This window comes from Paracoccus albicereus (genome assembly GCF_024359525.1).
In the GTDB taxonomy this organism is placed as follows: Bacteria; Pseudomonadota; Alphaproteobacteria; order Rhodobacterales; family Rhodobacteraceae; genus Paracoccus; species Paracoccus albicereus.
In genome coordinates this window covers 224,176-438,295 of sequence record NZ_JAKZEU010000003.1, presented here as the reverse complement: position 1 = coordinate 438,295, position 214,120 = coordinate 224,176, and the positions used below count along the sequence as shown (strand labels likewise).

The window sequence follows — 214,120 nt, the reverse complement described above, 5'->3', positions numbered from 1 at the left end:
CATCCGCGAAGGCGGCCGCACCGTGGGTGCCGGTGTGGTCGCGAAGATCCTGAAGTGATCTGACGCACGCGGGAGCGATCCCGCGTCGCCAAAGGCGAAAGGCCCGTCCCGAAGGGGCGGGCCTTGTCGTGTCGCGAGGCAGGCCGGTGATCGCGCGTACAGACGAAGCGAAAACCGGGTCAGTATCGCCGTGCTGCCTACCTCAGAAGCAACCCGACCGGAAGCGAACCAACCGCCGTCTATTTTCCCTTCAACCATGAGCGGATTAACCAACAGCAATTTCTAACTTGCCATTCACGTAAAGTTTGAAGCAAAATCAGTGCCGTGTGTACGTGTAATGAGGGCTTTGTTCATGTTGAGAAAATTATTGGCTGCGCTGACAGTCGCAGCCTCGCTTGTCGCAACGGCGTCAAGTGCCGCGACCTTTCAGTATGATTTCGAGATCGGTCTGGATGCGGGGTCCGCAACCGGCGGCTATTCGAGCCTGCTGGGCAAGTCGACCGTCGTGCGCCTGACGCTCGACAACGGAAACGACACTGCCGCATCGCAATCCTGGTTGATGGATCATGTGCTGTCCGCGCAGTTGCTGAGCGTCGATGGCGTGGCGACCGGTTCTCCGGCGCTGAACCGCATACCCAACACAGATCCGGCGGTGATCGCGTCGGGATTTGGGGTGACCAACCAGCGTTTCATCACCTCGGACGCGAATGGTGTCGCGAAGTTCGATTTCGTGAAAGCAGCGCGGGGCGTTCTCTACTTCGGTCAACTTCCGGGCAACTATATCCTGCTGGGCAATACGGGCCGTGCTGGCGGCCTGTGCGAATACAGCGTGCGGATGACGGGTGTTGGCAACGGCCTCTATTGCGGCGGTTCGATCAATGGGCGCAGTGGAACAGCTGTCGCGGACACCTCGCCCCCGGCGGTACCCTTGCCCGCGTCGTCACTGCTGCTGCTGGCAGGGCTTGGCGCATTCCGCTTGATCCGCCGGAAAGCCGCCTAAGCCAGACACCTCTCGGAAGTGCGGGATCATTGGTCGCGCGATCCGCTGATCGCGCGGCCAGTTGCAATATCCATCCAGACCGGTTCCGAACCGAAAAGGGGGCGTTGTTCCTTGACAGCGCCCTGCGCACTCGCGATAAGCCGCCCATCGCAACCGATCCGCCAAGAATCGCTTGCGCCTGACAGGGCCGCCCGCTATGGGGGCGGCCTTGCAGTTTTTGCGATAAGGGTCCGACGCTGGCTTCGCGTGGTGCGTGGTCAGCCTCTCGACTGAAACCCTCAATGATCGAGGGATGACGAATGCAGAGTCAGAACATCCGGATTCGGCTGAAGGCGTTCGATTACCGCGTGCTGGACGCCAGCACCCAGGAAATCGTCAACACCGCCAAGCGCACCGGCGCACAGGTCCGCGGACCGATCCCGCTGCCGAACAAGATCGAGAAATTCACCGTCCTGCGTGGTCCGCACATCGACAAGAAGTCGCGCGACCAGTGGGAAATCCGCACGCACAAGCGTCTGCTGGACATCGTCGATCCGACCCCGCAGACCGTGGACGCCCTCATGAAGCTCGACCTCGCCGCTGGCGTGGATGTCGAGATCAAGGTCTGAGGGGGCAGCCATGTTGCGTACTGGAGTTATCGCCAAGAAGATCGGCATGACGCGCCTGTTCCTCGAGGACGGTCGTCAGGTTCCGGTTACCGTGCTGCAGCTCGACAACCTTCAGGTCGTCGCGCAGCGCACCACCGAGCGTGACGGCTACGTCGCGCTGCAGTTGGGCGCGGGCGAGGCCAAGGCCAAGCGCGTGTCCGGGCCGATGCGCGGCCACTTCGCCAAGGCCAATGTCGCGCCGAAGCGCAAGATCGCCGAGTTCCGCGTCAGCGAGGACAACATGATCGAGGTGGGCGAGGAGATCATCGCCGACCACTACTTCGCCGGTCAATTCGTGGATATCGCGGGTACCTCGATCGGTAAGGGCTTCGCGGGTGCGATGAAGCGCCACAACTTCGGTGGTCTGCGGGCCAGCCACGGTGTGTCGATCAGCCACCGCTCGCATGGTTCGACCGGTCAGTGTCAGGACCCCGGCAAGGTGTTCAAAGGCAAGAAGATGGCCGGTCACCTGGGTGCCGTGCGCGTCACGACCCAGAACCTGCAGGTCGTCCGCACTGACAGCGACCGTGGCCTGATCATGGTCAAGGGTTCGGTTCCCGGCTCGAAAGGTGGCTGGGTCACGATTAAGGACGCCGTCAAGAAGGCGCTGCCCGAGAACGTGATCACCCCCGCTGCGACCCGCGCCAAGCAGAAGGAGGCGCACCGCGCCGCCGAGGAAGCCGCCGCCGCCGCCGCCGCAGAGGAAGAAGCCGCCCGCGAGGAGGCCGCCCGTCTGGCCGCCGAACAAGAGGCCGCAGCGCTGGCCGAGGCCGAAGCGTCGATCGAGGCTGACAAGGAAGCCGCCGATCCGAACGCCGATGCCGCGCCCGCCGACGATGCGCCCAAGGCCGACGATTCCGCCGAAGGAGAAGAGAAATGAAACTCGATGTGATCAAGCTGGACTCCGGCGATGCCGGGTCGATCGAGCTGGATGACGCGATCTTCGGTCTGGAACCGCGTGCGGACATCCTGCATCGCGTGGTGCGCTGGCAGCGCGCCAAGGCGCAGGCCGGCACCCACTCGACGCTGGGCCGTTCCGACGTCAGCTACTCGACCAAGAAGATCTATCGCCAGAAGGGTACCGGCGGCGCACGCCACGGTTCCCGCAAGGCGCCGATCTTCCGGAAGGGCGGCATCTACAAGGGCCCGGTTTCGCGCAGCCATGCGTTCGACCTGCCCAAGAAGGTTCGCGCCCTGGGTCTGAAGCATGCGTTGTCGGCGAAAGCCAACGCGGGTGAACTGATTGTGGTCGAAAACCTCGCCATCGCCGATGCCAAGACCTCTGCCGTCGCCAAGACGGTCAAGGACAAGGGCTGGAAGCGCGTGCTGGTGATCGACGGTGCCGAGATCGACGAGAACTTCGCCCGTGCCGCCCGCAACCTCGAGGGCGTGGACGTGCTGCCCTCGATGGGCGCGAACGTCTACGACATCCTCAAGCGCGACACGCTGGTGATCACGCGCGCGGGCGTCGAGGCCCTGGAAGCCCGTCTGGGCAAGGGAGAGTGAGATGAGCGCGAAAGCTGAACATTACGACGTGATCGTCAAGCCGATCATCACCGAAAAGGCGACGCTGACCTCGGACAACAACGGGGTCGTGTTCGAGGTGTCGAAAACCGCGAGCAAGCCCGAGATCAAGAGCGCCGTCGAGGCGCTGTTCGGTGTCAAGGTGAAGGCCGTCAACACGACCATCACCAAGGGCAAGACCAAGCGTTTCCGGGGCATCATGGGCCGTCGCAGCGATGTGAAGAAAGCCTATGTCACGCTTGAGGAAGGCAACACGATCGACGTGTCCACCGGACTTTGATCGTCACCGATCGCGGCCTCCGTTTCGCGGGGGCCGCTTGAACTTTGACTGAAACGGACCCCGCGCCTGAAAGGGCAGGGGCCAAAGCAACGGAAGACAGAAAGATGGCATTGAAGTCGTACAAACCGACGACGCCTGGCCAGCGCGGGCTGGTTCTGATCGACCGTTCGGAGCTTTGGAAAGGTCGTCCGGTCAAGTCCCTCACCGAGGGTCTGACCAAAAAGGGCGGACGGAACAACACCGGACGGATCACCATGCGCCGCAAAGGCGGCGGGGCGAAACGCCTGTATCGCATCGTCGATTTCAAGCGCAACAAGTTCGACGTGTCGGGCATCGTGGTCCGGATCGAATACGATCCCAACCGCACCGCCTTCATCGCGCTGATCCAGTACGAAGACGGCGAGCAGGCCTATATCCTGGCGCCGCAGCGTCTGGCCGTGACCGACCGCGTCATCGCGGGCGAGAAGGTCGACGTGAAGCCGGGTAACGCGATGCCGTTTTCGGGCATGCCGATCGGCACGATCGTCCACAACGTCGAACTGAAGCCCGGCAAGGGCGGTCAGATCGCGCGTTCCGCAGGCACTTATGCCCAGTTCGTCGGTCGCGACGGTGGCTATGCGCAGATTCGTCTGTCGTCGGGCGAGCTTCGCATGGTTCGCCAGGAATGCATGGCGACCATCGGTGCGGTATCGAATGCCGACCATTCGAACCAGAACCTCGGCAAAGCCGGCCGGAACCGCCACAAGGGCATCCGTCCGTCGGTTCGCGGTGTCGCGATGAACCCGATCGACCACCCGCATGGTGGTGGTGAGGGCCGCACCTCGGGTGGCCGTACGCCGGTCACGCCCTGGGGTAAGGACACCAAGGGCAAGAAGACGCGGTCCAACAAGTCGACCGACAAGTACATCCTGCGTTCGCGCAGCGCGAAGAAGGGGCGTTAATCCATGGCACGTTCTGTTTGGAAAGGGCCGTTCGTCGACGCCTACGTCCTCAAGAAGGCCGAGAAGGCGCGCGATTCCGGTCGCTCGGACGTCATCAAGATCTGGTCGCGCCGCTCGACCATCCTGCCGCAATTCGTGGGCCTGACCTTCGGCGTCTACAACGGTCAGAAGCACATTCCGGTCAACGTCTCGGAAGAGATGATCGGCCAGAAGTTCGGTGAATACGCGCCCACGCGGACCTATTACGGTCACGCGGCGGACAAGAAAGCGAAAAGGAAGTAATCGTCATGGGTAAGGAAACCAATCCGCGCCGCGTGGCGGAGAACGAGGCGATGGCGAAGACCAAGATGCTTCGCACCTCGCCCCAGAAGCTGAACCTGGTCGCGGCCCTGATCCGCGGCAAGAAGGTCGAAAAGGCGCTGGCCGATCTGACCTTCTCGCACAAGCGCATCGCTGGCGACGTGAAAAAATGCCTTCAGTCGGCCATCGCCAATGCCGAGAACAACCACGGCCTGGACGTCGACAGCCTTGTCGTCGCCGAAGCCTGGGTCGGCAAGAACCTGGTGATGAAGCGCGGCCGTCCGCGGGCGCGTGGCCGTTATGGCAAGATCATGAAGCCGTTTTCGGAAATCACCATCAAGGTGCGTCAAGTTGAGGAGCGTGCGTAATGGGTCAGAAAGTCAACCCGATCGGAATGCGCCTGCAGGTCAACCGCACCTGGGACAGCCGCTGGTATGCCGATGACAAGGAATACGGCAACCTGCTGCTGGAGGATCTGAAGATCCGCGACTTCATCAAGTCGGAAGCAAAACAGGCTGGCATCAGCCGCGTCATCATCGAGCGTCCGCACAAGAAGTGCCGCGTCACGATCCATGCCGCGCGTCCCGGTGTCATCATCGGCAAGAAGGGCGCCGACATCGAAGTGCTGCGCAAGAAGCTGGCGAACTTCACCGACAGCGAGCTGCACCTGAACATCGTCGAGGTTCGCAAGCCCGAACTCGACGCGCAGCTGGTGGCGGAGTCGATCGCCCAGCAGCTTGAGCGTCGCGTCAGCTTCCGCCGCGCGATGAAGCGCTCGGTCCAGAACGCCATGCGCATGGGTGCCTTGGGCATCCGCGTCAACGTTGCCGGCCGTCTCGGTGGCGCCGAGATCGCACGGACCGAATGGTACCGTGAAGGTCGCGTGCCGCTGCACACGCTGCGTGCCGACATCGACTATGCGCTGTCCGAAGCCACGACCCCGTACGGGATCATCGGGGTGAAGGTCTGGATCTTCAAAGGCGAGATCATGGAGCACGACCCCCAGGCTCGCGACCGTAAGGCCGCAGAGGCTCAGGACGGTCCGGCGCCCCGCGGTCCGCGCCGCGACGCCCGGTAAGGAGTAGACACAATGCTGCAACCGAAACGGACGAAGTTCCGCAAACAGCACAAGGGCCGGATCCATGGCGAAGCCAAGGGCGGCTTTGACATCAACTTCGGCTCGTTCGCGCTGAAGGCTACCGAGCCGGAGCGTGTCACCGCGCGCCAGATCGAAGCGGCCCGCCGTGCGATCACCCGTCACATGAAGCGTCAGGGCCGGGTCTGGATCCGGATCTTCCCGGACGTGCCGGTTTCCTCGAAGCCGACGGAAGTTCGGATGGGTAAAGGCAAGGGCTCGGTCGATTTCTGGGCCGCCCGCGTCCATCCCGGCCGGATCATGTTCGAGATCGACGGCGTGAACACCGACATCGCGAAAGAGGCGCTGCGCCTTGGCGCGATGAAGCTGCCGATCAAGACGCGCATCGTCGAGCGCGCCGACTGGTAAGCTTCGGCGCTACCACGCGCCGCTGACACGACAGACCCCGCCGAAGCGTCGGCGGGGTTGCCTTTTTCGCGGCGAATGCCGGCAAAAGGCTTGTCAAGACCGGGGTTGGCCTGTATGGGACGGCCTTCATCACGAAACTCCACCGGAATCAGGGTGGCCCGTTGCAAGCGGGGCTCTCCGGTGATGTTGAAAGGAGCGGGCATGAAAGCCGCTGAACTGAAAGACAAGACGCCCGACCAGCTGAAGGATCAGCTGATCGCGCTGAAGAAGGAAGCGTTCAACCTGCGCTTCCAGCAGGCCACTGGCCAGATCGAATCCTCGGCTCGGATGCGCGCGGTTCGCCGCGACGTCGCGCGCGTGAAGACGATCCTGAACCAGAAAGCGGCCGATGCCGCGGCGTCGAACTGAGAGGACTGATCCATGCCCAAACGCATCCTGCAAGGCACGGTCGTCAGCGACAAGAACGAGCAGACCGTCACGGTTCTGGTCGAGCGCCGCTTCAAGCACCCGCTGCTGCACAAGACCGTCCGTTCGTCCAAGAAATACCGGGCCCACGACGCGGACAACCAATTCAAGGTCGGTGACACCGTTCGCATTACCGAATGCGCCCCGATTTCGAAGACCAAACGCTGGACCGTCCTGACCACGGAAGCTGCCGAAGCGCAGGCCTGAGGACGACCAGTTCCACGAAACCCTGGGGCCGGACGCTAAAGCAAGCCGCGCCGGTCCCCAAAGGTCGGAGAAGAGCACATGATCCAGATGCAGACCAATCTGGATGTCGCTGACAATTCCGGTGCCCGGAAAGTTCAGTGCATCAAGGTCCTGGGTGGTTCGCACCGGCGCTACGCGTCGGTCGGCGACATCATCGTGGTATCCGTCAAGGAAGCCATCCCGCGGGGCCGGGTCAAGAAAGGCGACGTGCGCAAGGCCGTCGTCGTCCGTACCGCCAAGGAAGTCACGCGCGAAGACGGGACCTCGATCCGTTTTGACCGCAACGCTGCCGTCATCCTGAACAACCAGGGCGAGCCGGTCGGCACCCGTATCTTCGGGCCGGTCGTGCGCGAGTTGCGTGCGAAGAACTTCATGAAGATCATCTCGCTCGCCCCGGAGGTGCTGTGATGGCTGCCAAGCTTAAGAAGGGCGACAAGGTCGTCGTGCTGGCCGGCAAGGACAAGGGCAAGGAAGGCGAAATCACCGCTGTCATGCCCAAGGACAACAAGGCCATCGTCGACGGCGTGAACATCGCGATCCGTCACACCCGCCAGAGCCAGGCGTCCCAGGGCGGCCGCATCGCCAAGCCGATGCCGATCGACCTGTCGAACCTCGCGCTGATGGATGCAAACGGCAAGGCAACCCGCGTCGGCTTCCGCACGGAAGACGGCAAGAAGGTGCGTTTCGCCAAGACGACGGGAGACGTGATCTGATGCTGGACCAAGCCAAATACACGCCGCGCCTGAAGTCGCAGTACCGTGACCAGATCAAGGCGGCGCTGAAGGAAGAGTTTTCCTACAGCAACGACATGCAGATCCCCCGTCTGGACAAGATCGTCCTGAACATGGGTATCGGCGAAGCGGTCAAGGACACCAAGAAGGTCAAGCAGGGCGCCGAGGAGCTGTCGCTGATCGCCGGCCAGAAGGCCGTGATCACCAAGGCGAAGAACTCGATCGCGGGCTTCCGCGTCCGCGAGGAAATGCCGCTTGGTGCCAAGGTCACGCTGCGCGGCGACCGGATGTACGAATTCCTCGATCGCCTGATCAACATCGCGCTGCCGCGCGTCCGCGACTTCCGCGGCGTGAAGGGCACGGCGTTCGACGGCCGCGGCAACTATGCCATGGGCCTGAAAGAACACATCGTGTTCCCGGAGATCAACTTCGACAAGGTCGACGAAGTTCTGGGGATGGACATCATCATCTGCACCACCGCGAAGACCGACGCGGAAGCGAAGGCGCTGTTGAAGGCTTTCAACATGCCGTTCACCAGCTGATCGCGGAGGGAACACGATATGGCTAAGAAATCGATGGTCGAGCGCGAGAAGAAGCGCGAGCGCATGGTCAAGCAATACGCCGACAAGCGCGCGGCCCTGAAAGAGGTCATCAACGACCAGTCCAAGCCGATGGAAGAACGGTTCAAGGCAAGCCTCAAGCTGGCCGAGCTGCCGCGCAACTCTTCGGCGACGCGTCTGCACAACCGGTGCCAACTGACCGGCCGTCCGCACGCGTATTACCGCAAACTGAAGCTGTCCCGGATCATGCTGCGCGAGCTTGGCTCGCAGGGCCAGATCCCGGGTCTGGTGAAATCGAGCTGGTAAGGGGGCGACAATGAACATGAACGATCCTCTCGGCGATATGCTGACCCGCATCCGCAATGCACAGATGCGCGGCAAATCGACCGTCCGCACGCCCTCCAGCAAGCTGCGTGGCTGGGTTTTGGATGTCCTTCAGTCCGAAGGCTACATCCGCGGCTACGAGAAAGTGACGACCGAGACCGGCCACGAAGAGCTGGAAATCGGCCTGAAATACTACGAGGGTACCCCGGTCATTCGCGAATTGTCGCGCGTGTCGAAGCCTGGCCGTCGCGTCTATACCGGCGCGAAGGAAATCCCGCAGGTCCGTCAGGGTCTGGGCGTCTCGATCGTGTCCACGCCCAAGGGCGTGATGTCGGATGCAGCGGCTCGCAGCGCCAATGTCGGCGGCGAAGTCCTCTGCACCGTATTCTAAGGAGGGCAGCAGATGTCTCGGATTGGTAAACGGCCGGTCGAACTGCCCAAGGGCGTGACCGCTGAAATCAAGGGCCAGACCATCGAGGTCAAAGGTCCGAAGGGCACCCGCAGCTTCACCGCGACGGACGATATCGATCTGTCGCTGGATGAAGGTTCGGTGTCGGTGAAGCCGCGCGGCCTGTCCAAGCGTGCGCGCCAGCAGTGGGGCATGACCCGCTCGATGGTCGCGAACCTTGCGCAGGGTGTGTCGGAAGGCTTCAAGAAAGAGCTGGAAATCCAGGGCGTGGGTTACCGCGCGCAGATGCAGGGCAAGACTCTGAAGCTGTCCCTGGGCTACAGCCACGACGTCAACTTCGAAGCGCCCGAGGGCGTGACGATCACGGCTCCCAAGCAGACCGAGATCGTCGTCGAAGGTATCGACCAGCAGTTGGTCGGCCAGGTTGCGGCGAACATCCGCGAGTGGCGTGCACCTGAGCCCTACAAGGGCAAAGGTATCCGCTACAAAGGTGAGTATGTCTTCCGCAAGGAAGGCAAGAAGAAGTAAGGGGCGCATGAAATGGCATTGAAAAAACAACAGCTGTTCGCAAAGCGCCGCCTGCGCGTGCGCAACAAGCTGCGGGCTCAGGCCAACGGCCGTCCGCGGCTTTCGGTCCACCGTTCGTCCAAGAACATCTCGGTTCAGGTCATCGACGACCTGAACGGCGTGACCCTGGCTTCGGCCAGCACGCTGGAGAAGGATCTGGGCCTTGTGGGCAAGAACAACGTCGAGGCCGCTGCCAAGATCGGCAGTGCGATCGCCGACCGGGCCAAGAAGGCGGGCGTCGAAGAGGTGACCTTCGATCGCGGCGGCTTCCTGTTCCACGGCAAGGTCAAGGCCCTGGCCGATGCAGCCCGCGAAGGCGGTCTGAAGTTCTGAAGACTTGTGGGCGGCGTGATCGCCGCCCCGATGATCCGGGGGCTGCCGCCTTGCGTGGCGCCCACTTGGATTGACCCAATCGGCGCCGAGGCGCGCCACCGTGAAAGGAATGCCGCATGGCAGAACGTGACAACCGCCGGGGCCGCCGCGACGACCGCGACGAAAACCCGGAATTCCAAGATCGCCTCGTCGCGATCAACCGCGTGTCGAAAACCGTCAAAGGCGGTAAGCGCTTCGGCTTTGCGGCACTCGTCGTAGTGGGCGACCAGCGTGGCCGCGTCGGATTTGGCAAGGGCAAGGCAAAGGAAGTGCCGGAAGCGATCCGCAAGGCGACCGAGCAAGCCAAGCGTGGCATGGTCCGCGTGCCGCTTCGCGACGGCCGCACGCTTCATCACGACATCGAAGGCCGCCACGGTGCGGGTCGCGTGGTGATGCGCACCGCGGTTCCGGGGACCGGGATCATTGCCGGTGGTCCTATGCGCGCCGTGTTCGAGATGCTGGGCGTCCAGGACGTCGTTGCGAAATCGCTGGGCTCGCAGAACCCATACAACATGATCCGTGCCACGCTCGATGGCCTGAAATCCGAAGCCTCGCCCCGTTCGGTGGCGCAGCGCCGCGGCAAGAAGGTCGCCGACATTCTGCCGTCGCAGGAAAAGGCCCCCGAAGCGACTGCCGGAACCGACGCAACCGTCGCCTCGGCTCAAGCGTAAGGAGCGACTGACATGGCAACCATCGTCGTCAAGCAGATCGGCAGCCCGATCCGCCGCCCCGCCATCCAGCGCGAGACGCTGAAGGGCCTGGGCCTGAACAAGATGCACCGCACCCGCGAACTTGAGGACACCCCCTCGATCCGCGGCATGGTCGCGAAGATCCCGCATCTGGTCACGATCATCGAAGAGCGCAGCTAAGCTCGACCTTACATCTCGATACTATAGAAACGCCCCGGCCTCGAAAGAGACCGGGGCGCCTTTTTGCGCGGAACGAGGCACCACGCAGCTTCGGGAACTGACTTGAACGCCACGAGACGCACGATGTCACTCGTCATCGTTCATGGCCGACCATCAAAACCATCACTCACAAACTGCAGGCGAACCGACCGTCCAATTTCATTCCCTTGGCGCCGATGTCTGCGCTGGAACGGGCAAAGCCCGCCGGATCATCCCAAGCCAGCATCTTAGCGGGGAGGCAGCCCGCAATTTCTCAGACAATCAGTGACATAGCAGAAAATTCGATTCGGCTCAACGACCGCAATGGTTGTCGAGACAGCCAAATTCTCCGCCCTTCTGCTGAGTTGATTTAGCGATCGGCGAGCCTAGGCTTGAGGCGTGATGCCACATCACCTGATGTGGCTGACAATCTGGGGAGGATTGAACATGGCCCATTATGAGGGTGGCTGCGAGCACGTCCACGTGACATCGGACGCCGAGCCCATCGACAACCACGAATGCCACTGCAACGTCTGCAAATCGGTCACCGGCCAGCAGCATACGCATGTCGCGTTCTTCAACTACAATGACCTGAGCGTTGATCATCCCGAAAAAATGAACCGCCAGCCATTCAACGCGGAAAACCCGAACGGCCCGCTGGAACTGTGCACCTGTTCGGATTGCGGTGCCGCGCTGATGCTCGATGACAAGCAGAAGCGGATCCGCGTCGCCGTGCCGAACGTCATGGGCTACGACGACGCCAATTTCCCCGATGCGAGCTACCACGCTTTCTGGGATGAATCGAAGGGTTATCCTAAGCCCGATGACGGCCGTCCCGTCTACGAAGGCCTCCGCCCGGACTTCCACTGGCCGGCCAGCGCCGCATGACAGCGACCGCGAGATAAAAAAAGGACGGCGCTGGCACAGCGTCGTCCTTTGTCCTTTTCAGGTCATGTCGACCACGCCCTCGTCTTGGCCGTACAGTTCCGCCTCGTGGGCAGTCACCCTGATCAGGCGCACCCCACCCCGTTCTTCGGGGCCATGGCCGAACCACTTCTCGATGTCCTGTGTCCAGTGCTTCCGCATAAGCTCGGGGTCGTCATGGACGCTGGCCTTGCCGCGGATCGTCAGCCAAACTCCACCACCCTGGAAGTCCAGCGCCACCCTGTCGTCGCGTGCAATGTCGCGCAGTTTTCTGGTGTCGGGGCGGGTGAAGAAATAGCTGTCGCCGTCGTAATCGACCTGCGCGTTGTTGCTCATCGGCCGACTCACCAGCCAGCCATGGGCGCCGTATGTCGTCATCATGCAGAGATCCATCTGCTTCATCGTCTCGGAGATCATCTTCTTCGTCGGCTTGGCCATCGCTCGCTCCTGTTGCCGGACTGATGTCAGCAAACGCACCCCGGAGGCAGACCGGTTCCGCCAACCGCGCTTGACCTTTGGTGGCGGGTTCGTTACGGACCGCCGGTGGCCCAAGGGTCCCCTGTGACAATCATTGAAAGCCGCGTCCGTCCCATCTCGCTTCGGGGACGCGTCCGGCAAGGAGAAGCGACATGAAACTGCATGAACTGCGCGACAACGAAGGCGCGAACCGCAAGAAAAAGCGCGTGGCGCGCGGCCCCGGCTCGGGCAAGGGTAAAACTGCCGGTCGCGGCATCAAGGGCCAGACCTCACGCTCGGGCGTGGCACTGGGCGGCTACGAGGGCGGCCAGATGCCGCTTTACCGTCGTCTGCCGAAGCGCGGCTTCTCCAAGCCGAACCGCAAGAGCTTCGCGGTCATCAACCTGGGTCAGCTGCAATCCTTCGTCGATGCCGGAAAGCTGGATGCGAAAGCCGACGTGACCGAGGATTCGCTGGTCGAAGCGGGTATCGTTCGGCGCAAGCTGGACGGCGTGCGGCTGCTGGCCAAGGGCGAACTGAAGGCCGGCCTGACGCTGACCGTCACCGGCGCGTCAAAGGCTGCGATCGAAGCTGTCGAGAAGGCCGGCGGCAAGGTCACCGTGACCGCGCCCGAACGCGAGACGGCGGCGGCGGAGTAAGCTGTTGAACGGGGTCACGGCACCCCATAGATAGCTTTCGGGATTCCACGGCGCCGCCGACCGGAACACGGTCCGGCGGCGTTGTCACAAGACAGGACTACGGATCATGGCGTCAGCCGCAGAACAGATGGCCGCGAACATGTCGTGGGGCGCGTTGGGCAGGGCCACCGAGCTTCGCCAGCGCATCTGGTTCACCATCGGCCTTCTGATCATCTATCGTCTCGGCACCTATATTCCCGTGCCGGGGATTGATGGCGCGGCGTTGCGCAACTTCATGGAGCAGGCGCAGACCGGTATCGGCGGCATCCTGTCCATGTTTACCGGTGGCGCGCTGAGCCGCATGGGCGTCTTCGCCCTGGGCATCATGCCCTACATTTCCGCCTCGATCATCGTTCAGCTTCTGGCGTCGATGGTCCCTTCGCTGGAACAGTTGAAGAAGGAAGGCGAACAGGGCCGCAAGAAGATCAACCAATATACGCGATACGGCACCGTGGCGCTGGCGCTGTTCCAGGCTTACGGTCTGGCGCGTTCGCTGGAAGCCGGCAATCTCGCGCATGATCCGGGCCTGTTCTTCCAGGCTTCGGTCGTCATCACCCTGGTCGGTGGCACGATGTTCCTGATGTGGCTGGGTGAACAGATCACGGCGCGTGGTATCGGCAATGGTATCTCGCTGATCATCTTCGTTGGCATCATTGCGGAGATTCCGGCGGCGCTGGCCAACTTCTTTGCCCAGGGACGCTCGGGTGCGATCTCGACGCCGGTGATCCTCGGCGTGATCGTGATGGTCGTGGCCGTGATCGGCTTCGTCGTGTTCATGGAGCGCGCACTGCGCAAGATCCACATCCAGTATCCCCGGCGTCAGGTCGGCATGAAGATGTATGACGGCCAGTCGAGCCACCTGCCGATCAAGGTCAACCCGGCGGGCGTGATCCCGGCGATCTTTGCCAGTTCGCTGCTGCTGCTGCCGGTAACGATCTCTACCTTCTCGGGCAACCAGACCGGGCCGATCATGTCGACGATCCTCGCCTATTTCGGGCCGGGTCAGCCGCTCTATCTGCTGTTCTTCGCGGCGATGATCGTGTTCTTCGCCTATTTCTATACGCAGAACGTCAGCTTCAAATCCGACGACGTGGCCGAAAACCTGAAAAACCAGGGCGGCTTCATTCCCGGCATCCGGCCGGGCAAGCGGACCGAAGAGTATCTCGACTACGTGGTGAACCGTATCCTGGTGATCGGTGCGGCCTACCTGACCGCGGTATGTCTCCTGCCGGAAATCCTGCGGAGCCAGTGGTCGGTGCCGTTCTATTTCGGCGGGACATCGGTGCTGATCGTCGTGTCGGTGACCATGGACACGATCAACCAGGTGCAAAGCCACTTGCTGGCCCATCAGTACGAAGGTTTGATTGAAAAGTCGCAGCTTCGCGGTAAACGCGGGGCAGGCGCACGCAAACCGAAACGCGCGCCCTCCCGCCGCTAAGAGCGGGTAGCGGACCATCCGGGGGCCAGAGGGGGACAGGCCATGTCAGTGAACATCATTCTTCTGGGACCACCCGGAGCGGGCAAGGGTACCCAAGCGCGTCGACTGGTCGAAGGGCGCGGCATGGTCCAACTGTCCACCGGTGACATGCTGCGTGAAGCGCGCTCCTCAGGCACCGAGATGGGCAAGCGTGTGGCCGAGGTGATGGACCGCGGCGAACTGGTAACCGATGAGATCGTCATCGGCCTCATTCGCGAGAAACTTGCCGAAAATGGCAACGGGTTCATCTTCGACGGCTTTCCACGGACGCTGGCCCAGGCTGACGCTCTGTCGGCCTTGCTGGACGAGGTGGGGCAAAACCTCGATGCCGTGATCGAGATGCGCGTGGATGATGCCGCGCTGGTGCGTCGCATAACCGGGCGCTTCACCTGCGGAAATTGTGGCGAGGTCTATCACGACGAGACCAAACCGACACAGAAGCCCGGTGTCTGTGATGTGTGCGGCTCGACCGACCTGCGGCGTCGTGCCGACGACAACGAGGAAAGCCTGCGCACGCGGCTTTTGGAATACTACAAGAAGACCTCACCGCTGATCGGCTACTATTATGCCAAGGACAAGCTGTCTCACGTAGACGGGCTTGGCGAGATTGGCGATGTTGCCAAATCGATCGCGGAGATCGTCGATCGCTGAGGCAGGTGGCGGCAATCCGACCGTGCCCTTGACGATTCTCTTGACGGTCTTTAAGTGACGACATCTCGCAAGAGAATCACCCGATAAGCGGGTGGCCCATAGACCGGCCCGGAGGCTTGGCTTTCGGGCCTTCCGTTGTGAAAAAAGGTTCCGGTGTTACGGAACCGCAATCAGGAAGGAACACGCGTGGCTCGTATCGCTGGCGTCAACATTCCGACTGGGAAACGCGTTCCCGTCGCACTGACCTACATTCACGGCATCGGCCCCGCCTATGCCAAACAGATCGTCGAGGCCGTCGGCATCGACCAGACCCGTCGCGTCAACGAACTGTCGGACGCCGAAGTTCTGCAGATCCGCGAATATATCGACGGCAACCTGACCGTCGAGGGCGACCTGCGCCGTGAGACGCAGATGAACATCAAGCGGCTGATGGACCTCGGTTCCTATCGCGGCCTGCGTCACCGTCGCGGCCTGCCGGTTCGCGGCCAGCGTACGCACACCAATGCCCGCACCCGCAAGGGCCCGGCGAAGCCGATCGCCGGCAAGAAGAAGTAAGGGGGAACGGACATGGCTCGCGATACTCGCCGCGTCAAGCGCAAGGTTTCCAAGAACATCGCCACCGGCGTTGCTCATGTGAACTCTTCGTTCAACAACACCAAGGTCCTGATCTCTGACGTTCAGGGCAATGCCATTGCCTGGTCGTCGGCCGGCACGATGGGCTTCAAGGGCAGCCGCAAGTCGACGCCCTACGCCGCCCAGATGGCTGCCGAGGATGCCGGCAAGAAGGCACAGGAACACGGCGTCCGCACGCTGGAAGTCGAAGTTCAGGGTCCCGGTTCGGGCCGTGAATCGGCTCTGCGCGCCCTGGCCGCCGTTGGCTTCAATATCACCGCAATCCGCGACGTCACGCCGATCGCGCATAACGGCTGCCGCCCGCCGAAGCGTCGCCGGGTCTGAAGTCTGACGACATCGATACCGGATCGCGCCGTCATGGGCGCGGTCCGGCTTTCGGCTTTTTACCCTCGGGCGTTTCCGGTCACGGACATGGATCGGAAACTGGAATGGAGGCTAACGCATGATCCACAAGAACTGGGCTGAACTGATCAAGCCGACCCAGCTGGAAATCAAGCCGGGCGCGGACGCCTCGCGCACGGCCACGGTCGTCGCGGAGCCGCTCGAGCGTGGTTTCGGTCTGACGCTGGGCAACTCGCTGCGCCGGGTTCTGATGTCGTCGCTGCAGGGCGCCGCCATCACCAGCGTGCAGATTGACAACGTGCTGCACGAATTCTCTTCGGTTCCGGGCGTCCGTGAAGACGTGACCGACATCGTCCTGAACCTCAAGGGCGTCACCCTGAAAATGGACGTCGACGGCACCAAGCGGCTGTCGCTGACCGCCAAGGGTCCCGGTGAGGTGAAGGCGGGCGACATTTCCGAGACCGCCGGCATCACCGTTCTGAACCGCGATCACGTCATCTGCCATCTGGATGAAGGCGCTGACCTGAACGTCGAACTGACTGTCGCGAACGGCAAGGGCTATGTCGCAGCCGACCGCAACCGCCCCGAAGACGCGCCCATCGGTCTGATTCCGATCGATGCGATCTTCTCGCCGGTCAAGCGCGTCAGCTACGAAGTCACCCCGACCCGCGAAGGTCAGGTGCTGGACTATGACAAGTTGACGATGAAGGTCGAAACCGACGGCTCGTTGTCGCCCGAAGACGCGGTGGCCTACGCTGCCCGCATCATTCAGGACCAGCTTTCGGTCTTCGTGAACTTCGAAGAACCCGAAGCGGCGCGCGCCCAGGACAGCGACGACGGTCTGGAATTCGACCCGCGTCTGCTGAAGAAGGTCGACGAGCTGGAACTGTCGGTCCGTTCGGCTAACTGCCTGAAGAACGACAACATCGTCTATATCGGCGATCTGATTCAGAAGACCGAAGCCGAGATGCTGCGCACCCCGAACTTCGGCCGCAAGTCGCTGAACGAGATCAAGGAAGTGCTGTCGGGCATGGGCCTGCACCTCGGCATGGATGTCGTGGACTGGCCGCCTGAGAACATCGAGGATCTGGCGAAGCGTTTCGACGACCAGTTCTGATCGTTTCGGCGGGGGCTTCGGTCCCCGCCAATCGGGCATCCCGCCCCAAAGAGAGCGGACCGCACGCATGGTTCGCCGGACAAAGCAAAAACGCTGATAGGAGACACCAATGCGTCACGCCCGCGGCTATCGCCGCCTGAACCGCACCCACGAACACCGCAAGGCGCTGTTCGCCAACATGGCCGGCTCGCTGATCGAGCACGAGCAGATCAAGACGACGCTGCCGAAGGCGAAGGAACTTCGCCCTGTGGTTGAAAAACTGATTACGCTCGCCAAGCGCGGCGACCTGCATGCCCGTCGTCTGGCGGCGTCGCAGCTGAAGCAGGACATGCATGTCGCAAAGCTGTTTGACGAGCTAGGCGCACGCTACAAGGACCGTCAGGGCGGCTACGTCCGTGTCCTGAAAGCTGGCTTCCGCTATGGTGATATGGCGCCGATGGCGATCATCGAACTGGTCGATCGCGATCCCGATGCGAAAGGTGCGGCCGACCGCGCCCGCACTGAAGCCGAATCATCCTTCGCTGACGAAGCCTGAACCGCAAGAATCGCGTGTGAACGTCTGACGCCCCGTCGAAATTTTTCGGCGGGGTGTTTTATTTTGGTTGCCTGACCTCAGGCCGAGATGGTCCGTTTTCGTGGGGTTTCCGTCGATTTTCGACGTTTGGAAACCCTAAACCCGCGAAAAACCGCCCGAACTAAAATCTTGGCTTCCAAGTTGAGCATTAGGTGCGGATTAACGTCCGCATGATAGTGGTGCCCATACTAGCCCGATCATATGTTTAGCATTGACCGATCCGGAGACAATTTGTCTAAAAGGCCATGTCTACTCGCGCAGATATCAATGCCAGTCTCCACAAGCTGGGGAAGTTGTCGCCAAAGGGTTACTACCTTGGGTTGCATATCCGGTTTGCCGCGCCCCTGATCCAGCATCAGACCTACGCGCAGGAATGGTCAGACTTCTATTCGGCCAACGGCTATGCCCTGCGCGATCCGACGATTGCATGGGGCTTCTCGACTACCGGTGCGTGCCGTTGGTCCGCCTTGCCGATTCCCGATCCGTTCAACATCTTGCAGGACGCGGCTGACCATGGGCTGACCTATGGTCTCACGGTGTCCAACGGGCCGATCGCGTCACGCACGATCGCAAGCTTTGCGCGTGCAGACCGGGAATTCAAGGATGACGAAATTGCCGACATCACGGCAACGATACGACGGCTCCATGATGTGACAGAGCCGCCGGAGAGCCTGACAAGGGCTCAGAAGGAAGCCCTCAGGTGCATTGCCGAGGGGGATCGCCACGCGGCGGCGGCTGCAAAACTTGGCATCACGGAAAGCGCCTTCAAGGCCAGGCTGATCTCGGTCCGGGAACGTCTGATGGCCAGGACCACGGCTGAGGCGCTGCAGCGAGCCAAGGATTACCGTCTGCTGTAGGTGATCGCCCATAGAGGATCGGCGATGCATCCCGGGGAAAAAAGACCAACCCAGGAGTAAGACACCATGCAGACCACCACGCTTTCATTCTCGAACATCCACAACCACGGCGAACTGTTCGCCAACCTGTTCCGCGCCCGGAAGCAAAGCTTCATCGTGCAGAAGAACTGGGACCTTCCCGAAGCGGAGGGGATGGAGTTCGATCAGTACGATACGCCGCAAAGCCGCTGGATCGCGATCCACGATCTTGGCCAAGTGCTTGCAGGCTTCCGCCTAACGCCGACGACGGCAAGCTGCGGCATCTATTCCTACATGATCCGCGATGCGCAAAAGGGCATCCTTGGCGGGACGATCCCGCAGGACCTGCTTTACGGTGATGCCCCGGTCGACGCGCAGACCTGGGAATGCACGCGTGTCTTCGTGAACCATTCGGTGCCGCAGATGCTTCGCCGCAAGGTCCATTTCAACATGGTCGATGCGATGACCTCGTCGGCACGCGATGTCGGCGCCTCGCGCCTGATCGCATTGACCGCCGGCAACTGGGAGCGTTGGTACGGCCGTTGCGGCCTCGATGCCGAGGCGATCGGTCGCAAGATGTGGATCGATGACGGCCACTTCCAGTGCGTCTCGATCAACCTCGCCGCGAAGATGCATTGATCAACGGCCGGCTTCTGGGGGACTGACATCGTCATGGCGGAGTGCTTATCTGAGCTTCGCCATGGCTGACCTGTTCGACAATCCAGACCCGCCCGACGAGAAGCGATCAGAGGCGCGCCGCGACGCGCCGCGTCCGTTGGCGGACCGGATCAGGCCGAGGGTCTTGTCCGAAGTGGTGGGACAGGACAGGATCCTCGGCCCCGATGGACCTTTGGGTGCGATGCTGGCTGCGGGCAGCCTGTCCTCGATCATCCTCTGGGGACCGCCGGGGGTCGGCAAGACGACCATCGCCCGGTTGCTGGCGGACGAGACCGATCTGCATTTCGTTCAGATCAGCGCGATCTTCACCGGCGTGCCCGATCTGCGTAAAGTGTTCGAAGCCGCGCGTCTGCGCCGCGATCAAGGGCGGGGCACGCTGCTGTTCGTCGACGAGATTCACCGTTTCAACAAGGCACAGCAGGACAGTTTCCTGCCGCACATGGAAGACGGCACGATCCTTCTGGTCGGGGCGACGACCGAGAACCCTTCATTCGAACTGAACGCCGCGCTCATGTCGCGCGCTCAGGTCATCGTTCTGGAACGGCTGTCGCTGGCCGAACTTGAGCGGCTGGCACAACGCGCCGAATCTGAACTCGGCCGCAAGCTACCGCTGACACCCCCCGCTCGTGACGCGTTGCTGACGATGGCGGACGGCGATGGACGTGCGGCACTGAACCTGATCGAGCAGGTGATGGCGTGGAAGATCGACGCCCCGCTGACACCCGAGGCACTGTCACAGCGGCTGATGAAGCGGGCGGCGAAATACGACAAGTCGGGCGATGAGCATTACAATCTGATCTCTGCGTTGCACAAATCGGTGCGCGGCAGCGATCCCGATGCCGCGCTCTACTGGCTTTCCCGGATGCTGGAGGGCGGCGAGGATCCGCGCTATCTCGCCCGCCGCATCACGCGCATGGCGATCGAGGATATCGGGCTGGCGGACCCATCCGCGGCACGTCATTGCCTTGATGCCTGGGCGATCTACGAACGGCTCGGCAGCCCCGAAGGCGAACTCGCCCTGGCGCAGGCGGTCATCTATCTGGCGCTCGCGCCGAAATCGAACGCCGGTTACGCTGCCTACAAGGGCGCACGCGCAGAGGCCAAGCGCACCGGCAGCCTGATGCCGCCCGCGCACATCCTCAACGCGCCGACGCAGATGATGAAGGATCAGGGTTACGGCGCAGGCTACGCCTATGACCACGACGCCGAGGATGCGTTCAGCGGCCAGAACTACTTTCCGGACGAGATGAAGCGGCCGGTCCTCTACCTGCCGGTCGAGCGTGGCTTCGAGCGCGATCTGAAGAAGCGGCTCGACTGGTTCGTCCAGCAGCGGCTGAAGCGCGGCAGTTGACTTCGGCTCCGCAGGCGCACACTTAGCCGCCATGATGAACCCGTTTCTGCAAGTGGCCCTGGGCAGCGCGATCGGTGCGACGGCCCGCTACGGTGTCTATCGAGCGATCGCCTGGCACGGTCCCGGCTTTCCGATTGCGACCGGCGTGGTCAATGTCGTGGGCAGCTTCGTCATGGGTATTCTAGCGGCGCTGATGGCGCATCGCTGGGGCAACGCTTACGCACCGTTGCTGCTGACTGGTGTACTGGGTGGATTCACCACCTTTTCGGCCTTCTCGCTCGACGCGTTGACCCTGTGGGAACGCGGACAGGCCGGCGGCGCTGCGATCTACATCGTGGGCTCGGTCGTGTTGTCGATCATTGCCGTCATCGCGGGGATCACCGTCGGACGGGGGTTGTGGGCATGAGCGGCGTTCAGACCATTCGCGTCGCTGACGGGGAGGGCGATCAGCGGCTGGACCGCTGGCTGAAGAAGAAGTTCCCGCAACTGACCCAAGGCGCCGTCGAGAAGATGTGCCGCAAGGGCGAACTTCGCGTGGATGGCGGCCGCGTGAAGGGCAACACCCGGATCGAGGCGGGGCAGGAAGTGCGCGTGCCGCCGCTGCCCGACGTCGAAGCGCCGGCACCGAAGGCGAAGCCTGCGGTCTCGCAATCGGACGAGGCGATGATCCAGGCGGCCGTCTTGTGGAAGGACCAGCACATCATCGCGCTCAACAAGCCTGCAGGTTTGCCCAGCCAAGGTGGCAGCGGGCAGGGCGACCGGCATGTGGACGGGCTGACCCCGGCGCTGATGTTCGGCTACAAGGAGCGTCCGAAGCTGGTCCACCGGCTGGACAAGGACACGTCGGGGGTCCTGCTGCTAGCCCGGACAGACCGGGTCGCGCGGGGCTTGTCCGAGGCGTTCCGCCATCGCACGACCCGCAAGATCTACTGGGCTGCCGTGGCCGGTGTCCCGCAGCCGCGTATGGGCACGATCCGTTTCGGTTTGGTCAAGGCAGGCGGTCACGGCCGCGGGGGCGAGGGCGAGCGCATGCGTGCGATCCACCCCAAGGATATCGACACGACCGAGGGCGCGAAGCGGGCGACCACCGACTACGCCGTGCTCGACGCGCTGGCGACGCGCGCAAGCTGGTGTGCGCTGGTGCCGATCACCGGCCGCACCCACCAGCTGAGGGCGCACATGGCCGAGATCGGACACCCGATCGTGGGTGACGGCAAGTATGGCGGATCGGGTCAGGAAAACCTGGGCGACGGCTGGGGCGCCCAGCTTGGTGGAGAGATCAGCCGCAAGCTGCACCTTCACGCCCGCAGCCTGTCCTTTGACCACCCGGTCACGGGCGAGCGGATCACCATCACCGCGCCTCTGCCCGAGCACATGGCCCGCAGTTGGAAGATGCTGGGATGGGCCGAGGCCGACGTGCCTGCCGACCCGTTCGAGGATGTCGAATGAAGCTGATCATCTTCGACGTGGATGGAACTTTGGTCGATAGCCAGCATCACATCCACCGGGGCATGGGCCACGCATTCGATCGCGCTGGTCTGCCCGCGCCGGGGTTGGACGCGGTGCTGGAGACCGTCGGCCTGTCGCTTCCCCATGCGATCGCGCGGCTGGCGCCTGACGCGGACGAGGCCATGCACGCCCGTCTGGCAGATGGCTACCGCGCCGCCTTCCACGAACGCCACGTGCCGGAGAATGCGCCGCTTTACCCTGGCGCGCAGGAATGTCTGGATGCGCTTGGTGCGCGTGACGACCTGCTGTTGGCCGTCGCAACGGGCAAGGGACGGCGCGGACTTGATGTGATGCTGCAGCACCACGGGCTGCAGGGACGCTTCGTCAGCCTGCAAACCGCCGATGGCCACCCCTCGAAACCGCATCCCGCGATGTTGCATTCGGCGCTCGCCGAGACCGGGGTCGATGCGGTGGACGCCGTCATGGTCGGCGACACCAGTTTCGACATGGCGATGGCGGTCGCAGCGGGCGTCACCGGGTTTGGCGTGGGCTGGGGATATCATGCCGCCGCTGACTTGAAGGCATCGGGTGCGGTGCTGGTCGCATCGGATTTCAGCGCGCTGACGCGGGCGATCGACCATTGGGTCGCGGAGGGTTCGCGATGAGTGAATGGAAAGCGCGCCGGTTCTGGAAGACGGTCCACGTCAAACCGGTCGAGGGCGGTTCAGAGGTCATGCTCGACGCGCGACCACTGCGGACACCGGGCAAGCTGTCGCTCGTGCTGCCGACGCAGAGACTGGCCGAGGCCGTCGCTGCCGAATGGGATGCCGTCGGAGACGTGATCGTGCCCCAGGACATGCCGCTGACGCGCGCCGCGAACTCTGCAATCGAAAAGGTGAGGCCGCAATTCGACGCGGTCGCGGCTATGCTTGCCGAATATGGTGGCACGGATCTGCTGTCCTATCGGGCAGACGAACCGCAGTCGCTGGTCGATCTTCAGGCACGCGGATGGGATCCGCTGGTCGATTGGGCCGCCCGCGACCTTAACGCGCCGTTGCGGATCACCCATGGCGTCCTGCCGGTCGAACAGGATGGCGCCGCGTTGGAGCGGTTGCTGGCCGCGGTCCGGGGGCATGACGATTTCGGCCTGACGGCGCTGCATGATCTGGTGACGCTGCCCGGATCGCTGGTGCTGGGGCTAGCAGTGACGCGTGGTCGGTTGTCGGCCGACGAAGCGCATGACCTGTCGCGGATTGACGAGAATTTCCAATCCGAACGCTGGGGTCGCGACGACGAAGCAGAAGCGGCGGCCGAGGCTCGGCGCGAGGCTATGCGCGCGGCAGAACGGCTCTGGCAGCTTTCGCGTCCCGATTGAACCCTGTCCCTCTCAGGGGTTCTTTCTTGACGCTGATGCTTGTATCGGCACAATGCCGCCTATTGCGCATCGCCGTTCCGCGCCGGGCGGGGACGCGCTGACAAGCAGGGATCAACCAAGATCCCGCGACAGACCGACCCGATTTCGGGACCCTACAGAGAGGTAGATATGAAAAGAACGGCATTCCTCGGCACGCTGACCGCGGCCACCCTGCTGGGCGGCGGGGCCTTTGCCGCCGAAGGCGACACGCTTGCAGAAGTCAAAGCCCGCGACGAATTGATCTGCGGCGTCAACACCGGGCTTGTCGGCTTTGCCGCACCCGATGCAAACGGCAACTGGGCCGGTTTCGACATCGCTGTGTGCAAGGCCGTCGCCGCCGCCGTGCTGGGCGATCCGTCGAAGGTCAAATACGTGCCCACGACCGGTCAGACGCGCTTCACCGCGTTGTCCTCGGGCGAGGTGGACGTGCTGGCGCGGAACTCGACCTGGACGTACTCGCGCGACACCGACCTCAAGCTCGATTTCGTGGGCGTCAACTACTACGACGGCCAGGGCTTCATGGTGAACAAGGACCTGGGCGTCACCAGCGCCAAGGAGCTTGATGGCGCCACGATCTGCATCCAGACCGGCACCACGACCGAGTTGAACCTGGCCGATTATTTCCGCGCCAACAACATGAGCTACCAGCCTGTCAACATCGACAGCAATGCCGAGGGCGAGCAGCAGTACATGGCCGGGGCCTGTGACGCCTACACGACCGACGCTTCGGGCCTCGCCGCGACCCGTGCGGCCTTCGCGGACCCCGAAAATCACATCATCCTGCCCGAGATCATCTCGAAAGAGCCGCTTGGGCCGGCGGTTCGCCACGGCGACAACAACTGGGGCGACATCGTCCGCTGGACGTTGAACGCGCTGATCGCGGCCGAGGAATACGGCGTGACCTCGACCAATCTCGAAGAGCTGTCGGCGAACTCCGCCAATCCCGAAGTCCAGCGCCTGCTGGGCACTTCGGACGAACTGGGCGCGATGATGGGTCTGGACAACGAGTGGGCCAAGCGTGCCATCGCCGCCAGCGGCAATTATGGCGAGATCTTTGCGGCCACCATCGGCGAGCAGACCCCGATCGGTCTGGCACGCGGTCTGAACGCGCAGTGGACCCAGGGCGGCCTGATGTACGCCCCGCCGTTCCGGTAAGATCTGACGACAAAGACGGACGGGCGGGGATCGAACCCCGCCCGTCCCACAAACGATAATCCGGTCATTTGATACGGCGCAAAGCCGACGATCCGGAACAGGGGAAATCCATGTCAGACATCACGGCACCGGCACAGCCGTCGTTCCGCCCGAGCATGCTGATCTACGACCGGCGCTATCGGTCGCTGACGATCCAGGTCGTCGTCTTCATCCTGGTCATGGCCGCGGCCTGGTGGCTGGTCGGGAACACGATCCAGAACCTGCGGGCGATGGGCAAGGACTTCGATTTCGGCTTTCTGTGGTCGCGAGCGGGCTATGACATCCCGTCACCCCCGATCCCCTACACGTCTAACGATACGCATCTTCGCGCGACCATCGTCGGGCTTCTGAACACCATCATCATCTCTTTCCTGGGATGTATTGCCGCAACAATCCTCGGGGTTGCCGTCGGGGTCGCGCGGTTGTCGAACAACTGGCTTTTTGCCAGACTGATGACGATCTATGTCGAGATGTTCCGCAACATCCCGCTGCTGCTGTGGATCCTGATCATCTACGCGATCTTCACCGAGATCCTGCCTGCGCCCTCGGCCTATCGTGGTGACGACCCGGCCTGGTCGATGATCCTTTTCGACAATGTCGCGCTGACCAATCGCTATACAGCGATCCCGACGCTGGGCCTGACCAACGATCCGGGCGAACTGGACCTGGGTGCGCGAATCCTCATCGATTGGGCGACGATCGCTTTCGCGGTCGTGTTGATCGGCGGCTGGTTCGTGCGTAAGGCGGTGCTGGCCTGGGCGCAGCGGACGCAGGACAGAACGGGCGACCGTCCGACGACGTGGTGGATCAACCTCGCGATCATGGTGGTGCCGTCGTTGCTGCTGATCTGGTATTTCGGCCTGCACCTGATCCCACCGGAGCTGAAGGGCTTCAACTTCGGCGGCGGGCTGAACGTCCAGAACGCCTTCGTCGCGCTATGGCTCGCGCTGACGCTTTATACCGGCGCTTTCATCGCGGAAATCGTGCGTGCCGGTATCCTCGCCGTCAGCCGTGGCCAGACCGAGGCGGCCTATGCGCTTGGGATGCGTTCCAACAAGACGATGAACCTGGTGATCCTGCCGCAAGCGCTGCGGGTGATCATTCCCCCGCTGATCTCGCAATACCTGAACCTGACTAAGAACTCATCGTTGGCGATCGCGGTCGGCTACATGGACCTGCGCGGAACGTTGGGCGGAACCACGCTGAACCAGACGGGACGAGAGCTTGAGGCGATCGTTCTGATGATGCTGATCTATCTTGCGCTCAGCCTGGTCATTTCGGGCGTGATGAACATCCACAACAATCGTGTGAAGCTGAAGGAACGCTGAGATGAGCGAATTGCACGCCCAGACCGTTCCCTTCGTGCGCGACACGATGCTGCCCCAGCAGCCGCCGCCCAACCGCGAAACGGGCGCTTTGCACTGGCTGCGCGCGAACCTGTTCTCCGGCCCGATCAACACGATCCTTACAATCCTGGGGCTGCTGATCATCTGGTTTCTCGTCAGTCATTTCTGGGACTGGTTCGCCCATTCCGTCTGGAACGCCGAAAGCCTGACGCAATGCCGCGAAATCATCGCCGCAACCTGGGGTGAGGATGCGCGCGGGGCCTGCTGGGCCGTCATCCGCGAGCGCTGGCACCAATACATGTTCGGCTTCTACCCGCGCGAACTGTATTTCCGCCCGATCATTGCCTTCGGTTTCCTGTTCGTCGCGCTGGCGCCGGTCCTGTTTTCCGAATCCGTGCGAATCCGACGTATCGTCCTGATCGTCGCCGCCGCTGCGACGTTGATCCTGTCGGTGATGGTCGGCGCGCCGCTGCCATGGCTGGTCTTCGCCGCCATCGTCATGATCGGCGCTGTCGTGGTCGCCGAACGCAACGCACCTTGGCTGCTGATCTTCTCGGCCCTTTATCCGCTGCTGGGCGTGTGGATGCTGTGGGGCGGATCGGCTTGGGGTGAGCTTTCCGTCCTGGCCTCCGTCGCGCTTGGCTGGCTGGCCTGGCGCTTGTCGGTGCGCATTTCACCGCTGATCGCGGTGATTGCGGGCGTGGCGGTGACGCTGGCCCTGCTGCTGTTCGTCGCGGGTGACGCCGCAGAGGATCTGCAATCGCTGATCCCGCTGGATATCACCGCGATCGATTCCGATCAGTTCGGCGGCTTCCTGTTGTCGATCACCATCGGGGTCGCGGGCATCGCACTGTCGCTGCCCTTGGGGATCATCCTCGCACTCGCGCGTCGCTCTGACATGTTCTTGGTCAACAAGCTCGCGGTCGTGTTCATCGAGTTCATCCGCGGCGTGCCGCTGATCACGCTGCTGTTCGTCGCCTCGCTGCTGCTGAACTATTTCCTGCCGCCAGGCACGAATTTCGACATCATCCTGCGTGTCATCATCATGGTGACGATCTTCGCCGCCGCCTACATGGCCGAGGTGATCCGTGGTGGTCTGGCGGCATTGCCCAAGGGGCAATATGAGGCCGCGGACGCGCTTGGCCTTGATTACTGGAAGGCGCAGCGGCTGATCATCCTGCCTCAGGCGCTGAAGATTTCGATTCCGGGCATCGTCTCGACCTTCATCGGCATGTTCAAGGACACGACGCTGGTGGTGTTCGTGGGCCTCTTCGATCCGCTGAAGGGGATTTCGGACTTCGTGCGCGCGAACTTCGCCTGGAAAGGCGTCTACTGGGAGCCGTTCATCTTTACCGGCGCCATTTTCTTCATCATCTGCTTCAGCATGTCGCGTTATTCCATGTATCTGGAACGCCGGCTGCAGCGCGACCACCGATAAGGGCCTGACGCCATGACCGAGACCAGCGAACGCCAGATCGACCGCAGCCAGATGCAGGTCAGCGATGAAGTCGCGATCGAAATTGCGAACATGAACAAGTGGTACGGCACCTTCCACGTGCTGCGCGACATCGATCTGACCGTCCATCGGGGCGAGCGGATCGTGATCGCCGGTCCGTCCGGGTCGGGCAAATCGACGCTGATCCGTTGTATCAACCGGCTTGAGGAGCATCAGTCCGGCCGGATCGTCGTGGACGGGATCGAGCTGACGAGCGACATCAAAAACATCGACAAGGTGCGGTCCGAAGTCGGCATGGTGTTCCAGCACTTCAACCTGTTCCCGCACCTGACGGTGCTGGAAAACTGCACGCTGGCGCCGATCTGGGTGCGCAAGGTCCCGCGCAAGCAGGCCGAGCAGACGGCGATGCGGTTCTTGGAAAAAGTGAAGATCCCCGAGCAGGCGAACAAGTATCCCGGACAATTGTCAGGCGGTCAGCAGCAGCGGGTGGCGATCGCACGCAGCCTGTGCATGCAGCCGCGGATCATGCTGTTCGATGAACCGACCAGCGCGCTCGACCCCGAGATGATCAAGGAAGTTCTCGACACGATGATCGAGCTCGCCGAGGAAGGAATGACCATGATCTGCGTCACCCACGAAATGGGCTTTGCGCAGGCCGTCGCGAACCGGGTCATCTTCATGGATCAGGGTCAGATCGTCGAACAGAACTCACCAAAAGAGTTTTTCAACAACCCCAAGTCCGAGCGGACCAAGCTGTTCCTCAGCCAGATCCTCGGTCACTGAGAGCGCGCGCTATTCGCACTCAGCGCGCGCGATCCAGCCTTTGTCGTCGACGAAGATGCGCAGCCGTCCCGGCTGACGTTCGTCCGGAACCTCGATCCCCGGTGATATGATCAGGTTCGGGACGGATCGCGGAATGTCGAATTGCCCGATATTTCGTCCCACCAGGCCCGCGGGCGAGCCACTTCGGCAGATCGCCGGTGACAGCCGATCAGCCGATGAGGACGTTGGCGCACAGGCTGACATGACTACAGGGGCCAGGATTATCGCGGTAAGGCAGTTCTTCATCCGCGACCTCCCATCATCGTCATCGAACCGAAGCATATGCCGGAAGGTTACGGGCAGGGACGCGTGATTTAAAGGAGAAGACATGCGACATTCCATCACAACCGGGATAGCGGCGGCATTGCTGGCAGGGCTTGCGGTGCCTGCCACCGCCTCGTCGGACGATGCCTGGGAAGAGTTCCGCGCCGAGGTCGAGGGCGCCTGCACCGCACTTGTCGAGGCGCCAGAGGGCGCGACGGTCACGGCGCAGGTGAACCCGTTCGGAACGGAAAGCTACGGCGCGGCGCTGATGACCGTCACAGTGCCCGGCGACGAGGATGGCGATGAACCCGGCTACGAAGAAGTGTCGGTCTGTATCTTCGACAAACAGGATCGCAGCGCCGAACTGACGGGACCGTTCCCGGCGCCGGATGAAGCAGCGGCCGAGAGCCAATAATGAAAGGGCCGGGGATTACCCGGCCCTTGTTTTTCAGCCGCAGCTGACTTTCACCAAGACGCCTTGTCGATCGTATTCGAAGTTGATCCGGTTCTCGTTGAAATCCATCGTGACCGGATCGCCGGTTCGATATGACCGATAGTCAGTCCCGGGCGGCACGGTGATCGCAGGGCTCTGTTGTCCGACGTAGCCTTGATAGGCCGCCGCACCGCAGGTGTCCGGACCAGCCGATGGGTCAGAGCCGCCCGGGCCCGGCACAGGGACCGCGACGACACAGGCTGACAGCACGACGGGTGCTGCCAAAAGGGTCAGGAACGGTTTCATTGAGCCCGCCCTTATTCAGTTGCCGAAACGGTGCCGCAAGCCAGTCGCGGCCCGGCGTTGCCTGATGGCTGCCCGCTGTAATCGTCGGGCTGGGCGTGAAGAATAACGGCCGCGCCGTCGTCGTCCGAAAGCATATCCGCCGTCAGGCCATGGACGAAATACTCGACGGTCAACGCACCATCGGCAGGCACGTGGACATTCGGCATGTCGCCCGGATGTGCGCCGCCTTCGGCCATCACGCCATGCTCATGATCGCCAGCGATATGACCACCGGCCGATTCGAAATCGGGCGTGGTACAGGTGCCGGTTTCATGGAAATGGATGCCGTGGATCCCCTCGGGCACACCCTCCAGCGTGATGGTTGCGAGCATCACACCCGATGGCGTCGGGGCGACGGTCACCGTGCCGAAGCTTTCGCCTTCCGGTCCGGTCAGCTCGGCGATCATCGACGCCATTTCGCCCGGCACTGCATCGGACGGTTGGGCTTCGCCCTCGGGCGCTGCAGCCTCTGCGGCGGGCGCTTCTGTTGTTTCGCTGGCGGGCGCCTCGGCCGGGGTCTCGGTGGTCGCATCCTGCGCCAGCGCGGGCCAGGCACTGATCAAAAGCGCGGCGGTCAGGGCAGTTGTACGGGTCAGCATGGGTTTCCTCCGTGTGATCGGGACAGACTGACGGACCAACGCGACCTTTCGGGCAATGTTCCGGGGCTTGAACCGAGGCCCGTCTTTGGCGATATATCGGCTGTTTCCAGCCGAAGGTGCCCGACCATGCGCGTCCGTATCTATCAACCCTCCCGCAATGCGATGCAGTCGGGGACGCGTGGCACACAGAATTGGGTTCTGGAGTTTCCGCAAGCCGACAAGCGCGAGATCGATCCGCTGATGGGCTGGACCTCGTCCGACGACACCCAGAGCCAGGTTCGCCTGAAATTCGCCAACCGCAAGCAGGCCGAGGATTATGCCCGCAACCACGGGCTGGATTTCGTCGTGCAGGAAAGCCATCGCCGCGCACCGATCGTGCGCCAGCGTGGCTACGGCGAGAATTTCGCCACTGACCGGCGCCTGCCTTGGACTCACTGACGATCAGCGTCGAGAGCCCGCTGGCCGACGATCTGGAACTGCTGTTCCAGCGCCACACGGCAGACATGCACGCCGACACGCCACCGGAATCGATCCACATGCTGCCCCGCACGGCCCTGGTCACGCCCGACATCACCTTTCTTGTCGGTCGCCTGTCTGGCGAACCTGTTGCGATGGGGGCCCTGAAGAGGCTCGCACCGGATCATGGCGAGCTGAAATCGATGCACGTGCTGGCCGAGTGGCGGGGCAGGGGGCTGTCGCGCGTGATGTTGAACAACCTCATGGGGCTCGCCCGGGAACAGGCGATCAGCAAGGTGTCGCTCGAAACAGGGGCGCAGCCGGGATTTGTCGCCGCGCGGGCGCTTTACGCGCGTGCCGGGTTTTCGGAATGTCCTGCCTTCCCGCCATACCGCCCGGACCCGAACAGTGTTTTCATGACGAGGATGCTGTGATGCGGAACGTGGCAATCGGCGCGCTGGCCTCACTGTTTCTGACCGGCACAGCCTTGGCCGAGGATCTTGCCGCGATCGAGGTGAACTATCGCTGTGACGGCGGTGTCGATCTGCCGGTGGTCTTCCTGAACAACCTGTCGCCTGATCAACTGGCCGTCGCCCTGATCGAAGGTCGGCTCGTGACGATGCGTCAGGCGGTCTCGGGGTCCGGGATTCGGTATGTCGCGGTCGGCGACGCCGCGCCATTCGTGTTGCGTGGCAAGGGCGATGACGCGACCCTTTACCGGGGCGAGGATGAAGCAGAAGAAGTCCTGACCGGCTGCAAGGCCAGGGAATGACTTGCACGGGCGCAGCCCATGCCGCAGAAAGCCGCCCAGCCGGTCCCGTAGCTCAACTGGATAGAGCAGCCGACTTCTAATCGGCAGGTTGAGGGTTCGAGCCCTTCCGGGATCGCCACGATCTTTTCGACAGCACCAACGAAAAAGGCCGGGCAAATGCCCGGCCTTCGCGTCGTTTGATCGTGAATTACTCGCGGTTGCCCATGAAGGACAGCAGGAACATGAACATGTTGATGAAGTCCAGATACAGGCTCAGCGCGCCCATGATGGCCGTCTTGCCGAGGAAGTCGGCGTCCGAGTTGCGCATCTGCAGATACATGTTCTTGATCCGCTGCGTGTCATAAGCCGTCAGGCCGGCGAACAGCAGCACGCCGATCACCGAGATCGCGAACTGCATTCCTGACGATTGCAGGAAGATGTTCACGATCGAGGCGACGATCAGACCGATCACGCCCATGACCAGGAAGCTGCCCCAACCCGAAATATCGCGTTTGGTGGTATAACCCCAAAGCGAGAGGCCGGCGAAGGCGATCGCGGTCACAAGGAACGTCTGCACGATCGAGAACGGCGTGTAGACGAGGAAGATCGAGCTGATCGATAGACCCATCAGCGCCGAGAACGCGTAGAACATGAAGGTGGCGCCCTGAACCGAAAGACGGTTCATCGCGGCGCCAAAAGCGAAGACCATGATCAGCGGCGCGAACATGATCAGCCACTTCAGCGGCGAAGCATAGATCGCATAGCCAAGCTGCGTCAGCTGACCCGACCCGTCGACCGCCGCATTGCTGATGCCCCAAGCCGCGCCTGCCGTCACCAGCATGCCCACGGACATCAGCCCGTAAACGCGGTTCATGTAGGCCCGCAATCCCTGATCGACAACCGCACTATCATAGCTGGTCGTCCGGGCGGTACGGACAGTGTTGAAGTCTGCCATCGGTATCTCCCCTAAGTCGGCGCGGACACATCCCACGCCCTCAATTGCGATCAATATTGGCAGAGAAACGCGAATTTTCAATGCCGCAAGGACCGGTTTTGGGCCGTCTTTTACAGGGTTACGATGACTTTTCCGACAGCCCGACGGCTTCGCAGCAAGTCGAAACCTTCGGCCAGTCGATCCAGCGGCAGAACATGACCCAGATGCGGTCGCAGCCTACCCTCTTCGTAGAGCTTGAAGAGATCGCGCAAACTCGCCTGCACCGCCTGCGGATCGCGCTTGCGCAGTCCGCCCCAGTAATAGCCGTGGATCGAGATATTCTTGACCAGCGCGTGATTCAGCGGCAGTCGCGGCGGCTGACCGCCGGCAAAGCCGATGACAAGAAAGCGCCCACACTGCCGCAGCGCGCCGAAGGCGGCGAGACCGGGCGCGTCGCCCACTGGATCATAGACGACGTCGACACCACCGGCGTCGCGCAGGGCGGTCTTCAGATCGCCACACTCGTCGCTGTCTATGACAACATCTGCACCTTCGCTGCGCAGCAGGTCCATCTTGTCGGACCCACGCGCGACCGCGATGACCCGAGCGTCAAGCGCGCGGCCCACCTGCACGGCCGTCAGCCCCACGCCACCGGCAGCGCCAAGAACGGCCAGCGTTTCGCCATCGCGCAATGCGCCGGGCCCTACCAGTGCCAAATGGCTGGTGCCGTATGCGATCTGAAAGCCTGCAGCCTCTTCGAAGCTCATGGCGTCCGGGATCGGAATACATTGCTGCGCTGGTGCCGCAACGACGTCGCAAAGCGTTCCCGGCACGTTGACCGCGACACGCTGGCCGGGCGTCAGCGCGCTATCCACGCTAGCCTCAATGACCTCGCCGGCGCCTTCCAGGCCCGACACGAACGGGAACGGTTCAGCCTCTTGATAGCGGCCTTGCGCCTTCAGCAGATCGGCGAAATTCAGCGCCGCCGCGCGCATCCTGACCAAGACCCGTCCTTCCCCGACATTCTTGGGGACAGGGAGCACTCTGACGACCGGGTCGGTGTTGGGCGCCTCGATCAGCGCGGCCTTCATGTGTTCCTGCGTCGCGGGGGCGGTATTGAAGTCATCGGCCATATTCGCAAAATCCTTCGAGAGATGGCGCAACAGCCGCAATCCGGGACCTGTCTTTTTGGTCAGATTCAAGCCAATTAACCATGTTCTCTCTCGAAAATTGCACGCCTGTGGAGTATTGCCAGTCCAGATTGCAAGGGGTTGAGCGATGAAGCACGGCGTCGATGTACATGTTGGTAAGCGGATCCGGCACCGCCGGTGGATGATCGGTATGACGCAGCAACAGCTGGCTGACAAGGTCGGCATCAAGTTCCAGCAGATCCAGAAATATGAAACCGGAATGAACCGCGTCTCTGCGTCGCGGTTGTGGGATATCGCTCAGGCGGTGGATGTTCCGGTCAGCTTCTTCTTCGAAGGGTTGCACGACGATCAGGGTGCAAAGGCCGTCGAAGACGATTTCCTCGCGGACAAGGAGGCGCTCCAGCTGGTGCGCGCCTATTACGCGATGCCCGCCGTTCAACGGCGTCAGATCTTCGAGCTTGCGCGGGTGCTGTCCGACGCGGCTTGAAGCCACCAGCTGGATATGGGTCGACGAGTCTGGGTGTGTAACGAGTTCGGGTCTGTGTCTGGGGCGAAGGGGCGCGGTTAATCCGCGCCCTTTTGTTTTGTGCGTACATAATGCGACGTCGCGCTACCGCGATCAAGAAAAAATGAAAGGGCGCATTAAATAATGCCCCCTTTGTAGTTCTCAAGCTCGTCGATGCTTGTCTTAAAGCTGGCGCTCGACCTCTTCGCGCTCGAAGATCTCGATCACGTCGCCTTCGCGGATGTCGTCGTAATTCTCGAACGCCATCCCGCATTCCTGGCCGGATTGTACTTCCTTGACCTCGTCCTTGAAGCGCTTGAGCGTCTTCAGCGTGCCTTCGTGGATCACCACGTCGTCGCGCAGCAGACGGACACCGGCAGAGCGGCGGGCAACGCCTTCGGTCACAAGACAGCCTGCAACCTTGCCGACACCCGTGACCTTGAAGACTTCCTTGATCGTCGCGTAGCCGATGAAGGTCTCGCGCACTTCGGCCGACAGCAGGCCGGATGCGGCCGCCTTGATGTCGTCTACCAGGTCATAAATGATCGAGTAATAGCGGACCTCGACCCCCTTCTGGTTCGCCGTGTTCCGCGCCGACGCGTTGGCCCGGACGTTGAACCCGATGACGGATGCACCCGACGCTTCGGCAAGTCCGATATCGCTGTCTGTGATCGCGCCGACGCCGTAATGCAGAACCCGCACGCGGACCTCGTCGTTGCCGACCTTGTCCAGCGCCTGCACGATCGCTTCGGCAGAGCCCTGAACGTCGGCCTTCACCACCACCGGCAGTTCGGCGACGTTCTCGTCGGCCTTGGCCTTCGCCAGCATCTGGTCAAGCGTGACGGCAGCACCGGCTGCGGCGCGCTTGTCCTTGGAATGCTGCTCACGATATTCCGCGATCTCACGGGCCTGCGCTTCGGTCTCGACCACGTTCAACACGTCGCCTGCCTCTGGCGTGCCGTTAAGACCCAGAACCTCGACCGGAACCGACGGGCCGGCTTCGTTGACGCGCTCGCCACGGTCGTTGATCAGCGCACGGACCTTGCCCCACTGCTCGCCCACGACGAAAATGTCGCCACGACGCAGGGTGCCGTTCTGAACCAGAACCGTCGCGACCGGACCGCGGCCGACATCCAGCTGCGCCTCGATCACGGCGCCTTGGGCAGCGCGGGTCGGGTTGGCCTTCAGTTCGAGGATCTCGGACTGCAGCGCAATCGCCTCGAGCAACTGGTCAAGTCCCTGACCGGTCGTGGCCGAGACCTCGACGTCTTGAACCTCACCGGACAGCTGTTCCACGATGACTTCGTGCTGCAGCAGGTCGGTGCGGACTTTCTGTGCGTTGGCCGCAGGCTTGTCGATCTTGTTGATCGCCACGATCATGGGCACCTTGGCGGCCTTGGCGTGATTGATCGCCTCGACCGTCTGCGGCATCACCGCATCGTCGGCGGCGACGACCAGAACCACGATGTCCGTCACTTGCGCACCGCGGGCGCGCATCGAGGTGAAGGCCGCGTGCCCCGGCGTATCGAGGAAGGACAGAACCGCCCCACCCTCGGTCGTCACCTGATAGGCGCCGATATGCTGGGTGATGCCCCCGGCCTCGCCCGAGACGACATTCGTCTTGCGGATCGCGTCCAGAAGGCTGGTCTTGCCGTGGTCGACGTGACCCATGATGGTCACGACCGGCGGACGCGGTTCCAGATCGGTGTCCTTGTCTTCGACCGTGTCGATCACCTGCTCCACGTCGGAATCGCTGACGCGGACGGCACGGTGGCCGAATTCATCGATCACCAGCTCGGCGGTGTCGGCATCGATGGGCTGGTTCATGTTGACCATCATGCCCATCTTCATCAGCGACTTGACCACGTCCGCGGCGCGCTCCGCCATCCGGTTCGCCAATTCCTGAACCACGATCGTTTCGGGCAGTCGAACGTCGCGCACCTGCTTCTCGGCACGGACCGACTGGCCCATCGCCTTCTGCTTGGCACGCTCCTGCTTGCGCTTCATCGCGGCGAGGCTGCGCTGGCGCCCGCCGTCGCCTTGCAGCGCCTGCGTCACCGACAGCTTGCCCGACCGGCGGCCGTCGCGCTCATTGCGATTGCGGCTGTCGCGGTCGTCGGACGGCTGGTTGCGCGCGTCGCGCTCGGGCCGGCTGCGCACACCCTTCGTCTCGGCGCGCGCAGCGGCGGCCTGCGCCGCGGCAGCATCCTGAGGCTCGCCCGCCGACTTCTTGGCCGGTTCGGCCTTGCGCGCCGCGGCGGCGGCCTTTTTGGCTTCCTCGTCCTTGGCTTCGCGTGCGGCCTGTTCTTCACGCTCTTCCTTGATCCGCAGCGCTTCCTCGCGCTCGCGCGCCTCGCGCTCCTTGGCTTCGGCTTCGGCGCGGCGGCGCTCGCGTTCTTCCTCGCGCGCCTTCTCATCCGCAGCGCGGGCGGCGGCTTCTTCTTCCTCGCGCGCCTTCGCCGCGGCTAGGGCCTTCAGCCGGCGCTCCATTTCCGCTTCGGAAATGCCGGCCGGGCGCTTCGAGGGATCCGATGCCGCGCGAGCGACGGCGGGCGACGCCTTTTCGGGAACGTTGCTCCCAGGCTTTGGCATGACCACACGCTTGCGCTTGGTTTCAACGACGACATTCTTCGTCCGGCCGTGGCTGAAGCTTTGCTTCACCTGTCCCGAACGACTCGCGCCGCCACCCAATCCCAATGTCTTCTTGCCGTCGTTATCGCTCATGTCGCGTCTTCATTCCTTCCGGGCGGCAACGCCGCCGTGATGCTCGCTGAGGGCGGTGTCGGAACCGCCGATCCACCGCGCAGGCCCGATAGCCTGCTCGCTTCCTTGATGACCCTGTCCGTCAGTCCGCCCGGCGCAAGCGCGCCGTGTATGACATGGTCACGGCCAAAGGACAAACCCAATTCTGACGCCGTCAGGCACCCGAACCAGCGTCCGCCGGTGGGTGTCCACAGCTTTCCCTTGCCCCGGTCAGAGCCGTCGCTGGCCTGCAACAGCACCTTCGCGCGTCCGTCGGCCAGCCAGCCCTTGACCTTCTCGAAACCGGCGACCGCGTCGCCTGCCTTGCGGGCAAGCGAAACCAGTTCGACCACCCGCTTTGCCAATCCCGACTCGACCAGATCGGCCAGACCGTCGGGCGCCCTGACCTGCGCTTTGGCGCCGCGGGAAAACATTCCCTTGGCAGCGGCCTTGTCGATCGCGGCACGTTGGGCCGCGACCCAGATGCCGCGACCCGGAAGCTTTTCCGCCAGATCCGGCACGACCATCCCGTCAGGGCCCGCGACGAAGCGGACCAAGCCTTCCTTGGGCTGCACATCGCCGGTGACGATGCAGCGCCGTTCGGATGGCGCCTCGCGGTCCTTGGTGCGACCCCCGCGGCTCAAACGGATTCCGGGGCTTACACCCCGGCCTCCTCGGTTTCACCCTCGTCGCCTTCACCTTCACCGTCTGCATCGGCCTCAAGTTCGGTCGGGTCGACCCAGCCCAGCATGACACGCGCGGTCATAACCATGGTCTGCGCGTCTTCGAGGCTGATGTCGAAGGGCTCTAGCAGACCTTCGTCCTTCACGCGCTGACCGTCGACCGTCGTCCAGCCGCCGGCCAGTTCCCAGTCGGCGCAGGTGGCGAAGTCTTCCAGCGTCTTGATGCCGTCTTTCGCCAACGCTTCGATCATCTGGGGTGTCAGGCCCTCGAATTCAACCAGGCTGTCCTCGACACCAAGGGCGCGGGCGTTCTCCAGGGCCGCCTTGTTCGCCGCTTCCAGCACGTCGCGGGCACGGGCCTGCAGTTCCTCGGCCGTCGCCTCGTCGACGCCGTCAATCGACAGAAGCTCGTCCTGATCGACATAGGCCACTTCCTGAAGGTTGGTGAAGCCTTCGGCAACCAGCAGCTGGGCGAAGAATTCGTCCAGATCCAGCTTGTCCATGAACAGCTGGGTGCGCTCGTTGAACTCGGCCTGACGGCGCTTGGATTCCTCTTCCTCGGTCAGGATGTCGATGTCGAGGCCGGTCAGCTGGCTCGCCAGCCGCACGTTCTGGCCGCGACGGCCGATAGCAAGGCTCAGCTGCTCGTCCGGCACCACGACTTCGATTCGCGGCGCGTCCTCGTCGAAGACCACCTTGCTGACCTCGGCCGGCTGCAGGGCGTTCACAAGGAACGTCGCCTGATCTTCCGACCACGGTATGATGTCGATCTTTTCACCCTGCAATTCACCGACGACGGCCTGAACGCGCGAACCGCGCATACCGACGCAGGCACCGACCGGGTCGATCGAGTTGTCATAGCTGATCACGCCGATCTTCGCGCGGCTGCCGGGGTCGCGGGCAACGGCCTTGATCTCGATGATGCCGTCATAGATCTCCGGCACTTCCATCTTGAACAGCTCGGCCATGAACTGCGGATCGGTGCGCGACAGGAAGATCTGCGGGCCGCGGGTCTCACGGCGCACGTCCTTGACGTAGCAGCGGATGCGGTCGCCGGGGCGATAGCTTTCGCGACCGATCTTTTCGTTGCGACGCAGGATCGCCTCGCCACGGCCGATATCGACGATGATGTTGCCGTATTCCTCGCGCTTCACCAGACCGTTGATGATCGTGCCGGCGCGGTCCTTGAATTCTTCGTACTGGCGATCGCGCTCGGCTTCGCGGACGCGCTGCAGGATGACCTGCTTGGCCGATTGCGCCGCGATCCGACCCAGATCGACAGGCGGAACCTGTTCCTCGAAGACGTCGCCCAGTTGCGGCCCGCCGGCGAAGTCGTCCAGCCGCGCGCCGTCGCGGGTCCAATAGGACGACGCGTTCTTCGACAGCTCGAAATAAGGCTTGGCCTGATCGGCGGTGAATTGCGCCTGATAATTTTCAAGCTCTTCCTCGTCCACGACGGTGCGGACGCGGGTGAAGGTGGCATTGCCGGTCTTGCGGTCGATGGCCACGCGGATGTCCATCTCGGCGCCGTAGCGCGACTTCGCGGCCCGGGCGAGACTGTCCTCCATCGCTTCGATGACCAGCTCGGGCTCGATCATCTTCTCGCGCGCCACCGCCTCGGCGGTCTGCAGCAGCTCAAGCTGGTTGGCAGAGGTGATCGCCATCACTTACTCCTTCTCGGCGGGGTCGCCCGCATCGGTTTCGATCTCGTCAAAATGGCCCTCGTCGAGATTCTCGATCTCGACCCCGGCTTCCTTTTTCTGCCGCAGCATCTCGCGGATCAGCTCGTCGGTCAGGACCAGCTTGGCGTCCGACAGCCAGTCGAATTGCAACCCGATGGTCTGGGTCTCGCCGCCGGTCTCGATGTTGATCAGCACTTCGCCATCCTCGACCCCCGCCAGCTCGCCCTTGAAGCGCTTGCGCCCATCGATGGGCTGGTTCGTCTCCAGTCGCGCTTCGTAACCCTCGAAAGTCTCGAAATCCTTCAGCCGGGTCAGCGGACGGTCGATGCCGGGACTGCTGACCTCAAGGTGATAGGGGTCCTCGACCGGATCCTCGACATCCAGAACCGCGCTGATCGCGGTCGAGATGTCGGCGCAATCGTCGACATTGATCCCGCCTTCGGGCCGGTCGGCCATGATCTGCAACGTGGCCGTCTTGCCGCCCTGCATGCGCAGGCGAACCAGCTCGTAGCCCAGATCCTCGATCACCGGAGTGATGATCTCGGCCAGGCGCCGGTCGATGGCAGTCTTGGCGATCAGGTCGTTCGACATGGGTCCCTTCGAAATGAAAAAACGGGCCGTCAGCGGCCCGTGCGACTTTGTCCGGTGGGCAGGGTGTGGACGCCTGCTCCGCTGTTGATCGGCTATATAGAATCGGCTTCCGGCGAATGCAAGCGGTGACTATTGTCGCGCCAGATACGCCAGTTCAACGCTGCCGCCACACAGAGCCAGGCAAGATAGGGAAGCAGCATCAGACCGGCCCAGGCGTCCAGCCGGAAGGCCGCGACGACCAGCGCGGCAACGACCAGCCACAGGGCAGCCATCACCCCCATGCCCAGCCCCATCCGATGTGCGCCGAAAAAGACCGGTGTCCACAAGGTGTTCAACGCGATCTGCGCCGCCCACAGCGCCATCGCCATCGCCGAGCCCGGCAGCACGGCCAGCCGCGCACCTGCGATCGCGATCAGCAGGTAGATCATTGTCCAGGCGACCGGAAAGACCCGTTTCGGCGGCGTGAACGAGGGCTTTTCCAACCCGTCATACCAAGCGCCCGGCTTGAAGATGATCCCGGTGGCAGCGGCAGCACCACAGGCGATGAGGAAGATCATGGAAAGCATCAGCCTATCCCCCGTCGAGCCAACTGATCCATCGTCCGTACCAATTCAGCCGCGATCCGGGGTTCGGAGAGTGCGTGGCCCGACGACGGGACCAGTCGCAATTCGCAGCGGTCCCATCCATCGGCCAGCCTCCAGGCTGTTGCGGGCGGGCAGACCATGTCGTAGCGGCCTTGGACGATCACGCAGGGCAGATGCTCGATCCGGTGGCGGTCTTGTAGAAGCTGGCCTTCTTCCAGAAAGCAGCGGTTGTGGAAATAATGACATTCGAGCCGCGCGAAGGTGCGGGCGTATTCCGGTGGCGCCTGGGTCGCGGGAGAGGCTTCCAGCCCTGCCAGTGCGTTCTCCCACAATAGCCAGGGCAGTGCGAAGCGACGTTGGATGTCGGGATCGTCGGAAAACAGCCGCCGGTGATAGGCCGCGATGAGGTCGTTCCGTTCGGCCTCGGGGACGGGTTTCAGGAAGCGTGCCCAAAGATCGGGGAAGAACCGTGCCGCGCCGCCGCCGTAGAACCAGTCCAGTTCCTCCTGCCGGCCCATGAAGACGCCGCGCAGGACAAGGGCCGTTGTGCCTTCGGGATGGGCCTCGGCATAGGCGAGCGCCAGCGTCGCGCCCCAGCTGCCCCCGAACAGGATCGCCGGGCCAAGTCCCAGCCTTTCGCGGATCGCCTGAATGTCACCGACGAGATCTGCCGTCGTGTTCGCCTCGACCGAGGCCGAGGGGCGCGACCGCCCGCAGCCGCGCTGATCGAACAGCACGATACGGTAGAACCGCGGGTCGAAAAAGCGTCGCATGTAGGGGCTGCAGCCGCCGCCCGGTCCGCCATGCAGGACGATTACCGGCTGCCCATCGGGATTGCCGCATTGTTCCACGTAGATCGAATGGCCGCCGTCGCGGTCGATCATGGCGCGGTCGAACGGCTCGATCGCAGGGTATAGCCGCCCCGTCGGTCCGCCGATTTGTCCTGCCAATCTGTCCATCGACCCAGTATAGATCACCCGCGCCGTCCCCGCCAGAAGGAGAGCACCGCATGCAGAAACCCCAACCGGCTCATACAGGAAGCGTCGACCCGGCCGAAATCGCCAAGTTCGAGGCGATGGCCGCGGAATGGTGGGACCCGAACGGCAAGTTCAAGCCGCTGCACATGCTGAACCCGGTGCGCCTTGACTATATGGTGACGCAGATCGGCACGGAGTTCATGCGCGACCGACGCGAGCGGCAACCGCTGACGGGGCTCAGGCTTCTCGATATCGGCTGCGGCGGCGGGCTGGTGACCGAGCCGATGGCGCGACTGGGTGCCGAGGTGGTGGGTGCCGATGCGGCCGAGGGCAACATTGCGGTGGCCAAGGCCCACGCGACGCAACATGGACTGGACATCGATTACCGATCGGTGGCTGCTGAGACGCTGGCCGAGGCGGGCGAGCGGTTCGACGTCGTTCTGGCGCTCGAGATCGTCGAGCATGTCGCGGACCCGGCTCAGTTCATCGCCACTTGCGCCGAATTGCTGCGGCCCGGCGGGCTGCTGATCGCCTCCACCCTGAACCGGACTCCGAAAAGCTTTGCGGCCGCGATCGTCGGCGCGGAATGGGTGATGCGCTGGCTGCCACGGGGCACACATGAATGGAGCCGGTTCATCACGCCCGAAGAACTGGCCACGATGATGGCCCGCGCAGGTCTGGTCTCGGTCGACCGACGCGGGATGGTGTTCAATCCGCTGGGCTGGACTTGGAGCCTGTCCGATCGCGACCTGTCGGTGAACTACCTGATGGCTGCGCGTCGGGCCGGCTAGCCCTCGCCTCCCAGCCTGCGGCGCAATTCGCGCAGGACGGGCAGGGCGGCGCGGACCCTGTCGGCACCGATGTCGCGAACCACGTCGCCGATCAGCGGCATGAAGGCGGCGATCGCGGCCTCGCGCGCTGCGCGCCCTGACGGACTGATCGAAACGAACTTGCGTCGCGCGTCGTCCCAATCCGGCCGGATGTGGACATGACCCGCCCATTCCAGCCGCGACAGCGTGTTGGTCATCGCACCACGGGTGACATGGAACGCCTCGGCCAGTTGCGCTGGCGTGCGCTCTTCGCCGACATGGGCCAGAAGGTTCAGCACGGAGAAATGCGAGATCTGCATCCCTCGCGGCAAAGCGCGCGAAATCAGGCTGCGCGACAGCTGGTCGGCGATGAAGACTTCGGAAAACAGGCTGGCGGCAAGCCGGTCCGCACCCTGATCACGCTCGCGCGCACCGTCGCGAAGCGCGGTGGCGCCGCGGTCGGACGATCGGTCAGTGGGCATCGGGCGCGGGCATGGCGAAGTCCCGGTCATGATCGATGGAGGGGATACGGGACCGTGCCCTTTCGACCGCGTTCAGGTCAAGCTCGACGATGGTGACTCCCGGCGTCTCTCCCGCGTCGGCCAGCACTTCGCCCCAGGGTGAGACCGCCAGCGAGTGGCCGTAGCTGACACGCGGACGCCTGTCGGGGGTGGCCGGGCAGGGATGCGTGCCGGTCTGCGCAGGCGCGAGAACGAAGCAACCGGTCTCGATCGCGCGGGCGCGAAGCAGGACGTGCCAATGCGCCGCGCCGGATGTCGGGTTGAAGGCCGACGGCACCGTCAGGATGCGCGCACCCGCCTTGGCCAGCGCGCGGTAAAGCGTCGGAAAGCGGACATCGTAGCAGATCGTCATCCCGATCGGCACCGGACCCGGCGCCAGCACTGCATGTGCACCCGGACGGTAGGCGACACTTTCGCGAAAGGTCTCGGTTTCGGAAATCGCGACGTCGAACATGTGGATCTTGTCGTAATGCGCGGCGACGGACCCATCAGGGCGGATCAGGAAGCTGCGATTGACGAAACGGCTGTCATCTGCCGTGTCGCCTTTCAGCGCCAACGATCCGACAAGCAGCCAGACGTCCAGCGCCGCAGCCTCTTTCCTGAGCGCGGCGAGTGTCGGATCATTCGCCTGGTGGTGCAGCATCGCCGCCTGATGTGCCCGGTCGGGTGACAGGATATTCGTCACCTCGGGCGTCAGGATCAGGCTTGCTCCCTGCTCTGCCGCCTCACGGATCAGGCGCGACGTTTCCTGCAGGTTCGCCGCCGGGTCGTCGCCGACATTCAGCTGGATCAACCCGGCGCGCAGCGTGCCGTCGGGTGCCATCCGCCCTCAGCCCGCCGCGCGCAGCATCGGGTCGAGCTTGCCGGCGCGGTCCAACGCCTGCAGGTCGTCGTTGCCGCCGACATGGTGCCCGTCGATGAAGATCTGAGGCACCGTGCGGCGCCCACCTGCGCGCTGCATCATCTCGGCCCGGCGCTCGGGGTCGGCACCGACATCGATGACGGAATAGGATGCGGACTTGCGATCCAGAAGCGCGCGGGCGGCGACGCAGAACGGACAGGTGCGGGTGGCGTAAATCTCGATCTCTGGCATGGTAGGGTCCTGATGGTTCGGGTCCCGACCAATCTAGTGATCCTTGGCCGCCCTTGCCAGCACGCAGACTGAAACCGACGCGGCACCTGCCAGCGCCAGCGCCTCCGCCGAGGCTGCAAGTGTCGCGCCTGACGCCATCACGTCATCGACGAGAAGCACCGACTTGTCTTGCAGTAGGGCGGCGCGCCGCGGGTTTGCAACGATGGTGCCGGCGACGTTCTCGAACCGCTCGGTCAGGTTGCGATGATCTTGGCCGGGCCGACCCGCGATGCGCTTCAGCGCGTCAGGCAGGTGAAGCAGACCGTGGTGAAGCGCCAGGTGCCGCGACAGAAGCTCTGCCTGATTGTAGCGGCGCTTCAGCATCCGTCGCCAATGCACGGGCACAGGCACCACGATCGTCCCCGGCTGCACCAGCGGTGCGGCTGCGCGTGCCAGCCACGCCGCCAGCGGCGGAGCGAGATCAGGGCGGTCCCCGTGCTTCAGTGCCAGCACCAGCCGCCGCGCCGTTCCCGCATAGACCATCGCTGCACGGCCATGCTGCCAGGGCCTCGGGATCAAGATGCAGTCGTCGCACAGATCGCCCTCTGCATGACTTTCAGCCTCATGCAAGCCGTCGCCGGGCAACGGCACACCGCAGCGGGTGCAAGCCGGTCGCGTGACGAATTCCGTTTCGCGCCAGCAATCCGGACATAGCGAACCATCCTCGGCCACGCCGCCGCCGCAGGCCAAGCATTGTGGCGGATACACGATCCGCAAGGCGCCTTTCATCGCGCTTCGAACGATCCTATGGTGCAGCCCCATGCAAAGTCCCTCGCCTGCCTCGCGACCCGCCCTGACCGACCGCACTGCGCTGGCCAGACACCGCATGCGGGCGGTCCGCACGGGGATGGCCGATGTGCTTCATCGAATCGCTGCCGATGAGATCCACGATAGGCTGGCGGAGATTAACAGAACCTTTACCGATATCGCTGTCGTCAGCGGCTTTCCCGATCTCTGGTCCGCACTGCTGCCCGGCGCCCGCAGCATCGCCGATGACGACATACTGGTCCTTGCGCCCGGTTCGCTGGATCTGGTCGTTCACGCGATGGCCCTGCACTGGGCCGATGATCCGGTCGGTCAGATCGTCCAGTGCGCCCGTGCGCTGCGTCCCGACGGTCTGTTTCTCGCCATATTGCCTGCTGGACAGACGCTGCACGAGCTTCGGGCCGTGATGGCGCAGGCGGAAAGCGAGATCACGGGCGGGCTTTCACCGCGGGTCCTGCCCATGGGCGATCTGCGCGATCTTGGCGGGCTTCTAGCGCGAGGGGCCTTGGCGCTGCCAGTCGCCGACATCCTGCCGGTGCCGGCCAGCTACCGCAATCTTATCCACCTTGCGCAGGATCTGCGCGCGATGGGAGAGCAGAACGCGCTTGCCGGACGCCTTCGCCGACCCACCGACCGCGCCGTGTTCGCACGAGCGGCCGGGCTTTATGCCGAACGTTTCCCCGACGCGTCGGAACCCGCGCGCATCCAAGCCAGTTTCGAGCTTGCCTTCCTGACCGGCTGGGCACCTTCGGACAGCCAGCCCAAGCCGTTGCGCCCGGGCTCGGCCAAGATGGCGCTCGCCGATGCGCTGAACCAGATCGGAAAGACGCCATGAAAGACCTGAGACAGGCCGACAATCCTTCGGTTAAGCCCTCCGCCCATCCGACGGTGAAGACCCCGCTGACCGGTATCCTGATCGCCAATCTCGGCACGCCCGAAGGCACGGACTACTGGTCGATGCGGCGCTACCTGAACGAATTCCTGTCCGATCGCCGGGTCATCGACCTGCCGCGCTGGAAATGGCAGCCGATCCTGCAGGGGATCATCCTGACCAAGCGCCCGTTCAGTTCCGGTGCCAACTACAAGACGATCTGGAACGAAGAGAAGGGCGAAAGCCCGCTGATGACGATCACCCGCGACCAGACCGCGGCCCTTCGCGAAAAGGCTCAGGCGGAATGGGGCGACCGGGTGATGGTCGACTTCTGCATGCGCTACGGCAAGCCCTCGACCTCCGAGGTGCTGGACCGGATGGTCAAGGCCGGGTGTCGGCGCATCGTGTTCCTGCCGCTTTATCCGCAATATGCAGGCGCCACCTCTGCCACCGCCAATGACCAGTTGTTCCGGGCCCTGATGGAACAGACGTGGCAGCCCGCCGTCCGCACCGCCGAGCCCTATTTCGACAGGCCCGATTACATCGACGCGCTGGCGGCTTCGGTCGAGCGCAAGCTGGAGGGCAAGGTGCCCGCGAAGCTGGTCGCGAGCTATCACGGCATGCCGCAGCGCTACCTGATGCAGGGCGATCCCTATCATTGCCAGTGTCAGAAGACATCGCGGCTGCTGCGCGAAAGATTGGGCTGGCCCGAGGGCGTGATCGACACGACCTTCCAGTCGGTCTTCGGGCGAGAGGAATGGCTGAAACCCTATACCGTCGACCACGTGGCCGATCTGGCGCGACAGGGACATACCGACATCGCGGTGATCTCGCCCGCCTTTGCCGCCGATTGCATCGAGACGCTGGAAGAGATCAACGGCGAGATCCGCGAAAGCTTCGAACATGCTGGCGGCGAGACCTTCACCTACATCCCGTGCCTGAACGACGACCCGGCCCATATCGACGTGATGATGAATGTGATCCGCGACAATCTTGGGGGTTGGGTCTAGGCTCGGAACGGTGCTTCACGTGTCCGTTTAGCGGCCGGTGTTCGTTCGTCGGAACATCGCTTTGCGCGCTGCGTTTCCTGTGCGTGCAACGCAGGAGATTTCGATGACCAAGCCAGACAGCCCCGCAGGCCCCGAGGAAAAGCGCGCTCTCGATCAGGACGAGCTTCAGATGGCCGATCAGGCCCGGCAGCCTGGTCTGGGAAAGTTGTCGGACCGCGATCTGTCGGATCTGATCTCGCGTTTGCGGTCACGCCGCAACAAGGCGCGTGACCGGGGTGACCGTCAGGCGCGCGAGGCGCGGGGCAAGGCTGCGCCATCAGGTGCCACCGCCGCTTCCGGCAACAGCGGCACGCTGACCAAGCTCGACTACCTCGATCAGGCGCTGACGCGCGCGAGCGAAGAACGCGACCGCCGCGCATCGAGCGACGACGGCACCTCGCAGAAGGATCTCGCCGAAAAGGCGATGGAGCTGAAAGAGAACAGCCATTCTGAATCGTCGATGAAGGAAGATGGCGGCGCGATCCATCCGAACGACCCCGAGGCGGATCAGGGCGGGAAGAACCTGGAAGAGACCGAACGCAACACGGCCCCTTCAGGTGCGTTCGAGGAAGCCGGCGATCTCCCGGCACGCGAGCGTTCTCGCACGCGGTATTGATTACACATCGAGTCGAATGAGAGGCCGCCCCGCAATCGGGGCGGCCTTCGCCGTCCTAAATCAGCAGAACCTGCGTGCCGACATTCGCCAATTGGAACAGCTGCGCGATATGCTCATTGTAGAGCCCGATGCAGCCGTTCGACGATTTGCGGCCAATCTTGCGCGTGTCGTGCGTGCCATGGATCCGGTAGTACTGCCACGACAGATACAGCGCATGCGTGCCAAGCGGATTGTCAGGACCCGGCGGAACGAAGTCCGGCCATTCCGGATTGCGCTGCTTCATTTCGGGCGTGGGCGACCAGCTCGGCCCTTCGACCTTGCGGATCACCTCGGTGCGGCCCCGCTTGGTCAGGTCCTCGCTCACCGGGATCGAACTGGGATAGCGTTTGACCGTCTGTCCGTCCTCGGACCAGTAGGTCACGTAGCGCGAGGTGATGTCGACCAGGATCGCCCCATTGGTCAGATTATCGAAGTAGGGCCGCCAGTCGTGCATGACGAAGGACGACGTGTTCCGGCGGCTGTCCTGCTGCGCGTCGTACTGCACCGCGCCCGCATCTGGCGTGGCACCCGGCACGGCGCCCGGCGCTGCGCCGTAAAGCGGTTGGCCGGTGTAGGGATCGATGGCCTGGCCGAAGGCGGGCAGGGCAAGGCCTGCGGCACCCATCGCGGCGGCAGAGGCAAGAAAGCCCCTGCGATTCAAATTGACTTTGCTCATCTTGCCTGTCCTTGGATCGGATATGCGCGGATCTATGGTCGGGCCGTTCGCCGAGAATCGGGCGTCGGCGCCTTTTTGCTGCCTCACGGGTTGCGATTATGACCGATCCCCGGCGCGATCAAATCAAAAGTCATGTCAATCCGGTCAGGGTGGGTAAATCGGTGTGGCATTCCTGCCGCTTCACGCATTCTTGCGTTTGAAGAGCGATCGGGCGCGCGCTAAATCGCGCGCAAAACCAGAACAAGAATGGGGCAGTCCTTCATGAGCTTCAAAATCACCGCGCTCGCGCTGGTCTCTGCGATGGCGCTTTCGGCCTGCGCGGTGCGCACGGCACCCCCGCCTGTCGCGGCCGACGGTCAGGCGATCCCGGTCGCCTACACGATCGATGCGGCAGAGAGCCAGCAGATCCCCGTGCGCATGCTGGGGCAGATCAACACGCTGCGCGCCAATGTCGGGGCTGCGCCGCTGAACCTCAGCCCGCAGCTTTCGGCCGCGGCGGTCGCGCATTCGCGTGACATGGCCGCGCAGAACCGCGCGTGGCACTGGGGCTCGGACGGCTCGTCACCTGCGGACCGGGCGCAGCGCCAGGGCTATTACGGCGGCGTCCTGGGTGAAAACATCTCGGAAAGTTATGAGAACGACATCCAGACGTTGTCGGCCTGGATGCAGGCTCGCGATACCCGCGACGTGGTGATGGACCCGTCCGCTCGCGATCTGGGGTTTGGCTGGTATCAGGAACCGTCAAAGAAGATCTGGTGGACGCTCGTCACCGGCGGCTGAAACCAAAGGCCCGCACAACTGAAAAGACCCCGGCCTTGCGGTCGGGGTCTTTTCGTTTCCGTCTCCGGCAAATCAGGGATTGATGACGATCGGCACGCCGGTGGTCAGCATCGCGTAGATTTCCTCGATCTCTTCATCCTCGACCGCAATGCAGCCGGCGGTCCAGTCCTTGCGGTTCGCGGCCTTGCCGTAGGGACCCTTGCCGTGAATGAAGATGTCGCCGCCCGGGTCCATCCCAACCAGCTGCGCGCGCAGCTTGTCGTTGACGTCCGGGTAGCTGACGCCCACCGACAGGTGATAGGCGCTGCGCGGGTTGAAGCGGTCGATGAAATAGATCCCTTCGGGCGTGCGTCCGTCGCCCGAATAGCGCTTGGCGCCAACTGGCTCATTGCCAAGATCGATGTCGTAGGATTTCAGCACCGTCGTGCCATGCAGCAGGTGCATGCGCCGCGCGCCCTTGTTGACCACGATCTGGGTCACGGCGGGGCCGCTGTAGCTGACAAACTTGTTCTGTTTCGGCGCAGGGGAACAGGCGACCAGAACGGCCAGCCCCATCAGCGCCACGAATGTGCGGGTTGCTCGGATCATCACTGCCTCAAAGAATCGCGCTGCGAGCGCGTTATCGTTGGGCTGAGAAATACCATAAGGACGCATACCGCGCTAGCGTCGGCGGAATTCTGCCGCGATCTCGACATGGGCTGCCCAGCGGAACTGATCGATCACGAAAAGTCGCGTCAGATCATAGCCATTATCGCACAGAATTCTCGCATCACGTGCAAAACCAACTGGTTCGCAGGCGACGAAGGCCACGACAGGCGCCGCGGAGGCCGCGATCTCGCGCGCCTGCGCCTCCGCCCCGGCGCGGGGCGGGTCGATCACGATTGCGTCAAGGCCCGTGAGTTCGTCGGCAAGCAGTGGTCGGCGCGCCAGATCGCGAATCTCAGTCGTGACCCGCCGAAGACCCGCCGCCCCGCGCCATCCGGCGTCGAGAGCGGCCAGAGGCGCGGACAATCCCTCGACAGCGTGGACCTCTGCCCGGCGCGACAGCGGCAGCGTGAACGTCCCGATCCCGGCATACAGGTCGGCGATCCGCCGGGCGCCTTGTGTGAACTCATCAACGCAGCCCAGAAGTGCCGCCTCGCCCTCGACGGTCGCCTGCAGAAAAGCGCCGGCCGGCGGTATCACTTGCGCGGGGCCTATTGGCAGCGCGGGCGGCCGCCTTGTGATCGCCTCACCGTTCCAGGTCAGCCGCGCCAGGTCACCCTCCGCAGCCAGCGCTGCCAGCGTCGAAAACAGTGCGGGGTCCATCGGCTTGCCGCCGGTCGCGGTCACATCCAGCCCTGCGGGGCCGTGAATCACCGTCAGCGTCACTTCGGCGCTGCGTGATCCACCCTTTGCCACGATGCGGCGCAGCAACGGCAGTGCCGCCTGGATTTCAGGTCGGATGACGTGGCAATCGACGACATCGACGATCACGTCGGAGGCGCGGGCGTGAAAACCCACCAGCGCGCCCTTCTTGGTGCGCCGTCCCGACAGGACCGCGCGTCGCCGCGAGCGCGGCGGTGACGTGTGTATTCCCTCGATCGGGGCCGGAAGTCCTTGAGCCGCAAGCGCACTTTCGAGCAGCCCGCGCTTCCAGGCGGCAACCACCTCGTCGCTGGCATGCATCAGCGCGCACCCGCCGCATTGACGGAAGTGGGGGCAGGGCGGGCGAACCCTGTCGGGCGACGGTTCGAGGACACGGACACCGCTATCGGTGGCCTCGACCAATTCTCCCGGCAGCGTCATCGGCAACCGGACGGTTCTGTCAGACACCCTGGCAACCCCGTTGCCGCGGCGGTCCAGCCGCTCGATCCGCAGCGTCTCGCTCATTCCGCCGCGTTGGACGCCACCCCGGTCGCGTCCTCGTCCTCGTCCAGCCCCAGGAAGCCGCCGGATTGCCGGTTCCAGTAGCGGGCGTAGAGCCCGTCCTGCGCCAATAGCTCTTCATGCGTGCCGGCTTCGGCGATGCGACCCTGCTCCAGCACGATGATCCGGTCCAGTTCGGCGATCGTGGACAGCCGGTGCGCGATCGCCAGCACCGTCTTGCCCTGCATCGCACGGGTCAGGGCCTCCTGCACCTGGGCCTCGACCTCGCTGTCGAGCGCGCTGGTGGCTTCGTCCAGCACAAGGATCGGCGCGTCCTTCAGAAAGGCTCGGGCCAGGGCGATCCGCTGACGCTGTCCACCCGACAGCTTCACGCCGCGTTCGCCCAGATGCGCCTCGTATCCTTCGCGATCGGCGTAGTCCTCAAGCCCCAGGATGAACTCATGCGCTTCCGCCGCACGGGCTGCCGCCTCGATTTCATCCTGCGACGCGTCGGGACGACCATAGAGGATGTTGTCGCGTGCCGAGCGATTGAACATCGCGGTTTCCTGCGTGACCATCGCGATCTGATGGCGCAGGCTTTCCTGCGTCACCTCGCGAATGTCCTGACCGTCGATCCTGATCGCGCCGCGCTCGACATCGTAGAGCCGCAGCAGCAACGCGACCAGTGTCGACTTGCCCGCACCCGAGGCACCGACGATGCCCACCTTCTCGCCCACCGCGATGTGCAGATCCAAATCGCTCAGGCCACCCGAGCGGCGGCCGTAGGCAAAGCTGACGTCATCAAAGTCGATGCGACCGGAAACACGCGTCATCTCGCTGGCATTCGGCGCATCGATCAGCGCGTGCGGGGGCGACAGCGTGTGCATTCCGTCCTCGACCTCACCAACGCTGCCCCACATGCCCATCAGCGCCATGCTGACCCACCCGGTCATCTGCGACAGGCGCATCGAGATGGCGCCGGCGGCAGCGACGTCACCGGGCGTCGCCGCACCCTGGCGCCATAACAGCACGGTCCCGCCGATCAGGATCACCGGCAGAACGCCCGCGACGAACATCAGCGAAAAGCGAAACCAACTGCTGACGACGCCGAAATCCAGCGCGCGTTCGCGAAAGCCCGCCATCGCACCCAAGGCTGCACGATCCTCGTGATCCTGGTGTGCGAACAGCTTGACGGTCTTGATGTTGGTGATCGTGTCGACGACCTGACCCGTGACCATCGCACGGGCCGAAGCGCGAGAGGCCGAGCGTGTGCGGATCCTGGGCAGGAAGAACCGGATCAGCCCGAAATAGGCGGCAAGCCAGACGACCAGCGCAAGCGCACCCCACCCGTCGACTGACAGCAGGAACGCGGCCGACCCGATGATGGAGGCCAATGCGAAGGCGACGACGTTGACCATCTCGGTCGCGACATCGGTGACGGCGCGCGCCGTCTGCATCTGCTTCTGCGCCAGCCGTCCGGCAAAGTCGTTGTCGAAGAAGGTGACCGATTGTCCCATCGTCCAGCGATGCAGCCGCGACAGGACCAGCGGCAGGATGTTCGGCCCGACGATCACGCTCGATGATGCGGTCGAGGCGCCGAAGACCAGCGGCCTCACGATCAGGAAGAAGCCCAGAAATAGCGCGATCAGCCCCGCTTGGGTGCCCCAGCCGTCAGTCGGGCTGCCGCCCGAGACTGCATCGACAACCGCGCCCAGAAGGACCGCTGTCACGACATCACTGACCCCGGCAAGGGCTGACGTGATCCCCGCGACGGACAAGCCACCCCACGCACCTGACAGGCACCAACCGAAAAAAGCCATCAGCGTGCGCGGCGGCGGGCCGTCCGCGGGACGAAAGGCATCGACCATTGCGGCCAGGCGACGGTGCAGGCTCATGGTTGGGCCTTTCCGGCCAGCAAGGCCACATCTATCAGTGCGGGCGCCGGCATGGCGAAGTCGCCCGCGATCCAGGCCGCTTCTGCGGCCCGCAGTCCGCGGCCCAGGGCCGGACCTTGCAGATCAGGTTGCAGATCGGCCGCGGTAATCGGAAGCCGTGCGCTCGCGGCGTGGTCCAGCCGCGCGGTCCAATCGTCCGGCAGATCATACCCATGTGCACGACGGATCAACGCGTAGTCTCGCGCCTGTGCCGCGCTCAGCCGATATCCTGCCTCGCTCAGCGACCAGTCTTCGGAGAGGGCTTCGGTCAGGCGCATCTGATGACGGGCTTCGTCCTTGGACAAGCGCAGAGCCGACGTCGGATCATGGACGCCGAGCGCGGCCAGCCGACGCTGCCACGACGGGGCGTCTTCGAAAGCACTCAGCGCGCGGAGTGGGGCGACATCCGCGCCGGGCAGGACACGCGCCAGAACGCCGGTCTCTTCCATCAAGGATAGCGCCGGACCCGGGTCGGGCGCAGCGAGAAGCTTGCGCATTTCCGCGCCGACCCTCTCGCGCGAGATCTGCTCCAACCCGTCGGCCATCGCCGTGCAGGCCGCAACGGCAACAGGCTCCGCCTCGCGTCCGTACCATGCGAGGAACCGGAAAAAGCGCAGGATGCGAAGGTAATCCTCCTCGATTCGCGCTTCAGGGTCGCCAACGAAGCGCAGTCGGCGCGCGCGCAGGTCATCCAGCCCGCCGACGGGATCGATCACCTCCCCCTCGCGGGTGGCGTAAAGCGCGTTCATGGTGAAGTCGCGGCGCTGCGCGTCTTCCTCGACCGAGGTGCTGAAGGCCACCTTGGCGTGACGGCCATCGGTTTCCACGTCGCGACGGAACGTCGTGACCTCAAAGCCGCGTTTGTCGGACACCAGCGTGACCGTGCCGTGTTCGATGCCGGTCGGGACGGCCTTCAGTCCGGCCTTTTCGGCCAGCGCCACGACCTGTTCGGGAGGCGCATCGGTCGCCAGATCAACGTCCCCCACCGCCTCGCCCAGAAGCGCATTGCGGACCGCACCGCCTACAATCAGCGTCCGCGCGCCGCCGGCCTCCAGCGCGTCGAGCACCGCCGCGAGCGCGGGGTCATGCAGGAAATCCGCGTCGACCCGGGTCATTCGGGGATCCGTGAGGCGAGTTGCAGCAGAATACGCGCCGTCGCCCCCCACAGGTAATAGGGGCCTAGGGGCGCAACATGGTAGCGGCGCGTCACACCGCGCCAGATCCGACCTTCGACCCTGTATTTCGTCGGATCGCAGACATGGTCGTAGGGCAGGGTGAACACTTCCTCGACCTCGCCCGGCTCTGCGACGGGAGTGAATGGACCGCGGATCACCGCAACGACCGGGGTGATCGCAAAGCCGGTGACGGTGCGGTGCGCGGGCATCAGGCCCAGAACCTCGACCTGCGCCGATGGGAGCCCGACCTCTTCATGCGCTTCTCGCAGGGCGGCTGCGGTCTCGTCGGTGTCGATTGGATCGACCTTTCCGCCAGGAAGCGCGATCTGGCCGGGATGGTGACGCAGTCCCGAGGCGCGCTTGGTCAACACCAATCGGCCGTCATCCTCGTGAAACGCGATCAGAACGCCCGCCGGACGCAAGCTTGCGACGGGCGGCGTCTGACCGGGGTTCAGGTCGAAATCGGACGTTGGCTGTGCAGGTTCGGCCAGCGCCTTTACCAGCCGATCGGGCGACCAAGTCAGGGCCGCCCGTCCGCGTTGCGCGTCAAGGCTCACTCTGCCGCCTTGTCGATGGCGTTGCCGTCGGCGTCCACCGTAGCCTCGAAGCCGAGGCTTTTTGGATCGAACTCATAATGCGCGCCGCAGAACTGACAGTCGGCGGTCACGATCCCCTCATCCGTGGTCATATGGCCGATGTCCTTCTGGCTGTAGATCGACAGCGTGTCGCGCACGCGGTCGGACGTGCAGGAACAGCCGAACTCGACCCGCTGCGGATCAAAGACACGCGGCGTCTCCTCGTGAAAGAGACGGATCAGCAGGTCGGTTGGTGCAACCGAGGGGCCGATCAGTTCCATCGTCTCGACCGTGTCAAGCAGGTGGTTGGCGCGGTTCCAGTCCTCGGATTCAGCCCCCTGCAGGATGTCGGCCGCCTCGATCAGCCCGCCCTCACCGCTGCCACCGTCACCCGAGACGGCAGGATCCTTGGGTAGCGTCTGCAGCATCGTGCCGCCGGCGCGCCATTGCTCGGGTTGTCCCGGCACATGCGAGCGGCCATAGGCGAGCGCGAACCGCGTCGGCAACTGCTCGGACTGCGCGAAATAGGTCTGGGCGCAGGCCGACAAAGATCCGCCCGCCAACGGGGTGATGCCCTGATAGGGCGTGGTCCCAGGTCCCTGGTCGATCAGGATGGCGAAGTAGCCCTCGCCGATCTGTTCGAAGGCGGGGCGATCGTCCAGCCGCTCGGCATCGAAGCTGGCCCAGGCCCGGATGCGCGCAGGCTCACCATCACGCGTCGGCGCATAGTAATCGGCCGCGATGGTTCGTACCGCGCCGTTACCGCGCACCTGCAGGCTGAGCTTCCAGCGCAGTTTGATCGTGGGGCCGGTCAACGCGGCCAGCAGCGCGACCTCGGCCACCAGCGCGCTGACGGCGGGCGGGTAATCGTGGCGCGACAGGATATGGTCAAGGACGCCGTCCAGCCGCGCAACCCGGCCCCGAATTGCGGAGCGGTCGAGTTGGAAGGGAAGGACGGTATCGTCCCATGCGATCTGGTTGATCTTGCTCATGTCGGATCCTTGATTTCGATGCGCGCGGGCCAGCCGGAGCCAGCCGTCGCATGGTTGCCCCCAATATAGGCCATCGCACGACGATCCCAAGGGCCGCGTCGGGCAGGCGCTGGCGTGCAAGAAACGACGCCTTTGAAAGATGCACTTGGGCAGGCGATCGTCCGCTTCGGCTGCGAGTAGCGGGATTGCGATGCTGGCGCGTCGAGGACGAATGCGGGGATGCGGCGTTCGGCATCACGGGCTAGAACCGGCAACGCGTTACGGAGGTTTCGAATGATCCCGCGATTCGGCCAGCCACCCGAGCCGGGACGTGCCTATCGCCTGCGGCCGGGCGCCTACGGGCTGCTGATCCGCGAGGGGCGGGCGCTGCTGACCCGGCGCAGTGACGACGACGAATTGCAACTGCCCGGCGGCGGCATCGATCCCGGTGAAAGCCCGCCACGCGCGCTTGCCCGAGAGGTGTTCGAGGAAACGGGATGGAACATTGGCGCGCCGCGCCGCATCGGTGTCTATCGCCGCTTCACCTTCATGCCCGATTACGGGTTCTGGGCCGAGAAGCTGTGCCATGTCTGGATCGCGCGACCTCTGTTCAGGCGCGCCGACCCGATTGAGCCGTTGCACATGCCGGAATGGGTCTTGTTGAAGGATCTGCCTGACGCGGTGGATGAGACCGGCGCCCGGGATTTTCTGCGCCTTCGGCTTCGCCGCCGCTCGCGATTGGCGCAGGAGCGTTGGTGACTTGACCAGCGTCCGTCAGCGATCGCGAGGCGGGTAGGTCAGCACCTTCGGCACCGCGCGCCGCTCGATCAGCACCGCCGAGATATCGTCGCAGCGTTCGCCATGAGCGTATTCCGAAATCGACCAGGACATGGACTCGAGGAAATTGTGTCCTTCCAGCATCTGATTGGTGCGCATGATCGCCTCTAGCCCGTCATCGCCCAGAAGCATGCCGGCGGGGTTGCTCGCCTCGGTCACGCCGTCCGAGGCGATGATCAGCCGGTCGCCTGGTTCCAGCGCCACCGAAATCTCGTCGAATTGTGGTTTCTCGAAGATGCCGACCGGCATCCCGCCCCGACCAAGCCGCTCGATCCGGCCGTCGCTGCGTTGCAACAGTGGATGGGGATGACCGGCCTGGACCAGTCTGACATGGCCCTTGGCATGATCCAGTTCGGCGTAGATCATGGTGAAGTAGGTATCGGTCTGCACCTCTTCCAGCAGCATGTTGTTAAAGAACTTGGCGAGCGCGGCGGGTGATACTGCATCGACGCCGTTCTGAGCAGCGCGCAAAGCTACGTTCTGTTCGGTCGAGCCGGACAGATGCGTGGCCAACTGAGCGGTCAGCAGCGCGGCAGCGACGCCGTGGCCCGAGACATCGATCGCGAAGATGCCGACGCGTTCGTCGTTGATCGGAAAGAACCCGACCAGATCCCCGCCGATATGACCTGCCGGGCGCAGCAGCAGCGACAGGTCGAAATCGGTGAACCTTCCGCTGCGATTGCGGAACAGCCCCTGCTGCAGCTTGCGTGCCTCGGCCAGGTCGCGCTCCATCGCCTCCTGCGCCTCGTTCAGCTTGTTCAGCGTATTGCGCAGATGATCGTTGGCCGCGCGCAATTCTTCTTCGAATTTCAGAATCCGTTCGGCAGCGGAGAGCCGCGCCAGCAACTCGGCGCCCGAGACGGGTTTCGTCAGAAAGTCATCCGCTCCTGCCTCCAGTCCATGGGCGATGTCGCCCTTCTCGGTCTTCGAGGTCAGAAGGATGAAATAACCGTAGCCTTCCCGCGGCATCGCGCGGAAAGCCCGGCAGAACTCTGGCCCCGACATGCCCGGCATGACCCAGTCTGACAGGATCAGATGCGGGTTTTCGGCCATACAAAGATCCAGCGCCTCCTGCCCGGACGAGGCTTCCGAGACCTTGTAACCCGCCCGCTGCAACTGGATCGCCAGCATGCGTCGCTGCGCGCGGCTGTCATCGACCAGCAGCACCCGTCGCCCCAGCCGGGTCTTGGGCTGGGCGGCCACCTTGCCGCTGGCCGGCGTCACGGAGCGATTCGGTTTCTTCATGCGCTCTGCATAACGCGGCCGCCCTTAAGAACCCGTAAAACGGCTCGCGAAGCGCTGCTTAAGCTTTCGGAAAGGGCGCATGTGCTAGGCCGGTTTCATCGGCGATTCGCTGTGAGAGAGGATGGCATGATCGACTGGGACCGGGTGAACGAACTGCGCGACGAGGTGGGTGAGGAGGAATTCGAGCCGGTGCTGGAATTGTTCATCGACGAGGTCGAGCACCTGGTGATGCAGCTTAGCCTGGACGATTCCGCGCAGCTCGAACGCTTCATGCACTTCCTCAAGGGCAGCGCCTGGAATCTCGGCTTTGCCGATTTCGGTGCACGCTGCGGCGAGATCGAGGCGCTGGCGGCTGCCGGCGATCTCGCGGGTGTGTCGCTGGAAGATCTGGTCGCGTGCTATTCATCAAGCAAGCGCATCTTTCATCAGGATCTGTCTCGCCGGACCGGTCATGGCGGTCAGCGTGCCGGGGTCGAGGTGGCGTGACGCGCCAGTCGCTCAGATCAGGAAGTCCGACAGGATCGGGTCGGTCGTGATGTCGCGATACTGGAAGCCGGCGCTGTCGAGGCGTCGCTCCAGATGGACAAGGTTGCCCGGCGTCTCGGTCTCGATCCCGATCAGGATCGTGCCGAAATTGCGGGCGGATTTCTTGAGATATTCGAAACGCGAGATGTCGTCTTCGGGACCGAGGTTCTCCAGAAAATCGCGCAGCGCCCCGGGACGTTGCGGCATCCGCAGGATGTAGTATTTCTTCAGGCCGACAAAGCGCTGTGCGCGTTCCTTGACCTCGGGCAGTCGCTCGAAGTCGAAATTGCCGCCCGAGCAGACGCAGACCACCGTGCGTCCGGCCAACGCATCCCGCGCGGCCAGATCGGCCAGCGCATCCAAAGTCAGCGCGCCTGCAGGTTCAAGAACAACGCCTTCGACGTTCAACATTTCCAGGATGGTGGCGCAGATGCGGTTTTCGGGCGCGAGAAGGACCTGTTCGGGCGCGATGGAGCGTAGCGTCTCGAAGGGCAGGGCGCCGATCCGGGCGACGGCGGCGCCGTCGACGAAACTGTCGACGCGGGGCAGCGTCACCGGCTCTCCGGCCGCCAGCGCCGCGGTCAGGCTCGCACCGCCCACAGGCTCGACCAGCGCAAGATCGGTGTCGGGTGCTGCCTCGGCCAGATAGCGCGCGACGCCGGCCGACAGGCCGCCGCCGCCGACGGGCAGCACGACCAGATCCGGCGCACGCCCAAGCTGGTCCAGCATTTCCAGCGCGACCGTCGCCTGACCCTCGATCACATCGGGCGCGTCGAAGGGCGACAGGAAGGCCGCGCCCTCTCGCACCGAAAATTTCTGGGCAGCGGCGAGCGTCTGGTCGAAATAATCGCCCTGCAGGACGATCTCGACCGCATCGCCGCCGAAGATACGTGTTTTCGCGATCTTCTGCTGCGGCGTCGTTACCGGCATGAAGATCGTGCCGCGCGCGCCGAAATGACGACAGGCAAATGCGACGCCCTGTGCGTGATTGCCTGCGCTGGCGCAGACGAAATGCGCAGGTCCTCCGCCTGACGCCATGGCTTTTCGCATCGCGTTGAAGGCCCCGCGCAGCTTGTAGCTGCGCACTGGCGTCAGATCCTCTCGCTTCAGCCAGATCTCGGCTCCGTACTTGGCCGAAAGGTGGTCGTTGCGTTGCAGCGGTGTCGGCTCGAAGAGGTCACGGATCGCGGCCTCGGCGGCACGAACGGCAGGGGCAAAGGGTTCCATGCGGTGCCCATGGCGCGAATGCAGGGACTTGGCAAGGGCGCGTGCTCAGACCTCTGCCAGTACCGCACGCAGCGATGCCTCGATCTGGCCACCGCAATACGTCTTGCCATAATCCTCTGCGGCCTGGCGCTGTAGCAGCTTCAGCGGTTCGCTTGCCATCAAACGACGACATAGCGCGTGCACCATCGGTGCGTTCTTTTTCAGCACCGGGTCCAGCGCAGGCAGCTTTTCCGTCATCGTGCCCCACAAAATCGCGGTCGTCAGATCGGCGAGTCCCGGGGCCTCACCACCCAGCAGAAAGCCCTCGTCTTGCCCAAGGCCATGCCGCCGCCCGGTTTCTTCCCAGATTGCCATCCAGCGGGCCAGACGCGGGCGGAATGTATTCCACCGATCTGCGGTCCACATTTGCTGGCCGCCGTTCAGCGTGATCTCGTCCAAGACATCATTGGCGTCGTTCACGATCTTGACCGTCAGCGCCGCGCGATCCGCATCATCTGGGATCAGGCTGAAACGATCGCCCAGATGGAACAGGATCGCGGGCAGCTGTGCCAACGCGACCCTTGCCGCATCATCCATCAGCATGGGCGGCGCCATGAACGGAACGGGCTGATCCTTGGGCGCGCGCTGCATCATTGCGGACACGGCATCAGCGTCGGGCAGATCAACCTCGGCACCGACATGGGCGAGCACGGCGCGAACGAAATGTCCGCGGAACGGCAGCGGCCAGTAGTATAGCGTGAAATCTGCCACGGGATCCTCCGGTTGTCGCGTCATCGCGGGATCAACCACCGGCCGCCGCCGATGTTCCGGGCCGCCCGCCCCTTGTGACGATCCGCATTCCGCCCTATCCCTCTGCCGAAATTCGCCAAAGGGTTAACCGCCATGACCGATGCCCCGAAGATTGACGCGCCGAAGAAAGTCGTCCTCGCCTATTCGGGCGGCCTCGACACCTCGATCATCCTGAAATGGCTGCAGACCGAATATGGCTGCGAGGTCGTCACCTTCACCGCCGATCTGGGCCAGGGCGAGGAGCTTGAGCCCGCCCGCAAGAAGGCCGAGATGCTGGGGATCGCGCCCGAAAACATCCATATCGAGGATCTGCGCGAGGAATTCGTCCACGATTTCGTCTTCCCGATGTTCCGCGCCAACGCGCTCTACGAAGGGCTTTATCTGCTTGGCACATCCATCGCGCGGCCGCTGATCTCGAAGCGACTGGTGGAACTGGCGCATCAGCACGGTGCCGACGCAGTGGCCCACGGCGCGACCGGCAAGGGCAACGATCAGGTCCGGTTCGAACTGTCGGCCTATGCGCTCGACCCCGCGATCAAGGTGATCGCACCGTGGCGGCTGTGGGACCTGACCAGCCGCACGAAGCTGATCGAATTCGCCGAACAGAACCAGATTCCGATCGCCAAGGACAAGCGCGGCGAGGCGCCGTTCAGCGTCGACGCGAACCTGCTGCACACCTCGTCCGAAGGCAAGGCGCTGGAGAATCCGGCCGAGGCCGCGCCCGACTATGTCTATCAGCGCACCGTGAACCCCGAAGACGCGCCCGATACGCCCGAATTTATCGAAGTGACCTTCGAGAAGGGCGATGCCACCGCGATCGACGGTCAGGCGATGTCGCCCGCCACGATCCTGACCAAGCTGAACGAGCTGGGCGGCAAGCACGGCATCGGGCGCCTGGACTTCGTGGAAAATCGTTTCGTCGGCATGAAGTCGCGCGGCATCTATGAGACGCCGGGCGGCACGATCCTGCTCGAGGCGCATCGCGGGATCGAACAGATCACGCTCGACAGCGGCGCGGGCCACCTGAAGGACAGCCTGATGCCGCGCTATGCCGAACTGATCTACAACGGCTTCTGGTTCAGCCCCGAACGCGAGATGCTGCAGGCCCTGATCGACAAGAGCCAGGAACATGTGACCGGCACCGTGCGGCTGAAGCTCTACAAGGGCAGTGTCACCTGCGTTGGCCGTTGGTCGGACCACTCGCTCTACAGCGAGGCGCATGTGACCTTCGAGGACGATGCGGGCGCCTACGATCAGAAGGATGCGGCGGGCTTCATCAAGCTGAACGCGCTGCGGCTGAAACTGGTCGCGAACCGCAACGCCCGCACCGGCTGATGCGTATCCCGTCCCGAACCTGTCCGGTTCTATGATTTGTTATGCCGGTGCCTTAAGGTTCGACCAAGGCACACGGCACGAAGACCCGGACAGCGACAAGGGACAGCGACATGACCAACATCGAGGATCCGCTGAACGGTTCGGACGACCCGAGCTTTCAGACCGACCACACGCTGGGTGAGGACAATATCGAGGGGACAATCGGTCCCTTCGGCTTTGACATCCACAACCCGGTCTTTGTCGTCTCGGCCCTGACCTCTCTGGTCTTCATCATTCTGACGCTGACTTTCCCCAACACGGCAAGCAACGTCTTCCAAGCCATCGTCAGCTTCGCCACGCAGAGGCTCGACTGGTACTTCATGATCGTGGTCGATTTCTTCCTGCTGTTCTCGATCGCACTGATCTTCACGCCCTATGGCAAGATCCGGCTTGGCGGGAAGGACGCGGTTCCCGATTACAGCTACCTCTCTTGGTTCTCGATGCTGTTCGCTGCGGGAATCGGGATCGGGCTGCTGTTCTTCGGCGTGCTGGAGCCGGTCTACCATATGAACGTTTCGCTACCCCTCAACACGCCGTCACCCATCGGCGCGGATGGCGAGATCATTACCCAGAACATCGCGGACGCGCGCGCGATGGGCATCGCGGGAACCTATCTGCATTGGGGCCTGCATGGCTGGGGCGTCTATGTCGTCATGGCATTGGCGCTGTCGCTCTTCACCTTCAACAAGGGCTTGCCGTTCTCGATTCGATCGACCTTTTACCCGATCCTGGGGGACAGGGTCTGGGGCTGGCCCGGCCATATCATCGACATCCTTGCCGTGTTCTCGACGCTTTTCGGCCTTGCGACCAGCCTCGGCCTGGGCGCGCAGCAGGCCAATGCCGGCTTCAATTTCGTTTACGGGATTGAGGTCAGTACGTCGACGCAGGTGATCGTCATCGTGCTCGTGACCTGTGCGGCCCTGATCTCGGTCTGGCGCGGACTGGACGGCGGCGTGAAGGTGCTGTCCGAGATCAACATGGGGATGGCGCTGCTGTTCTTCCTGTTCGTCCTGTTCACGGGACCGACGCTCGCGGCGCTGAGCGGGTTCTGGACCGGGCTCGTGACATATGCGGAAAACATCGTACCGCTGTCGGCACCCTTCGGACGCACCGACGACGCCTTCCGGCAGGACTGGTCCGCCTTCTACTGGGCGTGGTGGGTCAGTTGGGCGCCTTTCGTCGGCATGTTCATCGCACGCGTGTCGCGAGGGCGAACCGTGCGCGAATTCGTCATCTGCGTCCTGCTGATCCCAAGCCTGATGATCTTCATCTGGATGGGCGTCTTTGGCGGTATCGCGATCGAGGAACTGTTCGCCGATCCGGCCAACAGCCTCGTCAAGGAATACGTGATCGACAATTACAGCCCTGAACTGTCGCTATTCGGGATGCTGCATGAACTGCCCTTCACCGAAATCACCTCGATGGTCGCGATCGTGCTTGCCCTGATCTTCTTCGTGACATCCTCTGACTCGGGCTCGCTGGTCGTGGACACGATCACGGCGGGCGGCAAGGTCGACGCACCAAAACCGCAGCGCATTTTCTGGGCTTCGATCGAAGGTCTGATCGCCATCGTCCTTCTGATCGGCGGCGGCCTGTCGGCCCTGCAGGCAGGCGTGACCGCGACCGGGATCCCGTTCTCGGTGGTCATGCTCGGGATGTGCTACACGATCTGGAAAGCGTTGCAGACGGAGCCGTGTTGAAACATGGGGCCTGCCGGTCCAGCGGCTGGTCTTTTCTTCGGCCCAGAATCGCGTCACGATCCTGACCATGACGCATCAACGCCAAATCGCCCGCATCGCCATCCTCACCGTCTCGGACCGCGCGGCGTCTGGCGAATATGAGGACAAGGGTGGACCCGGCGCCGAGGCCTGGCTTCGGGACACGATCACCTCACCGATGGAGATCGCGCGCCACATCATCCCCGATGGGCGAGAGATTGTCGCAGCGAAACTGCGCGAACTTGCCGAGAATGGCGCCGATCTGGTCCTCGTCACGGGCGGCACCGGTCCCGCGCCGCGCGACCAGACCCCGGAAGCGGTCTTCGATGTCGCCGAGCGCGAGTATCCGGGTTTCGGCGAGGAGATGCGCCGAGCCTCCCTGCGAGAGGTGCCGACGGCGATCCTGTCGCGCCAGACCGCGGTCAGCCGGGATGCGACGCTGATCATCACCATCCCCGGCAAGCCCTCGGCCATTGCCACATGCCTGAATGCGGTCTTCGCCGCAGTGCCTTATTGCCTCGACCTGCTTGGCGCCGCGCGGATCGAAACCGACCCCGCGCGGATCGAGGCATTCCGCCCGAAAGGGGCGTGACCTTCAACGCCGGCCCGCGCATCTTGTGGATAAGACACCGCTAAGGCCCACATCTTGCGTCCAAGCTTGACTCGGACGGTGTGGCGCACCCAAAATGCCCAAAAAGACGACGATTCCCGACAAGGGGGACAGGGCAGTGCGTTTCGACAAACTCAGGCTCAATGGCTTCAAGAGCTTTGTGGACCCGACCGATCTGGTGATCCGGGACGGGCTGACGGGGGTTGTCGGCCCAAATGGATGCGGAAAATCCAATCTTCTCGAAGCGTTACGCTGGGTCATGGGCGAAAACCGACCGACTGCGATGCGCGGTGAGGGGATGGAGGATGTGATCTTCGCCGGCACCACGCGGCGCGGCGCGCGCGGTCATGCCGAGGTCAGCCTGACCATCGACAACCGCAATCGTCTGGCCCCTGCCGCTTTGAACGACGCGGACCAGATCGAAATCGCCCGTCGCATCACCCGAGACGCGGGTTCGGCCTACAAGATCAATGGGAAAGAGGTTCGCGCGCGCGACGTGCAGATGCTTTTTGCGGATGCGTCGACCGGGGCGCACAGCCCGGCGCTGGTTCGCCAGGGTCAGATCAGCGAACTGATCAACGCCCGTCCCAAGAACCGCCGTCGCATTCTTGAGGAAGCGGCAGGTATCTCGGGGCTCTACCAGCGACGGCATGAGGCCGAGCTGAAGCTGAACGGCGCCGAAACGAACTTGGCCCGGGTCGATGACACGCTGGAGCAGTTGGCGTCGCAGGCCGCGACGCTCGCCCGCCAGGCTCGCGCCGCCGCGCGCTATCGTGAAATCGGCGCCGCGCTGCGCCAGGCCGAAGGCGTGCTTCTATACCGCCGCTGGGCCGAAGCGGATGAGGCCCGGCGCGCCGCCGCGGATGCTTTGGCCGTCGCGGCGAAAGCTGCCGCCGAGGCCGAAACGGGTTCGCGAAAAGCGGTAGCATTGCGAGAGAAGGCAGAGGCCGCGCTGCCGCCGCTTCGCGAGGAGGAGCAGGTCGCCGCGGCGATCCTGTCGCGGATCGTGGTCGAGCGTGAAGCGCTCGACGAGGCCGAGGCGCGGGCCGCTGAAGCGATTGCGCAGCTAGAGGCGCGGATCGCGCAGCTTGATCGCGATATCGAGCGCGAGGCCGCGCTGAACCGCGACGCGGGTGAGGTCATCGGCCGATTGGACTGGGAACAGGCCGAGATCCAGAAAGCGGGCGTCGGTCACGACGATCGGCTCGACCGCGCGGCGTCTCAGGCCGACGAGACCGCCGAGGCGCTTCGTTCTGTCGAGACACGCCTTGCGGAACTGACCGACGAATCCGCGCGTCTCGCCGCACGTCATCAATCGGCCGAGCGCCTTGCTGCGGATCTGCGCGATATGCTGTCCCGCGCCGAACGCGCCGCGGCAGACGCGGATACGACCGCGATGCAGGCCGCTGAGGCCGGCAAAACTGCCGAGGCTGCGCTACGCGAGGCCGAAGCTGCGCAGACGCAGGCCAAGCGAGACTGCGATGCTGCCGAAGCGCGACTTGCCGGTGCCGAACGAGAACGGGCCGAGGCCGAAGCAGCGGAAGCCGCAGCGCGCGCGACCCGTGCCGAGGCGGAGGGCGACCATGGTGCACTGGCCGCCGAGATTGCTGCGCTGGAACGTCTGGTTCAGCGGGGCAGGGGCGACGGCAGCACGCTGCTGGATCAGGTGACGGTCACGCCGGGCTTCGAGGTCGCTTTCGGTGCGGCGCTTGGCGACGACCTGTCCGCGGGACTGGCGCAGGACGGCGCATCCGGCTGGCATGTGCTGCCTGGCTGGGACCGACCACAGGCTTTGCCCGATGGCGCCGCCTCGTTGGCGCAGCATGTGAAAGGCCACGGCGTCCTGGCACGACGTCTGTCGCAGGTGGGGCTGGTCGCCGATCTACAGGTCGCGGTGGGGATGCAGGCCGATCTTGAACCCGGCCAGCGACTTGTGACCAAGGCCGGCGATCTGGTTCGCTGGGACGGAATGCGGGTGATCGCAGGTGAAGCCGCATCCTCGGCTGCCCTGCATTTGCAAAAGGTAAACCGGCTGACCGAACTTGGCGGGCAGGCCGCCGCGGCGCAGGCCAAGGCCCGGACCGCAGCCGAAGCTCACGATGCGGCGAAACAGGCGCTGAGTGCTGCTTCGACAGCGGAGCGCGAGGCGCGCGACGGCAGGCGCGACGCGGAACGGTACCTGTCGGACGCGATCCGTGCTGCAACGCGGGCGGAATCGGATCTGTCGCTGGCGCAAGGACGCGCGGAGGCGGCGCGGGGCGAAGTCGCGCGTCACCGCGCGGACGCGGGCGATGCGCGCAAGCGGCTTGCTGATGCAGAGCGTGCCGTCGCAGACCTGCCCGATCGTGCCGCCGCCGCCGAGGCTGTCGAGAATGCGCGCACAGGTGTCGAAGCGGCGCGGATCGCGACGATGAGCCGGCGTTCGGCACTGGATGAATTGCGGCGCGAAGGGAATGCGCGCGTGAAGCGATCGCAGGAGATCGCGAAGGAAGTGTCCGGCTGGCGCCTGCGTCTCGATCAGGCCGAGACTCGGGCCGCAGAATTGTCGGGGCGCCGTGACAGTGCCGCCGAAGCTCTTGAACAGGCGGCGGCGCAGCCTCGCGTACTCGCCGAACGGCGCAACAGCCTGACGGCCCGCGAAACGGACGCGTCCGATCGATTGGAGCGTGCCCGGCAGGTGCTGGTTGCGGCCGACGATGATCTGCGCACTGCGATGCAGGCCGAACGAGACGCGGAGCGTCAGGCCTCGGAGGCACGGGAACAGCGTGCCTCTCGCGAGGCGCGTGCCGAGGCCGCACGTGACACCGAAACGGCCGCTCGTGCGCGCATTAGTGAGGATACCGGCGGCACACCAGATGCGCTGCTTGTCGAACTTGACGGCGCCCCGACCGAGACACCCGTCGCAACGTTGGAGGATCAAATCGCGCGCTTGCGCAGCCAGAGAGAGGCGCTGGGTGCGGTCAACCTGCGCGCCGATGAGGACAAGCGCGCGCTGGAGGAGGAACGCGAGACCCTTGCCGTCGAAAAGGCCGATCTGGACGAGGCGATCCGCAAGCTGCGCGCCGGGATCGGCAGCCTGAACCGTGAAGGGCGCGAGCGGTTGCTGGGCGCCTTCGACACGGTGAACGCCAATTTCGGCACGCTGTTCACCACGCTCTTCGGCGGTGGCGAGGCGCGGTTGGTTCTGGTCGAATCCGATGATCCGCTGGAGGCCGGGCTGGAAATCATGTGCCAGCCGCCGGGCAAGAAGCTTTCGACCCTGAGCCTGCTCTCGGGCGGCGAGCAGACCCTGACGGCGATGGCACTGATCTTCGCCGTGTTCCTTGCGAACCCCGCGCCGATCTGCGTGCTGGACGAGGTCGATGCACCGCTGGACGACGCAAATGTCAGTCGCTTCTGCGACCTGCTGGACGAGATGACTCGTCGGACCGAGACGCGGTTCCTGATCATCACCCATCACGCCGTCACCATGGGGCGGATGGATCGACTGTTCGGCGTGACCATGGTCGAGCAGGGCGTGAGCCAGCTGGTCAGCGTCGATCTACAGCGTGCGGAGGCTCTGGTCGCCTGACCGACCCCGCGTTAGGTTGCGGCCCAAGCCAGACAACCTAAAACCGAAACGGGGAATCACATGGACATCGAAAGCCGCCTCGCCGAGCTGGGCATCACGCTGCCCGACGCGCCCGCACCCGCCGCGAACTACGTTCCGGCGGTGCAGTCAGGCAACATGCTGTTCGTGTCAGGCCAGATCAGCGCCGACGAAAACGGGTTGATCAAGGGCGTGGTCGGCCGTGACCTGGATGTCGAGAGTGCAGCGGCCGCCGCACGCCGTTGCGGTCTGGCGCTGATTGCGCAGGCGCGCGCCGCGACGGGTTCGCTGGACAAGATCGTCCGCGTCGTGAAGCTGACCGGCTTCGTCAACTCGACGCCCGATTTCACCGACCAACCCGAGGTCATCAACGGCTGCTCGGACCTTATGGTCGAGGTCTTCGGCGATGCCGGCCGCCACGCCCGCGCCGCTGTCAGCGCCGCCGCCTTGCCGCGCGGCGTCGCGGTCGAGGTCGAGGCGATCTTCGAGATCGCATCGTGACCCTGCCGCCCGAGTTTCTGGACCGCCCGATCGCCCATCGCGGTCTGCACGACGCGCAGGTCCCTGAAAACAGCGTTGCGGCGGCCGAGGCGGCCATTGCGGCGGGCTATGGGATCGAGTTGGATATACAGCACACGGCCGACGGCACGCCCGTTGTCTTTCACGATTACGACCTGACGCGTCTGGCCGGGGACGAAGGATTTGTGGCCGACCTGACGACCGAGGAACTCGCCGATTTCAGGCTGGGAAAAAGCGATCAGGCAATTCCGCTATTGTCGAGCTATCTCAAGATCATAGACGGCCGTGCCCCGCTGCTGATCGAGATCAAGGATCAGGATGGACGGCTGGGCGAGCAGATCGGCGATCTGCATCTGCGCGTGGCCGAGGCATTGTCGGGCTACAAGGGTCCCGTCGCGGTAATGTCCTTCAATCCGCATGTGGTCGCGGCATTTCACAAGCAGGCGCCCGACATCGCCTGCGGGATTGTGAGTTGCGATTACAACGAAGATGACTGGCCGATGATCGACGACGCCACGCGCTCGGACCTCGCTTCGCTTTCCATGTTCGACCAGTCCGGCGCGTCTTTCGTCTCGCACGACCACAAGGATCTCGCGAACCCTGCCATCACGGCCTTGCGGGCACGCGGCGTGCCGATCCTGTGCTGGACGATCCGGTCCCCCGAGGCCGAGGCGCAGGCGCGGACCCGCTGCGACAACATCACCTTTGAAGGCTACCCTGCGGCGACGTGAACCTATTCGCGGTGACGAAATATTGCGGGGGCATCCGCCAGGACCTTGGGCTATGCCTGCTGACAAAGCCTGGGCCGATGATTAGGTCCTGCCCATGAGCGCCGAGATCAGCGTCGAGACCCATTCCGCCATCGCAGACATCGCGGCCCGTGACTGGGACCGAATGGCGGGGGACAATCCGTTCACATCGCATCGGTTCCTGCATGCGCTGGAGGCATCCGGGTCGGTCGGGGACAAGACCGGCTGGCAACCTCTGCATCTGACCGCGACACTGGACGGCACGCTGGTCGGTGTCGCGCCGCTTTACGCCAAGACGAACAGCCAGGGCGAATACATCTTCGATCACGGCTGGGCTGAAGCCTACGCTCGCGCGGGTGGACGCTATTACCCCAAGCTGCAATGTGCGGTGCCGTTCACGCCGGCGACGGGTCCGCGGCTGCTGTCGCCCGAAGCCTCGATCCGGGTGGCGCTGCTGCAGGGCATGGCGCAGATCGCCGAGCGGGCGGAACTGTCAGGCGTCCACGTCACCTTCTGCACAGAGGATGAGGCCGATCTGGCGGCCGAGGCGGGCTACCTTCGCCGCACCAGCCAGCAATTTCACTGGCTGAACGACAATTACGGCGATTTCGGTGACTTCCTCGCCGCGCTGTCCAGCCGCAAGCGCAAGGATCTGCGTAAAGAGCGGGAGCGCGCGCAGGGTTTCGGCGGCACCATCCGACAATTGACCGGGGACCAGATAGAGCCGCGTCACTGGGATGCCTTCTGGCGGTTCTACCAGGACACCGGCAGTCGCAAATGGGGCCGCCCCTATCTGACCCGCGCCTTCTTCGACCGGATCCACGACACGATGCGCGACGACATCCTGCTGGTGTTGGCCGAACGCGAGGGCCGTCCGGTCGCCGGCGCGCTGAACTTCATCGGACCGGATGCGCTATACGGTCGCTACTGGGGCTGCACCGAGGATCACCCGTTCCTGCATTTCGAGCTGTGCTATCACCAGGCCATCGACTTCGCGATCTCGCATGGCCTGTCGCGGGTCGAGGCTGGCGCGCAGGGGGAACACAAACTGGCGCGCGGCTACGTCCCGGTCGAAACTCACTCGCTTCACCGGATGAGCGATCCGGCATTTCATCGCGCGGTCGAGGATTATCTGCAGCGCGAGCGCGAGGCGGTGGGCGAGGATATCGAGATCCTGTCGGGCCACACGCCGTTCAGGCGCGGCGACTAACGGATCAAGCGGGGAAGAACTTGTCCGAGGCGGTGAAGATCTCGCAGCCGTCGGCGGTTACGCCCACGGAATGCTCGAACTGCGCCGACAGCGACTTGTCGCGGGTCACGGCTGTCCAGTCATCGGCCAGAATCTTGGTCTCGGGTCGGCCGAGATTGATCATCGGCTCGATGGTGAAGAACATGCCTTCCTCAAGCCGCGGGCCCTTGCCGGGACGGCCGAAATGCAGAACGTTCGGCGGGGCGTGGAACACGCGGCCCAGCCCGTGGCCGCAGAAGTCCCGCACGACAGACATGCGCTGGCCTTCCGCATAGGTCTGGATCGCCGCGCCGATGTCGCCGAACGTCGCGCCGGGGCGGACCGCCTCGATCCCCTTCATCAACGCGTCATGCGTGACGCGGATCAACCGCTGCGACTTGATCGACGGGTTGCCCGCAACGTACATGCGGCTGCTGTCGCCGTACCAGCCGTCCACGATCACCGTCACGTCGATGTTCAGGATGTCGCCGTCCGACAGGACCTTGTCGCCGGGAATTCCGTGGCAGACGACGTGGTTCACGCTGATGCAACTGGCGTGCTGGTAGCCGCGATAGCCGATCGTGGCGCTGGTCGCGCCCTCTTCCTCGACCCGGCGGGTGATGAAATCGTCGAGCGCGCCCGTGGTCACGCCCGGCTCGACCAAGGCGCCGACCTCATCGAGGATGCGGGACGTCAAGGCACCGGCCTTGCGCATCCCCTCGAAATCCTCGGCCGGGTGGATGCGGATACCTTCCTTGGTCAGCTGCGCGTCGTTCATCGGAAAATCCTTTCGCCTGTCCGCCTAGATAGCGATCGGCGGCCTCTTGTTCCAGTCCCGTGCGCAGGCGTATGAGGAAAGCGCCATCACCGAGCCGGGGATTTTCCATGCAATCCGACAATCCGACCGCCGCGATCCTCGTCATCGGGGACGAGATCCTGTCGGGCCGCACGCGAGAGGGCAACGCCCATCATCTGGCCGAGCGCCTGACAGACGCGGGGATCGATTTGCGCGAGGTGCGTATCGTTGCCGACGACCACGATCAGATCGTGGCGGCGATTCGGGCGCTCGACGGCAGCCTTGGCGGGACCTGCGATTACCTGTTCACCTCTGGCGGAATCGGGCCGACGCATGACGACATCACCGCCGACGCGGTGGCGGCGGCGCATGGCGTCGGGATCGAGATCAACGAGGAAGCCAAGGCCCTGATGGTCGAGCGCTGGACCCGGCTTGGGGTCGAGGTCACGGGCAACCGGCTGCGCATGGCGCGCATCCCGCTGGGCGCGAGTCTGATCCTGAACGAGGTCAGCGCCGCGCCGGGGTTTTCGATCGGGCATACGCATGTGATGGCTGGCGTGCCGCAAGTCTTTACGGCCATGGTCGACTGGCTGCTGCCGCGTCTGCCGGCTGGACGCCGTGTCACCAGCGCCTCGGTCGAGGTGCTGCGCCCCGAAAGCGCGGTCGCCGACGATCTGGGCGCGCTGGCTGCCGAATGGCCGGACCTGTCGATGGGCAGTTATCCGTTTCACCGTCCCGAGGGTTTCGGGACCAATCTGGTGATCCGTGGTCTTGATGCCGAGCGTGTCGCCGCCGCGATGGACGCGCTGCGCGAGCGCCTTTCGCTGTGAGCGAGGCCGCGCTCTTCCGGGCTTTCGAGCGGACCTGGCCCGCGGCAGAATACGCCGATGCAGGCGGGTTTTCGGTCGGGCGTGGGCGTGGCGGTGGTGGTCGCGTCAGTTCCGCCCGCAAGGCCGGCAACTGGAGCCCCGACGATATCGAAGCTGCGGCGGACCTTCAGCGAGGATGGGACCAGGAGCCGATGTTCCGGGTGCTGGACAGCGATCACGCGCTGACCGAGGCGCTGGAGGATCGGGGTTACGCCCGTACCAACCCCACCGCGATCATGGCCGTATCGGTCGAGCGGCTGACCGACCGTGACTTGCCGCCGGTCACGGCCTTCACCGTTTGGCCACCGCTCGCGATCCAGCGAGAGATCTGGTCCGCCGGCAATATCGGTCCATCGCGTCAGGCAGTGATGGACCGCGTCACCGGACCGAAAGCCGCACTGCTGGGCCGGATCGAGGATCGCGCGGCCGGTGCGGGTTTCGTTGCAATCGACAGTGGAGTCGCGATGATTCATGCGGTCGAAGTTCTTCTCCCGTGGCGGCGCAAGGGCCTCGCGGCGTGGATGATGCGCGCAGCAGCCTTCTGGGCGCGCGAAAATGGTGCCGAAACCTTGGGTCTGGCAGTCAGCCGACCGAATGTTGGGGCGCTGGCGCTGTATGAACGGCTCGGCTTCGTCGAGAAAGCGGGCTACGCCTATTTCCGCAAGCCCGAACAAGCATGAGCGGACCGACCGACTATTACCTGGGGGTCGACGGCGGCGGCACCGGTTGCCGAGCGCTTTTGTGCGACGCCGCAGGGCGCGAGATCGGCGAGGGAAGGGGCGGGCCGGCCAATGTGAATTCAGACCGCGGCAGCGCGCTGTCGGCGATTCTGGATGCATCCTCGCAAGCGCTTGACGGCATCGCGCCTGAACGGGTCACGGCGGTGCTGGGTCTGGCAGGGGCCGAGGTCTCGTCCGCGCGCGACTGGTTGGTCGCGGAACTGCCCTTCGGGCGTGCGCAGGTTGTCCAAGACGCAGTGATTGCCACGGCCGGCGCCTTGGGTGACCGCGACGGCATCGTGGCGACATTGGGCACCGGATCGGTCTTCTCGCGTCAGCTCGGCGGTGCGTTCCGCCTGATCGGCGGCCGCGGTCCGGTGCTGGGTGACGAGGCTGGCGGTAGCTGGTTGGGGCGACAGCTTCTGTCCCGCGTCCTGCGCGCCGCTGATGGCCACGCGGCGATCACGCCGCTGGCGCAGAGGCTGCTGGATCGGATGGGTGGCGTCCCGGGCATCGTGACGTTCGCCAGCCGTGCGCGTCCGTCGGATTTCGGCGGCCTTGTGGCCGATATCCTTGCCGCGACGGACGATCCGCTGGCCGCCGCGCTGCTGGCAGAAGCGGACACCCACGTCGCGGCGGCGATCGGGCTGCTGCAACAGACCGAAACGCTGCCGGTCGCCTTTGTCGGCGGCCTGGGTCCGATCTATCAGGCACGGCTGGCCGGCCGCTGGCCTATCGTCGCACCGCTGGCATCACCGCTTCACGGTGCTGTCCAGATGGCCCGCGCAATGGTTGCCGCATGATCCTGCGCGGCGCCCGCATCTTCGACGGTGAGCGGTTCCACGACGATGCCGCGCTGCATCTGTCGGGCGATAGGATCGACGCGATCCGCCCCGACGACGGCACCGGCGAGGATCTGGGCGATGGCATCCTTGCGCCAGGCTTCATCGACCTTCAGGTGAACGGCGGTGGCGGCATCATGCTGGACGCCGACACCGGCGTCGAAGGCATCGCCCGCATCTGCACGACCCATGCCAGCCTCGGCGCGACCACGATCATGCCAACCTTGATCACCGATCGTCCCGAGGCGACTGCGGCAGTCATCGCCGCAGGGGTCGAGGCAGCGCGGCAGTCTGTTCCCGGATTTGCGGGCCTGCATCTGGAGGGTCCTCATCTCGACCCGCGACGCACGGGTGCGCACGACCCGGCTTTGATCCGAGCCATGGACGATGCCGACTTGTCGCTGCTTGTCGAGGCCGCGAAGAAACTTCCGGCGCTGATCGTGACGCTGTCGCCGGCTTCCGCCACCGCCGGGCAGATCGCTGCGCTGGTCAAGGCAGGAGCGATCGTCAGCCTCGGCCACGCCGAAGCCACGCACGACGAGGCGCTGGCGGCGCATCTGGCCGGCGCGAGCATGGTGACCCATCTCTTCAACGCGATGAGCCAGCTTGGATCGCGCGAGCCGGGGTTGGTCGGGTCGGCCCTGTCCGAGCCCTTCGACTGCGGCATCATCGCGGATGGACATCACGTCGATCCCGCGACGCTGGCGCTGGCCATGCGGGCAAAGACGACGGGGCGGATGTTCCTCGTCTCGGACGCGATGGCGGTGGCCGGGACGGATGCAGTGGAATTCACGCTGGGCGGACGCCGGATCCTGCGCGGGGACGGGCGGTTGACGCTGACGGACGGCACTCTCGCGGGCGCGGATCTCAGCCTGCCGCAGGCCGTCGGCGTCATGGTGCGGCAGGTCGGGGTTCCGGTCGAGCGTGCGTTGGCGATGGCGAGCAGCGTGCCTGCCGCAATCCTGGGCACGACGGATCGCGGCAGGCTCGACCCCGGCCTTCGCGCCGACCTGGTCCATCTGAAAGATGATTTCGGCCTGCACCGCGCATGGCAGGGCGGTCTTGAGCTTGACGTGGTGACGCCATGATCGACCGGATCGCCGGACTGCCGGTCCTTTTCGTGATGGCGGCCGATGCCGAATACGGCCCGCATCTTCGTCGCCGCATCACGCCATTGATGACGGGCGTCGGCCCTGTCGAGGCGGCGGTGACGCTTAGCACCGCGCTTGCGCAGGCGGCAGAGTTGCCGCGGCTGATCGTCTCGCTCGGCTCTGCCGGTTCGCGACGCTTTCCCCAGGCCGAGGTGGTGCAGGTAAGTGCGGTCGCCTACCGCGACATGGACGCAAGCCCGCTAGGCTTTCCGCGCGGCGAGACGCCATTTCTAGACCTGCCCGCGCGGCTGGACCTGCCCCATCGCATCCCGGGCCTGCCCGAGGCTACACTGTCGACGGGTGCGAACATCGTCTCTGGCGCCGGCTATGACCGGATCGGCGAGGACATCGTCGATATGGAAACATTCGCCCATCTTCGGGCTGCGATGCGGTTTGGCGTTCCGCTGATCGGGTTGCGAGGAATTTCGGACGGGGCAGAGGAGCTGCGCGTCCTTAGCGACTGGACGCAATATCTGCATCTGATCGACGAACGACTGGCTGCGGCGCTCGACCTGCTGCAAAGCGCGATCGGGGACGGACATATCGTGATCTAGCGATGCTTGCCCTTCGAGCCCCCGGCTCGTAGACGGGTTCGACCCGACCGGAGGAGCGGAAGGCAGGCATGGCGCGGCGACCAGAGACGACCCGATCAGGTGCAACAGCAGATGCGACGGATCGTCCCACCAGTCGACGGATCGGCGCGCTGGCAGCTCTTTGGCCCTTCGTCCGACCCTATTGGTCGCAGCTTGTACTGTCGCTTGCAGCGCTAGTGCTGACGGCCGGGATCAGCCTGATTCTGCCGCTGGCCGTCCGGCGCGTCGTCGACGGTTTCGGCGCCGGCAGCGATCTGCTCGACGCCTATTTCGAGGCGGCCTTGGCAATCGTCGTGGCGCTCGCCGTCGGTACCGCGCTGCGTTACTTCCTTGTGACCCGCCTTGGCGAGCGTGTCGTGGCCGATATTCGCAAGGCGGTCTTTTCGCGTGTCATCACGCTGAGTCCGGGGTTCTACGAACGGGTCATGACGGGTGAAATCCTGTCGCGCATCACAACCGACACGACCCTGATCCAGTCGGTGATCGGGTCCTCGGTGTCGATCGCGCTGCGCAACCTGATGATCCTCGTTGGCGGGATGACGATGCTGGCCGTCACCTCACTGAAGCTGATGGGGCTGGTGCTGCTGCTTGTCCCGATCGTGATCGTGCCGATCGTGGTGATGGGACGCCGCCTGCGCATCCTTTCACGGGCGAACCAGGACTGGATCGCGACATCCTCGGGTGCCGCGTCCGAAAGCCTTCTCGCCGCGGCGACCGTGCAGGCTTACACAAGCGAAGGGCGTATCGCGGCGGATTTCGACCGCGTGACCGAACAATCCTATGACACGGCAATGCGTCGCGTGACGACCCGCGCGCTGATGACCGGCATCGTGATCTTCCTGATCTTCGCAGGCGTCATCGGTGTCCTGTGGATCGGCGCGCGCGACGTCCGCACCGGCGCGATGAGCGTGGGTGCGCTGGTTCAATTCGTGATCTATGCAATCATGGTCGCCGGCTCGACCGGCGCGTTGTCGGAAATCTGGGGCGAGCTTCAGCGTGCTGCAGGGGCGACCGAACGGCTGGCGGAGCTTCTGGGCGCGCGCGACCTGCTGCGCGATCCGGCCCATCCGATCCCGTTGTCCCAGCCTGTTCGGGGCGCGATTACCTTCGACGGGGTCAGCTTCCGCTATCCGGCGCGGCCCGATCTGCCGGCACTGGAAGAGATCGACCTTCGTGTCGCGCCGGGCGAGACGGTGGCGCTGGTCGGTCCGTCGGGTGCAGGCAAAAGCACAATCGTGCAGTTGATCGAACGCTTCCGCGATCCCGACGCCGGCAAGGTCATGTTGGACGGGATCGATCTTCGCGACATGGAACGGGCCGATTTCCGTCGCGCCATCGCGCTTGTGCCGCAGGATCCCGTGATCTTCGCCCGTTCGGCACGCGACAACATCGCATTCGGTCGCCCGGATGCAACCGAGGCCGAGATCGAGGCGGCAGCCCGAGCGGCGCATGCGCATGATTTCATCACCGCCCTTCCCGGCGGCTATGCAAGCCTTCTGGGCGAGCGCGGCGTGATGCTGTCGGGCGGACAGCGGCAACGGATCGCGCTGGCCCGCGCGATCCTGCGTGACGCGCCGGTCCTGCTGCTCGACGAGGCGACGTCTGCGCTGGACGCGGAGTCAGAGCGGGCGGTTCAGGCCGCGGTTCAGGAAGTCTCACGCGATCGCACGACGATCATCGTCGCCCACCGGCTTGCGACGGTAAAGCGCGCCGACCGGATCGTCGTTCTGGATCAGGGTCGTATCGTGGCACAAGGGACGCACGAGGCCTTGGTCGCGCAGGGCGGGCTTTACGCGCGCCTGGCGCGGCTGCAGTTCACCGACGGTGCGGATGACGCCGCGACAGATGCAACCGCCGCTCAGCGGGGTGCGGCGTAGACCGCAGCCCAGTACACCGTACGTCCGTCCGCGCCGATCGCGCTGCCGAGTCCGAAATGGCGTGCCTGCCGCATGGTGATGTTCTTGCGATGGCCGCGCGAATTCACCCAAGCCTGCAAGACACCGCTTACGGTGAATGGCCCCGCGGCGATGTTTTCGGCCGTTCGGCTTGGCGCATAGCCGGCTGCCTTGACGCGAGCGGCCGGTCCGTTGGTGCCGCTGCCCCGATGGCTCATCCGTCCGCTTCGCGCCATGTCGCAGGCATGCCGCGCGGCGGCCTGATTCAGCGCCGGATGCGCGGTCAATGCGGGAAGGCCGCTGGCCTTTCGAACGGCATTGGTGGCGATGGTTCCGACCCGCGCGATCGAGCCGCTTGTCGGCTGACAGGTGACACTGGCATGGGCCTGCCCCGCCACCGCTGTCCCGATCAATGTCATCGCAAGAAAAGCCGCTCTCAGCCGCATGTTCGCATCTCCGCCGGTGAACTCGGAATTGAATTTGCACAGCTTGAAAACCTGCTCAACTGATGGTTGCGCGGAAGATCGCCGACCGACAGTGCGACTGGCAAAGCGCCGCCGCTGGCGCGGTCCGCGACGTGACGTTGCGATGTGCGGCAGCTGACGCTCTGACGCAGCGTTGCCGGTTCGATAGGGCGCCTGCGACCCTTGCTTGACCCGCGACTTTCGGACCATGCTGCCTCCCAATCAGCGCCGACAGGGGAGGAGACCGGCAATGGCCAAATTCGCTGGCATGGAGGATCGCAACCGCGTCGAGGCCGAGTGCGCCTATGAGGATCGCGGCCTGCCCGTGACGATCTATCGCTTTCTGGCCCAGACGGCGGAGCGTCACGGTGACCGGCCCGCGATCAGCTTTCAGCTTCAGGCCGGTCCATCCGATCCCGCAGTCACGCTGACCTGGTCCGATCTGTTCGAGCGTGTGACCGAGACCGCCAACCTGTTTCGCAGCCTTGGGGTCGGTCCCGACGATACCGTGGCCTACCTGCTGCCGAACTCGATCGAGACGCCCGCGGTTCTGCTGGGCGGGGCCGTCGCGGGGATCGTGAACCCGATCAATCCGCTTCTGGACGCCGAGCAGATCGCGGGGATCCTGCGCGAGACGAAGGCCAAGGTGCTGGTCACGCTGAAGGCGTTCCCCAAGACCGACGTGGCACAGAAGGCTGCCGCAGCGGTCGCGCAGGCGCCCGATGTGACCCATGTGCTGGAAGTCGACCTGAACCGCTATCTTCGCGGTGTGAAGCGTCTGATCGTTCCGCTGATCCGGCCGCGCGTGAAGTTCGCGCACAAGGCCAAGGTCCTGGATTTTGAGGCCGCAGCCAGCGCGCAGAAGCACAATCGCCTGATGTTCGACGATCCCGAACAGGATCGCGTCGCCGCCTATTTCCACACCGGTGGGACGACCGGAACGCCCAAGGTAGCGCAGCATCGCTATTCGGGGATGATCTATAACGGCTGGCTGGGCGCCACGATCCTTTTCGACGAGAACGATGTGCTGATGTGTCCGCTGCCGTTGTTCCACGTCTTCGCCGCGTATCCGATCCTGATGTCCTGTATCGGTTCGGGCGCGCATATGATCCTGCCGACGCCCGCCGGGTATCGCGGCGAAGGCGTATTCGACAATTTCTGGAAACTGGTCGAGCGCTGGCAGGTCACGTTCCTGATCACCGTGCCGACGGCGATCTCGGCGCTGATGCAGCGCCCCGTCGATGCCGATGTCTCGTCCTTGAGAACCGCGATCTCGGGCTCGGCCGCGATGCCGATCGAGCTGTATAACCGCTTCAAGCAGGCGACCGGCGTCGAGATCGCCGAGGGGTACGGCCTGACCGAGGCGACCTGCCTTGTGTCGTGCAATCCGGTGGACGGGCTGAAGAAGGTCGGATCGGTCGGGGTGCCCTTGCCCTACACGAAGGTTCGCATCCTTGCGCTGGACGCCGAGGGCGCGGGCAAAGACTGCGCCATCGACGAGGTGGGCGAAATCTGCGTCTCGAACCCCGGGGTATGGCCGGGCAGAACCTATACCGAGGATGCGAAGAACCGCGACCTGTTTGCCGACGGTGACTATCTTCGGACCGGCGATCTGGGGCGGATCGACGAAGACGGCTATCTGTGGATCACCGGGCGCGCCAAGGACCTGATCATTCGCGGCGGCCACAACATCGACCCTGCGGTGATCGAGGATGGTCTGTTGTCCCATCCTGCCGTGGCCTTCGTCGGTGCCATCGGCCAGCCCGACGCGTTCGCAGGCGAGTTGCCTTGCGCCTATGTCGAACTGGTGAGCGGTGCCGAGGTCTCGGTCGAGGAGCTTGCGGATCATGCGCGCACGACGATCCACGAGCGCGCGGCGATCCCCAAGCATGTCGAGATCCTGGACGAGCTGCCGAAGACGGCCGTCGGCAAAATCTTCAAGCCCGACCTGCGCAAACGCGCCATCGTCCGTGTGTTCGATGCAGCGCTGGATGGAACCGGCGCCCGCGTGATTGAGGTGGTCGAGGACAAGAAGCGCGGGCTGGTCGCACGGATCGGTAAAGACGACCACACCGACGAGAACGCGGTCCGCGGCAAGCTGGGCGAGTTTGCGTGCGCCTGGGAATGGGCCTGAGGCCTTGGCCTTCGCAGTCACGGCTGACATAAAGGTCATATAGCCTGTCACGGTCGGGAGCCTGCCTTTGGCCACGCTGAACATCGACGACGAAAGCGATGATCTGGTCCTGCTTCAGAACGCGATCGTCGTGCCGCCGGGCCCCAATGGACGCGGCAAGTGGCAACCGTCGGGCGTCCTGACGGCTGACGGCGAGATGGTCGCGAATTCGATCAGTTGGTCCTCGACCACCGAGCCGGTCAACTCACCCCCAAAGATGCCGTCTGAAGACGACATCATCGATCTGCCGGGGACGCATATCTTTGCCGGTATCAGCTATGGTCATTTCGGCCATTTCATCACCGAAAGCATGACGCGCGTGTGGGCGCTGGACGAGCTGCGTGGCAAGGCCGACGGCATGGTCTTCACGCCCAAGATGCAGATGCGCGACAATCAGCGCCCGTTCGAGGTCTATCGCGATCTGGTCGAAGGGATGGGGATCGACCTGCCCATCGTCTCTGCAAAGCAGCCCCTGCGGGTCGAGCGTCTTTACGTTCCGAAGCAGGGTTTTGGACTGGGCGACCTGATGGCCGGCAGTCGCAAGTATCGCGACTATATTCGCAAGCACGCGGGTCGGTCGATCGAGGCCGAGGGTGCCGAGAAGGTCTACATCTCACGCTCTAAACTGCCGCGTGATCGTGGCGGATTGCTGGGCGAATGGAAGCTGGAGGAGTATCTGGCGGCTGAAGGCTATCGAATCTTTCACCCGCAGCTGGAAACCAAGCGCGACCAGCTGGCGCAATACAAGAAGGCGCGGCAGATCATCGCGGTCGATTGCTCGCCCCTGCATCTGCTGGGCTATGTCGGAAACTCGGGTCAATCCGTCGGCATCCTGACGCGTCGCAGCATGACGATGGGCGAGCAGTTCGTGACCCAGCTCGAAGCGTTTCACGGCATCCAGTGTCATATCATCAATGCGCTGGTGAACGACTGGATGCCGAACAATACCGGGCGGCCAAGCCGCTCGTCCTTCGGCGAAGTCAGTTACGCCGACATGTATCGCCAGCTGACGGCTGCCGGCATGATCAAGGGCGAAGAGCCGTGGACCGATCTGACCGCCGAGCAGCGCAATGAGGATCTGCACCGGATCGAGGCGATGCACGACATGGGTTTCAAGCCGCTGCAGCCAGAGGATGGCTTCGCCAGCAGCTTCGCGTCCTAGACGGTTACGGCACGGTCGAGGATGATATCCTCGATCAGCTTGACCGCGCGGTCTTCGACTCTGACGCCGATCAGGCCATCGTTGATGTCGGCAACCTTGCGTGGATCGTCACTGGCGGTATCAGCGAAGACGACTGAATACCGACAGCCGGATGCGTGCGCATTGCCAAGGAAGTCGCCCCACCGGTGCATCTGGGTCTGCAGCGAGCCGATCTCGATGAAGTGGGTTTCCGGTCGCCCGAACATCATGTTGGCGAAGAACGCGCCGTGGGCCGCGACGATGACGTCAGCGCCCTGGATCAGCGCGATCTGCTCTAGCGGTGACAGGCGTTCGAAAAAGACCGTTTCGAATCCATGACTGGCCAGCATGCGGCCAAGCTTTTCCTCACCAATGACGTCGCGCTGGTTGACGTTCTGGTTGTCCGTGTCGCGGCGTACCCAGATGCGGCGCGGCGCCTTCGCGACGGCGGTCTTGTCCAGCAGCGAGACGGCACGTTCTCTCAGCAGCCGCAGCGACACGTCGTAGCTGTTTTTCAGCACGAACTTCCGTCTGCGGATGTGCCCGCCCAGGTTTCGCCATGCTTCGTCCGCGCCCGTCTCTGCCAGTGGTTGGACGATGCGGGGATCACCCGACGCATACAGCAGGTGGCGCGCGTTGAAGGCCAGCGCGACGCGATCGTAGCGGCGCTTCGAGGCATTGAACCGCACCTTGTCCGCAAGCTTGGGAAACAGCGTCTGAATGAAACGGCGCGAGAAGCCGGACTTGTCGTCGTTGCGGCAGTGGAACCGGACCCGACCGACATCCAGCCGCATGGCATGGACCATCATCGGAAGTGCCTCGGTCATGAAGTGGTAGTAGTTGGTCAGGTTGCGACACTCGATTGCGAATTCGAGGCCGGATGCAGTGGTGGATGCGGCGACGGGCAGATCGAGCCGCGTCGCTTCACGCGCTGCGGCGAACAGCCGGTTCGCACGGCGAAACGGGGGCATTCCGGGATTATGCTTGAGGTAGCGGGCATAGGCCCGGTCGCCTGAAGCCCCGTTCAAAAGACACTTGCCGCCAATCTCTGCCGTTCCTGCGCGGAAGACGACATCCTCGGCCAAGGCAGGGACCGTTCCGATCTCGAAGATCGCGGGCGTGATGTCGGTCCAGCGCGTCTCGAGATTGCGTTCGAGGATCCGCTGGATCGCGGGATAGGCGCTGCAGGCGTATTGCCTGACCCGCGCCCCCGCCGCGCGAGTAAGGATCGGGTCGAGGTCACCGAGCAGCGTCAGACCCGGATCGTGACCGGGCAGGAAGAAATACTCGGCCGGCGGAACGGCCCAGCGATCTGATTTGGTCCGGCGCTGTGCCACAGTCCCTCGCAGTTCGCGATGACCCAGTCTAGCGCCGCAACCTTTCGGCGAAAAGCCTAGCCGGACACACCCATCGTCGCGCGACCGCGAGCGACCAGAGCTTTCAGGTCAGACAGGCTCTGTTTGCCGAACACCGCCTCGTCGCCGCAGATGAAGGTCGGCGTGCCCATCAGCTGCATGTGGTCGCCGAGCGACATCGAGCGTCCGACATGATCGATCACGCGCTGCGACTCCATGTCCTGCTGCAGCTTGTCCAGGTCCAGACCGACCTTCTCTGCGACGCGGAGAACCGTCGGCTCTTCAGCGCGGCCATCCATCTGCATCAACGCGACATGAAAGGCCCAGTATTTGCCCTGATCAAGCGAAGCGAGCGAGGCGCGGGCAGCGAAGTCCGATCCTTCGCCGAAGACGGGCCATTCGCGATAGACCACGCGCAGCTCGGGGTCCGTCGCGATCAATTGCTGAACCACCGGCACCATCTCGCGGCAGAAGGGGCAATTGTAGTCAAAGAATTCAGTCAGCGTGATGTCGCCCTCCGGATTGCCCAACACCGGGGCGGTCGGATCGCGTTCCAGGTCTTTGCGCAGCTCCTCGGGCATCGGGTTCGGGCGATCGGCGCTCTGCGCGCGGGCCGACAGCGTGGTCGCGGCGCAGGCAAGGCTCGCGCCGATCAGGATCTCGCGGCGGCTGTGCATGGGCTTTCCTCTTCTAGCGATGTCACCGAAGCCATATGCGTATTGCGGAATGCGTCGGATGGACAGTCACGATCGGGTGGGGCAGGTCTAGCCGAGCCGTTCGCGTTCCCATTCCGACAGGGCATCGTACGACCTTTCCCGCGCGCGAAGGATCATCTGCCGCGCGGCTGCCCCGCCGCCCATCCCCTCCAGAGCCGACAGGCAATCGATGAGCGTCTCCTGCACCTCGACCAGACCCTTGCCGTCGCGGGCGATGGGCCAGAAGAACGTCTGGTACAGCGCCTCCATCTCGAAGGGGGGGGCGTGAATATGGGGTTTGACCGCCGCTTCCTGTTCTTCACCCGTGTGGGGAATATGCAACCTTTGCAGCACGCGCGTGCCGGCGCGCAGGACTTCGATCGCCGTGCCGGGGTCGTTCACGGCGGGGGAAAGGGCGCGGCTCGCCACTTCGGACAGGACGATCAGACCATAACCCAGATCCTGCTCGAAGCTGCGGGTGGTTCCGATGACGAAGGCTTTGCGCAGGGCTCGCGCCGTCTTGTCGTCCGGGGTCGCCGACAGGCGCAGCAAGGCCTCGCCCTCGTGAACGTATTTCCCGGGCATCCTGCGGATCTCGACGCGCAGGCCGGCCTCGTCAGCGGCCTCGGCCAGTCCGTCGATGTCGAGATAGCGCACATAGCCGCTGGTCTCGGCGCCGAGGATGGGCGCAATATCGCCAAGGGGCGATGGCAGGGGGTTCGCGCCCATGATCGGGTTCAGGCGCATCTTTTCGGCAGCGCCCATCGCTTCGGCCTCGATGCGGACGACGATGTCGCGGACTCGGCCGAAATCGTTGAGATGATTGAACCAGTTGAGCAGCGTGATCGCGATGGTCGCGATGACGCCCAGCGTGGCGAAGAACAGGACCACGCGGGCCTGATCCTGATAGAGACCGGCAGCGATGCCGATGATGCCGACGATGCTGAACAGGAACGAGCCGATGAAGACCGCGACCGCGTTCTGCGCAGAGCTGTCGTCGGCGAGAAGTCGTGTCGCCCGAGGGGTGGCGTTGCTGGTCGCCGATCCATAGGCCTGCACCATAATCGACACCGAGAAGGTGGTGACGGCGAGCATCGACGACGCGATGATGTTCAGGATGCTGTCGACCGATCCCGATGCGAGGTCGACCTTGGGAATATAGGGAACGTAGCGGCCGATGAACGATGCGATGAGCGCGAGGAATATGCCCCCGAGGCTGAACGCAGTGACCCGCACCCACATGCGGCGCGACAATTCCTTGAGGCGGAACAGCAACTTGCTGTCGGTAGGGGCCATGGATCCTCGGCGTGTGACTGGCGCGAGTGTAGGCATGCGGGTGCGCTGGGCACAAGCCGATGCCCGGCCTGCAAGCGGTGGGACATGGCAGTGAGCGAGGACCCGATCTGTCCGCTTTGCCTGCGCCCGATTCCGCCCGGCGTGCCGCAGAGCCGCCATCATCTGGTGCCGAAGCTGCGTGGGGGGAAGGGCGAGGAGACGGTGCTGGTCCACCATATCTGCCACCGGGTGATCCACAAGACGCTGAGCGAGACCGAGCTGGCACGGCACTACGCCACGCCCGAGGCTTTGCGCGGCCACCCTGACCTGCGCCGGTTCTTCGACTGGGTTGCGAAGCGGCCGCCTGGCTGGCGCGGGAAGGTCCGCTGAGAGGTTAAGGAAGGGTTAAATTTCGGGTGGGCACCAGACGTGCGGTGGTCGTGCAACAGCGCAACGGTGCGGGATGCGTTTCGCCCAGCATTTGCTGGGTTTGGTGCTGTGACATCCGTACACAGGGCGTACACAGGCTGTACACAACCTGTACACAGCCTGCGGACGTGCGGTTCGGACTTCGTTAACGGGCGTTGCGATCGGCGCGCACGCGAAGCGTTGGCGCGGGCGGTCTTGGCAGGAGCGTCCGGTGGGGACCATCTGCCCACCGTGATTAGGGCATCCTGCGGTGGGGAAGGTTCGCAGGGGCTGACGCCGGCCGTGGCGATTTTCCGCCGGGAATCAGATGCTTCATGGTAGGGTCGCTGTGCCGGCCCCCGTGTCGGGGCCGGGATTGGGCGGGTGTCGCCCGAAAGCGTTAACGATTTTCTGGGGGTTCACGATGTCACTACGCAGACTTGCCGTCGTCGCGGCCTTGGCGATGGCCGCCGCCGTGCCGGCCGCGGCCGCAACCTACACGTTCGATGTCCGCGTCACCGAAAGCGTCGATACGCCGTCGCTGGGCTTCGTTCTGCCCGGCGTGGGCACGATCGGGACGATCAGCTTCACGCTGGACGCGGCCGCACTGGACGGCGATGGCGACCCGATGACCGGCGTGGGTATCGACATGCCGCTCGATCCGGCCCTTGCCGGTGCCTCTGCCTCGATCGGGGGGCTTGCGTCGATGCTGAGCGATCCGACGGTGTTCGGCTTTCCGAATCGCGCGCGGTTCAGCAACGGCGACTTTTCGAGCATCGCGGTCACGCTGCCCAGCGGAAACTGCGCATCGCTCGGCTGCACCTTCGCGGGCAATTTCAGTGTCTTCGGACCTGCGGGATCCCCAGCGCCGACGACCTTCGCCGATGTCGAGGCGTTCCTGACCAACCCGTTGTCCACGGTCGCCTTCAGCTTCAACGGCACGGCCGTCGGTCAATTCGCAAGCTTCCGGGCGGAAAGCTTCACGGCCGCCCCGGTGCCGTTGCCGGCGACCGGTATGCTGCTGGTCGGCGCACTGGCGGGGCTGGGCGTCTGGCGGCGGCGCAAGGGCGACGCATAGCACCGTCGCCGCGGCAAAGTCTGGGGAAGAGACGGCCCTGAGACCGGCGCACCATGCCGCATGCGGGCCGCGCCACATCATCAACGGTCACGATGGCGTGGTTGCATGACAGCCTCAGGCATCCGTCTGTGCAGGACAGCGACCTTACAAAGCGCGATTCCGGCCGTCATATCGGTGCGACACGAAAGAAGGGATATATCTCATGAAAATCACGATCGCAGCGCTCGCCACGGCCCTGTCGGCCGGTACGGCCTTTGCAGGCGGCTATGTCGCGCCCGTCGTCGAAACCCAACCCGTCGTCGCCGAGCCGGTTGCGACCGTGGCGCCGTCCGACTGGTCGGGCTTCTATGCCGGTCTGCAATACGGTCAGGGCGATGTCGAACTGTCGCTGGACGGTGACTCGGCCGACGAAGATTTCGACGCCTACGGTGTCCACGGCGGCTATCAGCGCGATTTCGGTCGCTTCGTCCTGGGTGGCGAGCTGGACTACAACCGTCTTGATCTCGACCAGGGCGGCGACGGCGACCTGGTCCGCCTGCGCGGCCGCGCGGGCTATGACCTGGGCCGGTTCCTGCCCTACGCGAGCCTGGGTGCGGCGCACATCTCGTCCGACAACGACGGCGCCGATCTGTCCGAAACCGGCCTGGTCTACGGCCTCGGCATGAACTTCAAGGTCAGCGAGCGCTTCACGGTCGGCGCGGAATACACCCGCCACGACTTCAACGACGTGGATGACGTCGACGGCCTCGACCTCGAGGCGGACATGGTCCAGATCCGCGGCTCGATCCGGTTCTAAGACCGGGACGATAGAATAACGAAAAAGCGGCCCAATCGGGCCGCTTTTTTCGTATCTGTCCTATCATCGGCATTTTGCCATAGGTGATGGCGATCTTTGCCGGCGGACGAAGGCTGCAAATTATTAGGAGATATTTGTGCGAGTAGCTTTAAGACGACGATATGCGGCTCGTCGCGAGAATTCAGTGCGCGCCCACCATTGTAGGATTCGGAAAACACGCTTTAAGCTCCATGCAAACGAACGGCTACGATTAATGTAATCGTTCCATTGCGGATGCGATATAGTGGAATAGGGAAGCCACTGAACTTCGCGAACACGAAAACCTTTTTGAAGTGCTCTATGTGTGGTTGCAATTTCCCCAGCGTTCGCGCGTGCTTTATGGTCACCGCTTATGAAGCCGCCCACCTCCTCCAGAGCTTTTCTACGCGCCGCGACCACGGTCATCTGCGCGTGGGTGGGAGGAGCTTTTATCCCAAGATCGTAGAGGTCGGCTATTTCAAAATATTGATTGCAAGTTTCCTTCCAGTCTATCGCAGACCATGACGACATATAGAAGATACATTCACACGCAAGAAATGTGTCAGCAAAGCGGGTCCCATGAATGAACGGGATTAGCCAATTTTCTCTCTTTATTTCACATTCATCTTGAAGAAACAGAAAAAAATCGCAGTCGCTGCGTTGCCGCCAGACTGATTCCCAAGCACCGATATTATAGCCGGAGTTTGGGCGCATCGTAACCGCCACGTCGCTCAGATCGTTAGGAAGTTGCAGCCTTCTTCCGGTGACAGAATTGACAACAATTTCGACTTCGAAGGGTATGCCGGCAGGTATCCTCCGTATCTGACGCAGGAGCGCGATCAGCGGTACGACGTCCCGCGCATCGTAGTGGCAGATTACGACAAGAGGCTTGCGGACGGGGGGTGCATACTCAAAGGCATTGATACGCTGAAAATATGCTAAAACGTTCAGCAATACCTCACCTCGTAAACTTCTTGTACTTCACCCGAGTCGGCTCGATGCTGTCCGGGCCCAGGCGGCGCACCTTGTCTTCTTCATACGCCTCGAAATTGCCCTCGAACCATTCGACATGGGCGTCGCCCTCGAAGGCCAGGATATGCGTGCAGAGGCGGTCGAGGAAGAAGCGGTCGTGGCTGATGATGACCGCGCAGCCGGCGAAATCCTCCAGCGCGGCTTCAAGCGCCTGCAGCGTTTCGACGTCCAAGTCGTTGGTCGGTTCGTCGAGCAGCAGGACGTTGCCGCCGGATTTCAGCAGTTTGGCCATGTGGACGCGGTTGCGTTCGCCGCCCGACAGCTGGCCGACCTTCTTCTGCTGGTCACCGCCCTTGAAGTTGAACGCCGAGCAATAGGCGCGGCTGTTCATCTGCGCGTCGCCCAGCACGATCTGTTCGGCGCCGCCCGAGATCTCCTCCCACACGGTCTTGCCGGCATCCAGCGCGTCGCGGGACTGGTCGACATAGCTGAGATGGACAGTGTCGCCATAGGTGATCTCGCCCTCGTCGGGCTTGTCCTGGCCGGTCAGCATCCGGAACAGCGTCGACTTGCCGGCGCCGTTGGGACCGATCACGCCGACGATGCCGCCGGGGGGCAGGGCGAAGTCCAGCCCCTCGATCAGAAGCTTATCGCCCATCGCCTTCTTCAGGCCCTCGACCTCGATCACCTTGTTGCCGAGACGCTCGCCGTTCGGGATGATGATCTGGGCGCGCGACAGCTTTTCGCGTTCGGATTGGCTGGCCAGTTCGTTATAGGCGTTAATCCGGGCCTTCTGCTTGGCCTGCCGCGCCTTGGCGCCGGCGCGGATCCATTCCAGTTCGCGTTCCAGCGTCTTCTGCTTGGACTTGTCCTCGCGCGATTCCTGTTCCAGCCGCTTGGCCTTCTGTTCCAGCCAGGCGGAATAATTGCCCTCGTACGGGATGCCGCGACCGCGATCCAATTCGAGGATCCAGCTGGTGATGTCGTCAAGGAAATAGCGGTCGTGGGTGACGCAGAGGATCGTGCCCTTGTAGTCAATCAGGTGCTTCTGCAGCCAGGCGATGGTTTCCGCGTCGAGGTGGTTGGTCGGTTCGTCCAGAAGCAGCATGTCGGGCGCTTCGAGAAGCAGCTTGCAGAGCGCGACGCGGCGGCGTTCGCCGCCTGACAGGGTGGACACGTCGGCATCGTCGGGCGGGCAGCGCAAAGCCTCCATCGCGACGTCGATCTGGCTGTCGAGGTCCCAGAGGTTTTCGGCGTCGATCTCGTCCTGCAGCTTCGCCATCTCGTCGGCGGTCTCGTCCGAGTAGTTCATCGCCAGCTCGTTGTAGCGGTCGAGCTTTGACTGCTTGGCCTTCACACCTTCCATGACGTTGCCGCGCACGTTGAGGCTTTCGTCCAGCTCGGGTTCCTGCGGCAGATAGCCGACAGTCGCGCCCTTGGCGGCCCAGGCCTCGCCCGAGAAGTCCTTGTCCCAGCCGGCCATCACGCGCAGCAGCGTCGACTTACCCGCGCCGTTGACGCCGACGACGCCGATCTTGACCCCCGGGAGGAAGTTCAGGCGGATGTTCTCGAACACCTTCTTGCCGCCGGGATAGGTCTTGGACAGGCCGTCCATGTGGTAGACGAATTGATAGGCTGCCATGGCGCTTGCTCCGATTGGGTTTCGCGCTACTTAAGCCGTGGCGGCCCGGAATTGAAGCGCCCGCGCAAAGGATGCGCGGGCGTGGAAGTCCTTGCGGGTGGGGTTTGGGGTCAGCGGCCTTCCCATTCGCGCAGGGTGCCGTCGGGGTTCCACTCGGCCTCGAACCACTGGCCGTCGGCCTCGCCCTCGGCCTCGAACCCGTCGCGGCTGATCTCGACCTTTTCCATCATCGCGTCGGTCGGGAAACGCTCGGCGTTCAGCATGGCCTCGGGCAGGATCGCGGTGACTTCGGACAGCGGGAAAAGCGCGTCGTCGCGCTCTGCCTCGATCTCTTCCAGCGTTCCGTCGCGGTAGAAGTCCAGCTCGACCATCGTTCCGCCCGGCAGCGTGCCGCGCATGTCGGGCCCGCGGCCCTGCGACAGCTGCGGATCGCTGAGCTGCAGCGTCTGGGCGGCCTGCTCCATCGCGGCGTTCATCGTCGCGGCGGTGTCCTGCGCCAGGGCGGGCGCGGCAAAGGCGGTCGCGGCGGCGGCAGCGATCAGAGGGCGGGTGAGGGTCATCAGGGTCTCCTTCGGTTGCGGTGCGGTTCGTGACGCGATCCCGTGCAGACCGCGCACGTGCAAAGAACCGTCCCCACGGGCGACGGTTCCGCATGGCGGTCCTGACATTACTGTCAGCGTGGAACGAGGGTGCCGGCGTCAGCGCGTGAGGGCGAGGAAATCGGCACCGAACGTCTGGGCGAGATAGTCGACCTGAGGCTGCAGACGATCGGCCAGAGCCGCGACCGCCTCGGGCGGCGGCTGCAGGCCGGGCGGGGTCGGGAAGACCCGTTCGCCCATGTTGCGGTAGGGATAGGGATCGATGCCCAGATGCCGCTCGATCTCGTCGATCAGCGCGTCGGGTTCAGCGCCGATGCGGCCGTAGGGCTGGATCATCAGCCGGTCGCCGAAATGGCGCTGCCAGCGGGGGATGTAGTCGGCATAGCGGCCGCGTTCATCCAGGATCGGGTTCTCGACCTCGCGCAGCCAGTCGGAGGTGCTCGTGGGTGCGCGTTTCTCGCGGCGCAGGTTCATGCGCAATTGCGAGATCGCACGATCGACCGGGTGCCGGATGAGATAGATGATCCGCGCACGGTTGAGGAAGTCTGCGACGAATTCGACACCCTCTTCGGGCAGGCAGGAATATTCGGGGCTGAAATCCATCGGTGTCGCGATGGCGGGTGCCGGTGCGAAGATGTCCTTGTACCAGCGGTTGGAATAGATGTGCTTCGCGGTCGCGATCCGGGTCAGGTAATCGTCGAGGCCTGGAGGCAGCGGGATCTGCCGCCGCGCGTGACGGTCGCGGATCTCTTTCGGCTTGGTGCGGTAGTGCCAGTCGATCCAGTACCGCTGCTGCGGCAGAAAGCGGTGGTTGAAGTAATGCGCTTCCTTGAACGGCGGCACCCAGATCTGAGGATGCTGCCCCAGCATCTGTGCGAGCCAGCTGGTTCCCGCCTTCTGCGCACCGATACAGAGCGCGCCGGGCTTGCGCGGTGGGCCGTCGGGATCCCAAGCCGTCAGAGCCGTCCCCACAGATCGTAATCGCCAGCCTCGTCCACGGTGACGCTGACGATATCGCCGGGAGTGAGTTTCTCGAACCCCTCGTCGATGAACAGATTGCCGTCGATTTCGGGCGCGTCGGCCTTGGTGCGGCAGGTGGCGCCCTCGGCATCCACGCTGTCCACGATCACCTTGATCCGCCGTCCGACCTTGGCCGCAAGCTTCGCGGCGCTGATGGCTTGCGCCTTTTCCATGAAGCGGTCGTAGCGGTCCTGCTTGACCTCTGGCGCGACATGGTCGGGCAGCGCGTTGGCGCGGGCGCCGGCGACGTTTTCGTACTGGAAGGCCCCGACACGATCCAGTTGAGCCTCGTCCAGCCAGTCGAGGAGGGTCTGGAACTCGGCCTCTGTCTCGCCCGGATAGCCGACGATGAAGGTCGAGCGCAGAGTGATCTCGGGGCAGACCGAGCGCCACGCCGCGATCTCGTCCAGCGTCTTCGCCGCTGCTGCGGGGCGGGCCATGCGTTTTAGCGTGTCGGGGTGGGCATGCTGGAAGGGGATGTCGAGATAGGGCAGCACCAGACCGTCCGCCATCAGCGGGATCAGGTCGCGCACGAACGGATAGGGATAGACGTAATGGAGCCGCACCCATGCGCCGAGGCTGCCGAGATCGCGGGCGAGGTCCACGATATGGGCGCGGTGGCCGCGTTCAGTTTCGTGCTTGCGGTCCAGCCCGTAGGCGCTGGTGTCCTGGCTGATGACCAGCAATTCCTTGACGCCGGCCTCGACCAGCTTTTCAGCCTCTCGCACCACGGCGTGGGCCGGACGGCTGACCAGACGGCCGCGCATGTCGGGGATGATGCAGAACTTGCACTTGTGATTGCAGCCTTCGGAAATCTTCAGGTAGCTGAAGTGTCGTGGGGTCAGGCTGACGCCGGAGGCGGGCAGAAGATCGATGAAGGGATCGGGTGCGGGCGGGACCGCGCCGTGAACCGCGTCCAGTACCTGTTCGTACTGATGCGGCCCGGTGACGGCCAGCACCTTGGGATGCGCGCCGGTGATGTAGTCGGGTTCCGCGCCGAGGCAGCCGGTGACGATGACGCGGCCGTTTTCGGCCAGCGCCTCGCCGATCGCGTCGAGCGATTCTGCCTTGGCGCTGTCAAGAAAGCCGCAGGTGTTCACGATCACCGCATCGGCGCCCGCGTAGTCGGGGCTGATCGCATACCCTTCGGCCCTGAGGCGGGTCAGGATGCGTTCGCTGTCGACCAGCGCCTTGGGACACCCCAGCGAGACCATGCCGATGGTCGGCTGGCCATCGCGCGCCATCGTGGGGACGGTGGCGCGGGCAAGGTCGGGGCGCAGATCGGGCGGGTTCTGGTGCATCTGCGCGCCATTAGGGGATTTGCGCCGTTCTGGAAAGCCCGGAGCGCGATTGTGTCGCGAGGGTGTGAAACCGTTTGGGCCTGTCTGACGATAAGGTGAGCGGCACCGTCGCACTGCGTCGCCGCTTTGTGTCTTTCAACCAGCGCCCCGCCACAGCAAATATGGATGCCATGACGCCCTTACGCACCCTCGCCACCTGCCTCTTCGCCCTGTCCGCCGCCGTGATGCCGCTGCAGGTGGGCGCGCAGACACCCCCGAACACGATCGATATCCTGAACGATCGCGGCGGCAACGTGCTGCAGGCGATGTCGCGTCGTGCGGAACTGGAGCGCTATCCGGGCCTAGTCCGCATCCGCGGCTATTGCCGGTCGGCCTGCACGATCTACATTACCCTGCCCAACGCCTGTCTCGGCAGTCGCGCGACCGTGGGCTTTCACGCGCCGCGCATCCCCGACACGACGATCATCCCGCCGATGGTGGATCAGATGATGGGACAGTATTACCGCAACGGCATCCGAGACCGCTGGTTCGGCGGCTGGAACCGCAGCCTGAAAATGCACAAGATGAGCGCGCAGGAATATGTGCGCCTCGACCCGCAGACGAAGCTGTGCAGCGAGATCCGGCGCTGAACGTTCGCCCCGATTATTCCCGCAGCCGCCATCCGGTCAGGAAGATCCAGCGGATCGCGGCCATCAGCACGCCGATCATGATCGCGACCGCGACCAGCGAGACGCCGATCGGCACATCGGCCACATCGAAGAACGCCCAGCGGAAGCCAGAGACGAGATAGAGGACGGGGTTCAGCTTCGCCACCTGTTCCCAGAACGGCGGGAGCATGGAGGCCGAGTAAAAGGCGCCGCCCAGAAAGACGAGCGGCGTGATGACCATCATCGGGATGATCTGCAGCTGCTCGAAGTTCTTGGCCCAGAGCCCGATGATGAAGCCCAGAAGCGAGAAGGCGACGGCAGTCATCACCAGGAAGGCGATCATCCAGACCGGATGCGCGATGGTCATGTCCACGAAGAAGAAGCTGGTGGCCAGGATCAGCAGTGCGACTAGGATCGCCTTCAGCGCGGCGGCGCCGACATAGCCCAACGCGACCTCGAGCCAGGCGGTGGGCGAGACGAGGATCTCGTAGATCGTGCCGGCGAATTTCGGAAAGTAGATGCCGAAGCTGGCATTGGCCACGGACTGCTGCAGCACGGTCAGCATCATCAGACCGGGCACGATGAACGCGCCGTAGGAAATGCCTTCGACCGATTGGATGCGGCCGCCGATCGCGGCGCCGAAGACCACGAAATAGAGCGTGGTCGAGATCACGGGGGATGCGATCGACTGCGTGAGCGTGCGGAAGAAGCGCATCATCTCATGCATGAAGATCGCCTGGACGGCGGGCCAGTTCATGCCGTTTTCTCCATCGGCTCGGACGCCTCTTGGGCGTGTTCGTCTTCGTCCACCAGGTCGAGGAACACCTCTTCCAGCGTGGATTGCTTGGTCGAGACGTCACGCACCTTGATGCCCGCGCCCGACAGGTCGGCCAGCAGGCGGGCGATGCCGGTGCGCTCGGCCCGGGTGTCGTAATCGTAACCGAGGCTGCGGCCGTCTTCGGACAGGTCCAGCGCACGGTCTGCGGTGATCTCGGGTGGGATCGCGTCCAGCGGTTCGTAAAGTTCGATCGTCAGGCGCTTCTTGCCGAATTCGCCCATCAGCTCGGCCTTGGGCTTCACCAGAAGCAACTGGCCGTGGTTGATGACGCCGATGCGGTCGGCCATCTCTTCGGCCTCTTCCAGGTAATGCGTGGTCAGGATGATGGTCACGCCTTCCTGCCGCAGGCGGCGGACCACCTGCCACATCTCGCGGCGCAGGGCGACGTCCACGCCCGCCGTCGGCTCGTCAAGGAACAGCACGCGCGGCCGGTGGGCCAGCGCCTTGGCGATCAGGACCCGGCGCTTCATCCCGCCCGACAATTCCTTGATCAGCGAATCGCGCTTGTCCCACAGCGTCAGGCTGCGCAGCACCTGTTCCAGATAGGCGTCGTCCGGCCGCTGGCCATACAGCCCGCGGGTGAAGCGGACCGTGTTCATAACCGTCTCGAACAGTTCGATGGCGATTTCCTGCGGGACGAGGCCGATCATCTTGCGCGCCGCGCGCCAGTCGGTGCGGATGTCGTGACCGCCCACCCGGACGGTGCCGCCGGTCGGGACGACCAGTCCGCAGATGGTCGAGATCAGCGTCGTCTTGCCGGCCCCGTTGGGGCCGAGAAGCGCGATGATCTCGCCTTCCTCGATGGTCAGGCTGACATCGTCCAGCGCCTTGGTGCCGCTGTCATAGGTCTTGGACAGGTGATCGACGTCGATGATCGCGGTCATGGCTGGCTCCTGAAGCTGGCGCGGGGACGCTATTGCGCGGCCACGGGCTTGTCCACTGGACGTTTCTGCTGGCGCAGGGTGAGGGTCAGGACGATGGCGAGCGTCAGGAACCCGGCCGAACCGACCGCGAAGGCGGTGCGATAGCCGTATTGGCCGACCAGCGGCTGCATGACCAGCGGCGACAGGAACTGTCCCAGAAAGATCGCCGACGTGACCAGACCCGATACCAGACCGCGCCGATGGGCCGGGGCGGCGTTCAGGGCGGTGGTGATGAAGGTCGGCATCGCCAGACCGAGACCGGCGCCCACAAGCGCGGTCCCCAGCATCGCGACCGGCAGCGTGGCGGCGCTGGCCAGAAGGCCAAAGCCCAGGATCAGGCCCGAATAACCGGAGACCGGGGTTCCGATCCGGCCAAGGACCGGCCTGAGCCAACCCGAGGCAACCGCCATGATCGCGGCCGCGAACATCATCGATGCCATCGCTTCGCCTGCCTGCACCGGATCGGACAGGCCGAGCGCGGCAAGGTGATAGGGCAGCTGCGTCGGGACCGCGTAGAAGAAGACGAAGGTCAGACCGGGCGCGATCGCCATGATCGCCACGGTCGTCTGCCACCCCGGCTCTCCCTGCACGTCCTGTGCGCCGGGGCCGTGACCCTCGACGGCGGCGGAAGGTTCGGGAAGCGAGCGCCACAGCAGCGGCAGCATCAGCGCCGACAGCCCGTAGATCATGAAGGGCAGGCGGGGATCCTGTGCCGCAAGCATCCCAGCGGTCATTACGAAGACCAGCCCGCCGACATTCGTCGCGGCGATCTGATAGCCCATCAGCCGGCCGCGTGCCGGACCCTCGAAGTAATCGCCGATCAGCGCGGCCTGCGCGACCATGATCGCGGCGACACCGAGACCCAGAATCAGGCGGCTGACCAGGATCGCTTCCAGCGATTGCAGCCACAGACCTGCCGTCCCGGCCAGCGCATAGACGATCAGCCCTGCCATCAGGGGCGGGCGCCGGCCCAGCCGGTCCACGACGGCCCCCGCGAAGGGCGCGACGAGCGCCACCAGAAGCGACGGCGCGGTGATCAGCAGACGCGTGATCAGTTCGGCATTGGGATCGTCACCATACATCGCCTGCAGACCGGGCAGGGCCGGGGTGATCGTCGCGTTCGACATGATCGTCAGCGTGGCGGCCAGCATCAACCCCCACGCGCGCATGTCGCGCAGCAGCGGATCCATCACGCGGCCGCCTTGTCATAGGGTTCCATCGCGCGGGCCGCGACCAGCGCGTCCACCCACCAGCGCAGGCGGTCGCCGAAGACGGCCATCGCGGCTTCGGCGCCGTCCCGCATCTGCGGATCGGTGATCTGGCCCTGTTCGTCGAACTTGCCCCAGGGCATCGCGAAGCTGACCGAATCGCGCAGCGTCATCGCGTGCAGTTCGGCAAAGACCGGGCGCAGCGCCTCGACCGCGCGCAGACCGCCGGAGATGCCGCCATAGCTGACGAAGCCAACGGGCTTGGCCTTCCACTCTGCCTTGATCGAATCGATCAGCGTCTTGAGCTGGCCGGGCGCAGAATGGTTGAATTCGGGCGTGACGACGACATAGCCATCGGCTGGCGCCAGCAGCGTCTGCAGATGCGCGACCGCGTCGGTATCGCCAGTCTGGATCGGCAGAAGTTGCGGGTCGGCTGGATCGACGACCGACACGGTGAAGCCCTGCGCTTCAAGCTGTTTGCGCGTCCAGGCGGTGATCGTGTCGTTCAGCCGACCCTCGCGGATCGAGCCCTGGATGATGGCGATATTGCGTGCCGTCTTCATGCGACGCTCCTTGATCTGTTTTCGGTTAGCCGGCAATGTAGGACCTTAACAATGGTTGAGGGCAAGGCTCAAATCATGAATGATATCAAGACGCATGGCTGTCATGCAGCGACGATGGGTGTGGGCGCCGTCGCGCGACGCAGCGGGCTTTCGGTCTCATCGCTGCATTTCTACGAACGTGAGGGATTGATCCGCTCGACCCGGAACTCGGCCAATCACCGGATGTATTCCCGTGCGACGCTGCGTGTCCTCGCCGTGGTCAAGGCAGGGGTCGAGGCGGGTATTCCCCTGGCCGAGATCCGTCGCGCCCTTGGCCCGGCGCTAGAAGGGCAGCCGATCAGTCGCGCGCATTGGGACAGGATCGTGGCCGGCTGGCGTGCCGATCTGCAGGCGCGGATCGAGAGGCTGACGGTGATCCGTGACCGTCTGACGGGCTGCATCGGCTGCGGCTGCCTGTCGCTGGATTGCTGCGCGGCGGTCAATCCCGGTGACAAGGCAGCCGACATCGGGCCGGGCGCCCATGCGTTCCGCGATTGCGGTGCGGCGCGCGACCGGCTTGCGACACAGGCTGCCGCGGATTAGATAGCGGCCCGATCCGCACGACGAGGGCAACGACATGGCAGGCCATTCCAAATGGGCGAACATCCAGCACCGCAAGGGGCGGCAGGATGCGGCGCGCTCGAAGCTGTTTTCCAAGCTGGCGAAGGAAATCACCGTCGCCGCGAAGATGGGCGATCCCGATCCCGACAAGAATCCGCGGCTGCGTCTGGCGGTCAAAGAAGCGCGCAGCCAGTCGGTTCCGAAGGACGTGATCGACCGCGCGATCAAGAAGTCGCAAGGCGGCGACGCCGAGAACTATGAAGAAATCCGCTACGAGGGTTACGGGCCGAACGGCATCGCCCTGATGGTCGAGGCGATGACCGATAACCGCAATCGCACCGCCTCGAACGTGCGGTCGTATTTCACCAAGCATGGCGGCGATCTGGGCCAGTCGGGCAGCGTGGCCTTCATGTTCGACCGGGTGGGCGAGATCATGTATCCGGCCAGCGTGGGCGATGCGGACACGGTGATGATGGCCGCGATCGAGGCCGGTGCGTCGGATGTCGAAAGCGACGAGGACGGTCACTGGATCTATTGCGCGGACACGGACCTGAACGAGGTCTCGACCGCGCTGGAAGCGGAACTGGGCGAATCCGAGACCGCGAAGCTGATCTGGAAGCCGCAGGCCCCGACCGAGGTTGGTGACGCCGAAACGGCCGCAAAGCTGATGAAGCTGATCGACGCGCTGGAAGACGACGACGACGTCCAGAACGTCACCGGCAATTTCGATCTGAGCGAAGAGGTCGCGGCGCAGCTGTAAGGTCCGCCGATGCCGTCGGCCATCGCGGGGCTGCTGACCGGCCTGTCGCTGATCGTGGCGATCGGCGCGCAGAACGCCTTCGTCCTGAAGCAGGGTCTGATGCGTCAGCACGTGCTGGCGGTCTGCCTGTTCTGCGCAATCTCTGACGCGGTTCTGATCGCGGCGGGCGTCGCGGGCGCAGGCGCGATTGCCGCCCGCGCGCCGTGGTTTCTGATCCTGATGCGGTGGGGCGGGGCGGCCTTCCTGATCTGGTATGGCGCGCGCGCCGCGCTGTCGGCCTGGCGGGGTGGCGAGACCTTGCGCGCGGCCGGTGCGCCGCCCGCGCCGCTTGCGGTCACGCTGACGACCATCGCCGCGCTGACCTGGCTTAATCCGCATGTCTATCTGGACACCGTGGTCCTGCTGGGCTCGATCTCGGCGCAGTCGCCCGACCGGCTGGCCTTCGCGCTTGGCGCGATGAGCGGATCGTTTCTGTTCTTCTTTTCGCTGGGCTACGGGGCGCGGCTGCTGGCGCCGGTCTTTGCGCGGTCGGCGGCGTGGCGCGTGCTCGACGCGCTGATCGCGGCGGTGATGTGGTCGATCGCGGCCGGGCTGATCCTCCACGGCTAGGGGCTTGCGCCCGGCCGGCGAAGGGTTCAACTGGGCGGATGCAGCTTTCCGACATCGCAGCGACACGGGGCCGACTGGGGCGAGACCTTGTCGGTATCGGCTGGATGCTGCTGACCGGGGCCTGCTTCGTCGCCGTCAACGCGATCGTGCGCTGGCTGGACGGATCCGTCCCTGCCCCGCAGGCGGCCTTCATCCGGTTCCTGTTCGGGCTGCTGTTTCTGACACCCACCCTTATCCCCGCGTTGCGGCGCGGTTTCCCGCGCGACGTCTGGCGGCTTTTCGCGGCGCGCGGCATCCTTCATGTCGCCGCGGTGATCGCGTGGTTCTATGCGATGTCGCGGATCACCATCGCCGAAGTCACGGCGATCGGCTTTCTCAATCCCATCGTCGTCACCGTCGGTGCGGCGCTGTTTCTGGGCGAAGCGCTGTCGCGGCGCCGGATCGGGGCGATCACCGTCGCGCTGGTCGGCGCGCTGATCGTCTTGCGACCCGGGTTGCGGACGCTCGATCCCGGCCACCTGTCGCAGGTCGTGGCGGCCCTGTGCTTCGGCGCGTCCTATATCGTGGCCAAGCAACTGACCGGCAAGGCGCCGGCATCAGCCATCGTCGCCGTCCTGTCGCTGACCGTGGCGATCGGGCTTGCGCCCGTCGCCTATGCGGTCTGGGTGCCGCCGACGCTGTTCGAGGTGGGGATGCTGGCGCTGGTCGCCGTTTTCGCCACCGCCGGCCACTACACGATGATGCGCGCTTTCGAGGCGGCGCCCTTGACCGTGACCCAGCCGGTCACGTTCCTGCAGCTTCTCTGGGCGGCGATGCTGGCCTGGTTCGTCTTCGGCGAACCGCTGGACCATTGGGTGATGATCGGTGGGGCGCTGATGATCGGGGCGATCAGCTACATCACCTGGCGCGAGGCGCGGCGTGACGGGGCGGCGCGCACGCCGCCCGTCAGCGCGACCAAGGGCTAGGGCTCGCAGGTTCCCATCGCGGTGTCGAAAGGCTCGTCGCTTTCCGCGAGGGTGCCGTCGTCGATCTGGATCGGACGGAATGGTGGCGTGTCCTGCGCGGCGGGCTGGACTTGGGTCAGGCGGTAGCAGCCGGTGAAGACCGTTGCCTCGCCACCTTCGTCCGTGGCGCGGATCGCGACCGGCACCAGCGAGTGGATCGAGCCTGCGGCCCCTTCGGTCTCGACCGATCCGATGCGCAGTTCCACATCCTCGGTCGTTGCATAGCCGTCGCGGAAGGTTTCATAATCCGGTGCCGTCTCGGACGCGAAATAGGACCAGCCGCGCAGATATTCGCGCCGGTCAATCGCGTTGTAGAGCGAGGTGACCAGCGCCTCGGGGGTCGAGCGGTCGTCGCTGTAATCGGGCACGGTTTCCTGCGCGAAAACGGGTGTCGCGACCAGGGCCAGAAGGGGAAGCATACGAAGCATGATGGGCTCCTTTCCAGCCAAGGCTGCGCCCGCATCAGGGCAGGCGCAAGCCACGCTGTCGCGAGCCTTCCGTGAGCCCTAGCGCAGCGGCCAGAGCGGCGCGTGCCGGTTCACGTCCTTGTAGAGCAGGTAGCGGAATCGCCCCGGCCCGCCCGCGTAGCAGGCCTGCGGGCAGAAGGCGCGGAGCCACATGTAATCGCCGGGTCCGACCTCGACCCAATCACGGTTGAGGCGATAGACCGCCTTCCCCTCCAGCACGAACAGCCCGTGTTCCATCACATGCGTCTCGGCGAAGGGGATCGAGCCGCCGGGCTGGAAGGTCACGATGGTGATGTGCATGTCGTGACGCAGGTCGGCCGGATCGGCAAAGCGCGTCGTGGCCCAGGCCCCGTCCGTGTCGGGCATGACAGAGGGTGCGATGTCCTGTTCCTGCGCGACGATCGGATCGGGCCGGTCCACGCCCGCACAGGGCTGCCAGCGCTTGCGGAACCAGTGAAAGCCCGCAGGACCTTTCGTGCGGTTATAGAGCCGCCAGCGTGTGCCGGGCGGAACGTAAGCGAACCCGCCCGGATGCAACATGTGTTCCTGCCCGTCGATCACCACCTGCAGATCGCCGCCGGTGACGAAGATCGCGTTCTGGATTTCCGGGTCTTCCTCGCAATCGTCGCAGCCGCCGCCTTCGGCCAGTTCGACGACGTACTGGCTGAAGGTCTCGGCAAAGCCGGTCAACGGGCGCGCCAGCATCCACATCCGCATCCCGCGCCAGCCGGGCAGATAGCTGGTGACGATGTCGCGCATGACCGTGCGCGGGATGACCGCATAGGCTTCCGTGAAGACGGCGGTGTCCGTCGTCATCCCGGTCTGCGGCGGCAGGCCCGCGACGGGACCGGCATAGGCGGGGGCGACGCGGGTCGGGATGTCGCCGGTCGGGGCGCCCTTGGGCGGATGATCGTTCATTGCAGAGCCTCATTCAGGCGCAGGGTGGCGATGCGGATTACCTGACGTTCGGCCTCGGCACGCTCGGTGTCGGTGTCGTTTTCGACGCGGCGGACCATCGCTCGCTGGATGCCCGCCTTGTCGTGGTCGCGCACAGCGATGATGAAGGGAAAGCCGTGCTTGGCCTGATAGGCGTCGTTCAGGCGCGTGAATTCCGCGCGTTCGGCGTCGGTCAGCGCGTCCAGACCGGCGCTCGCCTGTTCGGCGGTGCTGTCGGCTGTCAGTTGCTTGGCCGCCGCCAGCTTGCCGGCCAGGTCCGGGTGCGCCGTCAGGACGCCCAGGCGCTGCTCATCCGATGCGGCGCGGAAGACCTGCGCCATCCGTGCCGCAAGGCCGCCGACACTGTCATGCACGGCGCCCATCTCGTCGTCCCAGACCGCTTCGGCGATCCAGGGGGAGTGTTCGTAGATGCTGCCGAATTTTTGAACGAAGCCGTCGCGGTCCATCGCGCTTGGACGGTCCTTCGCGACATAGGGATGCGTGTCCGCCCAATGCCGCGCGATGTCGAGCCGGGATGCGAACCAGACGCCTTCGTGGCTGCGCGCATGATCGAGGAAGCGCTTCAGCGCCATCGCCCTGCCGGGACGCCCGGCAAGCCGGCAATGCAGCCCGATCGACATCATCTTTGGCGCGCCTGCTGCACCTTCGGCGTAGAGGATGTCGAAACTGTCGCGCAGATAGTCGAAGAAATCCGTGCCGGTGCCAAAGCCCTGACCGGATGAAAAGCGCATGTCGTTGGCGTCCATCGTGTAGGGCACCATCAGCTGCGGGCGGCCCTGATGAACGTGCCAGTAGGGCAGTTCATCCGCGATCGTGTCGGCGAGATAGGCGAAGCCGCCTTCCTCGCAGCCAAGGGCCACTGTGTTCATCGAAGTGCGGCCCTGGTAGAAACCGTAGGGACGTTCGCCGGTGACTTGGGTGTGGATGCGGATCGCCTCGGCTATGTGTTCTGCTTCGGTCTCGCGCGGGACGTTGCGATAGTCGATCCATTTCAGTCCGTGGGTCGCGATCTCCCATCCGGCGTCCTGCATCGCCGCGACCTGTTCCGGGCTTCGCTGCAGGGCGGTCGCGACGCCATAAACTGTGACCGGAATGTCTTTCAGCAGGCGGTGCAGTCGCCAGAAACCCGAGCGCGCGCCGTAATCGTAGATCGATTCCATGTTCCAGTGGCGCTGGCCGGGCCAGGGCTGGGCGCCGATGATTTCGGACAGGAACGCTTCGGAGGCGGCATCGCCATGCTCGATGCTGTTCTCGCCGCCCTCTTCGTAGTTGACGACGATCTGGACCGCGATCCGCGCCCCGCCGGGCCATTTCGGATCGGGCGGCGTCTCGCCGTACCCCCTGAGATCGCGGCTGTAGCGCATCATACCCTCCTGTCCCTTGATATGGCGGCATGAAAGCCGCGCGTGCGCGTGATTGGCAAGACCGCCAGGGCAAAAGGCTGTATCAACGATTTGGCGAGGATCGGAACGCCGGTGCATTCTCAACGGCGCATTGAAGGACTTCCGGGTCCGCACGGATTGTCGGGTCGATGCGGCGCGCTAAGCTTCGGCCCCGAGCGAGGGAGGCTTCATTGGACAAATTCTTCAACCTGTCTGCGCATGGGACGAATGCGCGGACCGAGATCATCGCCGGGATCACCACGTTCCTGACGATGGCCTACATCATCTTCGTCAACCCCAACATCCTGTCATCGACCGGCATGGACCGCGACGCGGTCTTCGTGGCGACCTGCCTGGCTGCAGCGATCGGCTCGGCGATCATGGGCTTCTGGGCGAACTGGCCGATCGGCATGGCGCCGGGCATGGGGCTGAACGCCTTCTTCGCCTTCACCGTCGTGGCGGGGATGGGCTTCACCTGGCAGCAGGCACTGGGTGCGGTGTTCATTTCCGGCCTGATCTTCCTGTTTCTGTCGATCACCGGCATCCGGCGCTGGCTGATCGAGGGCATTCCGCGGTCGATGCGCAGCGGCATCGCGGCGGGGATCGGGCTGTTTCTCGCCATCATCGCCATGCAATCGTCCGGCCTTGTCGTGGACAGCCCGGCGACCTTGGTGACACTGGGCGATCTGACCGCGACCGGCACGCTGCTGACCATCGCGGGCTTTGCGATCATCGCGGCGCTGGACGCGCTGCGGGTCAAGGGTGCGATCCTGATCGGCATCCTGGTCATCACGATCGCTTCGATCCTGCTCGGCGTCAGCGAGTTCCGGGGCGTGCTGTCGATGCCGCCGTCGATCGCGCCGACCTTCCTTCAGCTGGACGTACTGGGCGCGCTGAGCTTCGGCATCTTCCACGTCGTGTTGGTCATGGTGCTGGTCGAGGTCTTCGACGCGACCGGCACGCTGATCGGGGTCGCCAAACGCGCGGGTCTGCTGAAGGAAGGGCCGGAGCATTCCAACAAGAATCTCGGCCGTGCGCTGATGGCGGATTCGACCGCGATTCTCGCCGGTTCGATGCTGGGGACATCCTCGACCACAGCCTATGTCGAAAGCGCCTCGGGCGTGCAGGCGGGCGGGCGCACCGGTCTGACCGCGCTGACCATCGCGGCGCTGTTCCTGCTGGCCATGTTCTTCGCGCCGCTGGCGGGCGCCGTGCCGGCCTATGCGACCGCCCCCGCGCTTCTGTACGTGGCGACCCTGATGGCGCGCGAGTTGAGCGAGATCGACTTCGACGACGTGACCGAGGCCGCGCCGGCGATGCTGACGGCGATCGCGATGCCGTTCACCTATTCGATCGCCAACGGGCTTGCCTTCGGCTTCGTCAGCTACGCGGCGCTGAAACTGCTGACCGGTCGCGCGCGCGAGGTGCATCCGGCCACTTGGGTGGTGGCGGCCTTGTTCGTGATGCGCTTCGCCTTCTTCGGCGGCGAGTGATCCCGGCCACCCGTCGCACTTGCGGCGGGTGGGCCTTTGCCTAGTATCGCCGCGACACAAGGATGGGGGCAGGGATGGACGTGATTGCAAAGGCGACATCGATGGTGGGCGCGGCGATGGTCGCGCTGCGTCGTGGGCGCGCACCCACCGACAAGGCGATGGGCAGCGCGCCTGCTATCCCGGCTGCGCGTGCGCAGGGCATCATGACGCTGAAGATGCCGACGGCCCATGGCTGGCCTGAGGGGCGCGTACCGACGGCGGCGCCGGGGCTGAAGGTCAACGCCTTTGCCAGCGGGTTGGAGCATCCGCGCTGGATCGAGGTTCTGCCCAACGGCGACGTGCTGGTGGCCGAAGCGCTGCTGCAGGCCGATCCGCCGAAGAAGCTGATGGACCATGCGATGCAGGCGACGATGCGCCGCGCCGGCGCGATCGGGCGCAGCGCGAACCGCGTGAGCCTGCTGCGCGACCCCGACGGCGACGGCGTGGCGGAAGAGCGACGGACCTTCGTGGAAAACCAGCGGCAGCCCTTTGGCATGGCCCTGGTGGACGGCACCTTCTATCTCGGCAACACCGACGGGATCGTCGCATTCGACTATGCCGATGGCGCCGATCGGCTGGACGGCCCGGGCCGCAAGCTGGTCGACTTCAAGCCGGGCGGTCACTGGACCCGCAGTCTGATCGCCAGTCCCGACGAGACCAAGATTTATGCCGGTGTCGGCTCTTTGTCGAATATCGGCGACGACGGCATGGAAGCCGAAGAAGGCCGCGCGGCGATCTGGGAATACGATATCGTAAGCCGGCAGGCGCGCATCTTCGCGTCCGGCCTTCGCAACCCGGTCGGCACCGCATGGGAGCCGTCGACCGGCAAGCTGTGGACGGTCGTCAACGAACGCGACGGGTTGGGCGACGAGACGCCGCCGGATTACCTGACCTCGGTCAAGGATGGCGGTTTCTACGGCTGGCCCTTCGCCTATTGGGGCGGGATCGTGGATGACCGCGTGCCACAGGACGCAGAGCTTGTCGCGCGCACGATTCAGCCGGATTATGCGCTTGGCGGCCACACCGCGTCGCTGGGTCTGTGCTGGATGCCGGAAGGTACGCTGCCGGGCTTTGGCGCGGGCATGGTGATCGGGCAGCATGGGTCGTGGAACCGATCGACCCTCAGCGGCTACAAGTTGATCTTCGTGCCGTTCGCGGACGGCAAGCCGTCGGGTCCGGCGCGCGACATCCTGTGGGGCTTCCTGTCGGAGGACGAGAAGCTGTCCTACGGACGGCCGGTCGGTGTGAAGGTCGGACCGGATGGCAAGTCGCTGCTGATGGCAGACGATGTGGGCAACGTGATCTGGCGCGTCACGGGCGCGTAGGCGACCTTCGACTGAGCCAGCGCCTAGGCGCCCATCGCCTTCGACAGTTCTTCGGCCGCATCGGCCACGACCACGCCGAGCGTCTTCACGTGCGCCGGGCCGATCCGATGCGAAGGTCCGCTGACGCTGATCCCCGCCACGGCCGCGCCGGTCATGTCGAAGACCGGGGCGGCGATGCAGCGCATACCGCGGGTCCGTTCCTCGTCGTCCACGGCGAAACCTCGATGGCGGGTGCGAGCCATGTCTTCGGCCAGCGCCTCGCGCGTGGTCAGCGTCTGATCCGTGAAACGCTGCAGCGGCGCGTGATCCATCAGCGCGGTCAGGGCATCGTCGCGACCGAAGGCCAGCAACGCCTTGCCGATGCCTGAGGCGTGGAGCGGCGAGCGGGTTCCGGGCGGAAAGAAGGCGCGGATCGTCTCATGCGTTTCGGCCTGGCTGACGAACATGACGGAATCGCCGTGCAGGATGCCCAGGTTCGCCGTTTCGCCGGTGGATTCCATGAGCTGGCGCAGAACGGGGCGCGCCCGCTCGACGATCCCGGACCGCCGCATGAAGGCAGAGCCGAGCCGGAAGGTCGCCGCGCCGATGAACCAGCCCTGCGTCACCGGGTCCGTCTCGGCGATGCCGCGAGCGGCCAGCGTGGTCAGGACGCGGTGGACGGTCGAGGGCGACTGGCCCATCCGCTCAGCGATCTCGGTGAGCGTCAGGCCGTTCGAGGCGGCGAGCAGGTCCAGCACGTCGAGCGCCCGGTCGAGCGCCTGGATCGTTCCGCTTCCCTCGGGCGTGCTGCGCGGACGCCCACGCTTTCGATTCGTCTCGGCCAAGGCTGCCTCCTTTGTCGGGTGCGGACCGTAGAGGCAAAATGCCCTTCGGCAAGTGGAAAAAGGCAAGCTTCTGTTTTGGCTCAGTTATCGAGCTAATTTCCGTCAAACGGAAAATATTTTCAGAAAAATTGCATGCGTTGCAGGCATTCGGTAGATTGTGCGCAATCCAAGGAGGACACCCCATGACCAGCCAGAATCCAGTCTTCATTCCCGGCCCGACGAACCTGCCCGAGGTTCTGCGCAAGGCCATCGACATGCCGACCATCGACCACCGCAGCCCGGTCTTCGGCGAGATCCTGAAGCCTGCGCTGGACGGTGTGAAAAAGGTGCTGAAGACGACCAAGGGTCAGGTTTTCCTGTTCCCCGCCACTGGCACCGCCGGGTGGGAGGTCGCGCTGTCGAACACGCTGTCTGCGGGCGACAAGGTCCTGGCCGCGCGCAACGGCATGTTCAGCCACCGCTGGATCGACATGTGCCAGCGTCACGGCCTGGACGTCACCATCGTCGAGACGCCATGGGGCGACGGTATTCCCGCCGATCGCTTCGCCGAGATCCTGAAGGGCGACACCGGTCACCAGATCAAGGCGGTTCTGGCGACGCACAACGAGACCGCGACCGGCGTCAAGTCCGACATCGCCGCGGTTCGCCGTGCGATGGACGATGCGGGACACCCCGCGTTGCTGTTCGTCGACGGCGTCAGCTCGATCGGGTCCATGGACTTCCGCATGGATGAATGGGGCGTCGATGTCGCGGTGACGGGCAGCCAGAAGGGCTTCATGCTGCCGCCGGGTCTGGCCATCACCGGCTTTTCGCCCAAGGCGATCGAGGCGATCGGTCAGGCGACCCTGCCGCGGACCTATTTCGACATCCGCGACATGATGGGCAGTTATTCCAAGAACAGCTTCCCCTACACGCCGCCGGTCGGCCTGATCAACGGCATCAAGGTCGCGTCCGACATGCTGCTGGCCGAGGGTCTGGAAAACGTCTTCGACCGCCATCACCGCATCGCGGAGGGCGTGCGTCAAGCCGTCTCCGCTTGGGGACTGAAGCTGTGCGCGACGAGCCCCAAGGTCTATTCGGACACGGTCAGCGCGATCTATGTGCCCGACGGTTTCGACGCCAATCAGGTCGTCGGTCATGCGCTGAAAACCTATGGCGTTGCGTTCGGCACCGGGTTGGGCGAAGTTGCGGGCAAGGCGTTCCGCATCGGCCATCTGGGTCAGCTCAGCGACGTGCTGGCCCTGTCCGGGATCGCCACCGCCGAGATGGTCATGGCCGATCTGGGCCTGCCGGTGAAACTGGGCTCGGGCGTCGCGGCGGCACAGGAACATTACCGCCAGACGGCCGTTGGGACGCAGCGGAAGGCTGCTTGAGAGCGTAGGATGAGAGACGACCACATGGACATCCCGACCTATGACGACATGCTGGCCGCGGAAGAGCGGATCAGGCCGCATATCCGGCGCACGCCGATCCGGACGTCGGATTATCTGAACGAACTGACCGGGGCGCAGCTGTTCTTCAAATGCGAGAACTTCCAGGAGCCGGGCGCCTTCAAGGTTCGTGGCGCCAGCAACGCAGTCTTCGGTCTGGATGAGGAGCAGGCCAAGCTGGGCGTGGCCACCCATTCCAGCGGCAACCACGCCTCGTGCCTGTCCTACGCAGCGATGAGGCGGGGCATTCCCTGCAACGTCGTGATGCCGCGCACCGCGCCGCAGGCGAAGAAGGACACCGTGCGTCGCTATGGCGGCAAGATCACGGAATGCGAACCTTCGACCTCGTCGCGCGAGGAAACCTTCGCCAAGGTTCAGGCAGAAACTGGCGGCGATTTCGTCCACCCCTATAACGACCCCCGCGTGATTGCGGGACAGGGGACCTGTTCCAAGGAGTTCATGGAACAGACCGACGGGCTGGATATGGTGGTGGCCCCGATTGGCGGCGGTGGCATGATCTCGGGGACCTGTCTGACGCTGTCGACGCTGGCGCCCGAAACGAAGGTGATTGCGGCCGAACCCGAACAGGCGGACGACGCCTATCGCAGCTTCAAGGCCGGGCACATCATCGCCGACGATGCTCCGAAGACGATCGCGGACGGGCTTCTGGTTCCGCTGAAGGATCTGACGTGGCACTTTGTCAAGAACCACGTCTCGGACATCTATACCGCGTCCGAAGAAGAAATCATCGACGCGATGAAGCTGAGCTGGAAGCATTTGCGCATGGTCATCGAACCCAGCTGCGCGGTGCCGTTGGCCATCATCCTGAAGAACAAGGACGCCTTCGCGGGCAAGCGCGTGGGTGTCGTCATCACCGGCGGCAATGTCGATCTCGACAAGCTGCCCTGGAACTGAGGAGGTATTCGATGAACGCCGAAACCAAATTCGAGAACATGGAAGTGGGCTTCGACGTGCCGGCCGTGCCGGGCATGGACGAAAGCGAAATCCAGACGCCCTGCCTGATCCTCGATCTCGACGCGCTGGAGCGCAACGTCAAGAAGATGGGTGACTACGCCAAGGAACACGGCATGCGTCACCGGAGCCACGGCAAGATGCACAAGTCCGTAGACGTGCAGAAGCTGCAGGAAAAGCTGGGCGGCGCCGTCGGCGTCTGCTGCCAGAAGGTTTCCGAAGCCGAAGTCTTCGTTCGCGGCGGCATCAAGGACGTGCTGGTTTCCAACCAGGTTCGCGATCCGAAGAAGATCGACCGTCTGGCGCAACTGCCCAAGCTTGGCAGCCGCATCATTGTCTGCGTCGATGACATCGACAACGTGGCCGATCTGTCGGCTGCCGCCGAAAAGCACGGCACCACGCTTGAGGTCTTCATCGAGATCGATTGCGGCGCCGGCCGCTGTGGCGTGACCAAGACAGAGGATGTCGTGGCGATCGCCAAGGCCGTCGATGCGGCACCGGGTCTGAAATTCACCGGCATCCAAGCCTATCAAGGCGCGATGCAGCACATCGACAAGTATGAAGATCGCAAGGCCAAGCTCGACACCGCGATCGCGATGGTCAAGGACGCGGTCGAGGCGCTGAAGGCCGAGGGGCTGGAGCCGGAACTGGTGTCCGGCGGCGGCACCGGCTCTTACTATTTCGAGAGCAATTCGGGCGTCTACAACGAGCTGCAGTGCGGCAGCTACGCGTTCATGGACGCGGATTACGGCCGCATCCTCGACGAGAACGGCAAGCGCATCGACAAGGGCGAATGGGAGAACGCGTTGTTCATCCTGACTTCGGTCATGTCCCACGCCAAGGCTGACAAGGCGATCGTCGATGCCGGCCTCAAGGCTCAGTCGGTCGATTCCGGACTGCCGTTCATCTATGGCCGCGACGATGTGAAATACATCAAGTGCAGCGACGAGCACGGCGTGGTCGAAGACCCGCAGGGCGTGTTGAAGGTCAACGACAAGCTGCGCCTGGTGCCGGGCCATTGCGACCCGACCTGCAACGTCCACGACTGGTACGTCGGCGTGCGCAACGGCAAGGTCGAAACCGTCTGGCCGGTCAGCGCGCGGGGCAAGGCCTACTGATGTGGGTCGTCCCTGAGAAGGAAATCGCCGGACTGATGACCGCCGAGGCCGCGTTCGACGCGGTGGAAAGCGTGTTCGCCGCGATGGCAGACGGGAAAGCCTACAACTTTCCCGTCGTCCGCGAGGCGATCGGCCATGAGGATGCATTGTACGGCTTCAAAGGCGGCTTTGACGGCGCTGCGCTGAACATGGGGCTGAAGGCGGGCGGCTATTGGCCGAACAACCAGAAACACGGGCTGATCAACCACCAGTCCACGGTGTTTCTGTTTGACCCTGATACCGGGCGCGTCTCGGCCGCGGTGGGTGGCAACCTGCTGACCGCGCTGCGGACGGCCGCTGCGTCCTCGGTCTCGATCAAGCATCTGGCACCGAAGGATGCCAAGGTGCTGGGCATGATCGGCGCGGGCCATCAGTCCGCTTTCCAGATGCGCGCGGCGTCCAAGGCCGGCAAGTTCGAGCGCGTCCTGGGCTGGAACCCCCATCCCGACATGCTGGGCCGGCTGGAAGAGACCGCGGCCGAGATCGGTCTGCCCTTCGAGGCGGTCGATCTGGACCGTCTGGGCAGCGAGGCGGACGTGATCATCTCGATCACCTCGGCCTTCGAGCCGCTGCTGAAGGACGGCCATGTCAAGGGGCCGACGCATATCGCCGCGATGGGCACCGACACCAAGGGCAAGCAGGAACTCGACCCTGCGCTTGTCGCCCGCGCGCGCCTGTTCACCGATGAGGTGGCGCAATCCACCAGCATCGGAGAGTTTCAGCATGCCGCTGGCCAAGGGCTGATCAAAGACGCGGACGTGACGCCAATTGGTAAGGTCATCACCGGCGCCCATGAGGGCCGGGGCGACGCTGAAGTGACGATCTTTGATGGCACTGGTGTCGGTCTGCAGGATCTGGCGGTCGCCGCGGCGGTGGTCGATCTGGCCCGGGATCAGGGCAAGGCCGTGGAAGTCGAGATCTGAAGGTGAAAGGGCGCGCGAGCCGCGCCCTTTTGCGTGAACAACGCGCGGCGCTGCCGCACCTGACGTCAAACCGGCGCGGGTGTGGCGGCACCGCGTGTTTGTGCTTGGCGGCAAAGCGATTTTCGACCGATCCTTAAGACAGCATTGCGCTGTACAGGGGATCGCGATGGAAGACCTTTCGGATAGAACCCTCTCATTGTCCGCAACCGCAGGTTCGGCGGCCATGCCGTCGATCTCGTTCAGGACGAAACGATCAGGGGAGGGATCGTGATGACCGACATGACAGCAGACAGGATCGCCGCGACGGGCACGCATCCGGTGGACGAACGGCTGCCCGGTGGAAAGCTGATCACATTGGGCTTCCAGCACGTGCTGGTGATGTATGCGGGCGCGATCGCCGTGCCGCTGATCGTCGGCCGCGCGCTGCAACTGTCACCCGAAGAGGTGGCGTTCCTGATCTCGGCCGACCTTTTCGTCTGCGGCATCGTTTCGATCATCCAGAGTTTCGGCGCAACGCAATGGTTCGGGATCAAGCTGCCGGTGATGATGGGCGTCACCTTCGCCTCCGTCGGACCGATGGTCGCCATTGCCCAGACGACGCCCGGCCATGAAGGCGCACGGGCGTTGTTCGGGGCGATCATCGCCGCCGGCCTGATCGGCATCCTGATTGCACCGGTCGTCAGCCGGATGCTGCGGTTCTTCCCGCCTGTCGTCACGGGAACGCTGATCCTGACCATCGGCATCAGCCTGATGCCCATCGGCATCAACTGGATTTTCGGTCTGCCGGTCGGCCCGACCGCGCCGCAGATTGTCGATCCCGCCGCCGCCGCCTGGCTGGAAGGCGCGCGGGCGGCCGGAGAGGTACCCGACAGTGTGACGCTGGCCCCGACGATGAACAATCCGCTTTACGCCTCGGGCAGCAACATTCTGATCGCGGTGCTGGTGCTGGGTACGATCCTTGCCGTGTCGCGCTTCGCGACCGGCTTCATGGCCAATATCGCCGTCCTGATCGGCATTGCGGTCGGCGGGATCGCGGCGGCCGTCCTGGGCCTGATGCATTTTGACAAGGTCGGCGAGGCGGGGTGGTTCGCGCTGATCAAGCCGTTGCATTTCGGCATGCCGACCTTCGATCCGATCATGATCGCCACGATGTTTCTGGTGATGCTGGTCACGATGATCGAGTCGACCGGCATGTTCCTGGCGCTGAGCGACATCTGCAAGAAGCCGCTGGACCAGAAGTCCTTGGCCGCGGGCCTGCGGGCCGATGGACTTGGCACCGCGATCGGCGGGCTGTTCAACACGTTCCCCTACACCTCGTTCTCGCAGAATGTCGGGCTGGTCGGCGTGACCGGGATTCGGTCGCGCTTTGTCTGCGTGGCGGGCGGGGCGATCATGATCGTGCTGGGCCTGATCCCGAAGATGGGCGCCCTGGTCGAAAGTCTGCCGACCACGGTTCTGGGCGGCGCCGGTCTGGTCATGTTCGGGATGGTCGCCGCGACCGGCGTGCGCATCCTCAGCCGCGTCGATTTCGCCGGTAATCGCCACAACCTGTTCATCGTCGCCATCTCGGTCGGGATGGGCATGATTCCGTTGGTCGCGCCGGACTTCAACCAGTGGATGCCGCATGCGATCCATCCGCTGATCCATTCCGGCATTCTGCTTGCAGCGATCAGCGCGGTCCTGCTGAACTGGTTCTACAACGGCGCGCCCGATCTGGATGAGGCCGCGATGCGCGAGGCTGGACACGCGTCCGATGCCCACTGATCGGCTGCTGATCCGAGGGGCCGATGTCGTCGTCACGATGGACGACGCGCGCTCCGAGATCGCCGGCGGTGACGTGCTGGTTCAGGATGGAAAGATCGTCGCGGTGGGCCAAGGCCTGCCGCGCGATGGCGCCGAGGTGGTCGAGGCGACCGGTTGCGTCGTGACGCCCGGGCTGGTGAACACCCATCACCACCTGTTCCAGACCCTGACCCGCGCGGTGCCGGCGGCGCAGGACGCCGCGCTCTTCGGCTGGTTGAAGACGCTGTATCCGATCTGGGCCCGGATGACGCCCGACGACATCCGCCTGTCGGCAGAGGTCGGGCTGGCGGAACTGGCTTTGTCGGGCTGCACCTGTTCGTCCGATCACCTCTACATGTTTCCGAACGGTGCGCGGCTGGACGACAGCATCGAGGCGGCGCGTGCCATCGGCATTCGCTTCACCGCGACGCGCGGAGCGATGTCGATCGGTGAAAGCAAGGGCGGCCTGCCGCCCGACCAGCTTGTCGAGGATGAGGCCGCGATCCTGCGTGACAGCGAGAGGGTCGTCGATGCCTTCCACGAACCGGACGAAGGCGCGATGATCCAGGTCGCGCTGGCGCCTTGTTCGCCCTTCTCGGTCAGTCGCGAATTGATGCGTGACGCAGCGATCCTCGCGCGGGAAAAGGGCGTGCGGCTGCATACCCATCTGGCCGAGAATGACGAGGATATCCGTTATTCGCTGGACAATTTCGGAATGCTGCCGGGCGATTACGCGGAAAGCCTGGGCTGGACTGGTGAAGATGTCTGGCACGCCCATTGCGTGAAGCTGTCCGGTGATGAAATCGACCTCTTTGCCCGGACCGGCACCGGGGTTGCGCATTGTCCCTGTTCGAATGCGCGGCTGGCCAGCGGCATCGCGCCCATCCGCCACATGCGCGACGCGGGCGTGCCCGTCGGTCTGGGTGTGGACGGTTCTGCCAGCAACGATTGCAGCCATCTGGGGCTGGAGGCGCGGCAGGCGATGCTGGTCGCACGATTGCGCGACGGCCCATCGGCGATGGGTGCGCGCGAGGCGCTGGAGATCGCGACCCGCGGCGGCGCCCGTGTGCTGGGGCGCAGCGACATCGGAGTGTTGGCGCCGGGAATGCAGGCCGATCTGGTTCTGTGGGACGTCAGCGATCTGCCGGCAGCCGGTCAATGGGACCCCGTCGCCGCGCTGATCTTCTGCGCGCCGATCCGGCCGCGCGCCGTCTATGTCCACGGCCGTGCGGTGGTCAGCGACCACAGGCTGTTGACTGCCGACCCGCGCGACCTGCAACGGCGCGCGCAAAAGGCCGTCGCACGGTTGGCGGGATGATCCGCCGCAGTGCTGCGGATTGTTCATGGATTCTTGAGACTGCCTTGCCCTCGTCCTGTCTGCGCCCGATCGTGACGATAGGCTATCAGGGACGCAGAAATCGAACGGGAGGAAGACGATGCCGGGTTATCTGACCACGCATGTTCTGGACACCGCGCGCGGCCAGCCGGCGCAGGGAATGGAAATCGCGCTGTATCGGCTGGACGGCGAGGCGCGCACGGAACTCGCGCGGATGCGCACGAATGCCGACGGACGCACCGACAGCCCGATCCTGCCCGAAGGCGATTTCGCGCAGGGCAACTATGAGCTGGTGTTCCATGCGGGCGACTGGATGGATGCGACCGGGGTGGCGGCGGAAAGTCCGCGCTTTCTGGATGTGATCCCGATCCGGTTCGGGATGTCGCAGGACGATCATTATCACGTTCCGCTGCTGATCTCGCCCTTCGGCTTTTCGACCTATCGGGGAAGCTGAGCCATGCTGCTGATACCTGATGCCACGATCATCTGGGAATGGCTGGCCTTCGCCGTCCGCTGGACCCATGTCATCACCGCGATCGCCTGGATCGGTTCCTCGTTCTACTTCATCGCGCTCGATCTGGGCCTGCAGAAGGCCGAGAACATGCCGAAGGGCGCGCATGGCGAGGAATGGCAGGTCCATGGTGGCGGCTTCTACCACATCCAGAAATACCTCGTCGCGCCCGAGCGGATGCCGGAACATCTGACGTGGTTCAAATGGGAAAGCTACGCCACCTGGCTGTCCGGCGCCGCGCTGTTGATGGTCGTCTATTGGGCGGGCGCCGGTCTTTACCTGATCGATCCGGCCAAGATGGACCTCGCCGTGTGGCAGGCCATCGTCATCTCGGCCGGTTCGCTTGCGCTCGGCTGGCTGATCTACGACACGCTCTGCAAATCCAAGCTGGGTGAGCGGCCTACGGTTCTGATGCTGCTTCTGTTCGTGGCGCTGGTGGTGATGGGATGGGGCTATGATCAGGTCTTCACCGGTCGTGCCGCACTGCTGCACCTTGGCGCCTTCACCGCGACGATCATGACCGCGAACGTGTTTCTGGTCATCATGCCGAACCAGCGCGTCGTGGTGGCCGACCTCAAGGCCGGACGCGCACCCGATCCGAAATACGGCAAGATCGCCAAGCTACGCTCGACCCACAACAACTACCTGACGCTGCCGGTCATCTTCCTGATGCTGTCGAACCATTATCCGCTGGCCTTCGCGAGCGAGTACAACTGGTTGATCGCGGCACTGGTGTTCCTGATGGGCGTGACCATCCGGCATTTCTTCAACACGATGCATTCGCGCAAGGGTCAGTTGTGGTGGACCTGGGCGGTGACGGCGATCCTGTTCATCGCGATCATGGCCCTGTCCTCGGCCGGCCTTCGGCAGGAGCCGCTGGAAGAGGCCGAGGCCCGCGCCATGACCCGCGCCGAACGCCAGTTCGCCGAAGCGCCAGGGTTCGAGCAGGTCACGCAATATGTTCAGGGCCGCTGCTCGATGTGCCACGCGCGGGAGCCTGGCTATGAAGGGATTTACCACGCGCCCAAAGGCGTGTTTCTGGAAACACCCGGAGACATCGCCCGCCACGCGCGCGAGGTCTATCTGCAGGCGGGTGTGACAGAGGCGATGCCGCCCGCGAATGTCAGCTACATGGAAGAGGCAGAGCGCGACGCCATCATCCGCTGGTTCCGCGCGGGCCGTGGGACCGAAGTGGCAGCGAACTGACGCCGCTTCGGCCGCTGATTTAGCAGCACCTCCCCTGACAATCCTGCGATCCGCCGGCCCATGAAACGGTCGGTGGATCGTTTGCGATTCGGTGTTATGCGGTAGCGACGTGAGCGCGGAAAAACTCGCTTCTTGCCGGATTGTGCAAAAATCTTTTCTGGAAGGTGCCTTGCGAAGATAATATCTAACGCTGCGTTTGTTAATTTAAATAGTTCTCATTTATTTATTTAGATGATAATACTGTCTCCATCTCGTTTTTCTTTCTAATATCATCGCGAAAGGAATAACAGCATGGCGACCAATGGAAACGACACCATCATCGGTAACTTTCTGCCGAACCTTATCAACGCGCTTGGCGGCAATGACCTTGTTTCAGCCCTGGGCGGCAACGATACCGTCAACGGCGGCGCGGGCAACGATCGGATCTTCGGCGGGTCCGGCAATGACAGTCTGATCGGCGGCGGTGGCAACGACAGCATCTTCGGCGGCACCGGAAACGACACCATCCGCAGCAGCGGCGCCGGGGTATACCGCGGCGAGTCCGGCAATGATTACATCTATGCCGGATTGGGTGTGAACGAAACGCTGGACGGCGGCACCGGCATCGATTGGCTGAACACGACGACGTTCAATGGCAATTACCGCGTCAATCTGGCCACCGGCCTTACAAACTTTGCCGGCGAAAGCTTCATCAATTTTGAAAACCTCGTGACCGGCGCGGGCAATGACACACTGACCGGAACGGCCGGGAACAACTATATCAGCGGCGGGGCCGGAAATGACGTCATCGACGGTGGTCTTGGCAACGACCGGCTTTACGGCGGCGCTGGCAATGACAGCCTCGTCGGTGGCGGCGGCAACGATACCGTCTATGGCGGCGCCGGAAACGATACGCTCCGCAGCAGCGGTACCGGAACCTATGATGCCGGCATCGGGAACGACTATGTGTATGCCGGGCTTGGCCTTCCGGAAGTCCTGCGGGGCGGCGCCGGCATCGACTGGCTGAACACCACCACGTTCAACGGCAATTACAGTGTCAATCTGACAACCGGAGCCACCAACTTTGCCGGCGAAAGCTTCACCGGTTTCGAAAGCCTGATCACGGGCAGCGGCAATGACACGCTGACAGGGACCGCGGATGCCAACTATATCAGTGGCGGCGCTGGCAATGACGTCATCGACGGCGGACTGGGCAACGATACGCTTGTCGGGGGCGCGGGCAACGACAGCCTGACGGGCGGCGGCGGAACCGAGTTGGTCTTCGGCGGGACCGGGAACGACACGCTCCGCAGCAGCGGGGCGGGCACCTATCGCGGCGATTCCGGCAACGACTATGTGTATGCCGGACTTGGCGTGAACGAGACGCTGGACGGCGGCACCGGCACCGATTGGCTGAACACGACGACCTTCAACGGTGCCTATCGCGTCGACATGACGAGCGGAATCACGAACTTCGCGGGCGAAAGCTTCGTCAACTTCGAGAATCTGCTCAGCGGCTCGGGCAATGACACGCTTTACGGCACCAACGGCGCCAACACGATCTATGCCGGGTCGGGCAACGATTATATCGACGGCCGCGATGGCGACGATTGGATCTTCGGTCAGGACGGCGCCGACAGGCTCTACGGCTCGGGCGGCAACGACAACGTCTATGGCGGCAACGACAATGACTCCGTGTCTGGTGGTTCGGGCAACGATCGGGTCTTCGGCGATGCAGGGAATGACACCCTCCGGGGCAGTACCGGCAACGACAGCGTTTATGGCGGCGACGGCAATGACGCCCTTTACGGTGATTCCGGCAACGACATCCTGTTCGGCAACCTGGGCACCGATACGCTGACCGGCGGCAGCGGCGAGGATGTTTTCAAGTTCAACTTCGTGGCGGATTCCCCGTTCGGAATCCCCGCCAATTACGATGTGATCACCGACTTCCAGGGCGCGGGGATCAACTTCATCTTCGTTGACGAGGATCGGATCGACCTGTCGTCCGTGGACACTGGCGTCCTGTCATTCGGCACCGGCCCTGCGGCGCACGCGGTCTGGCTGGAAAATGTCGGAACCGAGACTTGGGTCCGGGTCAGCAACGACAACGATGTCGGGATCGAGATGACCATCAAGATCCAGGATGGCGCGACCGTGGCAGGCGATTACTGGGCGGGCGACTTCATCCTCTGATCGTGTCGCAGGCAAGAGCGGGCGCAGCCGGTGACGGCTGCGTCTTCCATTCAAAAGGACTGTTTTAGCTTCCTCGCCGCGAAATCCGCAAACAGGCGCACCTTCGGGTCCTGCAATCGGCGATGCGGCGTCAGGCTGCCGAACTGCGCGGCGACGGGCCGGGTGTCTGGCAGGACCTCGACCAGCCGCCCCGCCGTGATATGGTCCGCGACCTCATAGCTCGGCCTGTTCGCGATCCCGTGGCCAGCCAGCGCCCAATCCGTCAGCACATCACCGTCATCCGCATCGAAACGCCCGGCCACGGTCATCTTGCGCGGGCCGTCCGGTGTTTCCAGTGTCCAGAAATATTCGGTGCTGCGCGGAAACCGCAGCAGTAGGCATTCGTGCTGGATCAGGTCGTCAGGCTCGGCTGGCGTGCCGGCCCGCTTCAGATAATCCGGCGCGGCGACCAGAAGCCGCGGACAATCCGCGATCTTGCGCCATTTGAGCGCGGAATCCGCCGGTTCGCCCAGGAAGTAGGCAAGGTCGATCCCGTCTTCGACGATGTTGACGGACCGGTCCGACAGGCGCAGCCGGATCTCGATCCCCTCATGTTCGTTGCAGAACGCGGGGATCAGGGGCGCGATCAGCCGTCGGCCTAGCCCCAGCGGAGCAGTCAGGCGCAATACGCCACGCGGTGCGCCGGAATAGCTGCCCACCACGGCCTCGGCCTCGTCCAGCGTCTCGATCACCCGCCGAGCCTGATCGTAGAAGGCCCGCCCGATCTCTGTCGTGGTCAGTCGACGCGTGGTCCGGTTCAACAACCTGACGCCGAAACGGTTTTCAAGATCCTTGATCCGGTTCGAGGCGACAGCAGGCGACAGGCGCATATCCCGACCCCCGGCCGTGATCGAGCCCAGTTCGACCACCCTTACGAACACCCGCAGGCTTTCAAGATAGGACATGCGGCCCCCGTCGCTTTCAATGGATCGTGTAAAGTCTTCTACGTCGGACCCGATTTCGCAACGGAATTCTGTGCCGTAAGGTTGGGAATGGGCCAGCCATGTGCCAGCAGGATGCGAGGACGAGATGGGCGAATTGCGCTTTCTACTGAATGACCGAGAGATCGCGCTTGATGCGGTCGGTCCCGCCGACACGCTGCTGGACTTCCTTCGGATCGACCAGCGCCTGACCGGAACGAAGGAAGGCTGCGCCGAAGGTGACTGCGGCGCCTGCACCGTGATGGTCGGCCGACTGACCGATGACGGTCTGCTTTATGAACCCATCAACGCCTGCATCCGCTTCCTTGCGGCCTGCCACGGCTGCCACATCGTCACGATCGAGCATCTGCGCGGTCGCGATGGCGCGTTGCATCCGGTTCAGAAAGCGATGGTGGAACATCACGGCAGCCAATGCGGCTTTTGTACGCCGGGCTTCGTCATGTCGCTTTACGCGCTGTGGATGCACGAGCCGAACCCAGACATGGCGGAAGTCGAGACGGCCCTGCAGGGCAATCTGTGCCGCTGCACAGGCTATGAGCCGATCGTGAAGGCAGCCTTCGCCGCCAGTCAGGCGGGCGGCCAGGCGATGGATGCGCTGGCGGTCGAACGCGAAACGGTGACCTCGCGCCTGCGGGACATGGTCGGCAGTCGGGTCGATGTCAGCCGCGATGGTCAGCGGGCGATCATTCCCGCGGGTGTGGACGATCTGGCGGCCCTCCTGGTCGAGCATCCCAAGGCCACGGTGGTCGCCGGCGCGACCGATGTCGGCCTGTGGGTCACCAAGTTTTTGCGCCCGATCAGCCCGGCGATCTTCATCGGACACCTGATGAAGAATATCGAGGAAAGCACGGACGAGATCCGCATCGGCGCGGGCGTGACCTATACCGAACTGGCCGATCTGCTGGAGCGGGAATACCCCGGCACCGACGATTACTGGCTGCGCATCGGCGGCTGGCAGATCCGCAACGCGGGCACGATCGGTGGCAATATCGCCAACGCTTCGCCCATCGGTGAGACGCCGCCGCTGCTGATTGCCATCGGCGCGCGGATCGTGCTGCGTCGGGGCGATGCGCGGCGCGAGCTGAAGCTGGAAGATTACTTCCTCGAATACGGCAAGCAGGACCGCCAGCCAGGCGAGTTCGTCGAGACGATCATCCTGCCGCGGCGGGGCGCGGATCGCGTGGTCGCCTACAAGATCTCCAAGCGCCGCGACAGCGACATCTCGGCCGTGGCCGCGGGCTTCCGGCTGCGGATCGAGGGTGACCGCATCGCCAGTGCCCGTGTGGCCTTCGGCGGCATGGCCGGCATTCCAAAACGCGCGGCGAAGGCCGAGGGGGCGCTGGAAGGCCAGCCCTTCACCGAAGAGACCTTCGAGGCAGCGGCTCAGGCGGTCGCGGATGATTTTACGCCGATGACCGACATGCGCGCGTCCAAGGAATATCGGGCCATGATCGCCGGCAATTTCTTCCGGCGACTATGGCTGGAACTGGCGGAGGGTGAGGGCGAGGTGCGTCTTCCCCGCCGCGTGGAGGCAGCAGAATGAAGGACGACATCAAGATCAGCGGATTGGCGCATCAGGACACGATCCACGACAGCGCGATCAAGCATGTCACAGGCCGGGCCGACTATACCGACGATCTGGCCGAGCCGCATGGGTTGCTGCACGCCTATCTGGGCCTGTCGAAATGCGCGCATGGCCGCATCGCCTCGATGGACCTCGATGCGGTCCGCACCGCGCCGGGCGTGATCGGCGTGCTGATAGCAAGTGATCTGCCGGGCGTGAACGACGTTTCGCCCGCTGGCCACAAGGACGACCCGGTCTTCGCCGAGGGCGAGGTGAAGTTCTGGGGCCAGCCGATCTTCGCGGTCATCGCCGAGACCCGCGACCAGGCGCGCCGCGCGGCGGCCAAGGCCGAGATCGACTACGAGGCGCTGCCCCATGCGCTGGACCCGATCGCGGCGAAGGACGCTGGCATGGGCTATGTCACCGATCCACTGACCTTGCGTCGCGGCGATGCGGCCAAGGGGCTGGCCGCGTCCCCGCACCGACTCAAGGGGCGCATGGGGATTGGCGGGCAGGATCACTTCTACCTGGAAGGCCAGATCGCGATGGCTGTCCCGGGCGAGGACGAGGATGTCGTCATCAACGTTTCCACCCAGCACCCGTCCGAGGTGCAGCACATGGTCGCCCATGTGCTGGGCGTGCCGAGTGCGTCGGTGGTCGTGAACGTGCGCCGGATGGGCGGCGGGTTCGGCGGCAAGGAAACGCAGATGAACCTCTTCGCCTGCGTCGCGGCCGTCGCGGCAAAGCGCTGGAACCGCGCGGTGAAGATCCGCCCCGACCGCGACGACGATATGTCCGCAACCGGCAAACGCCACGATTTCGTCGTGGATTACGAGGTCGGATACGGCGACGACGGCAAGATCCTCGCCGTTGATGGCGATTGGTATGCCCGCTGCGGCTTTTCGGCGGACCTCAGCGGCCCGGTCACCGACCGCGCGTTGTTCCATGCCGACAACGCCTATTATTACCCCGACGTCCGCGTCAGCAGCCATCCGATGCGCACGAACACCGTGTCGAACACCGCATTCCGTGGCTTCGGCGGGCCGCAGGGCGTGATCGTCGCCGAGCGGATGATCGAAGAGATCGCCTATGCGCTTGGTCGGGATCCGTTGGAGATCCGCAGGGCAAACCTCTACGAAAACGGCCAGCTGACCCCGTATCACCAGGAGGTCAAGGATCAGATCCTGCCGCGCATCTTCGATGAGCTGGAGGCCAGCAGCGACTACGCCGCGCGCCGTCAGGCAGTGCTGGACTGGAACGCGAAGGGCGGCGTGATCCGCAAGGGTATCGCGCTCACGCCGGTCAAGTTCGGGATCAGCTTCACCGCCACGCATTTCAACCAGGCGGGCGCGTTGCTGCATGTCTATTCGGACGGATCGATCCAGTTGAACCACGGCGGGACCGAAATGGGGCAGGGCCTGAATACCAAGGTCGCGCAGGTGGTGGCCGAGGCGTTTCAGTGCGACCTGTCGCGCATCAAGATCACCCGCACGACGACGGAAAAGGTGCCGAACACCTCGGCTACCGCGGCGTCTTCGGGGTCGGACCTGAACGGCATGGCGGCTTTGGACGCGGCCGAGCAGATCAAGGCGCGGCTGGTCGAGTTCGTCGCCGAACGCTGGCAGGCGCCGCGCGACGAGATCAGCTTCGTGCCCGGCCATATCCGCGCCGGCGGCCGCGACATTCCCTGGACCGAGGTGATCGGCGCAGCCTATGCCGCCCGCATCCACCTGTCAGCGGCGGGCTTTTACAAGACGCCGGATATCCATTGGGACCGCGCGACCGGGCGGGGGCGGCCGTTCTACTACTTCGCCTATGGCGCGGCTGTGGCCGAGGTGTCGGTCGACACGCTCAGCGGTGAATACATCATCGACCGTGCCGATGTGCTGCATGATGTGGGTCGCTCGTTGAACCCGGCCATCGACAAGGGACAGGTCGAGGGCGCCTTCGTGCAGGGCACCGGCTGGCTGACCACAGAGGAATTGTGGTGGAACGAGAAGGGCGAGCTGAAGACGCACGCACCGTCCACCTACAAGATTCCGCTCGCATCCGACCGGCCGCGCATCTTCAACGTCAAGCTGGCGGACTGGTCCGAAAACGCGGAGCGGACCATCAAGCGGTCCAAGGCCGTGGGCGAGCCGCCGTTCATGCTTGGAATCTCGGTCTTCGAGGCGATCAACATGGCGGTCGCTTCGATGGCGGATTATCGAGAGCCGGCCCGGATCGACGCGCCCGCGACGCCCGAGCGCGTGCTGATGGCGGTGGAGCGGCTGAAACGATGATCCGCGTTCGGGTCATATCGGCCCGCGGGTCCACCCCGCGCGAGGCTGGGGCCGAGATGATGGTCGGCGCGGGTCACGTGACCGGAACGATCGGGGGCGGGCAGCTGGAATACATGGCCATCGACCGGGCGCGACAGATGCTGGCCTCGGGCGAGGCAAAAGCGCAGATGGATGTGCCTTTGGGTCCAGAAAACGGGCAGTGCTGTGGCGGGCGTGTCCTGTTGCAGCTTGACCGAGAAGCCGCGACCCCGGTGGCCCACCCGGACCTGCTGATTTTCGGGGCCGGTCATGTCGGTCGCGCGCTGGCGCAGATCGCGCAGCCGCTGCCGGTGAACACGATGCTGATCGACCAGCGCGCCGAAGAGCTTGCGCTTGCTGTGCCGGGTATCACGACACGCCTGACACCGCTGCCCGAGGCCCAAATCAGGGCCGCGCGACCCGGAAGCGCCATCGTCATCCTGACCCACGATCACGCGCTGGACTTTCTGCTGGCGGCGGAAGCGCTGGCGAGGCCTGATCTGTCCTATGTCGGCATGATCGGCAGTGCCACGAAACGCGCGCAATTCACTCGCTTCGCGGCCTCGCACGGGATCGACCCCGCGCGCCTGATCTGCCCGATCGGCGCGAACGCGACTGGCGACAAACGCCCCGCCATCATCGCCGCGTTCACCGCGACCGAGGTGATCGGCGCCCTGATTTCCCAAGAACAGAAACACCCATGCGACAGCTGATCCGGGGCCGCGTCCTCGACTTCCACGCCGACCCGACCGAAACCGAGGATAGCCACCGCTTTTTCGAAGACGGGGCGATCCTGATCGAGGACGGCATCATTCGCGCCGTCGGCGACTACACCGCGCTGCGCGAGGACGGTCTGGCCGAGATCGACCACCGCCCGAACCTAATCCTGCCGGGCTTCATCGACCCGCATATCCATTTTCCGCAGGTGCAGGTCATTGCCAGCTGGGGCGCGCAGCTTCTTGACTGGTTGAACCACTATACCTTCCCGGCGGAAGCCGAATACGGCGATCCCGCCCATGCCCAAGCGATGGCGGGCCGGTTCCTGGACTTGCTGACGGCGCATGGCACGACCAGCGCTGTCGCCTTCTGCTCGGTCCACGCCGAAAGCGCCGAAGCCCTGTTCTCGGCTGCCGAGGCGAAGGGTATGGCGATGATCGCGGGCAAGGTCATGATGGACCGCAATGCCCGTGACGATCTGCACGATACGGCGCAAAGCGGCTACGATGACAGCAAGGCGCTGATCGAACGCTGGCATGGGCGCGGGCGTCAGCGATACGCGATCAGCCCCCGGTTCGCGATCACCTCGACGCCCGAGCAGCTTTCGGCGGCCGGAACATTGGCTGCGGAACATTCGGACTGCCTGATCCAGACCCACATGAGCGAGAATTGCGATGAGATCGCTTACACGCTAAGCCTTTATCCAGAGGCGCGGGACTATCTCGACATCTACGACACGCACGGCCTGCTGAGCTCTCGCACGCTGCTGGGCCACTCGATCCACCTTGAGCCGCGCGAGATTGCGCGCATGGCCGAGACCGGAAGCCGTGCCGTGTTCTGCCCGACGTCGAACCTGTTTCTGGGCTCGGGCCTGTTCGACGCGGCCGGCCTGCGGGCGGCGGGAATTACTGCGGGTATCGCGACCGATGTCGGTGGGGGGACCAGCTATTCGATGCTGCAGACGCTGAACGAGGGCTACAAGATTCTGCAATTGCTCGGGCAGAAGCTGACCCCGCTGGCGGCCTTCCACTGGGCAACGCGCGGCAATGCGATCACTTTGGGGATGGAGGATCGCATCGGTACGCTTGCCCCCGGCAGCGATGCCGATCTTGTGGTGCTGGATGCGCGTGCGACACCCGCGATGGCACTGCGGATGGAACGCGCCGAAACGCTGGCCGAGGAATTGTTCATCCTGCAGATCATGGGTGACGACCGCGCCGTTGCGCAGACCTATGTGGCGGGAAAGCCGATGAAACCGACGGCGGTCTGACCGGCGCTTGGCGTAGGGTGCCGTTTCCATTATCGCTCGCAGGAACAACCTGTGAGGGAGCCGTTGTTCTATCCGCTCGCCAGCTCGACCTGGGATGCCGCCGAGGAAGCGGCTCTGCAGGGCGTGATCCGGTCGGGCCGGTTCACGATGGGTCCGAAGGTTCGCGCGTTCGAAGAGGCGTTCGCCGCCCATGTCGGCGCGGATCACGCGATCATGACGTCGTCAGGCTCGGCCGCGAACCTGCTCGCGCTGGCCGGCGCGATGTATCACCCCGATTTCCGCTGGCAGAAGGGCGACGAGATCATCGTGCCCGCGGTCAGCTGGTCCACGACATATTTCCCGGTCAGCCAGTTGGGGTTGCGGCTGCGCTTCGTCGACGTTGACGGGGCGACGCTGAACATCGACCCGGACCTCGCGGCGCAGGCAATCACGCGCCGCACCCGTGCTGTCCTTGCGGTGAACCTGCTCGGGAATCCGGCCGCGCTGAGCAGGCTGAAGGCGGTCTGCGATCAGGCGGGGATCCTGCTGCTGGAGGACAATTGTGAATCCCTCGGCGCGACGCTGAACGGTCAGCAGGCCGGGACGTTCGGGCTGTTCGGGACCTACAGCAGCTTCTTTTCGCACCATATCTGCACCATGGAAGGCGGGATGGTGGTGACGAATGACCGCCGCCTTGCCGATACGATGCTAAGCCTGCGCGCGCATGGCTGGACCCGCGATCTGCCGGCCGACACGCATCTGCCGGTCGATCCTGATCCGTTCGTGGCCCAGTTTCGCTTCGTCCTGCCGGGCTACAATCTGCGCCCGCTGGAGATGGAGGGCGCGTTGGGTCTGCCGCAGCTTGAAAAGCTGCCTGACCTGATTTCCGCGCGGAGGGCCAACGGCGCGATCTTCCAGCGCGATTTCGGCGGACTTGATGACCTCGACATCCAGCACGAGACCGGCGAATCCTCGTGGTTCGGTTTTGCGATGGTGCTGAAGGGGCGACTGGCCGGGCGTCGTCGCGAGCTGGTCGCGGCCTTGGCCGAGGCAGAGATCGAGTGCCGGCCGATCGTTGCGGGCAATTTCCTGAACAACCCAGTGATTGCGCATCTGGATCACGACGTGGCGTCCGGTATGGCGGCCGCAGATCGGATCGACGCCGAGGGGCTGTTCACCGGCAATCATCACTTTGACATCGCCCCGCAGCTCGCGCGCCTGCGCGAGGTGGTGCAGACGGTCGCGGACCGTTACTGAAGAGCATGGCGAAAACGGCGCTCATCACTGGGGTCACGGGTCAGGACGGCAGCTATCTTGCCGAATTCCTGCTGGCCAAGGGATATGATGTTCACGGCATCAAGCGTCGGTCGTCCAGCTTCAACACCGCGCGCGTTGATCACCTGCAGATCGCTCCTCATTCAGGCAGCCGCTTTCACCTGCATTTCGGCGACATGACCGACGCGGGCGGGCTGATGCGCCAAATCGCGGAGATTCGACCTGACGAAATCTACAATCTGGCCGCGCAGTCCCATGTCCGGGTCAGTTTCGACATGCCCGAATACACCGCGGACGTGGACGGGATGGGCACGCTGCGGCTGCTGGAGGCGATCCGGCTGCTGGGGCTGGCGGATTCCACGCGCTTCTATCAGGCGTCGTCCTCGGAACTGTATGGCGGGCTTCAGGATGGCCCGCTGACCGAAGAGAGCCCGTTTCAGCCGCGCTCGCCCTATGCGGCGGCGAAGCTGTTCGGCTACTGGACCGTGGTGAACTACCGCGAGGCCTATGGCATTCACGCTAGCAACGGCATCCTGTTCAATCACGAAAGTCCGCGTCGGGGCGAGACCTTCGTCACCCGCAAGGTGACAAGGGCGGCAGCGGCCATCAGTCTTGGATTGCAGGAGAAACTGTATCTCGGCAATCTCGATGCCCGTCGGGACTGGGGCCATGCGCGCGACTACGTCGAAGGAATGTGGCTGATGCTGCAGCAGGACCACCCCGGAGATTACGTCCTGGCCACCGGCGAGACACATTCGGTGCGCGACCTGTGCAGCCGCGCCTTTGCCGAGACCGGGGTGACGCTGGAATGGCGGGGCGAGGGGGCTGAAGAACGTGGTGTCGATGCGGAAAGCGGGCGCGAGCTTGTCTCGCTCGACCCGGTCTATCTGCGTCCGACAGAGGTGCCTGTCCTGATGGGCGACCCGTCGCGCGCCCGCGCGGCGCTCGGGTGGCGTCACCGCACCGATTTTGCGGGTCTGGTGGCCGAAATGGTCGCCGAAGACCTGCGCCTGTTGCAGAACGAGGCGCTTGCGCGCCGCGCTTACGGAGTCGTCTGAATGAGCGAAAAGATCACCCCCGTGCTGATGGCAGGCGGCTCGGGCACCAGGCTGTGGCCGGTGTCCCGCAAGAGCTTTCCGAAGCAGTTCGCGCACCTGACCGGCGACGAGACGTTGTTTCAGGCCTCTGCCCGCCGCTTGTCGGGCGCGGACTTCGCGGCACCGATCGTGATGACGAACGCCGATTTTCGTTTCATCGTGGCCGAACAGCTTGATCAGATCGGCCAGGAACCGGGGGCGATCGTGATCGAGCCGTCCGGCCGCAACACTGCGCCCGCGATCCTTGCTGCCGCGCTGATGGTGGTGCAGGACGATCCCGACCGGCTGCTGCTGGTCGCCCCGTCTGATCATGTCATTCCCGATGCGCAGGCGTTTCGCGCCGCGGTCAAGGCAGGGTCGGGGCCGGCGCGGGCAGGCAAGATCGTGACCTTCGGCATCACGCCCGACCGGCCAGAGACCGGCTATGGCTATCTGGAACTGGACGGCGATGCGGGGACAGGGGCTGTGCGCCCGCTGAAGCGCTTTGTCGAAAAGCCCGATGCCGGGCGCGCTGCCGAAATGCTGGAAGCCGGCGATTTCCTGTGGAACGCGGGGATATTTCTGTTCTCGGCCGCGACGATGATCGCGGCCTTCCGCGACCATGCGCCCCAATATCTTGATGGCGTCGAAGCGGCGTTGGCCGAGGCGAAGACCGATCTCGGGTTCCTGCGGCTCTCGCCCCAGCCGTGGAACGCCTTGCCCGACGAATCCATCGACTATGCGGTGATGGAAAAGGCCGACAATCTTGCGGTCGTGCGCTTTGACGGGCGCTGGTCCGATCTGGGCGGGTGGGACGCGGTCTGGCGTGAGGCGCAGGCCGACCGTCCGGCAGAAAGAGGCGTCGTCACCGATGTCCATTCGACCGCGATCGATTGCGACAACGTGCTGATCCGATCCGAACAGGACGACATGCAGATCGTCGGCATCGGCCTGCGCGACGTGATGGTTGTGGCCACAAACGACGCCGTCCTGGTTGCCGACATGAACCGCGCGCAGGATGTGCGGCAGGCCGTCACCGCGCTGAAGGGCCGTGGCGCCAAGCAGGCCGAAGCATTCCGTCGCGACCACCGTCCCTGGGGCTGGTTCGAGACGCTGGCGTTGGCCGACCGCTTTCAGGTCAAGCGCATCGTGGTCAAGCCCGGTGCGGCGCTGTCGCTGCAAAGCCATCACCACCGGGCAGAGCACTGGGTGGTGGTCAGCGGCACCGCGCGCGTTACCGTGAACGACAGCGTGACGCTGGTCACGGAAAACCAGTCGATCTACGTGCCTCTGGGCGCCGTCCACCGCATGGAGAATCCGGGCAAGGTGCCGATGGTGCTGATCGAGGTGCAGACCGGCAGCTATCTGGGCGAGGATGACATTATTCGCTACGAAGACGTCTACGCGAGGGATTGATGCGGGTTCTGCTGACCGGCGGCACCGGGCTTCTGGGTCGCGCGATCATCCGACAGGCCGCCCGCGAGGCTCCGGGGGTGGAGTTGCTGGCCCCGCCGCGTGCGGATCTCGACCTGCTGGATCGTGCGGCGCTGCGGGCCTGGTTTAACGCGAATAGGGTCGACGCGGTGATCCATTCCGCCGCACGGGTGGGCGGCATCCAGGCCAATCTGGACGATCCGGAGGGGTTCCTGATCGACAACTTGCGCCTTGATGACGCGTTGATGAGCGCCGCCGATGCGGCGGGTGTTGGTCGTCTGATCTATATCGGGTCGAGTTGCATGTATCCGCGCGACCACCGCCAGCCGCTGGTGGAAGAGGATCTGTTGGCCGGGCCGCTCGAACCCTCGAACGAGGGCTATGCGCTGGCCAAGATCGTCGGCGCCAAACGGTGCGCCGCGATCTCGGCAGCGAAAGGCCGTGCGTGGCGGACGATCATTCCCTGCAACCTGTTTGGCGTCGACGACCATTTCGGCTCGCACGGCGCGCATCTGGTGGCGGCTGCGATCGCCAAGATCGTGGAGGCGCGCGACAACGGCGCAGGCAGCGTCACGATCTGGGGCGACGGGCACGCGCGGCGCGAGTTTCTGGAGGCCGATCATCTGGCCCGATTCCTGCTGCGCATCCTGCCCGACCTGTCCACGCTGCCCGACTGTCTCAACGTCGGCGCGGGCCGGGATCATGCGGTGAACGATTACTACCGCATGATCGCCGATGTCGCGGGCTACGACGGCGCCTTCACGCACGATCTGTCCCGCCCGGCAGGAATGAGCGCGAAGCTGATCTCTTCTGATCGCGCCGCGATGTTCGGCTATCGACCCCCCGAGGATCTGACCGCCGCGCTGAGCCGAGCGGTCGCGGCCTGCGAGCGGGGGCGTGTGAACTGATGGCAGAGTGCCTCGTTCTTGGTGCGGGAATGGTCGGCGTCTCGACCGCCCTGTCGCTGCAGGCGCGAGGCCACGCGGTGACCCTGATCGACCGGACCGAGCCTGGTCGCGAGACCAGCTATGGCAATGCCGGTATCATCCAGTCCGAGGCGGTCGAGCCCTACGCGATGCCGTTGGGGCTGGCCGACCTGATCGGGATCGCGATGGGTCGCCACCCCGAAGTGCGATATTCCGCGCGCGGGCTGACGGGGTCCGCGCGTGCGTTGATGCTGTATGCCTGGAATTCGCGGCGGGGTCCGCATGGCCGCGCAAGCCGCGTCTATGCGGGATTGATCGCCGGCGCGGCGCGCGCGCATGACGCACTGATCGGCGCGTCCGGGGCCGAGGATCTGGTGCGCCGCAGCGGCTGGCTGGAACTTTATCGGAGCGACGCGACGCTCGAGGCTGGGGCGGCGCAGGCGGAACGGCTGCGGAAAACCTACGGCGTCTGGTCCAAGGTATTGGATAGCAACGACCTCGCCGCGCTGGAGCCTGCCCTGCGCGAGCGGCTGGCTGGGGCGGTGATGTGGCCGGACAGTTGGTCCTGCATCGATCCGGGCGGTCTGGTTTCCGCCTATGCCGCCCTTTTCGTGGACCGGGGTGGGCAGATCACAATAGCAGATGCGTCGGACATTCGAAAGGAGGGTGCGGGCTGGCGTGCGGGCAACCATGGTGGACAGCATGTCGTCGTCGCGATGGGGCCATGGTCGCCGACGATCCTGCGCCGGTTCGGGCTGCGCGTGCCGATGGTGCTGAAGCGCGGCTACCATCGTCATTACGAGATCCCGAACCCGCCGCTGCGGCCCATGTTCGATACCGGCAATGCCGTCGTCATGTCACCGATGCGCCAAGGATTGCGCATTGCGACAGCCGCAGATCTGCGTCCGGTGCCGCACCCAGCACCCCCGCAATTGGCGCGGGGCGAGGCGGCGGCACGGGCGCTGTTCGATTTGGGCGCGCCGATCGAGCATACGCCGTGGACGGGGCAGCGACCCTGCATGCCCGACATGCTGCCGGTGATCGGAGCGGTGCCGGGCCAACCGGGATTGTGGGCAAATTTCGGTCACGGGCATCAGGGCTTCACGCTGGGCCCCGTGACGGGCGAGATGCTGGCCGAGCAGATCGACGGCGCAACGGGTTCCGAAGCGCTGTCGCCGGCGCGGTTCGCCTAGGCTGTTTCGGCCTCCTCCTCGGGTGCCTCGTCTTCGAGGATATCTTCGACATAGAGGCGATTGACCAGCACCATGACCACGATCAGAAGCGGCGTGGCAAGAATAATCCCCGGCAGTCCGAACAGCGCGCCGAACCCCACTACGCCCAGCACGGTCAGCACTGGAGGCAGGTTGGTGGCGCGCTTTTGGATCATGGGCAGCAGGATGTTGCCTTCGATCTGCTGGATCACGGTAAACAGGATCGCCACGTATATGGCCATCTGCGGCCCCTGGGTCAGCGCGAACAGCACCGCAGGCACGCCCGACAGAAACGGTCCAATCAGGGGGATGATGTTGGTCAGCCCCGCGATCAGCCCCAGAACCAGCGCAAGGGGGACGCCCAGCAGCCACAGGCCGACGCCGCTGAGGATGCCGACGAACAGCATGTCGATCGACTGGCCGGCCATCCACTTGGCCAGCTTGCTGCCGATCTCTGCCACGATTTCGCGGGCCCGGTCACGATTGCCCATCGGCACAAGCTTCAGCCCGCCTTCGCGATAGGAGGCGGGGTCCATGGCCAGGAAGATCGCCATGGTCAGGATCAGGATCAAGTTGGCGGCCATGCCCGTGATCGTGGTGAACGTGCCGCGCACGACGCCCACGACGTTGCCCAGCATGCCGCCCGTCGCGCCGCCCTGTTCGCCGCTGGACCTGACCTGTTCGCGCACGAGCTGGCCCAGGTTGGTCTCTTCGAGCCAGCTGGTGACCCGGGTCCAAGCCTGCGGGATGCCCGCGATCAGCTGATTGAACTGGCGCGAGACGTCCTGGCCGATCCACATCACCAACGCGGTCAGGACCAGCACCGCAAGCCCGAAGACGACAAGCACGCCGATCCGGGGTGACAGACGCGAGCGGCGTGCGATCCAGTGTGCCCCGGCCCGCAACGCAACCGCGACCAGCACCGCGCCGAAGAACATCAGCAGCAGTGTTTTCAGCCGCCATGCCGCAAGGATCAGGATCGCGATGGCGAAGACGCTGAGGATCGTCGCCAGCGGCACCGGACCGCGCGATGTCCCCGGAACGGCCGGCGTGGGTGCAGGCTGGCTGTGCGGATCGGATCTGTCAGGCATGGGTCAGGCGGCGTCTTTCGAGGCAGGAGGCGTCGGGGACCACCAAACACGTCCGGGCCTTCGGGGCAATGCCGGGGGTTCGCTGCGGCTTGCCGCCGGGTCCCAAGTGCTGCGGCTTGCCGCCGCTGGGGCTTCCTGCTAACCGGGCGCGGATTTCGAGATGACGCGGCACGGCCGCACCAGACACAGGAGCCGACATGGCCATCGAACGTACGCTTTCCATCATCAAGCCCGACGCGACCCGCCGCAATCTGACCGGCAAGATCAACCAGAAGTTCGAGGATGCGGGCCTGCGCATCGTCGCGCAGAAGCGCATCCACCTGTCGCCCGCGCAGGCTGGCAAGTTCTACGAGGTTCACAAGGAACGCCCGTTCTACGGCGAACTGGTTGAATTCATGGCGTCGGAGCCGGTCGTGGTGCAGGTTCTGGAAGGCGAGGACGCGATCGCGAAGAACCGCGAAGTGATGGGCGCGACCAACCCCGAGAACGCCGATGCGGGCACGATCCGCAAGGAATACGCGCTGTCCGTCGGCGAGAACTCGGTCCACGGATCGGACGCGGCAGAGACCGCGAAGGAAGAGATCGCGTTCTTCTTCTCGGGTCTCGAACTGGTCGGCTGACACAGGTCGATTTGACGCGGATCGGGGGCGCTTCGGCGCCCCTATTCGTTCACGAAGCTTAACGGCAACACCAGCGTGCGGTGATGCGCAACAGCGCAACACCCAAGGCCGCGAAAAGCCCAGCATTCGCAGGGTTTGCCGGGTCACAGCCCGTACACCGCGCGTACACAGGCTGTACACAACCTGTACACAGGCTGCGAGCGTGCGGTTCAGGAAGCGTTAAGAGATCCCGGCTGCGCCGGGATGCCTTCGGCAAGGCGATTTTCCTGAAAACTTAAGGCGTTGGGGCAAACGCGCGACGATCTGCGGCAGGCAGGCCGTTGCGCGGGTGGTCCGCGGGGCTGATGCGCGGGTCGGTCGGTCCTTACAGGACCACGATCCCGTCGTGCTTGGCCTTGTGTTCGGGTTCGACATGGATGTGGACGTTCACCTTGGCATCGAGCGCGTCGCGAAGGGCAGCCTCGATCCGGTCGCAGATGGCGTGGGAATCGGCCACGCTCATTTCTCCGGGCACGATCAGGTGGAATTCGATGAAAGTCATCGCGCCGGCATGACGGATGCGGACGTCATGCGCCTCGATCGCGCCCTCGGCGTTGCGAGCGATCGATTGCTTGAGATCCTGCACGATCGCCTCGTCCGGCGCCTTGTCCATCAGGCCCCCGGCGGCCTCGCGCGTCATCGTCCAGCCCTGCCACAGAATGTTGAGCGCGACGAGCGCCGCGATGGCCGGGTCCAGCCGCTCGATCCCCGTCGCGGTGACGAGGATGACGCCGATGATGACGCCGGCCGAGGTCCAGACGTCGGTCAGGATGTGACGCGCATCGGCCATCAGCGCGGGCGAGCGCAGGGCGCGGCCGCGACGCATCAGCCAGGCGGCCCAGACCCCGTTGATCAGCGAGGCCGTGCCGTTAATCGCAAGCCCCAGTGCCGGGGCGTCGATGGGCGCGGGTGCGAACCAGCCCTGCCACGCTTCGCGCAGGATCGCGAGGGCGGCGAGCACGACCAGCACACCTTCGAACACGGCCGAGAAGTATTCGGCCTTGTGGTGACCGTAGGGATGGTTGCTGTCGGCAGGGATCGAGGCCACGCGCAGCGCGACGAAGGCCGCACCCGCCGCGACGACGTTGATGATGCTTTCCAGCGCATCGGAATAGAGCGCGATCGATCCGGTGACGTACCAGGCGTAGAGCTTGAGCGCGAAGACCAGAAGGCCGATGCCGACGCTGCCGAGCGCCGCCTGCTGAGAACGATCCATGCTAGCCACCTGCATGCCTGTGCCGGACCCGTCCGGTCCGGTGCCCTTAGAAGAAGGCGACGCCGGGCTCAACCCTTCCGATTGCGTGGGCGGGCGATGCACGGCGGGCATATGCGTTGCGGCAGGGCGTCCTTCGGGCTATGCCGGAACCCGCAACAGCGTATTTTCAAGGCGGATCGGGGGTCAACATGCGCGCATTCGTGTTTCCGGGGCAGGGGGCGCAGGTCGTGGGCATGGGCCGTGCGCTGGCCGAGGCCTATCCGGCGGCGCGCGACGTCTTTGCCGAGGTCGACGAGGCGCTGGGCGAGGATCTGTCCACGCTGATCTGGGAGGGCGATCAGGACACGCTGACCCTGACCCAGAACGCACAGCCGGCGCTGATGGCGACCTCGATGGCGGCATTCCGGGCCCTGGAGAGCGAAGGGATCAACATCCATGACGCCGATTTCGTCGCCGGTCATTCGCTGGGGGAATATTCGGCCCTGTGCGCGGCCGGTTCGCTGACGCTGCCCGATACCGCGCGCCTGCTGCGGATGCGCGGGCAGGCGATGCAGGAAGCCGTGCCGGTGGGTCAGGGCGCGATGGCCGCGATCCTGGGTCTGGATTTCGAGGCGGTCGCCGCGCTGGCGCGTGATGCGGCCGAGGACGAGGTCTGCGAAGCGGCCAACGACAACGATCCCGCGCAAGTGGTGATTTCGGGCCACAAGGCAGCGGTCGAGCGTGCGGCGGCCCTGGCCAAGGAGCGTGGCGCCAAGCGGGCGCTGATGCTGCCGGTTTCCGCGCCGTTCCATTCGGTGCTGATGCAGCCCGCCGCCGCGGTGATGGCCGATGCGCTGGCGGGCGTGGATATCCAGCCGCCCGCGGTGCCGCTGATCGCCAATGTCCGCGCCGAGCCGGTGATCGAACCGGGCGCGATCCGCCGCCTGCTGGTCGAGCAGGTGACGGGGACCGTGCGCTGGCGCGAAAGCGTCGCCAACATGGCGGAACTGGGCGTGACCGAGTTCTGGGAAATCGGCGCGGGCAAGGCGCTGTCGGGGATGATCCGGCGCGTGTCGAAGGAGGCCGCCGTGCGCAACATCGGCGAGCCTGCGGATGTGGCGGCGCTGAAGGGTTAAGAGCGAGGCTCTGCCTCGCGCTCCGGGATATTTGGATGAAGAAGAAGGGGTCGTCATGTTCGATCTGACGGGTAAGCGGGCGCTGGTGACGGGCGCCTCGGGCGGGATCGGCGGCGCGGTGGCCGAGGCGTTGCACGCGGCCGGTGCGACGGTGGCGCTGTCGGGCACGCGCGAGGGGCCGTTGCAGGAACTGGCGTCGAAGCTGGGCGATCGGGCGCATGTCGTGACCGCGAATCTGGGTGATCCCGACGCGGTCGAGGGGCTGCCGAAGGCGGCCTCTGATGCGATGGGCGGGGTCGATATCCTGGTCAACAATGCGGGCATCACCCGCGACAACCTGTTCATGCGCATGTCCGACGAGGAATGGGCGCAGGTTCTGGACGTGAACCTGACCAGCGCCTTCCGGCTGTCGCGCGCGGTGCTGCGGGGCATGATGAAGGCGCGCTGGGGGCGGATCGTCAACATCACGTCTGTCGTGGGCCAGACCGGCAATCCGGGGCAAGGCAATTACGCCGCCGCCAAGGCCGGGCTGGTGGGCATGTCGAAGAGCCTGGCCTACGAGGTCGCGAGCCGCGGAATCACCGTCAACTGCGTCGCGCCGGGCTTCATCGCCACCGCGATGACGGACAAGCTGAACGACGACCAGAAGGGCAAGATCCTGGGTCAGATCCCCGCTGGACGGATGGGCGACCCTGCCGAGATCTCGGCGGCGGTCCTGTATCTGGCAAGCCCGGAAGCAGGCTACATGACCGGCGCCACGCTGCACGTGAACGGCGGCATGGCGATGGTCTGAAGGCCGGGTGCCGGGGCCATGCGTGCGCCGGTGCGGCGATCATATGTACGCCGGTGCGGCGATGATGCAGACGCCGGTGCGGCGATGATATGTACGCCGGTGCGGCGATGATGCGACGGACCGCGCCGCCAATGTTCATCAAGGCGAATGTGGTTGCATGGCCGGGCGCCGATGCTATATCCCCGCCTTTAAGGCCAAAGGGGAACCGCCCCTGGGCTTCAGACGCCGTGCAAGGATGCGCGAACGCGGCCGGCACGCGGAACCCTTGGGCGGATGCCCGTGAAACGTGAGGAACGGACATGAGCGATATCGCTGATCGCGTGAAGAAAATCGTGGTGGAACACCTGGGCGTCGAGGAAGACAAGGTGGTCGACTCCGCCTCGTTCATCGACGATCTGGGCGCGGATTCGCTCGACACGGTCGAGCTGGTCATGGCCTTCGAGGAAGAATTCGGCATCGAGATCCCCGATGACGCCGCCGAGACGATCCAGACGTTCGGCGATGCGGTGAACTTCATCAAGGCCGCCGTCTGAGGCGAGACCACTGATGCGATCACGAAGCGGCGTCCCGGCGGGGCGCCGTTTTTCGTTTCCGGCTATTCGCCCAGCTTGCGGTGGATCTCGTCCAGATCGACCTCGCCCTTCGGGCCCCTGCGGTCGGGGTCGTCGAAATCATAGCGGAACAGCTGGAAGTCGCGCTTGTAGATTTCCCACATCAGGTGACGCGACAGATCGTCGAAATACTCGCTGATCTTGTGTGCGCGTTTGGGCCCGTGGCCTTCGGATTCGTTGAAGCGCGGGACTTGCGCCACATCGACCGGGACCGGGGTTTCCGCGGCGTCCAGCGCGCGCTGCATCCCGGCGTCGAAATCCTCGGTGAAGAAGATCTGGTCGTAACGCCCGCCATTCGCGATGAAGGTCGCGACATGGCTGGACACCGCGGACCAGTGGATGTCGGGCTCCATCGGGCGGCGCCAGCGGATCGTGTCGCGGGCGAACAGCAGGAAGCGGCGGAAGCTGGCGATCTGGTCGAACTCGAAGCCGTTTTCGGGGCTGCCGACATCGACGCCGTAGCGCTGCGCGAGTTGCGGCAGCAGGTTGCCGCGGTAGCGCTTGCCGTTGCGCTGGATGCCCGCGATCTTGTCGAAGAAGGATGACAGGATCCGCGAATAGGGGTTCCTGACGCAGGTGAAGGTCAGCGCCGTGTGGCCGCGCACCGCCTGGTCGATGGGCTGCTGGCTGTGATCCTGGGACCATTTGTGCAGGCCGTCGCGGCTGTCGTGGATGTCGCCGTCGAAATAGCGGCCGTGATCGGAATAGAACATGATCTGGCCGATCGACGAGCAGGCGCATTTGGGCACGACCCGATAGATCATGCTTTCGCTTTCCGTCATCCAGACGCCGGGAAAGGGCATGGCGGATCAACCTTCGAAAAACAGCCGCGGTGGGCGGTCGCCGGCCTTGCCCCACGACGCCGATTTGTGACAGACAAAAGCAAATCATGCCCGCCAGTTCAACGCCCGACCGCGATCCCCGACCGGAAACCTGACGCATCGCATGGCCAAGATCGCCTTCATCCTGCTGTGCCACAAGAACCCCGACGGGGTGATCGCCCAGGTGAACCGACTGACCGGATCGGGCGATTATGTCGCGCTTCATTACGACGGGCGCGCGCCACTGGCAGAATGGCAGCGGATCGAGACGGCGCTGGCGGGCAACCCGCGCGTTGTGTTTGCGGGCCGTCGCATCCGTTGCGGCTGGGGCGAGTGGTCGCTGGTCGCGGCCACGCTGGAGGCCGTGCGGGCCGCGCTGGACACGTTCGCCGATGCCTCACATCTCTACATGATGTCGGGCGACTGCATGCCGGTGAAATCCTCGGCCTACGCGCACGAGATGCTGGACGCGGAAGACGTCGATTACATCGAGAACGTCGATTTCTTCGACAGCGACTGGATCAAGACCGGCTTCAAGGCTGAGAGGCTGATCTATCGCCACTGGTTCAACGAGCGCCGGAACAAGCGCCTGTTCTACGCAAGCCAGAACCTGCAGGCCCGGCTTGGGCTGACGCGAAAGGTTCCTGACGGTCTGGCGATGCGGATCGGCAGCCAGTGGTGGTGCCTGCGCCGCCAGACGGTCGAGGCCGTGCTGGACTTTGCCGCGCGCCGCCGCGATGTGATGCGGTTCTTCGCGACGACCTGGATTCCGGACGAGACCTTCTTCCAGACGCTGGTCCCGCATCTGGTGCCAGCGAACCAGATCGCCAGCCGGACGCTGACCTTCCTGATGTTCACCGATTACGGGATGCCGGTCACGTTCTACAACGATCATTTCGACCTGCTTCTGCGTCAGGATTACCTGTTCGCGCGAAAGGTCAGCCCCGAGGCGCAGGACCTGCTGCAGCAGCTTGCCGATCTGTGGCAATCCGACCGGACCGACTTTCCGATCTCGGGCGAGGGGCCTGCGCTGCACCGATTTCTGGTGTCGCGCGGCCGCGAGGGGCGGCGTTTCGCGCCGCGCTTCTGGGACGATGCGGCGATCCTGGACCGGGGCGACCGGCTGCATGTGATCGTGGCGAAGAAATGGCATGTGGCCAAGCGCCTGACCGCCGCGATCCGTGACCGAACCGAGCTGCCTGCGATCGATTATGTCTTCAACGAGATTGACGCGGGGCTGCCGGATCTGGGTGGGATCGAGACCACGCTGGACAAGCGCCAGCGTCACCGGCGCGCACTGATTGGTGTGCTGATGGAGCGGTTGGAGACCAGGCGGTTGGTCTTGTGCATCGACCCGGCGGCGCAGGCGTTGTTGCGCGACCTGGTCGCCAGCCGCGCCGCGACCCGCGTCCTGTTCATCGACGGCGATTTCGACGACGCCTATCTGGCCGGGCACATCGTCCGTGTCGGTCTGGCGGGGCAGGGCACGCCGCGCGACCGGCTGGAGGCGCTGGTCCCGACCATGCGCGCCGATCTGGCACACGAGGCGCGGATGCTGCGCGACATGGGTCTGCCCTGGTTCGCCGAGATCGGTCCCGGACAGGACCAGACAACCAACGGCGATGCGCTGGCGCGGTTTCTGGATGTTCCGGCAGAACTCGGCCATGATCTGGCCGCAACGCCGCATCTGTTCGCCGATTGAGGAATGCCCATGGCCTATGACGACAACAACATCTTCGCGAAGATCCTTCGCGGCGAGATCCCGAACGACACCGTCGCGGAGAACGCGCATGCGCTGGCCTTCCGTGACATCGCGCCGAAAACGCCGGTCCATGTGCTGGTGATCCCCAAGGGCAAGTATGTCTCGTTCGACGATTTCGCGGCGAATGCCTCGCCTGAAGAAATCACGGATTTCATGCGTCTTGCGGCCGAGGTCACGCGGGCCGAGGGCGTGTCGCTGGATCAGGGGCAGGGTTTCCGGGCGATCACCAATGCCGGCAGCCATGGCGTGCAAGAAGTGCCGCATTTCCATCTGCACATCATGGGCGGGCGCAACATGGGCCCGATGGTGACTTTGCGGGACTAACCTCTCTGACGGGGGCGGAAGAAGTCCGCCCCTGATCCCCGTCCGTCGGGTATTGTTACTATATAACATAACGGATACAGGTTGCGCTCACGATACAGCGCGAAAGGATATCCGCATGTCTGAACTTCGTATTCTCTTGGCTGCCGCGACGGCCCTGACCCTGATGAGTGGCGCGGCGGTGATGGCTCAGACGGCAGGCCAGAGTGAAGAGGCCCATTCCCACGACCACGACCACGACCATGCCCACTCACATGACCATGCGCACGGATCGGATGCCGACAGGACGGCCGCAAAGGGCTATTTCGAGGATGACGAGGTCGCGATGCGTCCGCTGAGCGATTGGGAAGGTGATTGGCAGTCGGTCTATCCCTACCTGATGGCGGGCGATCTGAACCCCGTGATGGAGCACAAGGCCGAAACCGGCGACAAGACCGCCGAAGAATACCGCGCCTATTACGAGACCGGCTACCAGACCGATGTCGATCGGATCACCATCGAGGGCGACACCGTGACCTTCTACCGCGACGGCACGCCCGCGCAGGGGCGTTATGCCGACGACGGCTACGAGATCCTGACCTATGACAAGGGCAATCGCGGGGTGCGGTTCATCTTTGCCAAGACCGAAGGCGATGCCGAGGCGCCTGCCTTCATCCAGTTCAGCGACCATATCATCGCGCCGCAGAAGGCCGATCACTATCACCTTTACTGGGGCGACGACCGGGCCGCGCTGCTGGAAGAGCTGACCAACTGGCCGACCTATTATCCGTCCTCGCTGAGCAAGGACGAGATCGTGGCCGAGATGACCGCGCATTGACGATCGAAGGCGTGGCCCCGTGCCTTCGGGGCCGCGCCGATCAATCCGTTCTTTCGCCCGCGTATTCAGCCAGCAGCGCGGGGAAATCCGCCTCTGGCGGGAAGCCCGCGAAGGAATGGGTGGCGCCGGTTTCGACCCATGGCAGTCTCTCGTCCGTCCAGGTCTCGATGAAGGGGGGACGGTCCGACAAGGCCGCAAGCTGTGTCGAATGGACATTCACGATGGGGCCCATCGCCGCGAACTTCGTGACCATCCAGCTGAGGCAGTCGGCACAGGCAAGGTGGTTCTGCGCGCCCTTCAGGCCGGCAGGCACCAGATCGCCCGTGATCTCGACCGCGTCCTGATGGTAAAGCGCGCCGACCGAGAATGCGCTGGATGTCATCGCCTGACAGCCGCTGCAGTGGCAGATCCCGGTCGATAGCGGCGCGCCCCTGACGGTGATGCGCACGGCACCGCAGCGGCAGGTGACACTTTGTCCGGTCGCGTCCATCCGATCACCCCTTGGTCAGTTCGACGAAGACATCTTCCAGATGCGGCGCTTCGGTCGCCACGTCGGCGATCGGCACGCCCGCGCCGCGCACCGCGTCGATCAGCGCATCGGCCCGCACGCGGGAGGGCGGATAGCTGATCGCAAGCTGCCCGTCGTCGCGCCATTCCGCGCGGGCGCCGTCCGGCAGGGGCGGGGTGTCGTGGCGCGCGCCGCCGGTGTCGATCACCAGCGTCTTGCTATCCATTCGGCCCAGCAGCGCCTCGGTCTTGTCGCGCACGATCAGTTCACCGTGGTTGATGATGGCGATCTCGTCGCACATCGCCTCGGCTTCCTGCAGGTAGTGCGTGGTCAGGATGATGGTCATCCCTTCGGCGTTCAGGCGGCGGATGTTGGTCCACAGCATCTCGCGCAGACCGATGTCCACGCCAGCCGTGGGTTCGTCCAGGACCAGGATGCGGGGGCGATGGACCAGCGCCTTGGCCAGCAGCAGGCGCCGCTTCATGCCGCCGGACAGGGTGCGCGCATAGGCGCTGGCCTGCGCGGTGAGGTCCACCATCTCCAGCAGTTCGTCCGTCCAGCGCTCGGATTTCGGGACGCCGTAAAGACCCGCCTGCACCTCAAGGCTGCCGCGCGGGGTGAAAAACGGGTCGATGTTCAGTTCCTGCGGCATCACCCCGATCGCGGCGCGCGACTGGCGCGGGTTCACGTCCTGGTCAAAGCCCCAGATGCGGACCTTGCCGGCGGTCTTGTTGACCAGACCCGCGAGGATGTTGATCGTGGTGGACTTGCCCGCGCCGTTCGGGCCCAGCAGCCCGAAGATGCTGCCCGCCGGCACCTGCAGGTCCAGCGCTTTCAGCGCCTGTTTGGGCGCACCGCCACCTTGGGCCGCATAGGTCTTGGACAGGCCGGCGATCTCGATGGCGGGGCGGTCGGTCTGGGTCATCTGCGGTCCTTATCCCCCCGGGCTTGCTTGCACCCCGACAGGGCGGCGATTACGATGCGCGTTAGATCAAACCGCGCGGTCCCCGGCAACCCGGGGACGTGGGCGCAGGAGGCGGCGGAAATGAGCAAAGAGATCGACAGGCGGACAACGGACGGGCAGGCGAATGTCGACCGCGGGGTCGAGGGCGGCGCCGGCGTGCCCTTGTCCACCAGCCAGGTCGAGCCGCTGGCCCAACTAGCCCATCCCGCGCCGGAGACCGAAGTGGTGACGACCTGGAAAGTCGCCTGCGAGGGTGACGAGGCGCTGGGCCTGGGCCATCCGCGCGTGTGGCTTGCGATCTCGCCCGCGACGGGTTTCGTCGAGTGCGGCTATTGCGACAAGCGCTTCGTCATCGATCCGGACGCGACGCACGGCCACTAGTCCGGCACGCGCGACGTCTCGCGCTTGGCCTCGCCCCGGCAGCGGTCCGAACAATAACGGACCTGTTCCCAGTCCCGCGCCCATTTCTTGCGCCAGGTGAACGGCCGGCCGCACCGGGCGCAGGTCTTGGTGGGCAGATCGCCCTTGCGGATCATCCGGGCCATCGCGGGCTTTTCCTCAAGGCACCGTCATCGAGCGTCCGGCGCGGCTGGAACCCCGTTCGCGGACGTGGCAGAACCGGGGCGTACCGGGAAAGGACATGGCCATGGGCGACAGCTTCGGCAAGGGCCACCACCTGCATCTGATCGACGGCTCGGCCTACATCTTCCGCGCCTATCACGCGCTGCCGCCGCTGACGCGCAAGTCCGACGGGCTGCCCGTCGGTGCGGTCGCGGGGTTCTGCAACATGCTGTGGAAATATGTCAGCGACGATCACGGCAGCCACGCGCCGACCCATGCCGCGGTGATCTTCGACCATTCCGCGAAGACCTTCCGCAATGAGATCTATTCGAACTACAAGGCCAACCGCCCCGAGCCACCCGAGGATCTGCGCCCGCAATTCCCGCTGACGCGCGAGGCGACGCGGGCCTTCAACATCGCCTGCATCGAGACCGAGGGCTACGAGGCCGACGACATCATCGCGGCCTATGCCTGCCGTGCGCGCGACGCGGGCGGGCGCGTCACCATCATCAGCTCGGACAAGGATCTGATGCAGCTGGTGGGCGATGGGGTGGAGATGCTGGATCCGATCAAGGGCAAGCCGATCGGTCCCGACGAGGTGTTCGAGAAGTTCGGCGTCGGCCCGGATCGTGTCACCGACATCCAGGCGCTGGCGGGCGATTCGATCGACAACGTGCCGGGCGCGCCGGGCATCGGGATCAAGACCGCCGCCACGCTGATCCAGGAATACGGTGATCTGGAAACGCTGCTGGCGCGGGCCGAAGAGATCAAGCAGCCCAAGCGCCGGCAGACGCTGATCGATTTCGCCGATCAGATCCGCATCTCGAAACGACTGGTCACGCTGGATTGCGATACGCCGCTGGACGTGGCGCTCGAGGCGCTGGAGGTGCGCGACGCCGAGGCGGAGACGCTGCTGGGCTTCCTGAGCGAGATGGAGTTCCGGACGTTGACCGCGCGCGTGGCGGAACGATTGGGTGCCGAGGCACCGGCGGTGAAATCCGCGCCGCCGGCCGAGGCCCCGCCCGCGCCGGACCTGCCCGCGATCGACACCACGATCTACGAAACGGTGACCACGACAGAGATGCTGGCGAAATGGATCGCCGATATCCACGACACCGGCCATGTCGCGATCGACACGGAAACCACCAGCCTTGATGAGATGCAGGCCGAACTGGTCGGCATTTCGCTTGCCACCGCACCGGGCAGGGCCTGTTATATCCCGGTGGGCCATGTCGAGGGCGGGGGCGACCTGTTCGCGGGAACCGCCCGCGTCGACGGACAGCTGACGTCGGATGAAGTGATCGCGGCGCTGAAACCGGCGCTGGAAGACGACAGCGTGCTGAAGATCCTGCACAACGCTAAGTATGACTGGAAGATCCTGGCCCGGCACGGCATCCGCATGGCGCCGCTGGCCGACACGATGCTGATGTCCTACGCGCTGAACGCGGGCTCGCACAATCACGGCATGGACGAGGTCGCGGAACGCTATCTGGGCCATCGCTGCATCCCGATCAAGGATTTGATCGGAACCGGCAAGGCGCAGGTCAATTTCGCGCAGGTGCCGATTGACCGCGCCGCGCCCTACGCGGCCGAGGATGCCGAGGTGACGCTGCGCCTGTGGCAGCATTTCGCGCCGATGCTGCCGCCCGCGGGCGTCACGACCGTCTACGAGACGCTTGAACGCCCGATGATTCCGGTCCTGGCCGAGATGGAGATGGCGGGCATCCGCATCGACGGCGATACGCTGAAGCGGATGTCGAACGCCTTTTCGCAGAAGATGGCGGGGCTGGAAGACGAGATCCACGGTCTTGCCGGGCACAAGTTCAACATCGGCTCGCCCAAGCAGTTGGGCGAGATCCTCTTCGACACGATGGGCCTGACCGGCGGCGCGAAGGGCAAGACCGGTGCCTATTCGACCAGCGCGCAGGTGCTGGAGGATCTGGCCGCAGAAGGTCACGACCTGCCCGCGCGCGTTCTGGACTGGCGGCAGGTCAGCAAGCTGAAATCGACCTACACGGATGCGCTGCCGACCTATGTCCATCCCGACTCGGGGCGCGTCCATACCAGCTATTCCATCGCGGGCGCGCAGACTGGGCGGCTCGCCTCGACCGAGCCGAACCTGCAGAACATCCCCGTGCGGACCGAAGAGGGGCGGCGCATCCGCGAAGCCTTCGTCGCCGCACCGGGTCATCGGCTGGTCAGCCTCGATTACAGCCAGATCGAGCTGCGCATCCTCGCGCATATCGCGGACATCCCGGCGCTGAAACAGGCGTTCAAGGACGGGATCGACATTCACGCGATGACCGCGAGCCAGATGTTCGGCGTCCCGGTCGAAGGCATGGACCCCTATGTGCGGCGGCAGGCCAAGGCGATCAATTTCGGCGTGATCTACGGCATTTCCGGCTTCGGCCTCGCCCGCAACCTGCGTATCCCGCGCGAGGAGGCGCAGGCCTTCATCAACACCTATTTCGAGCGCTTCCCGGAAATCCGCGCCTATATGGATGCGACGATCGCCGGGGCCAAGCGCGACGGCTTCGTGCGGACATTGTTCGGTCGGCGGATCAACACGCCCGAGATCAACGCCTCGGGTCCCGGTGCCGGCGGCGCGCGGCGCGCGGCGATCAACGCGCCGATCCAGGGCACCGCTGCCGACATCATCCGCCGCGCGATGATCCGGATGCCGAAGGCCATCGCGGGCCAGCCGGCACGGATGCTGCTGCAGGTCCACGACGAACTGGTCTTCGAGGTCGAAGAGGGCGCGGAAGACGCGCTGATCGCTGTCGCGCGGCAGGTGATGGAGGGCGCGGCCGATCCGGCAGTGCATCTTTCGGTGCCGCTGGTCGTCGACGCGGGAATCGGCCAGAACTGGGCCGAGGCGCATTGATGGCGGGACACAGGCACAGCCACGCGGGCCACGGCCACGATCATGCGGGCCATGATCACGGGCATGTCCATCTGCGACCGACCGGCGGTGCGGGTGACCGCGCGATCATGTGGGCGGTCGTCGTCAACCTTGCCCTGACAGTGGCCCAAGTCGCGGGCGGTCTGATCGCCGATTCGACCGCGCTGATCGCCGACGGCATCCACAACCTGTCGGATGCGATGGCCCTGGTCCTGGCCTTCGGGGCGCGGCGGCTGGCGCAACGTCCGGCGACCCCGGTGTGGAGCTTCGGTTGGGGTCGAGTCGAGATCATCGCGGCCTTCGTCAACTTTCTGGCCCTGATCGCCGTGTCGGTATGGCTGGCGGTCGAGGCGATCGGCCGTCTGGCGAACCCGCCCGAAGTCGCGGGCGGTCTGGTCATGGGACTGGCCGGTTTCGCGCTGGTCGTCGATCTGGCTACGGCTGCGCTGGTCTACCGCGCCGCGAAGGACAGCGTGAACATCCGCGCGGCCTTTCTGCACAACCTTGCCGATGCGGGCGTGTCCGTCGCGGTGATCCTGGGCGGTCTGCTGATCTGGGTCTTCGGCTGGTATCTGGCCGATCCGCTGCTGACGCTGGCGATCTCGGTGGTGATCGTCTGGCATGTCGCGTCCGAGATCGGGCCGGTCTTCCGCAGTCTGATGCTGGCGGCACCCGCCCATCTGGACGCGGAAGAGGTGTTGGATGCGCTGCGCGATCTGCCCGGCGTCACCGACGCGCACCATCTGCACCTGTGGCAGATCGACGAAAAGCGCAACGCGGCCTCTGTCCATCTGGTGGCGGATGATCCGGGCCGGGTCGTGTCGGCCAAGGCGATGCTGCGCGAGCGTTTCAAGATCGGCCACGCGACCGTGGAATATGAGACCGAAACGCAGATCTGCGCCGACCGGCTGGCTTAGCCGGCGATCAAGCCCGCGTCTATCGCGCCATCAGGACCGGAACGCGCGCCTTTTCCAGCATGTTGCGCGTCGCCCCACCCAGGATCGCCTGCCGGAACCGCGAATGGCCATAGGCGCCCATCACGATCAGGTCGGCGGCGGTTTCGATGGCGCGGCGATTCAACGCCTCGCTGACCTGCTTTCCGGCCGAGGCGATGACGGCGATTTCCGTTTCGACGCCGTGACGGGCCAGCATCTGCGCCAGCGCCTCGCCTGGCTCGAAACGGTCCAGCACCTGCGGGCGCGGGTCGATCACCGTGATCTCGACCGCCTCGGCACCGGTCAGGACGGGCAGGGCCGAGCGAACGGCGGCCATCGCCTCGCTGGAATTATTCCACGCAATGACCACGCGCTTGGGCGGCCAGACCGGATGCGCGGCGGCGGGCAGAACGAGGACCGGACAGCCGCCGTCGAACATCGCGGCCTCGGTCACCGGCTCGGCCTCCATCGGGGCGCCTTCGCCGTAGGGGTGGGTCTGGATCATCAGGTCCGAAAAGCGCGCCCGGATCGCGATCAGCGAATTCAGCCCGCCCGCCTGTGCCACGGCTGAATCGACCGACCAGCGCAGATCGCCTTCGCCGGACAGGCGCTCGCGGATCTGCTTTTCCAGCGCCTTCGCGCCCTCCATCGCGGTATCGAGGACGTCCTGATACACGAAGGCCGGATCGCCGGCGTAGTAATAGCCCATCTGCGATCGATCGACGCCCAGGCAGAAGACCTCCAGATGGCCGTCATTCTGTCGTGCCAGCGCGATCGCCGCATCGAGTTGCCGCATCTGCGCGACTTCCGTCAGAACGGTCAGGATGGATTTGTAGGCCATGGCGTGAACTCCCGCGAAACCTATGGAATCGCACCCATTCTGCGCCGATCGCGTCGGTTTGTCAGCAGGCGCGCTGGCGGAAGATCCTGTCGAGGCGGGCGGCTTCGTCTTCCAGGCCGTAGGGCGGGTTCAACACGATCATGCCCGAGCCCTGCATCCCGTGGCCTTCCCGCGCGGGGGCAAAGCCGACCTCGCTTCGCAGTGCCGCGGGATGATCGCGCATCAACGCTTCGGCCATCGGGCGATGACGCGCATCGGCAAGGATCGGATACCAAAGCGCGATGACGCCCACGTTCCATTTCCGCGCCAGCCCCGCGATTGCGCCGGGAAGCCGATCATAATCGGCCTTGACCTCATAACTGGGGTCGATGAGCAGCATTCCCCGCCGTGGCTCGGGCGGGCACATGGCCTTGGCCATCGCCAGCCCGTCCTGCGCGTGAAGCCGTGCGCGACCCATCAGGTCGGGCAGGCCGGCCAGCGCGGCATGTTCCGCCGGATGCAGTTCGGCCAGATCGATGCGGTCGTCGGGCCGCAGGATCTGCGCGGCGATCATCGGCGAACCGGGATAGGCGTCCGGGCCGTGCCCACGACGCACGGCTGTCAGCGCGCGAAGCAGCGGATGATCCGACGGCAGCCAGCCCTGTGCCTCGGCCCGCTGGATGCCGGCCTGAGCCTCGCCGGTGCGCCGCGCCTCGGGTCCGTCCAGACGGTAGAGCCCGCGCCCGGCATGGCTTTCCAGATAGGACAGCGGCTTCGGCTTCGCGGTCATGTAGTCCAGCGCCACCGCAAGCAGCGCGTGCTTGTGCAGGTCGGCCAGGTTTCCCGCGTGATAGGCGTGCTGATAGCTGAGCATTCCGAAGCCCTAGCGAGCGTCCGCGCAAAAGAAAAGCGGNAGCGGCGGCGCCATTCAGCGCCGCCGCCAGAGAAGAGCGGTCCCGGCCAGGGAGGAGGGAGGGGCCGTGACCGCAGACGAACGACCGGAAGGGAGGAGGAGATCCGGTCTTCGTGTCCTGTTGCCGGATTTCCGGCGGATTGTTGCGCGGCGGCACCCAGGGAGGAGGGAGGGGCGCCGCCGCGTCGTATGCCCGGCCCAGGGAGGAGGAGGGGCCGCGCAAGGGTCGCGGTGAAAGCCCAGGGAGGAGGAGGGGCATCACCGCGGGCGACAGGCTCAGGGAAGAGGAGGAGAGCCGCGTCGCATCTTGGTGCCGGTTTCCCGGCGGTTCGTCGTCGGCCGGATCACCGGCGGAATTTTCAGCGGCGACCCCAGGGAGGAGGAGGGGGTCGCCGCACAGCGCAAGACCAGGGAGGAGGAGAGGCCTGGCGCGTTATGGAGCGGCGGTATCCTCTGGGAGGAGGGTGAGGATACCGCCTTAGCCCGGACCCCAGGGAGGAGGAGGGGGTCAGGGATCGATCGCGGCCGGGCCCGTTTCTGTTCGTGGACCCGGCGCGCCGGTTATTTCGTGTCGCCCCAGGCGGCGTCGTAGGCGATGCTCGAGATCATCGAGCGGTTGATGCCCAGGTCGTCCAGGTCGCGATTGGTCAGGTCGTTCAGCTCGCGGACCGTGCGGCGATAGATCGCGCGGCGGTCGCGGTTTTCCTGAAGCCGCTGAAACGCGGCGCCAACCTTGCCCAGGATGCCGTTCTGTTCGGCGATCGGGGTGCTGTATGCGTTTGCAAAAGCGGTCATGGTGTATTCCTTGCGTCTGTCTTCTTCTTGCCGTCCACGCCGCGGCCGGATTGCCTTGGCGCTTGGTTCCCCCACAAGATGGGTCAAATGCTGCACCTGCACAATGATCGCTTTTCGCTTTCTGCCATGCAGAAATCGCATGCCTGTTTCTGACCCTTTTGCCCAGTACCTGCTGAATTCCGGGGCAATTTGTGAACGAGAATACCGTTAGCGATAGCAAAACCGTGATCGGCCACAGCAATTCCGGGGGGTCATTCTGTCCAAAAGGTCATCTCGGACGGGGTGGTGTTGCTGTCCTGCCGCGGTTCCATCATGGTGCGCAGGAAAAGTGCCGAAAGGACAAGCAATGGCCGTCTCGCGTGAAGTTGCCCTTGGGGAAATCGATGCCGTCGCCTCGCCGCGCGGTGGAACGCTGGTTGCGGACGATCTGGTCCGCGCGCTGACCATCGAAGGCTCGACCGTTCGATTCGTGCTGGAGGTCGCCGATGCGGCCGAGGCCGAGGCGCTGAAGCCCGCCGAGGCCGAGGTTCGCCGTCGCCTTCTGGCGCTGGACGGCGTCGATGCGGTCCAGATCGTGATGACCGCGCAATCGGGTGCCAAGCGCGCGCCGCAACAGCCGCAACAGGGGCAGGGCGGTGAGGCGCCGCCCAAGCTGACCATCGGCCAGCACCCGACGGGGCCCGCCGGTCCCCAGCCGATTCTCGGTGTCGACCACATCATCGCCATCGGTTCCGGCAAGGGCGGGGTCGGCAAATCCACCGTCACCTCGAACCTCGCGGTGGCGCTGGCACGGGCGGGTCGCAAGGTCGGAGTCCTGGATGCCGACATTCACGGTCCCAGCCAGCCGCGGATGTTGGGCGTCACCGGCCGGCCTGCCAGTCCTGACGGGAAGAACATCGAGCCGTTGCGCGCCTACGGCGTCACGGTGATGTCGCTCGGCCTGCTGCTGAAGGAAGGCGAGGCCGTGATCTGGCGCGGCCCGATGCTGATGGGTGCGCTGCAACAGCTTCTGCAGCAGGTGAAGTGGGGCGAGCTGGACGTGCTGCTGATCGACCTTCCGCCCGGCACTGGCGACGTGCAGCTGTCTTTGTCGCAGAAGGCGGCGGTTACCGGCGCCATCGTGGTGTCCACCCCGCAGGACGTGGCGTTGATCGATGCGCGTCGCGCGATGGACATGTTCGGCAAGCTGAAGACGCCGATCCTGGGCATGATCGAGAACATGTCGACCTATGTCTGTCCGAATTGCGGGCACGAGGCGCATCTGTTCGGCCATGGCGGCGTGAAGGCCGAGGCGGAAAAGCTGGGCATCCCCTTCCTTGGGGAAATTCCGCTGGAACTGTCGGTGCGGCTGGCTGGCGATGCCGGACGTCCCGCCGCGATGGAGCCGGGCCCGGTGGCGGACGCCTATGACCGCCTGGCCGATCGACTGGTTCAGGGCGGCATGGCCTAGACCCGTCCTGCAACATCCGTTCGCGCATCGCGCGCGCGGATCAGGATCTGCAGAACCAGTCCGATCACCAGCCCGTTCAGCAGGTGCCACAGGAAATGCGTGCCCAGCGGAAGGCTGGCGCAGATGTCGCGGTCGAGCGTGCGCGCGGTCAGCGAAACAAGGAACGTTACGCCCGCGCCCAGCACCAGCCAGCGCAGCGGATGGCGCTGGACCTGCGTCAGGACCGAAAAGACCGCAAAGGCGATCACCGCCGGCAGATATTGCAATGAGCCGTTGAATGGGTCGGGGCCAGACGGTGCGGCGTCTTGAGGCGGCGAACCTTCGCCCATCGCGCGCCAGATGGTGATCACGCCGACCAGCGCGACGACGCCTAATGCGATGCGACCGGGACGTATCCCGCCCAGTCTGTTCAGCCCGATCAGGATATACAGCGCCACGAAAGTCCAGATCGGCAGCACGTCGGCCAGCCCCGACCAGCGATTCGCCAGCGTGTGGAACAGGAACGACCCGACGCCGATGGCGAAAGCCAGCGCGATCAGCACCCAGACCAGCCGATTCGGCTCGGCCCGTTGGCGCGCCTCGACCCAAGCCCAGATCGCTGCGGCGATGAAGGACAGGTTGGTGACCGCGTTGATCGGCTCGGCCCAGAAGCCCGGCCCAAGCCGCTCGCAATAGATGTCGATCGGGGCGGTCCAGTCCATTTCGGCCTCAAGCTCTGGTCAGCGGCGGGTCCGGACCGCCGATTTCGGTCAGATTACGGCGCGAAACCGGTCCCGAAAAGGGAGTGTCCGCCCTGTGATGTTCACATATGGGATCAGCCGCCACCGGGGCCAAAACTCGAATCACCCTGCCGAGATTCTGCGTGATCTGGTAAGCTGACCAGAGACAATTTGAGCTATTTGCGCAACACTGGCCGCGGAATGAGCGAGGGCTGGGAAGATGTGGGAAAAATTTTCTCCTCTGAGTGGAGCTTCCATATCTTGTAGTTCGATTGCGGATTTGAACCAAATGCGGATTCAAATAGTTAAGACTCGGTTAATGTTCTTGATTTGAACCCTGCACTCAATCGGGGTGAGACGCCGATCGGTGCGCAAATTTCCGTTGCTTCCCAAATCGTCCCATGCGACAGCTTGATCACGGAGACGGGCAGTAAGGGGCACCAAGACCCCGCGAAGGCGAAGCAGACTTCATACAGGCACCCGCATCCGACACGAACCGGCCCCGCGCATGAGCAGCACCTCCCCCAGGTGGCGCGACAGAAAGCCGGTCGATCCCCCGAAAACGGGGCCCAGTAATGGGAACGAGGGCGGCGGATCGGGCAGTGGCAGCAGCCCGATCCGCCCTTTCTCTTTCGGGCATGCCCGAAGGGGACGGACGGTGAGGCAAGGAGCGGCACCTGGTGGCGCAGACGTTCAGAGGCTCGGATACGGTCAAGGTGGACGCCAAGGGGCGCGTCTCGATCCCGGCCAAGTTCCGTCGCGTCTTCGAACAGGCCGACCCCGACTGGCAGCCCGGCAATCGTCCGCAACTCGTCATCGTCTACGGGTCTCGCAAGCAGAACCACCTGCGGCTGTTCACCATCGAAGCCATCGCCGAGATCGACCGCAGCATTGCGCGGATGCAGCGCGGCAGCCCGGCGCGCACGATGATGGAAACCATGATGAACGGTCAGTCCGAGCCGGCCGAGATCGATAACGAGGGCCGTCTGGTCCTGCCCTACAAGTTGCGCGAAAAGATCGGTCTGGTTGATCAGGCATTCTTCATCGCTGCGGGCGATTCACTGAAGGTCTGGCAGCCGGAGGCTTACGAGGAAGAGGAAGAGCGTCTGGAAGCGCTGATTCCCGACTTCGAACCCGGCTCCGATCCGCTGTCGCTGCTTCCCCCGCTGCCCGAGACGGCCGAGGGGTGAGTCCGATGACCGAGCCTCATATCCCCGTCCTGCTGAAGCCGCTTCTCAGGGCGGTCGAACCCGTCTCCGGCACCTGGATCGACGGTACGTTCGGTGCGGGCGGCTATGCGCGCGGACTGCTTGACGCGGGCGCCGACCGGGTGATCGGGATCGACCGCGACCCCGCCGTCTTCGACATGGCGCAGGCCTGGGCCGGCGATTACGGCGACCGGCTGCGGCTGGTCGAAGGGACGTTTTCCGACATGGACGCGCTGGCAGGAGAGCCGGTGGACGGTGTCGTTCTGGATCTGGGCGTCAGCTCGATGCAACTCGATCAGGCGGATCGCGGCTTTTCCTTCCTGCGCGACGGGCCGCTGGACATGCGGATGGGCGGCGACGTGCCCTCTGCCGCCGAGCGGCTGGACCAGGCCACCGAGGCCGAGATCGCCGATGTGCTATATCATTATGGCGAGGAACGCGCGTCGCGCCGCATCGCACGCGCCATCGTCGCCGCCCGCCCGCTGAACCGGACCAGCCAGCTTGCGGACGTGGTCGCAAGCCAGTTGCCGCGTCAGAAACCGGGCCAGAGCCATCCGGCGACCCGCGCCTTCCAGGCGATCCGCATCTGGGTCAACGACGAATTCGGCCAGCTTGTCGCCGGGCTGTCGGCCGCCGAACGCGCGTTGAACGCGGGCGGGAAGCTGGCCGTGGTCAGCTTCCATTCGCTGGAGGATCGAATCGTCAAACGCTTCATGCAGGCGCGATCCGGCAGTCAGGGCGGGGGCAGTCGCCACGCCCCGGTGGTCGAAACCGAAGCACCGACATTCGCCCAGAAAAGCCGCCGTGCCATCGGCGCCGACGCCGAAGAGCTTGAGCTGAACCCTCGCGCCCGGTCCGCGCTGCTTCGGGTGGCGATCCGCACCGACGCGCCTGCGCGCGACATCGATCCGCAGGCCCTTGCGATGCCAAGCCTGCCATCGGCGGGGGGCGCGCGATGAAGACGCTGGTTTATCTGGCCTGCATCCTGACGGTGATGGGTCTGGCCTTCTGGGCCTACCGCGAGAATTACAGGACCCAGGCCTCGCTGGAACACATGCGTGACGTTCAGCGCGACATCGCGACCCTGCGCGAGGATCTGGGCGTCCTGCGCGCCGAATGGGCCTATCTGAACCGCCCCGACCGCCTGCGAGAGCTTGTCGCGCTGAATTTCGACAAGCTGCGGCTGGTTCCGGTCGATTCGGGTCAGTTCGTCGGCGCGGGCCAGATCGACTACGCCAAACCGCCCGCCCCGCCCGAGCCCGACGCCACCGAAGACGAGACCGCCACCTCCGAGGAGCAACAGCCATGATCCGCACGCCCCTGCGCCCGCTCGCCCGTGTGCTGCGCGCCCGCGAGACCGGCGAAAGCCCCGACGCGATCGAGGCCGAGAACCGCGCCCGTCGCCACGCCGCGATCCAGGATCGCGCCCGCAAACGGGCCGAGGGTCGGCTGATCGTCATGGCCGCCGCCTTCATCATTGCCTTCGGCACCGTCGGTTTCCGCATGGGGGCGCTTGCCTCCAGCCAGCCGACGGAACCCGCACTTCAGGTGGCCAGCAGCGGCATCATCTCGCAGCGGGCCGACATCACCGACCGACAGGGCCGGGTGATGGCGACGAACCTTCTGACCCACTCGCTTTACGCGCATCCCCATCAGCTGATCGACCATGAGCGCGCCATCGCGGGCCTGATGCGGATTTTCCCCGACCTCGACGAGGATCGGCTGCGCAAGGACCTGACCGGCAGCCGCAAATTCCTGTGGATCCGCAAGAAGATCAGTCCCGAACAGATGCAGGCGGTCCATGATCTGGGCGAGCCGGGCCTGCTGTTCGGCCCGCGCGAAATGCGGCTTTACCCGAATGGCCGTCTGGCAAGCCACATTCTGGGCGGCGCGGCCTTCGGCAGCGAAGGCGTCAGCAGCGCCGAGGTGATCGGCGTCGCGGGCGTTGAAAAGGCCTTTGACGGCTGGCTGCGCGACCCGGCCAAGGGCGGCGCACCGCTGCAGCTGTCGATCGACCTGACCGTGCAGCAGGCGATGGAGGAGGTTCTGGCCTCGGGGATGTCGCTGATGAGCGCGAAGGGTGCCACCGGCATCCTGATGGAAATCAAGACGGGTGAGATCGTGGCGATGGCGAGCCTGCCTGACTTCGATCCAAACGACCGGCCGCGCCCGCTTCTGAAGGGCGATCCGTCCGACAGCCCGCTCTTCAACCGTGCCGTGCAGGGCCAGTACGAACTCGGCTCGACCTTCAAGATCTTCCCGGTCGCTCAGGCGATGGATCTGGGCCTGATCAACCCCAATACCGGGATCAACACGACGACGCCGATGCGGATCGGCAAGTACAACATCCGTGATTTCCACAATTACGGATCATCCCTGTCGGTCACCGACGTGATCGTGAAATCCTCGAACGTCGGCACCGTGCGCATCGCTCAGATGCTGGGGCCCGAGCGTCAGAAGCATTTCCTGGAAAAGCTGGGCTTGTTCGAGCCGACCCCGGTCGAGATGGTCGAGGCGCCGACCGGCCAGCCGCTGGTTCCCTCGCGCTGGCCTGCCGTGACCTCGGCCACGGTGTCGTTCGGTCATGGCCTTGCTGCCAGCCCGCTGCATCTGGCCACCGCCTATGCGACCATCGCCAATGACGGGATCCGGGTGCGGCCGACGCTTGTCCACAACCGCGAACGTGCGCCCGGCGAACGCGTCCTGGGCAGCGGCGCGGCCGATCTGGCGATCTCGATGCTGCGTCAGGTGGTGACGCGCGGCACCGGCAAGTCGGGCGATGTCGAGGGCTTCGAGATCGCGGGCAAGACCGGCACCGCCGACAAGCCGCGTCCGGGTGGCGGCTACTATGCCAACAAGGTTGTCGCGACCTGGGCCTCGGTCTATCCGGCCAGCGATCCGCAATATGTCCTGGTCGTGTCGCTGGATGAGCCGTCTATCGGAAACGGCGGTGGCGAAAGCCGTACCGCTGGCGCGACCGCGGTGCCGGTTGCCGCGGAAATGGTCCGCCGCCTGTCGCCGCTGGTCGGCCTGCGTCCCACGACCGAGGACGCGCTGCCCACGATCGCGCCACGGCCCGCCGCGCAGCCAGACGCGAAGATCGCTGGCGGCACGTCGGATCCGGCGCTAACGGGACCGGCTTCGGACATGCAGGCCAATACGGCGGCCCCGGCCCGCCCCGCCGCGGGCGGCGTCGCGCCGCTGGTGCGGCCGCTGGCGCGACCCATTGGGCGGTCTGCCGCCATTCCGGCGGTCCAGCCCGTCGCGGCCAGTGTTGATCCCCTCGTGGAAGCCGCGCTAAAGCGCGTGGCAAGGAACTGAGGCTTCAAAAAGCCCATAGCCCCGGGGGGCAGCCATGGCACAGCAGCAGAAACTATCCCAACTTGGCCTGCACGGTCAGGGCGGGGCCGATCCCGTGATCACCGGCCTGTCGCTGGACAGCCGCACCGTGAAGCCCGGCCACCTGTTCGCGGGCCTTCCGGGCTCGAACGTGCATGGCGGTGAATTCATCCCCTATGCGCTGCGCATGGATGCGGCCGCGGTCCTGACCGACCGTGAGGGCGCGCGCATCGCCGCCGATGCGCTGAAAGACTGGAACGGCGCGCTGGTCATCGCAGAAGACCCGCGGGCGGCCTTGTCGCGGGCGGCCTCGCTGTGGTTCGGCGCGCAACCGGCCCATGTCGTGGCCGTCACCGGCACGTCGGGCAAGACCTCGGTCGCAAGCTTCACCCGCCAGATTTGGCAGGCGCTGGGCCACAAGGCGATCAGCCTTGGCACGATGGGCGTGCAGGGCGATTATCAGGCAAAGCTGGCTCATACGACGCCCGACCCGCTGACGCTGCACCGCGTCCTGTCGGAAGCCGCCGCCGCCGGTGTGACCCATGCCGCGATGGAGGCGTCATCCCACGGCCTCGACCAGCGCCGGCTCGACGGCGTCAGCCTTCAAGCCGGGGCCTTCACCAATTTCAGCCAGGACCATCTCGACTATCATGCGGGGTTCGAGGAGTATTTCGCCGCCAAGGCGCTGCTCTTCGATCATATCCTCGACGAAGGCGCGGGCGCGGTCATCAACATCGACGGCCCGCGCGGCCAGCAGATGGCCGATATCGCCAAACATCGCGGCCTGACGCTGACCACGATCGGCGGCGAGAATTCGGGCGCCGATCTGCGCATCCTCGGCCAGCGTTACGACGCGACCGGGCAGGACCTGCGTTTTCTGGCGGATGACAAGGCCCACATGGTCCGCCTGCCGCTGATCGGCGGCTTTCAGGCGGAAAACGTGCTGGCCGCGATGGGCCTCTGCATGGCGGCGGGCGATCCCTTGGACGCGATCCTGCCGGTGCTGCCCGGCCTGACCACCGTGCGCGGCCGGATGGAGCTTGCTGCGGTGCGCGAGAACGGCGCGACGGTCTTCGTCGATTACGCCCACAAGCCTGGCGCTCTGATCGCCGCACTGCAATCCCTGCGTCCACATGTGCTCGGCCGGATCGTCGTGGTCTTCGGCGCCGGCGGCGACCGCGACCGTGGCAAGCGCCCGCTGATGGGCGAGGCCGCGCGCCAGTTCGCCGACGTCGTCATCGTGACCGACGACAACCCCCGCACCGAAGACCCGGCCGCGATCCGGGCCGAGGTTCTGGCCGGCGCTGGACCCGACGCGACCGAGGTTGCGGACCGTGCCGAGGCGATCCTGCGCGGGGTCGATGCGTTGCAGCCAGGTGATGCCCTGCTGATCGCGGGCAAGGGGCACGAGACCGGCCAGATCGTGGGCCAGGACGTCTATCCGTTCGACGACAGCGAACAGGCGAGCGTGGCCGTCGCCGCGCTGGACGGCCGGATATGAGCCTCTGGACCGCCGCCGATGCCGCCGCTGCGACCGGCGGCCGTGCGCAGGGCGACTGGACGGCGACCGGCGTCAGCATCGACACCCGCACGATCCGGCCCGGCGACCTGTTCATCGCGCTGACCGACATCCGTGACGGCCACGACTTCGTCGCCCAGGCGCTGGACAAAGGCGCCTGCGCCGCACTGGTCAGCCGCATCCCGGATGGCGTGCCCGCCAATGCCCCGCTGCTGATCGTGCCAGACGTGCTGCCCGCGCTGGAAGCGCTGGGCCGCGCTGGCCGGGCGCGGACGGACGCGAAGATCATCGCGATCACCGGCTCTGTCGGCAAGACCTCGACCAAGGACATGGCGCGCGCCGCGCTGGCCGGGCAGGGCCGCATCCACGCGGCCGAAGCCAGCTACAATAACCATTGGGGCGTGCCGCTGACGCTGGCCCGGATGCCGAAGGGCACCGATGTCGCGATCATCGAGATCGGCATGAACCACCCGGGCGAGATCGCGCCCCTGTCGCGCATGGCCCGCCCGCATGTCGCGATGATCACCACCATCGCCGCGGCGCATCTGGAAGCCTTCGGCGCGATCGAGGGCATCGCCCGCGAAAAGGGCGCGATCTTCGAGGGGCTGCTGCCGATGGGCACTGCCGTGATCCCCGAGGACCTGTCCACCACCCCGATCCTGCGCGATCTCGCCGATGCCGCCGGCGCGCTGATCGTGGGCTTCGGCGAGGCCGGAATGGCCCGCCCGGTCAGCATCGAGCCGCAGGGCGACGCGCTGAAGATCCGCGCGAGGATCAGCGGCGAGAGCGTTGCGTTCAGCCTGCAAACCACCGGCGCGCATTTCGTGATGAACGCCATCGGCGTGCTGGCCGCGCTGAACGCCGCCGGTGCCGATCTCAAGGACGCCGCGCGCAGGTTGGGCGACTGGCAACCGCCCAAAGGTCGTGGCGCGGTCGAGACGCTGGGGCCGATCCGCCTCATCGACGATGCCTTCAACGCCAATCCCGCGTCGCTGAAGGCAGGCCTTGCCACGCTGGCCGGCCTGCAGGGCGGCCGTCGCGTCGCCATCCTGGGCGATATGCTGGAACTGGGCGCGGACGAGATCGCGATGCACCGCGCGGTTGCCGACGATCCTTCTCTCGGCGCCGTCGATCTGATCCATTCCGCCGGCCCGCTGATGCGCCACCTGCACGATGCGCTGCCCGCATCGAAGCGCGGCGAATGGCGCGAGACGGCGGCCGAGCTGGCCGCGATGGCGCCGGATCTGGTCGCGCCCGGCGACATCGTGCTGGTCAAGGGCTCGAAATCCTCGCGCGTCTCGGCCGTGGTTGACGCGCTTCGGAAATGGGGGCAGATCGCCTCCCCTGATCACGACGATCCCCGCACGAAGGGTCGCGAGACGAGGGACTGACATGCTTTACTGGCTCAGCGGATTGTCCGAAGGGGGCGACCTCTTCAACCTGTTTCGCTACATCACCTTCCGCGCCGGCGCGGCCTTCTTCACGGCGCTGATCTTCGGCTTCATCTTCGGCAGACCGCTGATCAACTACCTGCGCATCAAGCAGAAAAAGGGCCAGCCGATCCGCGATGACGGCCCCGAGACGCATTTCGCCAAGGCCGGCACACCGACGATGGGCGGTCTGCTGATCCTGTCGGCGCTGTTCTTTTCGACGCTGCTCTGGGCGCGGCTCGACAACGGCTACATCTGGATCGTGCTGATGGTGACCTTGGGCTATGCGCTGATCGGATTCGCCGACGATTACGCCAAGGTCACGAAGCAGCACCACGGCGGACTGTCGGGCCGGATGCGGCTGGGGCTGGGCTTCGCGCTGGCCTTCGTCGCCTCGGCCTGGGCGATGCTCCTACACCCCGCGGGGCTGACCGGGATGCTTGCCTTTCCGGTCTTCAAGGACACGCTGCTGAACCTGTCCTATTTCTTCGTCATCTTCGGGATGATCGTGATCGTGGGGGCAGCCAACGCGGTCAACCTGACCGACGGGCTCGACGGCCTGGCGATCATGCCGGTGATGATCGCGGCGGGAACGCTGGGCGTCATCGCCTACACCGTCGGACGCGTCGACTTCACCGACTACCTCGGCGTCCACCACGTCCCCGGCACGGGCGAGATCCTGATCTTCGTCGCGGCCCTGATCGGCGGGGGCCTGGGCTTTCTGTGGTACAACGCCCCCCCCGCGGCGGTCTTCATGGGCGATACCGGCAGCCTTGCGCTGGGCGGCGCGCTGGGCGCCATCGCGGTGGTGACCAAGCACGAGATCGTGCTGGCTATCGTCGGCGGCCTGTTCGTGGTCGAGGCGCTGTCGGTGATCATCCAGGTCCTCTACTTCAAGCGCACCGGCAAGCGGGTGTTCCTGATGGCCCCGATCCACCACCATTTCGAGAAGCTGGGCTGGAAAGAGCCGCAGATCGTGATCCGCTTCTGGATCATCGCCCTGATCCTCGCGCTGATCGGGCTGGCGACGCTCAAGCTGCGGTAGCCTCGTGATCGTCACGGCGAACCTGCCCAGCCGGGACTTCGACGCGACCGAGGCTTTCTATGGTCGTTTGGGCTTCAAGCGACGCTGGCGCGACGACGGCTGGATGATCCTCGATCGTGACGAGGCGATCGTCGAATTCTTCCCGCATCCCGATCTCGATCCCGCGCAAAGCTGGTTCAGCGCCTGCATCCGCACGGATGACCTGGACGGGCTGCACGCGGAACTGAAACGTCTCGGCCTGCCCACATCCGGTATCCCTCGGCTGGACGCAGAGCCTTACCGGATCACCGACGATCTGCGCATGGTTGCCTTGATCGACCTTGACGGAAGCCTGATCCGCTGCCTCGGTGCCTGACGGATTGCACGGCTTCTCCTTTATTGAAATATCCTCGGGGTCCGGGGCAGACAGCCCCGGTCCGACCGCGCCGCAAGGAGGCCGCCATGATCCCCGCCACCGACGTCGAAGACCAGACCATCGCCGTTCTCGGCTTCGGCCGCTCGGGCCGGGCGACCGCCGCGGCCTTGAAGGCCGGCGGGGCGCGGGTGATCGCCTGGGATGACGGCGCCGACACGCGCCAGCAGGCCGAGGCCGAAGGGTGGGAGATCGTCGATCTGACCCGCGATGCGAACTGGACCGGCATCTCGACGCTGATCACCTCGCCCGGTATCCCGCACCTTTATCCCAAACCCCATCCGGTGATCGAACGCGCCTTGCGTCTCGGCATCCCGGTGGACAACGATATCGGGCTGTTCTTCCGCAGCTTCGCGACAGAGGACTGGCACCGTTTCGACCGCATCCCCAAGGTGATCGCGGTCACCGGTTCGAATGGCAAATCCACCACCACCGCACTGATCCACCACATCCTTGCCGAATCCGGCAGGCCGACGCAGATGGGCGGCAATATCGGGACCGGGGTCCTGTCGCTGGAACCGGCCGAGGATGGCGAGGTCGTGGTCCTGGAACTGTCCTCATACCAGACCGATCTGGCCCGCGCGCTGACGCCCGATGTCGCGGTCTTCACCAACCTGACCCCCGACCATCTGGACCGGCACGGCGGCTATGGCGGCTATTTCGCGGCGAAGCGGCGGTTGTTCGCGGAAGGCGGCCCCGACCGGGCGGTGATCGGGGTTGATGAGATCGAGGGGCTCTATATCGCCAACCAACTGGCGATGGCGCCGTCGGACGACCGGGTGATCCGCGTGTCCTCGGGGCAGAAGCTCGACGGACCGGGTTGGTCGGTCTTCACCCGCAAGGGCTATCTCGCCGAATACCGCAAGGGGCGGCAGGCGGCCTCGGTCGATCTGCGCGGGATCGCGGGCCTTCCCGGCGCGCACAATCACCAGAATGCCTGCGCCGCCTGGGCCGCCTGCCGCGCCATCGGCCTTGCGCCGAGAGAGATCGAGGCTGCGTTCCACACCTTTGCAGGCCTGCCGCACCGCAGCCAGCTCGTGGCCGAGATCGGCGGCGTCCGCTACGTCAACGACAGCAAGGCCACCAATGTCGATGCGGCATCGAAGGCGCTGCAGGCGTTCGACCGGATCCGCTGGATCGCCGGCGGTCTGGGCAAGGACGGCGGCATTGCCGATCTGCGCCCGCATCTGTCGCGCGTCACCAAGGCCTATCTGATCGGCCATTCCGCCCGCGACTTCGCGTTGGAACTGGGCGACACGCCCTACGAGATCGCCGAGACGATGGACCAGGCGGTTGCCAATGCCGCGTCCGAGGCGCAGCCGGGCGAGACGGTGCTGCTCGCCCCCGCGGCCGCCAGCTTCGATCAATACCCGAATTTCGAGAAGCGCGGCGAGCATTTCACCGACCTTGTCCGCGCGATGGAGCGCGGGTTGCCGTCCGCGTGAGCCGCGCCAATCCGCTGTAGCGCAGAGTGATCTTTCGCGCTATCATCGCCCCCACGACCCGGGCAAACCGGGCAATTTCGAGGCAGTGACGGCGGTTCTTTCATGACCGAGATGGTCTTTGGCGCCACGCCCGTGCGGGCGGGCGACCCGATTCTTCCACGCTGGTGGCGGACCGTGGACAAATGGTCCTTGGCCTGCGTGCTGGGCCTGTTCGCGATCGGCCTGCTGCTGGGCCTCGCCGCCTCGGTCCCGCTGGCGGAAAAGAACAACCTGCCGCGCTTCTATTATGTCACCCGTCAGGCCGTGTTCGGCTCTGTCGCGCTGGGCGTGATGGTCATCGTGTCTATGCTGTCGCCCAAGCAGGTGCGCCGGCTTGGCGTGCTGGGCTTTCTTGGCGCGTTCATCGCGATTCTCGCGCTGCCGGTCATCGGAACCGATTTCGGCAAGGGCGCGGTCCGCTGGCTGTCGGTCGGCGGCCTGTCGGTCCAGCCGTCCGAATTCCTCAAACCCGGCTTCGTCGCGCTGGCCGCCTGGTTCATGGCCGCCAGCCAGGAGGTCGGCGGCCCGCCCGGCAAGGCCTATTCCTTCGTCGCCGCTGCGACCATCGTCGTCCTGCTGGCGCTGCAGCCCGATTTCGGACAGGCCTCGCTGGTCCTGTTCTCGTGGTGCGTGATGTATTTCGTCGCGGGCGCGCCGATGATCCTCTTGCTGATCGTGCTGGCACTGACCGTGACCGGCGGTGTGTTCGCCTATGGCGCGTCCGACCACTTCGCACGCCGCATCGACGGCTTCCTGAACCCCGAGATCGATCCCCGCACCCAGATCGGTTATGCCACCAACGCCATCCAGGAGGGCGGCTTCTTCGGCGTGGGCGTGGGCGAGGGCACAGTGAAATGGTCGCTGCCCGATGCCCATACCGACTTCATCATCGCCGTCGCGGCCGAGGAATACGGCACCATCATGGTGCTGGCGATCATCGCGCTTTACTGCACCATCGTCGTGCGCTCGCTCTCGCGGCTGCGGGGTGAACGCGATCCCTTCGCGCGGATCGCGGGCAGCGGCCTTGCCTGCGCCTTCGGCGTGCAGGCGCTGATCAACATGGGCGTCGCCGTGCGGCTCTTGCCCGCCAAGGGCATGACGCTGCCCTTCGTCAGCTACGGCGGCTCGTCCGTGATCGCTTCGGGGATCGCGATGGGGATGCTTCTGGCGCTGACCCGCCGACGCCCGCAGGGCGCGATGGCCGATCTGCTGGGACGCGCACGCTGATGTCCGGAAAACGCGCGCTGATCGCCGCCGGGGGGACCGGAGGCCACATGTTTCCCGCCCAGGCCCTGGCAGAGGTGCTGCTGGATCGCGGCTGGACGGTGACGTTGTCCACCGATGACCGCGGCGCGCGCTATGCCGACGGCTTTCCGCCTGCCGTGACCCGCCAGATCGTCCGTTCCGCGACGACCGCGCGGGGCGGCCTGCGCGGCAAGCTGACCGCGCCCTTCACCATCGCCGCCGGCATCCTTGCAGCACGCCGCGCTTTCCACCGCGAGCGTCCCGACATCGTCGTGGGATTCGGCGGCTATCCTTCGATCCCGGCACTCGCCGCCGCGCTCAGCATGGGCATTCCGCGGATGATCCACGAACAGAACGGCGTGATGGGCCGCGTCAACGCGATGTTCGCCCGAAGGGTCCAGCGCGTGGCCTGCGGAACCTGGCCCACCGATCTGCCCGAGGGGGTCGAGGGCACGCATACCGGCAACCCCGTCCGCGCCGCGATCCGCGACTGCGCCGCCACGCCATACACGCCGGTCAACGGCGGCCCCGCCCGGGTCGTGATCATCGGCGGCAGCCAGGGCGCGCGCGTTCTGTCGGACGTGGTCCCCGCGGCCATTGCCGCGCTGCCCGCGGATCTGCGTCCGCGCTTGCGCATCGCCCATCAGGCGCGGCGAGAAGACCACGACCGCGTCGTCGCGGCCTATGAGAAGGCCGGCGTGACCGCCGACGTGCGCCCCTTCTTCGACGACGTGCCCGCGCGCTTTGCCGAGGCGCAGCTGGTCGTGGCCCGCTCGGGCGCGTCCACCATCGCCGACCTGACCGTGATCGGTCGCCCGGCGCTGCTGGTGCCGCTCGCCTCGGCAGCGCAGGATCACCAGACCGCCAATGCGCGGCCCCTTGCCGATGCAGGGGCTGCGCTGATGCTTCCCGAATCGGTGCTTGACCCCGAAAGCCTTGCGCGCGACATGCACGCGATCCTCTCAGACCCCGCCCGTGCCTCCGGCATGGCCGCCGCCGCGCTGGCGATGGGCCGTCCCGACGCCGCGCAACGCCTCTACGATCTTGTGACGGAGATTGCCGCATGAACGCTGCCACCAAATTGCCGGGCGAGCTTGGCCCGATCCATTTCATCGGCATCGGGGGTATCGGCATGTCGGGCATCGCCGAGGTGCTGATGACGCTGGGCTATCAGGTCCAGGGCTCGGACGCGAAGCGCTCGAAGATCACCGACCGGCTGGAAAAGCTGGGTGCGACCGTGTTCGAAGGCCAAAGCGCGAAGAACATCGGCGAAGCCGGCGTCGTCGTCATCTCGACCGCGATCAAGAAGGGCAACCCGGAACTGGAAGAGGCGCGGCGTCGCGGCCTGCCGGTCGTCCGCCGGGCCGAGATGCTGGCCGAACTGATGCGGATGCGCTCGAACGTCGCCGTCGCCGGCACCCACGGCAAGACCACCACGACGACGATGGTGGCGACGCTGCTGGACGCGGGCGGGCTGGACCCGACCGTCATCAATGGCGGGGTGATCCACGCCTATGGCAGCAACGCGCGCGCCGGTGCAGGCGAATGGATGGTGGTCGAGGCCGACGAATCCGACGGCAGCTTCAACCGCCTGCCCGCGACCATCGCGATCGTGACGAACATCGACCCCGAACACATGGAGCACTGGGGCAGCTTCGACGCGCTGCGCAAGGGCTTCTACGACTTCGTCTCGGGCATCCCGTTCTACGGCCTCGCGGTCTGCTGCACCGACCATGCCGAGGTGCAGGCGCTGGTCGGTCGTCTGACCGACCGCCGCGTGGTCACCTTCGGCTTCAACGCGCAGGCGGACGTCCGCGCGGTGAACCTGCGCTATGACAACGGTGTCGCGCATTTCGACGTGGCCCTGCAGGGCGAGGCCATGCTGAACGACGGCGAGACCCCGGTGATCGAGGATTGCACCCTGCCGATGCCCGGCGATCACAATGTCAGCAACGCGCTGGCTGCCGTCGCCGTGGCCCGCCATCTGGGCATGAAACGGTCCGAGATCCGGCAGGCGCTGGCGAATTTCGGTGGCGTCGGCCGCCGCTTCACCCGCGTGGGCGAGGTGAACGGGGTCACCATCATCGACGATTACGGCCATCACCCGGTCGAGATTGCGGCGGTGCTGAAAGCCGCGCGGCAGGCCACCAAGGGTCGCGTGATCGCGGTCCACCAGCCGCATCGCTATTCGCGTCTGTCGAATCTCTTCGACGATTTCTGCACCTGCTTCAACGAGGCCGATGTCGTCGGCATCGCCGACATCTACGCGGCGGGCGAGGACCCGATCCCCGGCGCCTCGCGCGACGATCTGGTCGCGGGCCTCATCGCCCACGGCCATCGCCACGCCCGCGCCGTGGTGGACGAGGACGATCTGGCCCGTCTGGTCAAGGAACAGGCCCGTCCCGGCGACATGGTCGTCTGCCTCGGCGCCGGCACCATCAGCACCTGGGCCAACAACCTGCCCGAACGCCTGCAAGGACGCGCGGCGTGAGTGGCCAGCTTGCCGCCTCGGGCGCGATCGTCGCGCTCTGGGCGCTGCTTGCCGCGCTGATGCCGCTGTTCGGGCCGCGCCACCGCAGCGCCGCGTGGTGGCTGCTGGTCGTGGCCGGCGTGCCGCTGCTGGGCTGGCTTACGCTGAAATGGGGGCCGGGTATCGGCGTGCTGGCCTTCGCGCTCGGCGCGCTGGCGCTGTGGCGCCGCCCGTCCCAGGACCGCGCCTCGGTCCGGGACCGGCACGTCGAACCGGCGGAATAACCCTTCGTGACCCTGCGTCACATCGCCGATTGACCACGCAACACCGCAAGCTGTGTACAGATTGTGTACAGGCTGTGTACGCCCGGTGTACGGGCTGTGCGGCCTGAAACGCAGCAAATGCTGGCTGTCAATCGGGCAGCGTGCGCTGGCTGTTGCGGCAAGCAACGCGCGGAGCATCGCGCAACGGGTGAAATAAACCGCCTCAGTTGACGCCTCGCCACAGCCTGACTACCAGCAAGCCATGACCATCACGCTTCCCGAGGTGCGCGGCACGCTCACCCCCGACCGATCCCTGGACGGCTTGACCTGGCTTCGCGTCGGCGGCCCCGCCGACTGGCTGTTCCAGCCCGCGGACGAAGACGATCTGGCCGAATTCCTGGGCGCGCTCGATCCGTCCGTGCCGGTCTTCCCGATGGGCGTGGGCTCCAACCTGATCGTGCGCGACGGCGGCATCCGCGGTGTCGTGATCCGGCTGGGCCGCGCCTTCAACACCATTGAAATCGAAGGTGAAATCGTGACCGCCGGGGCGGCCTCGCTGGATGCGCATGTGGCCCGGCGCGCGGCGGATGCGGGGCTCGACCTGACCTTTCTGCGCACCATCCCCGGCAGCATCGGCGGGGCCGTGCGGATGAATGCAGGCTGCTACGGCACCTACGTCGCCGATCACCTGATCGACGCCCGCGCCGTCACCCGCGACGGCCGCATCGTCACGCTGGACGCCGCCGATCTGAACCTTGCCTATCGCCAGTCCGACCTGCCCGACGGCTGGGTCCTGACCGGCGCGCGCTTCCGCGCGACACCCGGCGAGCCCGAGGCGCTGCATGCCCGGATGGAGGATCAGATCGCCCGCCGCGACGCCAGCCAGCCGACCCGTGAACGCAGCGCCGGCTCGACCTTCCGCAACCCGGCGGGCTATTCCAGCACCGGCGACGCCACCGACACGCACGAGCTGAAAGCGTGGTCGGTGATCGACGCGGCCGGCTTGCGCGGCGCAAGCTGGGGCGGGGCGCAGATGTCTGAAAAGCATCCGAATTTCCTGCTGAATACCGGTGCCGCGACCGCCGCGGACCTCGAGGCTCTGGGCGAGTTGGTGCGCCGGCGCGTGCGCGAAGACAGCGGTCACGATCTGCGATGGGAGGTCATCCGCATCGGCGATCCGGCCCCCGAGGGGCAGTCCTGATCGCGGCGCTCGACCAAAGGTCGTGAACCCCGCCATTCGCCGCCGCAAGGCGGTTGCAGGGCCGGGAATCAACCGCTATAGACGCCGCGAGATTTCGGGGAGGCCCATCGCCACCCCCCTGACCTGAAGCCCCTGCCCAGACCGGCAACAGCCGGCCTCGCTGCAGGGTGCTGGGCTAAGATGAAAGGACGATTGTGGCCAATTCCGGTTCGATTTCCCAAAGCATCGCAGGGCGTTACGCTCAGGCCGTCTTCGACCTTGCCCGCGAGCAGGGCGGTGTGGACACGATCGCGAACCAGGTCGCAGACCTCGATGCCGCGCTCAAGAACAGCTCGGACCTGCGCGAGATGATCGCATCACCCCGGATCAGCCGTGCCGAACAGGGCCGTGCCATCGGCGCGCTGGCCGACAAGATGGACCTTGGCCCGATCCTCGGGAACACGCTGCGGCTGATGGCACAGAACAGGCGCCTTTTCGTGCTGCCGCAACTGGTCGCCCGCCTGCAGGACCTGATCGCGAACGAGCGTGGCGAAATGACGGCCGACGTCACCAGCGCGGTTGCGCTGGACGACGCGCAGCAGAAGCGCCTCGCCGATACGCTGTCCGAAAAGTCGGGCAAGAAAATCAAGCTGAACACACGCGTCGATGAGGGTCTCATCGGCGGCATGATCGTCAAGCTGGGCTCGCAGATGATCGACTCGTCGGTCCGCTCGAAGCTCGCTTCCCTTCAGAATACCATGAAAGAGGTCGGATAATGGGAATCCAGGCTGCCGAGATTTCGGCGATCCTCAAGGATCAGATCAAGAATTTCGGGCAGGACGCCGAGGTTGCCGAAGTCGGCCAGGTGCTGTCGGTGGGTGACGGCATCGCCCGCGTCTACGGTCTGGACAAGGTCCAGGCCGGCGAGATGGTGGAATTCCCGGGCGGCGTGCGCGGGATGGTTCTGAACCTCGAAACCGACAACGTCGGCGTCGTGATCTTCGGGACCGACCAGGACATCAAGGAAGGCGACACGGTCAAGCGGACCAACGCCATCGTGGAAGTGCCGACCGGCAAGGGCCTGCTGGGCCGCGTTGTCGATGCACTGGGCAATCCGATCGACGGCAAGGGCCCGATCGAAGGCGCCGAGATGCGCGTCGCCGACAGCAAGGCACCGGGCATCATGCCGCGCAAGTCGGTCCACGAGCCGATGGCGACCGGCCTGAAGTCGGTCGACGCCATGATCCCCGTTGGCCGCGGCCAGCGCGAACTGATCATCGGCGACCGCCAGACCGGCAAGACCGCGATCGCGCTCGACACGATCCTGAACCAGAAGAACTACAACGGCCGTGAAGACGACGGCATGAAGACGCTGCACTGCATCTACGTCGCCGTTGGTCAGAAGCGCTCGACCGTGGCGCAGCTGGTGAAGAAGCTCGAGGAAACAGGCGCGATGGCTTACACGACCATCGTCGCGGCCACCGCTTCGGACCCCGCGCCGATGCAGTATCTCGCGCCTTATTCGGCCACCGCGATGGGCGAATATTTCCGCGACAACGGCATGGACGCGCTGATGATCTATGATGACCTGTCCAAACAGGCCGTCGCGTATCGTCAGATGTCGCTGCTGCTGCGCCGTCCGCCCGGCCGCGAAGCCTATCCGGGCGACGTGTTCTACCTGCACAGCCGCTTGCTCGAGCGTTCTGCCAAGCTGAATGAGAACAACGGTTCGGGCTCGCTGACCGCGCTGCCGATCATCGAAACGCAGGCAGGCGACGTGTCGGCCTATATCCCGACCAACGTGATCTCGATCACCGATGGCCAGATCTTCCTGGAAACCGACCTGTTCTTCCAGGGCATCCGCCCGGCTGTGAACACCGGTCTGTCCGTGTCGCGCGTGGGTTCGTCCGCGCAGACCAACGCGATGAAATCCGTCGCGGGCCCGGTCAAGCTGGAGCTGGCGCAGTACCGTGAGATGGCGGCCTTCGCGCAGTTCGGCTCCGACCTCGACGCGGCGACGCAGAAGCTGCTAAACCGTGGCGCGCGCCTGACCGAACTGATGAAGCAGCCGCAATACTCGCCGCTGACCAACGCCGAAATCGTCTGCGTGATCTATGCGGGCACCCACGGTTACCTGGACAGCATCCCGGTTTCCGAGGTCGGCAAGTGGGAAGACGGTCTGCTGCAGTACCTGCGCAACCAGCAGGGTGACCTGCTCGACTGGCTGACGAAGGACGATCCCAAGATCAAGGGTGATGCCGAGGACAAGGTGAAGGCGGCACTCGACGCCTATGCCAAGACCTACGCCTGAAAGGACTGAGCGATGCCCAGCCTCAAGGACCTGAAAAACCGGATCGACAGCGTCAAGAACACGCGGAAGATCACGAAGGCGATGCAGATGGTCGCCGCCGCCAAGCTGCGCCGCGCGCAAGAAGCGGCGGAGGCTGCGCGCCCATATGCCGAGCGCATGAACGCGGTGATGGCCGGGCTGACCTCGGGGTCGGCCGGGTCCGACACCGCGCCGCGGCTGCTGGCCGGGACCGGTCGTGGCGACAAGCACCTGCTGGTCGTGATGACGGCCGAGCGTGGTCTGGCAGGAGGCTTCAACAGCTCCATCGCCAAGCTTGCGCGGCAGCGTGCCGAGCGTCTGCGCGGCAACGGCAAGACGGTCGAGATCATGACCGTCGGCAAGAAGGGACGTGAACAGCTGAAGCGCGATTTTGCGGATGCGTTCGTCCATCACGTCGACCTGTCCGAGGTCAAGCGCGTGGCCTACGCCAATGCGCGCGAGATCGCGGATGAGGTGCTGAACCGTTTCGACGACGGTGGCTTCGACGTGGCGACGATCTTCTACAACCGCTTTGAATCGGTGATCAGCCAGGTTCCGACTGCCAAGCAGATCATTCCCGCCGAGGCGCCCGAGGGCGAGAACGGGGAAGCTGCGGGTGGCGGTGCCGGTGCGCAATACGATTACGAGCCGGGCGAGGATGCGCTGCTGGCCGATCTGCTGCCGCGTTCCGTCGCGACGCAGATCTTTGCCGCGCTGCTGGAAAACGCCGCGTCTGAACAGGGCGCGCGGATGACCGCGATGGACAACGCCACGCGCAACGCCGGCGACATGATCGACAGGCTGACGACCGAGTACAACCGCTCGCGTCAGGCCGCGATCACCAAGGAACTCATTGAAATCATTTCGGGCGCCGAGGCGCTCTGACCGCGAAGGGGATGAAACAGATGGCAGAGGCCAAAGGTAAGATCACGCAGGTCATCGGTGCGGTCGTGGACGTTCAGTTCGAGGACCACCTGCCGGCGATCCTGAACGCGCTGGAAACCGACAACAACGGCAAGCGGCTGGTGTTGGAAGTGGCGCAGCACCTGGGCGAGAACACCGTCCGCACGATCGCCATGGACGCGACCGAAGGTCTGGTCCGCGGTCAGTCGGTCAGCGATCTGGGCGAGCCGATTTCGGTTCCGGTCGGCGACGCGACGCTGGGCCGCATCATCAACGTCGTGGGTGAGCCCGTGGACGAAGGCGGCCCGGTCGAGGCGACCGAAACCCGCGCCATCCACCAGCCCGCGCCCGACTTCGCTGCGCAGGCGACCAGCTCGGAAATCCTCGTCACCGGCATCAAGGTCATCGACCTGCTGGCGCCCTATTCGAAGGGCGGCAAGATCGGCCTTTTCGGCGGTGCCGGCGTGGGCAAGACCGTTCTGATCATGGAGCTGATCAACAACATTGCCAAAGTGCACTCGGGTTATTCCGTGTTCGCGGGCGTTGGCGAGCGCACCCGTGAAGGCAACGACCTTTACCACGAGATGATCGAATCTGGCGTCATCAAGCCCGACAACATCTCGGAATCGCAGGTTGCGCTGGTTTACGGCCAGATGAACGAGCCTCCGGGGGCACGGATGCGCGTCGCGCTGACCGGCCTGACGCTGGCAGAACAGTTCCGCGACGCGACCGGGACCGACGTTCTGTTCTTCGTGGATAACATCTTCCGCTTCACGCAGGCCGGCTCGGAAGTGTCGGCGCTGCTGGGCCGCATCCCGTCCGCCGTGGGCTATCAGCCGACGCTGGCCACCGACATGGGCGCGATGCAGGAACGCATCACCTCGACCAAGAAGGGCTCGATCACCTCGATCCAGGCCGTCTACGTTCCGGCCGACGACCTCACCGACCCTGCACCGGCCACGACCTTCGCCCACCTCGACGCCACGACCGTTCTGTCGCGCGCGATCTCGGAACTGGGCATCTACCCGGCGGTGGACCCGCTCGACTCGAACAGCCGGATCCTCGACCCGGCCGTCGTCGGCGAAGAGCACTACCAGGTCGCCCGTGACGTTCAGGGGATTCTTCAGCGCTACAAGTCGCTGCAGGACATCATCGCGATCCTCGGGATGGACGAACTGTCCGAAGAGGACAAACTGACCGTGGCGCGCGCGCGCAAGATCCAGCGCTTCCTGTCGCAGCCCTTCGACGTCGCCAAGGTCTTCACCGGCTCCGACGGCGTTCAGGTTCCGATCGAGGACACGATCTCGTCGTTCAAGGCGGTCGTCGCCGGCGAGTACGATCACCTTCCCGAAGCCGCCTTCTATATGGTTGGCGGGATCGACGACGTGAAGGCCAAGGCCGAGCGTCTCGCCTCGCAGGCGGCATAAGGGGGCGTCATGGCCGATGTGATGCAGTTCGACCTCGTCTCGCCCGAACGGAGCCTTGTCTCCGTTCCGGTGCGTGAGGTTCGCCTGCCCGGAACCGATGGCGATCTGACGGCGATGCCGGGCCACGCGCCCGTCATCGTCACGCTGCGTCCGGGCATGGTCACCGTCGTCGATGAGGGCGGGACCGAGACCGAATTCGCGGTGACGGGCGGCTTTGCCGAAATCAACGGCGAATCCGTGAGTCTGCTGGCAGAGCGTGGGCATCCGCGCGATGAAATGACGCAGGATGTGTTCAACGACATGATGGCCGAGGCGCATCGTCGCCGGAAGGCTGTCGAAGAGAAGCACGACACCGGCGAAGAGATCGTCGCAGCGGCCGTCAAGCTGCTGGCCGACATGGAAGCGATGGGCACCCATATCGGGCTGGATCCCAACCAGGCTTCCGCACCCGCGTGATGCACGGCAATTGACCTTTTCTACAGGTCCCAAGACCAGCGCCCCGGCTTGACCGGGGCGTTTTCATTCATGACTAGTCTTTGTGCTGCATGAAGAAGGGCGAGGTCATCCGCTTTGATGCGATTCACCAGTGGGACTGTCGGCGTCGCGCGTGGAACGGCCATGCTCTTCTCGGCGTGCGAAGACGGCGGAGAGATGTGGACCGGTGATGGCCAGCGCGTCGTCAGGCAGGCCGTCACCTTCGACGAACCCTTTCAGAACCCGCCTGTCGTCCATGTCGCAATGTCGATGTGGGACTTCGCGTCGGCATCGAACCAGCGCGCCGACATCATCGCTGATCGTGTGACCGGATCGGGATTCGAAATCGTGTTCCGCACCTGGGGTGACACCCGGATCGCGCGCGCCCGCGCAGAATGGCTCGCGATCGGTCCAATCGCGAACGAGGACGATTTCCGCCTTTAGGCGCGGTCCAGATTGACGCCGATCAGACCAGCGACTTCGGCCGGATGGGTGATCGGGACCATATGGCCCGCACCGGGAACGGTCGCACGCCCGACATCGGGCAGTCGCGCGGCCAGTGCCTCCGCGATTGCGGCAATCACCGGTGGCGATTCTGCACCCGCGATCAGCATCACCGGCGCCTCGATCGCCTCCAGTCCGCCCGGGCGCAGGATGTTCGCGCTGTCACGGCATTGCGTGTCTGCGATATTTGCAATCAGACCGATCCGGTCACGCATCTGCGCCTGTGCGCGCGGCGGCAGCGCGTCGTAGGGCTGGCTGCCCCACAGGTCGATGAAGGAGCGCGTCGCATCCTCGATCTGACCAGCGGCCAGCATCCGCGCCATCGCCTCGTCCTGCGCCTTCTGCGCAGGATCGTCAGCCGCAGCGAACAGCACCGGCTCGATCAACGTCAGGCTGCGGATCGCCTCGGGTGCAGCGACAGCGATGCGCAAGGCCACCACAGCGCCCATGCTGTGACCGATCAGATCCAGCGGCCGGTTGATGAAGCTCGCCGCGATGCGGGTAACGGCCGTGTGGAAGTCGGGATCGCCTTCGCCCGGTGTCCAGGCGTCGCTTCGCCCGTGAGAGGGCATGTCGAACCCCTTCAGGTCGATGCGCCCGTCCAGCGCTTCGGCAATGGCACCCCAATAGCCTCCGCTGGCCAGCATGCAGTGCAAGGCCAGGGCCGGGCGGTCCGGATCGCCCGGCCAGTGCCGTGCGTGAATGCCGCTCACAGGCTGGCCAGATGCCCGTCGAGGAAGTCCAGCCGATCCTGACCCCAGAACCGCTGATCGCTTTCGCGCACGATGTAGAACGGCACGCCAAAGACGCCCGCCGCGACCGCCTGGTCGAGATTGCGGGCATAGGTTTCCGCGCCCAGCAACAGACCGCTGTCGACAAGTCCCGGATCGAAGCCGCTGGCCGACAGGCAATCGCGCAGCACCGCGTCATCGCTGATGTCACGATCCTCGGCCCAGCGGGCGCGCAGGATCGCCTGCACCAGCTTGCCTACGTCACCGCCGCCTGCGTCCTGCGCCGCGATGATGGCATAGGAAGATGGCGCCCCGTTGACCTGCATGAAGGCAGGATTGAGATTGAACGGAATATCCAGTTCCTTCGCCCAACGCGTCAGGTCCTGGGCGCGATACTCCACGCGATTGGCATGCCGTTCGGCGGGGCGGGTGCCCCCTGTGCGATCGAACAACACCAACGGATCGATGGGTTTATAGGTCAGCGTTGCGCCATGCTTGGCGGCCAGTTGCTCCAGCCGGTCACCGGCGAGGTAGCACCAGGGGCTGAGCGTCGCGAGATAATAGTCGATATGCGCCATCCGCCGCTTGTCCTTTGTCCGACCGCATCAAGGTTTGCGGGCAAGCTATCCGGGTGCTACTTGCTGCGCAATCCTCGCGAATCCCGACATAAAGGCCGCCCATGCCCGCCATGACCGAACCGAAGCTGATCGCCGGCAATGCCAACCAGCCACTGGCCGCCGCGATCGCCCGCCGCATGTCGATGCACAGGGGCATGAATGTCAGCCTGGTGGATGCGCGGGTCGAGCGGTTCAACGATCAGGAGATTTTCGTCGAGGTCTTCGAGAATGTTCGCGGCGAGGACATGTATATCATCCAGCCGACCTCGAACCCGGCGAACGACAACCTGATGGAACTGCTGATCATGACCGACGCGCTGCGGCGCAGCTCGGCCGACCGGATCACCGCGGTCATTCCCTATTTCGGCTATGCGCGACAGGATCGTCGCGCCAAGGCCCGCACCCCGATCAGCGCCAAGCTGGTCGCCAACCTGCTGCAGAAGGCGGGGGTCGACCGGGTGCTGACGCTCGATCTGCACGCGGCACAGATCCAGGGCTTCTTCGACGTGCCGGTGGACAACCTTTACGCCGCGCCGGTCTTTGCGTTGGACGCACAGCATCACTTCAAGGGTCGCATGAACGATCTGATGGTCGTCTCGCCCGATGTCGGCGGCGTGGCACGCGCGCGCGAGCTGGCCCAGCGGATCGGGGCGCCGCTATCGATCGTGGACAAGCGGCGTGAGAAGGCGGGTGAAGTGGCCGAGATGACCGTCATCGGTGATGTCGAAGGCAAGGTCTGCATCATCGTCGACGACATGTGCGACACGGCCGGCACGCTGGTGAAAGCCGCACAGCTGCTGGTCGACAACGGCGCGACCGAGGTTCACGCCTACATCAGCCACGGCGTCCTCAGCGGTCCTGCGGTCGAGCGGATCAGCAATTCGGTGATGAAGTCGCTGGTCATCACGGACTCGATCCAGCCATCCGAGGCGGTGAAGCAGGCCCCGAACATCCGCATCGTGCCGACCGCGCCCATGTTCGCGCAGGCGATCCTCAACATCTGGAACGGAACCTCGGTCAGCTCTTTGTTCGAAACGGATACGCTGGGCCCGATCTACGAGGGGCTCTATTCGAACGGCTGAGATCAGGCGCCGGGGCGGTTTTCGCCTCGCTGAAGGATTCGGACGACGCCGTCGATCTGCTGGCTTTCACCGGCGGACTTGGCGCCCAGTTCGGCTGCCAGGGCGCGCATGGCGAAGTTCCTGGGCTGATAGGTCAGACGAATCGTCTGCAACCCGACCCGACGCGCGGCGAGGATGGCGGCCAGCACCAGAACGCGCCCCAGTCCCATCCGCTGGAACGGCGCCTCGACCGACACCGCGACCTCCCCCTCGGCGCCGCGCGCTGGCAGGATAAGCTCGGCCACGGCACGCAATTGCCCTTCGATGAAGGCGCCGAAGATCAGCGTATCGCGCCAGTTGATCCGCGCGACGTAGCTGCGAACGGAATCGTCGGACATGCCACCGTGAAAGCGCGTGGAGAGATCGCGGGCTGGTAACCTGAGAAGATGATCCGTCAGCAGTGTCGCATCGCCGGGATCGAGACCGCGGACGCGTACCTTGTCGGCAAGCGGTGTCAGCAGGTCGAGTCCCCGCGGACCTTCGACCTTGGTGTCAGCCAAGAGGCTCGTGTCGTCCGGTCTTTTGCTGCGCTGCGGCATGACCGCTAGATCGGTATCGCAGGGCGTTTCGTCAATCGTGACGCGGCATCACATATTCGTCGGGCCGATCGTTGGGCGGTCAGTCCAGCGCCCGCCATCCGATGTCACGGCGACAAAATCCGTCTGGCCAGTCGATCAGATCGACCAATTCGTAGGCGCGACGGTGCGCTTCGGCGAGCGTCGGCCCGCGTCCGGTCGCGGCAAGGACACGTCCGCCATTGGCGACAAGATGCCCCTCACGCTCTGCCGTGCCGGCGTGAAAGACCATCTGAAACGAATTTTCGGTGATGCGGTCCAGTCCGCCGATCACGCTGCCCTTCGCGTAGTCGCCAGGATAGCCCTTGGTCGCAAGGACAACGCTCAGCGCATGATCGTCGGCCCAGTTCACGCTGACCTCGGACAGGCGACCCTCGGCGCAGGCATGAATCAGGTCCAGTGCCTGACCGCCAAGCCGCATCATCAATGCCTGGCATTCCGGATCGCCAAAGCGGACATTGTATTCGACCAGCCGCGCGGCACCGTCCTTGACCATCAACCCGACGAACAGCACGCCTTGGAACGGTGTGCCGCGACGCGCCATCTCGGCGATCGTCGGGCGCACGATTTGCGCCATGACCTGCGCCTCGACATCCGAAGTCATCACGGGGGCAGGGCTGTAGGCCCCCATGCCGCCGGTGTTGGGTCCGGTGTCGCCTTCGAACGCGCGCTTGTGGTCCTGTGCGGTGCCCAGCGGCAGGCAGTCTTCACCATCGACCAGGACGAAGAAGCTCGCCTCTTCACCGTCCATGAATTCCTCGATCACAACCGACATGTCGCCGAACGCGCCGTCGAAGATGTCGCGGACCGCCGCTTCGGCATCCGTAACCGTTTCGGCGACAGTCACGCCCTTTCCGGCGGCCAGACCGTCCGCCTTGACCACGATGGGGGCGCCTTGCTCTCGCAGATAGGCAAGCGCGGGCTCGGCTTCGGTGAATCGGGCCCATGCGGCGGTCGGCGCGTTGCTGGCGTCGCAGATCTCCTTGGTGAAGCTTTTGCTCGCCTCAAGCTGCGCGGCGGCCTTGTCTGGGCCGAAGACCAGAAAACCTGCGCTCCGCAGCGCGTCTCCGACGCCGGCGGCCAGCGGCGCCTCTGGGCCGATCACCACCAAATCGATCGAGTTCGCCTCGGCCAGTTCCAGCACCGCCGCCCGCGAATTGGGGTCGATCGTCATGCACTCGGCAACATCGGCGATCCCCGCGTTGCCTGGCGCGACGATCAGCCGGTCGCATTTCGGGTTCTGCCGGATCGCCCAAGCCAGCGCATGCTCGCGCCCGCCGGAGCCCAGGATCAGGATGTTCACGCGCGACCTCGCTTCTGTCGGGACGCCGAACCTCTAGGCAAAGGGTCGCGCGCTTGCAACGGGCGGCGGCGCTGGTCATAGCTGTCGAATGGATCTGATCGACGACGAAGGCAGTGCCGGGCCGGGCAGCAACGCGCCGGAATTCACCGTTTCGGAAATCTCCGGTGCGGTGAAGCGGGTGATCGAGGAACGCTTCGGTCGCGTCCGCATCCGGGGCGAGATCGGGCGCGTCTCCCGGCCGTCGTCGGGTCATGCCTATTTCGATCTCAAGGACGACCGCGCCGTCATGGCCGCGGTGGTCTGGAAGGGGCAGGTTGCCCGGCTGTCGCAGCAGCCCGAAGAGGGGATCGAGGTCATCGCGACGGGCCGGCTGACGACCTTTCCCGGACAATCGAAATACCAGTTGATCGCCGACCAGATCGAGATTGCAGGCGCGGGCGCGTTGATGGCGATGCTGGACAAGCGCCGCAAGGCGCTGGCCGCCGAAGGGCTGTTCGATCAGGACCGCAAGCGCGCGCTGCCCTATCTGCCGCGCGTGATCGGTGTCGTCACCTCGCCGTCGGGCGCGGTGATCCGCGACATCCTGCACCGGCTCCGCGACCGTTTTCCGACCCGTGTGCTGATCTGGCCGGTCGCGGTGCAGGGCGATGCCTGCGCAGGGCAGGTTGCGGCGGCGATCCGCGGCTTCAACGCGCTGGACGCGCAAGGGGCGCTGCCGCGTCCCGATCTGCTGATCGTGGCAAGGGGCGGCGGCAGCCTTGAGGATCTGTGGGGCTTCAACGAAGAGGTTGTCGTCCGCGCCGCCGCCGAAAGCGCCATCCCGCTGATTTCCGCCGTGGGGCACGAGACCGACACCACGCTGATCGACTTTGCCGCCGACCGGCGCGCACCGACGCCAACGGCAGCAGCCGAGATCGCGGTGCCGGTTCGCGCCGAATTGGCTGCACGGCTGGCCGAATGCGGGGCGCGCATGGGCCGCGCCGGAGCCGACCGGATTCGACGACCGCGACAACGGCTGCGCGACCTGGCCCGCGCGATGGGGCGTCCCGGCGCACTGACCGAAGGCGCGCGCCAGCGGCTCGACCTGTGGTCCGGCCGCCTCGATCCCGCGCTGCGCGGGCTGGTGCGGATGCGCCGCCAGCAGCTTCAGGCGCGGCCGATACCCGCGGCTACGCTGCGCGGCTTCACAGCCCGCAAGCGACACGCAATGGAAGGGCAGGGCGCGCGCCTTGCAACAATTGCCGAGCGTCAGATCGAACGGCGCAGCACACGGGTGGAGCATCTGGGAGAGCGGCTCGACGGCTCGCTGCGCCGTGTGGTGGCTGCGACGAGCCGGGCGGTCACCGTGCAAGGCGCGCGTCTGCGCGAACTGGACGCGCGACTGCCCGCCGCGCTGCGTCGCATCATCACGATCCGGCGCGAGGCGCTGCTTCGGCTGGACCGGACCCGGCAGACGCTGGGTTACACCGAGACGCTCAAGCGCGGCTTTGCCGTGGTTCACGGTCCGGGCGGTTTGATCGCGACAGCGGCCGAGGCTGAGCGAATGCCCGAATTCGAGATCGAGTTCGCCGACGGCCGCCTTCCCGCCATGCCGCGTCGTGCGACGAAACGCAGCAAGCCTGCGTCAAAACCCCAGCAGAAGTCGCTGTTCTAGACGGCCACGTTCCGCCTGCGCGCCAGCCAGATCAGCGATGCTCCGGCAAGGACGAGGAAGGGGATCATCGCGAGGTTCACCGCGACCCAGCCCGCCTGCGCGGTGCCGCCCGCGCAGTTCATCAATCCACCCGATGACAGCGATGCCAGGAAGACCCCGCCAAAGACGAACATGTCGTTCATTCCCTGCACACGTCCGCGCTCTTCCGGCGAATGCGCGCGGGCCAGCATCGCCGTTGCGCCGATATAGCCGAAGTTCCAGCCGATCCCCAGAAGGGCCAGGGCGACGAAGAAGTTGGTCAGGGTGACGCCCGCGATGGCGACCGCGCCAGCGCCCGCGAGGATTGCGAGCCCTATCGCGACGATGCGGGTAGTACCGAAGCGACGGATCAGCGCACCGGTGAAGAACGATGGTGCATACATTGCCAGAACGTGACCCGAGACGATGTCGGCGGCGTTTTCCGGTCGGAAGCCGCAGCCGACGACCGCAAGCGGGGTCGACGTCATCACCAGGTTCATCAGCGCGTAAGACACCATCGCGCAGATCATCGACACGATGACCACCGGTGTGCGCAGGATCGTGGCGAGCGAGCGGCCCTGTGGCGCATCGGGATTGGGCGCCGGCGGCTTGGGGATGTCTAGGAAGGAAAACAGGATCGGTCCTGTCAGGTTCAGCAGCACCACCGCCATGTAGGTCCCCAGAAACGGGATTGCGGTCATGTCGTTGGTCAGGCGCACCAAGGCAGGCCCGATAATCGCACCGGCAAGTCCACCGGCCATGACCCAGCTGATCGCGTTCGCCTCGAATTCAGGGGGTGCGGTGTCGGTCGCGGCAAAGCGATAGAAGGCGTGGGCTGCCATGTAGATGCCCGTCAGCGTAGACCCTGCGATCAGCAGCCAGAACGAGCCGAGATAGAGACCCGAAGCCTGAACCAGCGCACCGCAGGCCCCGGCCATCACCGCAAGCGTGAAACCCGCGCGGCGACCGTTCCGCTGCATGTAGCCGGCCATCGGCCGCGCGGACAGCGCGGTGCCCAGAATGATCATCGAAATCGGCAGCGTCGCTAGACAAGGATTGGGCGCGAGCATCTGCCCGGCCAGTCCGCCGATGATGAAGTTGACCGGAAGCTGCGCGCCCAGAAACGCCTGCGCGAGGATCAGCACCACGACATTGCGTCGGGCGCGCGCGAGGCCTGCGCTCATGCGCGGGCAAGCCCTGCGGCTTCGCGCGCCTTCGCCTCGATCTCGGACCAGTTGCCGGCCTCGACATCGGCATCGCCGGCCACCCAGCTTCCGCCGACGCAGATCACATTCGGCAGCGACAGATAATCCCGCGCGTTCGCGGTCGATACGCCGCCGGTCGGGCAGAACGTCACCTGCGGCAGCGGTCCGGCCAGCGACTTCAGGACCGGTGCACCGCCGGCCGCTTCGGCCGGGAAGAACTTCAGCATGTCGTAGCCCGCGTCCATCGCCGCCATCACCTCGGACGCAGTGACGGCGCCAGGCAGCAGCGGCAGTCCGATATCGCTGCATGCGGTGATGAGCGTATCCGTGAGGCCAGGCGAGACGGCAAACGTCGCGCCCGCATCCTGCGCGCGCTTTGCATCATCTGCCGTCAGCACGGTTCCCGCACCGACGTGACCGCCCGCGACCTTCGCCATGGCGCGGATCGCATCCAGCGCGGCGGGGGTGCGCAGCGTGATCTCCAGCACCGGCAGGCCACCGGACACCAGCGCGGTCGCAAGCCCTTCCGCCTTGGCCGCGTCCTTGATGACGATCACAGGGATCACCGGCGCCAGTCCGCACAGCTCTTTTGTCTGCCGCGATTGCTCGTTCGGGGTCATGGCGCCACCTCTGCTTGCGATTTCGCGCCAACGTGACGCCGCGCGACCTTGGATGCAAGCGCGGCTTTCGGGCTTGCGGGGTGCAAGGCACAGGCGGCATGTCGTTTTGCGGACGCCCTGTGACGCAAACACGCGGCTTACGCACAGGCGCTGCGCCTAGACAGGCGACAGAAGGAAGGGAGACTCGCGATGGATGATGCAACCGAACGCAGGGGCCGCCGCGGCGGCGGGGGCGCGGTGCGCCGCGCCGAACGGACTGCGGTGCGCACGGAATTCTCGCGCTTTATCACCCGCAACATCCCGAACCTCGAGATTCTGAACGACGAGGCGATGGAGATCATCGAGGCCAACGCCGACACGGTGCTGGAAGAGATCGGCGTCAACTTCGTCGAAAATCCCGAGGCCCTGCGCCTGTGGAAGGAAGCCGGCGCTGACGTGACCGGCGAACGTGTCCGTATCCCCAAGGGTCTGGCGCGCGAATTGTGCAAGACCGCGCCACGCACCTTCACCCAGCATGCCCGCAACGCCGAGCGGAACGTCGAGATCGGCGGCCGCAATCTGGTCCTGGCTCCGGTTTACGGTCCGCCCTTCGTGCGCGATCAGGCGGGCGGACGGCGCTATGCCACGATCGCGGATTTCCGCAACTTCGTGAAGCTCGGGCAGATGTCGAAATGGGTCCACCACAGCGGTGGGACCGTCTGCGAACCGACCGACGTGGCGGTGAACAAGCGCCATCTGGACATGCTTCACGCCCACATGACGCTGTCGGACAAGCCCTATATGGGCTCGGTCACCGACCCGTCGCGGGCGGCGGATTCGGTCGAGATGTCGAAGATCCTGTTCGGTGATGATTTCGTCGACCAGAACACGGTGATGACCAGCCTCATCAACATCAACAGCCCGCTGACCTTCGACGGGATCATGATGGGCGCGCTGGAGGTCTATGCCCGCGCCAATCAGGCCTGCATCGTCAGCCCGTTCATCGTCGGTGGTGCGATGGCGCCGGTCAGCGTCGCGGGCACGCTGACGCAGGTGCTGGCCGAGGTGATGGCGGGCGTTGCCTACAGCCAGCTGATCCGCAAGGGCGCGCCGGTGATCTTCGGCGCCTTCGTGACCTCGATCGACATGAATTCGGGCGCCCCGACCTTCGGCACGCCGGAAGCGGCGCAGATCACGCTGGGTGCCGGTCAGCTGGCGCGGCGGATGGGGCTGCCCTACCGCTCGGCCGGGTCATTCTGCGGCTCGAAACTGCCGGATGCGCAAGCCGCCTACGAGACGGCGAACACGCTCAATATCGGTCTGCTGGCGGGTGTGAACTTCATGCTGCACGCCTGTGGCTGGCTGGAAGGCGGGCTGGTCAGCAGCTACGAGAAATATGTGATGGACGCCGATCAGCTTGGTATCCTGCATCAGATGGCACGCGGGATCGACATGTCCGAAAACGGGCAGGCGATGGACGCGCTGCGCGAGGTCGGTCCTGGCGGGCACTACCTGGGCTCTGCCCACACCCAAGCCAACTTCAAGGACGCGTTCTGGCGCACGGGCATCTTCGACTACAAACCCTTCGAGACGTGGTTCGAGGAAGGCGCCCGCGACACCGCGACGCTGGCCGCGGTCAAGGTCGAGCGGATGCTGGGCGAATATCAGGCCCCTGCGCTGGATCCGGGTCGGGCCGAGGCATTGGCCGATTACGTGGCGCAGAAAAAGGCTGCGGTCGCCGACGCATTCATGTAGGGCGCGAAACACGCGCTTTCACGGCTTGCAATAGGGCGGGCGATCGCCTATGTCGCGCTCACTTCACAGGCAGGGGCGGGCCCTCGCGGGAGACATCCGCGATCGGTCCACCGGTTGGGCGAAAGCCTGAAACCCCCTGCCGAGGCGCAAACCGGAAAGGACATGGACATGGCGCTCCCCGAATTCTCCATGCGTCAGCTCTTGGAAGCTGGCGTTCACTACGGTCACCAGACTCAGCGGTGGAATCCCCGCATGGGCGAGTTCATCTATGGCGACCGCAACGGCATCCATATCGTCGACCTGACCCAGACCGTCCCGATGCTGGATCAGGCTCTGAAGGTCATCCGCGACACCGTCGCCAAGGGCGGTCGCGTGCTGTTCGTCGGCACCAAGCGTCAGGCGCAGCGTCCGATCGCGGATGCGGCGGAAAAGTCGGCACAGTTCTACATGAACCACCGCTGGCTGGGCGGTACGCTGACCAACTGGAAAACCGTCAGCCAGTCGATCAGCCGCCTGAAGGCCATCGACGAGACAATGGGTCACGGCGCCGAAGGCCTGACCAAGAAGGAACGTCTGGGTCTCGAGCGTGAGCAGGCGAAACTGCAGGCGAGCCTTGGCGGTATCCGCGACATGGGCGGCCTGCCCGACCTGCTCTTCGTCATCGACGTGAACAAGGAAGACCTCGCCGTTCTGGAAGCTCGCAAGCTGGGTATTCCGGTTGTGGCCGTGGTCGACACCAACTGCTCGCCCGAGGGCATCGACTACATCATTCCGGGCAACGACGACGCCGCCCGCGCCATCGCGCTTTACTGCGATCTGGCCGCCCGCGCTGCCCTGGACGGCATGTCGGCTCAGATGGGCGCCGCAGGCGTCGACGTCGGCGCGCTGGCCGAAGCCCCCGCTGAAGAACTGGACGACGGCGAGGCTGCGGCGAAGGCCGACGAACAGGCGACCGCCGACGCGTAAGCGGCCTGGCGCCCGTATGTCCGGGCCCTGTCAGCGAATTGTCATCAGGCGGGGATAGGACCCCGCCTGACGCATTGATCCGAAGGAGAAACGACATGGCTATCACCGCCGCGATGGTGAAGGAACTGCGCGAGTCGACCGGCGCAGGCATGATGGACGCCAAGAAGGCGCTGACCGAGAATGACGGCGACATGGAAGCCGCCCAGGACTGGCTGCGCACCAAGGGTCTGGCGAAGGCCGCGAAGAAATCGGGCCGCGTAGCCGCCGAGGGTCTGGTCGGCGTCGCCGTCAAGGACGGCAAGGGCGTTGCGGTCGAGGTGAACTCGGAAACCGACTTCGTCGCCAAGAACGAAGAATTCCAGAAGATGGTCGCTTCCATCGCTGACGCCGCGCTGACGGTCGACACGACCGAACAGCTGGCCGACGCCACGGTCGACGGCAAGCCTGTCAGCGAGGTTCTGACCGACGCGATCGCGAAGATCGGCGAGAACATGACCCTGCGCCGGATGGTCAAGGTCGAGGCACCGCTGGTCGTTAGCTACGTCCACAACGCCGCCGCCCCGAACATGGGCAAGATCGGCGTTCTGGTTGGCCTGGAAGGCTGCAACGAGGAAATCGGCCGCCAGATCGCGATGCACGTCGCGGCGACCTCGCCCGCCTCGCTGGGTCAGGATGACCTGGACCCTGCGCTGGTCGAGCGCGAGAAGCAGGTCCTGACCGATCAGGCCCGTGAATCGGGCAAGCCGGACAACATCATCCAGGGCATGATCGCAGGCCGGATGAAGAAGTTCTTCGAGGAGGTCACGCTTCTGGGCCAGAAGTTCGTGATCAACCCCGACGTGACCGTCGAACAGGCGGCGAAGGATGCTGGCGCCAAGATCGTCGGTTTCGCCCGTGTCGCCGTCGGCGAAGGGATCGAGAAGAAACAGGAAGATTTCGCCTCCGAAGTGGCCAAGACGCTTTCGGGAAGCTGATCGTTCCGCAAAGATCGATATTGAACGCCGGCCCCCAGGGGCCGGCGTTTTTCGTTCAGGCAGCACCTTCACAGCGTTCGCGACCCCTTGCAAAGACGTCGTATGGCAGCGTCTATCGGCGCGGGCAGTGAGGGTAGGCTGATGAGCGATGTGGTGATAGCCGGGGGTGCCGTCATGGGTGCGTCCTGCGCATTCTGGCTGACGCGACTGGCGCCCGGGCTTCGCGTCACGATCGTCGAGCCCGATCCGAGCTATGCGCGCAGTGCGACCGCGCTGTCTGTCGCCTCCATCCGGTCGCAATTCACCAACCCGGTCAACGTGCAGATCAGCCGGTTCGGGATCGACTTCATTCGCGATTTTGCCAGCCACACCGGACCTGCGGGCGGGGTGCCAGATCTCGGGCTGCGCGAAAATGGCTATCTGTTTCTGACATCGACGACCGAAGGCGCTGCGCAACTTGAAACGCTGGCGGCGATGCAACGCTCGCTGGGGGCCGCCACCGAGGTCTGGGACCGCGCCCGGATCGCATCGCGCTATCCGTGGATGAATCTCGATGACATCGAGGCGGGCAGCATCGGCCTGCGCGACGAAGGCTGGTTCGACAATATGGGCCTCCTCTCAGGGCTGAAGGCGGCGGCACGCGCGGCGGGCGCCGAGTTCGTGACCGATCGCGTGGTCCGGTTCGAAAGCGACGGCGAGAAGATCACGGCCGCGCATCTTGGGTCAGGGCGGCGGATCGAAGCCGCGGCCTTCATCAATGCGGCCGGCGTCGTCTGCGATACGCTGATGGACGGATTGCCGCTGCGCCTGCCGGTCGAGCCGCGCAAGCGCACCGTCTTTGTCGTCGACGCGCCGCGCGCGCGCCATCCGGACGCACCGCTGATCATCGACCCGTCCGGCATCTACGCAAGGCCCGAGCATGGCGGCTGGATCGCCGCAACCGTGCCGCTGAGCGACGAGGCCAGCGCACCCGACGATTTCAAGCCCGACCATGCGCTGTTCGAGGATGAGGTCTGGCCCGCGCTCTATCACCGTGCCGAGGGGTTTGCCGAAGCCAAGGTGCTGCGCTGGTGGGTCGGCCAGTACGATTTTAACCGGCTGGATCAGAACGCGATCCTGGGTCGCAATCCGCTGATTTCGAATCTTTATCACGCAAACGGCTTTTCAGGACACGGACTGCAACAGGCCCCGGCGGTAGGCCGAGGAATCGCCGAACAGATCATTCACGGTGACTGGCAGACGCTGGACCTGACGCCTCTTGGCGTGCAAAGGGTGATCGACAACCGACCTTTTGCCGAGGCGCATATCGTCTGATGCCCTTCACCATCGCCATCGACGGGCCCGCCGCATCGGGCAAGGGCACGATCGCCCGCGCGCTGGCTGAACGCTTCGGGTTCCACCATCTGGATACGGGTCTGCTTTATCGCGCGACAGGCGTGAAGGGCGGCGACCCGATCCAGGCGGCCCGCACGTTGGCCGAGGCTGATTTCGGCCGAAAGGATCTGCGCACCGCCGCAGCGGGTCAGGCGGCAAGCCGCGTCGCTGCGATTCCAGAGGTGCGGCAGGCGCTGCTGGACTTTCAGCGCGGCTTCGCGCTTCGCGAACCAGGCGCGGTGCTCGACGGGCGCGATATCGGAACGGTGATCTGCCCCACGGCCGACGTGAAGCTGTTCGTCATCGCCAGTGATCTGGTCCGTGCCCGTCGCAGGGCGGCGGAACTCGGTGCCGATGTGGATGCGATGCTGATGCAGTTGCGGGAACGTGACGCACGCGATGCGGGTCGTGCCGACGCGCCGATGATCCGCGCGGACGACGCGGTGTTGCTCGATACCAGCGAGATGAGCATCGAGGACGCGATCAAGGCGGCTGTGGGTGCAGTCGAGGCTCGGTTGGCGGGCTAGGCGGTCAGTTTGCGGGCGTTAGCCGGTCGAGCCGAAGATGCCGGCGCGCCGAAAAACCGCGCCACCGCCAGCCATCGTGCGAAGGAATGGGAAGGCGCCATTCTGCCCGCGGCAGGACAGTCAGGCGCCATCTTTCATTAGGATGGATCGTCACGTCGACGGCGCCGGGTCCCGCGACCACACTGTCTTGCAAGTTGGCCGATCTATAGGGTGCGCCGAAACTGACGCGATCAAGAATCGTCAGTGTCTGGTCGGTCAAGGTGATCGAAAGACGCTCTTCGAACGGACAATCATCATCTGTGAAGAACAGATAGCCGCTGATCGGATCGCGTGCCTCCAGTTGAAACGCCTTTCGCAGGGCGAGTCCCGGAACCGTCGCATGGTAGGGGCCGACTGAAATTCGGCTTTCAGCGTTCTCCCCCGGAAGCGGGGCCCACGCGGTGTCTTCCAAGGGTAACATCTGCATCTAGAAAAACAGGCTGACGCCAAAGGCGCCCGCCACCGCGCCGGCGAAAGCACCGACGCTGGAGCAGACCAGGGCGCCCGGACCGCAGACCAGGCCCGCCGCCGCGCCGCCGGCAAGGCCGCCCAAGACGCCACCGCCCAGAATGGCGCCCTCTTCGATTGCGGCTTCGGCGTGATCCTCTGCCGTCGCGACGTTGTAGACCGCGATCCCCAGGGACAGGATCAGCAGACCCCGGCCCGCAGTCGAGACTCGGCGCATCAGCACATTAACTCGCGGATTCGACCGGCCGGCGGCCTCGACGACCGCACGGAACACCTGATCGCGCTGGCCCGCCGAGAGCTGATCGAAGCGTGCGCTATGCCCGAAGAGTTGCTGCGCCTTGCGGTCGAGCAGCGCCTGAAGGCTCAGCCCCTGACCTTTCATGTCCTGCGCCAGCGCGCGCGCCACGGGCGTGCTACGCGACCGGATCAGGTCCATGATGACATTGCGCTGTTCGTTGGCCTGCGCCGCAGCCTGAGCCCAGGTCATGCGTCCAGCACGAACGGCAGCCTTCATATCCTGAGCCATCCGGTCGATGAGACGGGTATATCGCGCCCGCAGCGCGCCGTCCCAGCCCATCCCGGCACCGGCGGCTGCGACGCCGCCACGTAGGGCCGCGATCTCGCGCTCGAAATCGGCTTCGGTCGCCATTCGATACGGTCCCCGCGACATGTTTCCTTTGACACGCTATGCCGGGGTGATCGTGCCGGTCAATCGCGGTGCCCCGTGTTGGGCGACGGCTTGCCAAGAGCACTTTTCCCGCCTATATGCGCGCCCAAGTCCTTTGATGAACGACATGGCCACAACAGGCCGCTGAAGAACCGGGTCGGGCATTATGCCGCGACCCTTTCGCGTTCCCGAAGGACTGCTACAGACCGGCGGAGCCAACCGTCCGGCCAGTCACATGAACCAAAGGAACAGACGCCACATGGCTGAACGCGCAAGCATGGAAGACTTCGAGGCGATGCTCAACGAGAGCCTCGACATCGATACCCCCGACGAGGGTTCTGTCGTCAAAGGCAAGGTCATCGCGATCGAAGCGGGCCAAGCCATCATTGACGTCGGCTACAAGATGGAAGGCCGCGTTGATCTGAAAGAATTCGCTAACCCCGGCGAGGAAGCCAACCTGAAGGTCGGCGACGAGGTCGAAGTCTATCTGGACCGCGTGGAGAACGCCCGCGGCGAAGCCAGCATCAGCCGTGAGAAAGCCCGCCGCGAAGAGGCATGGGACCGTCTGGAGCAGGCGCATGGCAAGGACGAGCGCGTCGAAGGCGCGATCTTCGGCCGCGTCAAGGGTGGCTTCACCGTCGATCTGGGTGGCGCCGTTGCCTTCCTGCCCGGCTCGCAGGTCGATGTCCGTCCGGTGCGTGATGCCGGCCCGCTGATGGGTCTGAAGCAGCCGTTCCAAATCCTGAAGATGGACCGCCGTCGCGGCAACATCGTCGTTTCGCGCCGCGCGATCCTGGAAGAAAGCCGCGCCGAACAGCGCGCCGAAGTCATCGCCAACCTGTCCGAAGGCCAGGTCGTTGACGGTGTGGTCAAGAACATCACCGAATACGGCGCCTTCGTTGATCTCGGCGGTGTCGACGGCCTGTTGCACGTCACCGACATGGCGTGGCGCCGGGTCAACCACCCGTCCGAGATCCTGTCGATCGGTGAGACCGTCAAGGTCCAGGTCGTCAAGATCAACAAGGAAAGCCACCGCATCAGCCTTGGCATGAAGCAGCTGCAGGCCGATCCGTGGGATACCGTGACCGAGAAATTCCCGGTCGGTTCGGTTCACCATGGCCGCGTGACCAATATCACCGATTACGGCGCTTTCGTTGAGCTGGAAGCAGGTGTCGAAGGTCTGGTCCACGTCTCGGAAATGAGCTGGACCAAGAAGAACGTCCATCCGGGCAAGATCGTGTCGACCTCTCAGGAAGTCGATGTGATGGTGCTGGAAATCGACGAAGCCAAGCGCCGCGTTTCGCTGGGTCTGAAGCAGACCATGCGCAATCCGTGGGAAGTCTTCTCGGAAACGCATCCGGCCGGCACCCAGATCGAAGGCGAGGTCAAGAACATCACCGAATTCGGTCTATTCGTTGGTCTCGAAGGCGATATCGACGGCATGGTTCACCTGTCGGACATCACCTGGGAAGGCCGTGGCGAGGATGCCATTCAGGACTTCCGCAAGGGCGACATGGTCAAGGCCGTGGTCCAGGAAGTCGACGTCGAGAAAGAGCGCATCAGCCTGTCGATGAAAGCCATCGAGAACAGCGCGATGGCCGAGGCGACCGATGGCGTGAAGCGCGGCTCGATCGTCACCGTCGAGGTGACCTCTATCGAGGAAGGCGGGATCGAAGTGGAATACAACGGCGTCAAGTCGTTCATCCGCCGCAGCGATCTGGCCCGCGACCGTCAGGACCAGCGCCCCGAGCGCTTCCAGGTCGGTGACAAGGTCGATGCCCGCGTCACCAACATCGACACCAAGACCCGCCGTCTGGGTCTGTCGATCAAGGCGCGCGAAATCGCGGAGGAAAAGGAAGCCGTGGAACAGTACGGCAGCTCGGACTCGGGTGCTTCGCTGGGCGACATCCTGGGCGCCGCGCTGAACCGCAAGGAGTGATCCGAGCGATCTGTCGCAAAGTCGACGACATTGCCCCGTCCCGCGTTTTGCGGGGCGGGGTTTTTTGTTGGTTGCGCAGGGTTGCGGCCTGTCTGAATGGACACTGGCAGCAACTTCGGAAATGCCGTTTGATGCAACTAAATGACTTTTATCGCGTTTCTGTGCCGACTAGACGCCTTCGATCGCGATCGCCTGCTGACAGGACTGTGCCTATGATCCGCTCTGAATTGATCCAGAAGATTTCTGACGAAAATACCCATTTGTTCCGCCGCGACGTCGAGCGCATCGTGAATACGGTCTTCGAGGAGATCATCGGGGCGATGGAGCGTGGCGACCGGGTCGAACTGCGAGGCTTCGGCGCGTTTTCCGTCAAGCGCCGCGATGCGCGGACGGGACGCAACCCGAGGACGGGAGAGTCGGTCGACGTCGACGAAAAGCACGTGCCGTTCTTCAAGACGGGCAAGCTGCTGCGCGACCGGTTGAACGGGCAGGCCTGATCGACCTATTAAGGGTGACCCGCCGCATCACGGCGACACTGCACGAGGGAACCGATGCGCTTCATCCGCCTGCTTTTTCTTGCCCTCTTGGCTATCGTTCTGATCGCTCTGGCGCTCGCAAACCGTCAGATCGTGACGCTTAGCGCATTTCCGGCCAATTTCGGGCAGTATCTGGGCGGCACGTGGTCGGTTTCACTGCCGCTGTTCCTCGTGATCTTCCTTGCTATGGCTTTCGGCGTCCTCGTCGGCTTCATCTGGGAATGGCTGCGCGAGGCGCATCTGCGTCGTGAATCACGTCAGCGGGCCGCCGAAGTGTCGCGATTGGAGCAGGAAGTTGGCCACCTGCGGACCAATCACGTTGGACCCCGTGATGAGGTGCTTGCCATCGTTGATGGGCCGACCGCGCGCGCTTCATCCTCGCCGAAGCCGCGCCCCATCGCTTCGCCCGCGCCGGCGCCCGGGACGACGCTGCCGGCTTCACGCTGAGACCATGGCACAGGTCAAAATCTGCGGGCTGACCGACCAAGGCACTGTGTTTGCGGCCGTCGAAGCGGGCGCGCGCTTCCTGGGGTTCAACTTCTTTCCCCGCTCGCCGCGTTTCGTGAAGGCAGATCAGGTTGCGGCGATCTCGCGCGATGTTCCGCCGGGGGTTGCACGCGTCGGTCTGTTCGTGGACCCGGATGATGCGATGCTTCAAACGGTGCTTTCCGTCGCGCCTTTGGACGTGATCCAGCTGCACGGTTCCGAGCCGCCTGAGCGTGTCGTGGAAATCAAGAAAACGACGGGCTTGCCTGTGATGAAGGCTGTCGGCGTCGCTGCCGCCGAAGATTTGCAGGCCCTTTGGGATTACGGTCTGGTCGCGGACATGCTGTTGATCGATGCCAAGGCGCCTGCCGGCTCCGTTCTGCCGGGTGGCAACGGTCTGCGATTTGATTGGCGGCTGTTGGCTGGTGTCAAGCCGACGAAGCCGTGGATGCTTGCAGGTGGGCTGACGCCAGACTCCGTGTGCGAGGCTGTACGCCTGACCGGCGCCAAGATGGTCGATGTTGCCTCGGGTGTCGAAAGCGCCCCTGGCGTCAAAGACGCTGATCTTATCGGTGCCTTCGTCAAGGCGGCCAATTCGCATGAATGAGGGTATCCGATTTCGCGCGGCAAAGCGCGATGACGTTCCGGCTATCATCGCGATGCTCGCGGACGATGAACTCGGCCGGGGCCGCGAGACGGCTGACGACATGACGCCATACCTCGCCGCGTTCGACGCGATGGAGGCTGAGGGCGGCAATTGTATCATCGTCGCGGACGAAAAGGGCGTGGTTGTCGGTTGCTATCAGCTGACCTTCATCACCGGTCTATCCCTACGCGCTGCACGCCGTGCGCTGATCGAGGGCGTTCGCGTGGCCGCCTCGCATCGTGGTCGGCGACTGGGCGAGGCGATGATGGCCGATGCCGAGACAAGGGCGAAGGAGGCCGGCTGCCGTCTGATCCAGCTGACCACCAACAAGACTCGTATTGATGCGCACCGCTTCTATGACCGGCTGGGCTTTTCGGCCTCGCACATCGGATATAAGAAGACGCTCTGATCCCAACCCGGAAGGCAGCGCCATGGCGGACGATCTGGTCAACAGCTTCATGAACGGTCCCGACGAGCAGGGACGCTTCGGCATCTACGGTGGACGTTTTGTCAGCGAGACGCTGATGCCGCTGATCCTGAAGCTCGAAGCCGAATACGAGCGCGCCAAGACCGATCCGGGCTTCTGGGCCGAGATGAACGATCTTTGGACACATTACGTCGGCCGTCCCAGCCCGATGTATCATGCGGAGCGCTTGTCGGAACGTCTGGGTGGTGCGCGCATCTACATGAAGCGCGATGAGCTGAACCATACCGGCGCGCACAAGATCAACAATGTGCTGGGCCAGATCCTGCTGGCGCGCCGCATGGGCAAGACCCGCATCATCGCCGAGACTGGCGCCGGTCAACACGGCGTCGCGACTGCGACCGTCTGCGCCCGGTTCGGCCTGCAATGCGTCGTCTATATGGGCAAGACCGATGTCGAGCGGCAAGCACCGAACGTGTTCCGCATGCGGCTGCTGGGGGCCGAGGTGATCCCCGTGACGTCTGGACGCGGGACGCTGAAGGACGCGATGAACGACGCGCTGCGCGACTGGGTGACGAACGTGCGCGACACCTTCTACTGCATCGGCACGGTTGCGGGACCGCATCCCTATCCTGCGATGGTCCGCGACTTCCAGTCGATCATCGGCAAGGAGGCGCGCGAACAAATCCTTCAACGCGAGGGCCGTCTGCCCGACACGATCATCGCCGCCATCGGCGGCGGGTCCAACGCAATGGGGCTGTTCTTCCCGTTCCTTGACGATGCATCGGTCCGAATCATCGGTGTCGAGGCGGGCGGCAAGGGTGTCGACGACAGGATGGAGCATTGCGCCAGCCTGACCGGCGGTCGCGCCGGGGTACTGCACGGAAACCGGACCTATCTGCTGCAGGACGAGAATGGCCAGATCCTTGAAGGTCATTCGATCAGCGCCGGTCTCGACTATCCCGGCATCGGCCCGGAACATGCCTGGCTGAAGGATCAGCAGCGCGCGGAATATGTTTCCATCACCGATACCGAAGCCTTGGAGGCCTTCCAGCTGTGCTGTGAGACAGAGGGGATCATTCCGGCGCTGGAACCCAGTCACGCTCTGGCGCATGTGATGAAGATCGCACCGGATCTTCCGGCCGACCATCTGATCGTGATGAACATGTGCGGCCGGGGCGACAAGGACATCTTCACGGTGGCCAAGCATCTGGGCGTCGATATCCAGACCTGACGGCAGACGGCCGGCGCGTTTAACCACGACATTGACCTTTGCGTGATGGTTTGAACCATCCCGATGATCGGGCGTTTCTCCCCCACACCGTTGGAACGGAGAAATTCAATGTTCGGTAACACACTGAAAAGTCTGATGATCGGCGGCAAGGTCGTGGCGCTCGGGACGCTTCTTGGCACCACGGCGATGGCTCAGACCTCGACCGACACGGTCATCGTGCCCGAAGCAGCGATGGAGCGTGACACCGCGATCGGAACCATCGGCGACAGCGCACCGCGCAGCATGGAGCAGATGGACAACGACCAGATGATCGCGGAAACGCTGATCGCTCAGGGCTTTGGGGACGTCTATATCCTGCGTGAAGGCCCGATCCTGACCGTGACCGCCAACCGAGACGGCGAAGAGATAGAGCTCGTCTACAGCGTTGCGAACGGCCGTCTGATGTCGATCAACGGATACGAGGTCGGCGACGATGGCGAAGTCGAGACCGCCGGCGATCGTGACACCGGTGTCGCCGCATCGGCTGCTGAAATGGATCCCGATGCGGATGGCGACGTCGGTGAAGGTGCCGATGGCGACGGATCGGATGATGGTGCTGGCGACGACGCTGGCGGGACCGAGGGCGACACTGGGGATGGCGCCGGCGATGATGCCGGCGGTGACGCCGGTAGCGATACGGGCGGCGACACCGGTGGTGATGCTGGCGGCGATGCGGGCAGTGACACCGGTGGCGATACGGGTAGCGACGCTGGCAGCGATGCCGGTGGTGATAGTGGCGGCGACGCCGGTGGCGAATCGGATGGTGGCAGCACCAACGGTTGACCCAAACCATCGAGTAACGAGTTACGGCCGGGGGAGCATCTCGCTTTCCCGGCCTTTTCTATAATGATCTTGACTGCATAATCGGGGGGAGTTCGGACCGCAGGCAAGCGATCGTTCACAGACGCGCGTCACCGACGAAGGATAAGAAGGTCCAGCTGTGATTCCAGATAGGGCCGTGGAAACAGGATACGACCCGTCTCAGGGCTTGTTATCTCGACCCGCCCCACCTGTGGCATCATTTGCGGGGTGCGTGAGGTATCGACGTCTTCGCATTGTTCCGCGTAGGCGATAGGCGTCTCGCCTTGGACGAAGCCCGTTCCGGCATAGATCAGCTGCCCCTGCCAGTCCGCGATGTCCCCGCTTGACCGTTGCGAACCGGTCAGCTTTTCGAAATGGCCCTGCGCGTCGATCCGGCAGCGAAATTCAGGATAGACGACAATCGGCAATGTCCCGAGCCCGACCTTTACCGTTCGACAGCCCCACTCCCCCTGCAGAAGCGGGCGCGCCTGATCCGGTGGCAATGCTGTGCCGCTGAGCCCGTCGACCAGAACCGCTCGGTCCGCATCGTCAGCACCTGCCAATGCCGCCAAAAGACTATCTCCGACGCCGATGTTCAGCTGTTCAAGCCGCGCCGTGTCGTCGGCCCGCAATTGCCTGCCATCCGACATGAGGCGCCATGCTTCGCCTTCGGGCTCTGCAGCCGGTGACGCCGTCTCATCGCCACTCGGTGTGTTCTGAGCATAAGCGGGAAGCGCTGTAAGGCCGAGGGACAGTATGATCGCAAGACGCATCGTGAGAACCTTCGTTCAGGACGACGGGTCAAGCGCGTGAGATCGCAGCAGTTCCAAGGGCACGACGTCGGCAGCGCGTGCGTGCGTCGATTCGAGCACCACTTTGGGCGCGGCAAATTCCTGCGTCGCCTGCAAAAAGCGCGCAGCGCACAGGCACCAGCGATCGCCTGCCTTCAACCCAGGGAAGCGAAACTCGGGGCGTGGTGTGGACAAATCGTTGCCGAGATATTTCGACAGCGCGAGAAATTCGTCGGTCAGGACGACACATACGGTGTGGCTGCCACGATCTTCGGGACCGGTATTGCAGCAGCCGTCGCGGTAGAAGCCGGTCAGGGGCTCGGTAGAGCAGGCTTGCAGCGGTTGGCCGAGAACGTTGAGGGATGGCTCTTGCATGGGCGGAGGCTAGCCTGAGCAAGCGACGACGCCAAGAGTGTGCGTCATGCGGACGGCGACTCTGCGACGGGGTGCCACTCGATCCAGCGCCCGTGGAAGTCCGCGCGGCCCAGTGACCAAATCCTGAGCTGCCCGTCCCAAAGACGCAGATGAAGAGATGCGCCGCGTCCGCCATCGGCCTCCATCGCGAAATGCGCGAGCGGCGCGGTTGGACCGGCGCGGCGACCGGCATCGTTCAGCGCCGCCTCGCACCGCGCCTGTACCTTTGGCGGAAAGTATTGCCAGGCAACCGTATGATAGACGAAGCGCAAGCGCCCCGGAGCGGGGCTGGCCAGCTGAGCTTCGAGCCAGTCAGCGGCATCACCCCGATCGACTTCGGGTGAGTGAACCCGCGCGATCTGCAGCGCGGCACGCAGCCTCGCCAGCCGGTCAGCCTGATCCGCCCAGCAATAGGCCAGAAGCCGCAATGCGTCGCGTTGGGGATCGAGCGGGTTAAGATCGACCCCGCGCGCATCGGTCACGGTAAACATGCCGTGTGGCAGATCGCCGCGCCAGTCAGGTCGCAGCGAGACCGCGCCATCCTGCAGAAGCGTGCAACGTGCGAAGTTGAGGTTCAGGCCCGCGCTCGCGCCGAGTTCGAGCGCTTCGATTGGCAAAGACCGGTGCGACACGGCAAAACGTGCGGCGGCGATGATGGCGGCGGACCGCGCCACCTCGTTCGTCTGCGGGGGATGATCCAGCCAATCGAGGATCTGCGCTTCATGATCACAGATCGTCTGCACCAGAAGTTTCGTGTCAGGATCGCCTTTGGTGTAAGCGTCGGCCAGCGCAGTCGCGCTACCGTCGAGGACCAATCCGTGCAGCGCACCCGCGAGACGGAGCGGCACGGAATCGCCCCGGCTCGACGCATCGCCCGGCCAATTAAGGATGCGTCGCGCAACTTCGCCCTGTTCCGGTGAAAGTGCCGCGCCTAGCCGCTCGCAGATACGCGCGGTCAGAGGCGAACCCAACTCGCAACAGGACCGGGCCTGATCGGCAAAGGCTTCGCGCGGCTTCAACGGAAGCGGTCGGACAAAGCGCGGAGCCGATCAGCGACGCTTTGCGTCGGAACCTCAGTATCGGCGCGGTTGTGCGGAGTTGCGGAAGCCGGCGGTTCCGGTGCCTTCGCGGGTCGCGGATTGGCGTTGCGTGGCGGCGATGTCCGTGCTGCCACCGCGTTCTGGAACCGACCCGCGTCACCTGCCGCCAGAGCCGGTGCGCCGTCCGCGACACCCCGCAGCAGATCGTCGAGCCAATCCTGCTCGGCCTTGGCGAAATCCGATAACACGTAACCCGCTACACGCGCCTTGTCGCCGGGGTGGCCGATCCCTAGGCGGACGCGGCCATAGGTCTCGCCGATATGCTGATGGATCGAGCGCAGACCATTGTGGCCGGCATGTCCGCCGCCCTCCTTTACGCGCAGCTTGCCCGGCGCGAGATCGAGTTCGTCGTGAAAGACGATGATATCGGCGGGCGTTAGCTTGAGATAACGCATCGCCTCGCCGACTGACTGGCCGGACAGGTTCATGAAGGTGGTGGGCTTCAGCAGCATCACGCGTGTCTCGCCAAGCCGGCCCTCGGCTGCCTCGCCCTGGAATCGGCTGCGCCACGGTCCAAGCCCATGCGCCTCCGCGATCCGGTCCAGAGCCATGAAACCGATGTTGTGGCGGTTGCCTTCATACCTCGCGCCGGGATTGCCCAGACCGACCAGCAGCTTCATCTTCCTCTCCCGTTCGACAGGGGCATTTTCGGTCGACACCTTGCGGCGGACCTCACCCGTTACTAAGACTCTGTCAACCTTTCGCCACTAAGAAGGTCGCGTGAAGACCGGCGAATCAATCGGGCGACGGCAATCACACAAGGGAAGATGATGAGCGATCCGGCAGAATTCTACATGAACACGCTCGTGCCCATGGTCGTCGAGCAGACCTCGCGCGGCGAACGCGCCTACGACATCTTCTCGCGCCTGCTGAAGGAACGGATCATCTTCGTCTCGGGGCCGGTCCACGATGGGATGGCCACGCTGATCAGCGCGCAGCTTCTGTTTCTGGAGGCGGAGAACCCGTCGAAAGACATCAGCATGTATATCAACAGCCCCGGCGGTGTCGTGACCTCGGGCCTGTCGATCTACGACACGATGCAGTACATCCGCCCCCGTGTCTCGACCCTCGTGGTGGGGCAGGCGGCCTCGATGGGCTCTCTGCTTCTGTGCGCGGGTGAAAAGGGCATGCGCTATTCGCTGCCAAACAGCCGTGTGATGGTCCACCAGCCTTCGGGCGGATTCCAGGGTCAGGCGACCGACATCCTGATCCATGCGCGCGAAACGGAGAAACTGAAGCGTCGTCTGAACGAGATCTATGTCGAGCATACCGGCAACTCGTTGGAAGAGGTCGAGGAAGCGCTCGAGCGTGACCGCTTCATGTCGCCGGAGGAGGCGCGCGACTGGGGTCTGATCGACGAGGTTCTGGCACCTCGCGGCAAGGCCGAGGCCGAGAAGAAGTAGGGCAAATCTGCGCCGCGGCGAAGTCAGGGGCAGGAAAATTGGGGGATTGTGGCGCTTCGCCCCGAACCCTAACATGAGCCGGGCGGCGCCGGGACGACAGGCGGTCCGGCGCTGATACGCGGGCGAAGGCCCGGCGCTCTGGCATCACCCGCGATGCCGCCAGCTTTGCGCCGGAATGCCAATGCGAAGGAAGCGGACGATGGCGAACCAGTCGGGCACGGACAGCAAGAACACGCTCTACTGCAGCTTCTGCGGCAAGAGCCAGCATGAGGTGCGCAAGCTGATCGCGGGACCGACCGTGTTCATCTGCGACGAATGCGTCGAATTGTGCATGGACATCATCCGCGAGGAAACGAAGTCCTCGAGCCTGAAGTCCGGCGAAGGCGTCCCGACCCCGCGCGAAATCTGTGGCGTGCTGGACGATTACGTGATCGGGCAGGAACACGCCAAGCGCGTGCTCTCCGTCGCGGTCCACAACCATTACAAGCGCCTGAACAATTCCTCGAAATCCGACATTGAGCTGGCGAAGTCGAACATCCTTCTGATCGGGCCGACGGGTTGCGGCAAGACGCTGCTGGCACAAACTCTGGCCCGGATTCTGGACGTTCCCTTCACCATGGCCGACGCGACCACGTTGACGGAAGCCGGCTATGTCGGTGAAGATGTCGAGAACATCATCCTGAAGCTGCTTCAGGCCAGCGAATACAATGTCGAACGCGCGCAGCGCGGCATCGTCTACATCGACGAGGTCGACAAGATCACCCGCAAGTCTGACAACCCCTCGATTACCCGTGACGTTTCGGGCGAGGGCGTGCAGCAGGCATTGCTGAAGATCATGGAGGGGACGGTCGCGTCCGTTCCACCGCAGGGCGGACGGAAGCATCCCCAGCAGGAATTCCTGCAGGTGGATACGACCAACATCCTGTTCATCTGTGGCGGTGCCTTCGCCGGCCTCGATCGGATCATCTCGCAGCGCAACAAGGGCACTGCGATGGGCTTCGGCGCCGAGGTCAAGGAAAACGATGACCGCGGCGTTGGTGAATTGTTCAAGGAGCTTGAGCCCGAAGATCTGCTGAAGTTCGGACTGATCCCGGAGTTCGTGGGTCGTCTGCCCGTGATCGCAACGCTGACCGATCTGGACGAAGAGGCGCTGATCATCATCCTGACGAAGCCCAAGAACGCGCTGGTCAAGCAGTATCAACGGCTCTTTGATCTGGAAGACGTTCAGCTCACCTTCACCGACGACGCACTCAGCGCCATCGCCAAGCGCGCGATCATGCGTAAGACGGGTGCGCGCGGGCTGCGGTCGATCATGGAGGACATCCTGCTCGATACGATGTTCGAACTGCCCGGCCTCGACAGTGTCGAGGAGGTCGTCGTGAACGAGGAGGCGGTGGACAACACTCAGGCGAAACCTTTGCTGATCCACGCCGAGTCGAAGAAGGGCACTGCAAGCGCAGGCTGAGGTCGCGTCCGGCTGGCGCGATGATATCGCGCCAGCGGCCTCAAGAGAGCCTGCCTGCTCTGGACCCGAGCCAACCTTTGCGGCATATCAGGGGCCACGTACCGAGGAGTGTCCGCGCCATGTCGTTCAAATCCACCCTGCTTCGTGTCCTGACCTGGTGGAACAGCCAGACGATCAACACGCAGTTCTGGACCTGGCGCCACGGAACCAAAGTCGGCGAGGACGAGCAGGGAAACCTGTTCTATCAGGACAAGACCGGCAAGCGTCGCTGGGTCATCTATAACGGCGAGGCCGAAGCCAGCCGGATCAGCCCGGAATGGCATGGTTGGCTGCACCACACCTGGGCGGAGCCGCCTGCCAAGGCGCCGTTGGTCCACAGGCCGTGGGAGAAGCCCCATCTTCCCAATCTGACCGGCACGACTGATGCATACGTGCCGCAGGGCTCGCTGTATCGTGTCGATCCGAAATCCCGGCAGGATTACGAGGCTTGGCGGCCCGAATGAAACGCCTCGCCGTCACGGCGCTGATCGTCGCGATCTCGTGCACGATGGGCGCGTCGGTATGGGCGCAGCAGACGGCCCGCGCCACCGGCGCCTTGCTGCGCGGTCTGGACAAGGTGTCCGGCCAGACAACGGACATGGTGCTTGGGGTCGGCGATTCGACGCGCTATGGCCGCCTTGAGGTGAGATTGGGTGAGTGCCGCTTTCCGGCCGGGGCGCCCAGCTCAGATGCCTTCGCACAGATGACGATCACAGACACGCTGCAGAACGTCACCTTGTTCTCCGGCTGGATGATCGCGTCTTCCCCTGCGCTCTCGGCCCTCGACGATCCGCGCTACGATGTCTGGGTGATTTCCTGCCAAAGCTGATCTGCGCTCAGCGGTCGTTGCGCGTGGATGTCGGCTTTCAGCGCCAGCGCTTGTGTCAGTCGCCGACGATAGTCCAGGCGCGAGATTTCACGTCCGCCCATCCGCGCAAGGTGCGGGGTGATGAACTGCGCATCGAACAGCGTGAAGCCGCAGCGCCGCAAATGGGACGACAGCCAGATCAGCGCCATCTTTGAGCCGTTGGTCCGCGCTGAAACCATCGATTCGCCGAAGAATGCCGCGCCAGCCGTCACTCCGAACAGGCCGCCGGCGAACTGACCGTCATGACGGATCTCGATTGCCGCAGCGTGACCCTGACGGTGGAGATCGGAATAGAGCGCCCTTAGCGGCGCGTTGATCCAGGTCTCGGGTCGCGCGGCGCAGGCGTCGACGACCTGCTCGAAATTACCATCGAGATGCGCAGACCAGCCTCCGCGACGCAGATCGCGGCGAAGCGAGCGTGACGCATGGATGCCGCCGACGGGCAGCACCCCGCGCCGCGGTGGATCAAACCAGTAAAGCCGCGGGTCGACGGCGCTTTCCGCCATCGGAAAGATGCCGCGCGCGTAGCCCGCCAGCAATTGGGCCGCTGTCAGACCCTCAGCCGTAGCGACGCTCCAGCCATCGCTCCAGCCAGTGGATCGAGTAGTTGCCCGACTGGATGTCGGGCTCTTGCAGCAGGTCGTCGAACAGCGGCACGGTCGTATCCACGCCGTCGACAATCAACTCGCCCAAGGCGCGCGACAGCCGCGCAATTGCTTCGGGCCTGTCGCGGCCGTGGACGATCAGCTTTCCGATGAGGCTGTCGTAATAGGGCGGGATCCGGTAGCCATCGTAAAGCGCGGAATCGATCCGCACCCCAAGGCCGCCCGGCGCATGAAATTGCGTGATCCGGCCGGGAGAGGGTGAGAAGCCGGGGATCTTTTCGGCATTGATCCGAACCTCGATCGCGTGTCCGCGCGGCGTCAGATCTTCCTGCCGGAACTCCATCTCCTGCCCGGCGGCGACCATGATCTGCTGCCGGACCAGATCGACGTCGTAGACGGCCTCGGTCACGGGATGCTCGACCTGCAGGCGGGTGTTCATCTCGATGAAGTAGAACTCGCCGTCTTCGTAGAGGAACTCGATCGTGCCGGCGCCGGCATAGCCCAACTCGCCGACGGCATCGGCGCAGATCTTGCCGATCCGGGCGCGCTCTTCGGGTGTGATGGCGGGACCGGGCGCTTCCTCCAGCACCTTCTGGTGGCGGCGTTGAAGCGAGCAGTCGCGCTCGCCCAGATGGACCGCGCGGCCCTTGCCATCACCGAAGACCTGAATTTCGATATGGCGCGGTCGTTCGAGGTATTTCTCGATATAGACCTCGTCATTGCCGAAGGCGGCCTTTGCCTCGGCGCGCGCTGTGCGGAAGGCGCTTTCCAGTGCGGCCTCGTCCTTGGCCACCTTCATGCCGCGCCCACCGCCACCGGCCGTGGCTTTGACGATCACCGGGTAGCCGATCTCGGCGCCGATCTTCTTGGCAGCCGCGACGTCCGGCACGCCGCCACCTTCGGAGCCCGGTACGACCGGAATGCCCAAAGATTTAGCGGTCTCCTTCGCGGTGATCTTGTCGCCCATGATGCGGATATGCTCCGCGCGGGGACCGATGAAGGTGATGCCGTGGTCTTCCAGCATCTGCACGAACGTCGCGTTTTCGCTGAGAAAGCCGTATCCCGGATGGATTGCCTGGGCGCCGGTGATCTCGCAGGCAGAGATGATCGCGGGCATCGACAGGTAGCTCGAGGCCGAAGATGGCGGCCCGATACAGACGGATTCGTCGGCCATGCGGACATGCATCGCATCGGCATCGGCGGTCGAATGGACCGCGACGCTTTGGATGCCCATTTCGCGGCAGGCGCGGATCACGCGCAGCGCGATCTCGCCCCGGTTGGCGATCAGGATCTTGTCGAACATGGCGGGCCCTACTCGACCACCATCAGGGGGGCGCCGAACTCGACCGGGCTTCCATCGTCGATCAGGATGCGTTTGACCGTGCCGGCGCGTGGCGAGGGGATGTGGTTCATCGTCTTCATCGCCTCGACGATCATCAGCGTGTCACCCTCTTCGACCTGCTGGCCGATGGTGACGAAAGCCGACGCGCCGGGTTCGGGCGACAGGTAGGCGGTGCCGACCATGGGCGATGTCACGACACCTGGCAGGCTGGCCGGGTCGTCACCGCCAGCGGCGGCAGGCGTGCTGCCGGGGGCCGACGTGGCGGGCGAGGTTGCCGGACTCGATGCTGCGGGTGCGGGCGAGGGCGCAGCGGGGGCCTGTGCCATCATCACCGGTTTGCCGTGCTTGGACAGGCTGACCGTCAGCCGGTCGTTCTCGCCATATTCGCGCTTGACCTGGATGTCGCTCAGATCGTTCCGGTTCAGCAATTCGGCGAGCGACTGGATGAAGGCCACGTCGCTGTCATGCGTCTTGTCCTGATCGGGATCGGTGCTCATGAGGTCCTCTGGCTTATGGTCCTGCCTGCCGCGTCCTTGATCCGCGCGGCTGTTGCGCCCGTTATAAACCGGACCCCGACGCGAGGGAAAGCAAATTGGACAGGCATTTAGTGGTGGTCCGCCCCTAGCGGCCGGCCTTTTCATCGATCCCGGACCGGCCCTCGCGCCGCTCAAGCTCGGTCAGCACGTCCGATAGCGGGATATCGCGGGCCGCAAGCATCACCAGAAGGTGATACATCACGTCGGCTGCTTCGGCGGTCAGTCGATCACGGTCCCCGCGAACCGCTTCGATGATCGCCTCGATGGCTTCCTCGCCGAACTTCTCGGCGCATTTTTCCGGGCCCTTGGCCAGCAATGACGCGGTCCAGCTGCTGGCCGGATCTGCACCGCGCCTCGCATCGATCGTGGCGGACAGGCGTGACAGTGCGTCGCTCATGTCAGCCTCATCGGAATGCCTGACGCAGCCATATGCGCCTTGGCTTCCGCAATGCTGTGGAGGCCAAAATGGAAGATAGAGGCTGCCAGCACGGCGCTGGCGCCGCCTCTGGTCACCCCTTCGACCAGGTGATCCAGTGTGCCGACCCCGCCCGAGGCGATGACGGGTATCGACACCGCCTCGCTGATCGCGCGGGTCAAAGGGAGGTTGAAGCCCGCGCGCGTGCCGTCGCGATCCATCGAGGTCAGCAGGATTTCGCCAGCGCCCTTGGCCGCAACAACGCGCGCGAAGTCCACCGCATTGATGCCGGTGGGCTTGCGGCCGCCATGGGTGAAAATCTCCCACCGCCCGTCGGCCACCGTCTTGGCGTCGATCGCCACCACGATGCACTGGCTGCCAAAGCGGTCGGCGGCCTCGGCCACGACGTCGGGGTTCGCAACGGCGGCAGAGTTGAAGCTGACCTTGTCGGCACCCGCCAGAAGCAGTGCCCGCACATCGGCGTGACTGCGGACGCCACCGCCGACGGTCAGCGGCACGAAGCACTGTTCTGCCGTGCGGGTCACCAGATCGAACATCGTGCCACGATTCTCGTGCGTCGCGTGAATGTCCAGAAAACAGATCTCGTCGGCACCCGCGGCATCGTAGGCCTTTGCGGCCTCGACCGGATCGCCGGCATCGATGAGATCGACGAAGTTCACGCCCTTGACCACGCGGCCATCGGCGACGTCGAGACAGGGGATGATGCGCGTTTTCAGCATGGCGGGGTGATAGCGCGGGCGACCGGCTTCGGGAAGGCCCGTCAGGCCAGTGCCGCCAGCGCTTCGCGCAGATCGATCGCGCCGTCGTAGAGCGCGCGCCCCGAAATCGCGCCGGCGATGACCCGCGTGGCGCGCAGTGCGTCGAGATCGGCAAGCGAGGCGACACCGCCCGAAGCGATGACGGGCACGTTCACCGACCGCGCAAGCGTCTCCGTCGCGCTGATGTTGGGACCCTGCATCGCGCCGTCGCGATCGATGTCGGTGTAGATGATGGCGGCCACACCCGCATCTTCGAATTGCTGTGCAAGGTCAGTGGCCTTGACCTGCGTTTCCGTGGCCCAACCACGCGTCGCGACGCGCCCGCCGCGGGCGTCGATTCCGACCGCGATCTTTCCGGGGAAGGCGTTCGCCGCTTCGCGAACCAAGGACGGATCCTCGACGGCGACCGTGCCCAGGATCACACGGGCCAGACCACGATCCAGCCAATCCTCGATCGTCGCCATGTCGCGGATGCCGCCACCCAGCTGCACCGGGATGTCGACCGCTGACAGGATCGACGCGACCGCGTCGGCATTCACCGGGCGGCCCGCAAAGGCGCCGTTCAGATCGACGAGGTGAAGCCATTCCGCGCCGGCCTCGGCAAAGGCACGCGCCTGCGCGGCGGGGTCGGAGCCGAAGACGGTCGCGGCCTCCATGTCGCCGCGCAGCAGACGGACGCACTGGCCGTCCTTCAGGTCGATGGCAGGGTAGAGGATCATATCATTCACTCGCATTCTGCGTTGGGGCTGCTGTCGCACAGGCGTGCAGCCATGTGAAGGGCGGGACCTCACGTCATGCTTGCCTGCAGGCGGGTCCGGCGGTGAAATGGCCAGATCGTTTGAGGGAGGGAGACCCCGATGAAAGCATTCGCCATCGCCGCTGCGCTGGTCCTCGCCGGTGCGAGCGCCCAGGCCGACCCGATCGAGGGTCTGTGGCAGACCCAGCCCGACGAGGGCTCTTTCGCCCATGTCCAGATCGTCCCCTGCGGAGCGGGCTTCTGCGGCACGATCACGCGGACCTTCCGCGGCACCGAGGAATACAAGGGCGAGAACATCGGCTTGCAGATCGTGACCGAAATGGTCCCGCAGGGCGGGAGCAACTACAAGGGAAAGGTCCTGCGCCCTGCAGATCGCAAGGTCTATAACGGCAAGGCTTCGGTTGCTGGCAATCAAATGAACCTCGCCGGCTGTGTCGCAGGCGGACTGATCTGCAAGAGCCAGACCTGGACGCGCATCCAGTAGTGATAACGGCGCCGTCACCCTTCGCGGGCGGCGGTGCGATGCAGCGCAACCACAGGTAAACGAAAAACGCCGCGCAGGCGCCTCGGGCGCTTGCATCCCGTGCGGGGATCACCGATCTAGGCAGGACTGCCCACTCTCTGCTGCCCGCGAGTTTGCCTGAATGAAATCCGTCCTGCTCTCCACCGCCCTTGTGGCGCTATCGGTCCTGTCGGCGAATGCGCAAGACAGCGCGGCTTCGGTCGAACTTGGTCTTGGCGTTTCGGTCGACCCGAGCTTCCCCGGCGCCGACGATCAGCAGGCCAGCCCGTGGCTGATCTGGCGCAATGTGCAGCTGGGCGGCGGCACGACGCCCGGCGACGCGCAGGGCTTTTCGTTCTCGCCGTCCTTCAACACCATTGGCGAACGTGATCCCGATGATGATGCCGACCTCGCTGGTCTCGATCAGATCGATCGTGCTTACGAGATCGGTGGACAGGTGAATTACGGCTTCGGTCCGGTCACCGCCTACGGGAGCCTGCGCAAGGGCTTCGGCGGGCACGAAGGTCTGGTCGGGTCGATCGGAGCCAAGTACCGCACGGAAGTGAACGACCGCTTCACGCTGTGGTCCGGCCTGGCGCTCGGCTATGGCGACGACGAATACACGCAAACCTATTTCGGCGTTTCGCCCTCGGAAGCAACGGCCAGCGGATATTCCGAATACAGCCCCGGCGGCGGCTTCAACACCGCGATAGCCAAGCTGGAAGCGCGTTACGCGCTGACCGACAGCACCGCATTGCTGGGCGAGGTCGAATACGGACGCCTGATCGGCGACGCGGCGGACAGCCCGATCGTTCAGGATCGCGACCAACCTTCGGTCCGCCTCGGCATCGTGCGCAAGTTCAGCTTCGGCTTTTAGGACCGGCTCAGCGCCGCGGTGGTCGCGATTTGTAGACCGGCAGCTTCCAGCCGCGTCCAAGGCTGCCCGCCCGCAGGACGAACGTGGCGATGCCACACGCCAGCAGCGCCTCGGTCCGACCGACGCTCAGCCAGTCCAGCAGGACGGCAAGGACAGCGCCGCCGAAGGCGGCGGTCAGATACAACTCTCCCTGCTTCAGACCCAGGGGCACCTCGTTCCCAACCACGTCGCGCATGAGGCCGCCGAACGTGCCGGTGATGACGCCCATGATCACCACGATGACCGGGCTGACTCCGGCGGCCAGCGCCACGCCGACACCCGCCGGCACCGCAACCGCAAGCGCACAGGCGTCGAGCCACAACAGCACCCGGTAGCGGCTTTCCAGAAGGTGCGCGGTCCAGAACACGACGACCGCCGCTAGTGCCGCCACCACGATTACCGATGGCCGCGCGACCCAGAAAACCAGGTAGCGGTCCAGCAGCAGGTCCCGCAGCGTGCCACCGCCAACGGCGGTCAGCGCGGCCATGAAAACGAAGCCCACGATGTCCAATTGCTGTCGGCTTGCCACAAGCGCGCCTGTCAGGGCGAAGACCAGAACCGACGCGTAATCCAGCACCCAGACAAGACCCGGCAGGTTGGCCGCAATCGTCATTTGAAGGGCTTCATCCCGGCGCGGGCCAGTTCGTCAGCGCGTTCGTTTTCCGCGTGCCCGGCATGGCCCTTGATCCATTCCCAGCGGACGTCATGGCGGGCCTGCGCCACGTCGAGCCGTTGCCAAAGATCATCGTTCTTCACCGGCTTTTTCGCCGCGGTGCGCCAACCGTTCTTCTTCCAACCGTGGATCCAGCCGGTCACGCCGTTCTTCACGTAGGCGCTGTCGGTGGTGATGGTGATGGCGCTTGGTCGGGTCAGCGCTTCAAGCGCCGCGATGGCCGCCATCAGTTCCATCCGGTTGTTGGTCGTCGCAGCCTCTCCGCCCGACAGTTCGCGCTCTTTCAGAACTGTCTCGCCCGCCATTGCGCGCATCAGGACGCCCCAGCCTCCCGGTCCCGGATTGCCGCTGCAGGCTCCGTCGGTCCATGCGTAAAGTTCGCTCATGCAGGGCTCGCCGTCAGAAGGATCGCGATGAGGCTCGCAATGACCACAGCGGAAAGCGGCACACGCAGGCGCATCCACCAAGTGGGCGCGGCGCCCGCCCGAGTGAAGTACCAGTCGATCGGCAAAAGCCCCGCGAAGCCCAGGATCAGCGCCTGATTGAGCGTCACGAAGTCGGGCACGATCATGGCGATCAGAACGAGAACAGGCGCCACTGCCAACAGGTAATCGCGGGCACCGTTCAGCCTTGCGGCGAAGGGCCAGAAACATCCTGCCATGTAGCTGAAGATCATCAGGCCGTAGACTTCGATGGCAGGGCGAACGGACAGACTGTTTGGCGTGAAAAGCCCGGTCTGCAATGCGATGACGCCCCACAGGAACGGAATCAGTCCGGCCGCGCCAAGAACCATCGCGGCAAGCGGCGGACGTATGCGGTCATCACCTATGATCATCGCGCATCCAGCCCGACAAAGCCGGGAAGCGCTTCGATGCGCGCCAGCCAACGACCGATGGCGGGGAAACGTGCCATGTCGAAGCCACCGCGCGTCCCTGCGCTGTGCGTGTAGCCATAGAGGCAGATGTCGGCGAGGCTTGGCGTATCGCCGGCCAGCCAGTCCCGATCGGCCAGGCGACGTTCCATCACCGACAGGACCGAATGCCCGCGATCCAGCAATTCGGCCAGTCGCTGTGGCGTCGCCTGCGCTGCCCGTTCAGGATAGGTCAGCAGTGCAGCACGCACGGCAATCACCGGTTCGTGGTTGTATTGTTCCCAGAACATCCAGCCCAGCATCTCTGCGCGGTCGAAGCCATCCTGCGGAACGAACTGCGTGCCCTCACCCAGATAGGACAGGATCGCATTCGATTCGCCCAGGGTGCGGCCGTCGTCCAGTTCGAGGGTCGGGACCTTTCCGTAGGGCAGGCGCCCTTCGGATTTCGCCTGTTCAAGTGCTTCCGAGCGATATTCACAGTCGACGGTTTCGGCACGCTGGCCAGTCAGCGCCAGAAGCAGCCGCACCTTGTAGCTGTTTCCGGAAGACGGCATCGAATAGAGCCTCATCGCGTTCTCCTTGGCTCAAATCTGGAAACCGGGAAGCAGATTGCGCCTCGCCTCGCCGCGTTTGGTCAGGCAGGTTCTCGCAGGACGCGGGGCACCTTGAATTCGACGTTCTCCTGCGCGGTCTCCACGATTTCGACATTGACGTCGAAACGCGCGCGGAACGCATCGATGACCTCGTTGACCAGAACCTCGGGCGCACTTGCACCGGCCGTCACCCCGACGGCCTTCACGCCGTCCATGCTACGCCAGTCGATCTGATCCGCGCGCATCACAAGCTGCGAATAGGCGCAGCCTTCGGCGCGACCGACCTCGACCAGACGTTTCGAGTTGCTGGAATTAGGCGCCCCGATCACCAGCAGCGCATCGATCGACGGCGCGATCGCCTTGACCGCCGCCTGACGGTTGGTCGTTGCGTAGCAGATGTCTTCCTTGGCGGGGCCGACGATCGTCGGGAAACGCGATTGCAGCGCCGCGACGATGGCGGCGGTGTCATCGACCGACAAGGTGGTCTGGGTGATGAAGGCCAGCCGATCCGGATCCCGTGGAGCAATGGTTGCCACATCCTCGACCGTCTCGACCAGGATCACCTCACCGGGCGGCAGTTGGCCCATCGTTCCCAGCACCTCGGGATGACCTTCGTGGCCGATCATGACAAGTTGCAGGCCCGCCTGGTGATGGCGCTCTGCCTCGATATGGACCTTGCTGACCAGCGGGCAGGTCGCGTCAACGTAGATCATCTCGCGCCGACGTGCCTCGGCCGGAACCGCCTTGGGCACGCCATGTGCCGAGAAGATCACCGGCCGGTCATCGGGGCATTCGTCCAGATCCTCGACGAATATCGCGCCCTTGGCGCGCAGCTCGTCGACAACGAAGCGGTTGTGAACGATCTCGTGGCGAACATAGACCGGCGCGCCCCATTTCGAGAGCGCTATCTCGACGATCTTGATCGCCCGGTCGACCCCGGCGCAGAAACCGCGCGGAGCGGCGAGGTAAAGGGTGAGTGGCGGCTTACGCTGTTCCATGATCCATCGCCTAGCGCGCCTGCCATGGCAGGTCCAGTGTTTGCGTCGCGCTTGCGCCCGGCCTGCCGGTCGCGCAGAGAGGTTGGACATCGATCCGAAGGGGAAAGTGATGGCCGGTCCCAAGAAGCCGCAATGGGTGATCGAGAAGGAGCGAGCGCGTCGCGCAAGCGCCGCCGAAACACTTTGGCTTTTCGGACTGCACGCCGTTCGTGACGCACTGGCCAATCCGGCGCGGGAAAAGCTGCGGCTGGTGTTGACGCGCAACGCGGCCGACAGGCTGGGTGATCTGGCGGGGGTGGAGCCAGAGATCACCGATCCACGCGTGTTTCTGAAGTCCGTTCCCTTAGCGGAGGACAGTGTCCATCAGGGCGCCGCGCTGGAGGTGAGACCGCTGCACTGGGGGAGCCTGTCCGATGTCGCGCTGCGCGACGTGCCGGGTGCGCGGCGTCCACTGATCGTCGCGCTGGACCGGGTCAGCGACCCGCACAATGTCGGTGCGATCCTTCGCTCGGCCGAGGTTTTCGGCGCGCGCGCGGTCATCGCGCCCGCACGGCATTCCGCACCCGAAACCGGCGCTTTGGCCAAGACCGCTTCGGGTGCACTGGAACGCCAGCCTTATCTTCGCGTGCCCAATCTTGGCGATGCGCTGGTATCGCTGCGCCAGATGCGCTTCGTGATCGCGGGCCTCGATGGAACGGGCGAAGGCGTGCTGCCCGATATGCTTGAACACGTTCCGGGCCAGGCGCTGTGCATCGTTCTGGGGGCAGAGGGGCCGGGTCTGCGCGAACGGACGCTAGGGCTTTGCGACCATGTCGTCCGAATTCCGTTCGCCGCCGATTTCGGCTCGCTCAACGTTTCGAACGCGGCGGCAATTGCTCTATATGCCGCTGCGGCGGGTTAGCATCACATGCACGCGAATTTCGCGTGCGCTCGTTGAGCAATCGGGCCGCACCTGCCATCTGTGGATAACACATCCTCGGATTCCCTGACTGCATGACCCGTTTCTTCGCTCCCCTACTGATTTGGCTGACGCTGGCGGTGCCCGCTGCTTTTGCGCAGGACTGGGCGCTGAACGGGTTCGATCCTGTCAGCTATTTCACCTCGAATCGGGCCGTCCCTGGCGAGCCGGACATCGCGACCCGATGGCGCGGCAAGTCGTGGCACTTTTCGTCTGAAGAGAATCGCTTGAAATTCGAGTCGAACCCGCGTGCTTACGCGCCGGGCTTTGGCGGCTTCTGCCCGGTATCCTTGGCAGAAGGAAAGCGCATCCCCGGCGATCCTCGCCAGTTCGTTGTCATCGGGCAGCGCATCTATCTGCTGCGTTCCGGCAGTGCGGCCAGGCAACTTATGGCCGACCCGCGAGGTATCCTGACAAGCGCCAGACGGACGTGGATGAAGATGGCGAAATAAGGCTCGTCAAGCGTCGTCATCACGAATTCGGCACTTGTGTGGAACTTTATCCACGAATCCCCATTTAATCTACGGAACATGACCCCGGAACGGTCATGTTCGGATCACTGTCCCTCGTTCCGCGACTAGCGCCCGGCCATCATGGACCGGGCGCCTTTTCTATGGCAGGGTCTTTCAACTCACGGAGGAGTGGCGATGAACGTTCAAACCGATCTGGATGCCGATATCGGCCGGGTCGCGCGCGAATCACGCGTAATCGCAGTCGTTGGTCTGTCACCGCGCGAAGACCGGCCCAGCTGGGGCGTGGCCCGCTATCTTCAATCCCAGGGATTTCGCGTCATTCCGGTCAATCCCGGTCACGCGGGCGAAACGATTCTGGACGAAACCTGCTATGGAACGCTGTCCGACATTCCCCGCGATGCGGGTGTCGATATGGTCGATATCTTTCGCCGGTCAGAGGCGGTGGGCGGTGTGGTTGACGAGGCGCTGGCTTCCCTGCCGGACCTGCGCGTGATCTGGACCCAGCTTGGCGTGCGTGACGACGATGCCGCCGAACGCGCGCAGGCGAAAGGTATGAGGGTTGTTCAGGACCGCTGTCCCAAGATTGAATTTCCGCGCTATCTGTAACGAACTTGGTTCAGTCCATGAAAAAGGGCCGGAGGAAACTCCGGCCCTTTCGCATGATGAGAGCTGCAATCAGTTCGCAGCGGTTCGCATCAGATCGGTGATGCGGCGCACCGAGGCGCGACGGTTTTCGCGGATGTCGCCTTGCGCGCGGATCTTCAGGAATTGTTCGCCATAACCCTGCACGACCAGGTTTTCGGGCGGAACATCGAAATATTCCGACAACGCGAGTGCGACCGACTCGGCCCGGCGGTCGGACAGCGCAAGGTTCATCGCGTCTGCGCCGACCGTATCGGTGTGACCTTCGATCATGAAGATCTCCCGCGGGTTTGCCTCGACCGCGTCTTGGATCACCCGGCCCAAGGTCGCGAGCTGCTGTGCCTGATCCGGCTTGATCGCCGCCGAACCCGTGTCGAAGGTGATCGCGTCGATATTGACCGGTGCGACCAGCGCCCGGACTTCCGGAATGTTTCGGATCTGGTTGAGCGTGAAGGTCCGATTGATCTGCGCTTCCTGCTGCAGAGCGCGACGCAGCGCCTCTTCATCCATGTTGCCGCTGCTCGCGACAGGCTTGGCGGCCGGCGGCAGATCGCTGACGTTGACCGGCTCCACCTGGGCTGTGTCGTCGATCAACTGGGTCGTCTGGCCATCGGCCGAGATCAGGGTGCGCCGCAGGACCCGCAGGTTCGCGTCACGGATGGTCACGACCTTGCTGCCGTCCGAACGCGTCACGATCGTGCGCGACGAACCGTCGTCGAAGTTTTCGGTCGTCACCGTGCTGCCGGGTTGGCGCAGCAGAGCGACCTCATCCTTGACGATCTCCTGGCTGCCATCAGCGCGCTGAACGACAACACGGTCAGGCGTCGCCAGAGCAACCTGACGGTTGTTGTTCAACACCTGACCGACGGCCACAGCGCCCAGACCAAGAATCAGGGCCTTGGCTAGATCGCTGCCGCTATCATCGTCGTCGCTTTCGGCGGCACGATTGGTGTTCTGCTGAGCCGCGGCACCCGAAAGCGCGTTCCGAAGGCTGGTCTCGAAATCTTCGGCCGAGCTGCGGGTATTCGCTTCGGTGACCTCTTCCTCGACGACGTTGTCGCTGGACGCTTGCGCGCCTTCCTGCAATGCTGCCGCGACCGCGGCGGTGGTCTCCGACGCCGCTTCCTCGGACGCCGCCGTGCTGGCGGTGCCCTCTTCCGGCGCGCGTGCCGTCACTTCGCCGTTTTCGGCGATGCGGTTCTGCTGCCGCTCACGCTCGGCCAGCATGATCCGGCCGGTGCCGTCCGTCTCGACGATGATCCCGCCAGGGGTCAGGTAGCCCACGCCTTCGGCGCAGGGCTTTGCGGCGCCGGTTTCGCAGGTCAGGTCATCCATCGTCAGACCGGCGGCGACTTCAGCCTGCAGCCTTTGCGCCATGATCTGCTGGGGTGCGATCCGCTGACGCGCGATCTGGCTGTCGGACATGATCAGCGCGCCCGTATCGGCTTCGACAGGCGCATTCGCGGCCGTGTCAGCCGCTGCGCTCGCGGCCGGCTCCGGGGCTGGCTGTTGATCGGTCGCAGCCTCCGCCTGGGCCTGCGCGTCCGCTTCTGCCTGCGCGCGCTCAAGCTCAGCGGCGAGGTCGTCAGCAGACGGCGATTCGCCTTCAGACGCCGCCTCTGCCGCAGGTGCATCAGCGGGCTGGTCGTTCATCGGTGCAGCTTCGGCCTGAGTCTCTAGCGCTGCTGGGGCGGGCGCCTCGTCGGCGGTCTGTTCCGTCATGGGTGCAGCAGGCTCAGCGGGCTCTGCCTCGGCAGCCTGCTCGGCCAGCGCGTCCGGCGCCGCTTCGGCTGCGGGTGCGTCTGAAACAGGTTCCTCAGGCGCCGAGGCCGTATCGGCGGCCGGCGCGTCCTCCGGCGCGGCTTCGCGCATCGGTTCGGTTTCGGCCATGGTTTCGGCAGACGCCTCCGCTGCCGAAGGCTCGGCCGCCTCGGGGGCAGGCGGCGGAACGATTTCCCCATCGGCAGCCGGTACGTCGGCCTGCGCGAGTCGATCCTGCTGCTGATCACGCGGTGCGACGATCATGTCGCCGTTCTCGGCGACCTGGACCGTCACCCCGCCCGGCGTCATCAGCCACACATCGTCGGCGCAAGGCCGCTCAGATCCATCAGCGCACAGAAGACCGTCGACCGTCAGTCCGGTGGCCAGTTCGGCGTTGAGCGTATCGGCCAAACCGGGGTTCCGCTCGGCACGGATCGGGCCATTTTCAGCTGCGACCTCGTTCCTGATCCTCATTTCCGCAAGCGTGGCTTGCGGTGCCAGCACGGCCAGTGCCGTGACGATGGCGGTGGAGTTCTTGATGATCCGGCGCATTCAGGTTCCTTTCCCGTTCGTGCGGATTTCGTCTTGTCGCAACCATAACCGAAGGCGAGTTTTCCAGTTCCAAACAAGCGTGTGACCCCGCCGTGATTGTTGCGTTGAATGCGCAGGGTCTGCGCGGTAAAACTCCTTTGAACTTGAAAGACGCGCTCTGGGGAGGCGGAACGATGGATGGCACGCTGCACGCGAAAGACATGCCCGATCTGGGGCGTTTCGATTGGGAGGATCCGTTTCGGCTGGACGACCAGCTGACCGAGGAAGAACGGATGCTGCGCGACGCCGCGCGTGCCTACGCGCAGGACAAGCTGCAGCCACGCGTGATCGCAGCCTATCGGGACGAAACGACCGACCCTGACATCTTCCGCGAAATGGGCGAGATGGGCCTGCTGGGCGTAACCGTGGCCGAAGAATACGGCGGCATCGGGGCGGGATATGTGTCCTACGGGCTGATCGCGCGAGAGATCGAGCGGGTGGACAGCGGCTATCGGTCAATGATGTCGGTCCAGTCCTCACTGGTGATGTATCCGATCTATGCCTACGGCTCGGAAGAGCAGCGGCAGAAGTATCTTCCCAAACTTGCGACCGGGGAATGGATCGGCTGTTTCGGGCTGACCGAACCTGATGCCGGCTCTGATCCTGCCGGAATGAAGACCGTCGCGAAGAAGACTGACGGCGGCTACGTGCTGTCAGGGTCGAAGATGTGGATTTCGAACAGTCCGATCGCGGATGTTTTCGTGGTCTGGGCCAAGTCCGAGGCGCATGGAGGCAAGATCCGCGGCTTCATTCTTGAAAAGGGCGCAAAAGGTCTGTCAGCCCCGAAGATCGGCGGCAAGCTGTCCTTGCGAGCTTCGATCACGGGCGAGATCGTGATGGACGGTGTCGAGGTGGGCGAAGACGCCTTGCTGCCCAATGTCGAGGGGCTCAAGGGGCCGTTCGGCTGTCTCAACCGCGCCCGCTATGGCATCAGCTGGGGTGTGATGGGTGCGGCAGAGTTCTGCATGCATGCCGCGCGCCAGTACGGGCTGGATCGGCAACAGTTCAAGCGTCCGATCGCACAGACGCAGCTGTTTCAGTTGAAGCTTGCCGACATGATGACGGAAATCGGTCTTGGCTTGCAGGCCTCTCTGCGCGTCGGGCGGCTGCTGGACGAAGCGAAGGCCGCGCCCGAAATGATCTCGATCGTCAAGCGCAACAATTGCGGCAAGGCGCTGGAGATTGCGCGGAGGGCCCGCGACATGCATGGCGGCAATGGTATTTCCGAGGAATACCAGGTCATGCGCCACATGACGAACCTCGAGACGGTGAACACCTATGAAGGCACGCATGACGTTCATGCGCTGATCCTGGGACGATCGATCACGGGTCTGCAGGCGTTCTTCTGAACGACAAAGGGCGCCCCACGGGCGCCCTATTCACATCACGAACTGCGGTCGGCCTCAGACACCTTCGCCGACGAAGGCCTTTTCGACGACGAATTGCTTCGGTTCGCTGTTCGCGCCCTCCTCCAGCCCGAACCCTTCCAGCACCGCTTTGACATCGACGTTGAACGCGAGGCTGCCGCAGATCATCGCGCGGTCGTTTTCAACCGACATCGGCGGCAGCGAGAGGTCCTGAAACACCTTGCCCGAGGTCAGGTTGTCAGTGATCCGGCCCATCAACGGCGAATCCTCGCGCGTGGTCGTCGGGTAATACAGCAAACGCGACGCGAATTCCTCGCCGTAGAGTTCACCCAGAAGCGGGTCGTGCTTCAGGTTCTCGACCAATTCGCGGCCGTATTCCAGTTCACCCGCGGTGCGGCAGGTGTGCATCATCACAACCTGCTCATAGCGCTCGTAAGTCTCCGGGTCGCGCATCAGGCTGGCGAAGGGCGCGATGCCGGTGCCGGTCGCCAGAAACCACAGCCGCTTGCCGGGCAGCAATGCGTCGAGCACCAGGGTACCCACCGGTTTGGGCCGCAGGATGATCTGATCGCCCCGCTGAATATGCTGCAGCTTCGACGTAAGCGGTCCGTCCTGAACCTTGATCGAATAGAATTCCAGCTCGTCGTCCCAGTTGGGCGAAGCGATGGAATAGGCGCGCAGCAATGGCTTGCCGTTGTCACCCTCCAGCCCGATCATCACGAACTCGCCCGAACGGAACCGCAAGCTTGCGGGCCGAGTCACGCGAAACGAGAACAGGCTGTCGGTCCAGTGCTTGACCGCCGTGACGGTCTGCGCGTCGGGCAGGGTCTTTGCGGGTTTGGAGTCGGTGGTGGCGTCGGACAAGGTCAGATCCAGAGTCATTTTGTCGGTCCTGCTGTCTTTAGGCGATAGGGCTGCAAGGTGAAAGGCTCAGCCGGCCAGATCGGCGCGGTGGTCCCATTCCTGCCAATCGGCGCGGGCCAGCCATTGTGGTTCCGGCTGGCGCTGGGCGAGGCTGGACGGAATCTCGACCTCGTCGAATCCGACACGGCGCGCCATTGCGTATTGATCGGCAATCAGGCCGCCGGTCGCGCGAAGCCGTCCACGATATCCCAGCTCGCGCAGACGACGAGCCAGCGAAAAGCCCCGCCCGTCACCCATTGCGGGGAAGTCTATCGCGACAAGGCCGTGATCCAGATGATCGGACAACATGGCGGGATCGATATCAGGCGGCAGCGTCACGTCGGGTTCCGCGTCGCGGTCGTGAAAGCCGTCGTCGCGCACGATGATGGTCTGATCGCTCATGCTGACACCTTCCCGCGGACCATCTTGCCGCCAATGAAATGGATGCCGCATTCCGTCTTGTCGCTGCCGCGCCAACGGCCCGATCGCGGGTCTTCGCCCGGCGCGACGGGCGAGGTGCAAGGGGCGCAGCCGATCGACGGATAACCCTTCGCGACCAAAGGATGGCGCGGCAGATTGTTCTCGACCATGTAGTCCTGAACATCCTCGCTGCGCCAATGAGCGAGCGGGTTGATCCGCATCCGCGAAGGCGGTTCGGGCTCAAAGAATTCCAGTTCGGTCCTCTGACCACCTTGGAACCGCTTCCGACCGGTGATCCACGCATCATAGCGCGACAGCGCCCGCTCCAGCACCACCGTCTTGCGGAAATCGCAGCAGGCGTCTGGATCGGTCTTGTGCAACGTGCCATCGGGATCGTGGCGGGCGATCTCGGTCTCGCTTGCCGATATCACCTGCACGTTTGTCAGGCCAAGCTTCGCGGAAACCTCTCGCTGATAGGCGAGCGTTTCGGGAAACAGCATCTGGGTGTCGATGAACAGAACCGGCAGGCCCGGCGCCACGACGCTGACCATGTGCAGCAACACGACCGACTCGGACCCAAACGACGAGACGAGGGCGACGCGGCCCAGATCCGGATCATCGACTGCGCGGCGCAAAACCTCGGTCGCCGCGTGGTGGCGGTAGCGGTGGTTGAGTTGTTTCGCGCGGAAGTCCAGCGGTTGATCCAGCATCACGCTGCCTCTGTCTCTGCGGGATAAAGTGCGGCCTTGAACGGCTCGACCCCGAGGCGACGGTAGGCGTCGATGAAACGCTCTTCCGGGTGATCGCGAAGGTCCAGATACGCGCGCATCAGGCGGTCGATGGCTGGCACGACCTCTTCGGCCGGGAAGCCCGCACCGGCGCGCTGGCCGATGGTCGGGATGTCATAGCCGTCGCCGCCCAGCGTGATCTGGTAGTTCTCGACCCCCGCCCGGTCCAGACCGAGGATGCCGATGTGGCCCAGATGGTGATGACCGCAGGCGTTGATGCAGCCCGAGATTCGGATGTTCAGTTTGCCGATCTCATCCTCCAGACCCTCGGCGCGGAAATGCGCCGCGATGTCCTGCGCGATCGGGATCGAGCGGGCGGTGGCGAGCGTGCAGTAATCCATGCCAGGGCAGGCGATGATATCGCTGGTCTTGCCGGCATTCGCAGTCGCGAGGCCGGCAGGCAGCAACGCATCATAGATCGCGGGCAGATCCGAAACGTGGACATGCGGCAGCACGACGTTTTGATCGTGGCTGATGCGTAGGTCGTTATGGCCATAGCGCTCGGCCAGATCGGCCAGCAGCCGCATCTGCTCGCCGGACGCATCGCCCGGTGTCGCGCCCGGCGCCTTCAGCGTCACGATCACGCTGGCATAGCCATCGGCACGATGCGGACGCAGGTTGGTGTCCGTCCAGCTGCGGAACGCGGCGCGCTTGCTGCGGG

233 protein-coding genes and 1 tRNA gene (1 of these 234 cut by a window edge) are annotated in these 214,120 nt (G+C 64.6%); 151 read left to right on the top strand and 83 right to left on the bottom strand.

The window, feature by feature from the left end:
• The first annotated feature begins 367 nt into the window (after positions 1 to 367).
• The 22 genes from MLD63_RS11085 to MLD63_RS10980 all read left to right on the top strand — a co-directional run bounded on the left by MLD63_RS11085 (position 368) and on the right by MLD63_RS10980 (position 11,645).
• Positions 368 to 1,000, top strand: coding sequence for a VPLPA-CTERM sorting domain-containing protein (locus MLD63_RS11085; protein WP_255329962.1), 633 nt, complete (start codon positions 368 to 370; stop codon positions 998 to 1,000).
• 299 nt (positions 1,001 to 1,299) lie between these two features.
• Positions 1,300 to 1,608 (top strand): 30S ribosomal protein S10, encoded by a 309-nt coding sequence (rpsJ, locus tag MLD63_RS11080; protein WP_010400227.1) that lies wholly within the window; start codon positions 1,300 to 1,302, stop codon positions 1,606 to 1,608.
• Positions 1,609 to 1,618: 10 nt separating this feature from the next.
• Positions 1,619 to 2,527 (top strand): 50S ribosomal protein L3, encoded by a 909-nt coding sequence (rplC, locus tag MLD63_RS11075; RefSeq protein ID WP_255329961.1) that lies wholly within the window; start codon positions 1,619 to 1,621, stop codon positions 2,525 to 2,527.
• Complete coding sequence (gene rplD / locus MLD63_RS11070) at positions 2,524 to 3,153, top strand: 50S ribosomal protein L4 (RefSeq protein WP_255329960.1); 630 nt, start codon at positions 2,524 to 2,526, stop codon at positions 3,151 to 3,153. The genes rplC and rplD overlap by 4 nt, the downstream gene beginning before the upstream one ends.
• 1 nt (position 3,154) lies before the next feature.
• Positions 3,155 to 3,451: a 50S ribosomal protein L23 gene (locus tag MLD63_RS11065; RefSeq protein WP_255329959.1), complete on the top strand. Its 297-nt coding sequence runs from the start codon at positions 3,155 to 3,157 to the stop codon at positions 3,449 to 3,451.
• Positions 3,452 to 3,555: 104 nt separating this feature from the next.
• Positions 3,556 to 4,392: a 50S ribosomal protein L2 gene (gene rplB, locus MLD63_RS11060; RefSeq protein WP_255329958.1), complete on the top strand. Its 837-nt coding sequence runs from the start codon at positions 3,556 to 3,558 to the stop codon at positions 4,390 to 4,392.
• A 3-nt stretch (positions 4,393 to 4,395) separates the two neighbouring features.
• The gene (rpsS, locus tag MLD63_RS11055; RefSeq protein ID WP_255329957.1) at positions 4,396 to 4,674 is read left to right on the top strand and encodes a 30S ribosomal protein S19; all 279 of its coding nucleotides are present in this window, start codon (positions 4,396 to 4,398) and stop codon (positions 4,672 to 4,674) included.
• A gap of 5 nt (positions 4,675 to 4,679) precedes the next feature.
• Entirely contained in the window at positions 4,680 to 5,060 is a 381-nt protein-coding gene (rplV, locus tag MLD63_RS11050; protein ID WP_255329956.1) for a 50S ribosomal protein L22, read from the top strand.
• On the top strand, positions 5,060 to 5,770 hold the full coding sequence (gene rpsC, locus MLD63_RS11045; RefSeq protein WP_255329955.1) for a 30S ribosomal protein S3: 711 nt from the start codon (positions 5,060 to 5,062) through the stop codon (positions 5,768 to 5,770). Before rplV ends, rpsC begins: the two co-directional genes overlap by 1 nt.
• A 12-nt stretch (positions 5,771 to 5,782) precedes the next feature.
• A complete protein-coding gene (gene rplP, locus MLD63_RS11040; protein WP_255329954.1) occupies positions 5,783 to 6,196 on the top strand; it encodes a 50S ribosomal protein L16 in 414 nt (137 codons plus the stop codon).
• Between the two features lie 201 nt (positions 6,197 to 6,397).
• A complete protein-coding gene (rpmC, locus tag MLD63_RS11035; protein WP_255329953.1) occupies positions 6,398 to 6,604 on the top strand; it encodes a 50S ribosomal protein L29 in 207 nt (68 codons plus the stop codon).
• 12 nt (positions 6,605 to 6,616) lie between these two features.
• Positions 6,617 to 6,868: a 30S ribosomal protein S17 gene (gene rpsQ, locus MLD63_RS11030; protein WP_255329952.1), complete on the top strand. Its 252-nt coding sequence runs from the start codon at positions 6,617 to 6,619 to the stop codon at positions 6,866 to 6,868.
• Positions 6,869 to 6,946: 78 nt separating this feature from the next.
• Complete coding sequence (gene rplN, locus MLD63_RS11025) at positions 6,947 to 7,315, top strand: 50S ribosomal protein L14 (RefSeq protein ID WP_255329951.1); 369 nt, start codon at positions 6,947 to 6,949, stop codon at positions 7,313 to 7,315.
• Entirely contained in the window at positions 7,315 to 7,620 is a 306-nt protein-coding gene (gene rplX / locus MLD63_RS11020) for a 50S ribosomal protein L24 (protein ID WP_255329950.1), read from the top strand. The genes rplN and rplX overlap by 1 nt, the downstream gene beginning before the upstream one ends.
• A complete protein-coding gene (gene rplE / locus MLD63_RS11015) occupies positions 7,620 to 8,180 on the top strand; it encodes a 50S ribosomal protein L5 (protein WP_255329949.1) in 561 nt (186 codons plus the stop codon). Before rplX ends, rplE begins: the two co-directional genes overlap by 1 nt.
• 18 nt (positions 8,181 to 8,198) lie before the next feature.
• Entirely contained in the window at positions 8,199 to 8,504 is a 306-nt protein-coding gene (gene rpsN / locus MLD63_RS11010; RefSeq protein WP_255329948.1) for a 30S ribosomal protein S14, read from the top strand.
• A 10-nt stretch (positions 8,505 to 8,514) separates the two neighbouring features.
• The gene (rpsH, locus tag MLD63_RS11005) at positions 8,515 to 8,913 is read left to right on the top strand and encodes a 30S ribosomal protein S8 (protein WP_255329947.1); all 399 of its coding nucleotides are present in this window, start codon (positions 8,515 to 8,517) and stop codon (positions 8,911 to 8,913) included.
• 12 nt (positions 8,914 to 8,925) lie between these two features.
• Positions 8,926 to 9,459, top strand: a complete 534-nt coding sequence (rplF, locus tag MLD63_RS11000; RefSeq protein ID WP_255329946.1) for a 50S ribosomal protein L6 — start codon at positions 8,926 to 8,928, stop codon at positions 9,457 to 9,459.
• Positions 9,460 to 9,471: 12 nt separating this feature from the next.
• Positions 9,472 to 9,831 (top strand): 50S ribosomal protein L18, encoded by a 360-nt coding sequence (gene rplR, locus MLD63_RS10995; RefSeq protein WP_255329945.1) that lies wholly within the window; start codon positions 9,472 to 9,474, stop codon positions 9,829 to 9,831.
• A gap of 116 nt (positions 9,832 to 9,947) precedes the next feature.
• Complete coding sequence (gene rpsE, locus MLD63_RS10990; protein WP_255329944.1) at positions 9,948 to 10,541, top strand: 30S ribosomal protein S5; 594 nt, start codon at positions 9,948 to 9,950, stop codon at positions 10,539 to 10,541.
• Between the two features lie 12 nt (positions 10,542 to 10,553).
• The gene (gene rpmD, locus MLD63_RS10985; protein ID WP_255329943.1) at positions 10,554 to 10,739 is read left to right on the top strand and encodes a 50S ribosomal protein L30; all 186 of its coding nucleotides are present in this window, start codon (positions 10,554 to 10,556) and stop codon (positions 10,737 to 10,739) included.
• 465 nt (positions 10,740 to 11,204) lie between these two features.
• On the top strand, positions 11,205 to 11,645 hold the full coding sequence (locus tag MLD63_RS10980) for a GFA family protein (protein WP_255329942.1): 441 nt from the start codon (positions 11,205 to 11,207) through the stop codon (positions 11,643 to 11,645).
• 57 nt (positions 11,646 to 11,702) lie between these two features.
• Here the strand turns inward: MLD63_RS10980 and MLD63_RS10975 are convergent, their stop codons facing one another.
• Entirely contained in the window at positions 11,703 to 12,119 is a 417-nt protein-coding gene (locus MLD63_RS10975; RefSeq protein ID WP_255329941.1) for a pyridoxamine 5'-phosphate oxidase family protein, read from the bottom strand.
• A 191-nt stretch (positions 12,120 to 12,310) separates the two neighbouring features.
• On the opposite strand from MLD63_RS10975, the gene rplO reads away from it, so the two are divergent.
• From rplO to MLD63_RS10885, 18 genes are all read left to right on the top strand, one after another.
• Positions 12,311 to 12,796 (top strand): 50S ribosomal protein L15, encoded by a 486-nt coding sequence (gene rplO / locus MLD63_RS10970; protein ID WP_255329940.1) that lies wholly within the window; start codon positions 12,311 to 12,313, stop codon positions 12,794 to 12,796.
• Positions 12,797 to 12,902: 106 nt separating this feature from the next.
• Positions 12,903 to 14,273, top strand: coding sequence for a preprotein translocase subunit SecY (gene secY / locus MLD63_RS10965; protein WP_255329939.1), 1,371 nt, complete (start codon positions 12,903 to 12,905; stop codon positions 14,271 to 14,273).
• Between the two features lie 42 nt (positions 14,274 to 14,315).
• Positions 14,316 to 14,963 (top strand): adenylate kinase, encoded by a 648-nt coding sequence (locus MLD63_RS10960; protein WP_255329938.1) that lies wholly within the window; start codon positions 14,316 to 14,318, stop codon positions 14,961 to 14,963.
• 186 nt (positions 14,964 to 15,149) lie between these two features.
• Complete coding sequence (gene rpsM, locus MLD63_RS10955) at positions 15,150 to 15,518, top strand: 30S ribosomal protein S13 (protein WP_255329937.1); 369 nt, start codon at positions 15,150 to 15,152, stop codon at positions 15,516 to 15,518.
• A gap of 12 nt (positions 15,519 to 15,530) precedes the next feature.
• Positions 15,531 to 15,920 (top strand): 30S ribosomal protein S11, encoded by a 390-nt coding sequence (rpsK, locus tag MLD63_RS10950; protein ID WP_255329936.1) that lies wholly within the window; start codon positions 15,531 to 15,533, stop codon positions 15,918 to 15,920.
• A gap of 118 nt (positions 15,921 to 16,038) precedes the next feature.
• Positions 16,039 to 17,055, top strand: a complete 1,017-nt coding sequence (locus MLD63_RS10945) for a DNA-directed RNA polymerase subunit alpha (protein WP_255329935.1) — start codon at positions 16,039 to 16,041, stop codon at positions 17,053 to 17,055.
• Positions 17,056 to 17,164: 109 nt separating this feature from the next.
• Positions 17,165 to 17,590, top strand: coding sequence for a 50S ribosomal protein L17 (rplQ, locus tag MLD63_RS10940; protein ID WP_255329934.1), 426 nt, complete (start codon positions 17,165 to 17,167; stop codon positions 17,588 to 17,590).
• Positions 17,591 to 17,874: 284 nt separating this feature from the next.
• A complete protein-coding gene (locus tag MLD63_RS10935; protein WP_255329933.1) occupies positions 17,875 to 18,486 on the top strand; it encodes a helix-turn-helix transcriptional regulator in 612 nt (203 codons plus the stop codon).
• Between the two features lie 66 nt (positions 18,487 to 18,552).
• Entirely contained in the window at positions 18,553 to 19,143 is a 591-nt protein-coding gene (locus tag MLD63_RS10930) for an acyl-homoserine-lactone synthase (RefSeq protein ID WP_255329932.1), read from the top strand.
• A 61-nt stretch (positions 19,144 to 19,204) separates the two neighbouring features.
• Positions 19,205 to 20,533, top strand: a complete 1,329-nt coding sequence (locus MLD63_RS10925; protein WP_255329931.1) for a replication-associated recombination protein A — start codon at positions 19,205 to 19,207, stop codon at positions 20,531 to 20,533.
• A gap of 31 nt (positions 20,534 to 20,564) precedes the next feature.
• The gene (gene crcB / locus MLD63_RS10920; RefSeq protein WP_255329930.1) at positions 20,565 to 20,939 is read left to right on the top strand and encodes a fluoride efflux transporter CrcB; all 375 of its coding nucleotides are present in this window, start codon (positions 20,565 to 20,567) and stop codon (positions 20,937 to 20,939) included.
• The gene (locus MLD63_RS10915; protein ID WP_255329929.1) at positions 20,936 to 21,982 is read left to right on the top strand and encodes an RluA family pseudouridine synthase; all 1,047 of its coding nucleotides are present in this window, start codon (positions 20,936 to 20,938) and stop codon (positions 21,980 to 21,982) included. Before crcB ends, MLD63_RS10915 begins: the two co-directional genes overlap by 4 nt.
• A complete protein-coding gene (locus MLD63_RS10910) occupies positions 21,979 to 22,647 on the top strand; it encodes an HAD-IA family hydrolase (RefSeq protein WP_255329928.1) in 669 nt (222 codons plus the stop codon). The genes MLD63_RS10915 and MLD63_RS10910 overlap by 4 nt, the downstream gene beginning before the upstream one ends.
• Complete coding sequence (locus MLD63_RS10905; RefSeq protein ID WP_255329927.1) at positions 22,644 to 23,357, top strand: ATP12 family chaperone protein; 714 nt, start codon at positions 22,644 to 22,646, stop codon at positions 23,355 to 23,357. The genes MLD63_RS10910 and MLD63_RS10905 overlap by 4 nt, the downstream gene beginning before the upstream one ends.
• A 168-nt stretch (positions 23,358 to 23,525) precedes the next feature.
• Complete coding sequence (locus MLD63_RS10900) at positions 23,526 to 24,551, top strand: amino acid ABC transporter substrate-binding protein (RefSeq protein WP_255329926.1); 1,026 nt, start codon at positions 23,526 to 23,528, stop codon at positions 24,549 to 24,551.
• A 110-nt stretch (positions 24,552 to 24,661) separates the two neighbouring features.
• Positions 24,662 to 25,918 carry an amino acid ABC transporter permease gene (locus tag MLD63_RS10895; RefSeq protein WP_255329925.1) on the top strand — a complete coding sequence of 419 codons (1,257 nt, stop codon included), beginning with the start codon at positions 24,662 to 24,664 and terminating at the stop codon, positions 25,916 to 25,918.
• Between the two features lies 1 nt (position 25,919).
• Complete coding sequence (locus MLD63_RS10890) at positions 25,920 to 27,374, top strand: amino acid ABC transporter permease (protein WP_255329924.1); 1,455 nt, start codon at positions 25,920 to 25,922, stop codon at positions 27,372 to 27,374.
• A 12-nt stretch (positions 27,375 to 27,386) separates the two neighbouring features.
• Positions 27,387 to 28,175, top strand: coding sequence for an amino acid ABC transporter ATP-binding protein (locus MLD63_RS10885; protein WP_304363999.1), 789 nt, complete (start codon positions 27,387 to 27,389; stop codon positions 28,173 to 28,175).
• Positions 28,176 to 28,184: 9 nt separating this feature from the next.
• Here MLD63_RS10885 and MLD63_RS10880 read toward each other — a convergent pair whose 3' ends face one another.
• The gene (locus MLD63_RS10880; RefSeq protein WP_255329923.1) at positions 28,185 to 28,337 is read right to left on the bottom strand and encodes a hypothetical protein; all 153 of its coding nucleotides are present in this window, start codon (positions 28,335 to 28,337) and stop codon (positions 28,185 to 28,187) included.
• Between the two features lie 205 nt (positions 28,338 to 28,542).
• Between MLD63_RS10880 and MLD63_RS10875 the strand changes: the two genes are divergently transcribed.
• A complete protein-coding gene (locus MLD63_RS10875; RefSeq protein WP_255329922.1) occupies positions 28,543 to 28,893 on the top strand; it encodes a hypothetical protein in 351 nt (116 codons plus the stop codon).
• A 33-nt stretch (positions 28,894 to 28,926) separates the two neighbouring features.
• Here MLD63_RS10875 and MLD63_RS10870 read toward each other — a convergent pair whose 3' ends face one another.
• The gene (locus MLD63_RS10870) at positions 28,927 to 29,217 is read right to left on the bottom strand and encodes an I78 family peptidase inhibitor (protein ID WP_255329921.1); all 291 of its coding nucleotides are present in this window, start codon (positions 29,215 to 29,217) and stop codon (positions 28,927 to 28,929) included.
• 11 nt (positions 29,218 to 29,228) lie between these two features.
• Positions 29,229 to 29,855: a superoxide dismutase family protein gene (locus tag MLD63_RS10865; protein ID WP_255329920.1), complete on the bottom strand. Its 627-nt coding sequence runs from the start codon at positions 29,853 to 29,855 to the stop codon at positions 29,229 to 29,231.
• A 126-nt stretch (positions 29,856 to 29,981) separates the two neighbouring features.
• Between MLD63_RS10865 and MLD63_RS10860 the strand changes: the two genes are divergently transcribed.
• The 4 genes from MLD63_RS10860 to MLD63_RS10845 all read left to right on the top strand — a co-directional run bounded on the left by MLD63_RS10860 (position 29,982) and on the right by MLD63_RS10845 (position 31,201).
• A complete protein-coding gene (locus tag MLD63_RS10860; protein WP_255329919.1) occupies positions 29,982 to 30,293 on the top strand; it encodes an ETC complex I subunit in 312 nt (103 codons plus the stop codon).
• Entirely contained in the window at positions 30,281 to 30,745 is a 465-nt protein-coding gene (locus tag MLD63_RS10855) for a GNAT family N-acetyltransferase (RefSeq protein WP_255329918.1), read from the top strand. Before MLD63_RS10860 ends, MLD63_RS10855 begins: the two co-directional genes overlap by 13 nt.
• Positions 30,745 to 31,083: an MliC family protein gene (locus MLD63_RS10850; RefSeq protein ID WP_255329917.1), complete on the top strand. Its 339-nt coding sequence runs from the start codon at positions 30,745 to 30,747 to the stop codon at positions 31,081 to 31,083. Before MLD63_RS10855 ends, MLD63_RS10850 begins: the two co-directional genes overlap by 1 nt.
• Before the next feature lie 41 nt (positions 31,084 to 31,124).
• Positions 31,125 to 31,201, top strand: a tRNA-Arg gene (locus tag MLD63_RS10845).
• A 69-nt stretch (positions 31,202 to 31,270) separates the two neighbouring features.
• On the opposite strand, the gene MLD63_RS10840 is transcribed toward MLD63_RS10845, so the two are convergent.
• Together MLD63_RS10840 and MLD63_RS10835 are read right to left on the bottom strand one after the other, a co-directional pair.
• Entirely contained in the window at positions 31,271 to 32,017 is a 747-nt protein-coding gene (locus MLD63_RS10840) for a Bax inhibitor-1/YccA family protein (protein ID WP_255329916.1), read from the bottom strand.
• A 110-nt stretch (positions 32,018 to 32,127) separates the two neighbouring features.
• Complete coding sequence (locus MLD63_RS10835; RefSeq protein ID WP_255329915.1) at positions 32,128 to 33,129, bottom strand: NADPH:quinone oxidoreductase family protein; 1,002 nt, start codon at positions 33,127 to 33,129, stop codon at positions 32,128 to 32,130.
• Positions 33,130 to 33,274: 145 nt separating this feature from the next.
• Here MLD63_RS10835 and MLD63_RS10830 point away from each other — a divergent pair, with 145 nt between their 5' ends.
• Positions 33,275 to 33,634, top strand: coding sequence for a helix-turn-helix domain-containing protein (locus tag MLD63_RS10830; RefSeq protein ID WP_255329914.1), 360 nt, complete (start codon positions 33,275 to 33,277; stop codon positions 33,632 to 33,634).
• A gap of 201 nt (positions 33,635 to 33,835) precedes the next feature.
• Here MLD63_RS10830 and infB read toward each other — a convergent pair whose 3' ends face one another.
• The 6 genes from infB to pip form a co-directional block, all read right to left on the bottom strand.
• The gene (gene infB, locus MLD63_RS10825) at positions 33,836 to 36,376 is read right to left on the bottom strand and encodes a translation initiation factor IF-2 (RefSeq protein ID WP_255329913.1); all 2,541 of its coding nucleotides are present in this window, start codon (positions 36,374 to 36,376) and stop codon (positions 33,836 to 33,838) included.
• Positions 36,373 to 37,038 carry an RNA-binding protein gene (locus MLD63_RS10820; protein WP_255329912.1) on the bottom strand — a complete coding sequence of 222 codons (666 nt, stop codon included), beginning with the start codon at positions 37,036 to 37,038 and terminating at the stop codon, positions 36,373 to 36,375. The genes infB and MLD63_RS10820 overlap by 4 nt, the downstream gene beginning before the upstream one ends.
• Before the next feature lie 14 nt (positions 37,039 to 37,052).
• Positions 37,053 to 38,741, bottom strand: coding sequence for a transcription termination factor NusA (gene nusA, locus MLD63_RS10815; protein ID WP_255329911.1), 1,689 nt, complete (start codon positions 38,739 to 38,741; stop codon positions 37,053 to 37,055).
• A gap of 3 nt (positions 38,742 to 38,744) precedes the next feature.
• Complete coding sequence (gene rimP, locus MLD63_RS10810; RefSeq protein ID WP_255329910.1) at positions 38,745 to 39,350, bottom strand: ribosome maturation factor RimP; 606 nt, start codon at positions 39,348 to 39,350, stop codon at positions 38,745 to 38,747.
• A 92-nt stretch (positions 39,351 to 39,442) separates the two neighbouring features.
• Positions 39,443 to 39,916, bottom strand: coding sequence for a tryptophan-rich sensory protein TspO (gene tspO / locus MLD63_RS10805; RefSeq protein ID WP_255329909.1), 474 nt, complete (start codon positions 39,914 to 39,916; stop codon positions 39,443 to 39,445).
• Positions 39,916 to 40,893, bottom strand: a complete 978-nt coding sequence (pip, locus tag MLD63_RS10800; RefSeq protein WP_255329987.1) for a prolyl aminopeptidase — start codon at positions 40,891 to 40,893, stop codon at positions 39,916 to 39,918. The genes tspO and pip overlap by 1 nt, the downstream gene beginning before the upstream one ends.
• 50 nt (positions 40,894 to 40,943) lie before the next feature.
• On the opposite strand from pip, the gene ubiG reads away from it, so the two are divergent.
• Positions 40,944 to 41,702 (top strand): bifunctional 2-polyprenyl-6-hydroxyphenol methylase/3-demethylubiquinol 3-O-methyltransferase UbiG, encoded by a 759-nt coding sequence (gene ubiG, locus MLD63_RS10795; protein WP_255329908.1) that lies wholly within the window; start codon positions 40,944 to 40,946, stop codon positions 41,700 to 41,702.
• On the opposite strand, the gene MLD63_RS10790 is transcribed toward ubiG, so the two are convergent.
• Genes MLD63_RS10790 through MLD63_RS10775 form a run of 4 tightly spaced genes read right to left on the bottom strand, consistent with a single transcriptional unit; the run spans position 41,699 to position 44,102 of the window.
• On the bottom strand, positions 41,699 to 42,202 hold the full coding sequence (locus MLD63_RS10790) for a MarR family winged helix-turn-helix transcriptional regulator (protein ID WP_255329907.1): 504 nt from the start codon (positions 42,200 to 42,202) through the stop codon (positions 41,699 to 41,701). The genes ubiG and MLD63_RS10790 overlap by 4 nt on opposite strands.
• Entirely contained in the window at positions 42,192 to 43,046 is an 855-nt protein-coding gene (locus MLD63_RS10785; protein ID WP_255329986.1) for a carbon-nitrogen hydrolase family protein, read from the bottom strand. Before MLD63_RS10785 ends, MLD63_RS10790 begins: the two co-directional genes overlap by 11 nt.
• A 24-nt stretch (positions 43,047 to 43,070) precedes the next feature.
• Positions 43,071 to 43,334 carry a glutaredoxin 3 gene (grxC, locus tag MLD63_RS10780; RefSeq protein ID WP_255329906.1) on the bottom strand — a complete coding sequence of 88 codons (264 nt, stop codon included), beginning with the start codon at positions 43,332 to 43,334 and terminating at the stop codon, positions 43,071 to 43,073.
• Between the two features lie 33 nt (positions 43,335 to 43,367).
• Positions 43,368 to 44,102: a double zinc ribbon domain-containing protein gene (locus tag MLD63_RS10775; protein ID WP_255329905.1), complete on the bottom strand. Its 735-nt coding sequence runs from the start codon at positions 44,100 to 44,102 to the stop codon at positions 43,368 to 43,370.
• 31 nt (positions 44,103 to 44,133) lie between these two features.
• Here MLD63_RS10775 and MLD63_RS10770 point away from each other — a divergent pair, with 31 nt between their 5' ends.
• The 3 genes from MLD63_RS10770 to MLD63_RS10760 all read left to right on the top strand — a co-directional run bounded on the left by MLD63_RS10770 (position 44,134) and on the right by MLD63_RS10760 (position 46,674).
• On the top strand, positions 44,134 to 44,973 hold the full coding sequence (locus MLD63_RS10770) for a methyltransferase domain-containing protein (RefSeq protein ID WP_255329904.1): 840 nt from the start codon (positions 44,134 to 44,136) through the stop codon (positions 44,971 to 44,973).
• Positions 44,970 to 46,019 (top strand): ferrochelatase, encoded by a 1,050-nt coding sequence (gene hemH / locus MLD63_RS10765; RefSeq protein WP_255329903.1) that lies wholly within the window; start codon positions 44,970 to 44,972, stop codon positions 46,017 to 46,019. Before MLD63_RS10770 ends, hemH begins: the two co-directional genes overlap by 4 nt.
• A 103-nt stretch (positions 46,020 to 46,122) precedes the next feature.
• Positions 46,123 to 46,674, top strand: a complete 552-nt coding sequence (locus tag MLD63_RS10760; RefSeq protein WP_255329902.1) for a hypothetical protein — start codon at positions 46,123 to 46,125, stop codon at positions 46,672 to 46,674.
• A gap of 55 nt (positions 46,675 to 46,729) precedes the next feature.
• On the opposite strand, the gene MLD63_RS10755 is transcribed toward MLD63_RS10760, so the two are convergent.
• Positions 46,730 to 47,389, bottom strand: a complete 660-nt coding sequence (locus tag MLD63_RS10755; RefSeq protein WP_255329901.1) for a L,D-transpeptidase — start codon at positions 47,387 to 47,389, stop codon at positions 46,730 to 46,732.
• Between the two features lie 261 nt (positions 47,390 to 47,650).
• Between MLD63_RS10755 and dalA the strand changes: the two genes are divergently transcribed.
• Positions 47,651 to 48,169, top strand: a complete 519-nt coding sequence (dalA, locus tag MLD63_RS10750) for a divisome-associated lipoprotein DalA (protein ID WP_255329900.1) — start codon at positions 47,651 to 47,653, stop codon at positions 48,167 to 48,169.
• Positions 48,170 to 48,241: 72 nt separating this feature from the next.
• On the opposite strand, the gene MLD63_RS10745 is transcribed toward dalA, so the two are convergent.
• The 6 genes from MLD63_RS10745 to hslO all read right to left on the bottom strand — a co-directional run bounded on the left by MLD63_RS10745 (position 48,242) and on the right by hslO (position 54,693).
• A complete protein-coding gene (locus tag MLD63_RS10745; RefSeq protein WP_439957650.1) occupies positions 48,242 to 48,757 on the bottom strand; it encodes a L,D-transpeptidase family protein in 516 nt (171 codons plus the stop codon).
• Positions 48,758 to 48,829: 72 nt separating this feature from the next.
• Positions 48,830 to 50,041 carry a class I SAM-dependent RNA methyltransferase gene (locus MLD63_RS10740; protein WP_255329899.1) on the bottom strand — a complete coding sequence of 404 codons (1,212 nt, stop codon included), beginning with the start codon at positions 50,039 to 50,041 and terminating at the stop codon, positions 48,830 to 48,832.
• Positions 50,038 to 51,912 carry an ABC transporter ATP-binding protein gene (locus MLD63_RS10735; protein WP_255329898.1) on the bottom strand — a complete coding sequence of 625 codons (1,875 nt, stop codon included), beginning with the start codon at positions 51,910 to 51,912 and terminating at the stop codon, positions 50,038 to 50,040. Before MLD63_RS10735 ends, MLD63_RS10740 begins: the two co-directional genes overlap by 4 nt.
• Entirely contained in the window at positions 51,909 to 53,066 is a 1,158-nt protein-coding gene (locus MLD63_RS10730; protein ID WP_255329897.1) for a CCA tRNA nucleotidyltransferase, read from the bottom strand. Before MLD63_RS10730 ends, MLD63_RS10735 begins: the two co-directional genes overlap by 4 nt.
• Complete coding sequence (locus MLD63_RS10725; protein WP_255329896.1) at positions 53,063 to 53,683, bottom strand: NUDIX hydrolase; 621 nt, start codon at positions 53,681 to 53,683, stop codon at positions 53,063 to 53,065. Before MLD63_RS10725 ends, MLD63_RS10730 begins: the two co-directional genes overlap by 4 nt.
• Positions 53,680 to 54,693 carry an Hsp33 family molecular chaperone HslO gene (gene hslO, locus MLD63_RS10720; RefSeq protein WP_255329895.1) on the bottom strand — a complete coding sequence of 338 codons (1,014 nt, stop codon included), beginning with the start codon at positions 54,691 to 54,693 and terminating at the stop codon, positions 53,680 to 53,682. The genes MLD63_RS10725 and hslO overlap by 4 nt, the downstream gene beginning before the upstream one ends.
• 273 nt (positions 54,694 to 54,966) lie before the next feature.
• Between hslO and MLD63_RS10715 the strand changes: the two genes are divergently transcribed.
• Positions 54,967 to 55,431, top strand: a complete 465-nt coding sequence (locus MLD63_RS10715; protein WP_255329894.1) for an NUDIX domain-containing protein — start codon at positions 54,967 to 54,969, stop codon at positions 55,429 to 55,431.
• A 15-nt stretch (positions 55,432 to 55,446) separates the two neighbouring features.
• Here the strand turns inward: MLD63_RS10715 and MLD63_RS10710 are convergent, their stop codons facing one another.
• Complete coding sequence (locus MLD63_RS10710) at positions 55,447 to 56,754, bottom strand: PP2C family protein-serine/threonine phosphatase (protein WP_255329893.1); 1,308 nt, start codon at positions 56,752 to 56,754, stop codon at positions 55,447 to 55,449.
• 126 nt (positions 56,755 to 56,880) lie between these two features.
• On the opposite strand from MLD63_RS10710, the gene MLD63_RS10705 reads away from it, so the two are divergent.
• Positions 56,881 to 57,240: an Hpt domain-containing protein gene (locus MLD63_RS10705; RefSeq protein WP_255329892.1), complete on the top strand. Its 360-nt coding sequence runs from the start codon at positions 56,881 to 56,883 to the stop codon at positions 57,238 to 57,240.
• Positions 57,241 to 57,252: 12 nt separating this feature from the next.
• Here MLD63_RS10705 and ilvA read toward each other — a convergent pair whose 3' ends face one another.
• Together ilvA and gst are read right to left on the bottom strand one after the other, a co-directional pair.
• Entirely contained in the window at positions 57,253 to 58,506 is a 1,254-nt protein-coding gene (gene ilvA, locus MLD63_RS10700; RefSeq protein WP_255329891.1) for a threonine ammonia-lyase IlvA, read from the bottom strand.
• Positions 58,507 to 58,551: 45 nt separating this feature from the next.
• The gene (gst, locus tag MLD63_RS10695; protein ID WP_255329890.1) at positions 58,552 to 59,280 is read right to left on the bottom strand and encodes a glutathione transferase, Atu5508 family; all 729 of its coding nucleotides are present in this window, start codon (positions 59,278 to 59,280) and stop codon (positions 58,552 to 58,554) included.
• A gap of 108 nt (positions 59,281 to 59,388) precedes the next feature.
• Here gst and MLD63_RS10690 point away from each other — a divergent pair, with 108 nt between their 5' ends.
• The 7 genes from MLD63_RS10690 (at position 59,389) to MLD63_RS10660 (ending at position 69,064) form a co-directional block, all read left to right on the top strand.
• Positions 59,389 to 60,630, top strand: a complete 1,242-nt coding sequence (locus tag MLD63_RS10690; protein WP_255329889.1) for an argininosuccinate synthase — start codon at positions 59,389 to 59,391, stop codon at positions 60,628 to 60,630.
• Between the two features lie 110 nt (positions 60,631 to 60,740).
• Entirely contained in the window at positions 60,741 to 62,369 is a 1,629-nt protein-coding gene (locus tag MLD63_RS10685; RefSeq protein WP_255329888.1) for a BCCT family transporter, read from the top strand.
• 67 nt (positions 62,370 to 62,436) lie between these two features.
• Complete coding sequence (gene mog / locus MLD63_RS10680) at positions 62,437 to 62,979, top strand: molybdopterin adenylyltransferase (RefSeq protein WP_255329887.1); 543 nt, start codon at positions 62,437 to 62,439, stop codon at positions 62,977 to 62,979.
• 136 nt (positions 62,980 to 63,115) lie between these two features.
• Positions 63,116 to 66,568, top strand: coding sequence for a chromosome segregation SMC family protein (locus MLD63_RS10675; RefSeq protein WP_439957651.1), 3,453 nt, complete (start codon positions 63,116 to 63,118; stop codon positions 66,566 to 66,568).
• 60 nt (positions 66,569 to 66,628) lie between these two features.
• Positions 66,629 to 67,087 (top strand): RidA family protein, encoded by a 459-nt coding sequence (locus tag MLD63_RS10670; protein WP_255329885.1) that lies wholly within the window; start codon positions 66,629 to 66,631, stop codon positions 67,085 to 67,087.
• Positions 67,084 to 67,836, top strand: a complete 753-nt coding sequence (locus tag MLD63_RS10665) for a glycerophosphodiester phosphodiesterase family protein (RefSeq protein WP_255329884.1) — start codon at positions 67,084 to 67,086, stop codon at positions 67,834 to 67,836. The genes MLD63_RS10670 and MLD63_RS10665 overlap by 4 nt, the downstream gene beginning before the upstream one ends.
• A gap of 94 nt (positions 67,837 to 67,930) precedes the next feature.
• Entirely contained in the window at positions 67,931 to 69,064 is a 1,134-nt protein-coding gene (locus MLD63_RS10660) for a GNAT family N-acetyltransferase (RefSeq protein ID WP_255329883.1), read from the top strand.
• Between the two features lie 4 nt (positions 69,065 to 69,068).
• Here MLD63_RS10660 and map read toward each other — a convergent pair whose 3' ends face one another.
• A complete protein-coding gene (map, locus tag MLD63_RS10655) occupies positions 69,069 to 69,860 on the bottom strand; it encodes a type I methionyl aminopeptidase (protein ID WP_255329882.1) in 792 nt (263 codons plus the stop codon).
• Between the two features lie 107 nt (positions 69,861 to 69,967).
• Here map and MLD63_RS10650 point away from each other — a divergent pair, with 107 nt between their 5' ends.
• The 6 genes from MLD63_RS10650 to MLD63_RS10625 all read left to right on the top strand — a co-directional run bounded on the left by MLD63_RS10650 (position 69,968) and on the right by MLD63_RS10625 (position 75,929).
• On the top strand, positions 69,968 to 70,708 hold the full coding sequence (locus MLD63_RS10650) for a competence/damage-inducible protein A (RefSeq protein ID WP_255329881.1): 741 nt from the start codon (positions 69,968 to 69,970) through the stop codon (positions 70,706 to 70,708).
• Entirely contained in the window at positions 70,705 to 71,427 is a 723-nt protein-coding gene (locus MLD63_RS10645) for a GNAT family N-acetyltransferase (protein ID WP_255329880.1), read from the top strand. Before MLD63_RS10650 ends, MLD63_RS10645 begins: the two co-directional genes overlap by 4 nt.
• The gene (locus MLD63_RS10640) at positions 71,424 to 72,269 is read left to right on the top strand and encodes a glucosamine kinase nucleotide-binding domain-containing protein (RefSeq protein ID WP_255329879.1); all 846 of its coding nucleotides are present in this window, start codon (positions 71,424 to 71,426) and stop codon (positions 72,267 to 72,269) included. Before MLD63_RS10645 ends, MLD63_RS10640 begins: the two co-directional genes overlap by 4 nt.
• Positions 72,266 to 73,396, top strand: a complete 1,131-nt coding sequence (nagA, locus tag MLD63_RS10635) for an N-acetylglucosamine-6-phosphate deacetylase (RefSeq protein WP_255329878.1) — start codon at positions 72,266 to 72,268, stop codon at positions 73,394 to 73,396. The genes MLD63_RS10640 and nagA overlap by 4 nt, the downstream gene beginning before the upstream one ends.
• Positions 73,393 to 74,013, top strand: coding sequence for a 5'-methylthioadenosine/S-adenosylhomocysteine nucleosidase (locus MLD63_RS10630; protein WP_255329877.1), 621 nt, complete (start codon positions 73,393 to 73,395; stop codon positions 74,011 to 74,013). The genes nagA and MLD63_RS10630 overlap by 4 nt, the downstream gene beginning before the upstream one ends.
• A gap of 68 nt (positions 74,014 to 74,081) precedes the next feature.
• On the top strand, positions 74,082 to 75,929 hold the full coding sequence (locus MLD63_RS10625) for an ABC transporter transmembrane domain-containing protein (protein WP_255329876.1): 1,848 nt from the start codon (positions 74,082 to 74,084) through the stop codon (positions 75,927 to 75,929).
• On the opposite strand, the gene MLD63_RS10620 is transcribed toward MLD63_RS10625, so the two are convergent.
• Positions 75,911 to 76,393 carry a CAP domain-containing protein gene (locus MLD63_RS10620; RefSeq protein WP_255329875.1) on the bottom strand — a complete coding sequence of 161 codons (483 nt, stop codon included), beginning with the start codon at positions 76,391 to 76,393 and terminating at the stop codon, positions 75,911 to 75,913. The two genes, MLD63_RS10625 and MLD63_RS10620, sit on opposite strands and share 19 nt — an antisense overlap.
• Positions 76,394 to 76,661: 268 nt before the next feature.
• Between MLD63_RS10620 and MLD63_RS10615 the strand changes: the two genes are divergently transcribed.
• Together MLD63_RS10615 and MLD63_RS10610 are read left to right on the top strand one after the other, a co-directional pair.
• Complete coding sequence (locus MLD63_RS10615) at positions 76,662 to 78,545, top strand: acyl-CoA synthetase (RefSeq protein WP_255329874.1); 1,884 nt, start codon at positions 76,662 to 76,664, stop codon at positions 78,543 to 78,545.
• Positions 78,546 to 78,612: 67 nt separating this feature from the next.
• Entirely contained in the window at positions 78,613 to 79,746 is a 1,134-nt protein-coding gene (locus tag MLD63_RS10610) for a glycosyltransferase 61 family protein (protein WP_255329873.1), read from the top strand.
• On the opposite strand, the gene MLD63_RS10605 is transcribed toward MLD63_RS10610, so the two are convergent.
• The 3 genes from MLD63_RS10605 to MLD63_RS10595 all read right to left on the bottom strand — a co-directional run bounded on the left by MLD63_RS10605 (position 79,743) and on the right by MLD63_RS10595 (position 83,110).
• Positions 79,743 to 81,101: a glycosyltransferase family 61 protein gene (locus MLD63_RS10605; RefSeq protein ID WP_255329872.1), complete on the bottom strand. Its 1,359-nt coding sequence runs from the start codon at positions 81,099 to 81,101 to the stop codon at positions 79,743 to 79,745. The two genes, MLD63_RS10610 and MLD63_RS10605, sit on opposite strands and share 4 nt — an antisense overlap.
• Before the next feature lie 56 nt (positions 81,102 to 81,157).
• The gene (locus MLD63_RS10600; protein ID WP_255329871.1) at positions 81,158 to 81,796 is read right to left on the bottom strand and encodes a DsbA family protein; all 639 of its coding nucleotides are present in this window, start codon (positions 81,794 to 81,796) and stop codon (positions 81,158 to 81,160) included.
• A gap of 87 nt (positions 81,797 to 81,883) precedes the next feature.
• Positions 81,884 to 83,110: a DUF2254 domain-containing protein gene (locus MLD63_RS10595; RefSeq protein WP_255329870.1), complete on the bottom strand. Its 1,227-nt coding sequence runs from the start codon at positions 83,108 to 83,110 to the stop codon at positions 81,884 to 81,886.
• Positions 83,111 to 83,194: 84 nt separating this feature from the next.
• Here MLD63_RS10595 and MLD63_RS10590 point away from each other — a divergent pair, with 84 nt between their 5' ends.
• The 3 genes from MLD63_RS10590 to MLD63_RS10580 all read left to right on the top strand — a co-directional run bounded on the left by MLD63_RS10590 (position 83,195) and on the right by MLD63_RS10580 (position 85,371).
• Positions 83,195 to 83,479, top strand: a complete 285-nt coding sequence (locus tag MLD63_RS10590; RefSeq protein ID WP_255329869.1) for an HNH endonuclease — start codon at positions 83,195 to 83,197, stop codon at positions 83,477 to 83,479.
• 442 nt (positions 83,480 to 83,921) lie between these two features.
• Positions 83,922 to 84,575 (top strand): VPLPA-CTERM sorting domain-containing protein, encoded by a 654-nt coding sequence (locus MLD63_RS10585; RefSeq protein WP_255329868.1) that lies wholly within the window; start codon positions 83,922 to 83,924, stop codon positions 84,573 to 84,575.
• Between the two features lie 202 nt (positions 84,576 to 84,777).
• Positions 84,778 to 85,371, top strand: coding sequence for an outer membrane protein (locus MLD63_RS10580; protein ID WP_255329867.1), 594 nt, complete (start codon positions 84,778 to 84,780; stop codon positions 85,369 to 85,371).
• 123 nt (positions 85,372 to 85,494) lie between these two features.
• Here MLD63_RS10580 and MLD63_RS10575 read toward each other — a convergent pair whose 3' ends face one another.
• The 5 genes from MLD63_RS10575 to rimO all read right to left on the bottom strand — a co-directional run bounded on the left by MLD63_RS10575 (position 85,495) and on the right by rimO (position 90,923).
• Complete coding sequence (locus MLD63_RS10575) at positions 85,495 to 86,343, bottom strand: glycosyltransferase family 2 protein (RefSeq protein WP_255329866.1); 849 nt, start codon at positions 86,341 to 86,343, stop codon at positions 85,495 to 85,497.
• Between the two features lie 4 nt (positions 86,344 to 86,347).
• The gene (gene ettA / locus MLD63_RS10570) at positions 86,348 to 88,003 is read right to left on the bottom strand and encodes an energy-dependent translational throttle protein EttA (RefSeq protein ID WP_255329865.1); all 1,656 of its coding nucleotides are present in this window, start codon (positions 88,001 to 88,003) and stop codon (positions 86,348 to 86,350) included.
• 110 nt (positions 88,004 to 88,113) lie between these two features.
• Positions 88,114 to 88,563 carry a hypothetical protein gene (locus MLD63_RS10565; protein WP_255329864.1) on the bottom strand — a complete coding sequence of 150 codons (450 nt, stop codon included), beginning with the start codon at positions 88,561 to 88,563 and terminating at the stop codon, positions 88,114 to 88,116.
• A gap of 138 nt (positions 88,564 to 88,701) precedes the next feature.
• Entirely contained in the window at positions 88,702 to 89,574 is an 873-nt protein-coding gene (locus MLD63_RS10560; protein ID WP_255329863.1) for a sulfotransferase family protein, read from the bottom strand.
• Positions 89,559 to 90,923, bottom strand: coding sequence for a 30S ribosomal protein S12 methylthiotransferase RimO (rimO, locus tag MLD63_RS10555; protein ID WP_255329862.1), 1,365 nt, complete (start codon positions 90,921 to 90,923; stop codon positions 89,559 to 89,561). The genes MLD63_RS10560 and rimO overlap by 16 nt, the downstream gene beginning before the upstream one ends.
• Before the next feature lie 170 nt (positions 90,924 to 91,093).
• Between rimO and MLD63_RS10550 the strand changes: the two genes are divergently transcribed.
• Positions 91,094 to 91,552: a hypothetical protein gene (locus MLD63_RS10550; protein ID WP_255329861.1), complete on the top strand. Its 459-nt coding sequence runs from the start codon at positions 91,094 to 91,096 to the stop codon at positions 91,550 to 91,552.
• A gap of 13 nt (positions 91,553 to 91,565) precedes the next feature.
• Here the strand turns inward: MLD63_RS10550 and MLD63_RS10545 are convergent, their stop codons facing one another.
• Genes MLD63_RS10545 through MLD63_RS10530 form a run of 4 tightly spaced genes read right to left on the bottom strand, consistent with a single transcriptional unit; the run spans position 91,566 to position 95,102 of the window.
• Positions 91,566 to 92,327, bottom strand: a complete 762-nt coding sequence (locus MLD63_RS10545; RefSeq protein WP_255329860.1) for an ABC transporter permease — start codon at positions 92,325 to 92,327, stop codon at positions 91,566 to 91,568.
• Positions 92,324 to 93,292, bottom strand: a complete 969-nt coding sequence (locus MLD63_RS10540; RefSeq protein ID WP_255329859.1) for an ABC transporter ATP-binding protein — start codon at positions 93,290 to 93,292, stop codon at positions 92,324 to 92,326. The genes MLD63_RS10545 and MLD63_RS10540 overlap by 4 nt, the downstream gene beginning before the upstream one ends.
• Positions 93,293 to 93,321: 29 nt before the next feature.
• Positions 93,322 to 94,521, bottom strand: a complete 1,200-nt coding sequence (locus MLD63_RS10535) for an MFS transporter (RefSeq protein WP_255329858.1) — start codon at positions 94,519 to 94,521, stop codon at positions 93,322 to 93,324.
• Positions 94,521 to 95,102, bottom strand: a complete 582-nt coding sequence (locus MLD63_RS10530; protein ID WP_255329857.1) for an NADPH-dependent FMN reductase — start codon at positions 95,100 to 95,102, stop codon at positions 94,521 to 94,523. The genes MLD63_RS10535 and MLD63_RS10530 overlap by 1 nt, the downstream gene beginning before the upstream one ends.
• A gap of 75 nt (positions 95,103 to 95,177) precedes the next feature.
• Here MLD63_RS10530 and soxR point away from each other — a divergent pair, with 75 nt between their 5' ends.
• The 4 genes from soxR to MLD63_RS10510 are packed head-to-tail and all read left to right on the top strand — an operon-like array spanning position 95,178 to position 98,036.
• The gene (gene soxR / locus MLD63_RS10525) at positions 95,178 to 95,684 is read left to right on the top strand and encodes a redox-sensitive transcriptional activator SoxR (RefSeq protein ID WP_255329856.1); all 507 of its coding nucleotides are present in this window, start codon (positions 95,178 to 95,180) and stop codon (positions 95,682 to 95,684) included.
• 34 nt (positions 95,685 to 95,718) lie between these two features.
• Positions 95,719 to 96,462: a YebC/PmpR family DNA-binding transcriptional regulator gene (locus tag MLD63_RS10520; RefSeq protein WP_255329855.1), complete on the top strand. Its 744-nt coding sequence runs from the start codon at positions 95,719 to 95,721 to the stop codon at positions 96,460 to 96,462.
• A 9-nt stretch (positions 96,463 to 96,471) separates the two neighbouring features.
• Positions 96,472 to 97,071, top strand: coding sequence for a LysE/ArgO family amino acid transporter (locus MLD63_RS10515; protein WP_255329854.1), 600 nt, complete (start codon positions 96,472 to 96,474; stop codon positions 97,069 to 97,071).
• 38 nt (positions 97,072 to 97,109) lie between these two features.
• The gene (locus tag MLD63_RS10510) at positions 97,110 to 98,036 is read left to right on the top strand and encodes a DMT family transporter (protein WP_439957649.1); all 927 of its coding nucleotides are present in this window, start codon (positions 97,110 to 97,112) and stop codon (positions 98,034 to 98,036) included.
• Here MLD63_RS10510 and MLD63_RS10505 read toward each other — a convergent pair.
• The 3 genes from MLD63_RS10505 to puuE form a co-directional block, all read right to left on the bottom strand.
• Positions 98,033 to 98,503 carry a hypothetical protein gene (locus MLD63_RS10505; RefSeq protein WP_255329853.1) on the bottom strand — a complete coding sequence of 157 codons (471 nt, stop codon included), beginning with the start codon at positions 98,501 to 98,503 and terminating at the stop codon, positions 98,033 to 98,035. The genes MLD63_RS10510 and MLD63_RS10505 overlap by 4 nt on opposite strands.
• A gap of 78 nt (positions 98,504 to 98,581) precedes the next feature.
• Complete coding sequence (locus MLD63_RS10500; RefSeq protein ID WP_255329852.1) at positions 98,582 to 99,460, bottom strand: bifunctional allantoicase/(S)-ureidoglycine aminohydrolase; 879 nt, start codon at positions 99,458 to 99,460, stop codon at positions 98,582 to 98,584.
• A complete protein-coding gene (puuE, locus tag MLD63_RS10495) occupies positions 99,457 to 100,863 on the bottom strand; it encodes an allantoinase PuuE (RefSeq protein ID WP_255329851.1) in 1,407 nt (468 codons plus the stop codon). Before puuE ends, MLD63_RS10500 begins: the two co-directional genes overlap by 4 nt.
• A 209-nt stretch (positions 100,864 to 101,072) precedes the next feature.
• Between puuE and MLD63_RS10490 the strand changes: the two genes are divergently transcribed.
• Together MLD63_RS10490 and MLD63_RS10485 are read left to right on the top strand one after the other, a co-directional pair.
• The gene (locus tag MLD63_RS10490; RefSeq protein ID WP_255329850.1) at positions 101,073 to 102,374 is read left to right on the top strand and encodes an NCS2 family permease; all 1,302 of its coding nucleotides are present in this window, start codon (positions 101,073 to 101,075) and stop codon (positions 102,372 to 102,374) included.
• A gap of 74 nt (positions 102,375 to 102,448) precedes the next feature.
• A complete protein-coding gene (locus MLD63_RS10485) occupies positions 102,449 to 103,738 on the top strand; it encodes a PQQ-dependent sugar dehydrogenase (protein ID WP_255329849.1) in 1,290 nt (429 codons plus the stop codon).
• Between the two features lie 23 nt (positions 103,739 to 103,761).
• On the opposite strand, the gene bhcR is transcribed toward MLD63_RS10485, so the two are convergent.
• The gene (gene bhcR / locus MLD63_RS10480) at positions 103,762 to 104,562 is read right to left on the bottom strand and encodes an HTH-type transcriptional regulator BhcR (protein WP_255329848.1); all 801 of its coding nucleotides are present in this window, start codon (positions 104,560 to 104,562) and stop codon (positions 103,762 to 103,764) included.
• A 182-nt stretch (positions 104,563 to 104,744) separates the two neighbouring features.
• Here bhcR and bhcA point away from each other — a divergent pair, with 182 nt between their 5' ends.
• The 9 genes from bhcA (at position 104,745) to MLD63_RS17945 (ending at position 116,054) form a co-directional block, all read left to right on the top strand.
• Positions 104,745 to 105,935 (top strand): L-aspartate--glyoxylate aminotransferase BhcA, encoded by a 1,191-nt coding sequence (gene bhcA / locus MLD63_RS10475; protein WP_255329847.1) that lies wholly within the window; start codon positions 104,745 to 104,747, stop codon positions 105,933 to 105,935.
• A gap of 9 nt (positions 105,936 to 105,944) precedes the next feature.
• The gene (gene bhcB, locus MLD63_RS10470) at positions 105,945 to 106,907 is read left to right on the top strand and encodes a beta-hydroxyaspartate dehydratase BhcB (RefSeq protein ID WP_255329846.1); all 963 of its coding nucleotides are present in this window, start codon (positions 105,945 to 105,947) and stop codon (positions 106,905 to 106,907) included.
• Between the two features lie 11 nt (positions 106,908 to 106,918).
• A complete protein-coding gene (gene bhcC, locus MLD63_RS10465) occupies positions 106,919 to 108,082 on the top strand; it encodes a 3-hydroxy-D-aspartate aldolase BhcC (RefSeq protein ID WP_255329845.1) in 1,164 nt (387 codons plus the stop codon).
• Positions 108,082 to 109,044, top strand: a complete 963-nt coding sequence (bhcD, locus tag MLD63_RS10460) for an iminosuccinate reductase BhcD (RefSeq protein ID WP_255329844.1) — start codon at positions 108,082 to 108,084, stop codon at positions 109,042 to 109,044. Before bhcC ends, bhcD begins: the two co-directional genes overlap by 1 nt.
• Positions 109,045 to 109,314: 270 nt before the next feature.
• A complete protein-coding gene (locus MLD63_RS10455) occupies positions 109,315 to 110,808 on the top strand; it encodes a nucleobase:cation symporter-2 family protein (RefSeq protein WP_255329843.1) in 1,494 nt (497 codons plus the stop codon).
• On the top strand, positions 110,798 to 112,144 hold the full coding sequence (locus tag MLD63_RS10450) for an 8-oxoguanine deaminase (protein ID WP_255329842.1): 1,347 nt from the start codon (positions 110,798 to 110,800) through the stop codon (positions 112,142 to 112,144). The genes MLD63_RS10455 and MLD63_RS10450 overlap by 11 nt, the downstream gene beginning before the upstream one ends.
• 118 nt (positions 112,145 to 112,262) lie before the next feature.
• Positions 112,263 to 112,616 (top strand): hydroxyisourate hydrolase, encoded by a 354-nt coding sequence (uraH, locus tag MLD63_RS10445; RefSeq protein ID WP_255329841.1) that lies wholly within the window; start codon positions 112,263 to 112,265, stop codon positions 112,614 to 112,616.
• A gap of 3 nt (positions 112,617 to 112,619) precedes the next feature.
• Positions 112,620 to 113,879 carry a urate hydroxylase PuuD gene (locus MLD63_RS10440; protein ID WP_439957648.1) on the top strand — a complete coding sequence of 420 codons (1,260 nt, stop codon included), beginning with the start codon at positions 112,620 to 112,622 and terminating at the stop codon, positions 113,877 to 113,879.
• A 291-nt stretch (positions 113,880 to 114,170) separates the two neighbouring features.
• Positions 114,171 to 116,054 carry a calcium-binding protein gene (locus tag MLD63_RS17945; protein ID WP_304363997.1) on the top strand — a complete coding sequence of 628 codons (1,884 nt, stop codon included), beginning with the start codon at positions 114,171 to 114,173 and terminating at the stop codon, positions 116,052 to 116,054.
• Between the two features lie 50 nt (positions 116,055 to 116,104).
• Here MLD63_RS17945 and MLD63_RS10415 read toward each other — a convergent pair whose 3' ends face one another.
• Positions 116,105 to 116,998 (bottom strand): LysR family transcriptional regulator, encoded by an 894-nt coding sequence (locus tag MLD63_RS10415; RefSeq protein WP_255329840.1) that lies wholly within the window; start codon positions 116,996 to 116,998, stop codon positions 116,105 to 116,107.
• A 124-nt stretch (positions 116,999 to 117,122) separates the two neighbouring features.
• On the opposite strand from MLD63_RS10415, the gene xdhA reads away from it, so the two are divergent.
• From xdhA to MLD63_RS10370, 9 genes are read left to right on the top strand one after another with little or no spacing between them, the layout of a single operon-like run.
• On the top strand, positions 117,123 to 118,577 hold the full coding sequence (gene xdhA, locus MLD63_RS10410; RefSeq protein WP_255329839.1) for a xanthine dehydrogenase small subunit: 1,455 nt from the start codon (positions 117,123 to 117,125) through the stop codon (positions 118,575 to 118,577).
• Positions 118,574 to 120,880, top strand: a complete 2,307-nt coding sequence (gene xdhB, locus MLD63_RS10405; protein ID WP_255329838.1) for a xanthine dehydrogenase molybdopterin binding subunit — start codon at positions 118,574 to 118,576, stop codon at positions 120,878 to 120,880. The genes xdhA and xdhB overlap by 4 nt, the downstream gene beginning before the upstream one ends.
• Positions 120,877 to 121,611 carry a xanthine dehydrogenase accessory protein XdhC gene (xdhC, locus tag MLD63_RS10400; RefSeq protein WP_255329837.1) on the top strand — a complete coding sequence of 245 codons (735 nt, stop codon included), beginning with the start codon at positions 120,877 to 120,879 and terminating at the stop codon, positions 121,609 to 121,611. Before xdhB ends, xdhC begins: the two co-directional genes overlap by 4 nt.
• Complete coding sequence (gene guaD / locus MLD63_RS10395; protein WP_255329836.1) at positions 121,599 to 122,885, top strand: guanine deaminase; 1,287 nt, start codon at positions 121,599 to 121,601, stop codon at positions 122,883 to 122,885. The genes xdhC and guaD overlap by 13 nt, the downstream gene beginning before the upstream one ends.
• A gap of 51 nt (positions 122,886 to 122,936) precedes the next feature.
• Complete coding sequence (locus MLD63_RS10390; RefSeq protein ID WP_255329835.1) at positions 122,937 to 124,121, top strand: DegT/DnrJ/EryC1/StrS family aminotransferase; 1,185 nt, start codon at positions 122,937 to 122,939, stop codon at positions 124,119 to 124,121.
• A 5-nt stretch (positions 124,122 to 124,126) separates the two neighbouring features.
• Positions 124,127 to 125,197 (top strand): GDP-mannose 4,6-dehydratase, encoded by a 1,071-nt coding sequence (gmd, locus tag MLD63_RS10385; protein WP_255329834.1) that lies wholly within the window; start codon positions 124,127 to 124,129, stop codon positions 125,195 to 125,197.
• Entirely contained in the window at positions 125,198 to 126,631 is a 1,434-nt protein-coding gene (locus tag MLD63_RS10380; RefSeq protein ID WP_255329833.1) for a mannose-1-phosphate guanylyltransferase/mannose-6-phosphate isomerase, read from the top strand.
• Complete coding sequence (locus tag MLD63_RS10375) at positions 126,631 to 127,557, top strand: NAD-dependent epimerase/dehydratase family protein (protein WP_255329832.1); 927 nt, start codon at positions 126,631 to 126,633, stop codon at positions 127,555 to 127,557. Before MLD63_RS10380 ends, MLD63_RS10375 begins: the two co-directional genes overlap by 1 nt.
• Positions 127,557 to 128,768, top strand: coding sequence for an NAD(P)/FAD-dependent oxidoreductase (locus MLD63_RS10370; protein ID WP_255329831.1), 1,212 nt, complete (start codon positions 127,557 to 127,559; stop codon positions 128,766 to 128,768). Before MLD63_RS10375 ends, MLD63_RS10370 begins: the two co-directional genes overlap by 1 nt.
• On the opposite strand, the gene MLD63_RS10365 is transcribed toward MLD63_RS10370, so the two are convergent.
• A complete protein-coding gene (locus tag MLD63_RS10365; RefSeq protein ID WP_255329830.1) occupies positions 128,765 to 129,877 on the bottom strand; it encodes an AI-2E family transporter in 1,113 nt (370 codons plus the stop codon). The two genes, MLD63_RS10370 and MLD63_RS10365, sit on opposite strands and share 4 nt — an antisense overlap.
• A gap of 197 nt (positions 129,878 to 130,074) precedes the next feature.
• Between MLD63_RS10365 and ndk the strand changes: the two genes are divergently transcribed.
• Positions 130,075 to 130,497 (top strand): nucleoside-diphosphate kinase, encoded by a 423-nt coding sequence (gene ndk, locus MLD63_RS10360; protein WP_255329829.1) that lies wholly within the window; start codon positions 130,075 to 130,077, stop codon positions 130,495 to 130,497.
• A gap of 364 nt (positions 130,498 to 130,861) precedes the next feature.
• Here ndk and MLD63_RS10355 read toward each other — a convergent pair whose 3' ends face one another.
• Positions 130,862 to 131,752 (bottom strand): cation diffusion facilitator family transporter, encoded by an 891-nt coding sequence (locus MLD63_RS10355; RefSeq protein WP_255329828.1) that lies wholly within the window; start codon positions 131,750 to 131,752, stop codon positions 130,862 to 130,864.
• 188 nt (positions 131,753 to 131,940) lie between these two features.
• Here MLD63_RS10355 and fabD point away from each other — a divergent pair, with 188 nt between their 5' ends.
• The 3 genes from fabD (at position 131,941) to MLD63_RS10340 (ending at position 134,193) form a co-directional block, all read left to right on the top strand.
• Positions 131,941 to 132,867 (top strand): ACP S-malonyltransferase, encoded by a 927-nt coding sequence (gene fabD / locus MLD63_RS10350; protein WP_255329827.1) that lies wholly within the window; start codon positions 131,941 to 131,943, stop codon positions 132,865 to 132,867.
• Positions 132,868 to 132,922: 55 nt separating this feature from the next.
• A complete protein-coding gene (gene fabG / locus MLD63_RS10345; RefSeq protein WP_255329826.1) occupies positions 132,923 to 133,660 on the top strand; it encodes a 3-oxoacyl-ACP reductase FabG in 738 nt (245 codons plus the stop codon).
• Positions 133,661 to 133,959: 299 nt separating this feature from the next.
• The gene (locus tag MLD63_RS10340) at positions 133,960 to 134,193 is read left to right on the top strand and encodes an acyl carrier protein (RefSeq protein ID WP_255329825.1); all 234 of its coding nucleotides are present in this window, start codon (positions 133,960 to 133,962) and stop codon (positions 134,191 to 134,193) included.
• A gap of 62 nt (positions 134,194 to 134,255) precedes the next feature.
• Here MLD63_RS10340 and MLD63_RS10335 read toward each other — a convergent pair whose 3' ends face one another.
• Positions 134,256 to 135,074, bottom strand: coding sequence for a sulfotransferase family protein (locus MLD63_RS10335; protein WP_255329824.1), 819 nt, complete (start codon positions 135,072 to 135,074; stop codon positions 134,256 to 134,258).
• Between the two features lie 142 nt (positions 135,075 to 135,216).
• Here MLD63_RS10335 and MLD63_RS10330 point away from each other — a divergent pair, with 142 nt between their 5' ends.
• From MLD63_RS10330 to MLD63_RS10320, 3 genes are all read left to right on the top strand, one after another.
• A complete protein-coding gene (locus tag MLD63_RS10330; protein ID WP_255329823.1) occupies positions 135,217 to 136,794 on the top strand; it encodes a DUF5928 domain-containing protein in 1,578 nt (525 codons plus the stop codon).
• Positions 136,795 to 136,797: 3 nt separating this feature from the next.
• On the top strand, positions 136,798 to 137,178 hold the full coding sequence (locus MLD63_RS10325; protein ID WP_255329822.1) for a histidine triad nucleotide-binding protein: 381 nt from the start codon (positions 136,798 to 136,800) through the stop codon (positions 137,176 to 137,178).
• A gap of 115 nt (positions 137,179 to 137,293) precedes the next feature.
• Positions 137,294 to 137,992 (top strand): ZinT family metal-binding protein, encoded by a 699-nt coding sequence (locus MLD63_RS10320; protein WP_439957646.1) that lies wholly within the window; start codon positions 137,294 to 137,296, stop codon positions 137,990 to 137,992.
• A gap of 40 nt (positions 137,993 to 138,032) precedes the next feature.
• On the opposite strand, the gene MLD63_RS10315 is transcribed toward MLD63_RS10320, so the two are convergent.
• Together MLD63_RS10315 and MLD63_RS10310 are read right to left on the bottom strand one after the other, a co-directional pair.
• Positions 138,033 to 138,482 (bottom strand): GFA family protein, encoded by a 450-nt coding sequence (locus MLD63_RS10315; RefSeq protein ID WP_255329821.1) that lies wholly within the window; start codon positions 138,480 to 138,482, stop codon positions 138,033 to 138,035.
• 4 nt (positions 138,483 to 138,486) lie between these two features.
• Positions 138,487 to 139,425: an ABC transporter ATP-binding protein gene (locus MLD63_RS10310; RefSeq protein ID WP_255329820.1), complete on the bottom strand. Its 939-nt coding sequence runs from the start codon at positions 139,423 to 139,425 to the stop codon at positions 138,487 to 138,489.
• A gap of 225 nt (positions 139,426 to 139,650) precedes the next feature.
• Between MLD63_RS10310 and MLD63_RS10305 the strand changes: the two genes are divergently transcribed.
• A complete protein-coding gene (locus MLD63_RS10305) occupies positions 139,651 to 139,845 on the top strand; it encodes a zinc-finger domain-containing protein (protein WP_255329980.1) in 195 nt (64 codons plus the stop codon).
• Here the strand turns inward: MLD63_RS10305 and MLD63_RS10300 are convergent.
• On the bottom strand, positions 139,842 to 140,009 hold the full coding sequence (locus tag MLD63_RS10300) for a DUF2256 domain-containing protein (protein ID WP_255329819.1): 168 nt from the start codon (positions 140,007 to 140,009) through the stop codon (positions 139,842 to 139,844). The genes MLD63_RS10305 and MLD63_RS10300 overlap by 4 nt on opposite strands.
• A 101-nt stretch (positions 140,010 to 140,110) precedes the next feature.
• On the opposite strand from MLD63_RS10300, the gene polA reads away from it, so the two are divergent.
• Complete coding sequence (polA, locus tag MLD63_RS10295; protein WP_255329818.1) at positions 140,111 to 142,909, top strand: DNA polymerase I; 2,799 nt, start codon at positions 140,111 to 140,113, stop codon at positions 142,907 to 142,909.
• Complete coding sequence (locus MLD63_RS10290) at positions 142,909 to 143,844, top strand: cation diffusion facilitator family transporter (protein WP_255329817.1); 936 nt, start codon at positions 142,909 to 142,911, stop codon at positions 143,842 to 143,844. Before polA ends, MLD63_RS10290 begins: the two co-directional genes overlap by 1 nt.
• A gap of 19 nt (positions 143,845 to 143,863) precedes the next feature.
• Here the strand turns inward: MLD63_RS10290 and MLD63_RS10285 are convergent, their stop codons facing one another.
• The 3 genes from MLD63_RS10285 to MLD63_RS10275 all read right to left on the bottom strand — a co-directional run bounded on the left by MLD63_RS10285 (position 143,864) and on the right by MLD63_RS10275 (position 146,390).
• Positions 143,864 to 144,703, bottom strand: coding sequence for a universal stress protein (locus MLD63_RS10285; RefSeq protein ID WP_255329816.1), 840 nt, complete (start codon positions 144,701 to 144,703; stop codon positions 143,864 to 143,866).
• Between the two features lie 61 nt (positions 144,704 to 144,764).
• On the bottom strand, positions 144,765 to 145,556 hold the full coding sequence (locus MLD63_RS10280; protein ID WP_255329815.1) for a 23S rRNA (adenine(2030)-N(6))-methyltransferase RlmJ: 792 nt from the start codon (positions 145,554 to 145,556) through the stop codon (positions 144,765 to 144,767).
• 600 nt (positions 145,557 to 146,156) lie between these two features.
• Positions 146,157 to 146,390, bottom strand: a complete 234-nt coding sequence (locus MLD63_RS10275) for a DUF1127 domain-containing protein (RefSeq protein WP_255329814.1) — start codon at positions 146,388 to 146,390, stop codon at positions 146,157 to 146,159.
• 346 nt (positions 146,391 to 146,736) lie between these two features.
• Here MLD63_RS10275 and MLD63_RS10270 point away from each other — a divergent pair, with 346 nt between their 5' ends.
• Complete coding sequence (locus tag MLD63_RS10270) at positions 146,737 to 147,840, top strand: Mrp/NBP35 family ATP-binding protein (protein WP_255329813.1); 1,104 nt, start codon at positions 146,737 to 146,739, stop codon at positions 147,838 to 147,840.
• Here the strand turns inward: MLD63_RS10270 and MLD63_RS10265 are convergent.
• Positions 147,837 to 148,541, bottom strand: a complete 705-nt coding sequence (locus MLD63_RS10265; protein ID WP_255329812.1) for a ceramidase domain-containing protein — start codon at positions 148,539 to 148,541, stop codon at positions 147,837 to 147,839. The genes MLD63_RS10270 and MLD63_RS10265 overlap by 4 nt on opposite strands.
• A gap of 698 nt (positions 148,542 to 149,239) precedes the next feature.
• Here MLD63_RS10265 and mraZ point away from each other — a divergent pair.
• From mraZ to MLD63_RS10165, 20 genes are all read left to right on the top strand, one after another.
• Positions 149,240 to 149,749, top strand: a complete 510-nt coding sequence (mraZ, locus tag MLD63_RS10260; RefSeq protein WP_255329811.1) for a division/cell wall cluster transcriptional repressor MraZ — start codon at positions 149,240 to 149,242, stop codon at positions 149,747 to 149,749.
• A 5-nt stretch (positions 149,750 to 149,754) separates the two neighbouring features.
• Complete coding sequence (gene rsmH, locus MLD63_RS10255) at positions 149,755 to 150,726, top strand: 16S rRNA (cytosine(1402)-N(4))-methyltransferase RsmH (protein ID WP_255329810.1); 972 nt, start codon at positions 149,755 to 149,757, stop codon at positions 150,724 to 150,726.
• Positions 150,723 to 151,076: a cell division protein FtsL gene (ftsL, locus tag MLD63_RS10250; protein ID WP_255329809.1), complete on the top strand. Its 354-nt coding sequence runs from the start codon at positions 150,723 to 150,725 to the stop codon at positions 151,074 to 151,076. The genes rsmH and ftsL overlap by 4 nt, the downstream gene beginning before the upstream one ends.
• Positions 151,073 to 153,088, top strand: coding sequence for a peptidoglycan D,D-transpeptidase FtsI family protein (locus tag MLD63_RS10245; RefSeq protein WP_255329808.1), 2,016 nt, complete (start codon positions 151,073 to 151,075; stop codon positions 153,086 to 153,088). The genes ftsL and MLD63_RS10245 overlap by 4 nt, the downstream gene beginning before the upstream one ends.
• A 34-nt stretch (positions 153,089 to 153,122) precedes the next feature.
• A complete protein-coding gene (locus MLD63_RS10240; RefSeq protein ID WP_255329807.1) occupies positions 153,123 to 154,607 on the top strand; it encodes a UDP-N-acetylmuramoyl-L-alanyl-D-glutamate--2,6-diaminopimelate ligase in 1,485 nt (494 codons plus the stop codon).
• Entirely contained in the window at positions 154,604 to 156,016 is a 1,413-nt protein-coding gene (locus MLD63_RS10235) for a UDP-N-acetylmuramoyl-tripeptide--D-alanyl-D-alanine ligase (RefSeq protein WP_255329806.1), read from the top strand. The genes MLD63_RS10240 and MLD63_RS10235 overlap by 4 nt, the downstream gene beginning before the upstream one ends.
• Before the next feature lies 1 nt (position 156,017).
• Positions 156,018 to 157,100, top strand: a complete 1,083-nt coding sequence (mraY, locus tag MLD63_RS10230; RefSeq protein ID WP_255329805.1) for a phospho-N-acetylmuramoyl-pentapeptide-transferase — start codon at positions 156,018 to 156,020, stop codon at positions 157,098 to 157,100.
• 4 nt (positions 157,101 to 157,104) lie between these two features.
• Entirely contained in the window at positions 157,105 to 157,455 is a 351-nt protein-coding gene (locus tag MLD63_RS10225; protein WP_255329804.1) for a DUF8817 family protein, read from the top strand.
• 86 nt (positions 157,456 to 157,541) lie between these two features.
• On the top strand, positions 157,542 to 158,957 hold the full coding sequence (gene murD, locus MLD63_RS10220; protein WP_255329803.1) for a UDP-N-acetylmuramoyl-L-alanine--D-glutamate ligase: 1,416 nt from the start codon (positions 157,542 to 157,544) through the stop codon (positions 158,955 to 158,957).
• Positions 158,958 to 159,059: 102 nt separating this feature from the next.
• The gene (ftsW, locus tag MLD63_RS10215) at positions 159,060 to 160,223 is read left to right on the top strand and encodes a putative lipid II flippase FtsW (RefSeq protein ID WP_255329802.1); all 1,164 of its coding nucleotides are present in this window, start codon (positions 159,060 to 159,062) and stop codon (positions 160,221 to 160,223) included.
• A complete protein-coding gene (gene murG / locus MLD63_RS10210; protein ID WP_255329801.1) occupies positions 160,223 to 161,308 on the top strand; it encodes an undecaprenyldiphospho-muramoylpentapeptide beta-N-acetylglucosaminyltransferase in 1,086 nt (361 codons plus the stop codon). Before ftsW ends, murG begins: the two co-directional genes overlap by 1 nt.
• Positions 161,305 to 162,732, top strand: a complete 1,428-nt coding sequence (murC, locus tag MLD63_RS10205) for a UDP-N-acetylmuramate--L-alanine ligase (RefSeq protein WP_255329800.1) — start codon at positions 161,305 to 161,307, stop codon at positions 162,730 to 162,732. The genes murG and murC overlap by 4 nt, the downstream gene beginning before the upstream one ends.
• Complete coding sequence (locus tag MLD63_RS10200) at positions 162,729 to 162,995, top strand: DUF2484 family protein (RefSeq protein WP_255329799.1); 267 nt, start codon at positions 162,729 to 162,731, stop codon at positions 162,993 to 162,995. Before murC ends, MLD63_RS10200 begins: the two co-directional genes overlap by 4 nt.
• Before the next feature lie 241 nt (positions 162,996 to 163,236).
• Positions 163,237 to 164,175 carry a UDP-N-acetylmuramate dehydrogenase gene (gene murB / locus MLD63_RS10195; RefSeq protein ID WP_255329798.1) on the top strand — a complete coding sequence of 313 codons (939 nt, stop codon included), beginning with the start codon at positions 163,237 to 163,239 and terminating at the stop codon, positions 164,173 to 164,175.
• A 194-nt stretch (positions 164,176 to 164,369) separates the two neighbouring features.
• Entirely contained in the window at positions 164,370 to 164,930 is a 561-nt protein-coding gene (locus MLD63_RS10190; RefSeq protein ID WP_255329797.1) for a F0F1 ATP synthase subunit delta, read from the top strand.
• Positions 164,930 to 166,465: a F0F1 ATP synthase subunit alpha gene (gene atpA, locus MLD63_RS10185; protein ID WP_255329796.1), complete on the top strand. Its 1,536-nt coding sequence runs from the start codon at positions 164,930 to 164,932 to the stop codon at positions 166,463 to 166,465. Before MLD63_RS10190 ends, atpA begins: the two co-directional genes overlap by 1 nt.
• 12 nt (positions 166,466 to 166,477) lie before the next feature.
• Entirely contained in the window at positions 166,478 to 167,368 is an 891-nt protein-coding gene (locus MLD63_RS10180; protein ID WP_255329795.1) for a F0F1 ATP synthase subunit gamma, read from the top strand.
• Between the two features lie 20 nt (positions 167,369 to 167,388).
• A complete protein-coding gene (gene atpD / locus MLD63_RS10175) occupies positions 167,389 to 168,813 on the top strand; it encodes a F0F1 ATP synthase subunit beta (protein ID WP_255329794.1) in 1,425 nt (474 codons plus the stop codon).
• A 9-nt stretch (positions 168,814 to 168,822) separates the two neighbouring features.
• Entirely contained in the window at positions 168,823 to 169,269 is a 447-nt protein-coding gene (locus tag MLD63_RS10170; protein ID WP_255329793.1) for a F0F1 ATP synthase subunit epsilon, read from the top strand.
• A 117-nt stretch (positions 169,270 to 169,386) separates the two neighbouring features.
• Complete coding sequence (locus MLD63_RS10165) at positions 169,387 to 169,731, top strand: H-type lectin domain-containing protein (RefSeq protein WP_255329792.1); 345 nt, start codon at positions 169,387 to 169,389, stop codon at positions 169,729 to 169,731.
• On the opposite strand, the gene MLD63_RS10160 is transcribed toward MLD63_RS10165, so the two are convergent.
• Together MLD63_RS10160 and MLD63_RS10155 are read right to left on the bottom strand one after the other, a co-directional pair.
• Positions 169,728 to 170,504 (bottom strand): alpha/beta fold hydrolase, encoded by a 777-nt coding sequence (locus tag MLD63_RS10160; protein ID WP_255329791.1) that lies wholly within the window; start codon positions 170,502 to 170,504, stop codon positions 169,728 to 169,730. The two genes, MLD63_RS10165 and MLD63_RS10160, sit on opposite strands and share 4 nt — an antisense overlap.
• A complete protein-coding gene (locus tag MLD63_RS10155) occupies positions 170,501 to 171,100 on the bottom strand; it encodes a 2-hydroxychromene-2-carboxylate isomerase (protein ID WP_255329790.1) in 600 nt (199 codons plus the stop codon). The genes MLD63_RS10160 and MLD63_RS10155 overlap by 4 nt, the downstream gene beginning before the upstream one ends.
• A 101-nt stretch (positions 171,101 to 171,201) precedes the next feature.
• Here MLD63_RS10155 and MLD63_RS10150 point away from each other — a divergent pair, with 101 nt between their 5' ends.
• The gene (locus MLD63_RS10150) at positions 171,202 to 172,221 is read left to right on the top strand and encodes a ribose-phosphate pyrophosphokinase (protein WP_255329789.1); all 1,020 of its coding nucleotides are present in this window, start codon (positions 171,202 to 171,204) and stop codon (positions 172,219 to 172,221) included.
• A gap of 2 nt (positions 172,222 to 172,223) precedes the next feature.
• On the opposite strand, the gene MLD63_RS10145 is transcribed toward MLD63_RS10150, so the two are convergent.
• Both MLD63_RS10145 and purD read right to left on the bottom strand, forming a co-directional pair.
• Positions 172,224 to 172,799 (bottom strand): GNAT family N-acetyltransferase, encoded by a 576-nt coding sequence (locus MLD63_RS10145; RefSeq protein ID WP_255329788.1) that lies wholly within the window; start codon positions 172,797 to 172,799, stop codon positions 172,224 to 172,226.
• Between the two features lie 79 nt (positions 172,800 to 172,878).
• Positions 172,879 to 174,138, bottom strand: coding sequence for a phosphoribosylamine--glycine ligase (gene purD / locus MLD63_RS10140; RefSeq protein WP_255329787.1), 1,260 nt, complete (start codon positions 174,136 to 174,138; stop codon positions 172,879 to 172,881).
• A gap of 88 nt (positions 174,139 to 174,226) precedes the next feature.
• On the opposite strand from purD, the gene xseA reads away from it, so the two are divergent.
• Complete coding sequence (gene xseA / locus MLD63_RS10135; RefSeq protein WP_255329786.1) at positions 174,227 to 175,792, top strand: exodeoxyribonuclease VII large subunit; 1,566 nt, start codon at positions 174,227 to 174,229, stop codon at positions 175,790 to 175,792.
• Here xseA and MLD63_RS10130 read toward each other — a convergent pair.
• Together MLD63_RS10130 and eda are read right to left on the bottom strand one after the other, a co-directional pair.
• Positions 175,789 to 176,994 carry an MFS transporter gene (locus MLD63_RS10130; RefSeq protein ID WP_255329785.1) on the bottom strand — a complete coding sequence of 402 codons (1,206 nt, stop codon included), beginning with the start codon at positions 176,992 to 176,994 and terminating at the stop codon, positions 175,789 to 175,791. The two genes, xseA and MLD63_RS10130, sit on opposite strands and share 4 nt — an antisense overlap.
• Positions 176,991 to 177,635, bottom strand: a complete 645-nt coding sequence (gene eda, locus MLD63_RS10125; protein ID WP_255329784.1) for a bifunctional 4-hydroxy-2-oxoglutarate aldolase/2-dehydro-3-deoxy-phosphogluconate aldolase — start codon at positions 177,633 to 177,635, stop codon at positions 176,991 to 176,993. Before eda ends, MLD63_RS10130 begins: the two co-directional genes overlap by 4 nt.
• A gap of 189 nt (positions 177,636 to 177,824) precedes the next feature.
• Between eda and MLD63_RS10120 the strand changes: the two genes are divergently transcribed.
• The 5 genes from MLD63_RS10120 to MLD63_RS10100 all read left to right on the top strand — a co-directional run bounded on the left by MLD63_RS10120 (position 177,825) and on the right by MLD63_RS10100 (position 183,210).
• A complete protein-coding gene (locus MLD63_RS10120) occupies positions 177,825 to 179,369 on the top strand; it encodes a trimethylamine methyltransferase family protein (RefSeq protein WP_255329783.1) in 1,545 nt (514 codons plus the stop codon).
• Positions 179,370 to 179,531: 162 nt separating this feature from the next.
• Positions 179,532 to 180,335, top strand: a complete 804-nt coding sequence (gene rpsB, locus MLD63_RS10115) for a 30S ribosomal protein S2 (RefSeq protein ID WP_255329782.1) — start codon at positions 179,532 to 179,534, stop codon at positions 180,333 to 180,335.
• A 95-nt stretch (positions 180,336 to 180,430) separates the two neighbouring features.
• Entirely contained in the window at positions 180,431 to 181,309 is an 879-nt protein-coding gene (gene tsf / locus MLD63_RS10110; protein WP_255329781.1) for a translation elongation factor Ts, read from the top strand.
• Between the two features lie 141 nt (positions 181,310 to 181,450).
• Complete coding sequence (locus MLD63_RS10105) at positions 181,451 to 182,623, top strand: NAD(P)/FAD-dependent oxidoreductase (protein ID WP_255329780.1); 1,173 nt, start codon at positions 181,451 to 181,453, stop codon at positions 182,621 to 182,623.
• Positions 182,623 to 183,210 (top strand): (d)CMP kinase, encoded by a 588-nt coding sequence (locus MLD63_RS10100; protein ID WP_255329779.1) that lies wholly within the window; start codon positions 182,623 to 182,625, stop codon positions 183,208 to 183,210. Before MLD63_RS10105 ends, MLD63_RS10100 begins: the two co-directional genes overlap by 1 nt.
• A 4-nt stretch (positions 183,211 to 183,214) precedes the next feature.
• Here MLD63_RS10100 and MLD63_RS10095 read toward each other — a convergent pair whose 3' ends face one another.
• Together MLD63_RS10095 and MLD63_RS10090 are read right to left on the bottom strand one after the other, a co-directional pair.
• On the bottom strand, positions 183,215 to 183,676 hold the full coding sequence (locus MLD63_RS10095; RefSeq protein WP_255329778.1) for a hypothetical protein: 462 nt from the start codon (positions 183,674 to 183,676) through the stop codon (positions 183,215 to 183,217).
• Complete coding sequence (locus tag MLD63_RS10090; RefSeq protein ID WP_255329777.1) at positions 183,677 to 184,366, bottom strand: hypothetical protein; 690 nt, start codon at positions 184,364 to 184,366, stop codon at positions 183,677 to 183,679. It abuts the gene before it with no gap.
• A 253-nt stretch (positions 184,367 to 184,619) separates the two neighbouring features.
• Between MLD63_RS10090 and rpsA the strand changes: the two genes are divergently transcribed.
• The 7 genes from rpsA (at position 184,620) to MLD63_RS10055 (ending at position 190,471) form a co-directional block, all read left to right on the top strand.
• Positions 184,620 to 186,323, top strand: a complete 1,704-nt coding sequence (gene rpsA / locus MLD63_RS10085; RefSeq protein WP_255329776.1) for a 30S ribosomal protein S1 — start codon at positions 184,620 to 184,622, stop codon at positions 186,321 to 186,323.
• A 212-nt stretch (positions 186,324 to 186,535) separates the two neighbouring features.
• On the top strand, positions 186,536 to 186,820 hold the full coding sequence (gene ihfB / locus MLD63_RS10080; protein ID WP_255329775.1) for an integration host factor subunit beta: 285 nt from the start codon (positions 186,536 to 186,538) through the stop codon (positions 186,818 to 186,820).
• Positions 186,821 to 186,874: 54 nt separating this feature from the next.
• Positions 186,875 to 187,306, top strand: coding sequence for a LapA family protein (locus MLD63_RS10075; protein WP_255329774.1), 432 nt, complete (start codon positions 186,875 to 186,877; stop codon positions 187,304 to 187,306).
• 4 nt (positions 187,307 to 187,310) lie between these two features.
• Positions 187,311 to 187,952 (top strand): phosphoribosylanthranilate isomerase, encoded by a 642-nt coding sequence (locus tag MLD63_RS10070; protein WP_255329773.1) that lies wholly within the window; start codon positions 187,311 to 187,313, stop codon positions 187,950 to 187,952.
• Positions 187,945 to 188,400: a GNAT family N-acetyltransferase gene (locus MLD63_RS10065; protein WP_255329772.1), complete on the top strand. Its 456-nt coding sequence runs from the start codon at positions 187,945 to 187,947 to the stop codon at positions 188,398 to 188,400. The genes MLD63_RS10070 and MLD63_RS10065 overlap by 8 nt, the downstream gene beginning before the upstream one ends.
• Before the next feature lie 22 nt (positions 188,401 to 188,422).
• Positions 188,423 to 189,649: a tryptophan synthase subunit beta gene (trpB, locus tag MLD63_RS10060; RefSeq protein WP_255329771.1), complete on the top strand. Its 1,227-nt coding sequence runs from the start codon at positions 188,423 to 188,425 to the stop codon at positions 189,647 to 189,649.
• 108 nt (positions 189,650 to 189,757) lie between these two features.
• Positions 189,758 to 190,471 carry a hypothetical protein gene (locus tag MLD63_RS10055; RefSeq protein ID WP_255329770.1) on the top strand — a complete coding sequence of 238 codons (714 nt, stop codon included), beginning with the start codon at positions 189,758 to 189,760 and terminating at the stop codon, positions 190,469 to 190,471.
• 128 nt (positions 190,472 to 190,599) lie between these two features.
• On the opposite strand, the gene MLD63_RS10050 is transcribed toward MLD63_RS10055, so the two are convergent.
• The 4 genes from MLD63_RS10050 to pth are packed head-to-tail and all read right to left on the bottom strand — an operon-like array spanning position 190,600 to position 193,414.
• Positions 190,600 to 191,262, bottom strand: coding sequence for a DUF4893 domain-containing protein (locus MLD63_RS10050; RefSeq protein WP_255329769.1), 663 nt, complete (start codon positions 191,260 to 191,262; stop codon positions 190,600 to 190,602).
• Between the two features lie 15 nt (positions 191,263 to 191,277).
• The gene (locus MLD63_RS10045) at positions 191,278 to 191,655 is read right to left on the bottom strand and encodes a DUF2237 family protein (protein WP_255329768.1); all 378 of its coding nucleotides are present in this window, start codon (positions 191,653 to 191,655) and stop codon (positions 191,278 to 191,280) included.
• Positions 191,656 to 191,699: 44 nt separating this feature from the next.
• Entirely contained in the window at positions 191,700 to 192,713 is a 1,014-nt protein-coding gene (locus MLD63_RS10040; protein ID WP_255329767.1) for a DUF2332 domain-containing protein, read from the bottom strand.
• Positions 192,710 to 193,414 (bottom strand): aminoacyl-tRNA hydrolase, encoded by a 705-nt coding sequence (gene pth, locus MLD63_RS10035; protein WP_255329766.1) that lies wholly within the window; start codon positions 193,412 to 193,414, stop codon positions 192,710 to 192,712. Before pth ends, MLD63_RS10040 begins: the two co-directional genes overlap by 4 nt.
• 150 nt (positions 193,415 to 193,564) lie before the next feature.
• On the opposite strand from pth, the gene MLD63_RS10030 reads away from it, so the two are divergent.
• From MLD63_RS10030 to MLD63_RS10015, 4 genes are all read left to right on the top strand, one after another.
• On the top strand, positions 193,565 to 194,197 hold the full coding sequence (locus MLD63_RS10030) for an ATP-dependent Clp protease proteolytic subunit (protein ID WP_255329765.1): 633 nt from the start codon (positions 193,565 to 193,567) through the stop codon (positions 194,195 to 194,197).
• A 199-nt stretch (positions 194,198 to 194,396) separates the two neighbouring features.
• Positions 194,397 to 195,662, top strand: a complete 1,266-nt coding sequence (gene clpX / locus MLD63_RS10025) for an ATP-dependent Clp protease ATP-binding subunit ClpX (RefSeq protein ID WP_255329764.1) — start codon at positions 194,397 to 194,399, stop codon at positions 195,660 to 195,662.
• A gap of 119 nt (positions 195,663 to 195,781) precedes the next feature.
• The gene (locus tag MLD63_RS10020; RefSeq protein WP_255329763.1) at positions 195,782 to 196,165 is read left to right on the top strand and encodes an NADH:ubiquinone oxidoreductase subunit NDUFA12; all 384 of its coding nucleotides are present in this window, start codon (positions 195,782 to 195,784) and stop codon (positions 196,163 to 196,165) included.
• Positions 196,162 to 196,530: a DUF2155 domain-containing protein gene (locus MLD63_RS10015; protein ID WP_255329762.1), complete on the top strand. Its 369-nt coding sequence runs from the start codon at positions 196,162 to 196,164 to the stop codon at positions 196,528 to 196,530. Before MLD63_RS10020 ends, MLD63_RS10015 begins: the two co-directional genes overlap by 4 nt.
• Here the strand turns inward: MLD63_RS10015 and aat are convergent.
• The 6 genes from aat to hisA form a co-directional block, all read right to left on the bottom strand.
• Positions 196,497 to 197,123, bottom strand: coding sequence for a leucyl/phenylalanyl-tRNA--protein transferase (aat, locus tag MLD63_RS10010; RefSeq protein WP_507185072.1), 627 nt, complete (start codon positions 197,121 to 197,123; stop codon positions 196,497 to 196,499). The genes MLD63_RS10015 and aat overlap by 34 nt on opposite strands.
• Positions 197,124 to 197,127: 4 nt before the next feature.
• The gene (accC, locus tag MLD63_RS10005) at positions 197,128 to 198,477 is read right to left on the bottom strand and encodes an acetyl-CoA carboxylase biotin carboxylase subunit (protein ID WP_255329760.1); all 1,350 of its coding nucleotides are present in this window, start codon (positions 198,475 to 198,477) and stop codon (positions 197,128 to 197,130) included.
• An 8-nt stretch (positions 198,478 to 198,485) separates the two neighbouring features.
• On the bottom strand, positions 198,486 to 199,013 hold the full coding sequence (accB, locus tag MLD63_RS10000; RefSeq protein ID WP_255329759.1) for an acetyl-CoA carboxylase biotin carboxyl carrier protein: 528 nt from the start codon (positions 199,011 to 199,013) through the stop codon (positions 198,486 to 198,488).
• A 124-nt stretch (positions 199,014 to 199,137) separates the two neighbouring features.
• Complete coding sequence (locus MLD63_RS09995) at positions 199,138 to 199,449, bottom strand: phosphoribosyl-ATP diphosphatase (RefSeq protein WP_255329758.1); 312 nt, start codon at positions 199,447 to 199,449, stop codon at positions 199,138 to 199,140.
• Entirely contained in the window at positions 199,446 to 200,207 is a 762-nt protein-coding gene (hisF, locus tag MLD63_RS09990; RefSeq protein ID WP_255329757.1) for an imidazole glycerol phosphate synthase subunit HisF, read from the bottom strand. The genes MLD63_RS09995 and hisF overlap by 4 nt, the downstream gene beginning before the upstream one ends.
• A gap of 41 nt (positions 200,208 to 200,248) precedes the next feature.
• Positions 200,249 to 200,965: a 1-(5-phosphoribosyl)-5-[(5-phosphoribosylamino)methylideneamino]imidazole-4-carboxamide isomerase gene (gene hisA / locus MLD63_RS09985; RefSeq protein ID WP_255329979.1), complete on the bottom strand. Its 717-nt coding sequence runs from the start codon at positions 200,963 to 200,965 to the stop codon at positions 200,249 to 200,251.
• Between the two features lie 138 nt (positions 200,966 to 201,103).
• Between hisA and MLD63_RS09980 the strand changes: the two genes are divergently transcribed.
• Positions 201,104 to 201,487 carry a DUF2147 domain-containing protein gene (locus MLD63_RS09980; protein WP_255329756.1) on the top strand — a complete coding sequence of 128 codons (384 nt, stop codon included), beginning with the start codon at positions 201,104 to 201,106 and terminating at the stop codon, positions 201,485 to 201,487.
• Positions 201,488 to 201,647: 160 nt separating this feature from the next.
• On the top strand, positions 201,648 to 202,382 hold the full coding sequence (locus MLD63_RS09975; protein WP_255329755.1) for a MipA/OmpV family protein: 735 nt from the start codon (positions 201,648 to 201,650) through the stop codon (positions 202,380 to 202,382).
• A 7-nt stretch (positions 202,383 to 202,389) separates the two neighbouring features.
• Here MLD63_RS09975 and MLD63_RS09970 read toward each other — a convergent pair whose 3' ends face one another.
• The 5 genes from MLD63_RS09970 to ispH form a co-directional block, all read right to left on the bottom strand.
• Positions 202,390 to 203,034: a trimeric intracellular cation channel family protein gene (locus tag MLD63_RS09970; protein ID WP_255329754.1), complete on the bottom strand. Its 645-nt coding sequence runs from the start codon at positions 203,032 to 203,034 to the stop codon at positions 202,390 to 202,392.
• Positions 203,031 to 203,480 (bottom strand): ribonuclease HI, encoded by a 450-nt coding sequence (rnhA, locus tag MLD63_RS09965; protein ID WP_255329753.1) that lies wholly within the window; start codon positions 203,478 to 203,480, stop codon positions 203,031 to 203,033. The genes MLD63_RS09970 and rnhA overlap by 4 nt, the downstream gene beginning before the upstream one ends.
• Positions 203,477 to 203,929, bottom strand: coding sequence for a DUF3429 domain-containing protein (locus MLD63_RS09960; RefSeq protein WP_255329752.1), 453 nt, complete (start codon positions 203,927 to 203,929; stop codon positions 203,477 to 203,479). Before MLD63_RS09960 ends, rnhA begins: the two co-directional genes overlap by 4 nt.
• The gene (locus tag MLD63_RS09955) at positions 203,926 to 204,534 is read right to left on the bottom strand and encodes a glutathione S-transferase family protein (protein WP_255329751.1); all 609 of its coding nucleotides are present in this window, start codon (positions 204,532 to 204,534) and stop codon (positions 203,926 to 203,928) included. Before MLD63_RS09955 ends, MLD63_RS09960 begins: the two co-directional genes overlap by 4 nt.
• A 65-nt stretch (positions 204,535 to 204,599) precedes the next feature.
• On the bottom strand, positions 204,600 to 205,556 hold the full coding sequence (ispH, locus tag MLD63_RS09950) for a 4-hydroxy-3-methylbut-2-enyl diphosphate reductase (protein ID WP_255329750.1): 957 nt from the start codon (positions 205,554 to 205,556) through the stop codon (positions 204,600 to 204,602).
• A 109-nt stretch (positions 205,557 to 205,665) separates the two neighbouring features.
• Here ispH and MLD63_RS09945 point away from each other — a divergent pair, with 109 nt between their 5' ends.
• From MLD63_RS09945 to MLD63_RS09935, 3 genes are all read left to right on the top strand, one after another.
• Positions 205,666 to 206,457, top strand: coding sequence for a TrmH family RNA methyltransferase (locus MLD63_RS09945; RefSeq protein WP_255329749.1), 792 nt, complete (start codon positions 205,666 to 205,668; stop codon positions 206,455 to 206,457).
• Positions 206,458 to 206,549: 92 nt separating this feature from the next.
• Complete coding sequence (locus MLD63_RS09940) at positions 206,550 to 206,966, top strand: YHS domain-containing (seleno)protein (RefSeq protein WP_255329748.1); 417 nt, start codon at positions 206,550 to 206,552, stop codon at positions 206,964 to 206,966.
• A 195-nt stretch (positions 206,967 to 207,161) separates the two neighbouring features.
• A complete protein-coding gene (locus MLD63_RS09935; RefSeq protein ID WP_255329747.1) occupies positions 207,162 to 207,593 on the top strand; it encodes a CoA-binding protein in 432 nt (143 codons plus the stop codon).
• A gap of 69 nt (positions 207,594 to 207,662) precedes the next feature.
• Here MLD63_RS09935 and MLD63_RS09930 read toward each other — a convergent pair whose 3' ends face one another.
• Complete coding sequence (locus MLD63_RS09930) at positions 207,663 to 209,942, bottom strand: OmpA family protein (RefSeq protein WP_255329746.1); 2,280 nt, start codon at positions 209,940 to 209,942, stop codon at positions 207,663 to 207,665.
• 173 nt (positions 209,943 to 210,115) lie between these two features.
• Here MLD63_RS09930 and MLD63_RS09925 point away from each other — a divergent pair, with 173 nt between their 5' ends.
• Complete coding sequence (locus MLD63_RS09925) at positions 210,116 to 211,330, top strand: acyl-CoA dehydrogenase (protein ID WP_255329745.1); 1,215 nt, start codon at positions 210,116 to 210,118, stop codon at positions 211,328 to 211,330.
• 54 nt (positions 211,331 to 211,384) lie between these two features.
• Here MLD63_RS09925 and MLD63_RS09920 read toward each other — a convergent pair whose 3' ends face one another.
• The 4 genes in view from MLD63_RS09920 to MLD63_RS09905 are tightly spaced (at most 48 nt apart) and all read right to left on the bottom strand, a layout consistent with a single transcriptional unit that may run on beyond the window.
• On the bottom strand, positions 211,385 to 212,230 hold the full coding sequence (locus MLD63_RS09920; protein ID WP_255329744.1) for a ferredoxin--NADP reductase: 846 nt from the start codon (positions 212,228 to 212,230) through the stop codon (positions 211,385 to 211,387).
• A gap of 48 nt (positions 212,231 to 212,278) precedes the next feature.
• The gene (locus MLD63_RS09915) at positions 212,279 to 212,653 is read right to left on the bottom strand and encodes a DUF934 domain-containing protein (protein WP_255329743.1); all 375 of its coding nucleotides are present in this window, start codon (positions 212,651 to 212,653) and stop codon (positions 212,279 to 212,281) included.
• Entirely contained in the window at positions 212,650 to 213,381 is a 732-nt protein-coding gene (locus tag MLD63_RS09910; protein WP_255329742.1) for a phosphoadenylyl-sulfate reductase, read from the bottom strand. The genes MLD63_RS09915 and MLD63_RS09910 overlap by 4 nt, the downstream gene beginning before the upstream one ends.
• On the bottom strand, positions 213,381 to 214,120 hold the end of the coding sequence (locus MLD63_RS09905; RefSeq protein ID WP_255329741.1) for a nitrite/sulfite reductase. It continues 934 nt past the right edge of the window; only the last 740 of its 1,674 coding nucleotides appear in the window; its start codon lies off the right edge, out of view — the gene reads right to left on this strand; its stop codon occupies positions 213,381 to 213,383. The genes MLD63_RS09910 and MLD63_RS09905 overlap by 1 nt, the downstream gene beginning before the upstream one ends.

What these genes read in the sequence shown, in the direction of transcription:
- MLD63_RS10090 (WP_255329777.1), bottom strand. Translation starts at nt 184,366, where the DNA reads ATGGCGACCGAAGCCGATTTCGAGCGCGAGATCGCGGCCCTACGTGGC.
- bhcD (WP_255329844.1), top strand. Translation starts at nt 108,082, where the DNA reads ATGTGGGTCGTCCCTGAGAAGGAAATCGCCGGACTGATGACCGCCGAG.
- MLD63_RS10975 (WP_255329941.1), bottom strand. Translation starts at nt 12,119, where the DNA reads ATGGCCAAGCCGACGAAGAAGATGATCTCCGAGACGATGAAGCAGATG.
- MLD63_RS10235 (WP_255329806.1), top strand. Translation starts at nt 154,604, where the DNA reads ATGAGCCTCTGGACCGCCGCCGATGCCGCCGCTGCGACCGGCGGCCGT.
- MLD63_RS10180 (WP_255329795.1), top strand. Translation starts at nt 166,478, where the DNA reads ATGCCCAGCCTCAAGGACCTGAAAAACCGGATCGACAGCGTCAAGAAC.
- MLD63_RS10625 (WP_255329876.1), top strand. Translation starts at nt 74,082, where the DNA reads ATGGCGCGGCGACCAGAGACGACCCGATCAGGTGCAACAGCAGATGCG.
- MLD63_RS10640 (WP_255329879.1), top strand. Translation starts at nt 71,424, where the DNA reads ATGAGCGGACCGACCGACTATTACCTGGGGGTCGACGGCGGCGGCACC.
- MLD63_RS10265 (WP_255329812.1), bottom strand. Translation starts at nt 148,541, where the DNA reads ATGGACTGGACCGCCCCGATCGACATCTATTGCGAGCGGCTTGGGCCG.
- hisF (WP_255329757.1), bottom strand. Translation starts at nt 200,207, where the DNA reads ATGCTGAAAACGCGCATCATCCCCTGTCTCGACGTCGCCGATGGCCGC.
- secY (WP_255329939.1), top strand. Translation starts at nt 12,903, where the DNA reads ATGGCGTCAGCCGCAGAACAGATGGCCGCGAACATGTCGTGGGGCGCG.
- MLD63_RS10885 (WP_304363999.1), top strand. Translation starts at nt 27,387, where the DNA reads ATGACCGAGACCAGCGAACGCCAGATCGACCGCAGCCAGATGCAGGTC.
- MLD63_RS10925 (WP_255329931.1), top strand. Translation starts at nt 19,205, where the DNA reads ATGGCTGACCTGTTCGACAATCCAGACCCGCCCGACGAGAAGCGATCA.
- MLD63_RS10915 (WP_255329929.1), top strand. Translation starts at nt 20,936, where the DNA reads ATGAGCGGCGTTCAGACCATTCGCGTCGCTGACGGGGAGGGCGATCAG.
- MLD63_RS09945 (WP_255329749.1), top strand. Translation starts at nt 205,666, where the DNA reads ATGGCCGGTCCCAAGAAGCCGCAATGGGTGATCGAGAAGGAGCGAGCG.
- MLD63_RS10095 (WP_255329778.1), bottom strand. Translation starts at nt 183,676, where the DNA reads ATGCAGATGTTACCCTTGGAAGACACCGCGTGGGCCCCGCTTCCGGGG.
- MLD63_RS10865 (WP_255329920.1), bottom strand. Translation starts at nt 29,855, where the DNA reads ATGCTGACCCGTACAACTGCCCTGACCGCCGCGCTTTTGATCAGTGCC.
- MLD63_RS10275 (WP_255329814.1), bottom strand. Translation starts at nt 146,390, where the DNA reads ATGACCGCTTTTGCAAACGCATACAGCACCCCGATCGCCGAACAGAAC.
- MLD63_RS10340 (WP_255329825.1), top strand. Translation starts at nt 133,960, where the DNA reads ATGAGCGATATCGCTGATCGCGTGAAGAAAATCGTGGTGGAACACCTG.
- MLD63_RS10775 (WP_255329905.1), bottom strand. Translation starts at nt 44,102, where the DNA reads ATGAAAGGCGCCTTGCGGATCGTGTATCCGCCACAATGCTTGGCCTGC.
- MLD63_RS10615 (WP_255329874.1), top strand. Translation starts at nt 76,662, where the DNA reads ATGGCCAAATTCGCTGGCATGGAGGATCGCAACCGCGTCGAGGCCGAG.
- rpsE (WP_255329944.1), top strand. Translation starts at nt 9,948, where the DNA reads ATGGCAGAACGTGACAACCGCCGGGGCCGCCGCGACGACCGCGACGAA.
- MLD63_RS10315 (WP_255329821.1), bottom strand. Translation starts at nt 138,482, where the DNA reads ATGGACGCGACCGGACAAAGTGTCACCTGCCGCTGCGGTGCCGTGCGC.
- bhcC (WP_255329845.1), top strand. Translation starts at nt 106,919, where the DNA reads ATGAACGCCGAAACCAAATTCGAGAACATGGAAGTGGGCTTCGACGTG.
- MLD63_RS10850 (WP_255329917.1), top strand. Translation starts at nt 30,745, where the DNA reads ATGCGGAACGTGGCAATCGGCGCGCTGGCCTCACTGTTTCTGACCGGC.
- puuE (WP_255329851.1), bottom strand. Translation starts at nt 100,863, where the DNA reads ATGCGCTACAGCCGCGATCTCAGGGGGTACGGCGAGACGCCGCCCGAT.
- mog (WP_255329887.1), top strand. Translation starts at nt 62,437, where the DNA reads ATGACGCATCAACGCCAAATCGCCCGCATCGCCATCCTCACCGTCTCG.
- MLD63_RS10890 (WP_255329924.1), top strand. Translation starts at nt 25,920, where the DNA reads ATGAGCGAATTGCACGCCCAGACCGTTCCCTTCGTGCGCGACACGATG.
- pth (WP_255329766.1), bottom strand. Translation starts at nt 193,414, where the DNA reads ATGAAGCTGCTGGTCGGTCTGGGCAATCCCGGCGCGAGGTATGAAGGC.
- bhcB (WP_255329846.1), top strand. Translation starts at nt 105,945, where the DNA reads ATGAGAGACGACCACATGGACATCCCGACCTATGACGACATGCTGGCC.
- infB (WP_255329913.1), bottom strand. Translation starts at nt 36,376, where the DNA reads ATGAGCGATAACGACGGCAAGAAGACATTGGGATTGGGTGGCGGCGCG.
- MLD63_RS10705 (WP_255329892.1), top strand. Translation starts at nt 56,881, where the DNA reads ATGATCGACTGGGACCGGGTGAACGAACTGCGCGACGAGGTGGGTGAG.
- fabG (WP_255329826.1), top strand. Translation starts at nt 132,923, where the DNA reads ATGTTCGATCTGACGGGTAAGCGGGCGCTGGTGACGGGCGCCTCGGGC.
- uraH (WP_255329841.1), top strand. Translation starts at nt 112,263, where the DNA reads ATGCCGGGTTATCTGACCACGCATGTTCTGGACACCGCGCGCGGCCAG.
- ihfB (WP_255329775.1), top strand. Translation starts at nt 186,536, where the DNA reads ATGATCCGCTCTGAATTGATCCAGAAGATTTCTGACGAAAATACCCAT.
- MLD63_RS10735 (WP_255329898.1), bottom strand. Translation starts at nt 51,912, where the DNA reads ATGAGCCTGCACCGTCGCCTGGCCGCAATGGTCGATGCCTTTCGTCCC.
- MLD63_RS10100 (WP_255329779.1), top strand. Translation starts at nt 182,623, where the DNA reads ATGCCCTTCACCATCGCCATCGACGGGCCCGCCGCATCGGGCAAGGGC.
- ftsW (WP_255329802.1), top strand. Translation starts at nt 159,060, where the DNA reads ATGACCGAGATGGTCTTTGGCGCCACGCCCGTGCGGGCGGGCGACCCG.
- soxR (WP_255329856.1), top strand. Translation starts at nt 95,178, where the DNA reads ATGAATGATATCAAGACGCATGGCTGTCATGCAGCGACGATGGGTGTG.
- murG (WP_255329801.1), top strand. Translation starts at nt 160,223, where the DNA reads ATGTCCGGAAAACGCGCGCTGATCGCCGCCGGGGGGACCGGAGGCCAC.
- MLD63_RS10015 (WP_255329762.1), top strand. Translation starts at nt 196,162, where the DNA reads ATGAAACGCCTCGCCGTCACGGCGCTGATCGTCGCGATCTCGTGCACG.
- MLD63_RS09910 (WP_255329742.1), bottom strand. Translation starts at nt 213,381, where the DNA reads ATGCTGGATCAACCGCTGGACTTCCGCGCGAAACAACTCAACCACCGC.
- MLD63_RS10545 (WP_255329860.1), bottom strand. Translation starts at nt 92,327, where the DNA reads ATGAACTGGCCCGCCGTCCAGGCGATCTTCATGCATGAGATGATGCGC.
- rpmC (WP_255329953.1), top strand. Translation starts at nt 6,398, where the DNA reads ATGAAAGCCGCTGAACTGAAAGACAAGACGCCCGACCAGCTGAAGGAT.
- MLD63_RS10550 (WP_255329861.1), top strand. Translation starts at nt 91,094, where the DNA reads ATGACGCCCTTACGCACCCTCGCCACCTGCCTCTTCGCCCTGTCCGCC.
- xseA (WP_255329786.1), top strand. Translation starts at nt 174,227, where the DNA reads ATGGATCTGATCGACGACGAAGGCAGTGCCGGGCCGGGCAGCAACGCG.
- MLD63_RS10330 (WP_255329823.1), top strand. Translation starts at nt 135,217, where the DNA reads ATGGCCAAGATCGCCTTCATCCTGCTGTGCCACAAGAACCCCGACGGG.
- accC (WP_255329760.1), bottom strand. Translation starts at nt 198,477, where the DNA reads ATGTTCGACAAGATCCTGATCGCCAACCGGGGCGAGATCGCGCTGCGC.
- MLD63_RS10075 (WP_255329774.1), top strand. Translation starts at nt 186,875, where the DNA reads ATGCGCTTCATCCGCCTGCTTTTTCTTGCCCTCTTGGCTATCGTTCTG.
- MLD63_RS10670 (WP_255329885.1), top strand. Translation starts at nt 66,629, where the DNA reads ATGGACATCGAAAGCCGCCTCGCCGAGCTGGGCATCACGCTGCCCGAC.
- MLD63_RS10910 (WP_255329928.1), top strand. Translation starts at nt 21,979, where the DNA reads ATGAAGCTGATCATCTTCGACGTGGATGGAACTTTGGTCGATAGCCAG.
- xdhA (WP_255329839.1), top strand. Translation starts at nt 117,123, where the DNA reads ATGGGCGAATTGCGCTTTCTACTGAATGACCGAGAGATCGCGCTTGAT.
- rplR (WP_255329945.1), top strand. Translation starts at nt 9,472, where the DNA reads ATGGCATTGAAAAAACAACAGCTGTTCGCAAAGCGCCGCCTGCGCGTG.
- MLD63_RS10745 (WP_439957650.1), bottom strand. Translation starts at nt 48,757, where the DNA reads ATGATCCGAGCAACCCGCACATTCGTGGCGCTGATGGGGCTGGCCGTT.
- rplV (WP_255329956.1), top strand. Translation starts at nt 4,680, where the DNA reads ATGGGTAAGGAAACCAATCCGCGCCGCGTGGCGGAGAACGAGGCGATG.
- guaD (WP_255329836.1), top strand. Translation starts at nt 121,599, where the DNA reads ATGCGACAGCTGATCCGGGGCCGCGTCCTCGACTTCCACGCCGACCCG.
- MLD63_RS09940 (WP_255329748.1), top strand. Translation starts at nt 206,550, where the DNA reads ATGACCCGTTTCTTCGCTCCCCTACTGATTTGGCTGACGCTGGCGGTG.
- MLD63_RS10790 (WP_255329907.1), bottom strand. Translation starts at nt 42,202, where the DNA reads ATGCCCACTGACCGATCGTCCGACCGCGGCGCCACCGCGCTTCGCGAC.
- MLD63_RS10685 (WP_255329888.1), top strand. Translation starts at nt 60,741, where the DNA reads ATGACCAACATCGAGGATCCGCTGAACGGTTCGGACGACCCGAGCTTT.
- rnhA (WP_255329753.1), bottom strand. Translation starts at nt 203,480, where the DNA reads ATGAGCGAACTTTACGCATGGACCGACGGAGCCTGCAGCGGCAATCCG.
- xdhC (WP_255329837.1), top strand. Translation starts at nt 120,877, where the DNA reads ATGATCCGCGTTCGGGTCATATCGGCCCGCGGGTCCACCCCGCGCGAG.
- atpA (WP_255329796.1), top strand. Translation starts at nt 164,930, where the DNA reads ATGGGAATCCAGGCTGCCGAGATTTCGGCGATCCTCAAGGATCAGATC.
- MLD63_RS10165 (WP_255329792.1), top strand. Translation starts at nt 169,387, where the DNA reads ATGCGATTCACCAGTGGGACTGTCGGCGTCGCGCGTGGAACGGCCATG.
- ndk (WP_255329829.1), top strand. Translation starts at nt 130,075, where the DNA reads ATGGCCATCGAACGTACGCTTTCCATCATCAAGCCCGACGCGACCCGC.
- MLD63_RS10050 (WP_255329769.1), bottom strand. Translation starts at nt 191,262, where the DNA reads ATGCGTCTTGCGATCATACTGTCCCTCGGCCTTACAGCGCTTCCCGCT.
- murB (WP_255329798.1), top strand. Translation starts at nt 163,237, where the DNA reads ATGACCATCACGCTTCCCGAGGTGCGCGGCACGCTCACCCCCGACCGA.
- MLD63_RS09915 (WP_255329743.1), bottom strand. Translation starts at nt 212,653, where the DNA reads ATGAGCGATCAGACCATCATCGTGCGCGACGACGGCTTTCACGACCGC.
- MLD63_RS10520 (WP_255329855.1), top strand. Translation starts at nt 95,719, where the DNA reads ATGGCAGGCCATTCCAAATGGGCGAACATCCAGCACCGCAAGGGGCGG.
- MLD63_RS10150 (WP_255329789.1), top strand. Translation starts at nt 171,202, where the DNA reads ATGCCCGCCATGACCGAACCGAAGCTGATCGCCGGCAATGCCAACCAG.
- MLD63_RS10270 (WP_255329813.1), top strand. Translation starts at nt 146,737, where the DNA reads ATGGCCGTCTCGCGTGAAGTTGCCCTTGGGGAAATCGATGCCGTCGCC.
- dalA (WP_255329900.1), top strand. Translation starts at nt 47,651, where the DNA reads ATGAGCTTCAAAATCACCGCGCTCGCGCTGGTCTCTGCGATGGCGCTT.
- map (WP_255329882.1), bottom strand. Translation starts at nt 69,860, where the DNA reads ATGAACGACGCGCAGCTGACCAAGGAAGGTATCCGCATCCACCCGGCC.
- MLD63_RS10120 (WP_255329783.1), top strand. Translation starts at nt 177,825, where the DNA reads ATGGATGATGCAACCGAACGCAGGGGCCGCCGCGGCGGCGGGGGCGCG.
- MLD63_RS10600 (WP_255329871.1), bottom strand. Translation starts at nt 81,796, where the DNA reads ATGCACAGCCGCCGCGAGATCCTGATCGGCGCGAGCCTTGCCTGCGCC.
- rplD (WP_255329960.1), top strand. Translation starts at nt 2,524, where the DNA reads ATGAAACTCGATGTGATCAAGCTGGACTCCGGCGATGCCGGGTCGATC.
- rpmD (WP_255329943.1), top strand. Translation starts at nt 10,554, where the DNA reads ATGGCAACCATCGTCGTCAAGCAGATCGGCAGCCCGATCCGCCGCCCC.
- rsmH (WP_255329810.1), top strand. Translation starts at nt 149,755, where the DNA reads ATGACCGAGCCTCATATCCCCGTCCTGCTGAAGCCGCTTCTCAGGGCG.
- MLD63_RS10755 (WP_255329901.1), bottom strand. Translation starts at nt 47,389, where the DNA reads ATGAGCAAAGTCAATTTGAATCGCAGGGGCTTTCTTGCCTCTGCCGCC.
- grxC (WP_255329906.1), bottom strand. Translation starts at nt 43,334, where the DNA reads ATGCCAGAGATCGAGATTTACGCCACCCGCACCTGTCCGTTCTGCGTC.
- crcB (WP_255329930.1), top strand. Translation starts at nt 20,565, where the DNA reads ATGATGAACCCGTTTCTGCAAGTGGCCCTGGGCAGCGCGATCGGTGCG.
- MLD63_RS09955 (WP_255329751.1), bottom strand. Translation starts at nt 204,534, where the DNA reads ATGAGGCTCTATTCGATGCCGTCTTCCGGAAACAGCTACAAGGTGCGG.
- atpD (WP_255329794.1), top strand. Translation starts at nt 167,389, where the DNA reads ATGGCAGAGGCCAAAGGTAAGATCACGCAGGTCATCGGTGCGGTCGTG.
- rplE (WP_255329949.1), top strand. Translation starts at nt 7,620, where the DNA reads ATGCTGGACCAAGCCAAATACACGCCGCGCCTGAAGTCGCAGTACCGT.
- rpsB (WP_255329782.1), top strand. Translation starts at nt 179,532, where the DNA reads ATGGACATGGCGCTCCCCGAATTCTCCATGCGTCAGCTCTTGGAAGCT.
- rpsK (WP_255329936.1), top strand. Translation starts at nt 15,531, where the DNA reads ATGGCTCGCGATACTCGCCGCGTCAAGCGCAAGGTTTCCAAGAACATC.
- MLD63_RS10690 (WP_255329889.1), top strand. Translation starts at nt 59,389, where the DNA reads ATGACCGATGCCCCGAAGATTGACGCGCCGAAGAAAGTCGTCCTCGCC.
- eda (WP_255329784.1), bottom strand. Translation starts at nt 177,635, where the DNA reads ATGACCCCGAACGAGCAATCGCGGCAGACAAAAGAGCTGTGCGGACTG.
- MLD63_RS09975 (WP_255329755.1), top strand. Translation starts at nt 201,648, where the DNA reads ATGAAATCCGTCCTGCTCTCCACCGCCCTTGTGGCGCTATCGGTCCTG.
- gst (WP_255329890.1), bottom strand. Translation starts at nt 59,280, where the DNA reads ATGACGCGACAACCGGAGGATCCCGTGGCAGATTTCACGCTATACTAC.
- MLD63_RS10660 (WP_255329883.1), top strand. Translation starts at nt 67,931, where the DNA reads ATGAGCGCCGAGATCAGCGTCGAGACCCATTCCGCCATCGCAGACATC.
- MLD63_RS10590 (WP_255329869.1), top strand. Translation starts at nt 83,195, where the DNA reads ATGGCAGTGAGCGAGGACCCGATCTGTCCGCTTTGCCTGCGCCCGATT.
- MLD63_RS10580 (WP_255329867.1), top strand. Translation starts at nt 84,778, where the DNA reads ATGAAAATCACGATCGCAGCGCTCGCCACGGCCCTGTCGGCCGGTACG.
- MLD63_RS10540 (WP_255329859.1), bottom strand. Translation starts at nt 93,292, where the DNA reads ATGACCGCGATCATCGACGTCGATCACCTGTCCAAGACCTATGACAGC.
- MLD63_RS10530 (WP_255329857.1), bottom strand. Translation starts at nt 95,102, where the DNA reads ATGAAGACGGCACGCAATATCGCCATCATCCAGGGCTCGATCCGCGAG.
- ubiG (WP_255329908.1), top strand. Translation starts at nt 40,944, where the DNA reads ATGCAGAAACCCCAACCGGCTCATACAGGAAGCGTCGACCCGGCCGAA.
- MLD63_RS10710 (WP_255329893.1), bottom strand. Translation starts at nt 56,754, where the DNA reads ATGAAGAAACCGAATCGCTCCGTGACGCCGGCCAGCGGCAAGGTGGCC.
- MLD63_RS09930 (WP_255329746.1), bottom strand. Translation starts at nt 209,942, where the DNA reads ATGCGCCGGATCATCAAGAACTCCACCGCCATCGTCACGGCACTGGCC.
- MLD63_RS10980 (WP_255329942.1), top strand. Translation starts at nt 11,205, where the DNA reads ATGGCCCATTATGAGGGTGGCTGCGAGCACGTCCACGTGACATCGGAC.
- MLD63_RS10130 (WP_255329785.1), bottom strand. Translation starts at nt 176,994, where the DNA reads ATGAGCGCAGGCCTCGCGCGCGCCCGACGCAATGTCGTGGTGCTGATC.
- rpsS (WP_255329957.1), top strand. Translation starts at nt 4,396, where the DNA reads ATGGCACGTTCTGTTTGGAAAGGGCCGTTCGTCGACGCCTACGTCCTC.
- MLD63_RS10485 (WP_255329849.1), top strand. Translation starts at nt 102,449, where the DNA reads ATGGACGTGATTGCAAAGGCGACATCGATGGTGGGCGCGGCGATGGTC.
- hslO (WP_255329895.1), bottom strand. Translation starts at nt 54,693, where the DNA reads ATGAGCAAGATCAACCAGATCGCATGGGACGATACCGTCCTTCCCTTC.
- MLD63_RS09980 (WP_255329756.1), top strand. Translation starts at nt 201,104, where the DNA reads ATGAAAGCATTCGCCATCGCCGCTGCGCTGGTCCTCGCCGGTGCGAGC.
- MLD63_RS17945 (WP_304363997.1), top strand. Translation starts at nt 114,171, where the DNA reads ATGGCGACCAATGGAAACGACACCATCATCGGTAACTTTCTGCCGAAC.
- rpsA (WP_255329776.1), top strand. Translation starts at nt 184,620, where the DNA reads ATGAACCAAAGGAACAGACGCCACATGGCTGAACGCGCAAGCATGGAA.
- MLD63_RS10630 (WP_255329877.1), top strand. Translation starts at nt 73,393, where the DNA reads ATGATCGACCGGATCGCCGGACTGCCGGTCCTTTTCGTGATGGCGGCC.
- MLD63_RS10895 (WP_255329925.1), top strand. Translation starts at nt 24,662, where the DNA reads ATGTCAGACATCACGGCACCGGCACAGCCGTCGTTCCGCCCGAGCATG.
- MLD63_RS09920 (WP_255329744.1), bottom strand. Translation starts at nt 212,230, where the DNA reads ATGACTCTGGATCTGACCTTGTCCGACGCCACCACCGACTCCAAACCC.
- MLD63_RS10650 (WP_255329881.1), top strand. Translation starts at nt 69,968, where the DNA reads ATGCAATCCGACAATCCGACCGCCGCGATCCTCGTCATCGGGGACGAG.
- MLD63_RS10055 (WP_255329770.1), top strand. Translation starts at nt 189,758, where the DNA reads ATGTTCGGTAACACACTGAAAAGTCTGATGATCGGCGGCAAGGTCGTG.
- xdhB (WP_255329838.1), top strand. Translation starts at nt 118,574, where the DNA reads ATGAAGGACGACATCAAGATCAGCGGATTGGCGCATCAGGACACGATC.
- murC (WP_255329800.1), top strand. Translation starts at nt 161,305, where the DNA reads ATGAACGCTGCCACCAAATTGCCGGGCGAGCTTGGCCCGATCCATTTC.
- MLD63_RS10045 (WP_255329768.1), bottom strand. Translation starts at nt 191,655, where the DNA reads ATGCAAGAGCCATCCCTCAACGTTCTCGGCCAACCGCTGCAAGCCTGC.
- MLD63_RS10900 (WP_255329926.1), top strand. Translation starts at nt 23,526, where the DNA reads ATGAAAAGAACGGCATTCCTCGGCACGCTGACCGCGGCCACCCTGCTG.
- MLD63_RS10290 (WP_255329817.1), top strand. Translation starts at nt 142,909, where the DNA reads ATGGCGGGACACAGGCACAGCCACGCGGGCCACGGCCACGATCATGCG.
- nagA (WP_255329878.1), top strand. Translation starts at nt 72,266, where the DNA reads ATGATCCTGCGCGGCGCCCGCATCTTCGACGGTGAGCGGTTCCACGAC.
- bhcA (WP_255329847.1), top strand. Translation starts at nt 104,745, where the DNA reads ATGACCAGCCAGAATCCAGTCTTCATTCCCGGCCCGACGAACCTGCCC.
- MLD63_RS10245 (WP_255329808.1), top strand. Translation starts at nt 151,073, where the DNA reads ATGATCCGCACGCCCCTGCGCCCGCTCGCCCGTGTGCTGCGCGCCCGC.
- MLD63_RS10335 (WP_255329824.1), bottom strand. Translation starts at nt 135,074, where the DNA reads ATGCCCTTTCCCGGCGTCTGGATGACGGAAAGCGAAAGCATGATCTAT.
- MLD63_RS10905 (WP_255329927.1), top strand. Translation starts at nt 22,644, where the DNA reads ATGAGTGAATGGAAAGCGCGCCGGTTCTGGAAGACGGTCCACGTCAAA.
- rplN (WP_255329951.1), top strand. Translation starts at nt 6,947, where the DNA reads ATGATCCAGATGCAGACCAATCTGGATGTCGCTGACAATTCCGGTGCC.
- ftsL (WP_255329809.1), top strand. Translation starts at nt 150,723, where the DNA reads ATGAAGACGCTGGTTTATCTGGCCTGCATCCTGACGGTGATGGGTCTG.
- MLD63_RS10020 (WP_255329763.1), top strand. Translation starts at nt 195,782, where the DNA reads ATGTCGTTCAAATCCACCCTGCTTCGTGTCCTGACCTGGTGGAACAGC.
- trpB (WP_255329771.1), top strand. Translation starts at nt 188,423, where the DNA reads ATGGCGGACGATCTGGTCAACAGCTTCATGAACGGTCCCGACGAGCAG.
- MLD63_RS10565 (WP_255329864.1), bottom strand. Translation starts at nt 88,563, where the DNA reads ATGACCCTCACCCGCCCTCTGATCGCTGCCGCCGCCGCGACCGCCTTT.
- MLD63_RS10500 (WP_255329852.1), bottom strand. Translation starts at nt 99,460, where the DNA reads ATGAACGATCATCCGCCCAAGGGCGCCCCGACCGGCGACATCCCGACC.
- rpsH (WP_255329947.1), top strand. Translation starts at nt 8,515, where the DNA reads ATGAACATGAACGATCCTCTCGGCGATATGCTGACCCGCATCCGCAAT.
- MLD63_RS10715 (WP_255329894.1), top strand. Translation starts at nt 54,967, where the DNA reads ATGATCCCGCGATTCGGCCAGCCACCCGAGCCGGGACGTGCCTATCGC.
- MLD63_RS10030 (WP_255329765.1), top strand. Translation starts at nt 193,565, where the DNA reads ATGAGCGATCCGGCAGAATTCTACATGAACACGCTCGTGCCCATGGTC.
- MLD63_RS10860 (WP_255329919.1), top strand. Translation starts at nt 29,982, where the DNA reads ATGCGCGTCCGTATCTATCAACCCTCCCGCAATGCGATGCAGTCGGGG.
- MLD63_RS10455 (WP_255329843.1), top strand. Translation starts at nt 109,315, where the DNA reads ATGACCGACATGACAGCAGACAGGATCGCCGCGACGGGCACGCATCCG.
- MLD63_RS10440 (WP_439957648.1), top strand. Translation starts at nt 112,620, where the DNA reads ATGCTGCTGATACCTGATGCCACGATCATCTGGGAATGGCTGGCCTTC.
- MLD63_RS10370 (WP_255329831.1), top strand. Translation starts at nt 127,557, where the DNA reads ATGGCAGAGTGCCTCGTTCTTGGTGCGGGAATGGTCGGCGTCTCGACC.
- clpX (WP_255329764.1), top strand. Translation starts at nt 194,397, where the DNA reads ATGGCGAACCAGTCGGGCACGGACAGCAAGAACACGCTCTACTGCAGC.
- rpsQ (WP_255329952.1), top strand. Translation starts at nt 6,617, where the DNA reads ATGCCCAAACGCATCCTGCAAGGCACGGTCGTCAGCGACAAGAACGAG.
- MLD63_RS09935 (WP_255329747.1), top strand. Translation starts at nt 207,162, where the DNA reads ATGAACGTTCAAACCGATCTGGATGCCGATATCGGCCGGGTCGCGCGC.
- MLD63_RS10740 (WP_255329899.1), bottom strand. Translation starts at nt 50,041, where the DNA reads ATGAGCGAGACGCTGCGGATCGAGCGGCTGGACCGCCGCGGCAACGGG.
- MLD63_RS09960 (WP_255329752.1), bottom strand. Translation starts at nt 203,929, where the DNA reads ATGATCATAGGTGATGACCGCATACGTCCGCCGCTTGCCGCGATGGTT.
- ettA (WP_255329865.1), bottom strand. Translation starts at nt 88,003, where the DNA reads ATGGCAGCCTATCAATTCGTCTACCACATGGACGGCCTGTCCAAGACC.
- rplF (WP_255329946.1), top strand. Translation starts at nt 8,926, where the DNA reads ATGTCTCGGATTGGTAAACGGCCGGTCGAACTGCCCAAGGGCGTGACC.
- MLD63_RS10770 (WP_255329904.1), top strand. Translation starts at nt 44,134, where the DNA reads ATGCAAAGTCCCTCGCCTGCCTCGCGACCCGCCCTGACCGACCGCACT.
- rimP (WP_255329910.1), bottom strand. Translation starts at nt 39,350, where the DNA reads ATGTCGAACGACCTGATCGCCAAGACTGCCATCGACCGGCGCCTGGCC.
- MLD63_RS10375 (WP_255329832.1), top strand. Translation starts at nt 126,631, where the DNA reads ATGCGGGTTCTGCTGACCGGCGGCACCGGGCTTCTGGGTCGCGCGATC.
- MLD63_RS10515 (WP_255329854.1), top strand. Translation starts at nt 96,472, where the DNA reads ATGCCGTCGGCCATCGCGGGGCTGCTGACCGGCCTGTCGCTGATCGTG.
- MLD63_RS10960 (WP_255329938.1), top strand. Translation starts at nt 14,316, where the DNA reads ATGTCAGTGAACATCATTCTTCTGGGACCACCCGGAGCGGGCAAGGGT.
- ispH (WP_255329750.1), bottom strand. Translation starts at nt 205,556, where the DNA reads ATGGAACAGCGTAAGCCGCCACTCACCCTTTACCTCGCCGCTCCGCGC.
- MLD63_RS10930 (WP_255329932.1), top strand. Translation starts at nt 18,553, where the DNA reads ATGCAGACCACCACGCTTTCATTCTCGAACATCCACAACCACGGCGAA.
- rplB (WP_255329958.1), top strand. Translation starts at nt 3,556, where the DNA reads ATGGCATTGAAGTCGTACAAACCGACGACGCCTGGCCAGCGCGGGCTG.
- MLD63_RS10170 (WP_255329793.1), top strand. Translation starts at nt 168,823, where the DNA reads ATGGCCGATGTGATGCAGTTCGACCTCGTCTCGCCCGAACGGAGCCTT.
- rplC (WP_255329961.1), top strand. Translation starts at nt 1,619, where the DNA reads ATGTTGCGTACTGGAGTTATCGCCAAGAAGATCGGCATGACGCGCCTG.
- rpsJ (WP_010400227.1), top strand. Translation starts at nt 1,300, where the DNA reads ATGCAGAGTCAGAACATCCGGATTCGGCTGAAGGCGTTCGATTACCGC.
- pip (WP_255329987.1), bottom strand. Translation starts at nt 40,893, where the DNA reads ATGGACAGATTGGCAGGACAAATCGGCGGACCGACGGGGCGGCTATAC.
- MLD63_RS10585 (WP_255329868.1), top strand. Translation starts at nt 83,922, where the DNA reads ATGTCACTACGCAGACTTGCCGTCGTCGCGGCCTTGGCGATGGCCGCC.
- MLD63_RS10505 (WP_255329853.1), bottom strand. Translation starts at nt 98,503, where the DNA reads ATGCTTCGTATGCTTCCCCTTCTGGCCCTGGTCGCGACACCCGTTTTC.
- MLD63_RS10070 (WP_255329773.1), top strand. Translation starts at nt 187,311, where the DNA reads ATGGCACAGGTCAAAATCTGCGGGCTGACCGACCAAGGCACTGTGTTT.
- MLD63_RS10730 (WP_255329897.1), bottom strand. Translation starts at nt 53,066, where the DNA reads ATGACCCGGGTCGACGCGGATTTCCTGCATGACCCCGCGCTCGCGGCG.
- MLD63_RS09970 (WP_255329754.1), bottom strand. Translation starts at nt 203,034, where the DNA reads ATGACGATTGCGGCCAACCTGCCGGGTCTTGTCTGGGTGCTGGATTAC.
- MLD63_RS10450 (WP_255329842.1), top strand. Translation starts at nt 110,798, where the DNA reads ATGCCCACTGATCGGCTGCTGATCCGAGGGGCCGATGTCGTCGTCACG.
- rpsN (WP_255329948.1), top strand. Translation starts at nt 8,199, where the DNA reads ATGGCTAAGAAATCGATGGTCGAGCGCGAGAAGAAGCGCGAGCGCATG.
- MLD63_RS10595 (WP_255329870.1), bottom strand. Translation starts at nt 83,110, where the DNA reads ATGGCCCCTACCGACAGCAAGTTGCTGTTCCGCCTCAAGGAATTGTCG.
- rplQ (WP_255329934.1), top strand. Translation starts at nt 17,165, where the DNA reads ATGCGTCACGCCCGCGGCTATCGCCGCCTGAACCGCACCCACGAACAC.
- MLD63_RS10875 (WP_255329922.1), top strand. Translation starts at nt 28,543, where the DNA reads ATGCGACATTCCATCACAACCGGGATAGCGGCGGCATTGCTGGCAGGG.
- MLD63_RS10240 (WP_255329807.1), top strand. Translation starts at nt 153,123, where the DNA reads ATGGCACAGCAGCAGAAACTATCCCAACTTGGCCTGCACGGTCAGGGC.
- MLD63_RS10510 (WP_439957649.1), top strand. Translation starts at nt 97,110, where the DNA reads ATGCAGCTTTCCGACATCGCAGCGACACGGGGCCGACTGGGGCGAGAC.
- gmd (WP_255329834.1), top strand. Translation starts at nt 124,127, where the DNA reads ATGGCGAAAACGGCGCTCATCACTGGGGTCACGGGTCAGGACGGCAGC.
- mraY (WP_255329805.1), top strand. Translation starts at nt 156,018, where the DNA reads ATGCTTTACTGGCTCAGCGGATTGTCCGAAGGGGGCGACCTCTTCAAC.
- MLD63_RS10145 (WP_255329788.1), bottom strand. Translation starts at nt 172,799, where the DNA reads ATGCCGCAGCGCAGCAAAAGACCGGACGACACGAGCCTCTTGGCTGAC.
- MLD63_RS10415 (WP_255329840.1), bottom strand. Translation starts at nt 116,998, where the DNA reads ATGTCCTATCTTGAAAGCCTGCGGGTGTTCGTAAGGGTGGTCGAACTG.
- MLD63_RS10945 (WP_255329935.1), top strand. Translation starts at nt 16,039, where the DNA reads ATGATCCACAAGAACTGGGCTGAACTGATCAAGCCGACCCAGCTGGAA.
- nusA (WP_255329911.1), bottom strand. Translation starts at nt 38,741, where the DNA reads ATGGCGATCACCTCTGCCAACCAGCTTGAGCTGCTGCAGACCGCCGAG.
- MLD63_RS10320 (WP_439957646.1), top strand. Translation starts at nt 137,294, where the DNA reads ATGTCTGAACTTCGTATTCTCTTGGCTGCCGCGACGGCCCTGACCCTG.
- MLD63_RS10365 (WP_255329830.1), bottom strand. Translation starts at nt 129,877, where the DNA reads ATGCCTGACAGATCCGATCCGCACAGCCAGCCTGCACCCACGCCGGCC.
- MLD63_RS10840 (WP_255329916.1), bottom strand. Translation starts at nt 32,017, where the DNA reads ATGGCAGACTTCAACACTGTCCGTACCGCCCGGACGACCAGCTATGAT.
- tsf (WP_255329781.1), top strand. Translation starts at nt 180,431, where the DNA reads ATGGCTATCACCGCCGCGATGGTGAAGGAACTGCGCGAGTCGACCGGC.
- MLD63_RS10280 (WP_255329815.1), bottom strand. Translation starts at nt 145,556, where the DNA reads ATGCTCAGCTATCAGCACGCCTATCACGCGGGAAACCTGGCCGACCTG.
- MLD63_RS09995 (WP_255329758.1), bottom strand. Translation starts at nt 199,449, where the DNA reads ATGAGCGACGCACTGTCACGCCTGTCCGCCACGATCGATGCGAGGCGC.
- MLD63_RS11065 (WP_255329959.1), top strand. Translation starts at nt 3,155, where the DNA reads ATGAGCGCGAAAGCTGAACATTACGACGTGATCGTCAAGCCGATCATC.
- fabD (WP_255329827.1), top strand. Translation starts at nt 131,941, where the DNA reads ATGCGCGCATTCGTGTTTCCGGGGCAGGGGGCGCAGGTCGTGGGCATG.
- MLD63_RS10325 (WP_255329822.1), top strand. Translation starts at nt 136,798, where the DNA reads ATGCCCATGGCCTATGACGACAACAACATCTTCGCGAAGATCCTTCGC.
- MLD63_RS10870 (WP_255329921.1), bottom strand. Translation starts at nt 29,217, where the DNA reads ATGAAACCGTTCCTGACCCTTTTGGCAGCACCCGTCGTGCTGTCAGCC.
- MLD63_RS10155 (WP_255329790.1), bottom strand. Translation starts at nt 171,100, where the DNA reads ATGGCGCATATCGACTATTATCTCGCGACGCTCAGCCCCTGGTGCTAC.
- hemH (WP_255329903.1), top strand. Translation starts at nt 44,970, where the DNA reads ATGAAAGACCTGAGACAGGCCGACAATCCTTCGGTTAAGCCCTCCGCC.
- MLD63_RS10835 (WP_255329915.1), bottom strand. Translation starts at nt 33,129, where the DNA reads ATGGCCGATGACTTCAATACCGCCCCCGCGACGCAGGAACACATGAAG.
- MLD63_RS10065 (WP_255329772.1), top strand. Translation starts at nt 187,945, where the DNA reads ATGAATGAGGGTATCCGATTTCGCGCGGCAAAGCGCGATGACGTTCCG.
- MLD63_RS10105 (WP_255329780.1), top strand. Translation starts at nt 181,451, where the DNA reads ATGAGCGATGTGGTGATAGCCGGGGGTGCCGTCATGGGTGCGTCCTGC.
- rplX (WP_255329950.1), top strand. Translation starts at nt 7,315, where the DNA reads ATGGCTGCCAAGCTTAAGAAGGGCGACAAGGTCGTCGTGCTGGCCGGC.
- rplP (WP_255329954.1), top strand. Translation starts at nt 5,783, where the DNA reads ATGCTGCAACCGAAACGGACGAAGTTCCGCAAACAGCACAAGGGCCGG.
- ilvA (WP_255329891.1), bottom strand. Translation starts at nt 58,506, where the DNA reads ATGGAACCCTTTGCCCCTGCCGTTCGTGCCGCCGAGGCCGCGATCCGT.
- MLD63_RS10760 (WP_255329902.1), top strand. Translation starts at nt 46,123, where the DNA reads ATGACCAAGCCAGACAGCCCCGCAGGCCCCGAGGAAAAGCGCGCTCTC.
- MLD63_RS09925 (WP_255329745.1), top strand. Translation starts at nt 210,116, where the DNA reads ATGGATGGCACGCTGCACGCGAAAGACATGCCCGATCTGGGGCGTTTC.
- accB (WP_255329759.1), bottom strand. Translation starts at nt 199,013, where the DNA reads ATGAGCACCGATCCCGATCAGGACAAGACGCATGACAGCGACGTGGCC.
- MLD63_RS10300 (WP_255329819.1), bottom strand. Translation starts at nt 140,009, where the DNA reads ATGGCCCGGATGATCCGCAAGGGCGATCTGCCCACCAAGACCTGCGCC.
- MLD63_RS10380 (WP_255329833.1), top strand. Translation starts at nt 125,198, where the DNA reads ATGAGCGAAAAGATCACCCCCGTGCTGATGGCAGGCGGCTCGGGCACC.
- MLD63_RS10830 (WP_255329914.1), top strand. Translation starts at nt 33,275, where the DNA reads ATGAAGCACGGCGTCGATGTACATGTTGGTAAGCGGATCCGGCACCGC.
- MLD63_RS10935 (WP_255329933.1), top strand. Translation starts at nt 17,875, where the DNA reads ATGTCTACTCGCGCAGATATCAATGCCAGTCTCCACAAGCTGGGGAAG.
- MLD63_RS10620 (WP_255329875.1), bottom strand. Translation starts at nt 76,393, where the DNA reads ATGCGGCTGAGAGCGGCTTTTCTTGCGATGACATTGATCGGGACAGCG.
- hisA (WP_255329979.1), bottom strand. Translation starts at nt 200,965, where the DNA reads ATGATCCTCTACCCTGCCATCGACCTGAAGGACGGCCAGTGCGTCCGT.
- rplO (WP_255329940.1), top strand. Translation starts at nt 12,311, where the DNA reads ATGAAACTGCATGAACTGCGCGACAACGAAGGCGCGAACCGCAAGAAA.
- rpsC (WP_255329955.1), top strand. Translation starts at nt 5,060, where the DNA reads ATGGGTCAGAAAGTCAACCCGATCGGAATGCGCCTGCAGGTCAACCGC.
- rimO (WP_255329862.1), bottom strand. Translation starts at nt 90,923, where the DNA reads ATGCACCAGAACCCGCCCGATCTGCGCCCCGACCTTGCCCGCGCCACC.
- MLD63_RS10310 (WP_255329820.1), bottom strand. Translation starts at nt 139,425, where the DNA reads ATGACCCAGACCGACCGCCCCGCCATCGAGATCGCCGGCCTGTCCAAG.
- tspO (WP_255329909.1), bottom strand. Translation starts at nt 39,916, where the DNA reads ATGCTTTCCATGATCTTCCTCATCGCCTGTGGTGCTGCCGCTGCCACC.
- MLD63_RS10535 (WP_255329858.1), bottom strand. Translation starts at nt 94,521, where the DNA reads ATGGATCCGCTGCTGCGCGACATGCGCGCGTGGGGGTTGATGCTGGCC.
- MLD63_RS10285 (WP_255329816.1), bottom strand. Translation starts at nt 144,703, where the DNA reads ATGGCCTACAAATCCATCCTGACCGTTCTGACGGAAGTCGCGCAGATG.
- murD (WP_255329803.1), top strand. Translation starts at nt 157,542, where the DNA reads ATGATCCCCGCCACCGACGTCGAAGACCAGACCATCGCCGTTCTCGGC.
- polA (WP_255329818.1), top strand. Translation starts at nt 140,111, where the DNA reads ATGGGCGACAGCTTCGGCAAGGGCCACCACCTGCATCTGATCGACGGC.
- MLD63_RS10355 (WP_255329828.1), bottom strand. Translation starts at nt 131,752, where the DNA reads ATGGATCGTTCTCAGCAGGCGGCGCTCGGCAGCGTCGGCATCGGCCTT.